Origin of the sequence: Arenivirga flava, from assembly GCF_030161575.1 — a bacterium.
Classification (GTDB): domain Bacteria; phylum Actinomycetota; class Actinomycetes; order Actinomycetales; family Microbacteriaceae; genus Arenivirga; species Arenivirga flava.
The window spans coordinates 1299950-1526370 of sequence record NZ_BSUL01000001.1; the positions used below are offsets into that span (position 1 = coordinate 1299950).

General features: G+C 71.6%; 201 protein-coding genes, 4 tRNA genes, 1 other RNA gene, 12 pseudogenes and 1 riboswitch (1 of these 219 cut by a window edge). Of the genes and pseudogenes, 71 read left to right on the plus strand and 147 right to left on the minus strand.

Features of this window, described 5'->3' with window-relative positions:
- The 6 genes from QQK26_RS06355 to QQK26_RS06380 form a co-directional block, all read right to left on the minus strand.
- A protein-coding gene (locus tag QQK26_RS06355; RefSeq protein ID WP_284231216.1) for a LamG-like jellyroll fold domain-containing protein crosses the window boundary here: on the minus strand, window positions 1-3568 show its 5' portion. It extends 560 nt beyond the left edge of the window; only the first 3568 of its 4128 coding nucleotides appear in the window; it begins with the start codon at window positions 3566-3568; the stop codon falls past the left edge of the window.
- 57 nt (window positions 3569-3625) lie between these two features.
- Window positions 3626-5551, minus strand: coding sequence for a glycoside hydrolase family 127 protein (locus QQK26_RS06360; RefSeq protein WP_284231219.1), 1926 nt, complete (start codon window positions 5549-5551; stop codon window positions 3626-3628).
- 7 nt (window positions 5552-5558) lie between these two features.
- Window positions 5559-6377, minus strand: coding sequence for a carbohydrate ABC transporter permease (locus QQK26_RS06365; protein WP_284231222.1), 819 nt, complete (start codon window positions 6375-6377; stop codon window positions 5559-5561).
- Window positions 6374-7357, minus strand: coding sequence for a carbohydrate ABC transporter permease (locus QQK26_RS06370; protein ID WP_284231227.1), 984 nt, complete (start codon window positions 7355-7357; stop codon window positions 6374-6376). Before QQK26_RS06370 ends, QQK26_RS06365 begins: the two co-directional genes overlap by 4 nt.
- A 31-nt stretch (window positions 7358-7388) precedes the next feature.
- Complete coding sequence (locus QQK26_RS06375; protein WP_284231230.1) at window positions 7389-8651, minus strand: sugar ABC transporter substrate-binding protein; 1263 nt, start codon at window positions 8649-8651, stop codon at window positions 7389-7391.
- A gap of 87 nt (window positions 8652-8738) precedes the next feature.
- Complete coding sequence (locus QQK26_RS06380; protein ID WP_284231233.1) at window positions 8739-9755, minus strand: LacI family DNA-binding transcriptional regulator; 1017 nt, start codon at window positions 9753-9755, stop codon at window positions 8739-8741.
- Window positions 9756-10665: 910 nt separating this feature from the next.
- Here QQK26_RS06380 and QQK26_RS16430 point away from each other — a divergent pair.
- From QQK26_RS16430 to QQK26_RS06395, 5 genes and pseudogenes are all read left to right on the plus strand, one after another.
- Window positions 10666-11358, plus strand: a pseudogene (locus QQK26_RS16430) (MGH1-like glycoside hydrolase domain-containing protein); the annotation flags it as partial.
- A 68-nt stretch (window positions 11359-11426) separates the two neighbouring features.
- Entirely contained in the window at window positions 11427-11639 is a 213-nt protein-coding gene (locus tag QQK26_RS16435) for an MGH1-like glycoside hydrolase domain-containing protein (protein WP_431307989.1), read from the plus strand.
- A 56-nt stretch (window positions 11640-11695) separates the two neighbouring features.
- Complete coding sequence (locus tag QQK26_RS16440; protein ID WP_431307990.1) at window positions 11696-12226, plus strand: RNA polymerase sigma factor; 531 nt, start codon at window positions 11696-11698, stop codon at window positions 12224-12226.
- A complete protein-coding gene (locus tag QQK26_RS06390; RefSeq protein WP_284231240.1) occupies window positions 12223-12798 on the plus strand; it encodes a hypothetical protein in 576 nt (191 codons plus the stop codon). Before QQK26_RS16440 ends, QQK26_RS06390 begins: the two co-directional genes overlap by 4 nt.
- Window positions 12799-12908: 110 nt before the next feature.
- Window positions 12909-13325, plus strand: a complete 417-nt coding sequence (locus QQK26_RS06395) for a heparan-alpha-glucosaminide N-acetyltransferase domain-containing protein (protein ID WP_284231245.1) — start codon at window positions 12909-12911, stop codon at window positions 13323-13325.
- Window positions 13326-13368: 43 nt separating this feature from the next.
- On the opposite strand, the gene QQK26_RS06400 is transcribed toward QQK26_RS06395, so the two are convergent.
- The 3 genes from QQK26_RS06400 to QQK26_RS06410 all read right to left on the minus strand — a co-directional run bounded on the left by QQK26_RS06400 (window position 13369) and on the right by QQK26_RS06410 (window position 16899).
- Window positions 13369-14226: a glycoside hydrolase family 26 protein gene (locus QQK26_RS06400; RefSeq protein WP_284231248.1), complete on the minus strand. Its 858-nt coding sequence runs from the start codon at window positions 14224-14226 to the stop codon at window positions 13369-13371.
- Window positions 14227-14402: 176 nt separating this feature from the next.
- The gene (locus QQK26_RS06405) at window positions 14403-14933 is read right to left on the minus strand and encodes a hypothetical protein (RefSeq protein WP_284231250.1); all 531 of its coding nucleotides are present in this window, start codon (window positions 14931-14933) and stop codon (window positions 14403-14405) included.
- A gap of 211 nt (window positions 14934-15144) precedes the next feature.
- On the minus strand, window positions 15145-16899 hold the full coding sequence (locus QQK26_RS06410) for a DUF4012 domain-containing protein (protein WP_284231253.1): 1755 nt from the start codon (window positions 16897-16899) through the stop codon (window positions 15145-15147).
- A gap of 284 nt (window positions 16900-17183) precedes the next feature.
- Here QQK26_RS06410 and QQK26_RS06415 point away from each other — a divergent pair, with 284 nt between their 5' ends.
- Window positions 17184-18635, plus strand: coding sequence for a lipopolysaccharide biosynthesis protein (locus QQK26_RS06415; protein WP_284231256.1), 1452 nt, complete (start codon window positions 17184-17186; stop codon window positions 18633-18635).
- A 65-nt stretch (window positions 18636-18700) separates the two neighbouring features.
- Here QQK26_RS06415 and QQK26_RS06420 read toward each other — a convergent pair whose 3' ends face one another.
- The 12 genes and pseudogenes from QQK26_RS06420 to QQK26_RS06470 all read right to left on the minus strand — a co-directional run bounded on the left by QQK26_RS06420 (window position 18701) and on the right by QQK26_RS06470 (window position 30665).
- Complete coding sequence (locus QQK26_RS06420; protein WP_284231259.1) at window positions 18701-19690, minus strand: glycosyltransferase family 2 protein; 990 nt, start codon at window positions 19688-19690, stop codon at window positions 18701-18703.
- A complete protein-coding gene (locus QQK26_RS06425) occupies window positions 19687-20802 on the minus strand; it encodes a glycosyltransferase (RefSeq protein ID WP_348520046.1) in 1116 nt (371 codons plus the stop codon). Before QQK26_RS06425 ends, QQK26_RS06420 begins: the two co-directional genes overlap by 4 nt.
- A 35-nt stretch (window positions 20803-20837) precedes the next feature.
- Complete coding sequence (locus QQK26_RS06430; RefSeq protein ID WP_284231262.1) at window positions 20838-21407, minus strand: glycosyltransferase; 570 nt, start codon at window positions 21405-21407, stop codon at window positions 20838-20840.
- A gap of 18 nt (window positions 21408-21425) precedes the next feature.
- Window positions 21426-22013 (minus strand): annotated as a pseudogene (locus tag QQK26_RS16445) (glycosyltransferase); the annotation flags it as partial.
- The gene (locus QQK26_RS06435; protein WP_284231264.1) at window positions 21991-23253 is read right to left on the minus strand and encodes an O-antigen ligase family protein; all 1263 of its coding nucleotides are present in this window, start codon (window positions 23251-23253) and stop codon (window positions 21991-21993) included. The gene QQK26_RS06435 and the pseudogene QQK26_RS16445, both read right to left, overlap by 23 nt.
- Window positions 23254-23308: 55 nt before the next feature.
- On the minus strand, window positions 23309-24190 hold the full coding sequence (locus tag QQK26_RS06440; protein WP_284231267.1) for a glycosyltransferase family 4 protein: 882 nt from the start codon (window positions 24188-24190) through the stop codon (window positions 23309-23311).
- Between the two features lie 68 nt (window positions 24191-24258).
- The gene (locus QQK26_RS06445) at window positions 24259-25077 is read right to left on the minus strand and encodes a WecB/TagA/CpsF family glycosyltransferase (RefSeq protein ID WP_284231268.1); all 819 of its coding nucleotides are present in this window, start codon (window positions 25075-25077) and stop codon (window positions 24259-24261) included.
- Window positions 25077-26222 (minus strand): glycosyltransferase, encoded by a 1146-nt coding sequence (locus QQK26_RS06450; RefSeq protein ID WP_284231271.1) that lies wholly within the window; start codon window positions 26220-26222, stop codon window positions 25077-25079. Before QQK26_RS06450 ends, QQK26_RS06445 begins: the two co-directional genes overlap by 1 nt.
- A complete protein-coding gene (locus QQK26_RS06455; protein ID WP_284231273.1) occupies window positions 26222-27691 on the minus strand; it encodes a sugar transferase in 1470 nt (489 codons plus the stop codon). Before QQK26_RS06455 ends, QQK26_RS06450 begins: the two co-directional genes overlap by 1 nt.
- The gene (locus QQK26_RS06460; protein ID WP_284231275.1) at window positions 27688-28395 is read right to left on the minus strand and encodes a hypothetical protein; all 708 of its coding nucleotides are present in this window, start codon (window positions 28393-28395) and stop codon (window positions 27688-27690) included. Before QQK26_RS06460 ends, QQK26_RS06455 begins: the two co-directional genes overlap by 4 nt.
- Window positions 28396-28644: 249 nt before the next feature.
- A complete protein-coding gene (locus QQK26_RS06465) occupies window positions 28645-29292 on the minus strand; it encodes an arsenate reductase/protein-tyrosine-phosphatase family protein (protein WP_284231277.1) in 648 nt (215 codons plus the stop codon).
- The gene (locus QQK26_RS06470) at window positions 29292-30665 is read right to left on the minus strand and encodes a tyrosine-protein kinase domain-containing protein (protein ID WP_284231279.1); all 1374 of its coding nucleotides are present in this window, start codon (window positions 30663-30665) and stop codon (window positions 29292-29294) included. Before QQK26_RS06470 ends, QQK26_RS06465 begins: the two co-directional genes overlap by 1 nt.
- Before the next feature lie 224 nt (window positions 30666-30889).
- Here QQK26_RS06470 and QQK26_RS06475 point away from each other — a divergent pair, with 224 nt between their 5' ends.
- Window positions 30890-32200: a UDP-glucose dehydrogenase family protein gene (locus QQK26_RS06475; protein WP_284231281.1), complete on the plus strand. Its 1311-nt coding sequence runs from the start codon at window positions 30890-30892 to the stop codon at window positions 32198-32200.
- A 27-nt stretch (window positions 32201-32227) separates the two neighbouring features.
- Here the strand turns inward: QQK26_RS06475 and QQK26_RS06480 are convergent, their stop codons facing one another.
- Window positions 32228-32869, minus strand: a complete 642-nt coding sequence (locus tag QQK26_RS06480) for a hypothetical protein (RefSeq protein ID WP_284231283.1) — start codon at window positions 32867-32869, stop codon at window positions 32228-32230.
- A 68-nt stretch (window positions 32870-32937) separates the two neighbouring features.
- On the opposite strand from QQK26_RS06480, the gene QQK26_RS06485 reads away from it, so the two are divergent.
- Both QQK26_RS06485 and QQK26_RS06490 read left to right on the plus strand, forming a co-directional pair.
- A complete protein-coding gene (locus QQK26_RS06485; RefSeq protein WP_284231284.1) occupies window positions 32938-33744 on the plus strand; it encodes a helix-turn-helix domain-containing protein in 807 nt (268 codons plus the stop codon).
- Entirely contained in the window at window positions 33741-34277 is a 537-nt protein-coding gene (locus QQK26_RS06490) for a hypothetical protein (protein WP_284231286.1), read from the plus strand. The genes QQK26_RS06485 and QQK26_RS06490 overlap by 4 nt, the downstream gene beginning before the upstream one ends.
- Window positions 34278-34279: 2 nt before the next feature.
- Here the strand turns inward: QQK26_RS06490 and QQK26_RS06495 are convergent, their stop codons facing one another.
- The 8 genes from QQK26_RS06495 to QQK26_RS06530 form a co-directional block, all read right to left on the minus strand.
- Window positions 34280-34657 carry a RidA family protein gene (locus QQK26_RS06495; RefSeq protein WP_284231288.1) on the minus strand — a complete coding sequence of 126 codons (378 nt, stop codon included), beginning with the start codon at window positions 34655-34657 and terminating at the stop codon, window positions 34280-34282.
- A complete protein-coding gene (locus tag QQK26_RS06500) occupies window positions 34654-36273 on the minus strand; it encodes a dipeptide ABC transporter ATP-binding protein (RefSeq protein ID WP_284231291.1) in 1620 nt (539 codons plus the stop codon). Before QQK26_RS06500 ends, QQK26_RS06495 begins: the two co-directional genes overlap by 4 nt.
- Window positions 36270-37079 carry an ABC transporter permease gene (locus tag QQK26_RS06505; RefSeq protein ID WP_284231294.1) on the minus strand — a complete coding sequence of 270 codons (810 nt, stop codon included), beginning with the start codon at window positions 37077-37079 and terminating at the stop codon, window positions 36270-36272. The genes QQK26_RS06500 and QQK26_RS06505 overlap by 4 nt, the downstream gene beginning before the upstream one ends.
- Window positions 37076-38134 carry an ABC transporter permease gene (locus tag QQK26_RS06510; protein ID WP_284231297.1) on the minus strand — a complete coding sequence of 353 codons (1059 nt, stop codon included), beginning with the start codon at window positions 38132-38134 and terminating at the stop codon, window positions 37076-37078. The genes QQK26_RS06505 and QQK26_RS06510 overlap by 4 nt, the downstream gene beginning before the upstream one ends.
- A gap of 2 nt (window positions 38135-38136) precedes the next feature.
- Window positions 38137-39717 carry an ABC transporter substrate-binding protein gene (locus tag QQK26_RS06515; protein WP_284231300.1) on the minus strand — a complete coding sequence of 527 codons (1581 nt, stop codon included), beginning with the start codon at window positions 39715-39717 and terminating at the stop codon, window positions 38137-38139.
- Between the two features lie 143 nt (window positions 39718-39860).
- The gene (locus QQK26_RS06520; RefSeq protein WP_284231304.1) at window positions 39861-41156 is read right to left on the minus strand and encodes an amidohydrolase family protein; all 1296 of its coding nucleotides are present in this window, start codon (window positions 41154-41156) and stop codon (window positions 39861-39863) included.
- A gap of 659 nt (window positions 41157-41815) precedes the next feature.
- On the minus strand, window positions 41816-42457 hold the full coding sequence (locus QQK26_RS06525; protein ID WP_284231306.1) for a helix-turn-helix domain-containing protein: 642 nt from the start codon (window positions 42455-42457) through the stop codon (window positions 41816-41818).
- 226 nt (window positions 42458-42683) lie between these two features.
- Entirely contained in the window at window positions 42684-44123 is a 1440-nt protein-coding gene (locus QQK26_RS06530) for an NAD(P)H-quinone dehydrogenase (RefSeq protein ID WP_284231309.1), read from the minus strand.
- Window positions 44124-44484: 361 nt separating this feature from the next.
- Between QQK26_RS06530 and QQK26_RS06535 the strand changes: the two genes are divergently transcribed.
- Together QQK26_RS06535 and QQK26_RS06540 are read left to right on the plus strand one after the other, a co-directional pair.
- The gene (locus tag QQK26_RS06535; RefSeq protein ID WP_284231312.1) at window positions 44485-45309 is read left to right on the plus strand and encodes a purine-nucleoside phosphorylase; all 825 of its coding nucleotides are present in this window, start codon (window positions 44485-44487) and stop codon (window positions 45307-45309) included.
- Between the two features lie 17 nt (window positions 45310-45326).
- Window positions 45327-47005 (plus strand): annotated as a pseudogene (locus tag QQK26_RS06540) (phospho-sugar mutase).
- 71 nt (window positions 47006-47076) lie between these two features.
- On the opposite strand, the gene QQK26_RS06545 reads toward QQK26_RS06540, so the two are convergent.
- Together QQK26_RS06545 and QQK26_RS06550 are read right to left on the minus strand one after the other, a co-directional pair.
- Window positions 47077-47349 carry a PTS sugar transporter subunit IIB gene (locus QQK26_RS06545; protein WP_284231315.1) on the minus strand — a complete coding sequence of 91 codons (273 nt, stop codon included), beginning with the start codon at window positions 47347-47349 and terminating at the stop codon, window positions 47077-47079.
- Window positions 47346-48470 carry an adenosine deaminase gene (locus QQK26_RS06550; protein WP_284231326.1) on the minus strand — a complete coding sequence of 375 codons (1125 nt, stop codon included), beginning with the start codon at window positions 48468-48470 and terminating at the stop codon, window positions 47346-47348. The genes QQK26_RS06545 and QQK26_RS06550 overlap by 4 nt, the downstream gene beginning before the upstream one ends.
- Before the next feature lie 387 nt (window positions 48471-48857).
- On the opposite strand from QQK26_RS06550, the gene QQK26_RS06555 reads away from it, so the two are divergent.
- Window positions 48858-49760 (plus strand): endonuclease domain-containing protein, encoded by a 903-nt coding sequence (locus QQK26_RS06555; protein ID WP_284231329.1) that lies wholly within the window; start codon window positions 48858-48860, stop codon window positions 49758-49760.
- A 589-nt stretch (window positions 49761-50349) separates the two neighbouring features.
- On the opposite strand, the gene QQK26_RS06560 is transcribed toward QQK26_RS06555, so the two are convergent.
- The 7 genes from QQK26_RS06560 to QQK26_RS06590 all read right to left on the minus strand — a co-directional run bounded on the left by QQK26_RS06560 (window position 50350) and on the right by QQK26_RS06590 (window position 58545).
- Window positions 50350-51642, minus strand: coding sequence for a thymidine phosphorylase (locus tag QQK26_RS06560; protein WP_284231331.1), 1293 nt, complete (start codon window positions 51640-51642; stop codon window positions 50350-50352).
- A gap of 63 nt (window positions 51643-51705) precedes the next feature.
- Window positions 51706-52119 carry a cytidine deaminase gene (locus tag QQK26_RS06565; protein ID WP_284231334.1) on the minus strand — a complete coding sequence of 138 codons (414 nt, stop codon included), beginning with the start codon at window positions 52117-52119 and terminating at the stop codon, window positions 51706-51708.
- On the minus strand, window positions 52116-53336 hold the full coding sequence (locus QQK26_RS06570; protein ID WP_284231338.1) for an ABC transporter permease: 1221 nt from the start codon (window positions 53334-53336) through the stop codon (window positions 52116-52118). Before QQK26_RS06570 ends, QQK26_RS06565 begins: the two co-directional genes overlap by 4 nt.
- The gene (locus QQK26_RS06575) at window positions 53333-54562 is read right to left on the minus strand and encodes an ABC transporter permease (protein WP_284231341.1); all 1230 of its coding nucleotides are present in this window, start codon (window positions 54560-54562) and stop codon (window positions 53333-53335) included. Before QQK26_RS06575 ends, QQK26_RS06570 begins: the two co-directional genes overlap by 4 nt.
- Window positions 54559-56058 (minus strand): ABC transporter ATP-binding protein, encoded by a 1500-nt coding sequence (locus QQK26_RS06580; RefSeq protein WP_284231344.1) that lies wholly within the window; start codon window positions 56056-56058, stop codon window positions 54559-54561. The genes QQK26_RS06575 and QQK26_RS06580 overlap by 4 nt, the downstream gene beginning before the upstream one ends.
- 99 nt (window positions 56059-56157) lie before the next feature.
- On the minus strand, window positions 56158-57252 hold the full coding sequence (locus QQK26_RS06585) for a BMP family lipoprotein (RefSeq protein WP_284231347.1): 1095 nt from the start codon (window positions 57250-57252) through the stop codon (window positions 56158-56160).
- Between the two features lie 171 nt (window positions 57253-57423).
- A complete protein-coding gene (locus tag QQK26_RS06590) occupies window positions 57424-58545 on the minus strand; it encodes a mannose-1-phosphate guanylyltransferase (protein ID WP_284231350.1) in 1122 nt (373 codons plus the stop codon).
- A 132-nt stretch (window positions 58546-58677) separates the two neighbouring features.
- Between QQK26_RS06590 and QQK26_RS06595 the strand changes: the two genes are divergently transcribed.
- From QQK26_RS06595 to QQK26_RS06625, 7 genes are all read left to right on the plus strand, one after another.
- Window positions 58678-59847 carry a glycosyltransferase family 4 protein gene (locus QQK26_RS06595; protein WP_284231353.1) on the plus strand — a complete coding sequence of 390 codons (1170 nt, stop codon included), beginning with the start codon at window positions 58678-58680 and terminating at the stop codon, window positions 59845-59847.
- A gap of 140 nt (window positions 59848-59987) precedes the next feature.
- Window positions 59988-60398, plus strand: coding sequence for a succinate dehydrogenase, cytochrome b556 subunit (gene sdhC / locus QQK26_RS06600; protein WP_284234484.1), 411 nt, complete (start codon window positions 59988-59990; stop codon window positions 60396-60398).
- A gap of 13 nt (window positions 60399-60411) precedes the next feature.
- Window positions 60412-60855 carry a succinate dehydrogenase hydrophobic membrane anchor subunit gene (locus QQK26_RS06605; RefSeq protein WP_284231356.1) on the plus strand — a complete coding sequence of 148 codons (444 nt, stop codon included), beginning with the start codon at window positions 60412-60414 and terminating at the stop codon, window positions 60853-60855.
- A 21-nt stretch (window positions 60856-60876) separates the two neighbouring features.
- The gene (gene sdhA / locus QQK26_RS06610) at window positions 60877-62682 is read left to right on the plus strand and encodes a succinate dehydrogenase flavoprotein subunit (RefSeq protein ID WP_284231359.1); all 1806 of its coding nucleotides are present in this window, start codon (window positions 60877-60879) and stop codon (window positions 62680-62682) included.
- Complete coding sequence (locus QQK26_RS06615; RefSeq protein ID WP_284231362.1) at window positions 62682-63446, plus strand: succinate dehydrogenase iron-sulfur subunit; 765 nt, start codon at window positions 62682-62684, stop codon at window positions 63444-63446. Before sdhA ends, QQK26_RS06615 begins: the two co-directional genes overlap by 1 nt.
- A 155-nt stretch (window positions 63447-63601) precedes the next feature.
- On the plus strand, window positions 63602-64741 hold the full coding sequence (locus QQK26_RS06620; protein ID WP_284231365.1) for a hypothetical protein: 1140 nt from the start codon (window positions 63602-63604) through the stop codon (window positions 64739-64741).
- Between the two features lie 34 nt (window positions 64742-64775).
- Window positions 64776-65756 (plus strand): NAD(P)H-quinone oxidoreductase, encoded by a 981-nt coding sequence (locus tag QQK26_RS06625; RefSeq protein ID WP_284231368.1) that lies wholly within the window; start codon window positions 64776-64778, stop codon window positions 65754-65756.
- A gap of 160 nt (window positions 65757-65916) precedes the next feature.
- Here the strand turns inward: QQK26_RS06625 and ptsP are convergent.
- Window positions 65917-67559: pseudogene (gene ptsP / locus QQK26_RS06630) on the minus strand (phosphoenolpyruvate--protein phosphotransferase).
- A gap of 161 nt (window positions 67560-67720) precedes the next feature.
- Here ptsP and QQK26_RS06635 point away from each other — a divergent pair.
- The 10 genes and pseudogenes from QQK26_RS06635 (at window position 67721) to QQK26_RS06680 (ending at window position 77838) form a co-directional block, all read left to right on the plus strand.
- Window positions 67721-68809 carry a YihY/virulence factor BrkB family protein gene (locus QQK26_RS06635; RefSeq protein ID WP_284231372.1) on the plus strand — a complete coding sequence of 363 codons (1089 nt, stop codon included), beginning with the start codon at window positions 67721-67723 and terminating at the stop codon, window positions 68807-68809.
- A 31-nt stretch (window positions 68810-68840) separates the two neighbouring features.
- The gene (locus QQK26_RS06640) at window positions 68841-69689 is read left to right on the plus strand and encodes an exodeoxyribonuclease III (RefSeq protein ID WP_284231379.1); all 849 of its coding nucleotides are present in this window, start codon (window positions 68841-68843) and stop codon (window positions 69687-69689) included.
- A gap of 17 nt (window positions 69690-69706) precedes the next feature.
- The gene (gene trpS / locus QQK26_RS06645; RefSeq protein WP_284231385.1) at window positions 69707-70717 is read left to right on the plus strand and encodes a tryptophan--tRNA ligase; all 1011 of its coding nucleotides are present in this window, start codon (window positions 69707-69709) and stop codon (window positions 70715-70717) included.
- Window positions 70717-71265, plus strand: coding sequence for a GNAT family N-acetyltransferase (locus QQK26_RS06650; protein WP_284231388.1), 549 nt, complete (start codon window positions 70717-70719; stop codon window positions 71263-71265). Before trpS ends, QQK26_RS06650 begins: the two co-directional genes overlap by 1 nt.
- Window positions 71266-71366: 101 nt before the next feature.
- Window positions 71367-71516, plus strand: a riboswitch (FMN riboswitch).
- A 155-nt stretch (window positions 71517-71671) separates the two neighbouring features.
- A complete protein-coding gene (locus QQK26_RS06655) occupies window positions 71672-72283 on the plus strand; it encodes a riboflavin synthase (protein WP_284231391.1) in 612 nt (203 codons plus the stop codon).
- Window positions 72280-72867 (plus strand): annotated as a pseudogene (gene ribB, locus QQK26_RS06660) (3,4-dihydroxy-2-butanone-4-phosphate synthase); the annotation flags it as partial. The gene QQK26_RS06655 and the pseudogene ribB, both read left to right, overlap by 4 nt.
- 23 nt (window positions 72868-72890) lie before the next feature.
- Entirely contained in the window at window positions 72891-73361 is a 471-nt protein-coding gene (gene ribH, locus QQK26_RS06665) for a 6,7-dimethyl-8-ribityllumazine synthase (protein ID WP_284231394.1), read from the plus strand.
- A gap of 208 nt (window positions 73362-73569) precedes the next feature.
- Window positions 73570-74982, plus strand: coding sequence for an MFS transporter (locus tag QQK26_RS06670; RefSeq protein WP_284231396.1), 1413 nt, complete (start codon window positions 73570-73572; stop codon window positions 74980-74982).
- Between the two features lie 211 nt (window positions 74983-75193).
- On the plus strand, window positions 75194-77038 hold the full coding sequence (locus QQK26_RS06675) for an ABC transporter ATP-binding protein (RefSeq protein ID WP_284231399.1): 1845 nt from the start codon (window positions 75194-75196) through the stop codon (window positions 77036-77038).
- A gap of 107 nt (window positions 77039-77145) precedes the next feature.
- A complete protein-coding gene (locus tag QQK26_RS06680; protein WP_284231403.1) occupies window positions 77146-77838 on the plus strand; it encodes a YceI family protein in 693 nt (230 codons plus the stop codon).
- 327 nt (window positions 77839-78165) lie between these two features.
- Here the strand turns inward: QQK26_RS06680 and QQK26_RS06685 are convergent, their stop codons facing one another.
- The 14 genes from QQK26_RS06685 to ffs form a co-directional block, all read right to left on the minus strand.
- Complete coding sequence (locus tag QQK26_RS06685; protein ID WP_284231406.1) at window positions 78166-78951, minus strand: TrmH family RNA methyltransferase; 786 nt, start codon at window positions 78949-78951, stop codon at window positions 78166-78168.
- Window positions 78952-78953: 2 nt separating this feature from the next.
- Window positions 78954-79568, minus strand: a complete 615-nt coding sequence (locus QQK26_RS06690; protein WP_284231408.1) for an isochorismatase family protein — start codon at window positions 79566-79568, stop codon at window positions 78954-78956.
- 7 nt (window positions 79569-79575) lie between these two features.
- Complete coding sequence (dacB, locus tag QQK26_RS06695) at window positions 79576-81078, minus strand: D-alanyl-D-alanine carboxypeptidase/D-alanyl-D-alanine endopeptidase (protein ID WP_284231410.1); 1503 nt, start codon at window positions 81076-81078, stop codon at window positions 79576-79578.
- Window positions 81079-81087: 9 nt separating this feature from the next.
- Window positions 81088-82074, minus strand: coding sequence for a Gfo/Idh/MocA family protein (locus QQK26_RS06700; RefSeq protein WP_284231412.1), 987 nt, complete (start codon window positions 82072-82074; stop codon window positions 81088-81090).
- A gap of 43 nt (window positions 82075-82117) precedes the next feature.
- Entirely contained in the window at window positions 82118-83047 is a 930-nt protein-coding gene (locus QQK26_RS06705) for a hypothetical protein (protein ID WP_284231415.1), read from the minus strand.
- A 220-nt stretch (window positions 83048-83267) separates the two neighbouring features.
- Window positions 83268-84155, minus strand: a complete 888-nt coding sequence (locus QQK26_RS06710) for a M48 family metalloprotease (RefSeq protein WP_284231418.1) — start codon at window positions 84153-84155, stop codon at window positions 83268-83270.
- A gap of 17 nt (window positions 84156-84172) precedes the next feature.
- The gene (locus tag QQK26_RS06715) at window positions 84173-84748 is read right to left on the minus strand and encodes a LemA family protein (protein ID WP_284231420.1); all 576 of its coding nucleotides are present in this window, start codon (window positions 84746-84748) and stop codon (window positions 84173-84175) included.
- A gap of 129 nt (window positions 84749-84877) precedes the next feature.
- Window positions 84878-85930: an aspartate-semialdehyde dehydrogenase gene (locus QQK26_RS06720; protein WP_284231422.1), complete on the minus strand. Its 1053-nt coding sequence runs from the start codon at window positions 85928-85930 to the stop codon at window positions 84878-84880.
- Complete coding sequence (locus tag QQK26_RS06725) at window positions 85927-87192, minus strand: aspartate kinase (protein ID WP_284231424.1); 1266 nt, start codon at window positions 87190-87192, stop codon at window positions 85927-85929. Before QQK26_RS06725 ends, QQK26_RS06720 begins: the two co-directional genes overlap by 4 nt.
- Before the next feature lie 147 nt (window positions 87193-87339).
- A complete protein-coding gene (gene recR / locus QQK26_RS06730) occupies window positions 87340-87942 on the minus strand; it encodes a recombination mediator RecR (RefSeq protein ID WP_284231426.1) in 603 nt (200 codons plus the stop codon).
- A 4-nt stretch (window positions 87943-87946) separates the two neighbouring features.
- Window positions 87947-90421: a DNA polymerase III subunit gamma and tau gene (locus tag QQK26_RS06735; RefSeq protein WP_284231428.1), complete on the minus strand. Its 2475-nt coding sequence runs from the start codon at window positions 90419-90421 to the stop codon at window positions 87947-87949.
- A 43-nt stretch (window positions 90422-90464) separates the two neighbouring features.
- A complete protein-coding gene (locus tag QQK26_RS06740; protein ID WP_284231430.1) occupies window positions 90465-91646 on the minus strand; it encodes an acetate/propionate family kinase in 1182 nt (393 codons plus the stop codon).
- Entirely contained in the window at window positions 91643-93760 is a 2118-nt protein-coding gene (gene pta, locus QQK26_RS06745) for a phosphate acetyltransferase (RefSeq protein WP_284231432.1), read from the minus strand. Before pta ends, QQK26_RS06740 begins: the two co-directional genes overlap by 4 nt.
- A 95-nt stretch (window positions 93761-93855) precedes the next feature.
- Window positions 93856-93952, minus strand: an RNA gene (gene ffs / locus QQK26_RS06750) — signal recognition particle sRNA small type.
- Window positions 93953-94036: 84 nt separating this feature from the next.
- On the opposite strand from ffs, the gene QQK26_RS06755 reads away from it, so the two are divergent.
- Window positions 94037-94121 (plus strand) — tRNA-Ser (locus QQK26_RS06755).
- Window positions 94122-94192: 71 nt separating this feature from the next.
- Here QQK26_RS06755 and QQK26_RS06760 read toward each other — a convergent pair.
- Window positions 94193-94759 (minus strand): MFS transporter, encoded by a 567-nt coding sequence (locus QQK26_RS06760; RefSeq protein WP_284231434.1) that lies wholly within the window; start codon window positions 94757-94759, stop codon window positions 94193-94195.
- A complete protein-coding gene (locus QQK26_RS06765) occupies window positions 94720-95364 on the minus strand; it encodes an MFS transporter (protein ID WP_284231436.1) in 645 nt (214 codons plus the stop codon). The genes QQK26_RS06760 and QQK26_RS06765 overlap by 40 nt, the downstream gene beginning before the upstream one ends.
- 102 nt (window positions 95365-95466) lie before the next feature.
- Between QQK26_RS06765 and purU the strand changes: the two genes are divergently transcribed.
- Both purU and QQK26_RS06775 read left to right on the plus strand, forming a co-directional pair.
- Window positions 95467-96345, plus strand: a complete 879-nt coding sequence (gene purU / locus QQK26_RS06770; RefSeq protein ID WP_284231438.1) for a formyltetrahydrofolate deformylase — start codon at window positions 95467-95469, stop codon at window positions 96343-96345.
- A complete protein-coding gene (locus tag QQK26_RS06775) occupies window positions 96345-97478 on the plus strand; it encodes an N-acetylglucosamine-6-phosphate deacetylase (protein WP_284231440.1) in 1134 nt (377 codons plus the stop codon). The genes purU and QQK26_RS06775 overlap by 1 nt, the downstream gene beginning before the upstream one ends.
- 6 nt (window positions 97479-97484) lie before the next feature.
- On the opposite strand, the gene nagB is transcribed toward QQK26_RS06775, so the two are convergent.
- The 3 genes from nagB to QQK26_RS06790 all read right to left on the minus strand — a co-directional run bounded on the left by nagB (window position 97485) and on the right by QQK26_RS06790 (window position 103484).
- Window positions 97485-98273: a glucosamine-6-phosphate deaminase gene (nagB, locus tag QQK26_RS06780; RefSeq protein ID WP_284231442.1), complete on the minus strand. Its 789-nt coding sequence runs from the start codon at window positions 98271-98273 to the stop codon at window positions 97485-97487.
- Window positions 98274-98358: 85 nt separating this feature from the next.
- A complete protein-coding gene (locus tag QQK26_RS06785; RefSeq protein WP_284231444.1) occupies window positions 98359-102000 on the minus strand; it encodes a S8 family serine peptidase in 3642 nt (1213 codons plus the stop codon).
- Between the two features lie 266 nt (window positions 102001-102266).
- On the minus strand, window positions 102267-103484 hold the full coding sequence (locus tag QQK26_RS06790) for an NADP-dependent isocitrate dehydrogenase (protein WP_284231446.1): 1218 nt from the start codon (window positions 103482-103484) through the stop codon (window positions 102267-102269).
- A 122-nt stretch (window positions 103485-103606) separates the two neighbouring features.
- Here QQK26_RS06790 and QQK26_RS06795 point away from each other — a divergent pair, with 122 nt between their 5' ends.
- From QQK26_RS06795 to QQK26_RS06805, 3 genes are all read left to right on the plus strand, one after another.
- Window positions 103607-104059 (plus strand): GNAT family N-acetyltransferase, encoded by a 453-nt coding sequence (locus tag QQK26_RS06795; protein ID WP_284231448.1) that lies wholly within the window; start codon window positions 103607-103609, stop codon window positions 104057-104059.
- On the plus strand, window positions 104056-104568 hold the full coding sequence (locus QQK26_RS06800; protein WP_284231450.1) for an MGMT family protein: 513 nt from the start codon (window positions 104056-104058) through the stop codon (window positions 104566-104568). The genes QQK26_RS06795 and QQK26_RS06800 overlap by 4 nt, the downstream gene beginning before the upstream one ends.
- A gap of 694 nt (window positions 104569-105262) precedes the next feature.
- Window positions 105263-105790, plus strand: a complete 528-nt coding sequence (locus QQK26_RS06805) for a DUF559 domain-containing protein (RefSeq protein ID WP_284231452.1) — start codon at window positions 105263-105265, stop codon at window positions 105788-105790.
- Window positions 105791-106121: 331 nt separating this feature from the next.
- Here QQK26_RS06805 and QQK26_RS06810 read toward each other — a convergent pair.
- The 9 genes and pseudogenes from QQK26_RS06810 to QQK26_RS06850 all read right to left on the minus strand — a co-directional run bounded on the left by QQK26_RS06810 (window position 106122) and on the right by QQK26_RS06850 (window position 116590).
- A pseudogene (locus tag QQK26_RS06810) lies at window positions 106122-107932 on the minus strand (ABC transporter ATP-binding protein).
- Window positions 107929-109808: pseudogene (locus QQK26_RS06815) on the minus strand (ABC transporter ATP-binding protein). Before QQK26_RS06815 ends, QQK26_RS06810 begins: the two co-directional pseudogenes overlap by 4 nt.
- Before the next feature lie 210 nt (window positions 109809-110018).
- On the minus strand, window positions 110019-111650 hold the full coding sequence (purH, locus tag QQK26_RS06820; RefSeq protein ID WP_284231455.1) for a bifunctional phosphoribosylaminoimidazolecarboxamide formyltransferase/IMP cyclohydrolase: 1632 nt from the start codon (window positions 111648-111650) through the stop codon (window positions 110019-110021).
- On the minus strand, window positions 111647-112240 hold the full coding sequence (gene purN / locus QQK26_RS06825; RefSeq protein WP_284231463.1) for a phosphoribosylglycinamide formyltransferase: 594 nt from the start codon (window positions 112238-112240) through the stop codon (window positions 111647-111649). The genes purH and purN overlap by 4 nt, the downstream gene beginning before the upstream one ends.
- 4 nt (window positions 112241-112244) lie before the next feature.
- Window positions 112245-113498, minus strand: a complete 1254-nt coding sequence (locus tag QQK26_RS06830; protein WP_284231466.1) for a cell division protein PerM — start codon at window positions 113496-113498, stop codon at window positions 112245-112247.
- Between the two features lie 148 nt (window positions 113499-113646).
- Window positions 113647-114546, minus strand: coding sequence for a succinate--CoA ligase subunit alpha (sucD, locus tag QQK26_RS06835; protein ID WP_284231470.1), 900 nt, complete (start codon window positions 114544-114546; stop codon window positions 113647-113649).
- 14 nt (window positions 114547-114560) lie between these two features.
- The gene (gene sucC, locus QQK26_RS06840) at window positions 114561-115727 is read right to left on the minus strand and encodes an ADP-forming succinate--CoA ligase subunit beta (RefSeq protein ID WP_284231471.1); all 1167 of its coding nucleotides are present in this window, start codon (window positions 115725-115727) and stop codon (window positions 114561-114563) included.
- Between the two features lie 152 nt (window positions 115728-115879).
- Window positions 115880-116020, minus strand: coding sequence for a hypothetical protein (locus QQK26_RS06845; RefSeq protein WP_284231472.1), 141 nt, complete (start codon window positions 116018-116020; stop codon window positions 115880-115882).
- 90 nt (window positions 116021-116110) lie between these two features.
- On the minus strand, window positions 116111-116590 hold the full coding sequence (locus QQK26_RS06850) for an ATP-dependent zinc protease family protein (protein ID WP_284231474.1): 480 nt from the start codon (window positions 116588-116590) through the stop codon (window positions 116111-116113).
- Between the two features lie 36 nt (window positions 116591-116626).
- On the opposite strand from QQK26_RS06850, the gene QQK26_RS06855 reads away from it, so the two are divergent.
- Window positions 116627-117829 carry a RimK family alpha-L-glutamate ligase gene (locus tag QQK26_RS06855; RefSeq protein WP_284231475.1) on the plus strand — a complete coding sequence of 401 codons (1203 nt, stop codon included), beginning with the start codon at window positions 116627-116629 and terminating at the stop codon, window positions 117827-117829.
- A 28-nt stretch (window positions 117830-117857) separates the two neighbouring features.
- Here the strand turns inward: QQK26_RS06855 and QQK26_RS06860 are convergent, their stop codons facing one another.
- The 3 genes from QQK26_RS06860 to QQK26_RS06870 all read right to left on the minus strand — a co-directional run bounded on the left by QQK26_RS06860 (window position 117858) and on the right by QQK26_RS06870 (window position 122396).
- A complete protein-coding gene (locus tag QQK26_RS06860; protein WP_284231476.1) occupies window positions 117858-118853 on the minus strand; it encodes a sensor histidine kinase in 996 nt (331 codons plus the stop codon).
- A gap of 205 nt (window positions 118854-119058) precedes the next feature.
- The gene (locus QQK26_RS06865; RefSeq protein WP_284231477.1) at window positions 119059-119727 is read right to left on the minus strand and encodes a response regulator transcription factor; all 669 of its coding nucleotides are present in this window, start codon (window positions 119725-119727) and stop codon (window positions 119059-119061) included.
- Window positions 119728-119960: 233 nt separating this feature from the next.
- Window positions 119961-122396, minus strand: coding sequence for an ATP-dependent helicase (locus QQK26_RS06870; RefSeq protein WP_284231478.1), 2436 nt, complete (start codon window positions 122394-122396; stop codon window positions 119961-119963).
- A 394-nt stretch (window positions 122397-122790) separates the two neighbouring features.
- On the opposite strand from QQK26_RS06870, the gene QQK26_RS06875 reads away from it, so the two are divergent.
- A complete protein-coding gene (locus QQK26_RS06875) occupies window positions 122791-123663 on the plus strand; it encodes an endonuclease domain-containing protein (RefSeq protein ID WP_284231479.1) in 873 nt (290 codons plus the stop codon).
- A 306-nt stretch (window positions 123664-123969) separates the two neighbouring features.
- On the opposite strand, the gene QQK26_RS06880 is transcribed toward QQK26_RS06875, so the two are convergent.
- Entirely contained in the window at window positions 123970-124965 is a 996-nt protein-coding gene (locus tag QQK26_RS06880) for a glycerophosphodiester phosphodiesterase family protein (protein ID WP_284231480.1), read from the minus strand.
- Between the two features lie 270 nt (window positions 124966-125235).
- On the opposite strand from QQK26_RS06880, the gene QQK26_RS06885 reads away from it, so the two are divergent.
- A complete protein-coding gene (locus QQK26_RS06885; protein WP_284231481.1) occupies window positions 125236-126066 on the plus strand; it encodes a Bax inhibitor-1/YccA family protein in 831 nt (276 codons plus the stop codon).
- Window positions 126067-126201: 135 nt separating this feature from the next.
- Here QQK26_RS06885 and guaA read toward each other — a convergent pair whose 3' ends face one another.
- The 8 genes from guaA to guaB all read right to left on the minus strand — a co-directional run bounded on the left by guaA (window position 126202) and on the right by guaB (window position 134848).
- Window positions 126202-127812 (minus strand): glutamine-hydrolyzing GMP synthase, encoded by a 1611-nt coding sequence (gene guaA / locus QQK26_RS06890; RefSeq protein WP_284231482.1) that lies wholly within the window; start codon window positions 127810-127812, stop codon window positions 126202-126204.
- Window positions 127809-128255: a DUF3817 domain-containing protein gene (locus QQK26_RS06895; protein WP_284231483.1), complete on the minus strand. Its 447-nt coding sequence runs from the start codon at window positions 128253-128255 to the stop codon at window positions 127809-127811. The genes guaA and QQK26_RS06895 overlap by 4 nt, the downstream gene beginning before the upstream one ends.
- Window positions 128256-128265: 10 nt before the next feature.
- Window positions 128266-128556, minus strand: coding sequence for a hypothetical protein (locus QQK26_RS06900; RefSeq protein ID WP_284231484.1), 291 nt, complete (start codon window positions 128554-128556; stop codon window positions 128266-128268).
- A 14-nt stretch (window positions 128557-128570) separates the two neighbouring features.
- Window positions 128571-129095: an SURF1 family cytochrome oxidase biogenesis protein gene (locus tag QQK26_RS06905; protein WP_284231485.1), complete on the minus strand. Its 525-nt coding sequence runs from the start codon at window positions 129093-129095 to the stop codon at window positions 128571-128573.
- Window positions 129095-130498, minus strand: a complete 1404-nt coding sequence (locus QQK26_RS06910) for a cation:proton antiporter (RefSeq protein WP_284231486.1) — start codon at window positions 130496-130498, stop codon at window positions 129095-129097. Before QQK26_RS06910 ends, QQK26_RS06905 begins: the two co-directional genes overlap by 1 nt.
- A complete protein-coding gene (locus tag QQK26_RS06915) occupies window positions 130479-131015 on the minus strand; it encodes a cation:proton antiporter regulatory subunit (protein ID WP_284231487.1) in 537 nt (178 codons plus the stop codon). Before QQK26_RS06915 ends, QQK26_RS06910 begins: the two co-directional genes overlap by 20 nt.
- A gap of 103 nt (window positions 131016-131118) precedes the next feature.
- Window positions 131119-132240, minus strand: a complete 1122-nt coding sequence (locus QQK26_RS06920) for a GuaB3 family IMP dehydrogenase-related protein (RefSeq protein WP_284231488.1) — start codon at window positions 132238-132240, stop codon at window positions 131119-131121.
- 1102 nt (window positions 132241-133342) lie between these two features.
- Window positions 133343-134848: an IMP dehydrogenase gene (gene guaB, locus QQK26_RS06925; RefSeq protein WP_284231489.1), complete on the minus strand. Its 1506-nt coding sequence runs from the start codon at window positions 134846-134848 to the stop codon at window positions 133343-133345.
- A gap of 314 nt (window positions 134849-135162) precedes the next feature.
- Between guaB and QQK26_RS06930 the strand changes: the two genes are divergently transcribed.
- From QQK26_RS06930 to QQK26_RS06945, 4 genes are read left to right on the plus strand one after another with little or no spacing between them, the layout of a single operon-like run.
- Window positions 135163-136494 carry a branched-chain amino acid ABC transporter permease gene (locus QQK26_RS06930; RefSeq protein ID WP_284231490.1) on the plus strand — a complete coding sequence of 444 codons (1332 nt, stop codon included), beginning with the start codon at window positions 135163-135165 and terminating at the stop codon, window positions 136492-136494.
- A gap of 8 nt (window positions 136495-136502) precedes the next feature.
- Complete coding sequence (locus QQK26_RS06935; RefSeq protein WP_284231491.1) at window positions 136503-137483, plus strand: branched-chain amino acid ABC transporter permease; 981 nt, start codon at window positions 136503-136505, stop codon at window positions 137481-137483.
- A complete protein-coding gene (locus QQK26_RS06940; protein ID WP_284231492.1) occupies window positions 137476-138390 on the plus strand; it encodes an ABC transporter ATP-binding protein in 915 nt (304 codons plus the stop codon). The genes QQK26_RS06935 and QQK26_RS06940 overlap by 8 nt, the downstream gene beginning before the upstream one ends.
- A complete protein-coding gene (locus QQK26_RS06945) occupies window positions 138383-139171 on the plus strand; it encodes an ABC transporter ATP-binding protein (RefSeq protein ID WP_284231493.1) in 789 nt (262 codons plus the stop codon). Before QQK26_RS06940 ends, QQK26_RS06945 begins: the two co-directional genes overlap by 8 nt.
- 857 nt (window positions 139172-140028) lie before the next feature.
- Here QQK26_RS06945 and QQK26_RS06950 read toward each other — a convergent pair.
- From QQK26_RS06950 to groES, 3 genes are all read right to left on the minus strand, one after another.
- Window positions 140029-141324 carry an ABC transporter substrate-binding protein gene (locus QQK26_RS06950; protein ID WP_284231494.1) on the minus strand — a complete coding sequence of 432 codons (1296 nt, stop codon included), beginning with the start codon at window positions 141322-141324 and terminating at the stop codon, window positions 140029-140031.
- Between the two features lie 123 nt (window positions 141325-141447).
- The gene (locus tag QQK26_RS06955; protein WP_284231495.1) at window positions 141448-142719 is read right to left on the minus strand and encodes an ABC transporter substrate-binding protein; all 1272 of its coding nucleotides are present in this window, start codon (window positions 142717-142719) and stop codon (window positions 141448-141450) included.
- Between the two features lie 173 nt (window positions 142720-142892).
- Window positions 142893-143189, minus strand: coding sequence for a co-chaperone GroES (gene groES, locus QQK26_RS06960; protein WP_284231496.1), 297 nt, complete (start codon window positions 143187-143189; stop codon window positions 142893-142895).
- Between the two features lie 134 nt (window positions 143190-143323).
- On the opposite strand from groES, the gene QQK26_RS16205 reads away from it, so the two are divergent.
- Both QQK26_RS16205 and QQK26_RS16210 read left to right on the plus strand, forming a co-directional pair.
- Entirely contained in the window at window positions 143324-143956 is a 633-nt protein-coding gene (locus QQK26_RS16205) for a DUF8688 domain-containing protein (RefSeq protein WP_348519998.1), read from the plus strand.
- The gene (locus QQK26_RS16210) at window positions 143863-144519 is read left to right on the plus strand and encodes a THUMP-like domain-containing protein (RefSeq protein WP_348519999.1); all 657 of its coding nucleotides are present in this window, start codon (window positions 143863-143865) and stop codon (window positions 144517-144519) included. Before QQK26_RS16205 ends, QQK26_RS16210 begins: the two co-directional genes overlap by 94 nt.
- Before the next feature lie 87 nt (window positions 144520-144606).
- Here QQK26_RS16210 and QQK26_RS06970 read toward each other — a convergent pair whose 3' ends face one another.
- The 5 genes from QQK26_RS06970 to tsaB all read right to left on the minus strand — a co-directional run bounded on the left by QQK26_RS06970 (window position 144607) and on the right by tsaB (window position 147890).
- Window positions 144607-145080 (minus strand): DUF4190 domain-containing protein, encoded by a 474-nt coding sequence (locus tag QQK26_RS06970; protein ID WP_284231497.1) that lies wholly within the window; start codon window positions 145078-145080, stop codon window positions 144607-144609.
- Window positions 145081-145180: 100 nt separating this feature from the next.
- Window positions 145181-145636 (minus strand): DUF4190 domain-containing protein, encoded by a 456-nt coding sequence (locus QQK26_RS06975; protein ID WP_284231498.1) that lies wholly within the window; start codon window positions 145634-145636, stop codon window positions 145181-145183.
- 75 nt (window positions 145637-145711) lie between these two features.
- Complete coding sequence (gene tsaD, locus QQK26_RS06980) at window positions 145712-146776, minus strand: tRNA (adenosine(37)-N6)-threonylcarbamoyltransferase complex transferase subunit TsaD (RefSeq protein WP_284231499.1); 1065 nt, start codon at window positions 146774-146776, stop codon at window positions 145712-145714.
- Window positions 146773-147270 carry a ribosomal protein S18-alanine N-acetyltransferase gene (gene rimI / locus QQK26_RS06985; protein WP_284231500.1) on the minus strand — a complete coding sequence of 166 codons (498 nt, stop codon included), beginning with the start codon at window positions 147268-147270 and terminating at the stop codon, window positions 146773-146775. Before rimI ends, tsaD begins: the two co-directional genes overlap by 4 nt.
- Window positions 147267-147890, minus strand: coding sequence for a tRNA (adenosine(37)-N6)-threonylcarbamoyltransferase complex dimerization subunit type 1 TsaB (tsaB, locus tag QQK26_RS06990; RefSeq protein WP_284231501.1), 624 nt, complete (start codon window positions 147888-147890; stop codon window positions 147267-147269). The genes rimI and tsaB overlap by 4 nt, the downstream gene beginning before the upstream one ends.
- 98 nt (window positions 147891-147988) lie before the next feature.
- Here tsaB and QQK26_RS06995 point away from each other — a divergent pair, with 98 nt between their 5' ends.
- Window positions 147989-148555 carry a hypothetical protein gene (locus QQK26_RS06995; protein WP_284231502.1) on the plus strand — a complete coding sequence of 189 codons (567 nt, stop codon included), beginning with the start codon at window positions 147989-147991 and terminating at the stop codon, window positions 148553-148555.
- On the opposite strand, the gene tsaE is transcribed toward QQK26_RS06995, so the two are convergent.
- From tsaE to glmS, 4 genes are read right to left on the minus strand one after another with little or no spacing between them, the layout of a single operon-like run.
- Window positions 148524-149042: a tRNA (adenosine(37)-N6)-threonylcarbamoyltransferase complex ATPase subunit type 1 TsaE gene (gene tsaE, locus QQK26_RS07000; RefSeq protein ID WP_284231503.1), complete on the minus strand. Its 519-nt coding sequence runs from the start codon at window positions 149040-149042 to the stop codon at window positions 148524-148526. The two genes, QQK26_RS06995 and tsaE, sit on opposite strands and share 32 nt — an antisense overlap.
- Window positions 149039-150148: an alanine racemase gene (alr, locus tag QQK26_RS07005; RefSeq protein WP_284231504.1), complete on the minus strand. Its 1110-nt coding sequence runs from the start codon at window positions 150146-150148 to the stop codon at window positions 149039-149041. Before alr ends, tsaE begins: the two co-directional genes overlap by 4 nt.
- Entirely contained in the window at window positions 150145-150522 is a 378-nt protein-coding gene (locus tag QQK26_RS07010; RefSeq protein ID WP_284231505.1) for a holo-ACP synthase, read from the minus strand. Before QQK26_RS07010 ends, alr begins: the two co-directional genes overlap by 4 nt.
- Complete coding sequence (glmS, locus tag QQK26_RS07015; RefSeq protein WP_431307991.1) at window positions 150519-152375, minus strand: glutamine--fructose-6-phosphate transaminase (isomerizing); 1857 nt, start codon at window positions 152373-152375, stop codon at window positions 150519-150521. Before glmS ends, QQK26_RS07010 begins: the two co-directional genes overlap by 4 nt.
- A 152-nt stretch (window positions 152376-152527) precedes the next feature.
- On the opposite strand from glmS, the gene coaA reads away from it, so the two are divergent.
- Window positions 152528-153478 (plus strand): type I pantothenate kinase, encoded by a 951-nt coding sequence (gene coaA, locus QQK26_RS07020; RefSeq protein ID WP_284231506.1) that lies wholly within the window; start codon window positions 152528-152530, stop codon window positions 153476-153478.
- A gap of 106 nt (window positions 153479-153584) precedes the next feature.
- Here the strand turns inward: coaA and glmM are convergent, their stop codons facing one another.
- From glmM to clpX, 12 genes and pseudogenes are all read right to left on the minus strand, one after another.
- On the minus strand, window positions 153585-154937 hold the full coding sequence (glmM, locus tag QQK26_RS07025) for a phosphoglucosamine mutase (protein ID WP_284231507.1): 1353 nt from the start codon (window positions 154935-154937) through the stop codon (window positions 153585-153587).
- Between the two features lie 20 nt (window positions 154938-154957).
- A pseudogene (gene rpsI, locus QQK26_RS07030) lies at window positions 154958-155439 on the minus strand (30S ribosomal protein S9).
- 31 nt (window positions 155440-155470) lie between these two features.
- Window positions 155471-155917 carry a 50S ribosomal protein L13 gene (gene rplM / locus QQK26_RS07035; RefSeq protein ID WP_284231508.1) on the minus strand — a complete coding sequence of 149 codons (447 nt, stop codon included), beginning with the start codon at window positions 155915-155917 and terminating at the stop codon, window positions 155471-155473.
- A 161-nt stretch (window positions 155918-156078) separates the two neighbouring features.
- Window positions 156079-156958: pseudogene (locus QQK26_RS07040) on the minus strand (tRNA pseudouridine synthase A).
- A gap of 113 nt (window positions 156959-157071) precedes the next feature.
- Window positions 157072-157608, minus strand: a complete 537-nt coding sequence (gene rplQ / locus QQK26_RS07045) for a 50S ribosomal protein L17 (protein ID WP_284231510.1) — start codon at window positions 157606-157608, stop codon at window positions 157072-157074.
- 48 nt (window positions 157609-157656) lie between these two features.
- Window positions 157657-158646: a DNA-directed RNA polymerase subunit alpha gene (locus tag QQK26_RS07050; protein WP_284231512.1), complete on the minus strand. Its 990-nt coding sequence runs from the start codon at window positions 158644-158646 to the stop codon at window positions 157657-157659.
- A gap of 167 nt (window positions 158647-158813) precedes the next feature.
- Window positions 158814-159212, minus strand: a complete 399-nt coding sequence (gene rpsK / locus QQK26_RS07055) for a 30S ribosomal protein S11 (protein WP_284231516.1) — start codon at window positions 159210-159212, stop codon at window positions 158814-158816.
- A 50-nt stretch (window positions 159213-159262) separates the two neighbouring features.
- Window positions 159263-159640 carry a 30S ribosomal protein S13 gene (gene rpsM / locus QQK26_RS07060; RefSeq protein ID WP_284231518.1) on the minus strand — a complete coding sequence of 126 codons (378 nt, stop codon included), beginning with the start codon at window positions 159638-159640 and terminating at the stop codon, window positions 159263-159265.
- Between the two features lie 184 nt (window positions 159641-159824).
- Window positions 159825-159938: a 50S ribosomal protein L36 gene (gene rpmJ / locus QQK26_RS07065; RefSeq protein ID WP_029068929.1), complete on the minus strand. Its 114-nt coding sequence runs from the start codon at window positions 159936-159938 to the stop codon at window positions 159825-159827.
- 70 nt (window positions 159939-160008) lie between these two features.
- Window positions 160009-160230 carry a translation initiation factor IF-1 gene (gene infA / locus QQK26_RS07070; RefSeq protein ID WP_284231526.1) on the minus strand — a complete coding sequence of 74 codons (222 nt, stop codon included), beginning with the start codon at window positions 160228-160230 and terminating at the stop codon, window positions 160009-160011.
- Window positions 160231-160376: 146 nt separating this feature from the next.
- Window positions 160377-161561, minus strand: a complete 1185-nt coding sequence (locus QQK26_RS07075) for a benzoate/H(+) symporter BenE family transporter (RefSeq protein WP_284231528.1) — start codon at window positions 161559-161561, stop codon at window positions 160377-160379.
- Entirely contained in the window at window positions 161558-162835 is a 1278-nt protein-coding gene (clpX, locus tag QQK26_RS07080; protein ID WP_284231531.1) for an ATP-dependent Clp protease ATP-binding subunit ClpX, read from the minus strand. Before clpX ends, QQK26_RS07075 begins: the two co-directional genes overlap by 4 nt.
- A gap of 196 nt (window positions 162836-163031) precedes the next feature.
- On the opposite strand from clpX, the gene QQK26_RS07085 reads away from it, so the two are divergent.
- A complete protein-coding gene (locus QQK26_RS07085; RefSeq protein ID WP_284231533.1) occupies window positions 163032-163970 on the plus strand; it encodes a nucleoside hydrolase in 939 nt (312 codons plus the stop codon).
- A gap of 67 nt (window positions 163971-164037) precedes the next feature.
- On the opposite strand, the gene QQK26_RS07090 is transcribed toward QQK26_RS07085, so the two are convergent.
- Window positions 164038-164706 (minus strand): ATP-dependent Clp protease proteolytic subunit, encoded by a 669-nt coding sequence (locus QQK26_RS07090; RefSeq protein WP_284234486.1) that lies wholly within the window; start codon window positions 164704-164706, stop codon window positions 164038-164040.
- Between the two features lie 38 nt (window positions 164707-164744).
- Complete coding sequence (locus QQK26_RS07095; RefSeq protein ID WP_284231535.1) at window positions 164745-165332, minus strand: ATP-dependent Clp protease proteolytic subunit; 588 nt, start codon at window positions 165330-165332, stop codon at window positions 164745-164747.
- Window positions 165333-165580: 248 nt separating this feature from the next.
- Between QQK26_RS07095 and QQK26_RS07100 the strand changes: the two genes are divergently transcribed.
- Window positions 165581-166345, plus strand: coding sequence for a sulfite exporter TauE/SafE family protein (locus tag QQK26_RS07100; RefSeq protein WP_284231538.1), 765 nt, complete (start codon window positions 165581-165583; stop codon window positions 166343-166345).
- Here the strand turns inward: QQK26_RS07100 and QQK26_RS07105 are convergent.
- The 3 genes from QQK26_RS07105 to QQK26_RS07115 form a co-directional block, all read right to left on the minus strand.
- Window positions 166339-167529, minus strand: coding sequence for a trans-sulfuration enzyme family protein (locus QQK26_RS07105; RefSeq protein ID WP_284231540.1), 1191 nt, complete (start codon window positions 167527-167529; stop codon window positions 166339-166341). The genes QQK26_RS07100 and QQK26_RS07105 overlap by 7 nt on opposite strands.
- Before the next feature lie 129 nt (window positions 167530-167658).
- The gene (gene tig, locus QQK26_RS07110) at window positions 167659-168996 is read right to left on the minus strand and encodes a trigger factor (RefSeq protein WP_284231542.1); all 1338 of its coding nucleotides are present in this window, start codon (window positions 168994-168996) and stop codon (window positions 167659-167661) included.
- A 50-nt stretch (window positions 168997-169046) separates the two neighbouring features.
- Window positions 169047-169124: transfer RNA gene (locus QQK26_RS07115), tRNA-Pro, on the minus strand.
- A 242-nt stretch (window positions 169125-169366) separates the two neighbouring features.
- Here QQK26_RS07115 and QQK26_RS07120 point away from each other — a divergent pair.
- Window positions 169367-170259: pseudogene (locus QQK26_RS07120) on the plus strand (glucose 1-dehydrogenase).
- A 109-nt stretch (window positions 170260-170368) separates the two neighbouring features.
- A tRNA-Gly gene (locus QQK26_RS07125) sits at window positions 170369-170442 on the plus strand.
- Window positions 170443-170467: 25 nt separating this feature from the next.
- Here QQK26_RS07125 and QQK26_RS07130 read toward each other — a convergent pair.
- Genes QQK26_RS07130 through QQK26_RS07140 form a run of 3 tightly spaced genes read right to left on the minus strand, consistent with a single transcriptional unit; the run spans window position 170468 to window position 171495 of the window.
- The gene (locus QQK26_RS07130) at window positions 170468-170590 is read right to left on the minus strand and encodes a hypothetical protein (protein ID WP_284231545.1); all 123 of its coding nucleotides are present in this window, start codon (window positions 170588-170590) and stop codon (window positions 170468-170470) included.
- A gap of 28 nt (window positions 170591-170618) precedes the next feature.
- Window positions 170619-170984, minus strand: coding sequence for an ImmA/IrrE family metallo-endopeptidase (locus tag QQK26_RS07135; protein ID WP_284231551.1), 366 nt, complete (start codon window positions 170982-170984; stop codon window positions 170619-170621).
- Between the two features lie 7 nt (window positions 170985-170991).
- Window positions 170992-171495, minus strand: coding sequence for a helix-turn-helix transcriptional regulator (locus QQK26_RS07140; RefSeq protein WP_284231553.1), 504 nt, complete (start codon window positions 171493-171495; stop codon window positions 170992-170994).
- Window positions 171496-171582: 87 nt separating this feature from the next.
- Here QQK26_RS07140 and QQK26_RS07145 point away from each other — a divergent pair, with 87 nt between their 5' ends.
- Window positions 171583-171849, plus strand: coding sequence for a helix-turn-helix domain-containing protein (locus QQK26_RS07145; RefSeq protein ID WP_284231555.1), 267 nt, complete (start codon window positions 171583-171585; stop codon window positions 171847-171849).
- Window positions 171850-171887: 38 nt separating this feature from the next.
- On the opposite strand, the gene QQK26_RS07150 is transcribed toward QQK26_RS07145, so the two are convergent.
- From QQK26_RS07150 to QQK26_RS07165, 4 genes are all read right to left on the minus strand, one after another.
- The gene (locus QQK26_RS07150) at window positions 171888-172520 is read right to left on the minus strand and encodes an alpha/beta hydrolase fold domain-containing protein (protein WP_284231557.1); all 633 of its coding nucleotides are present in this window, start codon (window positions 172518-172520) and stop codon (window positions 171888-171890) included.
- A gap of 180 nt (window positions 172521-172700) precedes the next feature.
- Complete coding sequence (locus tag QQK26_RS07155; RefSeq protein WP_284231558.1) at window positions 172701-172970, minus strand: hypothetical protein; 270 nt, start codon at window positions 172968-172970, stop codon at window positions 172701-172703.
- 56 nt (window positions 172971-173026) lie between these two features.
- Window positions 173027-173563 carry a hypothetical protein gene (locus tag QQK26_RS07160; protein ID WP_284231561.1) on the minus strand — a complete coding sequence of 179 codons (537 nt, stop codon included), beginning with the start codon at window positions 173561-173563 and terminating at the stop codon, window positions 173027-173029.
- Entirely contained in the window at window positions 173560-174453 is an 894-nt protein-coding gene (locus QQK26_RS07165) for an EamA family transporter (RefSeq protein WP_284231563.1), read from the minus strand. Before QQK26_RS07165 ends, QQK26_RS07160 begins: the two co-directional genes overlap by 4 nt.
- Before the next feature lie 501 nt (window positions 174454-174954).
- Here QQK26_RS07165 and QQK26_RS07170 point away from each other — a divergent pair.
- On the plus strand, window positions 174955-177984 hold the full coding sequence (locus tag QQK26_RS07170) for an SCO7613 C-terminal domain-containing membrane protein (RefSeq protein WP_284231565.1): 3030 nt from the start codon (window positions 174955-174957) through the stop codon (window positions 177982-177984).
- A gap of 123 nt (window positions 177985-178107) precedes the next feature.
- Window positions 178108-178593: a Dps family protein gene (locus QQK26_RS07175; RefSeq protein ID WP_284231567.1), complete on the plus strand. Its 486-nt coding sequence runs from the start codon at window positions 178108-178110 to the stop codon at window positions 178591-178593.
- Between the two features lie 78 nt (window positions 178594-178671).
- Here the strand turns inward: QQK26_RS07175 and QQK26_RS07180 are convergent, their stop codons facing one another.
- Window positions 178672-180132 carry a phytoene desaturase family protein gene (locus tag QQK26_RS07180; protein ID WP_284231569.1) on the minus strand — a complete coding sequence of 487 codons (1461 nt, stop codon included), beginning with the start codon at window positions 180130-180132 and terminating at the stop codon, window positions 178672-178674.
- Window positions 180125-180625, minus strand: coding sequence for an SRPBCC family protein (locus tag QQK26_RS07185; protein WP_284231571.1), 501 nt, complete (start codon window positions 180623-180625; stop codon window positions 180125-180127). Before QQK26_RS07185 ends, QQK26_RS07180 begins: the two co-directional genes overlap by 8 nt.
- Window positions 180626-180827: 202 nt before the next feature.
- Here QQK26_RS07185 and QQK26_RS07190 point away from each other — a divergent pair, with 202 nt between their 5' ends.
- Window positions 180828-181394, plus strand: coding sequence for a histidine phosphatase family protein (locus tag QQK26_RS07190; RefSeq protein WP_284231573.1), 567 nt, complete (start codon window positions 180828-180830; stop codon window positions 181392-181394).
- On the opposite strand, the gene QQK26_RS07195 is transcribed toward QQK26_RS07190, so the two are convergent.
- The 5 genes from QQK26_RS07195 to QQK26_RS07215 all read right to left on the minus strand — a co-directional run bounded on the left by QQK26_RS07195 (window position 181391) and on the right by QQK26_RS07215 (window position 185951).
- Window positions 181391-182830 carry an amidohydrolase gene (locus QQK26_RS07195; RefSeq protein WP_284231575.1) on the minus strand — a complete coding sequence of 480 codons (1440 nt, stop codon included), beginning with the start codon at window positions 182828-182830 and terminating at the stop codon, window positions 181391-181393. The genes QQK26_RS07190 and QQK26_RS07195 overlap by 4 nt on opposite strands.
- The gene (locus QQK26_RS07200) at window positions 182827-183543 is read right to left on the minus strand and encodes an FMN-binding negative transcriptional regulator (RefSeq protein ID WP_284231577.1); all 717 of its coding nucleotides are present in this window, start codon (window positions 183541-183543) and stop codon (window positions 182827-182829) included. The genes QQK26_RS07195 and QQK26_RS07200 overlap by 4 nt, the downstream gene beginning before the upstream one ends.
- Before the next feature lie 105 nt (window positions 183544-183648).
- Complete coding sequence (locus tag QQK26_RS07205; protein ID WP_284231579.1) at window positions 183649-184620, minus strand: Fpg/Nei family DNA glycosylase; 972 nt, start codon at window positions 184618-184620, stop codon at window positions 183649-183651.
- Window positions 184620-185105, minus strand: coding sequence for a ribose-5-phosphate isomerase (locus tag QQK26_RS07210; RefSeq protein ID WP_284231582.1), 486 nt, complete (start codon window positions 185103-185105; stop codon window positions 184620-184622). The genes QQK26_RS07205 and QQK26_RS07210 overlap by 1 nt, the downstream gene beginning before the upstream one ends.
- Before the next feature lie 285 nt (window positions 185106-185390).
- Window positions 185391-185951, minus strand: coding sequence for a TetR/AcrR family transcriptional regulator (locus QQK26_RS07215; RefSeq protein WP_284231587.1), 561 nt, complete (start codon window positions 185949-185951; stop codon window positions 185391-185393).
- A gap of 81 nt (window positions 185952-186032) precedes the next feature.
- Between QQK26_RS07215 and pepN the strand changes: the two genes are divergently transcribed.
- From pepN to QQK26_RS07230, 3 genes are all read left to right on the plus strand, one after another.
- Window positions 186033-188579 (plus strand): aminopeptidase N, encoded by a 2547-nt coding sequence (gene pepN / locus QQK26_RS07220; RefSeq protein WP_284231590.1) that lies wholly within the window; start codon window positions 186033-186035, stop codon window positions 188577-188579.
- A gap of 102 nt (window positions 188580-188681) precedes the next feature.
- Window positions 188682-189695, plus strand: coding sequence for a mechanosensitive ion channel family protein (locus QQK26_RS07225; RefSeq protein ID WP_284231592.1), 1014 nt, complete (start codon window positions 188682-188684; stop codon window positions 189693-189695).
- Window positions 189695-190117: a globin gene (locus QQK26_RS07230; protein ID WP_284231594.1), complete on the plus strand. Its 423-nt coding sequence runs from the start codon at window positions 189695-189697 to the stop codon at window positions 190115-190117. The genes QQK26_RS07225 and QQK26_RS07230 overlap by 1 nt, the downstream gene beginning before the upstream one ends.
- A 24-nt stretch (window positions 190118-190141) precedes the next feature.
- On the opposite strand, the gene QQK26_RS07235 is transcribed toward QQK26_RS07230, so the two are convergent.
- Window positions 190142-190819 (minus strand): DUF8185 domain-containing protein, encoded by a 678-nt coding sequence (locus QQK26_RS07235; RefSeq protein ID WP_284231595.1) that lies wholly within the window; start codon window positions 190817-190819, stop codon window positions 190142-190144.
- 53 nt (window positions 190820-190872) lie between these two features.
- Here QQK26_RS07235 and QQK26_RS07240 point away from each other — a divergent pair, with 53 nt between their 5' ends.
- The gene (locus tag QQK26_RS07240) at window positions 190873-191763 is read left to right on the plus strand and encodes an acyl-CoA thioesterase (protein ID WP_284231598.1); all 891 of its coding nucleotides are present in this window, start codon (window positions 190873-190875) and stop codon (window positions 191761-191763) included.
- Here the strand turns inward: QQK26_RS07240 and QQK26_RS07245 are convergent.
- Complete coding sequence (locus tag QQK26_RS07245; RefSeq protein WP_284231600.1) at window positions 191753-192211, minus strand: UTRA domain-containing protein; 459 nt, start codon at window positions 192209-192211, stop codon at window positions 191753-191755. The genes QQK26_RS07240 and QQK26_RS07245 overlap by 11 nt on opposite strands.
- Window positions 192212-192353: 142 nt before the next feature.
- Between QQK26_RS07245 and QQK26_RS07250 the strand changes: the two genes are divergently transcribed.
- On the plus strand, window positions 192354-192845 hold the full coding sequence (locus QQK26_RS07250) for a hypothetical protein (RefSeq protein ID WP_284231601.1): 492 nt from the start codon (window positions 192354-192356) through the stop codon (window positions 192843-192845).
- A 105-nt stretch (window positions 192846-192950) separates the two neighbouring features.
- Here the strand turns inward: QQK26_RS07250 and QQK26_RS16450 are convergent.
- Window positions 192951-193301, minus strand: a pseudogene (locus tag QQK26_RS16450) (class I SAM-dependent methyltransferase); the annotation flags it as partial.
- Between the two features lie 117 nt (window positions 193302-193418).
- On the opposite strand from QQK26_RS16450, the gene QQK26_RS07255 reads away from it, so the two are divergent.
- Window positions 193419-194534: an AI-2E family transporter gene (locus tag QQK26_RS07255; RefSeq protein ID WP_284231602.1), complete on the plus strand. Its 1116-nt coding sequence runs from the start codon at window positions 193419-193421 to the stop codon at window positions 194532-194534.
- Here the strand turns inward: QQK26_RS07255 and QQK26_RS07260 are convergent.
- Window positions 194531-195556 (minus strand): GTP-binding protein, encoded by a 1026-nt coding sequence (locus QQK26_RS07260; RefSeq protein WP_284231603.1) that lies wholly within the window; start codon window positions 195554-195556, stop codon window positions 194531-194533. The two genes, QQK26_RS07255 and QQK26_RS07260, sit on opposite strands and share 4 nt — an antisense overlap.
- Window positions 195557-195613: 57 nt before the next feature.
- Window positions 195614-196083, minus strand: a pseudogene (locus tag QQK26_RS07265) (acyl-CoA thioesterase).
- 293 nt (window positions 196084-196376) lie between these two features.
- Here QQK26_RS07265 and QQK26_RS07270 point away from each other — a divergent pair.
- From QQK26_RS07270 to QQK26_RS07280, 3 genes are all read left to right on the plus strand, one after another.
- Window positions 196377-197684, plus strand: a complete 1308-nt coding sequence (locus QQK26_RS07270; protein WP_284231604.1) for a quaternary amine ABC transporter ATP-binding protein — start codon at window positions 196377-196379, stop codon at window positions 197682-197684.
- Window positions 197684-198571 (plus strand): ABC transporter permease, encoded by an 888-nt coding sequence (locus QQK26_RS07275; RefSeq protein ID WP_284231605.1) that lies wholly within the window; start codon window positions 197684-197686, stop codon window positions 198569-198571. The genes QQK26_RS07270 and QQK26_RS07275 overlap by 1 nt, the downstream gene beginning before the upstream one ends.
- 74 nt (window positions 198572-198645) lie before the next feature.
- Window positions 198646-199563: a glycine betaine ABC transporter substrate-binding protein gene (locus tag QQK26_RS07280; RefSeq protein ID WP_284231606.1), complete on the plus strand. Its 918-nt coding sequence runs from the start codon at window positions 198646-198648 to the stop codon at window positions 199561-199563.
- 62 nt (window positions 199564-199625) lie between these two features.
- Here QQK26_RS07280 and QQK26_RS07285 read toward each other — a convergent pair whose 3' ends face one another.
- The 5 genes from QQK26_RS07285 to QQK26_RS07305 form a co-directional block, all read right to left on the minus strand.
- Window positions 199626-200930, minus strand: a complete 1305-nt coding sequence (locus tag QQK26_RS07285; protein ID WP_284231607.1) for a M23 family metallopeptidase — start codon at window positions 200928-200930, stop codon at window positions 199626-199628.
- Between the two features lie 82 nt (window positions 200931-201012).
- Window positions 201013-201789, minus strand: coding sequence for a DUF4097 family beta strand repeat-containing protein (locus QQK26_RS07290; protein ID WP_284231608.1), 777 nt, complete (start codon window positions 201787-201789; stop codon window positions 201013-201015).
- Between the two features lie 73 nt (window positions 201790-201862).
- Window positions 201863-202519: a response regulator transcription factor gene (locus tag QQK26_RS07295; protein ID WP_284231609.1), complete on the minus strand. Its 657-nt coding sequence runs from the start codon at window positions 202517-202519 to the stop codon at window positions 201863-201865.
- The gene (locus QQK26_RS07300) at window positions 202507-203706 is read right to left on the minus strand and encodes a sensor histidine kinase (protein ID WP_284231610.1); all 1200 of its coding nucleotides are present in this window, start codon (window positions 203704-203706) and stop codon (window positions 202507-202509) included. The genes QQK26_RS07295 and QQK26_RS07300 overlap by 13 nt, the downstream gene beginning before the upstream one ends.
- Window positions 203707-204096: 390 nt before the next feature.
- Complete coding sequence (locus tag QQK26_RS07305; RefSeq protein ID WP_284231611.1) at window positions 204097-204810, minus strand: SDR family oxidoreductase; 714 nt, start codon at window positions 204808-204810, stop codon at window positions 204097-204099.
- A 46-nt stretch (window positions 204811-204856) separates the two neighbouring features.
- Here QQK26_RS07305 and QQK26_RS07310 point away from each other — a divergent pair, with 46 nt between their 5' ends.
- The gene (locus tag QQK26_RS07310; protein WP_284231612.1) at window positions 204857-205624 is read left to right on the plus strand and encodes an SDR family NAD(P)-dependent oxidoreductase; all 768 of its coding nucleotides are present in this window, start codon (window positions 204857-204859) and stop codon (window positions 205622-205624) included.
- Window positions 205621-206313: a FadR/GntR family transcriptional regulator gene (locus QQK26_RS07315; RefSeq protein ID WP_284231613.1), complete on the plus strand. Its 693-nt coding sequence runs from the start codon at window positions 205621-205623 to the stop codon at window positions 206311-206313. The genes QQK26_RS07310 and QQK26_RS07315 overlap by 4 nt, the downstream gene beginning before the upstream one ends.
- A 12-nt stretch (window positions 206314-206325) precedes the next feature.
- Here the strand turns inward: QQK26_RS07315 and QQK26_RS07320 are convergent, their stop codons facing one another.
- The 6 genes from QQK26_RS07320 to QQK26_RS07345 all read right to left on the minus strand — a co-directional run bounded on the left by QQK26_RS07320 (window position 206326) and on the right by QQK26_RS07345 (window position 212656).
- On the minus strand, window positions 206326-207066 hold the full coding sequence (locus QQK26_RS07320) for an ABC transporter permease (RefSeq protein WP_284231614.1): 741 nt from the start codon (window positions 207064-207066) through the stop codon (window positions 206326-206328).
- Window positions 207063-207848, minus strand: a complete 786-nt coding sequence (locus tag QQK26_RS07325) for an ABC transporter ATP-binding protein (protein WP_284231615.1) — start codon at window positions 207846-207848, stop codon at window positions 207063-207065. The genes QQK26_RS07320 and QQK26_RS07325 overlap by 4 nt, the downstream gene beginning before the upstream one ends.
- Complete coding sequence (locus QQK26_RS07330; protein ID WP_284231616.1) at window positions 207845-208918, minus strand: ABC transporter substrate-binding protein; 1074 nt, start codon at window positions 208916-208918, stop codon at window positions 207845-207847. Before QQK26_RS07330 ends, QQK26_RS07325 begins: the two co-directional genes overlap by 4 nt.
- Window positions 208919-208994: 76 nt before the next feature.
- On the minus strand, window positions 208995-210824 hold the full coding sequence (locus QQK26_RS07335; protein ID WP_431308029.1) for a glycoside hydrolase family 15 protein: 1830 nt from the start codon (window positions 210822-210824) through the stop codon (window positions 208995-208997).
- Window positions 210825-210894: 70 nt separating this feature from the next.
- Window positions 210895-211434 (minus strand): Dps family protein, encoded by a 540-nt coding sequence (locus QQK26_RS07340; protein WP_284231617.1) that lies wholly within the window; start codon window positions 211432-211434, stop codon window positions 210895-210897.
- Between the two features lie 43 nt (window positions 211435-211477).
- The gene (locus tag QQK26_RS07345; protein ID WP_284231618.1) at window positions 211478-212656 is read right to left on the minus strand and encodes an NAD(P)/FAD-dependent oxidoreductase; all 1179 of its coding nucleotides are present in this window, start codon (window positions 212654-212656) and stop codon (window positions 211478-211480) included.
- Window positions 212657-212878: 222 nt separating this feature from the next.
- Here QQK26_RS07345 and QQK26_RS07350 point away from each other — a divergent pair, with 222 nt between their 5' ends.
- From QQK26_RS07350 to QQK26_RS07360, 3 genes are all read left to right on the plus strand, one after another.
- On the plus strand, window positions 212879-213370 hold the full coding sequence (locus QQK26_RS07350; RefSeq protein ID WP_284231619.1) for a MarR family transcriptional regulator: 492 nt from the start codon (window positions 212879-212881) through the stop codon (window positions 213368-213370).
- A 78-nt stretch (window positions 213371-213448) separates the two neighbouring features.
- On the plus strand, window positions 213449-213700 hold the full coding sequence (locus QQK26_RS07355; protein ID WP_284231620.1) for a hypothetical protein: 252 nt from the start codon (window positions 213449-213451) through the stop codon (window positions 213698-213700).
- Between the two features lie 123 nt (window positions 213701-213823).
- On the plus strand, window positions 213824-214414 hold the full coding sequence (locus tag QQK26_RS07360) for a nucleotidyltransferase family protein (RefSeq protein WP_284231621.1): 591 nt from the start codon (window positions 213824-213826) through the stop codon (window positions 214412-214414).
- A 277-nt stretch (window positions 214415-214691) separates the two neighbouring features.
- Here the strand turns inward: QQK26_RS07360 and QQK26_RS07365 are convergent, their stop codons facing one another.
- Window positions 214692-215324, minus strand: coding sequence for an SGNH/GDSL hydrolase family protein (locus QQK26_RS07365; protein ID WP_284231622.1), 633 nt, complete (start codon window positions 215322-215324; stop codon window positions 214692-214694).
- Window positions 215325-215398: 74 nt separating this feature from the next.
- Window positions 215399-216067 (minus strand): TetR/AcrR family transcriptional regulator, encoded by a 669-nt coding sequence (locus QQK26_RS07370; RefSeq protein WP_284231623.1) that lies wholly within the window; start codon window positions 216065-216067, stop codon window positions 215399-215401.
- 220 nt (window positions 216068-216287) lie between these two features.
- On the opposite strand from QQK26_RS07370, the gene QQK26_RS07375 reads away from it, so the two are divergent.
- Both QQK26_RS07375 and QQK26_RS07380 read left to right on the plus strand, forming a co-directional pair.
- A complete protein-coding gene (locus QQK26_RS07375) occupies window positions 216288-218435 on the plus strand; it encodes a hypothetical protein (protein WP_284231624.1) in 2148 nt (715 codons plus the stop codon).
- Window positions 218436-218511: 76 nt separating this feature from the next.
- Entirely contained in the window at window positions 218512-219591 is a 1080-nt protein-coding gene (locus QQK26_RS07380; protein ID WP_284231625.1) for a DUF2510 domain-containing protein, read from the plus strand.
- Window positions 219592-219646: 55 nt separating this feature from the next.
- On the opposite strand, the gene QQK26_RS07385 is transcribed toward QQK26_RS07380, so the two are convergent.
- The 6 genes from QQK26_RS07385 to eno form a co-directional block, all read right to left on the minus strand.
- A tRNA-Leu gene (locus QQK26_RS07385) sits at window positions 219647-219720 on the minus strand.
- Window positions 219721-219833: 113 nt separating this feature from the next.
- Entirely contained in the window at window positions 219834-221153 is a 1320-nt protein-coding gene (locus tag QQK26_RS07390) for an NAD(P)/FAD-dependent oxidoreductase (protein WP_284231626.1), read from the minus strand.
- Window positions 221154-221190: 37 nt separating this feature from the next.
- Window positions 221191-222522: a S8 family peptidase gene (locus QQK26_RS07395; RefSeq protein ID WP_284231627.1), complete on the minus strand. Its 1332-nt coding sequence runs from the start codon at window positions 222520-222522 to the stop codon at window positions 221191-221193.
- A 76-nt stretch (window positions 222523-222598) separates the two neighbouring features.
- The gene (locus QQK26_RS07400; RefSeq protein ID WP_284231628.1) at window positions 222599-223126 is read right to left on the minus strand and encodes a DUF501 domain-containing protein; all 528 of its coding nucleotides are present in this window, start codon (window positions 223124-223126) and stop codon (window positions 222599-222601) included.
- Window positions 223123-223611 (minus strand): FtsB family cell division protein, encoded by a 489-nt coding sequence (locus QQK26_RS07405; RefSeq protein WP_284231629.1) that lies wholly within the window; start codon window positions 223609-223611, stop codon window positions 223123-223125. Before QQK26_RS07405 ends, QQK26_RS07400 begins: the two co-directional genes overlap by 4 nt.
- Window positions 223612-223726: 115 nt before the next feature.
- Window positions 223727-225007, minus strand: a complete 1281-nt coding sequence (gene eno / locus QQK26_RS07410; RefSeq protein ID WP_284231630.1) for a phosphopyruvate hydratase — start codon at window positions 225005-225007, stop codon at window positions 223727-223729.
- Between the two features lie 337 nt (window positions 225008-225344).
- On the opposite strand from eno, the gene QQK26_RS07415 reads away from it, so the two are divergent.
- The gene (locus tag QQK26_RS07415) at window positions 225345-226256 is read left to right on the plus strand and encodes a hypothetical protein (protein WP_284231631.1); all 912 of its coding nucleotides are present in this window, start codon (window positions 225345-225347) and stop codon (window positions 226254-226256) included.
- Window positions 226257-226421 lie beyond the last annotated feature (165 nt).

A 226421-nucleotide genomic window follows, 5' to 3' on the forward strand; every position in this document is an offset into this window, starting at 1 on the left:
CGGTGATCCGGTCGATGATCGGCGCCTCATCCGCTCGCAGCGGGATGCCCGGCCAGTTCTCCTCGGCGTAGGTGTCGCCGTCGAAGTTGGGCTGCTCCTCCGCAGCGAAGCGGATGACGTTCTCGCCGGCCTCCAGGTCGAGCACGACCGTGCGCTCCCAGAAGTTGTTCCGGTGGAACGTCGGCACGAACAGCACCCGGTCCGCCTCGCCGCCGTTCACCGAGATGTCGGCGTGACGGGCCATCGGGTTCGGGTTGTAATGCGTCGCCGGCACCTGCTCGGGGTTCGAGAAGCGCACGACCACCGCGTGCTCCCCAGCCGTGGCGGCATCGACCGTGAATTCGAGGGTGTTGCCGTTGCCGGGTGCACCGCCGATCCCCTGCACCGCCTTGCCGCCCTCGGCCAGGCCGAGGTCGACCACCGCGGCGGTGCCGTTGGTACGGGCGTCCTCCGCCTGGTACTCGACGGTCTCGATGGCGCCGGCGGATGCGCCGATGCGCAGGGCGTCGACGCGGGCCGGACCCTCGACGACGATCTTGTTGACGCCGCCCTCGAGGTGCACGGCCGCCTCGGAGCGGTCGCCGAGGTCGAGCACTGGATGGCCGTTCACCGACACCGAGCCATCGCCGGAGCCATCGATCGAGAGGCTGGCCTCGCCGTCGACGGGGCCGTACGCCCAGAAGGTGGCGCGCTGGCCGGCGGCGAGGTCGACGGTGCCGGTGCCGGCGTAGTCGACGGTGCCGTCGTGCTCGGCGAGCTCGGCCTCGTAGACGTCCTGGGTGCCATCCGCCGCCGCCCGGGTGAGCGTGATCCGATCGATCAGCGCGTCCCCTCGCGTGGACTTCGATCGGTCCAGGCTCTGCGCGGCGAGTGTGATCGTGTGGCGGCCCGCCGTCAGCTGGACGCTGGTCTCCTCGTGATCCCAGACCACCCACTTGTAGCCCAGTGGCAGGAACAGCTCCTGCTCGGCGGCGCCGTCGACCGTGAGGAAGACGTTGGTGGGGCCGTTCTCGGCGATGATCTCGGCGGTGTTGAGGCTGTTGGCGAAGACCGACAGGTCGTAGTCGCCGTCCTCGGGCACCTCGACGTCGAAGCTCAGCCGGCCGTTCGAGCCGGTGCGCAGTCCGCCGACGTTGAAACTGCCGGAGGTGTAGAACTTGCCGACGTCGGCCGGCGAGCCCTCGGGACCGTTCCGGCTGTACCCGCCGCCGGCGTAGGTCGCGTCCTCCGCCTCGTAGGAGGCCGACCAGCGGTCGTCTGTCTCGCGCGGCTCGGCGTCGCCCCCGGGGGTGAGGACGACCTCGTACGCGGCGGACTCGTCGAGCTGCGGCAGTCCGGCCGCGCCGAAGTCGAACGTGACGGTGCCATCGGTGACCGGCAGCACCGCATCCGACAGCACGGTCGGCTGAGCGGAGTCGCCGAGCTGGCCGGTCCACGGGATCTCGCGCACCTGCACCCGCACCGCGTCACCGAAGACCGCGGAGGGCACGTCCACGAAGTCGACGGGGAGGTCGCCGTCGGCGCCGCCGAGGAGCGTGCGGGCGATGCGGCGCTCCTCGTCGAGTGAAGCGACGCCCTGCAGCGTGTAGTTCTCGCCCGGCGACGGCGGCGTGACCTCGACGGTCTCGCCGGTCATCTGGGCGTAGGCGTTGTAGAGCCACCACTGCCCGTTGGCGCGGTTCTGCTGCACGGCGGAGTCGGAGAGGTTGCCGTTGATGTTCCAGAACGCGATCATCGCGTCGACCTTCTTCTCCTCGATGGCCGAGATCCACTGGATCATCTGGCCGGGCACCGAGGTGTGGTAGTTGAAGGCGTACTCGTTGATGTTGATCGGCAGCTCGCGGCCGGCGTGCACCGTGCCCGCGAACGCCTCGCGCTCCCATCCGCGGAAGCGGTCGATCGAGTCGCGCACCGCCTGCGGGTGCGAGAGCTCGTGCCAGGTGACGATGTCGGGCACCGTGTCCTCGGCGACGACGTGCTCGAGCCAGCCCTCGACCTGGTCGAACAGCACGCTGGTGCCGGGGCCGGCGATGCGCACCTCGATGCCGGTCTCGTCGCTCCACGCCCGGATGGTCTCGTAGGTCTCATCCCATGCGGCGAAGTAGTCGGCGGGGTTGTTCAGCCAGGAGATGTTGTTGTAGCTCCACGCCCCGCTGCCAAAGGAGTTGCCCTCGGGCTCGTTGAAGGGCTCGATGACCAGGTGGTCCTCGACGTACCCCCGCTGCGTCGCATCCGCGGCGGCGAAGGTCTCGATCATGTCGAGCTGGTCCTGCAGGACGCCGCGGTAGCTGTCGAGCCGCTCCTGCGGAGTGCTGCCGGGCCACTGGTACGGGAAGCCGCGGTACCAGTCCGTGATGCGCAGGTAGACGTCGCCGCCCGCCTCGGCCAGGGTCGGCAGGATCTCGAGCGCGTCGGAGCCCGGGTGCTGGGCGCCGTCCTGCGCCTTCGTCGCGACCGAGCCCACGTTCATGCCCTCGACCAGGTTCGACGTGGGCATCCCCTCGCCGTACAGCCCGTAGAGCACGCCGGAGGCCCCGCCGTAGACGTCGCCGGTCTTCTCGCCGAGGTCGACGCGCAGCTCGCCGCGGTTCACCGTCACCGTTGCGGAGACCGGTCGCCCGTCGGCGGAACCGTTCGCGACGAACGTGCCGACGCGCTCGAGGGTGGCGGGATCGACCGGCTGCCAGACGATGGGCACCTGACGGTCGTAGCCGTCGCTGTAGGTCGCTCGCACGCCTGCGGGCAGCGCAGGCTGCACCCCGATCCGCGTGCGCACCTCGAAGGCGTTCCGGCTCAGCTCGACAGGCTCGGTGTCGGCGCCGACGAGCTCGGCGACCTGTGCCGCGTCCAGCGCCTGGTCGTAGATGCGGAAGTCGTCCACGGCGCCGCGGAAGGCGGGGTCGCCGAACGGCGATGCGCCGATCGTGCCGGCGGTGGCCGAGGCGGCCGCGACGAGGGCGTTCGCGTTCACGCTGGTCGATGCCGAGCCGAGCTCCACGCCGTTCACGTAGGTCGTGAGGCGATCGTCGCCGCCGTCGAGACTCGTCGTGATCGTCACCCACTCGCCCGCTTCGGCGGGCTGGAATCCGGGCACGCGCGCCTCGCCGTTCGGACCGCCGGTGCTGACGGCGGTGCGGATGCGCCCGTCGCCGTCGTGGGGCATCGCGAAGAGGTAGCTGGTGTTGTTCGCGCCGAGACCGTAGAGCCACTGCCAGTTGCCGCCCTGACCGCTCCAGCGGAACGTCGCGGAGACGGTCACGTCCTCACCGGCGCCGAGGGCGCTCCGCGGGATCGTGACGTGGCCGCCGGTGAGGTCCAGCGCTTGTCCATCCGCTCCGGGGGTGAGGGCGCCGGCGCCGTTGAGCGTGCCGTCGCGACCGTTGCCGGAGACGTCCGGTACGGAGGTGCCGGTGAGCTGGTTCATGTCGTAGTGCAGTGAGGGCTGCGGCACGGCTGCCGCAGCGGGCAGTGCGCCGGCGGTCAGACCGCCTGCGCAGACGGCGAGTGCGATCGCGCCGGCCGCGGTGCGGCGGGCGAAGGTCGCGCTCGGCGGAGCGTGGTTCTTCATGGGAGACCTCTCTGTCTCGGTCGGACGGCGCCGACCACTCGGAACTGCTGGATGGGGTCAGGGACGGCTGGGGAGGAAGACGCGCATGGCGGTGGGCCCGCGCTGCGCCCACCGGTGGTACGGCACCAGGGGCAACAGCGTCGAGGAGCCGGACGGCTCGGCCGGTACGGCACCGAAAGACGGCCTCCGCGCCCCCTCGTGCGGGCTCGGAGCCGTGTCGGCGGAGATCAGCGCGCCGTCCTCGTGCGCGAGGGGCGCCAGCTCGGCGTCGACGCGGACGCCGTCGAGCGCCGCGCCGTCGGGCAGATCGCGCTCCTCGAGGCAGAGCACGAGCGGGCCGCGCTCGACGGCGACGGTGCCGCGCACGGCGTCGATGCGCGCATCCGGCCAGCTGAATCGCGGATGCATCGGCAAGATGAGCGTGAGCACCGCGCCGGCCTGCAGACCGTGCGCGGCCGCCCAGCCCGTCTCGACGGCGGTCGTCGAGCCGTCGCGCTCGAGGGCGGCTCCGTGCGCCCAGTGCGGCACCCGCAGTCGCAGCGACGCGCCGCCCTCGGGAGCCGCGAGCACCGTGACTGTGACGGAGCCCTCATCCGGGTAGCGCGTGTCGATGCGCAGCCGCACCTCGCCGCCGGCGACCTCGATGCGGTACTCCCCGGCCGCGTACTGCAGCAGGCTGACCATGCCGTCGTCGTCGACCGAGGCGGTGTACGCGGTGAACGAGGCGAGGGTGCGGGCGAGGTTGGTGGGGCAGCAGGACACCTCGAACCAGGGCGCGCGTTCGCCGCCCTCGGCCCGCGCGTTGACGGCGTCGGGCACCGCCTCCTCGCCGGCCTCGCGCTGCTGCAGCGGGTTGGCGTAGAAGAAGGCCCTGCCGTCGTCGCTCGGCGAGGTCGCGACGACGTTGTAGAGCGTGCGTTCGATGAGGTCGGCGTAGGCCACGTCGCCGGTGGCGAGGTAGAGGCGCCAGGAGACCATGTTCGAGGCGATGCCCGCGCAGGTCTCGCAGTAGGCGCGGTCCGGGGGCAGCTCCCAGTCGTCGCCGAAGCCCTCGTCCTGGTGCCGCGAGCCCATGCCGCCGGTGATGTACGTGCGGCGCTCCACGGTACGGCGCCACTGCGCCTCGAGGGCTGCCAGCAGCCCGGCGTCGTCGCGGTCGACGGCGAGATCGACCGCGGCCGCGGCGAGGTAGAGGGCGCGCACGGCGTGGCCGTGCCACGCCTCCGTCTCGCGCACCGGCACGTCGTCCTGGAAGTAGCCGGGACCGAGCAGCGGGATGGGGCGCAGCGTGCCCTGCCCGCGACGCTCGATGAACAGCTCGGCCTGCTCGCGGTAGCGCTCCTCCCCGGTCGCACGGGCGAGCTCCATGAGCGCGACCTCGATCTCCGGGTGCCCGCAGAGGCCCTGGCGCGCGTCTGCGCCGAACTCGCGGCAGACGTGGTCGGCGACGCGGCGCCCGAGCGCGACGAGCCGGTCCTCGCCGACGGTGCGCAGCCGGGCGACGGCGGCCTGGATGAGGTGCCCGGCGCAGTAGAGCTCGTGGCCTCGCTCGAGGTCGCTGTAGCGGGGCTCCTGTCCGTCGTGGCCGTAGCAGGTGTTGAGGTAGCCGTCGTCGTCCTCGGCAGGCAGGATGCGGTCGACCAGCCGCTCGAGCATCGCGTCGATCTCCTGGTCGCCGGTGCGCCCGAACTCCCAGGCGAGCGCCTCGATGAGCTTGTAGATCTCGGAGTCGCTGAACATCCATCCGGGGCGGTCCGGGCCCGTGCCGCCGTTCGCGACCCGGTCGAAGTTCTCGATCCAGCCGAGCCGCTCCATCCAGTCGAGGCTGTGCTGCAGGGATGCGGATGCGTTGACGTCCTGCATCCGCTTCCAGAAGCCGTCGTGGAGGGTCGCCTCGTCGAGGCCGATGCCACGGCGAGCGCCGGTGGAGGGCATGACGGGGGCTACCGCCGCGGTGGTGCGGCGGGTGGTGAGGTCGGTCATGCTGTTCCTAGTCCTTGACCGAGCCGGCCGTGACCCCGGCGGCGACGTAGCGCTGCGCGAGGATGAGGAGCACGGCTGCGGGGATCGAGGCGACCACGGCGGTGGCCATGATCGCGTTCCACTGCGTGGTGTTGTTGCCGATGTACTGGTAGATGCTCAGGGTGATGGGGATGAGGTCGCCGTTGCGGCTGAGGGTCGACGCGAAGATGAAGTCGGACCAGGCCCAGAGGAACGCGAACAGGGCGACCGTGATGGTGGAGTTGCGGCTGACGGGCAGGACGACCGACACGAAGGTGCGCCAGGCGCCCGCGCCGTCGACCTTCGCCGCCTGCAGCAGCTCCTTGGGGATGCCCGCCATGAACGCGGTGTAGAGCAGCACCGCGAAGGGGATGGCGATGGTCGAGTCGGCGATGATGAGACCGCCGACGCTGTTGAGCAGACCGAGGCGCACGTAGATGGCGTAGAAGCCCATGGCCATCACGACGCCCGGGATCATCTGCGCGACGATCAGGATGAAGTTGAGCGTGCCGCGCCCCCGCAGGTTGAGCAGCGCGAGGGCGTACCCGGCGGGAGCGGCCACGACGACCGTGAGCAGCACCGTGCCGAGGCCGATCAGCAGGCTGGTGCCGAGCGCCGGCAGCTGCGAGGCGAATACGGCCTGGTAGCCCTCGAGGGTCGGCGCCCAGGGGAACCAGTTCGGCGGGCTGTTGCGCAGGTCGCTGGTCTGGGTGAGCGAGACGTTGAACATCCAGTAGACGGGGAAGAGCATGAGCGCGGTGAAGAGCACCCCGAGGGCGGTCTTCCACCAGGCGCGGCGGGCGTTCATCGGTTCTCCTGACGACGCTGGAGCTGGAGGTAGAGCAGGCCGAACACCAGCGCGATGACGATGAGCAGGTTGCCGACGGCGGCTGCCGGCGAGAAGTCGGGCTGCCCGGTGCCGAAGGCCTCGCGGTACGACCAGATGGCGAGCGTCGTGGTCGTGGTGCCGGGTCCGCCGGTGGTCATGATCCAGATGACGTCGACGACCTTGAGCGTGTAGACGAGCCCGAGCAGCAGCGTGATGGCCGAGACCGGGCGCAGCAGCGGGAAGGTGATCGACCAGAACTGCCGCCACGGGCCTGCCCCGTCGAGCGAGGCGGCCTCGTAGACCTCCTCGGGGATGTTCTGCAGCCCCGAGTAGAGGATGACGAGGTTGAACGGGATGCCCAGCCAGATGTTGGCGATGGTGACCGCCAGCAGCGCGGTCTCCGGCGAGGTGAGCCAGTTGATCTGCGTGCCGCCGAAAGCGCGGATGAGGGAGTTGACGATGCCGTTCTCGCTGTTGAGCATCCACGCCCAGGTCGAGGCGGAGACGATCAGCGGCAGCAGCCACGGCACCAGGAACAGCGCGCGCAGGAAGCCGGAGAGGCGGAAGGCGCCGCGGAAGAACACGGCGAGCGCGAGACCGATCGAGAACTGCACCGCGATGGAGACGAGGGTGAAGAACGCGGTGTTGGCCAGGGCCTGCCCGAACAGCGGCGAGCCGAAGATCTGCGCGTAGTTCTGCAGCCCGACGAAGTCGGCCTCGCCCTGCACGAACGCGCGGATCGTGTAGTCGTGAACACTCAGCTCGATGTTGCGCCAGAGCGGGAACGCGTAGAAGAAGGCCAGGTAGGCCAGCAGCGGGGCCGCGAAGCCGATCGCCGCCCACTGGCTGCCCCGGGGTCCGCGCCGTCGCGAGCGGGGTGCCGGAGCGGGCGGGGTGGACCCGCCCGCTCCGGCCGTGCCGTCACGACGGGCCGTCGCTGCTGCGAGGGTCGTCGTCATGGTCGTCCTTCCGAGGGGATGGCTGCGTCGATCAGCCGAGGTCGGCTTCGGCGTTCGCCTGAGCCTCCTCGAGCGCGGCCTGCGGCGTGGAGACGCCGGAGAGGCCGTTCTGCACCGCGGTCCAGAGCTGCTCGGAGATGATCGGGTAGTCCGTGCCGAGGTTGTCGCTCGTGCGACCCTTCGCCGCCTGCACCGCGGAGACCCAGGTGTCGAGGTCGGCGTGCTCCTCGAGCAGCGCCTCCTGGCCCTCGGCCGTCGGCGGCACGTAGTACGCGAAGGTGTTCGCGGTCTCCACGAAGCCCTCGGGCGTGGTCATGCACTCGATGATCTGGCGGGTCACGTCGTAGCGGCCCTCGTCGCTCTGCACGGGGGCGATGATGAACTCGCCGCCGGTCGGCGCCGGGGCGACGCCGCCGTCCTCGGCCGGGATCTCGATGACGCCGGCCGGGAAGTCCGCCTCGGCGGCGGCGTTGACCTGCCACGTGCCGTTCTCGACGAAGCCGAAGCCGCCGGTGAGGAACTCCTCCCACGCGGTGTTCTGCGAGTTGTTGATGACCGTGTTCGGGGCGAGGCCGTCGTCCAGCCATCCCTTCCACAGCTCGAGCGCGGCGACGGCCTCGGGCGAGTCGAGCTCGGTGAGCTCCGCACCGGCGCCCCAGAACCACGGCAGGAACTGGAACGAGCCCTCCTCGGTGCCGATGCCGGAGAAGGTGATTCCCTGGCTGCCGGAGGCGGTGATGGCCTCGAGCGCTGCGGTCAGGCTTGCCCAGTCGGTGATGGATGTGGGATCCACGCCCGCTGCGTCGAGCACGTCCTGGTTGTAGTACAGCGCGAGGGTGTTGGCGCCGATGGGAACGCCGTAGGTCTCGCCGTCGACCTCGCCAGCGGCGAGGAGGTTGGCGTCAATGCCGGAGACGTCGAGGCCGAGCTCGTCGACGGTGCTCACGATGCCGGCGTCGGCGAGGGTAGAGACTGCCGGGTTGTCGAGCAGGATCACGTCGGGCGAGTTGCCCTCCTGCCCCGCCAGGAGCGCCTGGTTGGTGAGGGCGGTCGTGTCGTAGGCGGTGCGCTCGATCGTGACGCCGGCCTCGTCACCGCAGGCCTCGACGCGGTTGGCCCAGTCGGAGCCCTCCTCGTGCTGGGGGTACGGGTCCCACCAGGTGTAGGCGCCCGATGCCGCGTCGCCCTCGTTGCCGCCGCCGCTGCCGGCGCCGGCGCCGGCGCAGCTGGCCAGCAGACCGACCGCGGCGATGCCTGCGGCGACCGCGATCGCGGACTGGTGAATGCGCTTCATGGTTGTTCCTCCTCGAACAATCACTCCGGTGTCGAACCGGTTCGATGGTGGTGCGGGTTGTACGGCGGAAGGGGACCGCCAGGGGGTCTACCGGGGTGGCGCTGTGCTGCCCCGGTCGACGATCTCGGGGGCCACGAAGCGAGTCACGAAGGGATCGCCGGGCCCGATCTCCCCCTCGATGCGACGCACCAGCTGCCGCACGGCCATGCTGCCGAGCCGGTCGGGTGCACTCTCGATGGAGGAGAAGGGAAGGGAGAAGGTGCGGGCGAACTCGTCCGAGTACCGGCCCAGCACCGAGAGGTCCCGAGGGCTCGAGATGCCCCGGGCGTTCAGCACCGAGGGCAGCGCGGCGGCGGCGGCCTCGTTGTTGACGAGCAGCGCCGTCGCATCCGGGTACGTGTCCAGCAGCTCGTGCAGCGCCGTGCCGACCTCGGGCTGCGAGGCGGGGGCGAAGGCCGTGTGCAGGGTGATCCCCCGCGCCGCAGCCGCTGCCGCTGCCGCGTTCTGCAGTCGCCAGACGTAGGCGCCGCCCCGTTCGACGACGTGCTCCGGCTGCGACGCGAGGATGAGCTCGCGGTGCCCCAGGCGGTGCAGGTGCTCGACCATCTCCCGGCCGGCCTCCTCGAAGTCGAGGTCGAAGACGTCCACGCCGCGGGTGTCCTTCGGCAGCCCGACGAGTGCCCCCGGCTGCTGCGCGGCGCGCAGCACCTCCAGACGCGCGTCGTCCTCGGCGACGTTGAGCAGCACGATGCCGTCGATCATGCGGGAGTCGCTGATGCGCCGCAGTGCAGCGGTGCCGTCCGGCTCGGTGACGAGCAGCACGTCGTACCCGAGTTCCCGGGCGGTGTTGGAGACCCCGAGGATGTACTGCAGCATCGCGGGGGCGAACTCGTCCTCGAGGAACTGCGCGAGCAGTCCGATGACCTTCGTCTGCGAGGTCGCGAGCGAGCGGGCGCCGGCGTTCGGGGTGTACTGCAGCGACTTGGCCACCTCGGCGACGCGCAGGCGCACGGGCTCGGAGATCGACCGCTTGCCCGACAGGGCGTAGGAGGCCGTGCTGCGGGACACTCCTGCTTCCCGTGCGACGTCGCCGATCGTGACCATGGATGCTCCTTCGAATCGGTTCGACGGTACATCGCCAGTCGAACGAACGCAAGAGGTTGATTTCGATGGATTCGACTCGTTATCTTTCGAATCGCTTCACCGCCCGCAGCGGCTCGAAGGCCGGGCCTGCGTCGCCTCCGGCCGGTCGCAACCGCCCTGACCGAGCACGAGGAACCGCATGAGCATCCCCGCCTTCGACATCGACGAGATCCCGTTCAGCACCGCCGGCTCGTGGCTGAACCTCTCCCGCGTGGTCGGCCTGCATCGGCGAGCGGACGACATCCACCTCGTCAGCCACGTGACCGGCATGCATCCGGTCCTCTCCCTCGTGCCGATGAAGGGCGGGGAGTCCGCTGCGACGCGGGTCTCCGCCGATCCGGCCGTGCTGCGGTGGACCAGCGACGACGGCTCCACGGTGGAGGCGGTGTTCGCCTCCGCCGACACGGTGCGGCTGCGCGGTCGCGGAATGGACATGGCGATCAGCGACCCCGCGCTCGAGCTGACCCCGTTCACCGGCTCGTACTTCTACGAGGACCCGATGGACGGAGCCTTCGTGCTGACCAGCTACGAGACGGGACGACGGTACCGGCTGCACGTGCTCGCCGGGCGGGCGGACGCGGTCGGCGCCGGTCGTCTCGGCGCGGGCGAGCGCTCCCTCACGGTCTCCGGCGAGCGCTGGGAGCTCGCCATCACCGAATTCGAGGCCGCGCCGCCCGCCTCGGTCGACGAGGCGTTCGACGTGATCGCCGAGCGCGTGCGAGGCGAGTTCGACGGCTACGTCGACGCAATCGCCGGATGGCGCGACGAGCGGACCCCCGCAGCGAGCCTCGCCGCGTACGTGCTGTGGTCGGCGACCGTCGACCCATCGGGCTTCGTCACCCGACGCACGGTGCTCATGTCGAAGCACTGGATGGACAAGGTCTGGAGCTGGGATCACTGCTTCAACGCCATCGCCCTCGCCGTGGGCAGCGCCTCCGCCGGCCTCGAGCAGTTCCTCGCCCCGTTCGACCACCAAGACGCGCGGGGCGGGCTGCCCGACTCGATCACGCACTCCGAGGTGCTCTACAACTTCGTCAAGCCGCCTATCCACGGATGGGCGCTGCAGCGCCTGCGCGACGCGGCGCCGGATGCGCTCGGCCGGGAGGAGCTCGTCGCCGTGTACCGGTCGCTGCGCCGGTGGACGAACTTCTGGCTGCGCGCGCGCACCGGGCCGGGCAGCGTGCTCCCCCACTACCAGCACGGCAACGACAGCGGGTGGGACAACGCGACGATGTTCGACCACGATCGCGTCGTCGAGGCTCCCGACCTTGCCGCGTTCCTGATCGTGCAGCTGGGCACGCTCTCCGCGCTCTCGGCCGAGCTCGGCTACAACGACCACGAGCAGTGGCAGGCGACCGCGCAGCGCATCCTCGACGCGCTGATCGACGAGCTGCACGACGAGCGCGGCTTCTTCGCCCGCGGCGCGATCAGCGGCACCCGCAGCAAGGAAGGCAGCCTGCTGCCCGCGCTGACCGTGCTCGCGGCCGAGCACCTGCCGCAGCATCTCAACGACGAGCTGGCCGAGCGCATCCGCGATCACCTGACCGAGTGGGGCCCCGCCACGCAGCTCGTGCAGAGCGAGGAGTACGAGGCCGACGGCTACTGGCGCGGCCCGATCTGGGCTCCTCCACCGTGCTCGTCGAGGACGGCCTGCGCCGGGCGGGTCACGTCGACCTGGCCGACGACGTACGGGGCCGTTTCCTGCGGCTCTGCGAGCAGTCGGGCTTCGCGGAGAACTTCGACGCCGTCACCGGCGAGGGGTTGCGCGACCGCGCCTACACCTGGACCGCGAGCGCCTACCTCATGCTCGCCCGCTCACTGGCGCTCGAGGAGGAGGCGGTCTGAAAGACCGTCGCCACTGCCGGACATACCCTCGTGTGACCACGACCCGAGGCAGGCCCATGACCGAGCGCGCCGAGTTCGAGGCCTTCGCGCGGCGAGCCTTCGACCCGCTGCGCGCCTACCTGCGCCGGCGCGTCGACGCCGCGACCGCCGACGACGTGCTCGGCGAGACCCTGCTCGTGTGCTGGCGGCGGCGCGCCGACCTGCCGTCCGGCGACGAGGCCGTGCCGTGGGCGTTCGGGGTGGCGCGCGGATGCCTGCGCAACGCCGCACGCAGCGCCCGTCGGCAGGAGCGGCTGGCCGCGCGCGTCGCATCCGTCGATCCGCCGCGTGCGATCGTCGGGCCGGAGAGCCTCGACGACGACCCGGGCCTCGGCCGGGCGCTGGCGGGGCTGCGCGAGAAGGATGCGGAGATCGTGCGGCTCTGGGCGTGGGAGGAGCTCGGGCCGGCCGAGATCGCGGGCGTGCTGGGGATGACGGCGAACGCCGTCTCCATCCGCCTGCACCGCGCGAAGCGGCGGTTGGCTGAGGAGCTGCGAAAGACCGATGCGGTCGACGGACATGACCAGGTGGAAGGAGGGGAACGATGAGCATCCCGAACGAGGACGAGCAGCTGCGCGAGCGGCTGGCCCGCATCGACCCCGCCGCCACCCTGCAACCCGCCTCGGAAACGGAGATCCTCCGCATGGTCCAGAACACCATCAGCACCCCCGCCCGCACGAGCAGCCGCAAGCCCCTCTTCCTCGGGCTCGGCGCCCTCGCCGTCGGTGCCGCAGCCGCGGCCGTCGTCGGCATCGTGCTCACCGCCCCCGGCGGCGACGTGACCCGCCTGAGCGCCCCGAGCGGAGGGGGTCCCGCCGCGATGTGCGCCGAGCTCACCCCCGAGACGATGGCCGGTGCGGATCTCGCCGTCGCCGGCACGGTCGTCTCGATCAACGGCGACGACGTGACCCTCGAAGTGACCGAGCGCTTCACCGGCGAGAGCGCCGACCGCATCGTGGTCGCGCAGCAGGACCCGGATCTGCCGAGCGAGCTCTCGGCCGGCTCGTTCGAGCAGGGCCAGGACTACCTGATCTCGTCGATCGACGGCGTCATCACGACCTGCGGCCAGTCCGGCCCCGCCTCGCCCGAGCTGGAGCAGCTCTACCGCGCCGCGTTCTGACGCGGGGGCCGCGCCGGATGCGTCGATCAGCGGACGCAGCCGCCCCCAGCCCGGTGCGTCGGGGCAGCCCGCCGGCTCGCCTGCGCGACTTCGGCCGCCCACCCCGTCTGATGGGCATCGACGTCGCTCGAGGCCTCGCCGCGCTCGGGATGGTGGGCGCCCACGTCGGCATCGCCGAGACGTTCGACTGGGCACGCGTCGAGACCTGGCTCGACGTGGTGCACGGCCGCTCCTCCGTCCTCTTCGCCATCGTGGCCGGCATCTCGATCGCGCTGGTCACCGGCCGCACGCGCCGGCCGGCCCTGGAGGAGCTGCCGGCGCTGCGCCTCCGCCTGCTGGGGCGCGGCGCGGTCGTCTTCGCGATCGGGGTGGCGCTGGAGCTGCTGAACACCGGCATCGCCGTGATCCTCACCGTCTACGGCGTGCTGTTCGTCGCGGTGATCCCGTTCCTGCGCTGGGTCGCAGCCGCCTCGACGAGAAGCGCACCGCTGCGGCCCTGCTCGTCGGCGGTGCGCTGGAGCGGCTGACGGGCTGGGGCGCGCGGTCCATGGCCGCGCGCATCGGCACGGCTCAGCCGAAGTAGGGGTCCGCCGCCATCCGCTGGAACGCCCGCAGCGCCTCCGGCGACGAGCGGATGCGCCAGTCTCGCTCCTTCGCGATGTCGAACCAGACGACGGCCCGGATGAGCGGGAACTCCTCGCGCAGGGTGGGCACGATCCCCCCGATCCAGTCGGCTTTGTCGCCGCCGATCTCGCTGGACGCGGTCTCGCCGATGATGATCGGCTTGCCGAGCGGTGTGAGCTGCTCGACCATGTCGCGGAACACCTCGTCGAAGCTCTGCCACACGAAGCCGGGCTGGTCCGTGCCCCAGTTGTAGCCGTCGATGCCGGTCCAGTCGACGTACTGCTCGCCCGGGTAGTAGTCGAGGGCCGGCGGGGCGCCCTCGCTGTCGGTGTTGTTGGGCGCCCACACCCACACCACGTTGCCGCCGTCGGCACCCTCGAAGACGTCGTGCACGTGCCGGTACGCGGCCACGTAGAGCTCGGGGTCGTGCCCGCCCCAGCCCTCCTCCTCGTTCATCTCGGCGGCGAAGTCGAGCATGACGGGCCGCTCGAGCGCGGCGGCGGCGGTCGCCCGTTCCAGCAGCAGGTCGTCGTACTCCCCCGCGACGATGTCGGCGAAGTCGACGCCGAACGGCTCCCAGTTGACGAGCGAGGTGCGCCCGGCGGCGGCGTCCTGCGCCACGACCTCGGAGCCGACCCAGTCGTCCTCCCACCCGAAGTAGGTGAGGTGCAGCGGCGGCGTGCGCCCGATGACCGCGTCGGTGGTCGCCGGCTCACCGTCGCCGTAGTAGACGCCGAGCAGCGCCCCGTGCTCCGGCACGAGCGGCGCGTCGGCCGCGCTGATCGCCGGGTCGACGATCGGCACGTGGGGTGCCGAGCACCCGGCGAGGGCGAGCACCGCCGCGCCAGCGACGAGGAGCGAGCGGATGCGGGGGTTGCGTTCACACGCGCCAGCCTGCCAGCTGCGCGCCCCGGAACGGCGAAACGCCCGCCCTCCGTGAGGAGGACGGGCGTTTGCGCTCGGGGGTCTGAGCGGAAGGCTCAGGCCTGGGCGCGGTTGCGACGAACCACGTTGAGCGTGACGACCGTGGTCGCACCGAGGGCCAGCAGGCCACCGGCGAACCAGAAAGCGGCAGCCGAGTCCGAACCCGTGTTGGCGAGGCCACCGGGGGCGGCAGCCGAGTCGGCGGCGGCGACGGAGAACGAGGCCGAGGCAGTGGCGCCGGACTCGGTTCCGACGCCGACGAGGGTGTAGGTGCCCTCGGCGCCGGCGGGCAGCGTGACGGAGACCGTGAGGCCGCCGGCCGCGTCGGCGGCCTTGACGATCGAGACGGTGCCGGCGAGGGTCGCGTTCTCGGCGTTCTCACCGGTCAGCACGAAGCGGACGTCCTCGTTCGGCGCGAAGGTGCCGGCCGGGAAGGTCACGGTGATGGTCTGGCCGGCGACGACGGTCGCGGGAGCGGTCGGGTTGCCGGTGCCGGGCACGTAGGTCGCGTTGGCGGCAGCGGCCGGCGCGATGATGAGCGCCGAGGCGATGGCAGCGGTGGTCAGGCCGCGGGCAAGCTTGTTCATGGGAGATCCCTCGTTCTGTATCGGTGGTGACTGGCAGACGTACTCGAAGCGGGATATCCCCCCGGCCTCGGCCACAGGCGTCGCCTGTGGACTCCTTAGAGAATCTAGCGTCATCCTTGAGGATTACAAAGCCGATGTCGCCGCATTTCTGTTACGAGCGGGTAAACGATCCCCCCGCACGCAGCCTCACGCCCGGAAAACCAAGGAATTTTCAGCCCTGATCACTTTTGCATGCCTCTCCTGCCGAGAGCTGCACCTGCGTTCCGCGGACCATCGGGGTGTGTTCGATCGCGAGATCCTCGCTCTGGCCGAGGTCGCCGAGCACGTCGATCTGCACCGACTGCGACTCCCCCGGAGCCAGCTCCACGACGAACTTGGCCACGAGGCGTCCCTCGTGCTCCTGCACGTTGAACTCCGCCGGCTCGCCGTTGACACGGCCCCCGGTGATCACGGCACCCGGCGGTACGTAGATGAGCGCCTCGGTGCGGATGCGGCCAGGCTCGACGCCGAATACTCCGCCGCCGGTGACGTAGTCGGTCAGGCTCTGCGCCGCATCGTCGGGCGCGGATGACGTCAGACCGAAGCCGACCGTGAACTCGGGTCGACCGTCCTGCCGGCAGCTCTGCGAATCCCCGCCGATGATCGCGTCGACGTAGTAGTCCATCTTGGCGCCGGTGGCGTCGTTGAAGTACACGCCGAAGGCGCTGACGTCCTCGGTCGTCTGGGGCAGCTGTCCAGCGAGCGGCGTGGTGTCGAGCAGCGCCTGCTCTTGCTCGTTGGCACTCCAGACCAGGATGCGCCGCTCCTCGACCCCGCGCGCCAACGCATCGAGCATCGCCCCGGCGTCGCCGTCGAAGGAGCTGACCCTCTCGAACACTGCGGCTGCGGCTGCGGCGAAGTAGGCGTCCTGCAGTTGCGGCTGGTCGGCGAAGCGCGCGTACACCCCGCTCAGCAGCGTGTCGACGGCGTTCTCGCTCGTCAGCTCGGAGCCGTCGGGCAGCGTCACGGGCCCCGTTGCCTCGAGCAAGTAGCTCAGTGCCACGGGATCGATGGCCGCGACGCCATCGACTTCTTGTCCCGTCAGCTGCGTCCAACGAGCCTGCGCGAGTTCACCGCTGCGGGCGAAGTCCGGGGTGAGGGTCGCGTTCTGGATGAACCGACCGAGGATGTCGCTGAAGAGCGAGTTCTCCTCCTCGGACAAAGGCAAGACCGGTTCGGGGGTCGCCCCGCGGAAGTCAGCGGAGCTCGCTTGGTCGACGAGGCCGATACTGCCCGCATCCGCAGAGATCACTGAAGTGGCTCCGGGGATGCCGCCGCCAGCGCGCAGCTCCGCGTTGTTCTGAAAGAGAACGAGATACTCTCGCCCGCCGCTCGCCCCAAGCATCGGAGGCAACAGACGGGCTGCGATGTCGAGACCGGTGAGCAAGCGGTCGGCTGCACTAGAAAGGGTGCGGACTTGGCTGACTGCTTCACCAATCTGCGGCAGTACGTCCTCAGTTTGGATACGGCTGAGACTGCTGTTGGCTTCGGCGACGACAGCCTGCGCGCTACCGATGCTCGGTTGAGCAGCTCGTAGTTCCTCGACCGGCAGCACGCCTTCACGCAGCGTCAGCGACTCGCCGTCGATCGAGCCCGCGACCTCGACCAGAGATGGCAAAGCGTCCGACACGATGGAATCGACTGCAGCAGCGGTTTCGCGGAAGGCGCTCAGATTCGTTCCCACAAGGGGTAGCACCTCAGCGGCACGCCAGAGTGGATCGGACGTGAGCACCGCCGCTCTGCTCGTCTTCTCACCGACTGAGTCGGCCAGCTCGCCAAGTTCATCGAGCGCGTCCAGGGAGGCGGACGCCTGCGCGGCCCTTATCTCGGTAGCAGCCGATTGCAACGCATCGCGGGCCAAGAGGCCACGAACTGCGACCCAGCTCCCCCACGCCACGACGACAAAGATAATGATCGCGGCGGTCAACAAGACAGCCCGTCGCGCTCTGCTTGGACTCTTGGCCACCGCGCTTCTACGCCCTTGCATCAACGTCCCCTCTTGGCTTCGGAGCAACCGTAACGCAGCGCTGTCGGCGACGCGGCTCCCGGAGAATGTGCATCGTGCGCCTCGACGGAACGTCTTACCTTCTTCCACACGCGAAAGTGAGGCCGACAGGCGCCCGGCGCGGCAGCGAGCGGACCTACGCTCGATGCACCGACGATGTTCTATCGCTCAGAGAAGTAGCGCGGCGAAGCTCGCTAAGGTGACGTGTGCCCAACACTACTTCGAATCACGGGGCTCGTGGCGCGTTCGTCACGGTCGCAGTGCAGGTTGTCCGACTTGCCGTTCAGTTAATCGGCATGGTAGTCCTTTCTCGTCTTCTCTCGCCCGCGGATTTCGGGTTGATCGCAATGGTTGCAGTGTTCACTGTTCTCGGCGATCGCTTGAGGGACTTCGGTATTCCAACGGCGGCGCTACAAGCCAGAGAGTTATCTCACCAACAAGCGTCAAATTTGTTCTGGATCAACACCGGCCTAGGAACGCTCTTAGCCGCGGCTTTGGTGCTATCAACGCCGCTCATCGTCGCACTCTACGGCGAACCGTCTTTGGCGGGGATCATCCCATTTGCCGCAGCCGCACTACTGTCAGGGGGTTTGCAAGCCCAGCAACAGATACACTTGGCACGAAGTCTTCGTTTCAATACAGCAGCGCTGACAGAAATCGGAGCACAGTTGATCGCCACGGGACTTGCAATCAGCTTAGCGTGGAGCGGGTACGGCGTCTGGGCACTCGCCTGGCAGATTGCGGCAGCTCCCGTCGCGCTATTCGTTCTACGGTTCGCGGCAGCTCGATTTGTCCCCAAGGCCCCTCGACGCGGGGCAGCCACGCAGCCGCTGATCAGAGCTGGACTCCATGTCGGAGGGGCACAGTTGCTGAATTTTGCAGCCCTGAACGCGTCAACCGTAATGATCGGCAATCGCTGGGGCGCAGCACCTCTGGGCCAGTATGGACGCGCCGCAAACCTGACGAACATGCCTACGCAGGCAGTCGTAGGGCCGCTCACTAATGTAGCCATTCCAACCCTTAATAGGCTGCGCAGGGAAGGTAGAGACGTCAACAGTGCACTTCTGAATATTCACACGTTGATCACTCTTCTCGGTGTCACAATGTTCACCGCAGCAGCCAGCAGCGCTCCGTGGCTCATCCCGCTCGTGCTAGGTCAGGACTGGGCCCCGGCGGTGGGCATCTTCCAAGCGCTCTCCGCCGGAGGCGCCGTCAGCTTCGCGGCCACTTGCTGCTTCTGGGGCTTTCTCCTCAATGATGCAACCCGCTCGCTCCTAATCAGCGACCTAATCGCCAAACCGATATCGGTAGTCTTGGTTTTCGCGGGCGTCCTGCATTCCGTAGAAGCTGCAGCTATCGCGCATTCGGCGGGCATCGCAGTATCGTGGCTCACGAACCTCCTGATGCTGGCGCGACTCAACAGCTTTCCCTCTCTGCAAAGCTTTCTCGTCGGTGTTCGGCTCATAGCCGCTGGGGCGCTCGGAGTCCTGTCCGTCACTGTGCTGCATTCGGAGTTGCAGCGGCTGCCTGCAGCGGGAGCCGTTACGGCCGCAGTACTAGTGTCACTTTCGATCATGATGCTCGCGATAACAATAACCCCAGGTGGGTTCAAGCTCATTCGAGGCGCCTGGCGCTCAGCTGCGATGCTCAGAAAGTGAATCAACAGCGTCTAATACCACAGAACGATGACGGAATCAGCCCAGCGGCACAGGCGGGTGACGTATCATTTTCGCCATCTAAGTAGGCCGGGTAGCGCAGGCCCGAAACACTTCAAGATCATACACTTAGTCGCCACGCGCCAGTCAAACTCGAACACACCAACGATCTTCGACACGCGAAGTTGCTTCATGATCAAGCGCAATTCATGACTGCCGCCCGGAGAGTGAGACCGAAGCGCGTTTAGGCCACGATCCAGCAACCACAACTTGTGGTCGTAGAAATTCAGCTCTTTCCTGAATTGATCGCGCAGCCCGAGCCGTCTTGTCACTACGTGGATATGTTCTCGAGCGCGAGTGATGTCGTGTGACCCACTAAATGGACGCTGACTCAGCGAACCATTGCGTTGGACATGCCAGTACACTGTGACTGGAACAAAGCGAACAATGAAGGCAGTAGAGAAGGAATCAGCCACAAAGCATAAGTCCTCGTGCGTGCGAATATTTCTAAACGGTGCAGTTGCAATGTTCGACTTTCGGAACAACTTAGACCAGAGATAGCCGCGGACGTCGCCTAGAAGAATGTGGCGAAACGCATCTGATCCGCTCATAACTGCAGGTTCTGCAAGGCCATCTGTATACGACGAAATAGCCCCGTCGAATACCCATCGCGCGCGGGCCACTATCACGTCAGCACCGCTATTCTCTCCTTCAGCAACCATGTGGCTTACGCCTGTCGGGGACCACTCGTCATCCCAATCAGCGAACCAAACCCATTTCCCCTTAGCTGAAAGCAAGCCCGTGTTCCGTGCCGCACCAGGACCGCCATTGACTCCTCGTGCAAGAATCGACACGCGGCCCTCGTTTTGAAGGAGCTGTCGCAACCGTTCAAGAGTGTCGTCTTGAGAATCGTCATCGACAATAATAAACTCTAGGCTTGGATAGTCAACCGACTGGAGTTTGCTCCATAGTTCGGCCACCGATGCGCCGATATTGAACACCGGAACAACGACACTGACAAGCGGGAAGGCAAGTTCGTGAGCAGTCTCGCCAATCATCTGCTCGCGCCAGCTGAGATGTCTTCGTAGTATGTCTCAAGAATCGCGGTCTGTTTCGACATGTCGAACGCATTCTCCACAAAGGCGCGGCCCTGGCGGCCCAGGTCTGAGGCAAGGTTGTGGTTCTCGAACAACATCATGATGTTGGCCGCAAGCCGAGCCACGTCGCCTTCCGGGCTTAACAACCCAGTACGACCATCTAAAACTGCCTCTGGGATACCAGAATGGAGCGTTGCAACGACTGGTAAGGCAGCGGCCGCCGCCTCGACAACTACAGTGGGAAGCCCCTCACAATCTCCATCCGACGCCTGTTTTGACGGGGCCACGAGCATGCGCGATGCAGCAAGATGATGCGCTACCTCAGCTGGCGAGAGGGCACCAAGCAGAATGATGTTTGCGCGCGACGCAGCAGCCTTCTTTGCGACCTCATCTTTCATGGGGCCGTCGCCGATCAGAGCCACACGCAAAGGGGCCCGTTCGGCTAAGAGCTCGACAGCCTCCAGAAGTTCGATCAGCCCTTTCTTCTCCACGAAGCGGCCTACGAAGATCACGTCCCAGACTATGTTGCGCGCCGCAACGGATGCGCGCAGCGGCACTCCGATGTGATGCACCACCACTCGGTCCGGGGTAGCGCCAAGGCCTATAGCTCGCTGTTTGATGTGCTCGGAGACAGCGATTACCAGAGCTGCGCGCGCTAGAGTTCGACGTGCGCGGCTTCGAGCAAGAGCACCTCGTAAACCCGTTTGCCCGGGCCAGGCAGTAGCGTCATGGCCGTGCAGAGTGACGACCAACGGTATTCCTAGATCTTCTGCCGCCCGGGACACCCGCCAAGCATTCGGAAGAAAATGCGCATGGATGACATCGGGTCGCCAGCTGCGAAGAACGCCTTTGACCCTGCGAGAACGACCAGTTCTCACGAATGCGGCCCGCAAGAGCCTCTCATACACGCTTTCGCCGAACACGGTCACGTCCTCGGGGCGGGAGAGATCGGTGGGCGAAAACCTGATGCCCATGAGCACCGGACTCACATTGCGAAGAAAGTCAAATTGGTTCCGAATGAAGGTCTCAGAATATGGCAGGACCGAGTCAGTCCAGATAAGAACTCGTCGCATCACCACCCCATCCAATAGATGAAAACCACTGCATCTCAGCGATCAATGCTAGCCGAACTGTCACGATCATTGAGCAGGTAATCCACCGCATCCAGCAGCGAAGGTTGTTGCTCGGACTCTATAGAAGTGAAATGGAGTGCTTGCGCTGGCTGGTCGGCAATCTCGTCCATAATGGCCCTCAATCGCGGAGCGTCACCCGCTGGAAACACTGACGCATTCAAACCAATGGATCGTGCCGCCTCTTTGAGCCCAGGCTGGTCCGATATCACGACCCGCGCTCCGGCTAGCCCGGCCTCTACGACCACTCGCCCGAATGGTTCTCTCCACTTTGATGGCACGATCACATTACGAACTTTAGGCAAAAATTCGCTCGTCTTCACGACGCCGACGAATCTCAATCCTGGGTAGCTCGCTGAAAGCGATTCTCGCTCGTGGTCGGTCACCTCACCAGCCACGACTACCTCGTGAGGAGAATTTTGGATTGCTTCACCGATGGTCTCTAATCCCTTCTCCACCCCGACTCGTCCAATGTAAGCAAAACGAATACTCTTGTTCTCGCTGGCTTCACTGGCGAAGGAATCAACCTTCGGTGCATTGATGAACATACGACTCTCCGCGAAGACTCCGCGGCCAACGTGCTCGTCGAAAACCGCCTCAGAAACCGCGGCAACGAGGTCCGGTTGAGTGGACCGTAGGGTTCGCAAAGTACGTAGTTTGCAACCACCGCACGTACCCACGCAGTTTTCGCCGTCTCGGTAAAGAGTGCTCTTAAGGCAGATCAGCCCATAATCGCGCATCTGATGTATAACCGGTATCCCTCGATCTCGCGCGGCTGACCAAGGTTCCGTCGTCCAACCACGGAGGTTGTTCGTAATGACGAGATCGTAAGTATCTGAGTCGAAAAGCTGTTGGACTCGGTGACGCGCGGTCCGATTAAGGAGATCCAGTCCTTGCCACAGGAGTCGAACTGGAAGCGAAAAACGCGGTCGTGGGTGCGTCCAAGGCCAGTATCGGAGAGGTGTTGCCAAGCGCACAAAACGCACACCAGTCTCGTTGAACTCATTAGCCGGTGTTCCCCGTGGTACGAGCCCAGCAATGGTGACTCGATAACCAGCTGCTGCGAGCAGCTTCGCGTCGGCAAGCATGGAATGCTCTGCTCCGCCTGTGAAAGGCGGGGGCGCAAAGGTGTTAATGAGCAAGATACTTTTCATTCCGGAGTTCCTTAGCCGACGAATTCCTCGAATGTTGCACGAATATGACCACGGCCATTAGCGCCCAAAAGATGCCCAACCTGAATCCGTTGCTTGCCATGAACTGTATCAGAGCTACAAGCAGAATGGCCCTCGCCACAACCTGAGGCATCGCAACTCCGCGAGTGCCGACTATGAGAGAAACAATCAGGGCAACCACGAGAAGTAGTCCGACGACGCCCAAGTCGTACAAATTCGTCAAAAGTAGGTTGGTCGAACCCCGGCCGGTGTTTAGCTCGCCGCCCCCGGCGTAAATTTGACGCATCAGGGGGTCCTCTGCCAGGGGAGCCAGAGAGCCGACTCCATGACCCAAGATCGGATGGCGTCCCCAATAGTCAAGAATAAGGTCTTGGACCCCGAGGCGAGAAGCCAAAGATCCCTGGTCCGCCGACGCCCCATCAACACCTAGCGCCCGCACGATATCGAGACGACGTAAAGCCTCGCTCGGGAGTACCTCTAGTAAGAGGAAGAATATGGGGATGAGCACGATCGGTGCAGCGAGTACAGCTGCAATTGATTTACCTGTCGCAGCCAGAGACTCAGAAAAAAACAACTTTCTCGCAAGTCCCAGTAGCAGAACTGCAGCGACCGCAGCTAGTGCAGCGCGTGAGAATGTCAGCACCAGAACACTACCAAAAACGACCATTAAGGCGAAACTATTACTTCGCTTGCGGGCGAGAGGACTCATAAAAAATCCGATTGAGGCTACCAGCGCGGCCCAAACCGGCTCGCTGGTTAGCCCATGTGGGCGGGGCCAAGGAACATTCTGAGAGAACCACACCCCGAGATCTGTGCCAAGAGCGGCTGCCGCCAGCACTTGAAGCAAAGCCACGGCGGAAGATGCAAAACATCCGTACAAAAGCCAACGGCAAAATTCTTCGAATGAGAACCGATCTTCTCGGTACAAGCGAAACACTGCGATCAGCCAGAGCAACAAAAATAACTGACCAAACGAGGCTTGCGCCGTGTCACTCGGGCTATACGACCAGATGATGCTCCCGACACAGAGCAATGTGTATACTGCGAGAACCTTCAACGTCAATGGCCATTTGCTGTTCTTGCCGGTGGGCCTAATGATAGCTGCAACAAGCACTACCGTCGCCGGAATCATATAAAAGCGAACGTTGATATTTCCAATAGCGACTCCCACAGAGTCCAGCGGCATCAGAATGACGCTCAACGCGACGCAAAACTTCGACATCCTCCATTTCAGAATAGAGTACAAATGTGAGTTTGTGTTTTTTTGCGATCCCGTTTTAGAAAGCATTTTTCAGCACCACCGCAAGCTGGGAACGCATTCGCTCCACTGTGAAAGGGTTGTGTGGAAGCGGGCGGTCGGATGCCGAGGCAGCAGTAGTGAAAGCATGCGACATCGCCTCGATCGATGTTGGGTCAAAATACTGCTGCGCGAGTCCGGACGTCGCTTCGCGAAACGCTGGAATATCCGAGCAGTAAACTGGAGTCCCAAGCGCTGTGGCCTCGCCCACTGGGAGTCCGAAACCTTCGTAGAATGACGCGGCAAAAAATGCCTGGGCACCCTGGTAGAGCGCAGTGAGAACTTCGTCGGAAACCGGTCCGGTGAATCGAATCCCGTCCGGTACGGTTCCCCATGCCTGCCTCCCAACCAGCACCAGGTCAAAATCCCTCTGCAGAGAAGATCTTTGAAAGGCTCGCCACAATCCGGACAAGTTCTTTCGAGGCTCCACCGAACCCACAGCGAGGAAGTACGGCTTTACTTTTCTCTTGGCCGCCGACCGGAATGGCACCGGTGCGACGACATTACTAACTACGTCCACTTCTCTGTTGAAGTAGTCGCGCATCTCGATGGCCATTGCCTCGGACACTGTCACAAGTCTGGTAGCACGGTGCGCCCACATGTTTGCAAGCGGCCGATAATAGTACCGTCCGGCGGCGCTTGCCATCTCAGGATACTTCCACCAGGTCAGGTCATGCACGATGAAAACGGTCCCGCCGCTTGCCTGCATGTAACCAGGTGGATAAGTGGGGAAAAGCGATACATGAGCCCGTCGACTTCGGGTCGGCAAAACAACCTGGTCACTAAAAATACGCTTGGCGAGAGACGAACCGCCTGCTTTATAAACGAGAGTTTCAGGAAATGGGTCGACGGCTTGCAGCAAAAACCTAGTATATCGCTCCCAACCAGTGGTCCGCTGCGCGAATGCAGATCTACCATCAATTAAAAGCGTCACTGAGCGGACCTCGTAAACCTTGCGCGAGTGTGCCGTAGCGTGCTGAGGGCCATCTGCGCGACAAAGTACGGACCGGCTTTTAGGTACCGCGAAACCATGGTGCCTGGTCTCATGACGATACGGTGCAGCCATTCTAGGCCTAGACGTTGCAACATCTTGGGAGCCCTTTTCTGTGTTCCGGCCAAAAACTCGATAGAGGCCCCTGCGCAGATGATGACGCCGGTTGAGAGCATTCGATGGAGTTCGATCGCAACTTGCTCTTGCTTCGGAACTCCGATACCCAGGATCACTGCTTCTGGCTCGAACTCACAGATACGAGACAAAATTTTCGATCGTGCGCCAGGCGATTGCAACTCCGCCGCCGGAGCCGGCTCACTTAGAAAAGTAGATTCGTTTGAGTTTCCTTTGGAGTACTTGGCGGCCACGATCGCAGCGGAGTCCGCCACACCGCCCACGAGCGCAATGCGCCTGCCAGACTCCACTAAACCTGCGACCAAATCTGCTCCTGTAACCCTCGAACTGCGCACTAGTCCCGGAGCAAAGCTACGCGCAGCAGCAGCCACTGGCCATCCATCAGGGGTACGTAGGCTCGCCAGCTGGTTTACCTCCGCGAGAATTGGGTATCGTCGCGCCTGTTCGATTTGGACGATGTTGGGAGTGACGACTATATGTGGCTGCGATTTGTCGTCCATGAGTGCATCAAGTTCCCTTGCAGCAGTTGCTGCATCAAGAGCATCCACGTGGAGATGTCCAATCTTAAAGCAAGCGAGGACCTGGCCGGACAAGCCGGTTCTCTGTCGCTGGTCACTGATCATCAGTTCATCTTCTTCGAGCTGGGCAAGTCATCGTCACCGTCGGTATCAGGTCGCTGGCGCACAAACTGCTCGACTATCGGATTCAGTTGAGAATCGCCAAGCAACCAGGATGTGATCTCGCGGTAACGCATAATGTAATCTGCGGCTGTAAGGCCTCTTGCGCCTAAGTCGGACGGAACGGTGGGGCGATCCAGGGCGCGCTCGATCGCCGCAGCGAGGCTCGGAGCCGCACCAACCTCATAGAAGATGCGCGCGTCTTCGCTGATGTACTCCTTTAGGCCCCCCGTGTCTGCGGTTACCAAAGGCGTGCCGAAATGCTGCGCTTCAATTGCCACAGTGGCCCCCGAAGCATGTGCGTTCGGCCTTAGAGGCACGACTACCGCTCCTGAGGTTCGGTAAGCATTCGAAATCGATTCGACTCGGTTTAGTCTCTTCACCCGTAGATTACTCGGCGCGGAGCTGGGAAGCTTGACACGTCTTGGGTCGCAACCGATTAGAAACTCGACGTCAGGAAGCAAAGTTGCGGCCTCAATCAGCACATTCCAGTCTCGCTGCTTATCGTTCCCCGGAGCGAATACTGATCGTCGACGCGGAGCGTATGGAAGCTGTGGCTCTTCGTCGACGGCTGGCCCAAATGGAATCCTCAGAACTCGGCGAGCGGCTGATAACTCCTGCGCTTTCGATTGGTTCACATCCGAATGGACGAGTTCCACGGAGAACCGTCTGATCAGCAGCAAGAGGGCGAATCGTGATACCGGGTTGCGGAGACGCCCGTTGTCATAAAGCCAAATAGTCTGCGCGACGAGGACAGTTCGCAACCGAAGTAGTTGTAGTATCAGACTTACTGCGAGGGCCTCCCGCTCGGTATGCGTCCAGATCGCGTCTGCCTGGAAGTGACGTCGATTCCTCCAGGCATGCACGAGATCGAAACCTAAACCGAAAAGAATAATTCTTCTAATAAATTTGCCGAGACGCGTTTCTTTATGATCCACGCTGAAGCCGACCTTCAGGTTTGCGGCCGTCCGGGCTGTGCCATAACTGTAAGGCGTCTCTCCCCAGACCTCGCCGCGAGCGTAACGCTCTCGCCAACTTGCTTCGGAGCGACCGTAATCTAGATGCACGAAGATCACTCGTTCACGACGCACTAGTACGCTCCTGATCCTCGAGCCACAGCCCGCGCGGTTCGCCCCAGGATCACAAGATCTCCGGTCAGCGACCAATTCTCAACATAGAAAAGATCTAGTCGAACCGAATCCTCCCAAGAGAGATCGGAGCGGCCACTCACCTGCCAAAGACCTGTGATGCCGGGAGTAACCAGGAAACGACGATGCACGTGCCGGTCGTAAAGGGATACCTCACGCGCAAGCGGCGGTCGCGGCCCCACTAATGACATGGAACCGCCGAGAACGTTCAGTAGCTGTGGTAGCTCGTCGAGGCTGTAGCGACGCAATACCCTGCCTACATTCGTCACTCGAGGATCCTCCCTCATTTTGAACAGCACCCCTCCGTTGTCGAGGCGATCACCGTTCTGTTCGAGATTCGCCATGAGCTGCTCGGCGTCCTCGCGCATGGATCGAAACTTCAGCATGTGGAACGTTTGCGCGTTGAGGCCAACACGTTCCTGGCGAAAGAGCACCCCGCCTGGTGACGTTGTTTTCACTATCACAGCGATGATTAGCATCGGGACCGCAAGGATGGCCAACATGCACGACGTCGCCACCACGTCGAACGCACGTTTCGTGTAACGCTTCATGCCGTCGTAGCGCGGTGTCTCGACGTGGATCAGCGGCAGACCCGCGACCGGCCGGGTGTGGATGCGCGGGCCACCGATATCCGTCAGATTCGGGGCGACAACGAATTGGTAGCGGCCGCTTTCCAACTGCCAGCTGAGCTCACGGACGCGTTGCGGGGGCAAGTCGTCGCTGCCGCAGACCACCACGGTGTCGGCGCCCAGCGTCTCGAGCGCGCGGGGCACGTCGTCGACACCACCGATGATTTTCACGCCGCCGACAGCGGCGTAGGTGCCAGAGGCCTCGCCCGGGACGCAGGCCGCGATGACGCGATAACCGGCCCACGGTTGGCGAGCGAGCTCACGCGCGAAGTGCTGTACCGACTCGCGGCTGCCCACAAGGATGACCCTGCTCGAGTAACGGCCCTTCTCGCGCTCGACGCGCAGCCACTGCCGCCAGAGCCAGCGGGAGGCGAGCAACGCTGCGATGCCGATGGGGAACGCAAGGAGCACGTAACCACGGGCGACGTCGAGCTTGAGGAAGTAGAAGATCGATGCGGTGATCAGCAGCAGCCGCAGGCCCCAGTCGATGAGGATGCGGTACTCCGTCGTGCCGATACCGATGACCCGTGGGCCGCGGCTGCCGGTGACGCTGATGACGAGCATCCAGAGGGCGATGATGCCTGCGGAGATGAACGAGTACCCGAGGCCCGGGTCGCCGGCGAGGTTGGTAAAGGTGGCTGCGGCCTCATCGGTGCCCAGCCAGACGAGCTGCACCCCGATGACCGCCCACACGACGACGAGGAAGTCCGTGACGATCAGTCGACGCGCGTAGCGGCGCTGCCAGTCGTCCCGGGCGAGGCCGCTCGCCACCGAGGCGCTCACGGCAGCACCGTCTCGAGCGGGGCCACGCTGTACTGCGTGCCAGACCAGAGCGAGACCGCATCGGAGCTGGAAGCGAGTGCGGTCGAGGTGGGGTCGACGGCACCGGTGAGGCAGGAGCGCGCCTCGGAGGGCGTGCCGCCCGAGGTCAGCGCGTCGGCGCTCAGCGAGACGAGGGCGATGCCGTCGCAGCCCTCGAGCCGCTGTACGGCGAGGGCGTAGCCCGTATCCGCCTCTGCGATGGCGAGGGCGCCCGGCACGGTGGCCTGCGTCCATCCGGCACCATCGATCGACTCGTGCACGGTGCCGTCGGCGCAGAGCACGGCCAGAGCGTCGCCGCGCTCGGCGACGTCGACCGGGGTATCGCACGGGGCGGTCACGCCGCTCGGGGTGATGAGCGCGCCGTTGGGGGCGATGAAGGCTGCCTCGCCGAGGGCGTCGGGCGAGAGGTTCCAGAAGTCGCCCGAGGTGAAGGTGCGGATGCCCGTCCACTCGCAGTCGCCGCCGGCGGACACCGCCGCCTGCGCGTAGCTCTCGTCCTGCGCCCAGAGCCAGAGCACCTCGCGGCCCTCGGTGGTGACCGGCTGCGTCGGCGTCCAGGTGGCGCCGCCGTCCGAGGTGACCTCGATGACGGCCTGGGTATCGCAGGTGCCGCGCTCGGCCCGCCAGGCCACCTGCTCGTCGACGACCGTCAGGGCGCGCAGCACCGGCGTGGCCGGCGGGATCGGCTCGGGGGTCTCGGAAGGTTCGGGGCTCGCCTCAGCCGTGAAGGATGCAGCGGGCCGCGCCGTCGCATCGCCCTCATCCGCTCCCCACCGAACGCGCCGAGCGCGAGGACGATGAGCACGACGTCGGCGACCGCGAAGATGCCCAGGCCGACGAGGGCCAGGGTGCGCTTGCCGCCGAGGCGCTCGGGCAGTCGATTCCGCCGGGGGTGGGTGGATCGACGGGCCATGTCAGCGCACCTGACCGGCGATGCGCACGACGGCGTTCAGGATGCGGTCGACGCCGGCGGAGACCTGCGCGGCCGACTCGTCGTAGACCTGCTGCGAGCGGCGGTACGGGTCGACGATGTCTTTCGGCTCCGCATCCTCGGCGGGCAGGAAGCCGCGGCGGCCAGCCGCCATGCGCACGAGGGCGCGCAGGCGGGTGGTCAGCGGGTGCTGCGGCAGCGCCTCGTCGAGCAGCGGCTCGGGCAGGTTGTTCGAGAGGTCGTCGAGCAGCGCGCCGAACTCGGTGAACATGAAGCCGTAGCGCGAGGCCCGCGGCGCCAGCTGCACGGCGCCGCTGCGGTGCTCGGCGGCCATGGCCAGCACGAGGTCGCTCTCGCGCACGAGCTCGGCCGTGATGTCCTGGCCGCGGTGCGCGTCCGGGCTGCCGCCGTAGTGCCGGGAGAGCGCGGCCGCCTCCTCGGGCATCGGGGCGCCGACCAGCGCGCCGGTGCCGGCGCTGCGGATCTCGAACACACCCTGCAGTTCGACCGGGATGCGGGCGCGCAGCAGCTGCTCGCCCTGCGCCGAGCGGCAGATGTTGCCGGTGCAGACGACGAGGATGCGGAACGGGTCCGGCACGATCGGCGCTGCAGCCGAGCCCGCGATGCTCATCAGTCCTTGCCCTCCTCGTAGGAGTAGCTGTAGCCGTAGCGGCCGTAGCCGTACGCGTCCGGGCCCTTCGTGGGCAGCAGCGTCGGCACGGCACCGAGCAGGCGCGCGCCCACGTTCTCGAGGGCGCTGGCGGCGGCGGCGAGCTGCTGCTTGTGCACGCGGCCCGCGGCGACCACCAGGATGGCGCCGCTGGCGCTCTTCGACAGGATGGCCGCATCCGTCACCGGAAGCAGCGGCGGGGCGTCGAACAGGATGGTGTCGTAGCGGGTCGCGAGCACCTCGATGAGCTGCTTCATCGCGGCCGAGCCGAGCAGCTCGCTCGGGTTCGGCGGGATGGTGCCGGCGGGCAGCACGTGCAGCTCGCGCGGGCCCCAAGGCTGGATGGCGTCGTCGAGGTTGACCCGGCCGAGCAGCACGTCGGTCATGCCGATCGCCCCCTCGAGGCCGAAGTACTTGGCTACCTTCGGGCGGCGGAGGTCGGCGTCGATGATGAGCACGTTCTGGCCGCTGTCGCGCATCGTGATGGCGAGGTTGGCGGTCGTGGTGCTCTTGCCCTCGCTCTGCAGCGAGCTGGTGATCACGAAGCTGCGGCTCGTCGAGCCGAGCTCGAGGAACTGCAGGTTGGTGCGCAGCGTGCGGAAGGCCTCGGCGCGCGGGCTCTTCGGGTCGACCTGCACGATGAGCGGGCGCTCCTTGGCCTTCGGGTCGAAGGCGACGCCGCCGAGCAGCGGCACGTCGAGCACCTGCTCGATGTCGCGCTCGCCGCGCACGCGGGTGTCGAGCACCTCGCGCAGCACCGCGATGCCCACGCCGAGGGCGAGGCCGACGAGCAGGCCGAGGGCGATGTTGAGCGGCACACGCGGCGAGACCGGCGACTCGGGCACGGTGGCCGGCTGCACGGTGTTCACCGCGATGGGGGTGGTGCCCTCAGCGGTCTGCGGGGTGAGGGTGCCGACCACGTCGACGAGGCTCGCAGTCACTGCGTTGGCGATGTCGGCCGCCTGTACTGGGTTCGGGTCTAGCACGGTGACGTTGAGAATGACCGTATTGAGATCGCTCGTCGCGGTGACTTGCTCAGCGAGCTCGCCGACCGTGCTGTCGAGATCGAGCTCGTCGATGACGGGCTCGAGCACGGCGGCGGTGCCGACGACCTCGACATAGCTGCGCACGATCTGCTGCGTATACGAGTTGCCCGCGCCCAGATCGCTGACGTTCGCCGCGGAGTCCGCAGCGACGAAAACCCGGGTGCCCGCCTCGTACTGCGGCGTCAGCACCAGCGAGTACGTGGCGCTCGCGCCCACACCGACCAGGACGAAGAGCACGATCAGCAGCCAGCCTCGGCGCAGCACTCTCAGGTAGTCACGTAGCTCCACTTGACGGAGTCCCCTCTATCCGGCTCCGTCGGAGCCTCGGCATACAGGTGCAGTCTAATCAGATGGCAGGCGCCTCCAGGGCGATTCTGTCCCGTGATGCGCGGTCATCGCGAGAATCCCTCGCCCCGCGGATGAGGCTTCTGCCATGGAACGCGGCCCCGCGCATCCGCTCTGCTAGAAACGATTCGGCGGCACTCGTCGCCGACGACCCCAGGGGGAATGCCATGCGCCTGTCCGTGATCGGCTGCGGTTATCTGGGCGCGGTGCACGCCGCCGCCATGGCGTCGATCGGCCACGAGGTGGTCGGCATCGACGTCGACGAGCGCAAGATCGAGGCGCTCTCGCGCGGCGAGGCCCCGTTCTTCGAGCCCGGGCTGCCGGAGATCCTGCGCGACGGGATCGCGTCGGGGCGGCTGCGCTTCACGACCGACATGGCCGAGGCCGCCGGCAGCGCGGTGCACTTCGTCGGCGTGGGTACGCCGCAGTCGAAGGACGGCTACGCGGCCGACCTGACCTACGTCAACGCGGCGATCGACGGGCTGTTGCCCCACCTCTCCCCCGGCGACGTCGTGGCCGGCAAGTCGACCGTGCCGGTCGGCACCGCGGCCTCGCTGGCGCCGCGGGTGACCGAGACCGGCGCGACGCTCGTCTGGAACCCGGAGTTCCTGCGCGAGGGCTTCGCCGTGCAGGACACGGTCGACCCCGACCGGCTGGTCGCGGGCGTGCCGTCGGACGCCTCGGGCGAGCGCGCCGCCGACATCCTGCGCGAGGTCTACCACCCCTCCGTGGCCAAGGGCACGCCGTTCATCGTCACCGACTACGCCACCGCCGAGCTCGTCAAGGTGTCGGCCAACGCGTTCCTGGCCACCAAGATCAGCTTCATCAACGCCATGGCCGAGATCGCCGAGGTCACCGGGGCCGACGTGACGCAGCTGGCGGATGCGATCGGCCACGACGTGCGCATCGGACGCCGCTTCCTCGGCGCCGGCATCGGCTTCGGCGGAGGCTGCCTGCCGAAGGACATCCGCGCCTTCTCGGCGCGCGCCGAGGAGCTGGGCCGCGGCGAGTCCGTCGCCTTCCTGCGCGAGGTCGACGAGATCAACCTGCGCCGCCGCGAGCGCGCCGTGCAGCTCGTCGTCGAGGCGCTGGGCGGCCAGCTCTTCCAGAAGCGCATCGCCGTGCTCGGCGCGGCCTTCAAGCCGCACTCGGACGACATCCGCGACTCCCCTGCCCTCGACGTGGCCGTGCGGCTGCGCGGCCTCGGCGCCGACGTGATCGTGACCGACCCGGAGGCGACCGAGAACGCACGGCGGGTGCATCCGCAGCTCGACTACACCCGCGTGCGCGACGAGGCGCTGCAGGGCGCCGACGCCGTGATCGTCGTCACGGAGTGGGACGAGTACCGCCGCCAGCTCTCCCCGGAGCACGCCGCCTCGCTGGCGAACGGGCGCATCATCGTCGACGGCCGCAACTGCCTCGACGCCGCGGCCTGGCGGGCGGAGGGGTGGACGTACTTCGGCATGGGGCGGCCGTAGTCGCTGCCGTTCAGATGCGGGCGCGCATCAGAGGCCGTCCACGAACGCCTGGGTGGCGAGCGGCACGTTCGCCTCGTTCGTCGCAGGGTCCCAGCCGACCAGCGCGAGCACGTCGCCGCCCACCCGCACGGTGGTGCCGACCAGCGTGAACGGGGCACCGCCCACGTCGCCGGTGACGCGCCATCCGACCGTCTCATCGGTGCCGCTCACCTCCGGGTCGGCCGAGGACAGCTGCGTGCTGACCGGCATGCCCATGAGCGTGAAGAGGTTCTCGCTCTCGGCGCAGCGGTCGAGCGCCTCCGTGGCCTGCGCGAGCAGGTCGCCGGCCGTCGACTCGTCGCCGGTGCTGACGAGCACCGCGGTCATCGAGCGGTCGTCGCTGGTGCCGAACGCGACCGGGGCGTCGGCGTTCTCGGCACCCTGCTCCCATCCGGCCCCGAAGGGCGCCAGGCAGGTGACGTCATCGGTCATGAGACCGGGGTAGATCGAGTCGAGCAGCTCGCCCGTGGTGCCGTACTCCCCCGGCACGAATCGGATGCTCACGAACACGGCGTCGAGCTCGGCCTGCGTCGCCTGGGCGACCGCTTCGGGCGTCGGGCTCTGCTCGTGAGCGGCCGTCGGCTCGGCGATGCCGGGATCGGCGGCCGTGCATCCGGCCAGCACCAGCATCAGGACTTCAGCCGCACCGATGGCAGCACGATTCGCTCGCATCTCGATCCCCCAGGAACTCGTCGACGATGAGCCATCGCCGTATCGTGGATGAGGGCGGCGAGCCGATGGGCACCAGTGCCCGTGCAGGTTCAGCTGCGTGGTCATCCCCGCCCCTTCGCCGTCTCGGGCGGGGAGCTCTTCGGCCGCGAGCGATCTCGCGTCGAAGCTACAGCTACAGCTACAGCTACAGCTACAGCTACAGCTACAGCTACAGCTACAGCTACAGCTACAGCTACAGCTACACTTACGCCATGAGTGCGCTCATCCGCCAGCACCGCGAAGCGCGCGGCATGCCGCAGGCGCGGCTCGCAGAGATCCTCGGCGTCACACCGTCGGCAGCCGCACAGCTGGAACGGAGCGAGGAGCGGGGAACGATCAAAGTCGCCACGTTGGAGAGCACCCTCCGCGCACTCGGGCAGGAGCTCAGGTTGAGCGCTGCTCCCCGGCTCGAGTCACTGGGGCCGACGCCCGACGACGTCGCCACGGAGGCGCGAGATGCGCTGCGAGCCGGAGACGACATCGCCGCACTGCGTTTCATCACGGCCGGTGCACACTATGCGGCGCGGCATCCGGAAGAAGCAGACGCGCTTCGACTCGAGCAGCGCCCGGCATCGCTCGGCAGCCGGCGGTGGGACACGTTGCTGCGCGGCGTCTACCACTACCATCTCGGTGATCGGGCACCGGTCTGGGCCAGAACCGCACGCGCGCTCTCGAAGCCGTGGTACCCGGCCGCCATCATCCCCACGCTGCAGCGCCGGGCCGACGCAGCGACGCCGAGCGTCTTGCGGCAGCTCAACATCCTGCTCGACGAGCGCTCGCTGCAGCGCGCATGACGTCGCGATTGCAGCTGGACCGCGACGCAGCGGCACGGCTGCTCGATCTGCTGACGCAGCGCCTCCGCGCGGCCGGCATCGACGCTCACGTCCACGTCGTCGGCGGCGTGGCAGTCGGCAGGATCGTGCCGGACGCGCGGCTCACCCGCGACATCGACTCGGCCGTAGCCACCACATCGGAACGGCAGTTCGACGACGCCGTCGCCGAGATCGCCATCGAGGAGCACCTGCCGGGCGATTGGCTCAACCGGTCGGCGGCGCCGTGGGTACCGGTCGCACCGCAGGTGCGGGCGGGCGATGGAGCGCACGTCACGTTCGCGACGAGCGATGAGCTCATCGCCATGAAGCTGGCCGCCGGGCGCGCGCAGGATGTGCAGGACCTGATCCGCATCGTCCAGGTCCTCGGCCTGCGCGATGCGGCCTCGCTCGTGAACATCGCCTTCGAGCAGTACGGAGAGGAGAACGTGACGCTCACCAGCCGCGAGGATCTGATGCTCTTCGCGCAGGAGATCATCGACGCAGCCGACGACTGAGCTCAGTGCTGCGGCACCCGCGCGACCGCATCCAGCACCACCGGCACGCCGCCGGGCAGCTGCGCCTGCAGCACCGTGCGCACCGGATGCGGCGCCGAGCGGCGGCTCGCCAGCTCGGCGTCGACCGCCGGCAGCATGACCTCGAGGTCGTCGACGATCACCGTCAGCCTGAGCACGTCGACCAGGCCGCAGCCGGCGCTCGCCAGTGCTGCCTCGAGGTTGTCGAAGGCGGCGTGCGCCTGCCTCGACGGGGTCACGGGAATGCCCTCCGGGGTGTGCGGACCGAAACCCGCGGTGTACGCGAGGCCGCTGTCGACGACCACGTGGCTGTACGGCCCGAAGGGACCGGGCAGCGCGCCGGTGACGATGTGCTCGGTCATCGGGCCGCGGCCCCGGGCACGGCCTCGAGCAGCGCGCGCGTGTACTCGTGGTCGGGTGTACCGAGCAGGCGCTCGGCCGGCCCCTGCTCCACGACGCGGCCCTGGCGCATCACGACCACCTCGTCGGCGATCTGGCGCACCACCCCGAAGTCGTGGGTGATGAAGAGGTAGCCCACCCCGCGCTCGGCCTTCAGGTCGACGAGCAGCTGCAGCACCTGCTGCTGCACGCTCACGTCGAGCGCGCTGACCGGCTCGTCGAGCACGAGCAGTCTGGGGCTGAGCGCCAGAGCGCGGGCGATCGCCACGCGCTGGCGCTGGCCACCGCTGAGCTCGGCGGGGCGGCGGTCGGCCAGGGTCTGCGCGAGCTGCACCGAGTCGAGCAGCTCCAGCGCGGTGCGCTGCTGCTCGCGGCGGCCGCCGATGCCGAACGCGCGCAGGGGCTCCGCGATGATCCGCGCCACGCTGAGGCGCGGGTCCAGGCTGCCGAACGGGTTCTGGTAGACGACCTGCACGTCGCGGCGCAGCTGCCGCAGCGGATCGCCCGTCAGGGTCGTGACGTCGCGGCCGTCGAGCAGCACCGATCCGCTGTCCGCCGTCCCGATGCGGGCCGCCATGCGCGCGGTCGTGGTCTTGCCCGATCCGCTCTCCCCCACCAGCGCGACCGTGCGGCCGGCGGGCACCGTCAGGCTCACGCCGTCGACCGCGGTGAACGGCTCGGGCGCTGCGCCGGGGCGTCGCAGCGAGAAGGTCTTGCGCAGGTCGCGGATCTCGAGCAGCGGATGCGGCGGCTCCGCCTGCGCAGAGGAGGGAGCGGATGCGCTCAGCCGCACGCTGTTCAGGCCCGGCGCGGCCGCGACGAGGTCGCGCGTGTACTCGTGGGTCGGGGCGTGCAGCACGGCGCTCGTCGGACCGGCGTCGACGACCTCGCCGTGCCGCATCACCACGACCTGCTCGGCGCGGTCGGCCGCGACGCCCAGGTCGTGCGTCACCATGAGCACCGCCGTGCCGCGGTCGGACGCCAGCTGCTGCATCTGGTCGAGCACCAGGCGCTGCACGGTCACGTCGAGGGCGCTGGTGGGCTCGTCGGCGATGACGAGCTGCGGATCGCAGCTCCACGCCATGCCGATGAGCACGCGCTGCTTCATGCCGCCGCTGAGCTCGTGCGGGTACTGTCGGGCACGCGCCTCGGGGTGGCTGAGGCCGACGTCGCCGAGGATGCGCACGGCGCGCTCGGCGGCCTCCTCGCGCCCCAGCCTCAGGTGCAGGCGCAGCCCCTCGACGAGCTGCTCGCCGATGCGCAGGGTGGGGTTGAGGCTGCTGTTCGGGTCCTGCGGCACGAAGCCGATGGCGCCGCCGCGGATGGACCGCATCCGCTTCATCGGCAGCTTCAGCAGGTCCTGCCCGTCGAAGCACACGCTGCCGCCGACGATCTCGCCATTGGCCGCGAGCCGGCGGATCAGCGCCTGGCTGACGCTCGACTTGCCCGATCCGCTCTCCCCCACCAGCGCCACGATGCCGCCGCGGGGCACCGACAGGTCGATGCCGCGCACGGCCTCGACGCGGCGGCGGCCGACGCGGTAGCGCACCTGCAGGTTCTCGACCTCGAGGATGTTCATCGGGCCTCTCCGATCACGCGCGCCAGACGGGTGACCGCGAGCACGACGCCCACGATCACGGCGCCGGGCAGCACCGTCAGCCACCAGGAGGTGGCGATGTAGTCGCGGCCCGACGACACCAGCGCGCCCCACTCGGGAGCGGGCGGCGCGACGCCGAAGCCGAGGAAGCTGATCGCCGAGACGCTGAGCACCGCGGTGCCGAGCTCCAGCGCCGCCATCGCGAGCACCGGGCGGGCGGCGTTCGGCAGGATGTGCCGGCCGAGCACACCGAGCGGGCGCACGCCCAGCACGGCGGCCGCCTCGACGTACTCCTCGCCGCGCACCCGCAGCACCTGCGCGCGCATGATGCGGGCGAAGCTGCCGGCGGCGCCGAGGCCGACGCCGAGCGCGATGCTCCACGGGCCGAAGCCGAGGGTCGCGACCACGATGAGGGCGAGCAGGATGCCGGGCACGGCGATGAGCACGTCGACGAAGCGCATCACCACGAAGTCGATCGCCGTGCCGACCCGGCCGCGGGCGGCGCCGCAGAGCAGGCCGATCGCGCCGCCGACGACGCCGCCGATGAGCACGGCCGCGGTCGCCGCGGCGAGCGAGAGCCAGGCGCCGTGCACGACGCGGGTGAACACGTCGCGGCCCAGCGAGTCGGTGCCGAACAGGTGCTCGGCGCTCGGCGGCAGCAGGCGGTCGCGCGGGGTGCCCGCCAGCGGGTCGCCCGGCGCGATGAGCTGCGGGGCGAAGGCCATGACGAGGCAGAGCAGCACGACGAGCAGCGAGACGATCGTGGTGGGGCGCAGGAGCTTGGTCACTTCGCGGCTCCGTTCTGCGGGTCCTGGGTGCTGGCGCTCAGCGCATCCGCTTCGGGCGCGATCGAGAAGGTCGAGGGGGCCGTCGCCTTCGGCGCCGCCTTGCCCGGGCGCAGGCGCGGGTCGATGAGCGGATACGACAGGTCGACCAGCAGGGCCGCCAGCGCGTAGACGACGGCCACGACGATGATGACGCCCTGGATGACCGACACGTCGCGCGCCAGCACGGCGGAGACGACGAGGCGGCCGATGCCCTCCCGCGAGAACACGGTCTCGACGACCGCGGTGCCGCCGGCGAGGTAGCCGATGAGCAGGCCGATGCTGGTGACCGACGGCAGCAGCGCGTTGCGCAGCACGTGCCGACCGAACACGGCGACCCGGCCGAGGCCCTTCGCCTCGGCGGTGAAGACGTAACCGCTCGACTCGGCCTCGCGGATCGCCGTGATGAAGACCTGGAAGAAGATGGCGCCGACCGGGAACGCCAGCGTGATCGCCGGCAGGATCACGCTGTCGCCGCTGCGCGAGCCCGAGGCCGGCAGCAGGCCGAGCGAGAACGAGAAGACGGAGATGAGGATGAGGCCCGTCACGAAGGCGGGCACCGCCACGCCCAGCGGCGGCAGCTGCACGAGCAGGTCGCGCAGCCACCGCCACGGGGCGATCGAGGCGAGGAAGGCGAGCACCACGGAGGTGCCCACGCCGATGACGAGCGCCAGGCCGGCCACCGCGAGGGAGCCGGGCACGACGGCCGCGATCATGTCGACCACCGGGCGGCCCGTCGCAAGCGAGGTGCCGAGGTCGCCCGTCAGCAGGGCGCCCAGCTGCCCGAGGTACTGCTCGAGCAGCGAGCCGTCCAGGCCCGCGGCCTCGCGCAGGGCCGCGAGCTGCTCGGGGTCGACCGTCGTCGCGTCGCCGCTCTGCACGGCGAGCGCGGCGAGCACGGGGTCGCCCGGCAGCACGCGCACGAGCAGGAACGTCACCGTGTAGGTGGCCCAGACCACGAAGGCGAACTGCAGCACCTTCGGGCCGACGAGCCGCAGTGCCGTTCCCGCTCGCGCCACGATCAGCCCGCCTGCACGTCGTAGAGGTGGAAGCGCGACGCCGAGTCGAAGGCGAAGCCGGTGATGTCTGGCTGCGAGGCGTGCAGCTGGTAGACCTCGAGGATCGGGAACAGGTAGCCGTTCTCGATGATCAGCGCCTGCGCGTCGTCGAGCAGCGCCTGGCGCTCCTCGGGGTCGGCGGCCGCGGCCTGCGCGGTGACGAGCTGCTCGAGCTCGGCGTCCTCCACCACGGCCCAGTGCGAGGGCGCGGCCTGCGAGAACATGATGCGCAGCGCATCCGGGTCGGTGCGAGTGAGCGCGGCGAAGAGCATGTCGTAGCTGCGCTCGGCGATGGCACCGAAGAAGCCGCCGGCGTCGGTGAAGTCGATCTGCATGTCGACCCCGATCTCGAGGAGCTGGATCTGGATGAGCTCCATCATCTCCTGCTCGTAGAAGCCGGTGGCGGTGAAGGTGAGGCGCTGGCCGTCCTTCTCGCGCACGCCGTCGGCGCCCTCGGCCCAGCCGGCCGCCTCGAGGGCCGCGATCGCGGCGTCGGCGTCGTAGCCCATCGCATCCGCCTGGCTCGTGAAGCCGGTGGTGCCGCTGCTCAGCGCGCTCGTCGGCACGTCGCCGCCCGAGTAGCCGAGGGTCTCGTTGATCTCCTCGCGGTCGATGCCGAGCTGCAGCGCCTGGCGCACCGCGTCGTCGGCGAGCACCGGGTTGGTGAGGTTCGGGATGAGGCTGGTCGGCACACCGGGGTTCGGCGCCGCGTAGATCTCGAAGTCGGCGGCGAAGCGCTGCTCGTCGAGGTACGGCAGCTCGCCGACGAAGTCGAACTCGCCCGACTGCAGGCCGCCGGTGCGCACGCTGTCCTCGGTGATGACCGGGAACTCGATGCGCTCGAGGTAGGCGTCACCCTCGTGCTCGCGCAGCTCGCTCGCCCAGGCGTAGCCCTCGCGCTTGTCCATCGAGACCTCGGCGTCGGGCGAGTAGGCGTCGTAGACGAACGGGCCGGTGCCGATGACGCCGTCCTGGCAGCGCGACTCGGGGGTCGCCTCGGTGCTGGCCTGGCTGACGATGCCGAGGCTCATGGTCGAGGCGCCCTGCAGGAACGCGGCGTTCGGCGCGGCGAAGTCGACCGTGAAGCTCTGCGCGTCGGCGACCGTGGTGCCCTCGTAGCCGGCCAGGTACTGGTTGGCGAGGCTCGCGGTCGAGCCGTCGGCGGCCATCGCGACGATCGCGTCGAAGTTGGCGGCGACGACCTCGGCGGTCAGCGCGCTGCCGTCGCTGAAGGTCACGTCGTCGCGCAGCGTGAAGGTGTACGCGGTGAGGTCGTCGTTGGTCTCGTACGACTCGGCGAGCCACGGCACGAACTCGCCGGTGGCCGGGTCCTGATCGACGAGCGAGTCGACGACCTGGCGGCCGATGTAGAGCGCCTGGGTCACGGTCGGCTGCTGCGGGTCGATGCAGGTGGGGTCGGTCTCGACGGCGAAGACGAGGGTGCCGTCGGTCGCCGTGCCGCCGCCGCCGGCGGAGCAGCCGGCGAGCAGCGCGATGGCGCCGGCAGCGGCGACGCCGCTGAGCGCGATGCGGGGGATGTTCACGAGGGGTTCCTACTCAGGGGTTCGGTGGTGCGCTGTGGGTTCTTGGTTGCAGCGGCCTCGTGGGCCGGGCATCCGTTGCGGGGGTGGGACAGCGGATGCGGGCCGCCGGCACGCGCGTCGTCGGGCGTGGGCGGGGGTCTGGTCTACTGCGGGGCGGCGACGTGCTCGGCGGCCGACACGGGCGAGGCCGGGGTCTGCCCCGCCGAGTCGCCCGCCGCGAGGACCGGCGCGGCGATCGGGATCTCCCCACGCACGACGCGACCGCGGCTCACGACCGCGACGATCGCATCCGCTCGGAGGTCCTCGATGCGCTGCCAGGGGCGGCCGCGCAGCAGCACGAAGTCGGCGCCGAAGCCCGGCGCGAGGGTGCCGACCCGCTCGCCGAGCCCGACGGCGGCCGCGGCGTCGCTGGTCGCGGCGATGAGCGTGCGCTCGTCGCTCCAGCTGAACACGTCGCGCATGCGTCGGGTCTCGTCGAGCTGCTCGCCGAACTGCACCATCACGCCGTTCGCGTCGGTGCCGAGCACGAAACGCACGCCCGCATCCGCTGCCCCGCCGAAGTTCGCGTCGCGCTCGGCGACGACCGCGACGGCCTTCTCGCGCGCCTCGTCGCCGACCGGGATCGTGCCGTCGGCGAGGCGGTCGTTGATGAGCAGCGTGGGCGCGACCGGCAGATTGCGCTCGACCGCGACGGGCCACAGCTCGGCGTCGAGGCCGGTGCCGTGCTCGATCGAGTCGACGCCCTCCTCGAGCGCGAGCTTGGCGGTCGGCTGGCTGTGCGAGTGCGCGGCGACCGGCATGCCGAGCGCGTGCGCCTCGTCGATGGTGGTGCGGATCTCGTCGACCGTCTGGTTGCGCCAACCGACTTTGTCGCCCTGCGAGAGCACGCCCCCGCTCACGTGGATCTTGATGCCGTGAGCGCCCTTGCGCGCCCAGGTGCGCACGAGCTTGCGGCACTCGTCGGGGCTGTCGGCGACGGGGCGGCGGTGCGGGTACTGCGGCGGGATGAACAGGTCCCCGTGGCCGGCGGTCATGCCCACCTGGCAGTGCACGACGAGGCGCGGGCCCACCTGGATGCCCTGCTCGAACACGCGGCTCACGGCGAGCTGGCGCTCGTCGCCGCCGAGCTCCCGCAGCGTGGTGACGCCGGCGCGCATCGCCTTCTGGGCGTTGGCGGCGATGTGGAAGACGAGCTCCTCGGGCGGGGTGACCAGCGACCAGTTGGAGTGCCAGCCGGGCGGCTCGTCCCCGGCATGGCCGTCGAGGTGCACGTGGGTGTCGACGAGGCCCGGGATGATCGAGAGCTCGTCGTCGTGCGCGGTGCCCTCGGGCTCGGCGCGCACCTCGAGGATCTCGTCGCCGCGCCACGCGAGGGTGACGACGCCGAGGTCGCGGTGACCGTCCCAGAGGCGGACGCGCTCGATGGACTGCTGTTTCACAGGGGTAGCTCCAAGGGGGTGTCGCGCTTGCCGATGAAGCAAGGGCGTTACTCAGAGTAAACGATGCCGTGTTTCGGTGCGATTACGGATGGAAGCCGCATCCGCTCCTCCCCGCCCCGGCGCGATCGAGGGTGCGGGCACGGGCGCGCTGGCGCGGGCCGCCCACCGCCCGCCGACGCGCTGGTCCGGTCCCATGGCGCGTCCGCCGCCCTCACGCAATGGCACGCTCGTCCGCTCGTGCGCTCGTCCGCTCGTCCGCTCGTCCGCTCGTGCTCGCGTGCTCGTGCGCGCGTGCGCTCGCGTGCTCGTGCGCTCGTGTGCTCGCGTGCTCGTGTGCTCGTGTGCACCGTGCCCGCCAACGCACCCGTGCGCACCACGTCCTCGCCGCACTGCAACCACCCACCCCTCGAGTTGCCACGAATGGCTGCCTTGCAGGGCGCAAACCAGCCATTCGTGGCAACTCGACGGCCAGCGGCACGGCAGCAGGAGCAGCAAGAGCGGCACTGCAGTGGCAGCAGCCAGAGGGCGGGCGGATGCGCGCATCCGCTTCTTCACCGAGTTACCGCGAATGGCTGCTCAGCGCCCCTCGATCCAGCCGTTCGCGGCAATTCGACGCGCCACACGCCGCAGGGTCGAGCGGATGGGCGAGCCGGCGACGCTCAGACGCCGGACGGGTTCACGAGCAGGTAGCGCACCGGGGGCTCGATGACGCGGGTCGGGCCGTGCGGGGCCTCGGCGTCGAGCAGCACCGAGTCGCCGGCGCGCAGCTCCCAGCGGCGGTCGCCGTGCTGGTACTCGAGCGCGCCCTCGAGCATGAGCAGGAACTCGACGCCCGCGTGCTCGTAGATCGGCAGCTCGGTCGCGTCGGCCGAGAACTCGACCATGAGGGGTTCCAGCGAGGGGCCGGATGCACTGAGGATGCTGCCGAGCGAGCGGTACGCGTGCCCGCGTGCCGTGCCCGAGCGCACCACCGGCGCGCCCTGCCCGTCGCGCACCACGATCGCGCTGGGGCGCGCCTCAGCGCCGCGGAACAGCGACGCGACCGGTACCTCGAGGGCCGCGGCGAGCCGTTGGATCGTCGTCAGGCTCGACGAGATCGACGCCGACTCGATGCGGCTCACCATCGCCGGCGAGATGCCCGCCGCCGCGGCGAGCTGCGCCGCGCTCAGGCCGCGCGCCGTGCGCAGCACGCGCACGCGGCGGGCGACGGCGTGCTCGAGGCCGGGTTCCTGCTCGGGGCGGTGGTCGAGCGGCGCGACGACCGCGTCGATCGCAGCCGCGTCCGCGCGTCCATCCGTCATGCCGCCCACCGCTCCCCGCATCCGCTCGGCACCCAGTCTGCCGCGACACGCATGCGCTCGACGCTCGGTGCAGCAGGCGCACCCATCCGCTGGACGCTCGGTACAGCAGACGCACGCACCCGCTCGACGTCCGGTGCAGCAGGCGCACCGATCCGCTCGACATCCGATGCAGCAGGCGCACCGATCCGCTCGGCGTCCGGTGGAGCAGGCGCGCGCATCCGCCGGCTCAGATCTTGACCAGGTGCATCGCCCGCGCCGCCTCGCCGATCGCACCCGTCAGCGACGGGTAGACCGTGAACGACGCCGCGACCTGGTCCACCGTGAGCCGGTGCTCGACGGCGAGCGTGATCGGGTAGATGAGCTCGCTGGCCCGCGGCGCGACGATCACGCCGCCGATGACGGTGCCCGAGCCGGTGCGGGCGAAGAGCTTGACGAAACCGTCCTTGATGCCCTGCATCTTCGCGCGCGGGTTCGCCGCGAGCGGCACCTTGTAGATCTCGCCCTGGGCGATGCCCTCCTCGATCTGGCGCTGCGTCCATCCGACGGTCGCGATCTCGGGCTGGGTGAAGATGTTGCTCGAGACGTTGCGCAGCTCGATCGGCTGCACGGCGTCGCCCATGGCGTGGAACACGGCGGTGCGGCCCTGCATCGAGGCGACGGATGCGAGCGGCAGCACGTCGCTGCAGTCACCGGCCGCGTAGATGCTCGGCACGCTCGTGCGCGCCACGCGGTTGGTGCGGATGTGCCCGCTCGGGTTGAGCTGCACCCCCGCCTCCTCGAGGCCGATGCCGGCCGTGTTCGGGATCGAGCCGACCGCCATGAGGCAGTGGCTGCCCTCGACGACGCGGCCGTCGCTGAGTGTGACGACCACCTTGTCGCCATCGCGCACGACGGACTCGGCGCGGCTCTTCGCGAGGAGGTTCAGGCCGTTGCGGGTGAGCACCGACTCGAGCACGCGCGCGGCGTCCTCGTCCTCGCCGGGCAGCACCTGGTCGCGGCTGGAGACCAGCGTCACCTTGGCCCCGAGCGTCAGGTAGGCGCTCGCGAACTCGGCGCCGGTGACGCCCGAGCCGATCACGACGAGGTGCTCGGGCAGGTCGGCGAGGTTGTAGAGCTGCTTCCAGGTGAGGATGCGCTCGCCGTCCGGTCTGGCGCTGTCGAGCTCGCGCGGGCTGGCGCCGACGCTCACGATGATGGTGTCGGCGTCGATCTCGTCGAAGTCGGTGGCCTTCGAGCCCTGGCCCGCGGAGACGATCACGCGATTGGCGCCGTCGAGGCGCCCGTCGCCCTGCACCACTCGCACGCCGGCGCGGATGAGGTTCGACTTCATGTCCTCGCTCTGCTGGCGGGCGAGGCGCAGCAGCCGCTGGTTGACCGCCTGCAGGTTGACCGCGACCTCGGGGCGCACGGCGCGGCCGTTCTCCCCGCGCGTGAAGAACTGCACGCCCAGGTCGGCGGCCTCGCCGATCGCGTTCGTGGCCTCGGCCGTGGCGATGAGCGTCTTCGAGGGCACGACATCGGTGATGACCGCGTTGCCGCCGACGCCGGTGCGCTCGACGAGCGTGACCTCGGCGCCGAGCTGCGCCGCGGTGAGCGCCGCCTCGTAGCCGCCGGGGCCGCCGCCCAGGACGGCGATGCGTTGCTTGCGATCGAAGACGTCAGCCATGCCGTCCATCATCCCGGGCCGGGGTGACGCGACCAAACCCGACGCCCCGCGCCCGGCGCGCGGTTCCGCACCTCCGCGCCTCCGCGCCTCCGCGCGCCCGCGCCTCCGTGCCTCCGTGTCTCCGCATCGACGCGACGACGCCCTGAGCACGTCGAGTTGCCGCGAACGGCTGCCTCGACGGCTTCGGAACGACCATTCGCGGCAACTCGAGTGCAGGGTGCGAGCCGATGGGCGGCACGACGGGCGGCACGACGGGCGGCACGACGGTCGACGCAGGCCCGCTCGAACGCACGTGCCGGGGCGCAGGCGAGCGGATGCGCGCCGCGACGGCCCCGCATCCGCTCGCCCGTAGAATCGCGGGATGAGCACGCATCCCCTCGACGCCGCCGGAGCAGACCCCTTCGAGATCGCGAAGGAGGCGGCCGCGCAGATCGCGGAGCGCAGCGGCATCGAGCGACACGACGTGGCGCTGACGCTGGGCAGCGGATGGGCCAAGGCCGCCGATCTGCTCGGCGAGACCGTCGCCGAGATCCCGGCCGGCGACATCGTCGGCTTCAGCAAGCCGGCCGTGGTCGGCCACGTCGGCACGCTGCGCTCGGTCGCGCTGCCGAGCGGCAAGCACGCCCTCGTCATCGGCGCCCGCACCCACTACTACGAGAACCACGGCGTGCGCCGCGTGGTGCACTCGGTACGCACGGCAGCCGCGACCGGGGCGAGCGTCATGGTGCTCACCAACGGCGCCGGCGGCATCAAGCCGACCTGGAAGCCCGGGCAGCCCGTGCTCATCAGCGACCACCTGAACCTCACCGCCGACTCGCCCATCGAGGGCGCGAACTTCGTCGACCTGACCGACCTCTACTCGGCCCGCCTGCGCGCGGTCGCACGCGAGGTCGACCCGACCCTCGACGACGGCGTCTACGTGCAGTTCCGCGGGCCACACTACGAGACGCCGGCCGAGGTGCAGATGGCCAAGACGCTCGGCGGCCACATCGTCGGCATGTCGACCGCGCTCGAGGCGATCGCGGCCCGTCAGGCCGGCATGGAGGTGCTCGGCTTCTCGCTCATCACCAACCTGGCGGCGGGCATCCAGGAGACCCCGCTCTCGCACGCCGAGGTGCTCGAGGCTGGCCGCGAGGCCGAGGGCCGTATCAGCGGGCTGCTCGCGAAGATCGTGGGCACGCTGTGAGCACGACGGACTTCGCGGTGCTCGACCAGCGCATCCGCGAGGCGAAGGCGTGGCTCGCACAGGACCCCGACGAGGTGACCCGCCGCGAGCTCGGCGCCATCATCGACGACGCGCTGAAGGGGTCCGCCGAGGCCGCCGACGAGCTCTCCTCGCGTTTCGGCTCGCGGCTCGCCTTCGGCACCGCAGGGCTGCGCGGCGAGATCGGGGCGGGTCCGAACCGCATGAACCGCGTGCTCGTCGGCCAGGCCGCCGCGGGCTTCGCCGCCTGGCTGCAGAGCCGCGATACGCGCGAGTTGTCCGTGGTCATCGGCTACGACGGCCGCACCAACTCGCGCGTCTTCGCCCGCGACACCGCGGAGATCTTCGCGGGCGCCGGCATCCGCGCCGTGCTGCTGCCGCGCACGCTGCCGACCCCCGTGCTCGCCTTCGCCGTGCGCCACCTCTGCGCGAGCGCGGGCGTGATGGTCACCGCCAGCCACAACCCGCCGCGCGACAACGGCTACAAGGTCTACCTCGGCGACGAGGACGAGGGCTCGCAGATCGTCTCCCCGGTCGACGGCGAGATCGCGGCGCACATCGACCGCATCGCCGAGGGCGTGAGCGTGCTCGAGCTGCCCCGCTCGGACGACTACGAGATCGCCTCGCAGGACGTGATCGACGCCTACGTCGCCGCGACCGCGGCGCTGGTGGGCCCCGCCAAGTCGACCCCGCGCATCCTCTACACCGCCATGCACGGCGTCGGATGGGAGACGGTCGCCGCGGTCTTCGAGGCCGCCGGCCTGCAGACCCCCGACATCGTGACCGAGCAGATCGAACCGGACGCGGCCTTCCCGACGGTCGACTTCCCGAACCCTGAGGAGCCCGGCGCACTCGATCTCGCCTACGCGGCCGCGGACCGCATCGGCGCCGGCCTCATCATCGCCAACGATCCGGATGCGGACCGGCTGGCCATCGCGATCCCCGCGCCCGCATCCGCCACCGGCTGGTACCGCCTCACCGGCAACGAGGTCGGGTTGCTGCTCGGCTGGCGCGCCGCGCAGCGTCTCCACGATGCAGGACGCAGCGGCGCCCTCGCCGCCTCGCTCGTCTCCTCCCCGGGCTCTCCGTGATCGCCGACGCCTACGGCTTGCCGTACCGCGACACGCTCACCGGCTTCAAGTGGGTCAGCCGCGTGCCGAACCTCGCCTACGGCTTCGAGGAGGCGCTCGGCTACCTCGTCGACCCGGCGAAGGTGCGCGACAAGGACGGCGTCTCGGCTGCCGTCGAGCTCGTGGCGCTGGTGGCCGAGCTGCACGCCGCCGGCAGGACCCTCGGCGATCAGCTCGACGCGCTCGCGGAGCGCTTCGGCGCCTTCGCGTCCGGCCAGATCTCGATCCGGGTGACCGACCTCGCCGACATCGGCCTCATCACGGGCCGGCTGCGCAAGGAACCGCCGGTCTCCCTCGCGGGCCTCGCCGTCGAGGCGGTCGACGACTTCCGTGACGGTGTGGACGGGTTCCCGCCCAGCGACATCCTGCGTTACCGCCTCGCCGGCGGCTCGCGGGTGATCGTGCGGCCCAGCGGCACCGAGCCGAAGCTCAAGGTGTACCTCGACGCGCAGGCCGGCGGCGCGACCGCCGCCGCTGCACGGGCCGAAGCGGATGCGGTCGTCGCCGCCCTCGACGCGGCCCTGCGCCCGCTCCTGACGCTGGGCTGAGCGCCCGGGAGCGGATGCACGGGGCCGGGCCCCGCGCATCCGCTCGTCGCGTCCGCGCCGCGCGCGACGGCTCAGCCCAGCGCGTCCTCGAGCTTCGACTCGATCTCGGCGAGGTCGAGGAAGTTGTCGATCACGATGACGTCGGCCCAGGTCCTGCCGATCGCCTCCACGTAGTGGGCGCTGGTCAGGATCACCTGCGCGTCGGCGCCGACCGTCGCGATGGAGCCGACGTCGGCCGCCACCACCTCGTCGTCGCGCCCGAGCTTCTTGAGCACCCGCTCCGCGTTCACCTTCAGGATCGCGCTCGTGCCCATGCCGGCGCCGCAGATGGTGACGATCTTCATGCGCTCAGCCCCTCATCCGCTGCGCTCACGCCGTCGGCCAGCAGCAGCGCCGCCTCGAAGCCATCGCTGATCAGCTCGGCGAGCTCCTCGCGCTGCTCCAGCGGCAGGAAGGATGCGGCGGCGGCGTTCAGCTGCAGCACCTCGAGGTCGGCGAGGTCGTAGTCGAAGGCCTCGGCCAGCAGGGTCAGTTCGCGCGTGATGCTCGTCGCACTCATGAGCCTGTTGTCGGGGTTGACGGTCACGCGGTAGCCGAGCTGGTAGAGCAGATCGAAGGGCTGATCGGCGAGCTCGGGACCGAACCACTTGGCCGGCTCGGTCTGCAGGTTCGAGCTGGGCGCCACCTCGAGCGTGATCTCGCGGTCGCGCACCCACTGCGCCGTGCGGCCGAGGGTCGCGAGCGTGCCCTCGTCGCTCTGCTCGAGCTCGATGTCGAGAGCCACGGCCACGCCGTGCCCGAGGCGCAGCGCTCGACCGGCGAGCAGGGCGTCGTCGATGCTCGTGACGCCGTCCGCCTCGCCCGCGTGCACGGTCACGGGCAGGCGCTGCGCGGCGAGCAGCTCGAAGGCCTCGCGGTGCCCGCTCGCGGCGTGCCCGATCTCGGGGCCGGCGATGTCGAAGCCCAGCACGCCGCGGTCGCGGTGCCGCAGCGCCAGCTCGGCGATCTCGCCGCTGCGGTCGAGGTGCCGCAGGGCGCAGAGGATCTGCCCGGCGCCGATGGGCGCCTCGGCGGCCTCGACCGCCTGGTCGATGCCCTCCTGCACCGCTTCGACGGCCTCGTCGAGGCTCAGCCCGCCGCGCAGGTGCTGCTCGGGGGCCCAGCGGATCTCGCCGTGCACGACCCCGTCGGCGACGAGGTCCTCCACGAACTCGCGGGCGACGCGGATGAGGTTCTCGCGCGTCTGCATCACGCCCACGGTGATCTCGAACGTGCGCAGGTACTCCTCCAGCGATCCCGTGCTGGCGCTGCGCTCGAACCAGGCAGCGAGCTCGTCCGCGCTCGAGGCGGGCAGCTGCTCCTCCGCCAGGTCGATGATCGTCTGAGGCCGCAGCCCGCCGTCGAGGTGGTCGTGCAGGCTGACCTTCGGCAGGGAGCGGATCAGGTCTTCGGGGAGGCGGGACATGGGTCCATCGTAGGAGCCGCGGCCCCGCGGGCGCAGGCCGGTGCGTCCCGTTCACCGGCTGTGCACGTGCCGCTGCTCGGGCCTCAGCGTGCGCGACCCGGCGCGCCTCGCTGGTGCCCGCCCCGGGTCGGCACGGTGGCTCCCCACCGCAGCAGCCGCTCGGCCCCGTCCCGTCGCCCGGCCGGCTCCCCACCGCAGCAGCCGCTCGGCCCCGTCCCCCGAACCGCGCGCCGTGGCGTGCCCTCGACGCCTCCGCCACCGTCGAGTTGCCGCGAATGGCTGCTCCGGGCGCCCCGAGACGACCATTCGCGGCAAGTCGATGCGACCGTGGGCATCCGCCGGTGGATGAACGGAGCGGATGCGCCCGCCGGCGGGCAGCATCGGGGCATGCCCCGCGTTCCCGAGCCGCTGCCGCCGCCCCTGCAGGGTGCGCCCTTCGGCGTCGCTGCGGCGGGCGGGCTCGGGATCTCGCGGGCGCGCCTGCGCGCATCCGATCTCGACGCTCCGCATCACGGCGTCCGGGCGCTCCGAGGTCGTGCCCTCAGCCCGTGGGAGCTCGCGGTGCCGCTGCTCGGCGAGCACCGGTACTTCGGCGGCGCGACCGCGGCGCATCTCTGGGGCTGCCCGCTGCCCGCCCATGCCGCCGCGGTCGTGCACATCGTGGATCCGCGCCGCGCCCCACGCCACGCCGACGTCGAGGGGCACCGTGCCTCCTCCATCGATCGCGTCGTGGAGCGCAGCGGGGTGCGCGTCACGGACCCGCCGAGCACCTGGCTCGCTCTCGCCCGCGTGCTCGAACTCGACGATCTCGTCGCGTGCGGTGACCACCTCGTGCACGACCCGCCGCAACTGGACCCCGCGGATCCCTGGCGTCCGCACACCACGATCGCCGTGATCGCCGCGCGGATGGAGGGCTACCGGGGACGAGGCATCCGCGTCGCCCGCGAAGCTCTCGCGCTGCTGAGCACGGCCGCCGAGTCCCGGCCCGAATCGCATCTGCGCCTGCTGCTGCTCCGCGCGGGAATGACCGATGTGCTGGTCAACCCCGAGATCCTCGACGAGCGCGGTCGTTTCATCGCGCGCAGCGACCTCGTCTTCCTCGCCGAGAAGGTGGCCGTCGAGTACGACGGCGATCAGCACCGCACGTCGCTCGCGCAGTACGAGCACGATCGCGTGCGGCAGCAGCGGATGCGCGAAGCCGGCTGGGCGATCGTCGACGTCCGCGCGCGGGCGCTCTACGGCGATCCTCAAGGCGTCGTCCGCCGCGTGCGCCGCGCTCTGGGCCGCTGACCCCGGCGCTCCGGCTGGCCCCGGCCCCGGTGCTCGGCAGACGCACCTGCGCGGCGGCCCAGTGCTCGGCAGACCCTTGAGCGCGGCAGGCCCGGCGCTCGGCAGACTCCGATGCGCGCGGCGGCCCCCGACCGGCCCCCGCCATCTCCTGTGCGCCGCCCGCTGCATCGAGTTGCCGCGAATGGCTGCTCTGTGGCGCCCGGAGCAGCCATTCGCGGCAACTCGACGACGGCACGCCGCCTGAGAGCTCGGGGCCGCGCGACGATCCCGCGCCACCGGGCGTGTCGCGCCGCGGGTCCGCCGAACTCGCGAGAATCAGCGGCGGCGTGACTCGATCCCGCCTCGAGTTGCCGCGAATGGCTGCTCAGGCGCGCCCGAAGCGACCATTCGCGGCAACTCGGCGTCGTGGGGAAGCGGATCTCGTGACCGAGGCGTTGCGGGGAAGCAGATGACGAGGGGGTGCAGGATCAGGACTCCGAGAGCCCGCGCCCCGCCGCACACCCGCCGCAATGCGGTTCACCCAGCCGCACACCCGACGCAATGCGGTCCGCCCCGCCGCACACGCGCCGCGATGCGGTCCGCCCCGCCGCTACCCCGCGGTGATGCGGTCCGCGACCAGAGGGCCGCGCGGCTCCGCGCTGTCGGCGATCGACCACGCGCCCTCGACCGACTCCAGGGCCCGCTCGAAGCGGGCGGCGTCCTCGGCGTGCAGCGTGAAGAGCGGCTGCCCCTCGACGACGGCGTCGCCGGGCTTCACGTGCAGCTCGATGCCGGCGGAGTGGATCACCGGGTCCTGCTTGCGCGCACGGCCGGCACCGAGGCGCCAGGCGGCGATGCCGAACGGCAGCGCCTCCTGCGAGGCGAGCACGCCGGAGCGCGGCGCGGTCACGACGTGGGTCTCGGGCGCCACCGGCAGCGTGCCGTCCGGGTCGCCGCCCTGCGCCGCGATCATCGCCCGCCACGAGTCCATGGCCTTGCCCGAAGCCAGGTGGCCCTCGACGTCGGCGTCCGGCAGGCCGGCGAGCGCGAGCATCTCGCGCGCCAGCGCCACGGTCAGCTCGACCACGTCGGCGGGGCCGCCGCCGGCGAGCACCTCCATCGACTCGCGCACCTCGAGGGCGTTGCCGATGGTCAGACCCAGCGGCACGCTCATGTCGGTGAGCAGCGCGGTCGTGGCGACGCCCGCATCCGCTCCCAGCTGCACCATCGTCTCGGCGAGCCGGCGCGAGACGGCCTGGTCTTTAATGAAGGCGCCCGAGCCGAATTTCACATCGAGCACGAGGGCACCGGTGCCCTCGGCGATCTTCTTGCTCATGATCGAGCTGGCGATGAGCGGGATGCATTCCACCGTGCCCGTGATGTCGCGCAGCGCGTAGAGCTTGCCGTCCGCGGGCGCGAGGCCGCTGCCGGCGGCGCAGACGACCGCGCCGACGTCGCGCAGGATCTCCTGCATCCGCTCGTTCGAGATCGACGCCTGCCAGCCAGGGATCGACTCGAGCTTGTCGAGCGTGCCGCCCGTGTGGCCGAGGCCGCGGCCGGAGAGCTGCGGCACCGCGACGCCGAAGGATGCGACCAGGGGCGCGAGCGGCAGCGTGATCTTGTCGCCGACGCCGCCCGTCGAGTGCTTGTCGGTCGTGGCCTTGCCGAGCCCGCCGAACTCCATGGTCTCACCGGAGGCGATCATGGCGAGCGTGAGGTCCTTGATCTCGCGGCGCTCCATGCCGTTGAGGAAGATCGCCATGGCCATGGCCGCCATCTGCTCGTCGGCGACGTAGCCGCGGGTGTAGGCGTCGACCAGCCAGTCGATCTGCGGGGTGCTGAGCTCGCCGCGGTCGCGCTTGGTGCGGATCAGGTCGACGACGTCGAAGGGCTCGACGGCCATGGGGTCCTCCTGTGGTGGTGCGGTCGTTCGGCAGGGTGGGGCGACGAGCGGATGCGCGGGCCGTCAGAGCGCCGCGTACTCCTCGAGCTGCCGCGGCCCGAAGGCGTCGGGCAGGACCTGCTCGATGGTCCGGATGCCGCTGACGGTGTCGAGCAGCATGCCAGGCGCGCTGAACTCGTTGAGCAGCTGTCTGCAGCGGCCGCAGGGCATGAGCACGCCGCCGTTGCCGTCGACGCAGGCGAAGGCGACCAGGCGCCCTCCCCCGGTCATCTGCAGGTTCGACACGAGCGAGCACTCGGCGCAGAGCCCGACCCCGTAGGAGGCGTTCTCGACGTTGCAGCCGCTGACGACCCGCCCGTCCTCGGTGAGCGCGGCGGCGCCGACCGGGAACTTCGAGTACGGGGCGTACGCGCGGCTCATCGCGTCGCGGGCGGAGGCGCGCAGCGCCTCCCAGTCGATGTCGGTCACGGCGCTCATCCCTTGATGTAGGGGGTGCCGGCCGCGGCAGGGCCGCGCACCTTGCCGGCGAGGCCAGCGACGGCGATCAGCGTCACGACGTAGGGCAGCATGAGCAGGAACTGGCTGGGCACCGGCGAGCCGACGATGCCGAGCACCGAGGCCAGGTTGCGGGCGAAGCCGAACAGCAGGGCGGCGAGCGTGGCGAGGACGGGGTTCCAACGTCCGAAGATCAGCGCGGCGAGGGCGATGTAGCCCTGTCCAGCGGTCATCTCCTGGCTGAACGCTCCGACCGAGCCCAGCGTGAAGAACGCGCCACCGAGACCGGCGAGGGCACCGCCGAGGGTCACACCCATGAACCGGGTGCGCGCCACGTTGATGCCGACGGTGTCCGCGGCCTGGGGGTGCTCGCCGACCGCGCGGAGGCGCAGGCCCCAGCGGGTGCGGAACAGCGCGAAGGTCACGATCGCCACCGCGATGAACATCAGGTAGATGATCAGCGTCTGCTCGAACAGCAGCGGACCGAGGAGCGGGATCTGCGCGAGCAGCGGGATCTCGATCTGCGGTAGGCGGCCGGGCGAGTTCGAGGCGCTGTCGAGCACCGCCGAGTGCAGGAAGCTCGTGAGGCCGACGACCAGCACGTTGAGCACCACACCGACGATGACCTGATCGACGATGTAGGTGATCGCGAAGACGGCGAGCACGAGCGAGACCAGCGCGCCCGCGACCGCCGCGGCGACCAGGCCGAGGTAGAGGTTGCCGGTGAGCGACGCGACGACGGCCGAGCTGAACGCGCCGGCGAGCAGCTGCCCCTCGATCGCGATGTTCACGACGCCGACCCGCTCGCTGAGCACGCCGCCCAGCGCGCCGAAGACGAGGGGCACCGCGAGCGCGAGCGACCCCTGCAGCAGCTGGGTCATCGGCAGCGTGCCGCCGGCGATGGCCCACGAGAGCGTGCCGAGCACGGCCAGCACGCCGAAGACCGCGAGCAGCCACACCGGCACCCGGCGGCCGCGCCGCACCAGCAGCGCGGCGCCGGCGGCGAGCACCAGCAGCACGACGCCGAGCACCAGCGCCGTGCCTCGGCTGGGCAGCACGAGGTCGGGCACCGTGAAGAAGTCGCCGCTGGTGCTGATGCGGAAGGTCGAGTCCCCGTCGGAGCCGATGAGCCCGAAGAGCACGAGGACGAGCAGGGCGATGACGCCCAGGACGATCGGGGTGCGGTACGCGCGGATCATGCCTTGGCGCCCTTCGAACGGGAGAGGATGGCGGTCGCGCGGCTGCCCGGCGCGGGCAGGCGGAAGATGGCCCGCACGAGCGGCGGCGCCGCGAGGAACAGCACGATGAAGGACTGCACGACGAGCACGATGTCGACCGGCACGCCCTCGCTCGCCTGCATGGTGCGGCTGCCCGCTCGGAGCGCGCCGAAGAGGATGCCCGCGGCGAGCACGCCGAACGGCTTGGAGCGCCCGAGCAGCGCCACCGTGATCGCGTCGAAGCCGATGCTGCCGGCGATGCCGCCGGTGAGCGTCCGCTCGGTGCCCAGGATCTGCGCCGAGCCGGCGATGCCCATGAGACCGCCCGCGATGGCGAAGGTGACCACGTAGATCAACCCGACGTTGATGCCTGCGGTGCGCGCGGCGCTCGGGCTGAGCCCGACGGCGCGGATCTTGAAGCCCAGGTTCGACTTGGCGAACAACCACCAGATCGCCACGACGGCCAGCAGCATGGCGACGAAGCCCCAGTGCAGGCGCCCGACGATGCTCGGGAACATCGCGTCGACCGAGACGGGAGGGCTGATCGGGTTGACCGTGCCGGGCTGCTGCAGCACCGGAGTGGTCAGCAGGTAGTCGAAGAGCCGCAGCGCGATGTAGTTGAGCATGATCGTGAGGATCACCTCGTGGGCGCCGGTGCGGGCCTTCAGGATGCCGACGATGCCGGCCCAGAAGGCGGCGCCGACGATGCCGGCGATGAGCGCGACGACGACGTGGAGCACCGGCGGCAGGTCGACGGCGAAGCCGACCCAGCCGGCGAACGCCGCACCCGCGACGATCTGGCCGGTGCCGCCGATGTTGAACAGGCCGGCGCGGAAGGCGACGGCGACGCCGAGACCCGCGGCGACGAGCGGAGTCGCGTACACGAGCGTCTCCGAGATCGGCCCCAGCATCTCGCCGAGGCTGTCGCCGCGCGGGTTGAACACGGCGCCGCGCAGCAGCGCGCCGTAGGCTCCGCCGACGGCCTCGGCGATGGCGCCGAGCATGTCGCCCGGTCGCGCGAAGAAGTAGCCGGAGGTCTCCTGCACGTCCTCGTCGCTGGCCGCGATGAGGATGCCGCCGATGACGAAGGAGAGCAGGATGGCGGCGAGCGAGAGCACGATGCTGCCGGACATGATCTCGCGGACGACCGCTGAGACCCTGCCGTCGCGACGATCGCGCTCCTCGACGGGCGGGACGACGGCGCTCACGCGACGACCCCCGCCATCAAGCTGCCGAGCCGCTCGCGGCTGGTGTCGGGTGCGACCACGTCGACGATCCTCCCCTGGTACATGACCGCGATGCGGTCGGCGAGCGCGACGACCTCGTCGAGCTCGGTCGAGACGATGAGCACGGGCACGCCGGCATCGCGGGTGGCGACGATCTGCTCGTGCACGAACTGGATGGAGCCGACATCGAGGCCGCGGGTCGGCTGCGATGCGATGAAGAGCTTGAGGGGGCGCGACAGCTCGCGTGCGAGCACGACCTTCTGCTGGTTGCCGCCGGAGAGCCGGCCGACCTTGGTGTCGACGCCCTGCGAACGGACGTCGTACTCCCGCGACTTCTCCTCGGCGAAGCTGCGCACGGTGCCGAGCTTCAGCGAGAGGCCGTTGGCGAAGGGGTCGCGGTCGCTGCGATCGAGGATGAGGTTCTCGGCGATCGTGAACTCCTTGACGATGCCGTCGTGCGAGCGGTCCTCCGGCACGAAGCCGACGCCCGCATCCAGAACCTGCTTCACCGTCCGGCCGATGAGCTCGCGGCCCTCGAGGCTGATGGAGCCCTCGAGACCGCCGAGCAGGCCGATGATCGCGTTGGCGAGCTCGGTCTGCCCGTTGCCCTGCACACCGGCGACGGCGAGGATCTCACCGCGGCGGATGTCGAGGTCGACGTCGTCGAGGGTCACGGTCCCCTGCGCATTGCGTGCGCTGAGACCGCGGATGCTCAGGGCGACGTCCCCCGGAGCCGCCGGCTGCTTGTGCACGGTCAGCTCGACGGCGCGGCCGACCATGAGCGCCGCCAGCTCCTGCGAGCTCGCGGTGGGCTCCGCGCTGCCGACGACCTTGCCACGGCGGATCACCGTGATGACGTCGGCGATGGCGCGCACCTCGCGCAGCTTGTGCGAGATGAAGACGATGGAGGTGCCCGCCTCCTTGAGCTGGCGCATGATGCCGATCAGCTCATCCGTCTCCTGCGGGGTCAGCACGGCGGTCGGCTCGTCGAACACGAGCACCTTGGCGTCGCGACTGAGCGCCTTCACGATCTCGACACGCTGCTGCACGCCGACGGGCAGATCCTCGATGCGCGCGTCCGGGTCGAGTCCGAAGCCGAAGCGCGCCGAGATCTCGCGGACGCGCTGGCGCGCCGTCTCGAGATCGAGCACGCCGGCACCCTTCGTCGGCTCGTGGCCGAGCATCACGTTCTCGGCGACCGTGAACACGGGCACGAGCATGAAGTGCTGGTGAACCATGCCGATGCCGGCACGCATCGCGTCGCCCGGCCCGGAGAAGCGCTGCTCGATGCCGTCGAGCAGGATCGACCCCTCCTCGGCCTGGTAGAGGCCGTAGAGCACGTTCATGAGCGTGGATTTGCCGGCACCGTTCTCACCCAGCAGCGCATGGATCTGCCCGGGTTCGACGACGATGTCGATGGCGTCATTGGCGGTGAAGGCGCCGAAGCGCTTCGTGATACCGCGGAGTTCGAGTTGCATCGGTTCCCATTAGAGCATCGAGGGGCCGGGACGGCACGCTTCGGACACGGATGACGGGGGGACGACTCCAGGTCGTCCCCCCGTCGCGGGGGTGGCCGGTCAGGCGGTCGGCGTGCCCTCGGTGGTGATGACGAGCTCGCCCGACTCGATCTGCTCGCGTAGCGCCTCCACCTCGGCGGCCAGCTCGTCGGAGACCGACGAAGCCTGGTCGTGGAAGTCCGAGATGGTGACGCCCTCGTTCTCGAGCGTGCCCACGTACGTGGTCGCGTCGAACTCGCCGTTCAGGGCGGCCTCGATGGTCTCGAACACGGTGAGCTGCAGGCTCTTCTCGACCGAGGTGAGCAGCAGGCTCTTGTACTCGTCGTGCGCCGGGTTGGTGTACCAGTCGGTGTCGACGCCGACGACGCGGACGCCGTCCGAGGCGAGGGCGGCGATGCCGGTGCCCTGGCCGACCGGGCCGGCGACCGGCATGATGACGTCCGCGCCCTGGGCGATCAGCTGCTCGGAGAGGGTTTGACCGGCCGAGATGTCCTCGAAGTTGCCGACGAAGCTGTCGGTGCCGAGCACCTGCACGTCGGTACCATTCGCCTCGTTGTAGGCCTCGACGCCCTGGGCGTAACCCTCCATGAAGATGGTGACGGAGGGGAACGGGTTGCCACCGAAGGTGCCGACGACACCGGTCTCCGAGACACCCGCCGCGAGGTAGCCGGCCAGGAAGGCGGCCTGCGCCGTGTCGTAGAGGACGGGCTTGACGTTGTCGAGCGCGAGCGGGCTGAAGTCGTCCTCGCTCAGCGCCGAGTCGATGATCGCGTAGTTGACGTCCTCGTTCTCGCGCGCCGAGTCGCGGACCGCGTTCGCCAGCGCGAAGCCGACGCCGATGATGATGCCGCAATCCTCGCCGACGAGGGCGTTGACGTTCGGCACGTACTCGTCCTCGCTGGTCGACTCCGTCTCGCGGATGGTGATGCCCAGCTCGTCCTCCGCCTGGAGCAGTCCCGCGTAGGCGGACTCGTTGAACGAGCCGTCCTCGAAGCCGCCGAAGTCCGAGACCATGCAGGCGGTGAAGTCGCTGTTGTCGTCGCCGCCGTTGCCGGTCGTCTCCTCCGGCGCCTCAGCGCAGCCGGCGAGCACGAGCGCCGAGGCGGCGCCGAACGCGGCGAGCGCCAGCGCCCGCTTGCGAGTGGTGGTGTTCACGTGGATTCCTCCTGGGAAGCATGAGACCGGGTGCGATGTCCCCCGGCCGATCTTGGTCAGAGTACCGGTGGCCCCACCCGACGAATTGCCGTCGTCGGTACTCGGTGCGAGACCGTTACGAACTCGCGACCGCGGCGAAACGCACCCGAAATACGACCGCCGTCGCGAGCGTCACAGCACGTCGTTGCGACCGGAGAGCTTGAGCGCGTCGACGACGCCCTTCACGCGCTGCGCATTCTGGCTCGTGGTGACGAGGAGCGCATCCGGGGTGTCCACCACGATGATGTCCTGCACGCCGATGAGCGAGATGACGCGGTCGCTGCCGGAGACGACGACGCCGCTGGACGCATCCGCCAGCACGCGGGCGTGCTCGCCCAGCACGGCGAGACCTCCGGCGCGTCCTCCGTTGTGCAGCTTGGCGATGGCGGCGAAGTCGCCGACGTCGTCCCAGTCGAAGTCGCCGGGGATCACCGCGAGGCGGCCAGCCGCGGCTGCCGGCTCGGCGACGGTGTAGTCGATGGCGATCTTCTCGAGGCCGGGCCAGATGCGGTCGACGGCCGGGCCCCGCAGGACCGGGTCGTCCCAGGCGTCGGCGAGCTCCTGGAGACCGGCCAGGAGCGCGGGCCGATTGCGGCCGATCTCCTCGAGCAGCACGTCGGCCCGGGAGATGAACATGCCGGCGTTCCAGACGTAGTCGCCGGTCTCGAGGTACCCGACGGCCGTGTCGTAGTCGGGCTTCTCGACGAAGGAGCGCACCGCTCGGGCGTGCGCGGCGCCATCCACCGTCAGCGCATCGCCGGTGTGGATGTAACCGAAGCCGATCGCCGGCTCGGTCGGCGTGATGCCGATGGTCGCGATGTACCCGGCGTCAGCGGCGGCGACGGCCTCGGCGACCGTGCGACGGAATCCGCGCCCGTCGTTGATGACGTGGTCCGCGGCGAACGAGCCGATGATCACATCGGGCTGCCTGCGCACGAGGATCGCCGCGGCGAGACCGATCGCCGCGGTCGAGTCCTTCGGCTCGACCTCGAGCACGATGTTGCGGTCCTCGAGCTCCGGCAGCTGCTTCTCCACGGCGGCGCGGTGCGAGCGTCCCGTGACCACCATGATCCGCTGCTCCCCGCTGATCGGGGCGAGGCGGTCCCAGGTGGAGCGCAGCAGGGTGCTGCCGGAGCCGGTCAGGTCGTGCAGGAACTTCGGCGCGTCGGCACGGGAGAGCGGCCAGAGCCTGGACCCGATGCCGCCGGCGGGGATGATGCTGTAGAAGCGGGAGATCGGGTCCTGGTTCACCATGCGCTCACCCTATCCAGTGAGTGCCGAGAGCCCGTTCACCGCCTCTTCACCGAGCCCTCATCGCACCGTCGCCCGCCGCATCCGACCCGCTGCCTAACCTGCGGGGACAGGCCCGGATCGGAGATCAGGATCATGCGAGTCGCAGTCGTCAGCGAGAGCTTCCTCCCCACCGTCAACGGCGTCACCGGCAGCGTCTGCAAGGTGCTCGAGCACCTGCGCGAGCGCGGCGACGACGCCATCGTGATCGCCCCCGCCGCGGGCGCGCCGGCCGAGTACGCGGGCTTCCCCGTGCACGAGGTGCCGGCCCTCGCCTATCGGCAGTTCCCGGTCGGCCTGCCGAGCCCGCTCGTGCAGCGGATCCTCGCCGACTTCCAGCCCGACGTGCTGCACGCCGCGTCGCCCTTCCTGCTCGGTGCGCACGGCATCTGGGCGGCGAACCGGCTCGGCGTGCCGAGCGTCGCCGTGTTCCAGACGGATGTGCCGGGCTACGCCCGCAGGAACGGCATGAGGGCGGCGGTGAAGCTGGCCTGGCGCATCGTCCGCTGGGTGCACGAGGGCGCCGAGCTGACGCTCGTGCCGTCGAGCGCATCGCAGGCCGACCTCGAGGGCGCGGGGATCCGGCGCCTCGCCCGGTGGGGGCGCGGCGTGGACCTCGACCGGTACCACCCCCGCAACCGGGACCTGCCCGCCGCTGCCGCGATGCGCGAGCGGCTCGCTCCGGGCGGCGAGGTCGTGGTCGGCTACGTGGGTCGCATCGCGCCCGAGAAGCAGCTCGAGCGGCTGGCGCGGCTCCGCGGTGTGCGGGGGATCCGTCTCGCGATCGTCGGCGACGGGCCCGCCATGCCCTCGGTGCGGCATGCGCTGCGAGGGGTGCCGACGACCTTCCTGGGCATGCTGCGCGGCGACGACCTGGCCGCCGCCTACGGGGCCATGGACGTCTTCGTGCACACCGGCGACGAGGAGACCTTCGGGCAGACGATCCAGGAGGCGCACGCCGCGGGTCTGCCGGTGATCGCCCCGCGCGCGGGCGGACCCGTCGACCTCGTGCATCCTGCGCTCGACGGCTTCCTCTTCGAGCCGGACGACCTCGGTCAGCTGCGCGACGCCGTGCAGGTGCTCGTCCGGCAGCCCGAGCTGCGGGCGCGCATGGGCGAAGCCGGCCGACGATCGGTGCTCGGGCGTTCGTGGCGGGCGGTCGGCGACGAGCTCATCGGCCATTACGAGGCCGCGATGCGCTCCCGATCGCTGAGCCCCGGGTCGCCGTCGAGCCGGCAGGCGGTCGCTCCGGAGCCGGCCCGATAAGGACTGCCTAAGGGGCGCCCCGACGGATGCCGGGTTAGGCTGATCCCGCCCCTCGCCCGGGGCGAATCAGCGCAGTGCCGCGGGGAGTGCGGCACGCATCCGCAAGGAGGTCGCTCGTGACAGTGGAGTCAGGTGGAGCCGTGAAGGCCCCGCCGATCGAGACCCCGAAGCGTGGCCTGCGCGCGCCCGCCGGGACGCTCTACCGCGGCACCGAGGGCATGTGGTCGTGGGTGCTCCACCGCATCACCGGCACCGCCATCTACTTCTTCCTGCTCGTGCACATCCTCGACACGGCGCTCATCCGCGTCTCCCCCGAGGCGTACAACGCGGTGATCAGCGCCTACCAGACCGAGATCATGGGCCTCGGCGAGGTCGCGCTGGTCGGCGCGATCGTCTTCCACGCCTTCAACGGGCTGCGCATCATCCTGATCGACTTCTGGGGTTGGGCCACGCAGCACCACCGGCTCATGTTCTGGATCGTCGTCGGCCTCTGGGTCGTGACGATGCTCGCGTTCACCCCGCGCCACCTGATCAACGTCTTCAGCCACTGAGAGGGGCACCGCGATGACTGCAATCCCCGCACCGCGCTCCGGCGGAGGCCGAGGCGGACGCCGCACCAACTGGGAGAAGTGGGGCTGGATCTACATGCGCGCCAGCGGCGTGCTGCTGATCGTCCTCATCTTCGGGCACCTCTTCGTCAACCTGATGACAGGCGAGGGCGTCAGCCAGATCAGCTTCGGCTTCGTCGCCGGCAAGCTGGCCAACCCGTTCTGGCAGTGGTGGGACGTGGCCATGCTGTGGCTCGCCCTCATCCACGGCGCCAACGGCATGCGCACCCTCGTCAACGACTACGTGAGCCGTCCGAAGGTGCGTGCGGCGCTGAAGATCGCGCTCGTCGGCTCGACCGCCGCGCTGATCGTGCTCGGCACGCTCGTCGTCTTCACCTTCGACCCGTGCCTCGGCGCCGACGAGTTCCCCGACCTCGTCCTGTCGATCTGCACCGCCTGACCACCACAGCTGAGGAATAGCGTGACCACGACTGCCCCGATCGAGTCCACCGTCATCGACGGAGTGCACTACCACCAGTACGACATCGTCATCGTCGGAGCCGGCGGCGCCGGGATGCGGGCGGCCATCGAGGCCGGACCGAAGGCCCGGACGGCGGTCATCTCGAAGCTCTACCCGACGCGCTCGCACACGGGCGCCGCGCAGGGCGGCATGGCCGCCGCCCTCGCGAACGTCGAGGAGGACAGCTGGGAGTGGCACACCTTCGACACCGTGAAGGGCGGCGACTACCTCGTCGACCAGGACGCGGCGGAGATCCTCGCGAAGGAGGCCATCGACGCGGTCATCGACCTCGAGAACATGGGCCTGCCCTTCAACCGCACCCCCGACGGCAAGATCGACCAGCGCCGCTTCGGCGGGCACACGGCCGACCACGGCAAGTCGCCGGTGCGCCGCGCGTGCTACGCCGCCGACCGCACGGGTCACATGATCCTGCAGACGCTCTACCAGAACTGCGTCAAGCACGGCATCGAGTTCTTCAACGAGTTCTACGTGCTCGACCTGATCATGGCCGAGATCGACGGCGTCCAGCAGCAGGCGGGCGTCGTGGCCTACGAGCTGCGCACCGGCGAGATCCACGTCTTCCACTCGAAGGCCACGATCTTCGCGACCGGCGGCTTCGGCAAGATCTTCAAGACCACCTCGAACGCGCACACCCTCACCGGCGACGGCGTCGGCATCATCTGGCGCAAGAAGCTGCCGCTGGAGGACATGGAGTTCTTCCAGTTCCACCCGACCGGGCTCGCGGGCCTCGGCATCCTGCTCACCGAGGGCGCCCGCGGCGAGGGCGCGATCCTGCGCAACGCGAGCGGCGAGCGCTTCATGGAGCGCTACGCGCCGACCATCAAGGATCTCGCCCCGCGCGACATCGTCGCCCGCTGCATGGTGCAGGAGGTGCTCGACGGTCGCGGGGCCGGCCCGCACAAGGACTACGTCTACCTCGACTGCACCCACCTCGGCGCCGAGGTGCTCGAGACCAAGCTGCCCGACATCACCGAGTTCGCGCGCACGTACCTCGGCGTCGATCCCGTCGTCGAGCCGGTGCCGGTGTTCCCGACCGCGCACTACGCGATGGGCGGCATCCCGACGAACGTGAAGGCGGAGGTGCTCGCCGACAACACGACCGTCGTGCCCGGCCTCTACGCCGCCGGCGAGTGCGCCTGCGTGAGCGTGCACGGCTCGAACCGCCTCGGCACGAACTCGCTGCTCGACATCAACGTCTTCGGCAAGCGCAGCGGCAACAACGCCGCCGAGTACGTCAAGACGGCGGACTTCGTGCCGCTGCCCGAGGACCCGGCCGCGGAGGTGCGGGGCATGCTCGAGGGCATCCGCTCGTCCACCGGATCGGAGCGCGTCGCGCAGATCCGCAAGGAGCTGCAGGAGTCGATGGACCGCTGCGCGCAGGTGTTCCGCACCGAGGAGAGCCTGGAGGAGGTCACGGGCATCATCCACGGGCTGCGCGAGCGCTACCGCGACGTCGCAGTGCACGACAAGGGCAGGCGTTTCAACACCGACCTGCTCGAGGCGGTCGAGCTCGGCTTCCTGCTCGACCTCGCCGAGGTGCTCGTCTTCAGCGCCAAGAACCGCAAGGAGAGCCGCGGCGGGCACATGCGCGACGACTACCCGAAGCGCGACGACGAGAACTACATGCAGCACACGATGGCCTACCTCACCGGCGACCCGCACTCGTCGACGGCGGCGGACCACATCCGACTCGACTGGAAGCCCGTCGTGATCACCAACTACCAGCCCATGGAGAGGAAGTACTGATGACCCTCACCCAGGAGGCACCGGCCGCCGGCGGCGCCGAGGAGGCCGTCGAGCCGTTCCCAGTGACCATCATCGTCCGCCGCTTCGACCCGGAGACGATGGAGGAGCCGGTCTGGCAGGACTTCGACGTGCAGATGTACCCGACGGACCGCATCCTCGACGCCCTGCACCAGATCAAGTGGGAGCAGGACGGCACGCTCGCGTTCCGCCGCTCCTGCGCGCACGGCATCTGCGGCTCGGATGCGATGCGCATCAACGGCCGCAACCGCCTCGCCTGCAAGACGCTGATCAAGGACCTCGACATCTCGCAGCCGATCTACGTGGAGGCGATCAAGGGCCTGCCCCTCGAGAAGGACCTCATCGTCGACATGGAGCCCTTCTTCGAGAGCTTCCGCGAGGTGCAGCCGTTCCTGCAGGCGTCCAAGCCCGCCGAGAAGGGCAAGGAGCGCGTGCAGTCCGTCGCCGAGCGCGCCCGCTTCGACGACACCACGAAGTGCATCCTCTGCGCCGCGTGCACCTCGTCGTGCCCGGTGTTCTGGACGGACGGCCAGTACTTCGGCCCCGCCGCGATCGTGAACGCGCACCGCTTCATCTTCGACTCGCGCGACGACCAGGCCGAGGTGCGCCTCGACATCCTCAACGACCAGGAGGGCGTCTGGCGCTGCCGCACGACCTTCAACTGCACCGAGGCGTGCCCGCGCGGCATCCAGGTGACCAAGGCCATCGCCGAGGTCAAGCAGGCGGTGCTGCGCGGGCGCGCGTAGCCGCACGTCGTTCGAAGGGCCGGTGCCGGTGGCGCCGGCCCTTCGTCCTGAGCGGGTGTGACCTTGGGCGGGCTGCGGGTCAGCCGCGAGGATGACCCGGGCGGATGCGGGGGCCGCTAGCGTGGCAGCAAACGCAGTAGACTTCAGGGGGAATCGTGCGCATCCGCACTCTCGCGGCCGTTCCGGCCGCACTCGCCATCATCGCCACCGTGCTCACCGGCTGCACCAACCCGTCAGCCGATCCGGAGCCGACCGTGGAGCCGACGACGGCACCGGCTGAGCCCGGCGCCGAGCCGGTCGCCGAGGAGTCCGATCTCCGGACCATCTGCGAGGGGCTGATCCCCCTCGCCACCGTCCAGGAGCGGTTCGGCGACGACACCACGCTGCTGATCGACCACGGGCCGTCGCCCGAGCCGGAGTTCTCGACCTGGGCAGCGCTCGCCAGCGGCGATGTGCTGTGCTTCTGGGGCAACCCGGACCAGGAGACCATCAACGCGAACGTGTCGCTCATGCTGTTCCGCGACGGGGCGGATGAGTACGCGCGCAGCCGGGAGGAGAACGAACTGCTCGAGGCCGAGCAGAGCGGAAGCCTGGACCGGCGCTTCGACGCGTTCGGTGCGTCCGTCGACTGGTGCGACGGGTACCGCTGCGAGACCAGCGTCCTGCTCGATGAGGGCCCGAGCTGGGTGACCCTGCAGCTCCGCGCCGATGAGGGTTCTACACTGCTCGACACCGCATCGATGCGCTCCCGGTGGGATCCGGTGCTCGAGGTGGCCCTCGCGGAGACCCCCGCCGCGCTCGAAGCAGTGCCCGATGCGCGGTCCGCTCAGCCGGCCTGCGACGATCTGCTCGGACTCGATGAGGCCAGCGCGCTGCTCGGCGAGACCGTCACGAAGGTGACGGACGCCGGGGACTGGTTGGAAGGCGCCACCGTCGTCGGCGAGAAGTGGCATCCGGCCTATCACGGCACCGCGTGCCGCTGGGGTGACACCCAGGAGGGCGCCGCGGTCCACGTGGCGTTCATCGCCGCACCGGACTGGGTCCGGGCCGCGTCGTTCGAGCGGGTGGGGCCGACGGAGTCCGGCTTCCGGCATACCCCGCTGACCGGCGAGTCCATCACCATCGACGGCGCCTCCGACGCCTGGCAGTTCTGCCGGGAGCCCGGCGACGGCATCGAGGAGTGCCGGGTGGATCTGCAGGTCGGCGACGTCTGGCTGCAGCTGGAGGGGTTCGGCGTCGACGAGCCGCTCGCCGTCGCGGAGGCCGTCGCCCGGAACCTGGCCGGTCGCGCCTGAGTCGGAGCACATCCCCGCACGGCAGACTGGGCGGATGCGCGCCATCACCATCAGCCGGCCCGGCGGTCCCGAGGTCCTCACCGTCTCCGAGGTCGAGGAGCCGGCGCCCGGGCCGCACGAGGTCGTGATCGACGTCGCCGCCGCCGGGGTCAACCGCGCGGACGTCGCACAGCGCCAGGGCGTGTATCCCCCGCCCGAGGGCGCTCCGGCCTGGCCGGGCCTGGAGGTGTCCGGCATCGTCGTGGCGCTCGGCGCGTCCGTGTCGCAGTGGAGGGTCGGGGACTACGTCGTGGCGCTCCTGAGCGGCGGCGGCTACGCCGATCGGGTCGCGGTGGACGAAGGTCTCGTGCTGCCGATGCCGAAGGGCGTCGATCTCGCGCTCGCCGCGGGCCTGCCCGAGGCCGTCGCCACCGTCTGGTCGAACCTGGTGCTCGAGGCGGGCCTGCGCGAGGGCGATGTGCTGCTCGTGCACGGCGGCGCGAGCGGTGTCGGTACGATCGCCATCCAGATCGGCGCGGCGCTCGGCGCCACCGTGTACGCGACCGCGGGCAGCGCCGAGAAGGTCGCGCTCTGCGAGCAGCTCGGCGCCGCGCGGGGCATCGACTACCGCGGCGAGGACTTCGTCGAGGTCGTCCAGCAGGAGACGGAAGGCCGGGGCGTCGACGTGATCCTCGACATGGTCGGCGGCGACTACCTCGCGCGCGACGTGGCGGCGCTCGCGACGGGCGGGCGCATCCAGCTCATCGCGACGCAGCGCGGTCGCGAGGCCACGATCGACGCGTCGGTGCTCATGGCCAAGCGCGCCCGCATCCACGGCACGACGCTGCGCGCACGTCCGCTCGAGGAACGCCGGGCCATCGTCGCCGCCGTGCGCGAGCACGCCTGGCCGCTCGTCGAGCGCGGCGCGGTGCAGGTGTTCCTCGACAGCGCCTACCCGCTGGACTTCGCAGCCACCGCGCACCGCCGGATGGAGTCCGGCGAGCACGCGGGCAAGATCCTGCTGGCGGTGCGCTGAGCGCGTCTCAGAGGCACGACTCAGCACCGCTGCGACAAGTCAGCAGCGGGGAAGGTGCTGACTCGTCGCCGAGGTGCTGAGTTCTTCCGCACGGAACGTCGGGGCACGAGACGGCGAGGGCCGGTGCGCGCAGCGCACCGGCCCTCCGTCGTGAGCGGCGTCAGGCCGCGGCGGCCGCCTCTCGGGCGGCGGCGGCGGACGGCGCGGCGAGTGCCGCGGCGGCCTTGGCGCGGGCCTGCTCGAGGGTGACGCCGGCGAGCTCGGCGCGCACGTCGGCGAGCGCGGCGGGCGTCATCGAGAGCGTCGTGGCGCCGAGACCGACGAGCACGACGGCGAGCTGCGGGTCGGCGGCGGCCTCGCCGCAGATGCCCACGGCCTTGCCCGCGTCCGCGCCGGCGTCGCCGAGCAGCTTCACCAGGCGCAGCACGGCGGGGTGCCACGGGTCCTGATAGCTCGCGACGGATCCGAGCATCCGGTCGGCGGCGAGCGTGTACTGGGTAAGGTCGTTCGTGCCGATCGACACGAAGTCGGCGGTGGCGAGCACCTGGTCGGCGAGCACCGCGAGCGAGGGCACCTCGGCCATGACGCCGACGGTCTTGAGGCCGAGCTCCTTGCCGAGCGCGACGAAGTACTCGGTCTCCTCCGCGTCGGCGACCATCGGGGCCATCACCCAGAGGTCGGCCTCGGTGGCATCCTGCGCGCCCTTGAGCGCCAGGAGCTGTTCGCGCAGGATCTGCTCGCTGGCGCGGAGCGCGCGCAGGCCGCGCAGGCCGAGCGCGGGGTTCTCCTCGTGCGCGTCGTTGAGGAACGCGAGCGGCTTGTCGGCGCCGGCGTCGAGGGCGCGCACGACCACCTTCTTGCCCGGGAACGCCTCCAGCAGCTTCGTGTAGCTGGCCTGCTGGCTCTCGACGCTCGGCGCGGTCTTCGCGTCGAGGAAGAGGAACTCGGTGCGGAACAGGCCGACGCCCTCGGCGCCGAGGGCGACGGCCTCGGGGGCGTCGTCGGGAGATCCGACGTTGGCGAGCAGCGGCACCTGGTGCCCGTCCGCCAGCGCGCCGTCGGTGAGGGCGCCGCGGCCTGAGCCTTGCGCTCCGCGATGCGACGCTCCGCATCCGCCACCTCGTCGGCCGTGGGATCGACCGTGACGACGCCGCTGGCGGCATCCGCGATGACGACGGTGCCGTCCGCGAGGTCGAGGGCACCGGTGACCCCGACGATCGCGGGGATCGACTTCGAGCGGGCGAGGATGGCGGTGTGCGAGGTCGGGCCGCCGTCCCGCGTGACGAGTGCGAGCACCTTGTCGAGGTCGAGCAGCGCGGTGTCGGCCGGGGCGAGGTCGGGGGCGACCAGGATGAACGGGGTGTCGCTCTCGGGGACGCCGGGCGCCGGCACGCCGCGCAGGCGGGCGATGATGCGCTGCGCGACGTCGCCGAGGTCGGTCGCGCGCTCGGCCATGTAGCCGCCCATGCCGATGAGCAGATCGGCGAACGTCGCGAAGGCCTCGTGCACGGCGCGCTCGCCCGTACGGCCGCCGTCGATGCGACTATTCGCGTCATCGATGAGCGTCGGGTCCTGGGCCATGAGCGCCTGGGCGTCGAGCACGTCCTTGGCTTCTCCGCCAGCCTCGGCGCCGCGTTCGGTCAGGTCGGCGGCGACCGCGGCGAGCGCCTCGGCGACGCGGGCCTTCTCGGCGGCGACATCGCCGTCGAAGCGGGTCTCCTCCGGTTCGGGGAGGGGTTCGGGCATACGAAGAACGGGGCCGACCGCGACTGCACGGCCGACGCCCACACCGGTGAGTGACATGCCGGCGATTCTAGGCGACCTGGTCGGATGCGCCCCTGCCGGAGGGAGCACGTGCAGCGACGGACGCGCGGCGCGACCGTGAACGCTGAGTGGGCGGTCCGAGGCGGCGAGCCGCCGCATCCGCTCGGCCAGACTGGACGCGACACGGAGGAGGACCGTCCATGCCGGCACGACTGCAGCAGCTGATCAAGCGCGTGATGGCGCTGTTCCCGGTCCGGGTCGTGCTGCTCTTCTCCCAGAAGAACGGGCCGCTGCTGGCCAACGGACTGAGCTTCACGGCGCTGTTCTCGGTCTTCGCGGCGCTCTTCGTGGGCTTCTCGATCTTCGGCTTCGCCCTGCAGGGCAACCCGCTCCTGCAGTCCCAGGTGACCAGGTTCCTCGAGTCCCTCCTGCCCGGCCTGTTCGGCGAGGGCGGGCTGGACATCGGCGAGCTGCTGTCGCTCAACGAAAGCTTCTTCGACGATGTGGGGCTCATCGCCGTCATCACCGCCATCGTGGGTGCGCTGATCGCGGTGAACACGGCGCTCAACTGGTTCGGCTCGTTCCGGATCGCCTCGCGTTCGCTCGCCGGCCTCGAGCCCCCGAAGACGAACATCGTGCTGCTGAAGGTGCAGGACCTGCTCGTCGTGCTCGGCTTCGGCGCCGCGCTGCTGGTCTCCTTCGCCCTCCTGGCGGTCAGCACCGGGCTGCTCGAAGCCGTGCTCGGCTCGATCGGCATCGGCGAGGACTCGTTCATCGCCGGCACGGCCGCCCAGCTGATCACGCTCGGCGTCATGCTCGCCTTCGACACCGCCGTGCTCTGGGCCCTGTTCCGCATCGTCTCGGGCTTCCGCGCCCACTGGACGAACTTCTTCGCGGGCGCGCTGCTCGGGGCCATCGGCCTCGAGGTGCTGAAGTTCCTCGGCACCGCCCTCCTCGGCGGCGCGTCCAGCAATCCGCTCATCGCCACCTTCGCCATCCCGGTCGGACTGCTGATCTTCTTCAACCTGGTCTGCCAGCTCCTGCTCGTCGGCGCCTCCTGGGTGGCGGTCGGCATCGGGGACGACGAGGAGCGCAGGCAGCGAGCGGATGCGCACCAGAAGGCGGCGGTCAAGCTGCGGCGGGGCGGGCAGGTGCGCTGGACGGGCGGTCCGGCGTCCACGCCGGTCCCCCGCCGGCCGGCGCTGCGCTCCGCGGCCCCGCGGGCCTCGGATGCGACGGAGCAGCCCCGGGGCTTCTGGGCGCAGCTGCGGCGCCGCTTCACGCGCTGAGCGTGTCGGTGCCGCTCACTAGACTCGTCGCATGAGCAAGCCCCTGCGCGTCGCCTCCGTCAACGTGAACGGCGTCCGCGCCGCCTTCCGCAACGGCATGGGCCCCTGGCTCGCCTCGCGCGACGTCGACATCCTCGCCCTGCAGGAGGTGCGCGCCGCGACGGACGACCTGACCAAGCTGCTCGGCCCGGAGTGGTCGGTGCTGCACGACGCCGCCACCGCGAAGGGGCGGGCCGGCGTCGCGCTCGCGAGCCGCCGCCCCGCCAGCATCCATCGCGTCGAGCTGGGGCCGGAGGAGTTCGACAGCGCCGGCCGCTGGCTCGAGGCCGACTTCGAGGTCGAGGGCGGCGAGATCGTCACCGTCGTGAGCACCTACGTGCACTCCGGCGAGGTCGACACCCCCAAGCAGGTCGAGAAGTGGAAGTTCCTCGACGCCATGACCGAGCGCCTGCCGAAGCTGCGCGAGCACAACCCGCTGGCCGTGGTGGTGGGAGACCTCAACGTCGGCCACCGCGAGCTCGACATCAAGAACTGGCGCGGCAACCGCAAGAAGGCCGGCTTCCTGGCCGAGGAGCGCGCCTACTTCGACGCCTTCTTCGCCGAGGAGGGCTCGGCGGCGGAGACCGTCGACGGCTCCGAGCGCACCGGCCTCGGCTGGGTCGACGTCGGTCGGCGGCAGGCCGGCGAGGTCGAGGGTCCCTACACCTGGTGGAGCAACCGCGGGCAGGCCTTCGACAACGACACCGGGTGGCGCATCGACTACCACGTCGCCACCCCCGAGCTCGCCGCGAAGGTCGTCGACTACCGCGTCGACCGCGCCGCCAGCTACGCCGAGCGGTGGTCCGATCACGCCCCCGTCGTCGTCGACTACCAGCTCTGAACCCCGCGAGGAACCGCATGAACGACCGTCCCGTCATCCTGTCCGGCATGCAGCCGTCCTCCGGCTCGCTGCACCTGGGCAACTACCTCGGCGCGCTCGGCAACTGGGTGCGCATGCAGCAGGACTACGACGCCTACTTCTTCGTCGTGGACCTGCACGCGATCACGGTGCCGCAGGACCCGGACGCGCTGCGCGCGGCGACCCGCGCGACCGCTGCGCAGTACATCGCGGCCGGCATCGACCCGCAGCAGTCGACCCTGTTCATCCAGTCCCACGTGCCGGCGCACGCCGAGCTCGCGTGGGTACTCAACACCCTCACCGGCTTCGGCGAGGCCGCCCGCATGACGCAGTTCAAGGACAAGTCGGCGAAGCACGGCACCGACGCCGCGTCGGTGGGGCTCTTCACCTACCCGATCCTCATGTCGGCCGACATCCTGCTCTACCAGGCGGACGCGGTGCCGGTCGGCGACGACCAGCGGCAGCACCTCGAGCTGACCCGGGACCTCGCGACGCGCTTCAACAGCCGCTTCGGCGAGACCTTCGTCGTGCCCGAGGCCTTCATCGGCAAGGAGGGCGCGCGCATCTACGACCTGCAGCACCCGACCGCGAAGATGTCGAAGTCGGCGGAGTCGGATGCGGGCCTCATCCGCGTGATGGACGAGGCGAACGTGACGAAGAAGAAGATCATGCGCGCGGTGACGGATGCGGACGGCGAGATCCGCTTCGACCGCGAGGCGAAGCCGGGCATCGCGAACCTGCTGACGATCTTCGCCACGATGACCGGGCGCACGACCGACTCGCTCGTCGAGGAGTTCGCCGGCGGTGGTTACGGCGATCTGAAGAAGGCGCTGGTGGAGGTGGTGACCGAGCGGCTCGGTGCGATCCGCACCCGCACGCTCGAGCTGCTGGACGACCCCGCCGAGCTCGACCGCACCCTCGGCGCCGCCGCCGACCGCGCGAACGAGCGCGCGGAGGCGACGCTCGCGACCGTGTACGACCGCATCGGGCTGCTGCGCCGACCCCGCTGATGGAGCCGGTCGATCTGCGGTCGGGACGCGTGCTGCTCGACCAGCCCGGCCCGGACGACGCAGCCGCGATGGTGGCCGCACTGAACCGCCCGGAGATCGAGCGCGTGCTCACCACGCCGTGGCCGTACGGCCCCGAACACGCCGAGGACTTCATCGGTCGCCACGTGCCGGAGGGCTGGCGCACGGAGCGGGAGTTCACCTGGGCGCTGCGAGCGCCCGGCTCCCCCGAGCTCGCCGGCGTGATCGGGCTGCGCACCGGGCGGCCCGACGTGGGCTACTGGACCGTGCCGGCCTCGCGCGGCCGCGGACTGTGCGCGGAGGCGGTGCGCCTCGTCGCCGACTGGTGGTTCGCGCGCGGTGGCGCGGCGCTGGCCTGGGAGTGCGTGGCCGGCAACGTCGCCTCACTCGGCGTCGCCCGCGCCGCGGGCTTCCGGTTCACGGGCGCGGCGCCCTCGCACGGGCCGTACCGCGACGGCGCGCATCCGCTCTCCTGGCACGGCGTGCTCGATCCCGGGCCGCGGCGGCGCCACGACGGCTGGCCGGTGTGACCGACCGGCACTCGGGCCGGCGGCAGCGGAGCTGACGGCCGGCGCCACCAACCGCCCCGCGGGCGGCGCATGGGGCGCGAGGGCGTACGATGGCGGCACGTTACGTGCTCCGGGGTCGGTGGGAATCCGAACCGGCGGTACAGTCCGCGACCCGCGGAGGGCTCAGGCCCGAGGCGGTTGAGCCGGTTCGATTCCGGCACCGACGGTGATCAGGCCCCTCAGCCTGTAGTCCGGATGGGAGGCAGCACGAACGGATCGGAACCGCCGGCGACGGCGCGCCCGCATCCGTTCCTGACGCATCAGCGCACGCGTGCACCCGCACCCGTGCGCGAGCACACCCCGGACCACTCCCATGCAGGAGACGGGCCGCCCGCCCGCCTCCGCGAGCGAGAGCAGGTCCATCCGAATGTTCACCGGCATCATCGAAGAGCGCGGCGAGGTCGTGCGCTGGGAGCCCGACGGCGACGCCGCACGGCTCACCGTGCGCGGCCCGATCGCCGTCAGCGACGCATCCCACGGCGACTCCATCTCCGTGAACGGCGTCTGCCTCACGGTCGTCGATCAGGGCGACGACTGGTTCACGGCCGACGTCATGGCCGAGTCGATCACCCGTTCCACCCTCGGCGCGGTACGGCCCGGCCAGCGCGTCAACCTCGAGCGCGCCGCCCGGGTCGGCGACCGCCTCGGCGGCCACATCGTGCAGGGTCACGTCGACGGCACCGCCGAGCTGCTGTCGATCGCCCCCGGCGCCGCGTGGCGGGTGCTGCGCTTCTCGCTGCCCGCCGAGCACGCCCACCTGGTGGCGCAGAAGGGCTCGATCACCCTGGACGGCGTCTCGTTGACCGTCAGCGGCGTCGGCGATGACTGGCTCGAGGTCTCCCTGATCCCCGAGACGCTCGTGGCGACCAGCCTGGGCGACCTCGTCGTCGGCGAACGCGTCAACCTCGAGACCGACGTGCTGGCACGCCAGGTCGAGCGCCTCGTCGCGGTGCGCGGACTCGAGGGGGTCGCGCGGTGAGCCTCGCCACGATCCCCGAGGCCGTCGCCGCGCTGGCGGCGGGGCGTCCCGTCATCGTCGTCGACGACGAGGGGCGCGAGAACGAGGGCGACGTCGTACTCGCCGCCGAGCTCGCCACCGCCGAGACGATCGCCTGGACGGTGCGCAACACCTCCGGCTTCCTCTGCGCGCCGCTCGCCCCCGAGCTGGCGGATGCGCTCGAGCTGCCGCCCATGGTGGCCGTCAACCAGGATCCGCGCGGCACCGCCTACACGGTGACGGTCGACGCCGCCCAGGGCGTGACCACGGGCATCAGCGCCGCGGACCGGGCACGCACGCTGCGGGTGCTGGCGGATCCCGCATCCGTCGCCGCCGACCTCCTCAGGCCCGGGCACATCGTGCCGCTGCGCGGTCGCGCGGGCGGCGTGCTCGAGCGGCCCGGCCACACCGAGGCGTCGCTCGACCTGCTCGCCCTGGCGGGGCTGCGGCCGGCCGCCGTCATCGGCGAGATCGTGGGCGAGGACGGCTCGATGGCGCAGCTGCCGGAGCTGCTCGCCCTCGGCGAGCGCGAGGGCGTGCCGGTCGTGACCATCGCCGACCTCGTCGAGCTCCGGACGGAGGCGGCGGCGTGAGCGGCGGCGGCGGACCCGCCGTCGACGGCTTCGACGGCACCGGCCTCACGGTCGCGATCGTCGCCGGCCGCTGGCACGACACGATCGCCGCGGGGCTGCTGGCGGGCGCACGACGGGTGCTCGTCCCCTCCGGCGCGACGGTGCTCGAGCACCGGGTGCCGGGGGCGTTCGAGCTGCCGCTCGGCGCGCAGGCCGCGTTCGCAGCGGGAGCGGATGCGGTGGTCGCCCTCGGCGTGATCATCCGCGGCGGCACCCCGCACTTCGAATACGTCTCGGATGCGGCGACCAGCGGCCTCACCCGCGTCGCGCTCGACGCCGGCCGGCCGGTCGGCTTCGGACTGCTGACGGTCGACGACGAGCAGCAGGGCCTCGATCGCGCGGGGCTGCCGGGATCGCCCGAGGACAAGGGCGCCGAGGCCGCGGGCGCTGCGCTCGAGACCGCGCTGCTGCTGCGGTCGCTGCGCTGAGCCTCGCGCGCGGAGCCGTCGGGACCGGTCCGCGCCGGCCGGGCCGGTCCCGATAGCACAGGTCGGATCGCGGAAGGCCGTGAGAACGCGTACAGTTGCGGGGTCGTCACGAGCGACCGTCTTCCTCCGCGCCCCTCCGCGATGCCGCGACCCCGGTGCTCCTCCTGTCGGCGCGGTTCAGCATTCTCGACTCCCCTGGAGCATCACCGTGTCTTCGACCACTGCGTCGGCGGCGGGCGGCGGAACCGCGCCCGTCAACTCCCGTTCCCGCGTCATCTTCGCGAGCCTCATCGGCACCTCGATCGAGTTCTACGACTTCTACGTCTACGCGACTGCGGCCGTCCTCGTGTTCCCCGCGCTGTTCTTCCCGAACGCCGACGGCGTCGTGGCGCAGCTGCAGTCCTTCGCCGTGTTCGGCGTCGCCTTCATCGCGCGTCCGCTCGGCTCGATCGTGTTCGGCCACTTCGGCGACAAGATCGGCCGCAAGGGCACCCTCGTCGCATCGCTGCTGACGATGGGCATCGCGACCTTCGTCATCGGCATCCTGCCCACGGCGCTGACCCCGGGCTGGGAGGTGCTCGCCCCCGCGCTCCTGGTGGCGATGCGCTTCGGCCAGGGTCTCGGCCTCGGCGGGGAGTGGAGCGGCGCCGCGCTGCTGGCCACGGAGAACGCGCCGAGGAACAAGCGCGCGATCTACGGCACCTTCCCGCAGCTCGGCGCGCCCATCGGCTTCATCATCGCCAACGGTGTGTTCCTGCTGCTGTCGATCAACCTCGACGCCGAGGCGTTCCAGGCCTGGGGCTGGCGCGTGCCGTTCCTCGCCAGCGCGATCCTCGTGATCGTGGGCCTGTACGTGCGCTTCAAGCTCATCGAGACGCCCGCCTTCCAGAAGGTCGTCGACTCCGGCGAGGTCGCCAAGCTGCCGCTGGCGCGGGCCTTCAAGGTCAGCTGGCGGCAGATGATCCTCGGCGCCTTCATCATGCTCGCCACCTACGTGCTCTTCTACCTGATGACCACGTTCACGCTCACCTACGGCACCACGGCGAACTCGCTGGAGACGGCCGTGTCCAACGCCGAGGCCGCGGGCAAGCCCATGACCGAGGCCGCGCAGGCCGCCTTCGTGCCGGGTCTCGGCTACGCGCGCAACGACTTCCTCGTCATGCTCATCCTCGGCGTCGTCTTCTTCGGCATCTTCACGCTCGTCGCCGGGCCGCTGGCCGAGCGGTTCGGCCGCCGCAAGATGCTCATGGCGGTGACGGCGGGCATCCTGGTGTTCGGCGGGCTCTTCGTGCCGCTCTTCAGCGCGGGCCAGGTCGGCGTCATGGCGCTGCTCATCATCGGCTTCACGCTGATGGGCCTCACCTTCGGCCCGATGGGCGCCGTGCTGCCCGAGCTGTTCCCGACGAACGTGCGGTACACCGGCTCGGCGATCGCCTACAACGTGTCATCGATCCTCGGCGCCGCCGTGGCGCCGTTCATCGCGGTCGCGCTCTGGCAGGCCGCCGGCGGCAGCGCCGGCCTGGTCGGCGTCTACCTCTCGTCGATGGCGGTGCTCACGCTGATCGCGCTGTTCATCAGCCGCGAGACCAAGGACGTCGAGTACGAGGGCAACGTCAGCTGACGTCCGCCCGCCCCCGGATGCCCGCCGCTCGTTCGAGCGGCGGGCATCCGTCGTCCCGGGCCGGTCGCGCGTCGAGCGGATGCGGGCTCCCGCATCCGCTGCCTGCCGCCGAACGCCGCTGGCGAACACGCCGGGCCGCCGCGATCGGTGCGGATACGCTGAACCGCGGTAGCGGCGCCCCGGCCCGGGCGCCGTCGAGCAAGAGAGAGCCATGAGCGCCGAGAACACCGCATCCGCACGCCGCCACAGCCCCTTCGGACGCCAGCAGGAGACCGGGCCCCGAGCCACCGTGCGCCAGCTGCTGCCCTACCTCTTCGAGAAGCGCGGGCTGCTCGCCGTGGTCATCGTGCTCAGCGTGCTCGGCGCCGGCGCAAGCCTGGCGCAGCCGCTGCTCGTCAGCCAGGTCATCACGCAGGTGCAGGACGGCGCGCTGCTCGGCCCGCTCGTCTGGCTGCTCGTCGCCCTCGTCGTCGTGGCGGGCCTGTTGACCGCCTTCCAGCACTACCTGCTGCAGCGGATGGGCGAGGGCGTCGTGCTCTCCAGCCGCCGCCGCCTCGTCGCCCGCATGCTGCGCCTGCCCATCGCCGAGTTCGACGCGCGCCGCACCGGCGACCTCGTCTCCCGCGTCGGCGCCGACACGACGATGCTTCGCGCCGTGCTCACCCAGGGACTCGTCGAGGCCGTCGGCGGCACGCTCACCTTCGTCGGGGCGCTCGTCGGCATGGCCGTGCTCGATCCGGTGCTCCTCGGGCTCACGCTGCTCGTCGTGTTCACGGCGATCGGGCTCGTGCTCGGGCTCTCGGGCCGCATCCGCCGGGCGAGCGCCGAGGCGCAGGCGAAGGTCGGCGACCTGGCCGCCGCCGTCGAGCGCGCCGTCAGCGCCATCCGCACGGTGCGCGCCGCCAACGCGACGGAGCGCGAGGCGCAGGGCATCGACCGCGACGCCGTCGGCGCCTACCGGGCCGGCCTCAAGGTCGCGCGCGTGTCGGCCCTCATCATGCCGGTCGCGAGCATCGCCATGCAGGTGGCCTTCCTCACAGTCATCGGCGTCGGCGGCTTCCGGGTCGCGAGCGGCGCCATCGAGATCGCCTCGCTCGTGGCGTTCATCCTCTTCCTCTTCATGATGATCATGCCGCTGGGTCAGGCCATCGGCGCGGTCTCCGCGGTGAACCAGGCGCTCGGGGCGCTCGGCCGCATCCAGGAGATCATCGACATCCCCGGCGAGCAGGAGGGCGACGCCGACCTCGCAGCGCGAGCGGCCGACCCGATCGACACCGACGATGCCGTGCGCTTCGACGACGTGCGCTTCGCCTACCCGGAGGCGGTCGTCGCGGCCGTGACCGACGGCGACGAGCCGATGGCCGACGCCGCGGATCGCGAGGTGCTGCGCGGTGTGAGCTTCGGGGCCGTCAAGGGGCAGCGCACCGCGCTGGTCGGGCCGTCGGGCGCCGGCAAGAGCACGATCCTCGCACTGATCGAGCGCTTCTACGACCCCACCGGCGGGTCGGTGCGACTCGACGGCGTCGACCTGCGCTCGCTCGACCGCGAGCGGCTGCGCTCCCTCATCGGCTACGTCGAGCAGGATGCGCCCGTGCTGGCCGGCACCCTGCGCGAGAACCTGCTGCTCGGCTCGCCGGACGCCAGCGATGCCGACTGCGTGCGCGTGCTCCACGAGGTCAACCTCGGCAGCGTGCTCGAGCGCGACGCCGCGGGTCTGGACGCCGCGGTCGGCGAGGACGGCGTGATGCTCTCCGGAGGCGAGCGGCAGCGCCTCGCGATCGCGCGCGCGCTGCTGGCGGCACCGCCCATCCTGCTGCTCGACGAGTCCACCTCGTCGCTCGACGGCCGCAACGAGCAGGCGATGCGCGAGGCGCTCGATGCCGTGGCCGAGCACCGTACGCTCATCGTGATCGCGCACCGGCTCTCGACCGTCGTCGACAGCGACCGCATCGTGGTACTCGAACAGGGACGGGTCGTCGGGGTCGGCACGCACTCGGAGCTGGTGCAGTCCACGCCGCTCTACCGGGACCTCGCGAAGCACCAGCTGCTGGTGTGAGGGTCGGCGCCGTTCGGCGAAAGAGGTTGAAGCTTCAAGCTTCGTCATAGGAATCCCCGGGAGACTGTCCACGTCAGCCCCTCCCACCACCCCTGAAGGGACTTCCCATGTCACGCCGCGCCAAGATCCTCCTCGCCGTCGCCGGCGGCCTCATCGTGCTCGCCGTCGTCGCCGCGTTCGTCGGACCGCGCATCTACGCCGCCGTCATGGCGGAGAGCGCCGCCGACGAGCCGACCGTCACGGTCGAGCCCGAAGCCAGCACCGTCGAGGACGCGAGCGACCTCTCCGGCACCTGGACGGTCGGCGAGGGCTCCTACGCCGGCTACCGGCTCGACGAGGTGCTCAACGGCGCCGACGTCACCGTCACGGGTCGCACCGAGCAGGTCACCGGCGATCTGACCATCGACGGGCTCACCCTGAGCGCCGCGACGATCACGGTCGACATGGCGAGCATCGCCACCGACAACGGCAGCCGCGACGACTACTTCCGCAACGACGCGCTCGAGACCGATCGGTTCCCCGAGGCGACCTTCGTGCTCACCCAGCCCGTCGAGGCGACCGGCACCCCCGTCGCCGGCGAGCCGCAGACCCTCACCGTGACCGGCGACCTCACCGTCCACGGCGTGACGCAGCAGGTCACGACCGACCTCGAGGCCGTGCTCTCGGGCGACGGCGGGCAGATCGCCGGATCGATCCCGATCACGTTCGAGGACTTCGGCGTCACCGCCCCGAACCTCGGCTTCGTCTCGGTCGAGCCCACCGGCTTCATCGAGTTCCTGCTGGTCGTCGACCCGTCCTGACCTACGGCCGCGCCGCCCCGCCCCTCCCCGCCCCTACCTCCATCCGTCCATCCGTCCATCCGTCCATCCGTCCATCCAAAATGAAGGAGATTTTCCCGACGCGCCGAGTCACGGCCCCCGACTCGCGGGTAAGAGACGAAAAACTCCTTCATTTTGGAGCGGCGCGGAGCCGGGCGGCGCGGAGCCGGGCGGCGCGGAGCCGGGTAGCGCGGAGCCGGGCAGGGCTGAGCCGAGCAGGGCGGAGGAGGGCGGAGCAGGGCAGGGCAGGGCAGGGCAGGGCGAAGCAGGGCAGAGCGGGGCGGGGCGGAGCGGGGCGGGGCGGGCGGCTCAGCCGGACATCGCCCAGATGGCGACCGCGCTCGCGGCGGCGACGTTGAGGGAGTCGATGCCGTGGCGCATCGGGATGCGCACCACGGTGTCGCAGGCGGCGAGCGAGGCCTCGCCCAGGCCGTGCCCCTCCGAGCCGAGGACGAGGGCGACCCAATCGGGGCGCCGCGCCGCGAAGGCACGCAGGTCGACCGAGTCGTCGCGGAGCGCGAGCGCCGCGAGGTGGAAGCCCTCCAGCTGCTCGGTCGGCAGCGCCCCGATGCGCGTCCACGGCACCTGCAGCACCGTGCCCATGCTGACCCGGATCGCGCGGCGGTAGAACGGGTCCGCGGTGCCCGGCGCGATGAGCACGGCGTCGGCGCCGATGCCCGAGACCGAGCGGAAGATCGCCCCCACGTTCGTCGGGTCGGCGACGCCGTCGAGCACCACGACGGTGCGAGCGTCCCGCAGCAGCTCGCGCGGCTCGGGCAGCGGCGGGCGGTCCATCGACGCCACGATGCCACGGTGCAGGCTGTAGCCGGTCAGCTGCGAGAGCAGCGCGTCGTCGCCGACGAGCACGGGCACGCTCTCGTCGCCGCCCAGAGCCTCGAGCGCCGAGGCCTCCTGCCCGGGCAGCGCCAGCACGGCGCGGGCACGATGGCCGGCGCGCACCGCCCGCTGCAGCACGACGGCCGACTCGGCGAGGTACAGCCCGTGCCCGCGGGTCCAGCGCAGCGCGACGTCGTTGGCGTGCGAGAAGTCGGCGAGCAGCGGATGCGCGAGGTCGTCGACCGGGACGATCGGCACGGTCAGGCGGTCGGCTCGTCGTCGCCCACCGGCCGCTCACGGGAGTCCACGATCTCGGCCCCTGCCGCGGCGAGCTCTTCGAGCGCCGCGGCGCTGGAGGCCGGTGCGACGCCCGCGACAAGGTCGCGCAGCACCCGCACCCGGCGCCCCGCCGCGACCGCGTCGAGCGCGGAGGCGCGCACGCAGTGGTCGGTGGCGATGCCGACGACGTCGACCTCGTCCGCACCCCACGCGTCGAGCAGCTGCCGGACCGTCTCGCCGCCCTCGGTCACGCCCTCGAACAGCGAGTAGGCGGGCTCGCCCATGCCCTTGCGCACGTGCACGTCGACGGCGTCGAGCCGCAGCGCCGGATGGTACTCGGCCCCGGTCGTGCCGGCCACGCAGTGCACGGGCCAGGTGACGGTGTAGTCGGGGGCCGCGTCCGTCGCGAAGTGGCCGCCGTTGTCGCCGGTCGCGTCGTGCCAGTCGCGCGAGGCGACCACGTGGGCGTAGCGGTCCGGATACGCGGACAGGAGCTCCGCGATCCCCGCCGCCACCGCCGTCCCGCCGTCGACGCCGAGGGCGCCGCCCTCGGTGAAGTCGTTCTGCACGTCGACGATGAACAGCACGCGGTTCATGGGGCTCCTACTCGTTGGCGAGGTTGTCGCCGCAGCGGTAGACCGCGGCGGTCAGCGCATCGATCGCCGTGTTGCGGCTCGGGGCATCGCCGCCCACGGAGAAGAAGGCGAAGGCGAGGTTCGAGCCGTCGGCCGCCTCGATGTGCCCGGCGAGCGCGCGGACCGGCTGGATCCATCCGCTCTTCGCGTGCACCGAACCGCGAGCGTCCGCGGCCTCCCCGGTGAAGCGGTCGGAGGGCATGTTGCCGCCGGCGGTGGGCATCGCGTCGTAGACGATGCCGAGGTTCTGCTCGCGCTGCACCATCTTCGCCATCAGCGCGGTGACGTAGCTCGTCGGCACCGCGTTCTGCCGGCTGAGGCCCGAGCCGTCGTCGACCTTGAGCGTCGAGGCGTCGATGCCGTAGGCGCGCAGCGCGTCGGGGATGGCGGTCTGCAGGCTCGACCAGCTGCCGTCGAGACCCTGGGCGATCGCGACCTGACGCGCGAGGGCGTCGGAGACGACGTTGTCGGAGGGGCTCATGAGCTGGCTGATGAGGATGCCGGTGCTCTGCGACGAGACCTCGGCCAGCACCGCCGCGCCCTCCGGCGCGGAGCCGAGCGCCACGCTGTCGACGTCGATGCCCTCGGCGGCGAGCGCCTGCTGGAAGAACTCACCGGCCTGCCCGATCGGGTCGAGGGTGCGCTCGCTCACGAGCGCCTGCGGGTTCGCGCGGCCGCCGTCGACCATGAGCGCGGTGCTCGGCGTCGCGTAGCCGCGGGTGGCCAGGCCGTACGCCGCCTCGTCGGTGCGATCCCAGTTCGGGTTCCAGCCGCCGGCGGCGTCCCAGAGGGTCGCGTCGAGGATGAGCTCGGTGATCGGCTGGTCGGCCGGAACGCTCGCGCGCACCTGGGCCGCGAGGTCGGAGAGCCTGGGAGCATCGCGGAAGGCATAGGGCTGCTGCCCTTCCGGCAGCCGCGACAGCGTGGGGTCGCCCCCGCCGACGAGCACGACCGCACCCGGCGTGGCGCCCTGCACGACGCGCGTCTGGAAGGTGTGGTCGGGCCCGAACTGCGCGAGCACGGCCGACGCCATGAGCAGCTTCATGACGCTGCCGGTCGGCTGGCCGGAGCCCGCCTCGCGGTCCAGCAGGGTCTCGCCGGTGTCGATGTTGACCACCGAGCCGTAGAGGTCCTGGATCGCCTCGGCCGAGGTGTACCCCTCCACCGTGCAGGTGCGCAGGCGCGATGCGGCGGCGATCTCCGAGGGCACCGTCCGGGGCGCCTCCTCCTCGGGCTCCGCCGTCGGGACCGTCTCGCTGGGTGCGGGGGCCGCGGCGACCGGTTCGCGCGCATCGCCGACCGCACCGCCGGCCACGACGGCACCGGAACCGAGCAGCACGAAGCCGACCGAGAGCGCGGCGGCGAGCCAGGCCGTCGGGTGCTTGCGGATCATCCCGACGACGCCGCCGCGCGGCGCGGCGCGGCCCGGGGCGGATTCGGGGCGGCCGGGCTCATCGGGACGGTCGATCACCCGGCCATGCTACCGGCCCTGCTCCGAGGGGTAGCGGAGCCCGATCCGTTCGCGGATGCGGTCCATCACGCGCATGATCGCCACGCTCTCCGAGGGCGGTAGCACCTCGCTCTCGCCGCCGTCGCGGATCAGGCGCTCCATCTCGAGCGCCTGGAAGCGGTAGCCGCGCTCCACGCGCTGCTCGAAGACCTCGACGACGCTGCCGCTCGAGTCGTAGACCGTGAAGCCGGTCGGCGCGTAGAAGGCACCGTCGATCTCGACGTAGCCGTCCGTGCCGACCACGGAGGCCCGGGTGGAGCCCTTCGTGTCGAGCGCCGCCTGCAGCAGCGCCTGCCGGCCGTCGGCGGTGCCGAGCACGATCGCCGTCTGCCGGTCGACCCCCGTCTCGGTGAACGCGGCGTGCGCGAGCACGGTCTCGGGCTCTCCCAGGACCGACCAGGCGAACGAGACCGGGTAGATGCCGAGGTCGAGCAGCGCACCGCCGCCGAGCGCGGGGTCCTGCAGGCGGTGGCCCGGGTCCTGCGGCAGGCGCTGCGCGTGATCGGCGATGACCGTGCGCACCTCGCCGAGCAGACCGCTGTCGAGGATCTCGCGCAGTCGCACCATGTGCGGCAGCCAGCGGGTCCACATCGCCTCGAGCACGACCAGCCCGCGTTCCGCGGCCAGCTCGACGACCCGCTCCGCCTCATCGGCCTTCAGCGTGAACGGCTTCTCGACCAGCACGTGCTTGCCGGCGCGCAATGCCAGCTCGGCGTGCTCGGCGTGGAACGGATGCGGGCTCGCCACGTACACGACGTCGACGTCCGCATCCGCCACCAGCTCCTCGTAGGAGCCGTGCGCGGTCGGCACCTCGTGCCGCTCCGCGAACGAGGCCGCGGCGTTCGCGCGACGCGAGCCGACCGCCGCGAGCCGGAGGCCGCTCCCCCGCAGGTCGTCGGCGAACACGCCGGCGATGTGCCCCGTGCCCAGGATGCCCCAGCCGATCCGATCGGTCATCGCGTCCCCCTCCGTCGGCGTCGCTCGCCGTCCGCGTGGAACCCTAACAGCCTCCCCAACGAGCGGATGCGCGCGTGAAGCCGTAGCCGTCGCTCGGCAGCCCGCCATGGGTCATCGCGAAGGTGATGCAGACGCCGGCGACGGACGACCCCGGCTTGTAGAGGGAGGCGCGGTGCGCGGACGAGTCCCACCACTTCTGCGCCATCGTGGCGCCGGTGTTGCCCGAGCCGCCGGCGAGGTTGCCGTCGCATCCGCGGTCGGGCACCGACTGGGAGTAGCTGTTGCTGATCGTGCCCGCGTGCCCCCACGTGCTGACCGGGTTCGGGTCTGGGTCCTCGGCCATCCAGACGAGACGGTCCTCCATGCACGAGCTGTAGCGGAAGTTGCCGTACGGCACGGGCTCCAGGCAGTTGGCGACGCGGATGGCGTTGTACGCCGCCGCGAATCCGGCCAGGTCGTCGTTCGTGGTGCGGCCGATGCCGCTGCCGGTCGAACCACCCGGGGCGCCGCCCGCGCCGCCGCCGATCGAGGACGGGCAGACCGGAGCCGCGGGCGCGGCCTGCTGGGCCGGAGCGGCCGCGGGCTGGGCGCCGCCGCCGGACGCCGGGGCAGCGCCCCCGGAACCGACGCGCGCACCGCTGCCGGACGACCCGCCGGTGGACGCACCGCCGGGCGAGGCGCCGCCGGCCGCCGCGGCCTGCTCGGCCTGCGGCTCCTGCGTGGGCTCCGGAGTGGGCGCGGTGCTGACCTGCGCGACGTGCTCGGAGTCCTGACGGAGCCGCTCGCGCTCGGCCGCCTCGTAGGCCTCCGTGGCCTCCTCGTCGGCTGTGACCCGCACCGAGGCGCTGGAGTCGTCCGCAGCAGGCGTGGAACCGACGTCCTGCGCCGCCGAGGCAGGCGGGGCGGTGCCCGCGTCCTGCCCGATGAAGCCGTTCGCGCCCGCGCCCATGGCGAACGTCACGACGAGCGCCATCAGCGCACCCGAACCCAGCATCGATACCCGACGACGCATAGCGATCTCCGTTCCTGGAGTCCTACCGGACGCAATCCATCGCGTCCCGAACCCCTACCCGAAAGGAGTTCTCGCACACCGTACGACCGCGCAGGAGCGCTCTCCAAACCCGGAGGTCGAAACCCCCTAGCACTGGGGGCGAGACGGCACGCTCAGCTGGACGCCGGATGGATGCGCGCGCTCAGAAGCCCTCGCCGATGCGCTGCAGGCGCTCGATGCGCTGCGGGATCGGCGGATGCGTGCTGAAGAGCCGGTCCATGAGGCCCGGCTTCATCGGGTCGGCGATGTACAGGTGCGCCATCGTCGCGTTCTGGCGCTGCAGCGGACGCCCGTACTGCTGCAGCTTGTCCAGCGCGCGGGCGAGCCCGTCCGGGTACCGCGTGATCTCCGCGCCCGTGGCGTCGGCGAGGTACTCGCGCTGGCGGGAGACGGCGGCCTGCACGACGGCCGCGACCAGCGGTGCGACGATCGCGGCGACCAGCCCGAAGACGAGCAGCAGGATCTGATTGCCGCCGTTGCTGTTCGAGCGCCCGCCGCCGAAGAACGAGAGCCGCATGAAGAAGTCGGCGATGAGGCCCACCGCGACGACGAGGCCGAAGACGATGAGCGAGACCCGGATGTCGTAGTTGCGCACGTGCCCGAGCTCGTGCGCCATGACGCCCTCGAGCTCTGCGTCGTCCATGATGTCGAGCAGCCCGGTCGTCGCCGCGACGACGGCCTTCTCGGGCTTCGTGCCCGTGGCGAAGGCGTTGGGCGCCGGGTCGTCGATGACGTAGACCTTCGGCATCGGCATGCCGGTGGTGATCGCCAGGTTCTCGACGATGCGGTACAGCCGCGGCTCGTCGGCCTTCGAGATCTCCCGCGCGCCGCTCATCGACAGCGCCTGCGAGCTCGCGAGGAAGTACTGGATGGTGGCGTAGCCGCCGGCGATGACGAGGGTCGTGACGCCGTAACCCAGCGTGTTGCCGGCGAAGTAGCCGCCGATGAATCCGATCGCTCCGACGATCAGGATGAACGCCGCGATGATCAGGACGGTCTTGCGCTTGTTCGCCGCGATCGCGCGGTACACGGAGCCTCAGCCAGCCGTCAGAACTGCACGCGCGGCGGCTCGGAGATCGCCGCCGGGTCCTCGACCTCGAAGAAGTCGCGCTCCGAGAAGCCGAGCCCCCGGGCGAAGAGCGTGTTGGGGAAGATCTTGATGCGCGTGTTGAGCTCGCGCACGCCGCCGTTGTAGAAGCGGCGCGATGCCTGGATCTTGTCCTCGGTGTCGACCAGCTCGCCCTGCAGCTGCAGGAAGTTCTGGCTGGCCTGCAGCTGCGGGTACGCCTCCGCCACGGCGAAGATGCTGCGCAGCGCCTGCTGCATGTGGCCCTCGGCCACGCCCGCCTCGGCCGGCGTCGACGCGTTGACCGTCTCGGCGCGCGCCTGGGTGACGCTCTCGAAGACGCCGCGCTCGTGCGCCGCGTAGCCCTTCACCGTCTCGATGAGGTTGGGGATCAGATCCGCTCGACGCTTCAGCTGCACCGTGATGTCGCTCCACGCCTCGTCGACGCGCACGTTGAGCTTGACCAGCCCGTTGTACGTGGCCCAGAGGTAGATGCCGACGATGAGCGCCAGCGCGAGGACCACGCCGAGGATGACGAAGAGGGGCACCAGTTCCATGAGGAGAACTCTAGCGGGCGGCATCCGTGCGTCCCCCGGGAATCCAGGGCTGCGGGCGCCGCTCGGACCACGGTGGAGACGACCGGACCCCGACCCGCGCGAGGCGGGCCGGGGTCGGAGGTTCTCCGGTCAGGCGGCGCCGCGCTGGGCGGCCACGACCTCGGCGATCTGTACGGCGTTCAGGGCCGCGCCCTTGCGCAGGTTGTCGTTGCTGATGAACAGGACCAGCCCGCGGCCCTCGGGCGCGCTCTGGTCCTGGCGGATGCGGCCGACCAGGCTCGGGTCGGCGCCCGCCGCCTGCTGGGGGGTCGGCACGTCGACGAGCTGCACGCCGGGGGCGTCCGCGAGGATCTCGCGCGCGCGGTCCGGCGTGATGGCGCTGGCGAACTCGGCGTTCACCGAGAGCGAGTGGCCGGTGACCACGGGCACGCGCACGCAGGTGCCCGCCACGCGCAGCTCGGGCAGCTCGAGGATCTTGCGGCTCTCGTTGCGGAGCTTCTTCTCCTCGTCGGTCTCCTCGTCGCCGTCGTCGACGATCGAGCCGGCGAGCGGCACGACGTTGAAGGCGATCGGGGCGACGTACTTCACCGGCTCGGGGAAGGTGACCGCGGAACCGCTGTGCACGAGACCCTCGAGGTCCTGGTCGACGACCGCGCGCACCTGGCCGATGAGCTCCTCCGCGCCGGCGAGACCCGAGCCTGAGACGGCCTGGAAGGTCGTCACGACGAGGCGCTCCAGGCCGGCCTCGGCGTCCAGCGCCTTGAGCACGGGCATGGCGGCCATCGTGGTGCAGTTGGGGTTCGCGACAATGCCCTTGACCGCATCCGCGATGGCGTGCGGGTTGACCTCGCTGACCAGGAGGGGCACCTCGGGGTCCATGCGCCAGGCGCTCGAGTTGTCGATGACCAGGGCGCCGGCCTCCGCGAACCGCGGGGCGTGCGCCCGCGAACCGGTGGCCCCGGCCGAGAACAGGGCGACGTCGAGGCCGCTCGGGTCGGCCGTCGCGATGTCCTCGACGACGATCTGCTCGCCCTTGAAGGGCAGGGTCGTGCCCGCGGAGCGCGCGGTGGCGAAGAAGCGGATGGAGGCGACCGGGAAGCCCCGCTCCTCCAGCAGCGTGCGCATCACCGCGCCCACCTGGCCGGTGGCGCCGACGACGCCGACGTGCAGTCCTCGGCTCATCGTCCCGTCCCTCCGTGGACCTTGGCCACGTCGTCGCCGTCGAGGCCGTAGGCGGTGTGCACGACGCGCACCGCCTCGGCGAGGTTGTCGGCGCGGGTGACCACGGAGATGCGGATCTCGGAGGTGGAGATCATCTCGATGTTGATGCCCGCCTCGTGCAGGGCGGTGAACAGCGTGGCCGAGACGCCCGCGTTGCTGCGCATGCCGGCGCCGACGAGCGCCAGCTTGCCGATCTGGTCGTCGTACTGCAGCGAGTCGAAGCCGATGGACGACTGCTGCTCGTTCAGTCCGGTGAGGGCGCGCTCGCCGTCGAGCTTCGGCAGCGTGAAGGAGATGTCGGTGCGGCCGGTGGCGGCCACCGAGACGTTCTGCACGATCATGTCGATGTTCACGTTGTGCGCGGCGAGGAGCGTGAAGATCTGCGCGGCCTTGCCGGGGATGTCGGGCACGCCGACGACGGTGATCTTGGCTTCGCTCAGATCGGAGGCGACTCCGGCGATGACCGGCTCTTCCACGGTTTCTCCATCCTTCGGGGTGGTGACGATGGTGCCCTCGTTGTTGTTGAACGACGAGCGCACGTGCAGGGTGACGCCGTGACGGCGGGCGTACTCGACGGCGCGGATGTAGAGCACCTTCGCCCCGGCCGCGGCCATCTCGAGCATCTCCTCGGAGGTGATGCGGTCGATCTTCCTCGCGAGCGGGGCGACGCGCGGATCGGTCGTGAAGATGCCGTCGACGTCGGTGTAGATCTCGCAGACGTCGGCCTCGAGCGCCGCGGCGAGCGCGACGGCGGTCGTGTCCGAGCCGCCGCGGCCGAGGGTGGTGGCGTCGCCGGAGCCGACGTTGAAGCCCTGGAAGCCGGCGACGATCGCGACGGCGCCCTCGTCGAGCGCCTCGCGGAGGCGCTCGGGGTTGACGTCGACGATGCGCGCGCGACCGTGGTGGCTGTCGGTCTGCATGCCGGCCTGCGTGCCGCTGTAGGCACGGGCGTCGATGCCCAGCTGGCCGACGGCCATGGCGAGGAGCGCCATCGAGATGCGCTCGCCCGAGCTCAGCAGGATGTCGAGCTCGCGGGCCGGCGGCACCGGCGTGACCTCGGCCGCGAGGTCGAGCAGCTCGTCGGTGGTGTCGCCCATGGCGCTCACCACGACGACGACGTCGTGCCCGGCGCGACGGGTCTCGGCCACGCGTTTGGCGACGCGCTTGATGCTCTCGGCGTCGGCGACGGAGGATCCGCCGAACTTCTGCACGATCAGGCTCACGTGTGCTTCTCCTGCTGCTGGTGCTGCGGCCCGCAGGGGCGGCGGGCCGAGCACGATCCTATGGCACCGTACGCACGCGGTCGGGCCGTGCGACGCCCCCGCAGCGTCGCGATCCGCCCCCGCGGACGCGGACGGGGACGGGGACGGTCAGGCTCGCTCGATGACCCGGCGTCCCTCGAAGGCCCGGCCGAGGGTGACCTCGTCGGCGTACTCGAGGTCGCCGCCGACCGGCAGGCCGGAGGCGAGTCGGCTGACGGTGAGGTCGTAGGTGCGCAGCAGGCGGCTGAGATAGGTCGCGGTGGCCTCGCCCTCGAGGTTCGGGTCGGTGGCGAGGATGATCTCGGTCACCTCGCCGTCGGCGAGCCGCTGCAGCAGCTCGCGGATGCGCAGGTCGTCCGGTCCGATGCCGTCGATCGGGCTGATGGCTCCGCCGAGCACGTGGTAGAGCCCGCGGAACTCGCGGGTGCGCTCGATCGCGACCACGTCCTTGGCCTCCTCGACGACGCAGATGACGGCCTGGTTGCGCCGCGGGTCCCGGCAGATGCCGCAGAGGTCCTGGTCGGCGACGTTGCCGCATCGGGTGCAGAAGCGCACCTTCTCCTTGACGGCGACCAGCACCTCGGCCAGTCGGCTCACGTCGGCGGACGGGTTCTGCAGGATGTGGAACGCGATGCGCTGCGCCGACTTCGGGCCGACCCCCGGCAGCCGGCCGAGCTCGTCGATGAGGTCTTGGATGATCCCCTCGTACACGGGCTCACTCCTCGCTGTCGTAGGTCATGACGGGGGCTCGCGCGACGAGCGGCTGCTCCTCGACGAAGGTGGCGCCGAGCAGCTCGCGGACGACCGACTCGCCGTAGCGCTGACGCTCCCCCAGTGAGGACGTGCGCGTGGACGGCGCGTCGACGGGTTCGGGCGCACTCGGCGCGGGCTCGGCGATGCGAGCAGGCCTGCCCCAGCCGCTCGCCGCTCGCGGCGCCTCGTCGTCGGACGGTGCCGGTTCGGGTTCGTCGGGACCCGGATCGTCGTCGTCGCTCGGCGGCGGCACGTCGTCGGCAGCCCGGGCGGTCGACGGCGGCGCGACCGCGGGCGCGCCGTCCGGCTCCGCGGAGCTGGAGCGGGGCTGCGGCGCGGTCGCGGGTCGGCGCGGCTTGCTCCATCCGGACGCGACGTCGCCCGGGCCGCTCGCGGTATCGCCGTCCGGGGCATCCGCCGGCGGCTCGTGCCGCGGCAGGTAGCGCACGGTGACGCCGAAGAGCTCGATGATGGCGGCCCGCAGGATCTCGCTGACACCGTCGGCCTGGCCCGCCGACTGCTTGAAGCGCTCGATGTCGTGCTGGCTCGGGAAGGCGAGCACGAGCACGCCGTCCGGCCGGAGCTCGCGCACCACGGCGGTCTCGACCACCGTCCAGGCGTTGCGGTCGCGTGCGCCGACGCGCTCGAGCACCTCGAGCCAGGCATCGCGAAGCTGCTGCGTGGAGACGGGGCGCGGTTCGGCGGCCTCCGGCGTCGCGTTCTCGTCGGCGCGCTCGGACCCGCCGGCCGGGGGTGCCGTCATGGCAGCTGGCTCGGACCCGGCGGCCGTCGGCGACGTCTCATGGTCGGACGACGGGTCGGCGCTCGGCGTGGCTTCCGCGACCGCATCCGCTTCGACAGCGGCGTGCTCCGACGCGGACTGCACGTCGGCAGGCGGCTCGGCGGTATCACCCGCGGGCCGCTCGGCGGCGGGCGGCGCGGTCGGTTGCTCGGCGGGCGGCGCGGAGGCCACCGGGGCCGACTCCTCCGGCGGCTGCGGCGAAGCCGCGCGAGCGGCGGAGCCGCCCCAACCGGGCGCAGCGGGCTTGGCGGCCGGCTGCTTGGCCGCGCTGCCGCCCCAACCGGGCGCGGGCTGCCGACGAGGCGCCTGCTCGGGCGCCGGCGCCGCGGGCTCGGGCTGCGCGGGCGTCTGGGCGGATGCCGGCGCGGCGGAGGTTGGCGCACCGGAGGCCGGCGCGGCGGAGGCCGCGCGCACGGCCGGCTCGGCGCCTTGCGGCGCGGGCGTGCGCGGAGCCTCGGACGCCGGGGCCAGATCGCCCTCGACGCCGACCCGGCGCTCGAGCCGCTCGACCCGTGCGAGGGCGCCGTCGCTGCCGATGGCGGGCACGAGCACGCGGGCCATCATGAGCTCGAGGTGCAGCCGAGGCGAGGTCGCTCCGGTCATCTCGGTGAGCGCCGCGTTGACGACGTCGGCGGCGCGGGAGAGCTCGGCGGCGCCGAGCAGGGACGCCTGATGGCCCATCGTCTCGAGCTCCTCGGGCGTCGCACCGCGCAGCACCGCCGCCGCGTTGCCGCCCGAGGCGCCCACGATGATGAGGTCGCGCAGGCGCTCGAGCAGGTCCTCGACGAAGCGACGCGGGTCCTGGCCGGTCTGCACGACGCGATCGACCGCGGCGAACACGCCCGCCGCATCCGACGACCCGATCGCGTCGACGACCTCGTCAAGCAGGGCGCCGTGCGTGTAGCCGAGCAGCGCGACGGCGCGCTCGTAACCGACCGCGTCGCCCTCCGAGCCCGCGATGAGCTGGTCGAGCAGCGAGAGGGTGTCCCGCACCGAGCCGCCGCCGGCGCGGACGACGAGCGGCAGCACGCCGGGCGCGACCGAGACGCCCTCGCTCGCGCAGAGCTCCTCGAGGTAGGCGAGCATGCCCGCGGGCGGCACCAGCCGGAACGGGTAGTGGTGGGTGCGGGAGCGGATCGTGCCGATGACCTTCTCGGGCTCGGTCGTCGCGAAGATGAACTTCACGTGCTCCGGCGGCTCCTCGACGATCTTCAGCAGCGCGTTGAAGCCGCTCGCGGTGACCATGTGGGCCTCGTCGAGGATGAAGATCTTGAAGCGGTCGCGCGCCGGCGCGAAGATCGCGCGCTCGCGCAGGTCGCGCGCGTCGTCGACGCCGCCGTGGCTCGCCGCGTCGATCTCGACGACGTCGAGCGAGCCGCCGCCATCCCGGCCGAGCTCGACGCAGCTCGGGCAGACGCCGCAGGGGGTGTCGGTGGGGCCCTCCGCGCAGTTCAGGCAGCGGGCGAGGATGCGCGCCGACGTCGTCTTGCCGCAGCCGCGGGGGCCGCTGAAAAGATAGGCGTGATTGACACGGTCGGTGCGCAGCGCAGTGCCGAGCGGGTCGGTCACCTGCGATTGCCCGATGAGCTCCGCGAAGGTCTCGGGACGGTAGCGACGATAGAGGGCGGTGACCACGTAACGAGGGTACCCGGGGCGACCGACACGGGCCGCCGCCGGATCAGACGACCGCGGCCGCCTGGCGCGCGATCTCGAGCTCCTCGTCGGTGGGCACCACGAGCACCGCGATGCGGGAGTCGTCGCTGGAGATGCGGCGGACGCCGCGCTCCGGCGATGCGTTGCGCTCGGGATCGACCACGATGCCGAAGGGCTCCAGGCCGGCCAGCAGCTCTTCGCGGAGCACGGCGTCGTTCTCGCCGACCCCGGCGGTGAACACGACGGCCTGCGCGGTGCCCAGCTCGAGCAGGTAGGCGCCCAGGTAGTGGCGCAGGCGGTGGGCGTAGACGTCCAGCGCGCGCCGCGCATCCGCATCGCCGTCGTTCGCGCGGCGGCGCACGTCGCGCATGTCGCCGCTGCCTGTGAGGCCGAGCAGGCCGCTGCGCTTGTTGAGCAGGTCGTCGACCTCGGCGACCGACAGGCCGGCGCGGCGCTGGAGGTGGATGAGCACCGCCGGGTCGACGTCGCCGGAGCGGGTGCCCATCACCAGCCCCTGCAGCGGGGTCATGCCCATCGAGGTGTCGATCGAGCGGCCGTCGCGCACTGCGCAGGCGGAGGCGCCGTTGCCGAGGTGCAGCACGACGCCGGTGAAGGCGTCGTCGCCAAGGAAGGCGGCGGCGGTCTCGGAGACGAACTTGTGCGAGGTGCCGTGGAAGCCGTAGCGGCGGATGCGGTGCCGCTCGGCGAGCTCGGCATCGATCGCGTAGGTCGAGGCCGCCTCGGGGATGCTCTGGTGGAAGGCCGTGTCGAAGACGGCCACGTGCGGGACGTCGGCGAAGGCCGCGCGCGCCGCCCGGATGCCCTGCACAGCGCCCGGGTTGTGCAGCGGGGCGAGCTCGGAGAGGTCCTCGATGTTGATCTCGACGAGGTCGTTGACCACGGTCGGCTCGAAGAAGCGCTTACCGCCCTGCACCACGCGGTGGCCCACCGCGAGCAGCGGCTCGGCGGCGAGGTCGGGGCCGTGCTGCGCGAAGGCCTCGACCATGAGCGCGAAGCCGGCGGTGTGGTCGGCGACCGGCGCCACGACCTCGATGGTCTCCGCACCGGGCACCCTGTGCTCGAGCCGGCCCTGCGCCTCACCGATGCGCTCGACGAGACCGCTCGCGAGGCGCCGCTCGCCGTCGAGCTCGAGCAGCTGGTACTTGAACGAGGAGGAGCCGCTGTTGACGACGAGGATGCGGCTCACGCGGAGGCCTCCGCCGCCTGGGCCTGGATGGCCGTGATGGCCACGGTGTTGACGATGTCGCGCACGAGGGCTCCTCGGGAGAGGTCGTTGATGGGCTTGTTGAGACCCTGCAGGACGGGGCCGATGGCGACGGCGCCGGCGGAGCGCTGCACCGCCTTGTAGGTGTTGTTGCCGGTGTTGAGGTCGGGGAAGATGAACACCGTCGCACGGCCGGCCACCTCGCTGCCCGGCATCTTCGCCGCGGCGACCGCCGCATCCGCTGCAGCGTCGTACTGGATCGGGCCCTCGACGGGCAGGTCGTGCCAGCGCTCGCGCACCAGCTCGGTGCCGGCGCGCACCTTCTCGACGTCGGCCCCCGATCCGCTCGTGCCGGTGGAGTAGCTGAGCATCGCCACGCGCGGGTCGATGCCGAACTGCTCGGCGGTGCGCGCGGAGCTCACCGCGATGTCGGCGAGCTGCTCGCTCGTCGGGTCGGGGATGACGGCGCAGTCGCCGTAGGCGAGCACGCGGTCGGCCAGGCACATGAGGAACACGCTCGAGACGACCGAGACGCCGGGCTGGGTCTTGATGATCTCGAAGCCGGGGCGGATCGTGTGCGCCGTCGTGTGCGCGGCGCCCGAGACCATGCCGTCGGCGAGCCCCAGGTGCACCATCATCGTGCCGAAGTAGCTGACGTCGGTGACGACGTCGCGCGCGGCCTCGACCGTCATGCCCTTGTGGGCGCGCAGGCGCGCGTACTCCTCGGCGAACTTCTGCCGCAGCACGTCGTCGTAGGGGCTCAGCACCTCCGCCTTCGAGATGTCGAGGCCCAGCTCGATGGCGCGCGAGCGCACCTCGAAGCTCTCGCCGAGGATCGTGAGCTGCGCCACGCCGCGCTCGAGCAGCGTGTTCGCGGCGCGCAGGATGCGGTCGTCCCCGCCCTCCGGCAGCACGATGTGCTTGAGGTCGCCGCGGGCCCGCTCCAGCAGGTCGTACTCGAACATGAGCGGCGTGACGACGTCGGAGCGGGTCACGTCGAGCGACGCGAGCAGGCGCTCGCGATCGACGTGGCGCTCGAAGAGGCCGAGCGCGGTGTCGAACTTGCGCTGCGACTCGGCGGCGAGCCGGCCGCGGGTCTCGGTGACGCGCAGCACCGTCTCGTAGGTGTTGAAGGAGGTGCGGATCATGGGCAGGGACGGATCGAGGCCGTCGATCAGCAGCAGCACCGACGACGGGATGTCGAAGCCGCCGTAGAGCATGATGCCCGCGACGGAGGGGAACGTCTCGCTCGCGTGCGCCATCAGCACGGCGACCAGCACCTCGGAGCGGTCGCCGGGGATGAGCACGAGCGCGCCCTCGGTGAGCCGCGGCAGCACGTTCTCCATCGTCATGCCGGCCACGACGACGCCCAGCGCCTCGCGTCCGAGCAGCTCCTCCTCGCCGGCGATGAGCTGGCCGTCGCACGCCTCCATGACCGAGCGGACGGTCGGAGCGACGAGCACCCGGTCCTCGGGCAGGGTCCACACCGGCACGTCGACGACCTCGCCGATGGCCTCGGCGATCTGCTCGAGCTGGTCCTCGTCGGCGCGGTTGGCGATCACGCCGATCAGCTGGGCGTGCTCGTCGGCGAGCTCGGCGACGGTCACCTCGGCGAAGCGGCGCATGTCCTCGGCGCTGCGACCGCCGGACTCGGCGAGGCCCCGTCCGCCGGCGGCGCCGGAGACGCGGCCGCCGAGCACGAGCAGCACGGGGGCGCCGAGGTTCGCGGCGACGCGCGCGTTGAAGCTGAGCTCGGTGGGCGTCGAGACGTCGGTGAAGTCGGAGCCGATGACCACGACGGCGTCGCACTGCCGCTCGACGGCGCGGTAGCGCTCGACGATGCGGGTCAGCGCGAGGTCGGGGTCGGCGTGCACGTCGTCGTAGCCGACGCCGAGCGCGTCCTCGTAGGCGATGTCGACGCCGTCGTGGTCGAGCAGCAGCTCGAGCACGTAGTCGCGCTCGTCGCGGGAGCGGGCGACGGGTCGGAAGACGCCGACGCGACCGACCTCCCGGCTCAGGGTGTCGAGCACCCCGAGTGCGATGGTCGACTTGCCGGAATGACCTTCGGCGGAGGTGATGTACACGCTGCGAACCACGGCTCTACCCTATGTCGAAGACGGTGGCGCGATCCCCGACGGAGGCTTCGCACACGGAGTCGGCAGCTTCCGCGGCACCGCGTCGCCCGTTAACGGAAGAAGACCCCTCGCGCACCCGCCAGAGCCCGGTTACCCTTGCTGCGTCTCCGCCCTGGGGGAGTTGGCCTGGATGGCGCCACGCGAGGAGCCGGGATCGAGTCTAGCGGGTCAACGGGCGGTCGCGGGACACGCTACGATGGCTGAGGTCGATCGCGCGGAGACGTGCTGCGACCGCCTGGAGGATTCGCCTAGTGGCCTATGGCGCACGCTTGGAAAGCGTGTTGGGTGAAAGCCCTCAGGGGTTCGAATCCCCTATCCTCCGCCGGCATCCCGCCGTGGAACGACGAAGCGCCGCGCTCGACGAGTGCGGCGCTTCGTCGTTCCACGGCGGTGTCAGACCGCGCGCATCCGCCGCTCCGGCGCACGCCCGGCCGCCGCAGCGATGACCGCCCCGAGCGCGAGGCCGAACGCCGCGACCGGCACGAGCCCGGTCAGCCCGGCCAGGTCGAGGATGCCGGCGCCCACGAGCGCGCCGCCGCCGATCGCGACGTTGAAGCTCGACGAGTAGACCGCCGAGGAGAGGTCGCGGATGCGCGGCGACGCCACCTTCAGCACCGTCGACTGCAGCATGGCCGGCACCCCGCCCAGCGCGAAGCCCCACAGGACCAGCACCGCGACGAGCAGCCACGGCACGCCCGGGAACAGCACGAGCAGCGCGATCGAGGATGCGGCGAGGAGCATGCCCCCGATCACGGCCAGCCGCGGATGCCGGTCGCCCAGCACGCCGACACCGACGAGGCCGAGCGCGCCGGCGGCGCCGTACGCGAAGAGCAGCAGGCTGACCGCGCGCTCGTCGAAGCCGCCGACCTCGATCGCGTAGGAGGCGATGTAGGTGTAGAAGACGTAGTGCGCGCCCATGCTCACGATGACGACCAGGCAGAGCAGCAGCACGCTGCGCACGCCCCCGGCGCGCCAGATGGGCGTGCGGGGCTCCCCGCGGGTGCCGGCGGGTCCTGCTCGAGGTGCGGCAGCAGCACCGCGACGAGCACGCCGAGCAGCAGGATCGCTGCGGCGATGACGGCGAAGGCGATGCGCCATCCGACGGCCGTGCCGAGCGCCGTGCCGAGCGGGATGCCCAGCACGAACGCCGTGGTGCCGCCGCCGAGCGCGACCGCCACGGCGCGGGCCAGCTGCCCGGGCGCGACGATGCGCGCGACCGCGCCCATCACGAGCGCCCAGAACAGGCCGTAGGAGAGGCCGGCGAGGATGCGCGAGCCGAGCAGCACCTCGTAGCTCGGTGCGATCGCCGCGAGCGCGTTGCCCGCGGTACCGACGAGCATGGCGCCGACGAGCAGCGGCTTGCGCGGCAGCCGGCGGGTGATGGCGGTGAGCGGCGCGGTCGCGACGACGACCGTCGCGGCGAAGGCCGTGACGAGCACGCCGACGCGGGACTCGGCCACGCCGAGGTCCGCGGCGATCTCGGGCAGCAGGCCCGCGGGCAGGAACTCGCTCGTGACGCTGACGAAGATCGCGCCCGCGATCACGAGCAGGGTGAACCAGGGCATGCGGGGAGCCGGCATCGGGGCCTCGAAGGGATCGTTCGCGGGGCCGTGGCGCCGACCTGCGGGATGGCCCGGTGCGGGGCCGTCGCTCGGTAGTCTACGGGGGTGAGTCCCGCCGCATCCGCTGTCCCCGCTTCGCTCGAGCACTGGGTGCTCACGATCACCTGCCCCGACCAGCCGGGCATCGTGCACGCGCTCAGCGGCGCCATCGTGGAGGCCGCCGGCAACATCACCGAGTCGCAGCAGTTCTCGAGCGAGACCAGCGGCACCTTCTTCATGCGCCTGCAGATCGAGTCCTCCTCCGGCCGCGAGGTGTTCGAGGCCGCGCTCGCCCCGGTCGTCGAGCGCTACGGCATGGACTGGACGATCGACACCGTCGGCCGTCCCGTGCGCACGCTCGTGCTCGTGTCGAAGGCGGCGCACTGCCTCAACGACCTGCTCTTCCGCCAGCGCGCCGGGCAGCTGCCGGTCGAGGTGCCGCTCGTGATGGGCAACCACCCCGACCTGGCCGAGCTCGCCTCCTTCTACGGCGTGCCCTTCGAGTCGGCGCCGGTGACGGACGCCGAGCAGAAGGCCGACTTCGAGCGCCGGGTGCTCGCCGCCATCGACGAGCACGACATCGAGCTCGTGGTGCTCGCCCGCTACATGCAGATCCTCTCCCCCGAGCTCTGCGCCGCCCTCGAGGGCCGGGCGATCAACATCCACCACTCGTTCCTGCCCGGTTTCAAGGGCGCGAACCCCTACAAGCAGGCGCACGGCCGCGGTGTGAAGCTCATCGGCGCCACCGCGCACTTCGTCACCGCCGACCTCGACGAGGGCCCCATCATCGAGCAGAACGTCGTGCGGGTGGACCACAGCCGCAGCGCGCGCGAGCTCGTCGCCATCGGGCAGGACGAGGAGAGCCGCACGCTGGCCCAGGCCGTGAAGTGGTTCGCCGAGCAGCGCGTGCTGCTCGACGGCGCGAGGACCGTCATCTTCCGCTGATGCGCCTGCTCCTGCACGGTGCGCGGGCCGTCGACGCCGACGGCGTGCGAGCGGATGCGTGGCTGCTGTTCGACGGCGACCGCATCGCCGCGACCGGGCAGGGCCCGGAGCTCCCCGCCGCGCAGGAGCGGATCGACCTGCGCGGCGGCACGATCGTGCCCGGCTTCATCGACCTGCACGGCCACGGGGCCGGCGGCGCCTCGTACGACGAGGGGCCTGAGGGCATCCGCCGCGCGCTCGCCGTGCACCGCGCGCATGGCACGACGCGGTCCGTGCTCTCGCTCGTCGCGGCGCCGCTGGAGCGGCTGGAGCTGTCGCTGGCGCAGGTGGCGCAGGCCGCCGCATCCGATCCGCTCGTGCTCGGCTCGCACCTCGAGGGGCCGTTCCTCGCACCCGAGCGCCGCGGTGCGCACGATGCCGGCGCGCTCATCGAGCCGACCCCCGAGCGCATCGCCGCGCTCTACGAGGCGGCCGCCGGAACGCTGCGGCAGATCACGATCGCGCCCGAGCTGCCGCACGCGCTCGACGCGATCGAGGCCTTCGCCGAGGCGGGCGTGCGCGTCGCGGTCGGCCACACGGCCGCGGACCGCTGGATCGCCGCCGAGGCCTTCCGCCGCGGGGCGACGCTGCTCACCCACGCCTTCAACGCCATGCCGGGGCTGCACCACCGCGACCCGGGCCCGGTCGGTGCCGCGATCGACGACGATCGGGTTCGGCTCGAGCTGATCCTCGACGGCCGCCACGTCGACGCCACGATGGCCCGGCTGCTGTTCCGCGCCGCCCCCGGCCGCGTCGCGCTCGTCACCGACTCGATGGCCGCGACCGGCGCGGCCGACGGCGTCTACGCACTCGGCAGCCGCGAGGTGCACGTGCACGAGGGCTCGGCGACCCTCGCCGGCACCTCGACGCTCGCGGGCAGCGTGCTCGCCCAGGACGAGGCGCTGCGCATCGCGCTCGCGATCGGCGTCGACGAGGTCGCGGCGGTGGCGGCGCTCACCGCCGTGCCCGCCGCCGCGCTCGGCCTCGGGGCCCGGTTCGGCCGGCTCGCGCCCGGCTTCGCGGCCGACGCGGTGCAGCTGGACGAGCGCAGGCGCGTGCGCGCCGTGTGGGCCGCCGGCCGCCGCGTGGTCTGACGCGTCTCAGACCCGCTGCCAGTCCGGCTTCGCCGCGACGGTGTCCCGGTAGTAGTCGGCCAGCTCGAGCCGGCTCGCGGCCTCCTCGTCGACGATGACAGTGGCTCGCCGGTGCAGCTGCAGCGCGGACGCGGGCCAGCGGCTCGAGAGCGGCCCCTCCACCGCCTGCCGGATCGCCTCCGCCTTGTGCTCCCCCTGCGCGACCAGCACGAGCGCGCCGGCCTCGAGGATCGTGCCGAGTCCCTGGGTGAGGCAGTGCGTCGGCACGGAGGCACCGTCCGCCTCCGCGAAGAAGCGCGCGTTCGCCTGCCGGGTCGCGGCCGCCAGGGTCTTGATGCGGGTGCGCGAGGCGAGCGACGACGTCGGCTCGTTGAAGCCGATGTGCCCGTTGCCGCCGATGCCGAGGATCTGCACCGTGACGCCGCCGGCCTCGGCGATCGCGCGCTCGTAGTCGGCGCAGGCGGCCTCGATGTCCTCGGCCGCGCCGTCCGGCACGCGCACCAGCGCGGGGTCCATGCCGAGCGGCACGACGGCCTCCCGTCGGACGACCTCGGCGTAGGACTCCGGATGCCCCACCGGCAGCCCGACGTACTCGTCGAGCGCGAAGCCGCGCACGCCGTCCATCGAGAGCTCGCCCGCTTCGACGATGCCGCGCAGCGCGGCGTAGATGCCGAGCGGCGAGGAGCCGGTGGCGAGCCCGAGCACGGGCCGCTCGGCGCGGCGCAGCTCCGCCGCGACCGTGCGCGCGGCGAGGGCGGCGACCGCCTCGGCGTCGGGCAGGATGACGACCTCCATCACGCTCCTCCGTCCTCGGCGACCACGATCAGTCTGGCACGACGAGGTCCCCGGCTCGGACCGAGCCGGGGACCTCGTCGACGCGTCAGAAGCGGATCACCAGGGCCCAGCTGCGCGCATCCGTCGCCGCCGCCGTCGCCTCATCGCCGTCGTACGACGCCGTGACGATGTGCAGTCCCCTCGCGGGGCGGTCGATGCGCACGGAGCCGATGCCGTCGACCAGCTCGACCTCGTGGTCACGGCCTGCGAAGCGCACCGTCGCGGTACCGGTGGGAGCGGCGTCGGCCGACGAGTCGGCGCGCACCGTGACCGTCAGCGCGCGGTTGCCGAGCACGATCCGAGGCTGCACGGACAGCTGCAGGCTCGCGTCGTACAGCACCGTCACCGGCTCGGACTCCGCGGTGCCGTCCGGCCGGCCCTCGACGCTCGCGGTGACGCGCACCGCGACGGCTGCGCCCTGCTGCGCCTCGGTGAGGCGGAACCGCTGGCCGGTGGCCCCGGCGATGGGTTCGCCGTCCGCCAGCCACTGGTAGGCGTAACGCAGTCCCTCCGCGTCCCAGACACCCGGGGTCGCGACCAGGCGCTCCCCCACTTCGGGCGTGCCGGACACCGTCGGCGCCTCGAGCGCGACGGGCGCCTGCGGTTCCGGCGAGGGGGCCTCGCCGGTCTCGACGGTCACCGCCGTGACGACGCCGGTCTCGCCGTAGCGCACGAGGCCGAGGTAGTCGCTGCGCGGCTCGAGTCCGGACCAGCTCGCGGTGTACGAGGCGGGCACGCCCGTGCTGCCCTCGAGCACGGCCGGGTCGAGCGCCAGCCCGGCGAGGTCCGTGCCCGGGACGATGGACGTGGTTGTGAGGTCGAACGCGACCGGCTGACCGGCCGTGGCCACCGAGTAGACGGATGCGGTCACCCGATAGCTGCCCGGCTCCGGCGATGGCAGGTCGACGCGCTCATCCGCCGAGGCTGTCGCCGACTGCCAGCCCTGCACGGGCGCGCCGCCCGGCCCGTCGAGCCGGTAGACGACGAGATCGAGGTCGGCGGTCTGCTCGGTGGAGGCCAGGTCGAAGCGGGCGAACTCGGCGCCCTCGGGCACCTCGACCTCCCACGTGAACTCGTCTCCGGCGAGGCCGGCTCCGGAGTGCGCCGAGGCGGGATCCGAGGCGTCAGGCAGCAGCGTGCCGCGCGCGAGACCGGAGGTGGAGAGCGCGATGGGACCATCGCCGCCCGGCGTCACCTCCACGTCGACGGAGCCGTCGACGCCCTCGCCGATGACCTCATCCGGCGCGACGAGGGTCACGGGACGGATCGCAAGCGGCGAGCGCACCGTCGTCTCGCCGCCGGTCCAGGTGAGCGAGCCCGTCGCGAACTCGTCCAGCGGCGCACCCGCGTTGGAGAAGGCGACCGTGAACTCGGCGGTCTCGCCGGCGGCGCCGAAGGCGAGCGTCGAGGGCTCGACGACGGCCTCGACGCCCGGGATGTCGACCGAGGCCTCGAAGGTGCCCGCCTGGGTCGCGGTGACGGTGCGGGTGATCGTCTCGGTGCCGGTGAGCTCGCCGATGGCGATGGAGGCGAGGTTGAGGTCGCTCGCGTCCACGGGTTCGACGCCGACGTCGTAGCCGATGCCCTGGATGTAGGAGTACCAGTCGTCGAGCCCGTTCAGGTAGAGCAGCCCGGGCTCGAAGAACCGGGTCGGGTCAGCGTGCCCGGCGCCCTGCGCGAACGGGTCGGTCACCGCGGTGCCGCTCGCATCGACGGTGTCGTAGGCGGTCGTCATGAGCGCGGACTTCACCTCTGCGGGGGTCGCGTTCGGACGCTCGCCCAGGTACAGCGCGGCGAGGCCGGCCACGTGCGGCGAGGACATGGACGTGCCGGAGAGGAACGCCCAGGTCGGGTCACCGTCCTCCGGGTTGTTGGTGGGTGCCAGGATGCCGACGCCCGGTGCGATCACGTCCGGCTTGAGGATGTCGCTGCCGTCCGCCTCCACCGGTCCTCGGGAGGAGAAGCCGGCGACCTGCGGCGTGGCGAACTCGACGTCCGTGCTGTTGCCGGCGCTGAGGGTGACGGTGGCGCCCTCGGTCGCGGCGTACGCGGTGACCGCCTCCAGCGCATCCGCGTCCACGTGCACGGTCGGGATGGAGTGCGCGTCGTTGTCGAGCGAGCTGGGCGTCGGGTTGATCAGCAGCACGCCCACGCCGCCCTTGTCCGCCACCTCGGCGGACTTGGAGACGCGATCGGTGACGCCACGCAGGCAGACCACGATGGAACCCTCGACCGCGGCGGCGTCGAGGCTGCCCGGCGCGCAGAGCTCAGCTTCCTCGGCGGTCCGACCCTCGGCGACCGCGTCGCTCGCCAGCACCAGCGGTGCCTCGACGGGCTCGCCCTCGGCCACGGAGATGGATGCGCCGGCGAAGGCGCGGCCGTCGCCGAGCGTCGCGGTGGCCTCGTAGTTCGGGATGGTCGACGCCGCCACGGTGGTGATCCACGGCGAGGCGTTGTCGAGCGTGGAGGCGCCCGGACCGCTGTTGCCGGCGGACGCCGCGACGAAGACGCCCGCGGCCGCCGCGCCCAGGAAGGCCTGGTCGGTGGGCGAGACGGTCGTGTCCGCCGCGCCGCCGCCGATCGAGTAGTTGATCACGTCGACGCCGTCGGCCACCGCCTGGTTGATGGCCGCGAGCAGGTCGGCGCTCGCGCAGCCGTCGTCGTCGGAGCCGACCGGGTCGGGACCGGACCAGCACACCTTGTAGGCGGCGATCTTCGCCGCGGGCGCGACGCCCGAGATGGCCGGGAACTCGCGGCCGAGCACGGTCGGCGTCACCTCGTGGTTGCCGACGGCGGTACCGCCGGTGTGCGAACCGTGCCCGTCCCCGTCACGGGGCGACAGGTACTCGCCCACGTCGGCGCCGCCGATGCGGTCCGCACCGAAGCCGTCGACGTACGAGCGCGCGCCCACGATCTTGGTGGAGCAGTCGTCCGCCGCGAACCCCGCACCGGTCTCGCACACGCCGGTGAACGTCTCGCCGTCGCCCTTCGCGAAGGTGATGGCGTCGCCGTCGAGGTAGGGCGCGTCACCCGGCGCGGTGCCGAGCGGCTCGCCCGCGAACGACGGGTTCTCGGGCGCGATGCCGGTGTCGAGGACGCCGACCACGACCCCCTCGCCCACGCGCTCCGCCCCGCCGAGCTGCTCCCACACGCCGCCCGCGCCGTCGAGGCCGAGGAACTCGGTGCCGTACTGCGGCGCCGCCTGCACCTGCTGCAGCTCGTTGGGAACGACGGCCACGACGTCCTTGCGCGCCGCGAGCTCGGCGGCCTGGTCGGCGCTGAGGTCGGCCGCGAAGCCGTTGAAGGTCAGCGTGTAGTTGTAGATGACGTCGGCGCCGACGTCGGCCGCCGCGTCGCTCTGCTGCTGCTCGAGATGGGCGCTGTACGCCTCGACCTCGGCCGACTCGGCGTCGAGCTGGTCGCCGGCCTCCGGCGCGGTGCGCTGCAGCTGCTGCGTGCCGCCGTCGTAGGTCGACGCGGCCTCGTCCGCCAGCTGCACGATGTAGCGGCCCGGCTCGAAGCTCGTGACCGGGATGCTCGGCGAGGGCGCCGCCGAGGCGGCTCCGCCGACCGCCAGGGAGCCCGCGACGAGCGCGACGCCGAGCGCGCCCGCCAGTGCTCGATGCGGTGCTCGATGCGGTGCTCGGTATGGTGCTGCAGACGGGCGCTGCCCGCGTGGTGCTCTCACGTGCGTCCTCTTCCTCGATGACTCACGGGCCCGGCGGGTAGGCCGGTCCCGTCTCTGGGAGCAGTCGGGTCTGCTGCGATCACCATAGGGCAGATTTACCCCCGTTCAGGGGGTTCATCGAGGAAGCGTGTTTCGGGGGCGTAAAACCTTCGCGAGGCGACGCCGAGCGGATGCGCGCGGCGGCCGCCCGCATCCGCTCGCCCAGCATCCCTGGAACGACGGATGGCCCGGTGCGATCCGCACCGGGCCATCCGCTTCGATCGGTCCTACGCCGCGAGACGCGCCGAGAGGTTCTCGTCGAGCGCCGCGAGGAAGTCCTCGGTCGTGAGCCACTGCTGCTCGGGGCCGACCAGGATCGCGAGGTCCTTCGTCATCTTGCCGCTCTCGACGGTCTTGATGACGACGTCCTCGAGGGTGTTCGCGAAGTCGATGAGCTCCTGGTTGCCGTCGAGCTTGCCGCGGTGGATCAGGCCGCGCGTCCACGCGTAGATCGAGGCGATCGGATTCGTCGACGTGGGCTTGCCGGCCTGGTGCTGGCGGTAGTGGCGCGTGACCGTGCCGTGCGCCGCCTCGGCCTCGACGACCTTGCCGTCCGGGGTCGACAGCACGCTCGTCATGAGGCCGAGCGAGCCGAAGCCCTGGGCGACGGTGTCGGACTGCACGTCGCCGTCGTAGTTCTTCGTAGCCCAGACGTAGCCGCCCTCCCACTTGAGCGCGCTCGCGACCATGTCGTCGATCAGGCGGTGCTCGTAGGTGAGGCCCGCCTCGGCGAACTTGTCGGCGAACTCGGCGTCGAAGACCTCCTGGAACAGGTCCTTGAAGCGGCCGTCGTACGCCTTGAGGATGGTGTTCTTGGTCGACAGGTAGACCGGGTAGTTGCGCGAGAGGCCGTAGTTCATGCTGGCGCGCGCGAAGTCGCGGATCGACTCGTCGAGGTTGTACATCGCCATCGCGACGCCACCGCCGGGAGCCTGGAAGACCTCGAAGCTCTGCGCCTCCGAACCGTCCTGCGGCTGGAAGCTCACGGTCAGCGTGCCCGGGCGGTCGAACACGAAGTCGGTGGCGCGGTACTGGTCGCCGAACGCGTGGCGGCCGACGATGATCGGCTTGTTCCAGCCCGGCACCAGGCGCGGGATGTTCGAGATGATGATCGGCTCGCGGAAGATCACGCCGCCGAGGATGTTGCGGATCGTGCCGTTCGGCGAGCGCCACATCTTCTTGAGGCCGAACTCCTCGACGCGGGCCTCGTCGGGCGTGATCGTGGCGCACTTGACGCCGACGCCGTGCTTCTTGATGGCCTCGGCGGCATCGATCGTGACCTGGTCGTCGGTCGCGTCGCGGTGCTCGATGCCGAGGTCGTAGTACTCGAGCGTGAGGTCGAGGTAGGGGTGGATGAGGCGGTCCTTGATGAACTGCCAGATGATGCGGGTCATCTCGTCGCCGTCGAGCTCGACGACGGTGCCTTCTACCTTGATCTTGGCCACGGAACCTCCTGGGTCTCAGGCGCCCCTCGATGGACACCGCCGTCCAGCCTACCCGCCGCGGCGGATATCTCGACGTCGAGAGATCCATGCTCGCTCGCAGGCCGGACCACTAGCCTTCGCACATGTCGGATCTGCGCCTCGAGCCCCTCTCCGCCGCGACGATCGCCGCCGCGCACAGCCTCGCGCTGCGCCCGGGGCAGGAGCAGTACATCGCGCCCGTCTCGTACTCCATCGCCGAACCGCTGCTCGATCCCTCGACCTCGTGGCCCCGGGTCGTGGTCGACGGCGACACGGTCGTCGGCTACATCATGGGCCACTTCGACCCGGAGCACCCCAAGGAAGAATTCCGCAGCGTGCTGTGGCGCATCAACGTCGACGGCGACGCGCAGCAGAGCGGCATCGGCACCTTCGCCGCGCACGCCCTCGCGGAGGAGGCCCGCCAGCGCGGCTTCGACCGCCTCACCGTGATCTGGGACGGCGGCGACGAGGGCCCCGAGCGCTTCTTCCTCTCCGTGGGGTTCCGTCCGATCGGCGAGACCGAGTACGGCGAGGTGCTGGGCGCGCTCGAGCTGTGACGCTGCGACGCGTCGTGCAGGCGGTGCTGGGACGGGGCGCCGGGTCCTCGACACCGGAGGGGACGGATGCGGCCGAGCGCGCATCCGCTCGTCCCGCCCGCGCCGATGGTCGATCGGAAGGAGCGATGCCGGCGCGCGCATCCGCTCGCCCCGCCCCCTCCCCCGACGCCGGACCGTTCGAGGAGCCGCAGCCCGACGACGCGGAGGACTTCGCGGGTCGCGTGCACGAGCTGGTGGTCGAGATCCCGCCCGGCCGCACGATGACCTACGGCGAGATCGCCGCCGCCCTCGGCTCGCGCGCCTCGCGGATGGTCGGCCAGGTCATGTCGCACTCCGGCGGCACCCTGCCGTGGTGGCGGGTCGTGCGCTCCGGCGGGCACCCGCCCCTCGGTCACGAGGAGGCGGCGCTGCCGCACTACGAGGCCGAGGGCACCCCGGTCGTGCCCGCCGGCACGATCGCCGGCTACCGCGTCGACGTCGCTCGCGCCCGCTGGACCCCGGAGGGCTGAGGGCGGGCTCGTCGGCCTGCGAAGGGACCGACGCGGGTGCGCCGCCGCCATCCCTCTCCGGCACTCCACCGCCCTCCCTCTCCTCAGCCCCGACCTCGCCCCATCAGCCTCCGCTCGCGCCCTCCAAGGGGCACGCCCCACGTGTCATTCGGAGGAGCCGGTTCGACGTCCTGAGGACCGCGGCTGATGCAGGCCCCGCACTGCGGGGTGCAGGCGAGCGGCGACGGACGTGGTGCGAGCGGGGCCGGCGAGTCCTCCTCTGAATCGCACGGAGCGACGTGTTCTCCGCAGATCTCGACGGGCCCCGCCACGGCGCCGATGGCGCCGCCAGCCTCGAGGCATGGGAACGGAGCCGGGCTGGCAGAGCAGGATGGAGGCGGATGTCCGCGAAGCGGGCGGGATCCTGAAGGCCTCGGTCCTGCTGCGACTGGGATGGCGGCGGCGCGATCTCAGCGCGGCGGTCGCCGGAGGCACGCTCATCCGCATCCGCAAAGGGCATTACGCCGTTCCCGATCTTCCGCCAGCGGCGATCAGGGCGTTCCGGGTGGGCGGGCGACTGGCCGGCCTCAGCGCTCTCCGGGCGCGCGGGGTGTGGACGCCGAATCGCGCTCGGGCGTTGTCGGTCGTCGTGCCCACGAACGCGCATGGGCTGCGTCGCCCCGACGACGCGTCGCGTCGACTCCTCCCCGGCAGCGTGAGGGTGCACTGGTCCACGACGGAGGCCGGACCCGGTCCCGAGTCGGCCGAGCTCGCGCTGCGACGCGCCGCTGCGGAGCTCGCCCCCGAGCATCTGTTCGCCGTCTTCGAATCGGCTCTCCGAGCGGGGCTGCTGTCGCGCGCCGAGACGGAGCGCCTGCGCGAGCTGTTCATTCGCACTGTCTCCCCGCACTTCGCCCGAGCCGACGATGCGGCGGAGAGCGGGGCGGAGTCGGTGGTCAAGTTCATGCTCCTCCAGGAGGGCATCGCGTTCCTGCAGCAGGTCGAGATCCGAGGCGTGGGCCGAGTGGACTTCCTGCTCGGCCGTCGGCAGATCCTCGAAGCGGACGGGGCCGCGTACCACTCGAGTCCTGAGGATTTGGAGCGCGACCGGCGCAGGGAGGTCGTCGCGGCCGCGCTCGGGTACCGGACGCTCCGCTGCTCGGCGAAGCTCATCGAATCCGAGATCGAGCTCCTCCGGGACGCCATGCAGGCCCTCCGAACACACGGGGACCTGCACTCCTGAAGCGTGCCGCCAGCGCCCGACCCTGGTTCCGGAGCCGCCTGGGTCGCGCCAGCCGGTTGTGCGATTCGGAGGAGTCTGCTCGGCACCACCGTGACCAGTACACGCGGGAGAACGGCTGTCGGCGAGCGGACGCGGTCCTCCGACGAGGTGAGGCCCTCATCCTCCTCCGAATGGAACGGGGGCGGAGTGCCTGACAGCCCAGAGCGATGCGCGGGAACGGGGCGGAGTGACTGGCAGCGCCCGGGCGATGCGCGGGCGGGCGGGGCGGGGCGGAGTGACTGGCAGCGCCCGGGCGATGGGCGGGGCGCTCCGCGCGCGCCGGACCCGGCCGCTACACCAGCGAGTCGCGCCAGGCGGCGTGGAGGGTCGCGAAGCGGCCCGTGCCGGCGGTGAGCTCCTCGGGCGAGCCGTCCTCGACGATGCGGCCGTGCTCCATGACGAGCACGCGGTCGGCGATCGCCACGGTCGACAGCCGGTGCGCGATGATGATCGCCGTGCGGTCGGCCAGCAGGGTCTGCAGGCCCTGCTGCACGAGGCGCTCGCTCGGGATGTCGAGCTGCGCCGTCGCCTCGTCGAGGATGAGCACCGCCGGGTTCGCCAGGAACGCGCGCGCGAAGGAGATCAGCTGCCGCTGCCCCGCCGAGACGCGCCCGCCGCGCTTCGAGACGTCGGTGTCGTAACCGTCCGGCAGCGACGTGATGAAGTCGTGCGCGCCGACCGCGCGCGCCGCCGCGACGACCTCGTCCCGCGTCGCCGTGGGCTTGCCGAGCTCGATGTTCTGCGCCACGGAGCCGCTGAAGAGGTACGCCTCCTGCGTGACCATGACGATGGCGCGGCGCAGGTCGGGGCTCGAGAGCTCGCGCAGGTCGACGCCATCGAGCGTGAGCGCCCCGTCGTTCGGGTCGTAGAAGCGGGCCACAAGCTTGGCGAGCGTCGACTTCCCGGCGCCGGTCGTGCCGACCAGCGCAAGGGTCTGGCCGGCGGGGATGCGCAGGTCGAACTCGGGCAGGATCACCCGGTCCTCGCGGTACGCGAAGCGCACCCGATCGAAGACGAGCGCGCCGCGCGCTGCGGGCAGCGGATGCGGGGACGTCGGCTCCGGCACGCTCGGTCGCTCCTCGAGCACCCCGGAGATCTTCTCGAGCGCGGCCGCGGCCCCTGGTAGGCGTTGTAGAACATGGCCATGTCGTGCATCGGGCCGAAGAAGTTGCGCACGTAGAGCACCGCGCCCAGCAGCACGCCGATCGTGAGCCCTCCCTGCGGCTCGAGCGTGCGCAGCGCTCCGACGATGAGCACCGTGGCCAGGGTGACGTTGCCGATCAGCACCAGCACCGGCTCGTAGACGCCGAAGAGGCGGATCGAGCGCAGGTTGATGTCACGGTAGTCCTCGACGTTCTCGCCGTAGCGCACCCGGTTGCGCTCCTCCGCTCGGAACGCCTTGACCGCACGGATGCCCGTCATCGTCTCGACGAAGCGCACGATGAGCCGGGCGCTGATGACGCGCGACGTGCGGAACAGCCGCTGCGAGCGCACCTGGAACCAGCGGGTGAGGATCGCCAGCGGGATGAGCGAGCAGACCAGCATGAGCCCGCTCAGCGGGTCGAGCAGCACGAGGGCCGCCCCGGTGAAGCCCATGTAGAGCAGGCCCGTCGTGAGCTGGTTGAGACCGGAGTCGAGCAGCTCGCGGATGGCGTCGAGGTCGCTGGTCTGCCGCGAGATGATGCGCCCCGAGGTGTAGCTCTCGTGGAACTCGAGGCTCAGCTGCTGGGTGTGCCGGAACATCCGGGTGCGCAGCTCGAGCATGATCGCCTGGCTGATCCGCGCGGCCACGCGCACGTACCAGGCGGTCAGCACGGCTCCGGCGACGGCCGCGGCGATGAAGAGCGCCACGGTGCCGGCGATGGGCGCGACCTCGCCGCCGCGCAGCGCCGAGATGCCCTGGTTGATGCCGTAGGCGATGAGCGACGGGCCCGCGACCTGGGCGACCGTGGCGACGAGGATGAGCACGATCGCCTGGGCGATGCGCCGCTTGAGCGGGCGCACGAGCGAGCCGAGCAGCCGCAGCGAGCGGCGGCGAATCTGGCGGCTCTCCTCGCGCGTGTAGTGCTCGCGCTCCTCGCCCTGGACTCCCTGCAGGCTCACGGCTCCTGCCCCTCTCGTCGTCCTGCCGGCGGGAGCGGGATGCTGCCTGTCCGGGTGTCCTCGGCGTAGGCGGCCTCGGAAGCGCGCTCGCGCTCGTCGAGCGTCGGCTCGTCCTCGATCGAGGAGAGCACGTTGCGGTACCGCTCGCTCGTGGCGAGCAGCTCGGCGTGCGTGCCGAGCGCGGCGATGCGGCCCTCCTCGAGCAGGGCGACGCGGTCGGCGAGCAGCACCGTCGAGGGGCGGTGCGCCACGATGAGGGACGTCGTGCCGCTCATCACCTCGCGCAGCGCCGCCTCGACGAGCGCCTCGGTGCCCACGTCGAGCGCCGAGAGCGGGTCGTCGAGCACGAGCACGGCCGGGTCCGCGGCGATCGCCCGCGCGAGGGCGAGGCGCTGGCGCTGACCACCGGAGAGGCTCATGCCCTCCTCGCCGATGACGGTGTCCATCCCCTCCGGCAGGTCGTCGACGAAGCCGGCCTGCGCGATCGCGAGCGCCTGGCGCGCGGCGGGCTCGCCCGCATCCGGTCGTCCCATCAGCACGTTCTCGCGCACGCTGTCGCTGAAGAGCGTCGGCTCCTCGAACGCGGTGGCGACGTGCCGGCGCAGCTCCTCGCGGGGCAGGTCGCGCACATCGACGCCGTCGATGCGCACGGCGCCGCCGGTGACGTCGTAGAGGCGGATGGCGAGGGCCGTCAGGGTGGTCTTGCCGCTGCCGGTGAGACCCACGAGCGCGATGGTTTCACCCGGCTCGACGGTGAGGTCGACCCCGTCGAGCAGGGGGCCTGGTCGGCGGGCGCGTCCGGGTAGCGGAACGTCACGTTCTCGAAGCGCAGTTCGCCGCGCGGCCGGTCGATGCGCTGCGGCTCGGCGGTGTCGGCGAGCGGATCGGGCTCGTCGAGCACCTCGAAGAAGCGGTCGAGGGCGTTGCGGGTGTCCAGGGCCATCGAGAGCAGGAAGCCGATCGACTCGATCGGGAAGCGCAGCACGGCCGCGGTCGCGAAGAACGCCAGCAGCGTGCCCACCGTCACGCCGTCCTGCACCGTGAGCACGGCGCCCAGCAGCAGGCAGAGCGCGTAGGCCGTGTCGGGGATGAGGATGAGCCAGAGCCAGATGCCGGAGACGGCCCTCGCCTTCTCGATCTCGGTGCCGCGCAGCTGCTCGGCCTGCTTCGTGAAGCCCCGCAGCGCGTGGCCGCCGCGGCCGAAGGCCTTGAGCACTCGGATGCCGTGCACCGACTCCTCGACCGTCGTGGCGAGGTCGCCCTGCTGGTCCTGGCTGCGGCGTGCGACCTTGCCGTAGCGCCGCTCGAAGCGGAAGCCGATGGCGATGATCGGGCCGGCGCAGAGACCGAAGAGCAGGCCGAGGCGCCAGTCCATCGATAAGAGGATGCCGATGCCGATCAGAATCATCAGCGCGTTGACGACGAGCATGGTCAGGCCGAAGGCCAGGAACCGGCGCACGACGCCGAGGTCGCTCATCGAGCGCGAGAGCAGCTGGCCGCTCGGCCAGCGGTCGTGGAAGCCGACGGGCAGCTGCTGCAGCTTTGCGTAGAGGTCGTTGCGCAGGGTCGCCTCGACGCGCGTGCTGGGTGCGACCGTGAGCTTGCGGCGCAGGAAGATCATGAGCGCCTCGACGATGCCGAGGCCGAGCACGAGGGCGCCGGCGAACCAGATGCCGCCGAGATCGCCGTCCTGGATGGGGCCGTCGGTGACGTACTGGAGCACCTGCGGGATGGCCAGCAGTGCGAGCTGCGCGACGAGCGCCACGGCCCCGCCGAGGATCATGCGCGGCAGCACGGGGCGTGCCCAGGGCAGCAGGCGCAGCAGCACGGCGACCGTGCCGACATGGGCGGCGCTGGGCGCGGACGAGGACGTCATCGACTTCTCCGGGAGGGTGAGGAAAGCGCTGCCCGACAGGCAGCCCCCAGGCTATGCCCGCCCTCGACCGAGGGTCAAGCCGGCCCGGCAGGCACGTTGCAGGGGCGGCCTGCCACCAGCGAACCCCGCAAGGCACCACCGGGGCGGCGGGCGCTCGCGCGCGGCCGCCGGCCCGGCACGTGCGCCGCAGGGGGCGGCGCACCAGCAAGCTCAGTGGAAGAAGTGCCGCTCCCCCGTGAAGTACATGGTCACGCCGGCCGCGCGGGCCGCCGCGATGACCTCCTCATCGCGCACCGATCCTCCGGGCTGCACGATGGCGGTGATGCCGGCGTCGAGCAGCACCTGCGGGCCGTCGGCGAAGGGGAAGAACGCGTCCGAGGCGGCGACCGAGCCGGCCGCGCGTTCGCCCGCGCGGCTGACGGCGAGGTGGCACGAGTCGACACGGTTGACCTGGCCCATGCCGACGCCGACGGAGGCGCCGTCCTTGGCGAGCAGGATGCCGTTGGACTTGACCGAGCGCACGGCGCGCCAGGCGAACTCGAGGTCGGCGAGCTGCTCGGGGGTCGACGGGTCGCCGGCGACGAGGTTCCAGTCGGCGACGTCGAGCCGCTCGTAGCCGTCGGGCTGCTGCGCGAGCAGGCCGCCCGAGATCTGCTTGAGCTCGACCTTCTCGCGACGGAAGCCGGCGGGCAGCACGAGCAGGCGCAGGTTCTTCTTCGCCTGCAGCACCGCCACGGCCTCCGGCTCGAAGCCGGGGGCCACGACGACCTCGGTGAAGATGTCGACGATGCTCTCGGCGGTGGCCCTGGTGACGACCCGGTTGGCGGCGATGACGCCGCCGAAGGCGGAGACCGGGTCGCACTCGTGCGCCTTGCGGTGCGCGCGGGCGAGCGCGTCGCCCTCTCCGGGGCCCGCGACCGCGATGCCGCAGGGGTTCGCGTGCTTGATGATGGCCACGGCGGGCTCGTCGAAGTCGTACGCGGCGCGCACCGCGGCGTCGGCGTCGACGTAGTTGTTGAAGGACATCTCCTTGCCGTGCAGCTGCGTCGCCTGCGCGATGCCGGCACCACCCGGCACGCGGTAGAGCGCGGCGGCCTGGTGGCTGTTCTCGCCGTAGCGCAGCACGTCGTCGAGCTCCGCCTCGACGGTGAGCCGCGGGGTGAAGTCGGGGCTCGTGACGACGGGGATGGCGCCGGTCCACTCGGCGCGCGGACCGAGGTGGGTGCGCATCCATCCGCTCACCGCGGTGTCGTACTCGGCCGTGTGCGTGAACGCCTCGAGGGCGAGCCGCTGGCGCTGGGCGAGCGTGGTGCCGCCGAGCGTGAGCGCCTTGACGATCTGCGGGTAGCTCGACGGCGAGACGGCGATCGCGACGTTCGGGTGGTTCTTCGCGGCGGCGCGCACCATGGCGGGCCCGCCGATGTCGATGTTCTCGATGATCGTGCCCGCATCCGCTCCGCTCGCGACGGTCTGCTGGAACGGGTAGAGGTTCACGACCACGAGCTGGAACGGGCTGACGCCGAGCTCGGCGAGCTGCTGCTCGTGGTGCTCAAGGCGCAGGTCGGCGAGGATGCCGGCGTGCACGCTCGGGTGCAGCGTCTTGACGCGGCCGTCGAGGCTCTCCGGGAAGCCGGTGACGCTCGAGACCTCGGTGACGGCGTAGCCGGCGCCCGCGATGGTGGAGGCGGTCGAGCCGGTCGAGACGATCTCGACGCCGCTGGCCGAGAGGGCCTCGGCGAGCTCGAGCAGCCCGGTCTTGTCGCTCACCGAGATGAGGGCGCGGCGGATGGGCACCACGTCGCGCTCGCGGTACAGGGTGGGGTCGATGGTCGGTCCGCTCATGGCGTGCTCACCTTCTCGAGGTCGAGGGTTCCTTCGGCGATGTCGCGCACGACCTGCTCCAGCAGTCGGCGCTCCACGGTCTTGATGCGATCGTGCAGGGCGGCCTCGTCGTCATCCGGGCGCACGGCGACGCGCTCCTGGGCGAGGATCGGCCCGCTGTCGACCCCGTCGTCGACGACGATGACGCTCGCCCCGGACGACGTCGCCCCGGCGGCGATCGCGTCGCGCACCGCGTGCGCGCCCGGGAACTCCGGCAGGTATGCGGGGTGCGTGTTGACGAGGTGCGGTGCGAGCGCGCGCACGGCGTTCGGGGGCAGCAGGCGCATGAAGCCGCTGAGCACGACGAGGTCGGGCTCGTGGGCCCGGATCGCCTCGACCAGCGCATCGCCCCAGCTCACACGGTCGGGGTGCTCGCCGAGCGGCACCGTGAAGGTCGGGATGCCCGCGGCTGCGGCGTGGGCGAAGCCCTCCGCCTCGCGGTCGGCGCCCACGGCGACGATGCGGGCAGGCAGGTCCGTCGACTGCGTGGCCTCGAGCAGGGCCTTCAGATTCGAACCGCCGCCGGAGATCAGCACGACGAGGTTGAGCACCGGATCAGCCTAGCGGCCTGCCGCGCCCGCCTCCGTCGACCGCCGTCGGGGTCCCGCTCGCCCTGCGGTCGGCGGCCAGCAGCCCGATCGCGGCGGCGATGCCCACCTCCGCGAGCACGCAGAGACCCACGATGAGCGGATCGGGACCCACCGTCGCGAGGCGCCCCGGCCCCGCGGGCCCGCCGGAGAGCCACGCGAGCAGGGCGACGACGAGCCCGGCGATCAGCCCGGCGCCGAGGCCCGCGCCGGCCAGCCACGGCCAGCGCCGCTGCGCCCGGATCGTCGCCGCGACGGTCGGATGCAGGAAGGCCGCCGCCAGGAACCCCGCCACCACCGGCACGAGCAGGGCGAGGAAGCCGAGGGCCTGCTCGCCGGCCGGCAGCGCGCCGAGCACCGGCACCGCGGGCAGCGGGCCGACGGCGGTGCCGAGCGGGCCGATGCTGGAGCCGGCGCCGATCGCGAAGCCCGGCCCCGCGAACCACGCCGCCGCCCACACGACGATGTTCGGCAGCAGCCCGAGCTGCGCGATCGTCAGCGCGATCACGCCGAGCGCGTCCGGCTGCACGGATTCGTAGAGCGCGATGACGTCCGCGTACCCGGCGATCAGCCGCACGGCCACGGCGAGCGCCGCGATGCCGAACAGCGCGACCGCCGCGGCCAGACCGATGCGCAGCGATGCGCTCAGCAGCGCCTGCCACTCCTCGGGCCAGTCGCCGGTCCACAGCGGCCGCTCACCCGGCGCCGCGCGCCGACGCCGCTCGAGGTGCGCACCGAGCAGCAGCGGCGCCCCGAAGAGCACGATCGGGAAGAGCACGCCCTGCGTGAGCGACGGCGCGACGACGGCGCCCTGCGCCGAGAAGGTCGCGAGCACCGCGACGAGCAGGAAGGCGCCGATCGACGAGCCCGCGCCCCAGCGGAAGTGCTCCACCTCGGCGATGCGCCGCCCGGCGCGCAGCGCGAGCGCCACGGTGAGGGTGGCGACACCGAGCGGGGCGAGGCCGACGGTGAAGTCGCCGGTGCCGTCGGAGGGCAGGCCGAGCGACGCGATCACGTTCGGGTCGAGCGATACGGCCAGATCGACGCCGTGGCCGAGCAGCCAGAGGTCGGCGGCGCCCTGCCAGAAGAGCACCCAGTCGGGGCCGAGCCCGTAGTGCAGGCCCCACACGGTGGTGAGCAGCGCCAGGGGCACACCGAGCCCGATGCCCGCCACGAGCAGCGCTTCGAGCGCGCCGAAGAGCGCGGTCAGGGATCGGTTCATCGCGCTCACGATAGCCGCGACGAGCGGATGCGGCCGGTCGCCGTGCCGGGCGGATGCGAGACGCCGCCTCACGCATCCGCTCGCCGTCCCCGCGCACGACGCAGGGCCGCCCCCTCGCGGGGACGGCCCTGGTGCGCGGTGCTGCGGGTCAGAGGGCGGCGAGCACCTCGCGCAGCAGGCGCGCCGTCTCGCTCGGGGTCTTGCCGACCTTGACGCCGGCGGCCTCGAGGGCCTCCTTCTTGGCCTGAGCCGTGCCGGCGGAGCCCGACACGATGGCGCCGGCGTGGCCCATGGTCTTGCCCTCCGGCGCGGTGAAGCCCGCGACGTAGCCGACGACCGGCTTGGTGACGTTCGCCTTGATGTAGGCCGCCGCCCGCTCCTCCGCGTCGCCGCCGATCTCGCCGATCATGACGATCGCCTTCGTCTCGGGGTCTGCCTCGAAGGCCTCGAGCGCGTCGATGTGCGTGGTGCCGATGATGGGGTCGCCGCCGATGCCGATGGCGGTCGAGAAGCCCAGGTCGCGCAGCTCGAACATCATCTGGTAGGTGAGCGTGCCCGACTTGGAGACGAGGCCGACCGGGCCCTTGCCCGTGATGTTCGCCGGCGTGATGCCGACGAGCGCCTCGCCGGGCGTGATGATGCCGGGGCAGTTCGGGCCGATGATGCGGGTGGTGCCCTTGGCCTTGGCGTGCGCCCAGGCCTGGGCCGAGTCCTGCACCGGCACGCCCTCGGTGATCACCACGAGCAGCGGGATCTCGGCGTCGACGGCCTCGATCATCGCGTCCTTAGTGAAGGCCGGCGGCACGAAGGCGATGGAGACGTCCGCGCCCGTGGCCGCCATGGCCTCGGCGACGCTGCCGAACACGGGCAGCTCGACGTCGTCGCCGTTCGCGTCCTTGTGGGCCACGGTCGTGCCGGCCTTGCGGGCGTTCACGCCGCCGACCACGTTCGTGCCCGCCTTGAGCATGAGCGCCGTGTGCTTGGTGCCCTCGCCGCCGGTGATGCCCTGGACGATGACCCTGGAGTTCTTGTTGAGGAAGATCGACATGTCTGTTCCGTCCCTTACGCTGCCGCAGCCAGTCGGGCGGCCTCGTCGGCGCCCTCGTCCATGCCCGCCGCGACCGTGACGAGCGGGTGGTTCGCGGCCTGCAAGATCGCGCGGCCCTCCTCCACCTGGTTGCCGTCGAGGCGCACGACGAGCGGCTTGGTCGCCGCGTCGCCGAGGATCTCGAGGGCCTTCACGATGCCCTCGGCGACCGCCACGCAGGAGGTGATGCCGCCGAAGACGTTGACGAACACGCTCTTGACCTGCGCGTCGCCGAGGATCACGTCGAGGCCGTTCGCCATGACGGTGGCGGATGCGCCGCCGCCGATGTCGAGGAAGTTGGCCGGCTTCACGCCGCCGTGCGCCTCGCCCGCGTAGGCGACGACGTCGAGGGTGCTCATGACCAGCCCAGCGCCGTTGCCGATGATGCCGACCTCCCCGTCGAGCTTGACGTAGTTGAGGTCGTTCTCCTTGGCCTTCGCCTCGAGCGGGTCGGCCGCCGCGGCGTCCTCCAGCTCGGCGTGGCCGGGGTGGCGGAACGCGGCGTTCTCGTCGAGCGAGACCTTGCCGTCGAGCGCGATGATCGCGCCCTCCTCGGTGAGCACGAGCGGGTTCACCTCGACGAGCGTCGCGTCCTCGCCCGTGTAGACCTCGTAGAGCGCCGCGATGACCGGGGCCACCTGCGCCGCGCGCTCGTCGTCGAAGCCGCCGGCCTTCGCGATCGCGAGGGCCTGCTCGGCGTCGATGCCCGCGAGCGGGTCGACATGCACCCGGGCGAGCGCCTCGGGCTTCTCCACCGCGAGCTGCTCGATCTCCATGCCGCCCTCGACGCTGGCGAGGGAGAGGTAGGAGCGCTCGGCGCGGTCGAGCAGCACCGAGAAGTAGAACTCCTCCGCGATGCGGGCGCCGGCCGCGACCATGACGCGCTGCACGACGTGGCCCTTGATGTCGAGGCCGAGGATCGCCTTCGCGGCCTCCTCCGCCTCGTCCGGCGTCTTGGCGACCTTCACGCCGCCGGCCTTGCCGCGACCGCCGACCTTGACCTGGGCCTTGACCACGACCACGCCGCCGAGCCGCTCGGCCGCAGCCCGCGCCTCCTCGGGGGTGTCGGCCACGATGCCCGGCAGGACCGGCACGCCGTAGGACTCGAACAGGTCCCTGGCCTGGTATTCGAAGAGATCCACGCTGCTTTGCTCCTCAGTTCCGCTGGAGTTCCCGCCCGGGATCGTCCGGGCGATGGGGAGCGAGCGCGCTCGGCGCGAGGGTTCCTGCGTCGGGCTGCGTCGCCTCGAACACCCTAGCGGGACGCTCGTGCCCGACGCTGACCGCTCCCCCGTCAGCCGCGGCGCCGCCACACGTCGATCAGCACCGCGCCGATGCCCAGCAGCAGCCCCGCCGCGAGCAGCATCAGCGCCGGCTCGGCGCCCAGGGCGCCGTCGTCCAGCGGCGCGGCGGCCGCGATCCATGCCTCGTGCATCCGTCCATCCCCTCCGACGGCGACCATCGGGTCGGTCGCCGTCGTGAAGGGGATGCGCGGAGAGCGCATCCATGACGCGGTTCCGGCGGATCAGTCGTCGCCGCGGTTGCTGCGGCGGCTGGCGCGCGGGGCGCGCTCGCCCAGGAACGACTGGCTGGCGTCGACCGCGAAGCCCTGCTGCAGCGCCTCGCGGCCGATGAGCATGCGGAAGCCCATCTGGTCGCGGTTGCTCAGCGTGACCTCGGCCTCGATCTCGCGCTCGACGAGCACCAGGCGCATGGCCACGACGTAGCGCTCCTCGACGTGGCCGGAGGAGCTGCGCACCCGCCGGATGTCGACCAGCGGGCACTCCACCCCGACCTCGTCGGCGCCCTTCTGCCACGGGCGGATGCGGAAGCGCACCCACTCCTCGCCGCCGCTCTCGAACACCTCCGGCTCGTAGGCGTGGATGGACGAGGTCTGCGCCCCCGTGTCGAGCTTCGCCTTGATCCACGGCACGCCCACATCGGGCAGCTGCACCCACTCGCGCCAACCCGCGAGGGTGGTTGGATGGGATGCGGAGCCGCTCATGGCCCCATCCTGCCAGCGGCCTCCCCGGGACACCTCATGAAACTCGCGATCCTCTCGCGCGCGCCCCGCGCCTACTCCACCCAGCGCCTGCGGGCCGCCGCCGAGCAGCGCGGGCACACCGTGCGGGTGCTCAACACCCTCCGCTTCGCCATCGACCTCTCCGGCGACGACCCGGACCTGCAGTTCCGCGGCCGGCCGCTCAGCGACTACGACGCGATCCTGCCGCGCATCGGCGCCTCGATCACCTACTTCGGCACCGCCGTGGTGCGCCAGTTCGAGCAGATGGACGTCTACACGCCGAACACCGCGAACGGCATCGCGAACGCCCGCGACAAGCTGCGCGCGACGCAGATCCTCTCCCGGCACAACATCGGCATGCCCGCCACGGCCTTCGTGCGCAATCGAGCGGATGTGCGCCCCGCCATCGAGCGCGTCGGCGGTGCCCCCGTCGTCATCAAGCTGCTCGAGGGCACCCAGGGCATCGGCGTGATCCTCGCGCCCGAGGTGAAGGTCGCCGAGGCGATCATCGAGACGCTGCAGTCGACGAACCAGAACGTGCTCATCCAGCGCTTCGTCGCCGAGAGCAAGGGCCGCGACATCCGCGCGCTCGTCGTCGGCGACCGCGTCGTGGCGGCCATGCGCCGGCGGGCGAGCGGCGACGAGTTCCGCTCCAACGTGCACCGCGGCGGCTCGGTCGAGGCCGTGACCCTGAGCCCCGAGTACGAGCAGGTGGCCGTGCGCTCGGCCCAGATCATGGGCCTGCGGGTCGCGGGCGTCGACATGCTCGAGGGCGCCGACGGCCCGCTCGTCATGGAGGTCAACTCCTCCCCCGGGCTGCAGGGCATCGAGGCGGCCACGCAGCTCGACGTGGCCGGCGCGATCATCGACTACATCGCGAACCAGGTGTCGTTCCCCGAGATCGACGTGCGCCAGCGCCTCAGCGTCTCGACCGGCTACGGCGTGGCCGAGCTCCTCGTGCACAACAACGCCGAGCTCGTCGGCAAGACCCTCGGCGAGAGCGGGCTCTGGGAGCGCGACATCACCGTGCTCACGCTGCACCGCGGCGCGCAGGTCATCCCGAACCCGCGCAAGGGCGTGCTGCTCGAGTCCGGCGACCGCCTGCTCGGCTTCGGCAAGCTCGAGGAGATGCGCTCGATGATCCCCGAGCGCCGCCGCCGCAGGCAGCGCGTGCGCAAGCTGCCGCCGGCGGAGTCGCTGCCGACGGCGGAGGGCGCTTAGGACGGCAGCGCCGCCCTCTCGCGGGCGTTCAGAGCGGCAGCGCCGCCAGCACGCGGGCACCGCCGAGCGGCGAGCGGCCCAGCTCGAGGCGGGCGCCGATCGCGATGAGCCGGGTGCGCAGCAGCGCCAGGCCGTGCAGCGAGGGCTCACCCTCGGGCAGCCCGGCGCCGTCGTCGTCGAGGGTGAGCAGCAGCTCGCCCCGCTCCACCGCGATGCGCAGCGCCAGCGTGGAGGCGCGGCCGTGCCGCAGCGCGTTGGAGACGGCCTCCTCGAGCACGCGCAGCAGCAGGATGCGCCGCTCGATCCCGAGGCCCGGGCCGGACGGGTCGTCGGCTTCGAGCACCGCGTCGGCGATGTCGAGCCGCGTGGCGATGCTCGGTGGCAGGCCGCGCAGCATCATCCGCGACGCCTGTGCGAGCCCGAGGTCGGTGCCGGCCGGGTAGAGCAGCTGGCTCAGCTCGCGCACGCCGCGCTCGCGCAGCACCTCCACGACGCCGACCAGGGCGTCGAGCTCGCCGATCAACTGCTGCGTCCCGGGGTGCTGCACGCCGTGCTCGGCCTGCGCGTCCGCATCCGCTCGCCGCATCCTCGCGATGATCGAGTCGAGGCGGATGCGCATGAGCACGAGCTGCTGCTGCACCGTGCCGTGCAGTCCCTCGGCCACCGCGCGGCGCACCCTGAGCTCCTCGGACTGGAGCGCGTCCAGGGCGTCGGAGGCGTGCAGGCGCTGCAGCAGCGCGGTGCGCTCCTCCACCCGGGCGCGGCGCTGCGCCTTCATGACGACCAGGCCGATCACGATGCCGACGAGGGTCACGGCGACGCCGACGCACGCATCCGCTCCGCTGGTGTCCCAGTCGAAGCCGTCGTAGACGACGAGCAGCAGCTGCAGGCACATGCGCACCAGCGCCGCGGTGATGGCCGTCGCCGCGGCGACGAGCACGAGCCGCCAGCCGCGACGACGGTGGAGGCCGAGCGCCGCCGCGCCGAGCGCCGCTGCCGCGACCGCCGAGCCGTTCGCGAGCATGCGCGTGCCGAAATCGGCGCCCTCCCCCACAGCGAGCTGGCCGAACCGGGCGCGTCGGAGAAGAGGATGGAGGTCTGCAGGGCGGCCCCCAGGCCGTAGGCGGTCATGACGAGGCAGAGGCCGAGCAGCAGCACACGACGATCGCGAAGCTCCTGCGCTCGCGCGAAGTCGTCGTCCTCGACCCCGTCGGCGTCACGGCCGTGGCTCATGCGAACCTCGAGGTCTCCTCGATGAGCCGCAGCACCGCGCTCACCCGCGAGTTGTGGCCCTCCGGCAGTTCGAGTGCGGCGTAGATGGCGTTGAGGTGGTTCTCGATGGACCGCGACGAGAGGCCGAGGCGCTCGGCGATGCCGGCGTTCGACAGCCCCTCGGCGACGAGGGTGAGCACCTGGAGCTGGCGGTCGCTCAGACGCGCCAGCGCCGACCCGGCCCGGGGCACGGAGCGCCCGATGAGTTCGGGGTCGAGCACCGTGCGCCCCTCGGCCGTCGCGGTCAGCGCGGTGAACAGGCTGTCGGGGCTCGTCGAGGTGGTCTTCGACAGGTAGCTCCAGCCGCGGCGGACGTCGGAGGGCAGGTCGAGCAGCAGCTCCATGACGTCGCGGCTCGACAGCAGCAGCACCCCGAGGTCGGGGTCGGCGCGCCGCAACGAGACGCCGAGACCGACGCCGTTGCCGTCGCCGAGCTCGATGTCGAGGATCGCGACGTCGACCCTGCCCGGCATGATGCGTCGGCGGGCCTCGGCGGCGCCGGATGCCTCGACCACCACCTCCGTGCGCGGATCGGCGTCGAGCAGCTGCACGAGCATGGCCCGGTAGAGCGGCTGATCCTCGACGACCGCGACGCGCAAGGGCGCGCGCGCCGGGCCGGGGATCATGGCTCCATTATGACCAGCGGCTCCTGCAGCGCGCACCGCCCGCGATGGTGGGGGTTTCCACCCCCGGACGCATCGAGGACTGCGCCAGGATCGAGATACCGCAATGACCCTTGCTCGGTGCGCGGTGAGGTCAGCTCGTCGAGACGTTCCGCGCTGCATCACCGCCGCCGGGACCGGTGCCCACGGGAGGGGACCGGTCCCGGCTCCATCAGCCGACCCCGGTCCCGCAGCGCTCAGAGCTTCTCGATGGGGGCGATCTTCACCAGCAGCTTCTTGCGGCCCGCCGCGTCGAACTGCACCTCGGCGACGCGCTTGGCGCCCTCGCCGGTCATGCCGCTCACGCGCCCCTCGCCGAAGTCGCTGTGGCGGATGCGGTCGCCGACCGCCAGCTCGAGCGCGCTGTTGTCGCGCACCTGGTTCGTGACCGCGTTCGGCCACTCGCGCTTGGGGCGGTTCGACGGCGACAGCGCATCCGGTTCCCGCGTGGAGCCGCCGACGCGTCGGGCGTTGAGCGCTCGCGGCTGGGTACCGCCGCGGCTGGTCGCCATGCCCGGCGACTGCTTCCAGTCGATCAGGTCCGCCGGGATCTCCTGCAGGTAGCGGCTCGGCATGGCCACCGAGGTGTCGCCGTACTGGCTGCGCGTCATGGCGAGCGAGAGGTGCAGCTTCTTGCGGGCTCGGGTGATGCCGACGTAGAACAGGCGCCGCTCCTCCGCGGGCCCGCCGGGCTCGCCGGCCGACATACGGTGCGGCAGCAGGTCCTCCTCGACGCCGGTGAGGAACACCGCCTCGTACTCGAGGCCCTTCGCCGTGTGCAGGGTCATGAGGCTGACGGTGCCGCTGGTGTCGTCGAGCTCGTCCGCCGCGGCGACGAGCGCGACCTCGGTGAGGAAATCGACGAGCGTGCCGTCGGGGTTGTTGCGCTGGAACTCCTTCGTCACCGACAGGAGCTCCTCGACGTTCTCGGCGCGCGCCTCGTCCTGCGGGTCGCGGCTGTTCCGCAGGATCTCGAGGTAGCCGCTGCGGTCGAGCAGCAGCTGCAGCACCTGGGCGACGGGAGCCGGCGGCGCAGCGGATGCGGTGGCCTCGCGGCCCGGCTCCAGCGCCGCCGTGCCCGCGAGCACCGCAGCCTCGTCGAGCAGCTCGGCGAGCCCCTCGATGGCCGTGGTCACCTTCGGGCCGAGCCCCAGCTGCCGGGCGTCGCGCAACGCCTGCCGCAGGCTCGTCTGCTCGCGCTCGGCGTGGCTGGCGAGGGCCGTCTCGGTGGCCGGGCCGATGCCGCGCTTGGGCGCGTTCATGATGCGGCGCAGCGCCAGCTCGTCGAAGGGGTTCGCGACGGCGAGCAGGTAGCCCAGCACGTCCTTGATCTCGGCGCGCTCGTAGAACTTCGTGCCGCCGAGCACCCGGTACGGCACGGCCGAGCGGATGAGGATCTCCTCCAGCGCTCGCGTCTGCGCGTTGGTGCGGTAGAAGACGGCGATGTCCTTATAGGCCATGCCGTCCTCGCGCAGCTTGGCGATCTCATCCGCCACGAACTGGGCTTCGTCGTGGGCCGAGTAGCCGGTGTAGCCGAGGATCTTCTCGCCGGCGCCCACCGCGGTCCAGAGCTTCTTCTCGGGCCGGTCGAAGTTGTTGCTGATCACGGCGTTCGCCGCGTCGAGGATCGTCTGGGTGGAGCGGTAGTTCTGCTCGAGCAGGATCACCTTCGAGCGGGGGAAGTCGCGCTCGAACTCGATGATGTTGCGGATGTCGGCTCCGCGGAACGCGTAGATGGACTGGTCGGAGTCGCCGACGACCGTGAGCGAGGCACCCGGGATCGCGCCGTTGACGTCGCGCAGCCGCTCCACGTGCTGACCCTGCTCCTCGAGGCGCAGCACCTCGTCGGGCTCGACCGGGCGGGTCAGCTCGCGCACCAGCGCGTACTGGGCGTGGTTGGTGTCCTGGTACTCGTCGACCAGCACGTGGCGGAAGCGCCGCTGGTAGAGCGCCGCGACGTGCGGGAAGGCGCGGAAGAGGTAGACCGTCTGCGCGATGAGATCGTCGAAGTCGAAGGCGTTGGCCGCGCTGAGGGTCGCGGTGTAGCGGCGGAAGATCTCGATGAACATGACCTCGTTCGGGTCGTCCATGTTCGCCGTGCGCGCGTAGCTGTCGACGTCGGCGAGCTCGTTCTTGAGGTTCGAGATCTTGCCGGAGACGCTGCTGACCGTGAAGCCGAGCGTGTCGGCCTCGAGCTGCTTGATGATGCGCTTGATGAGCGCCCGCTGGTCGCCGGAGTCGTAGATCGTGAAGCTCTTGAGGTAGCCGAAGTTCTCCGCCTCGCGGCGCAGGATGCGCACGCACGCCGAGTGGAACGTCGAGATCCACATGCCCTCGGCGGCCTGCCCGACCAGCGCCTCCACGCGCTCGCGCATCTCCGCGGCGGCCTTGTTCGTGAAGGTGATTGCGAGGATCTGGCTCGGCCAGGCCTCGCCCGAGCGCAGCAGGCCCGCGATGCGGCGCGTCAGCACGCTCGTCTTGCCGGAGCCGGCGCCCGCGACGATGAGCAGCGACTCGCCCCGGTACTCGGCCGCCTCGCGCTGCTGCGGATTCAGCCCCGCGAACAGCGGGTCCTCGGCGCCGCCGCGCTCGTTCGGGCCGGCCTGCTCGTTCTCGACGGGGATCGCTCTCATGACGGCCCCGAGTCTACGGCGCACCCCCGACACGGGCGCTGCGCGGCTCCCCGACCCAGCCGCCCCACCTCGCCGCTCCCGCACCCGCCACCCCGCCGCACCCCGCTCCCGCACCCGCCGCTCACGCCGCCCCTGCCCCCGCTCCCGCTCCCGCATCCGCTCCCGCTCCCGCACCCACTCCCGGTGCACGGTGGCGCCTCGATCCCGAATGACGGACTTCTGCATCCGGGCACAGCGCTCGACGAGTCGGCTTCGGCCCGGCCGAGGCATTCCCCGTCATTCGGGACGGCGGTGCGGAGGTTGACTCATCCTCCCCAGAGCCGGGCGCGGCGACGACCGCACAGCGACGGGCCGAACGGCGGACCTGCACGTCCGGACCATGGCACGGTGCGGTATGGTCCTCGTCGAATCGCTCGTCACGCTGCTCGGCGGACTGGCCGCCACGCACGAGCTGTACGCGAAGGGCATCCGTCGGGGGCAGCTCCGCCGTCTCCTCGCCGACGGGAGACTGATCCGCGTGCGCCAGGGCTGGTACGCCCTCCCCCTCACCGCAGCGGATGCGCTGGCGGCCGCGCGCGTCGGCGGTCGCCTGGACTGCATCTCCGCTCTGGCCTCGTGGGGGTGCTGGACCCCTGAACGCTGTGGGCTGCACGTCGCCGTCGACGGTCATGCCATCCGGCTGCGGCATCCCGACGACCATCGGCGCCGACTGGACCCGGCGGCGGCGGTGACCGTGCACTGGAACGACGACCAGCCGGGCGACCGCCTCGTAGTCCCCATCGAGCGAGCCCTGCGCCAGATGGTCCAGTGCCAGCCCGTCGAGTTCGCCGTCGCTGTCGCGGACTCGGCGCTCTCATCGACGCAGGGGCGGCGACCGTTGATCTCCCATTCCATCTGGCGCGCGATCGCCGCCACGCATCGCTCCGCTCATCTCCTGCTCGAGGTCGATCCGAACAGCGGATCGGGAACCGAGTCGGTGTTCCGGATCCGTCTGCTCATGCGCTGCGGGCTTCGACCGCGAGCGCAGGTCAAGATCCGCGGCGTCGGTCGAGTGGACTTCGTCCTGGGTCGCCGCCTCGTGATCGAGATCGACAGCGAGACGTTCCATGCGAACCCGGCGCAGTACCACGCCGACCGCCGGCGTGATTCGCTGCTGAGCGCTCGCGGCTACCGCGTCCTGCGCTTCACCTACCAGCAGGTGATGGACGACTGGCCGCTGGTCGAATCTGCCGTCCTCGGTGCCGTACGGCGCGGCGACATCCGCTGACGCCGAGGGCGAGGGCGTGCTCGCCCCAGCGCGCAATCCCGAACGACGGAGAACCTGGGGTCCGCGCAGCCCAGTCCTCCTCCTCCCCGCGATCCCGAACGACGGAGAACCGGAGGTCCGCGCAGCCCGGTCCCCCGAGATTCCAGAGGTTCGGCCCGACCCTCCGTCATTCGGTATCGGGGAGCCGCGGGAACGGGGCAGCGCACGGGCGAGGCGGCGGCACCCCGGCAGGGCGGCGCGCAGCCGGACGGCACACCGGGGCGGGACGGTACACCGGGGCGGGACAGCACACCGGCGGGACGGCGCTCAGGCGAGGCCGGCGCGCACCGCGAGGGCCAGGTCGGGGTGGTCGGCGAAGACGCCGTCGAGGCCGGTGGCGAGGACCGCACGGAACTCGGCGCGCCAGTCGCCGTGGGCCGCCCGCCCGCCGGGGCCCCGGTGGCGCGGCGCGAGGAAGGCGTTCTCGGGGCGGAGCGTCCAGGCGTACACCTCGAGACCAGCGGCATGCGCTCGGTCGACGAGGTCGGTGGTGTCGGAGCGACCGAGCAGCAGGGTCTTGTCGACGCTGACGCCGTGCTCCTCCGCCGCGATCGCGGCGAGCCCCTCGTCGGTCAGGAACGAGGCGTAGTCGGGAGCGGTCGAGCCGTGCCGGGCGACGAGGTCCGCGGGGGCACCCGACGCCTCGGCCAGGAGCACCGTGCGCCCGCCGAATCCGCTCGCACGCAGCTGCCGCAGCACCGTCTGCTCGAAGCTCTCGACCGTCACCAGCCCGTCCAGACGACTACCGAGCTCGGCGAGCAGCAGCTCGTGCATCGGGAAGCCGGCGGCCTCGAAGTGCGCCGCATGCTTGATCTCGGCGATCAGCCGCACCGGCCGGTCCGCCGCCTCCAGCAGGTCGAGCAGGTCGACGAACCGCAGCATCCCGCCGCCGGTCGCACGGACATCGTTCGAGGGCCGCAGCTTCGGCAGCCGTTCGCGCAGCCGCAGGCCCTGCAGCTCCGCCCAGGTGAAGTCCTCCGTGAACCAGCCGTCGAGGCGCTTGCCGTCCACGGTCCGGCTCCTGCGGCGGTGGGCGAACTCGGGACGCTCCGCCACGTCCGTCGTGCCCGAGATCTCGTTCTCGTGCCGCACGACGAGCACGCCGTCGCGCGTGGGCACGAGGTCGGGCTCCACAGCATCCGCTCCCTGCGCGATGCCGAGCTCGTACGCCGCGCGGCTGTGCTCGACACGGTGGCCGCTGGCCCCGCGGTGGGCGATGACGAGCGGATGCGGGTTGCGGCCGAGCGGGCGCGGAGCGTTCACGCCGCCACGATAGGGCGAGCGGATGAACAGCGGCCCGCCGTCAGCGTCAGGTGCCGCTCGGCGGCGCGTCGGCTCCCATCGGAGCGCAAACCGCTCGCCGCAAGCGCCCAGACGGCGGCGAGGCCGACGGAACGCGGCGCAGGCGCCGTCCTGCAGCGGAGCAGCCGCCCCTCCCTTCAGCCTGAGGCGAACCCCCAGCCGCGCACCCCACGCGTCGGATAGATTCATGGTCAGGCTTCCCCTACCCCTACGACGGAGTTGATCACCGCCATGGCCTTGACGAATCCCGCCTTCACCGCACCCGAGTTCTCTCCTCGCGGCAACGTCGCCGGCGCTCGCGCCGGGGTTCCGACGCCGCCGCCCGGCTACCAGCAGGACCTCAGCGCCCAGCAGCTCGGCGACCTCTACGACCGCCCCGCGGCGAACTCGTACGAGACCGACCGGATGAGCTACGAGGACACCATCAAGAAGGCCTTCATCGGCTTCGGCGTGCTGGTCCTCGGCGCGGTCGCCGGCTGGGCGATCACCCCGGTCGTCGGACCGCTGATCTTCGCGTTCGCGCTCGTCGGCTTCGTGCTCGCGCTCGTGAACACCTTCAAGAAGCAGCCCTCCGGCGGCCTCGTGCTCGCCTACGCCGCGGCGCAGGGCGTGTTCGTCGGCGGCATCTCGCTGCTCTACTCGTACGTCGGTGGCGGTGTCGTCCCTGTCGCGGTCATCGGCACGCTCGCGGTCGTCGGCATCACCCTCGCGCTGTTCATGAGCGGCAAGGTGCGCTCCTCGCCCCGCGCCACGAAGATCTTCCTGATCGCGCTGCTCGGCTACGCCGCGTTCTCGCTGGTCAACTTCGTGCTCGTCACCTTCGGCGTCATCGACGGCTTCGGGCTCTTCGCGAACCCGCTCTTCAACCTGCTGCTCATGGGCCTGGTCGTCGTGCTCGCCGCCTACTCGCTGGTGCTCGACTTCGAGGCCGTCAAGCACGGTGTCGAGAACGGCGCCCCGCGCTCGTTCGGCTGGCGCGCCGTGTTCGGCATCATGGTCACCGTCGTGTGGCTCTACCTCGAGCTGCTCCGCTTCGTCGCGATCTTCTCGTCGAGCGACTGACGCTCGACCGCACGACGAAGGGCCCGTCCGATCGGACGGGCCCTTCGTCGTTCCCGGCGGGTCACCCGCTGCTGACACGGGATGACCGTCGGAGTGAGCCGGAGAACGGTCCGGAAGGACCGTTCTCCGATCGACTCACTCCCACTCGATGGTTCCCGGCGGCTTCGAGGTCACGTCGAGCACGACGCGGTTGACCCCGGGCACCTGGTTCGAGATGAGGTTCGAGATGCGGGCGAGCACCTCGTAGGGCAGGCGGGTCCAGTCGGCGGTCATGGCATCCTCACTGGAGACCGGGCGCAGCACGATCGGGTGGCCGTAGGTGCGGCCGTCGCCCTGCACGCCCACCGAGCGCACGTCGGCGAGCAGCACGACCGGGCACTGCCAGATCTCGGCGTCGAGGCCGGCGGCGGTGAGCTCGGTGCGCACGATCTTGTCGGCGGCGCGCAGGATCTCGAGGCGCTCCTCGTTCACCTCGCCGATGATGCGGATGCCGAGTCCCGGGCCGGGGAACGGCTGGCGGGCCACGATGACCTCGGGCAGGCCGAGCTCGCGGCCGATGGCGCGCACCTCGTCCTTGAAGAGGGTGCGCAGCGGCTCGACGAGCTCGAACTGCAGGTCCTCCGGCAGGCCGCCCACGTTGTGGTGGCTCTTGATGTTCGCCGTGCCGCTGCCGCCGCCCGACTCCACCACGTCCGGATAGAGCGTGCCCTGCACGAGGAACTTGACGGGCTCGCCCGGTCCCTCGATCGACTCCGCCACGAGAGAAGCGGCCGCCTGCTCGAACGAGCGGATGAACTCCCGTCCGATGATCTTGCGCTTGGTCTCCGGGTCGGTCACCCCGGCGAGGGCGCCGAGGAACTGCTCGCGGGCGTCGACCGTGACGAGCCGCACGCCGGTGGAGGCGACGTAGTCCTCCTCGACCTGCTTGCGCTCATCCGCTCGCAGCAGGCCGTGATCGACGAAGATCGCGGTGAGCTGGTCGCCGACGGCCTTGTGCACGATCGCGCCGGCGACGGCAGAGTCGACGCCGCCCGAGAGGCCGACGATGACCTTGCCGGAGCCGACCTGGGCGCGGATGCGCTCGACCTGCTCGTCGATGACGTTGGCGCTGTTCCAGTCCGCGGGGATGCCGGCGGAGCGGTGCAGGAAGTTCTCGATGACCTTCTGGCCGTACTGCGAGTGCTTGACCTCGGGGTGCCACTGCACGCCGTACATGCGGGTCTCGTCGTTCGCGAATGCTGCGACGGGGGTCGACGGGGTCGACGCGAGCACCTGGAAGCCCTCGGGCGCCTTGGCCACCGAGTCGCCGTGGCTCATCCACACGGCCTGCTCGGCGGGCTGCTCGCCCAGGAAGGCGTTCTCGCCGGTGAGCTTGACGTCGGTGGAGCCGTACTCGCGCAGGCCGGTGTTCGCGACCTCGCCGCCGAGCGTCTTGGCCATGACCTGGAAGCCGTAGCAGATGCCCAGCACGGGCACGCCGAGCTGCAGGATGCCGGGGTCGAGCTCGGGCGAGCCGGGCTCGTAGACGCTCGACGGGCCGCCGCTCAGCACGATGCCGGCCGGCTTCTTGGCTGCGACCTCCGCAGCGGAGATGGTGTGCGGAACGATCTCGCTGTAGACGTTGGCCTCGCGCACGCGGCGCGCGATGAGCTGCGCGTACTGGGCGCCGAAGTCGACGACCAGGACGGGCTGGGCGTCCGTTCCAGGGGCGGCCGAGACCGGTTCGGTGCGTGGGGTGTCGCTCATGCGGCGGCGCCTTCCTTGGGGGTGATGGATTCGAGAGAGGTCCTGACCTCGCGGCTGACGCGGGCCTCCATCCAGAAGGAGAGGCCGGGCACGACGCCGCCGAGGGCGATGAAGAGGAACTTGGTGATCTTCCACCCCATGCGCTGCACGAGGATGAAGTCGGTGATGAGGTAGCCCACGTAGCAGTAGCCGTGCACCATCTGGATGGCGAGGCTGAGGTTGATCGCCGTGATGCTGTCGCTCGGCACGAGCGCGAGGAAGCCCTGGGTGCCGCCGAGCTCGAGCTCGTAGCCGAACTCCTGCCACAGCAGCGGTCCGTACTTGAACGCCATCTCGACGACCAGGATCAGCAGGAAGACGCCCGTGATGTAGGCGAACACCTGGTACGCCTTCAGCGACGTGCGGATGCGGCCGGTGTCAGCGGCCTGAGGGGTGCGGGGCATGGGTTCCAGCTTACTTCTCGGCGGATGCGGTCTCGGTCGGTGCGTCGGCGTCCTCGCCGCCCTCCTCCTCCGCCGGCTCGACCTCCTCCTGCCAGGCGTCCTTGACCATCCGGTACCAGATGTAGAACGCGAACAGGCCGAAGAAGATCCACTGCGCGAAGTAGGCGAGATTCTGCAGGTTGACGCCGCGCTCCGACTCCGGGGCGGGCGACAGGATGGCGTCGAGCCCGGCCGGCGCGTCTGCCGCGATGAGGTAGCCGCCGTAGGCGCCCGCCGGCTCGACCTCGGCCCAGAGGTTCACGAGCTCACCGGTGCTCAGCGCGCGCCGCTCCCCGCCTCGAAGTCCGACTCCTGCGGGCCCTCGTCCTGCGAGTACCGACCGGCCCACTCGCGCACGGTCGTGTCGGCGTCGAGCGCATCCGCCGCTTCCCGCGCCTGCTGCTCGGTCGGCGCCCAGCCGAGCGCGACGGCGAGCGAGGCGGGCTGCCCGTCCGGCTGCTCCACGGCCAGGTGGCCGACCACCCAGGCGCCGAGCTCCTCACCCTGCACGCGCCGGGTGAGCACGACCTCGTCGCCCGGCACCAGGTGCCCTCGCACGGTCACCCGGTGGCCGATGGCGTCCCCCTCCACGCCGGCCTGCGGCTGGTCGAGCTCGACGAGCGGCCGCACCGTCTCGGTGTCGCGTACGACCACGGCGCCGTTGCTGAAGCTGCGGTCGAGCTGCCACTGCGCGAGGCCGGCGAAGACACCGGCCACGAGCAGCACGATGCCGAGCAGGCCGAGGAACTTCGGGCGCCGGGCGACGCTCCAGAGGGTGGGCGGTGTGGTGGTGTTCGTCATCAGTACTCGGGATCGCGGGGTCGGGGCTGCGGGCCGGTCGGAGCATCGGGCTGCGGCTGCTCGGCGGCGTCGGGCTGGTCGTCGTTCATCGCGGCGAGCACCGCGGGGTCGAGGCCGCCGCCGCGTGCCCCCGACGGCTCGTCGTCGGGCGCGGGAGCCGCCGGCTCCTCTGAGCGTCGGCGCTCGACCTCGGCGCGCCGCCTGCGCGACGGGCGGGTCACCAGGGCCCCGATCCGCTCGGAGTTCACCGCGATGACGGGGCCAACGATGGCCATGATGAGCACGTAGAGCCCGGCGAACGGCTGGATGCGCTCATCCAGTCCCGCCGTGAGCGACAGCGTCGCCAGGATGAGCGCGAACTCGCCCCGGTTCTGCAGGATCACGGTCGTGTTGATGCCGGCCTGCAGGCCGAAGCCGCTGACGCGCGCCACGATCTGCCCGGCGATCACGTTGAGCAGCATCGTCATCGCGACGGCGCAGAGCACCGGCACGAGCACGCCGCCGAACAGCGCGGGGTTGAGCGAGAGGCCGAAGTTCAGGAAGAAGAAGGCGGCGAACACGTCGCGCAGCGGGATCGCGAGCTGCTCGACCTTGGCGCGGTGTCGGGTGGCGCCGATGACGAGGCCGATGAGAAAGGCGCCGATCGCATCCGTTACCCCCAGGATCTCGCCGATGCCGCCGAAGGCGAGCGCGAGACCGATGAAGAGCACCGTGAAGAGCTCGTCGTCCTTCGTGTTGAAGAGTCGCCCCACGATGCGGCCGCCCCAGCGAGCCAGGCTGAACATCACCGCGAGGAAGAGGAACGCCACCCCGAGCTGCATGATGACCGGCCACGGCTCGGTCTCGCCGCTGAGCACGACCGAGACGATGGCGAGGTAGATGGCGATGAAGATGTCCTCGACCACGGTGATGCCGAGGATCATCGGCGTCTCGCGGTTCGCGAGCCGGTTCAGCTCGATGAGCAGCTTGGTGACGATCGCGCTCGAGCTCGTCGCGGTCATGCCGGCGATGATCAACGCCTCGCGGGAGCCCCAGCCGACCGCGAAACCGAAGACCAGACCCGCGGCCATGTTCACCGCGATGTACGAGCCGCCGAGCAGCACCAGGCGGCCGGCGTTCGCGAAGAACTCCTCCTGGTCGAATTCGAGGCCGAGATTGAACAGCAGCAGGATCAGGCCGAAGACGGCGATGAGCTCGATGATGCTGCCGTCGAGGCTGAGCGGGAACCAGCCGAAGAACGGGCTCGCGACGAGCCCGACGAGCATGTAGATCGGGATGGCCGGGAGGCCGATGCGCCGGCCCAGCGTGCCCAGCCCGTACGCGATGACGAACAGCACCCCGATCGTGACGAGGCGCTCCCCGATGTCGCCGTGACCGCCGGCGTCAGCCGCCAGCTGGAGCATCGGCCTGCTCGGTCGGGGGCTTCACGAGCTCGCCGGTGCGAAAGAAGCGGAACGCCTTGCCGACCTTCTCGGGTGATCCGGCGACGACGAGCGTGTCACCGGGGAAGACCTTGAAGTCCTGCGCGGGCGCGGGGCTGGTGGTCTCGCCGCGAACGACCGCCACGACCGTGAGGCCGGGCACGCCGCGCTGGGCGAGGTTGCCGAGCGGCTGCCCGGCGATGTGGTGGTCGTAGTCGACGTGGAACCAGTCGATGGCGAGGCCGGGGATCTCATCGAGCCCCGACAGCGACTCGGTGATGCGGGTGCCACCGAGCAGCTCGGCGAGCGTGTGCGCCTCGTCCTCGGTGAGCCGCAGCGACACCTTGTTGGCGTGCGAGTCGTCCCCGTCGTCGGCGAAGGTGATGAGGTCGCTGTGCCCCGAGCGGTGCGTGATCACGCCGCACTTGCCGCCGTCGCTCGTCTTGAAGGTGTGCAGCACACCCACACCGGGCAGTTTGACGCGTCGCACGTCGGCCATGGGATGGCTCCTCGAGCTCTAGGGGACGACGTCGATTCTACGCCGCGTCGAATCCGCGCAGGCCCCCGCGCGGATGCGCGGGCGTGCGCTGGCAGCGGACGGCTCAGCCTGCCTGGTAGGGCGCGACGACGACCTCGACCCGCTGGAACTCCTTGAGGTCGGAGTAGCCGGTCGTGGCCATCGAGCGGCGCAGCGCGCCGACCAGGTTGGTGGTGCCGTCGGCCGACTCGGCCGGGCCGGTGAGGATCTGCGACAGCGATCCCGCCGTGCCGACCTCGACGCGGTGGCCGCGCGGCAGCTCCGCGTGATGCGCCTCCGCTCCCCAGTGGAAGCCGCGGCCGGGTGCCTCGTCGGCACGGGCCAGCGCGGAGCCCAGCATGACCGCATCCGCTCCGGTGGCGATCGCCTTCACGATGTCGCCGGAGGTGCCGAGACCGCCATCCGCGATGACGTGCACGTACCGGCCGCCCGACTCGTCGAGGTAGTCGCGGCGCGCGCCGGCGACGTCGGCGACCGCGGTCGCCATGGGCGCGTGGATGCCGAGCGCGGCGCGCGTAGTGGAGGCCGCTCCCCCGCCGAAGCCGACGAGCACGCCCGCGGCGCCGGTGCGCATGAGGTGCAGCGCAGCCGTGTAGGTGGAGGCGCCGCCGACGATGACCGGCACGTCGAGCTCGTAGATGAAGCGCTTGAGGTTGAGCGGCTCGGTGGTCTTCGAGACGTGCTCGGCCGAGACGGTGGTGCCGCGGATCACGAAGAGGTCCACGCCGGCGCTGACGACCGTCTCGTAGAGCTCCTGGGTGCGCTGCGGGCTGAGCGCGCCGGCGACGGTGACGCCGGCGGCGCGGATCTCGGCGATGCGCGCGGTGACGAGCTCGGGCTTGATCGGCTCGGCGTAGATGCGCTGCATGCGACGCGTCGCCTGGTCGGGCGAGAGGGTCGCGATCTCCTCGAGCAGCGGCTCGGGGTTCTCGTAGCGGGTCCAGAGACCCTCGAGGTCGAGCACGCCGAGACCGCCGAGGCGGCCGATCTCGATGGCGGTCGCCGGCGAGACGACCGAGTCCATGGGCGCGGCGAGGATCGGGATCTCGAAGCGGTAGGCGTCGATGCCCCACCCGACCGAGACGTCCTGCGGGTCGCGGGTGCGCCGCGAGGGCACGATCGCGATGTCGTCGAAGGAGTACGCGCGTCGCGCGCGCTTGGCCCGGCCGATCTCGAAGTCCGTCACCGCACCAGCCTAGCGGCGGCGGGCGGGAGACGGCGGGGCGGGGTGCGGCTGGGGTGCGGGCTGGCCGGGGCGGGAGCGCGGGCTGGCGGTGGCGGGGGCTTCGGGCTGGCCGGGGCGGGGTTGGCGCGACGGACGCATCGGCCGCGCGCGGAGGGTTCCTGCCGCCTCGCCCCGAGGCACCGGTGGTGCGCTCACCTGCCGGGCGCCCCGATCGGCCGATCGCAGTCGCCCCGCCGACCCGGCTCCGTTCCCGAATGACGGATCACCCCCGGCCGAGAGGCGCCCGGTTCCGCGGATGCGGCCTCGATGCGCCGGTGCAACCGCATCCGCGGGCAGGTCGGCCTGTTCCGCTCCGGTTCTCCGTCATTTCGAACGAGGGGCGAGGGGACGGCGGCGCGAGCGGACGGATGAGCGGATGTGTGGGGCGGAGCAGCGATCGGTGCGCAGGCGGAGCGCGCGAGCGGCAGCGCGCGGCCGGGAGCGCGCGGGCAGCAGCGCGCGAGAGGGTGACGGGCGCGGGCAAGAGCAGCGTGTGGGCAGCAGCACATGGGCAGCAGCGTGTGGGCGACAGCGTTTGGGCAGCAGCGTGTAGGCAGCAGCATGTGGGCGGCAGCAGCGCGAGCGGGATCAGCCTGCGAACGGGAGGCGCGCGGAGCCTCGGCGGAGGCAACCCTTACCCCTCCGCCCGGACATGCCGCGCGGCGCACTCGCCTCTCGGACGCCGCGATCGCTGGATGACATCCGCTGCGCTGCACGACCCCGTCGCCGAATGAAGGAATACCACCGCCCGCGCACTGATCGAACCCGCATCTGCGGCTCAAATCACCCTGTTCACCCGCATATGAGGACTGAAGCGCCCTCCAGCACCACGAGCTCCTTCATTTGGTCGGAGGAGTGAAAGTCGTCGTCCCGAGCTGACAGAGATGCGGATGAGCGCGGCAGCGGCAGTGCGCGGCAGCGGCAGCAGGCGGCGCGAGCAGCGCGAGGCAGCGCGAGGCAGCGGCAACAGGAGGCGGCAGAGGACGGCCACGCGCAGAGGGCGGCCGCGGACGACGGAGGCGGCCGCCCGATGGGCGACCGCCTCCGATCCGCTCGATGCGGTTCAGCGACCCCGGTAGTTCGGGGCCTCCATGACCATCTGCACGTCGTGCGGGTGGGACTCCTTGAGCCCGGCCGCGGTGATGCGCACGAACCTGCCGCGCTGCTGCAGCTCGGGCACCGAGGGCGCCCCCACGTAGCCCATCGAGGCGCGCAGGCCGCCGACGAGCTGGTGCACGACCGTCTGCACCGAGCCGCGGTAGGGGATCTGGCCCTCGATGCCCTCGGGCACGAGCTTGTCCTCGCGCAGCACGTCGTCCTGGAAGTAGCGGTCCTTCGAGTAGGAGCGCTGCGGTCCGCGCGACTGCATGGCGCCCAGCGAGCCCATGCCGCGGTAGTTCTTGAACTGCTTGCCGCCCACGAAGACGACGTCGCCGGGCGACTCGTCGGTGCCGGCGAGCAGCGAGCCGAGCATCACGGTGCTGGCACCGGCGACGAGCGCCTTGCCGATGTCGCCGGAGTACTGCAGGCCGCCGTCGGCGATGACCGGCACGCCGGCCGGGCGCGCGGCGAGCGAGGCCTCGTAGACCGCGGTGACCTGGGGCACGCCCACGCCCGCGACGACGCGGGTCGTGCAGATGGAACCGGGGCCGACGCCGACCTTGACCGCATCCGCTCCCGCGTCGACGAGGGCCTGCGCACCCGCCCGGGTGGCGACGTTGCCGCCGATGATGTCGACGCCGCGCGAGTGCGGATCGGCCTTGAGCCGGCGGATCATGTCGAGCACGTTGGCGTTGTGGCCGTGCGCGGTGTCGACGATGAGCACGTCGACGCCGGCGTCGACGAGGGTGTGCGCACGGGTCCACGCGTCGTCGCCGACGCCGACCGCGGCACCGGAGAGCAGGCGGCCGTTCGCGTCCTTCGCCGCGAGCGGGTACTTCTCGCTCTTGTCGAAGTCCTTGACCGTGATGAGCCCGCGCAGGCGGCCCTGGGCGTCGACCAGCGGCAGCTTCTCGATCTTGTGCTGCGCGAAGATCGCGATCGCGTCGTCGGGGTCGATGCCGACGGGGGCGGTGATGAGCGGTGCCTTGGTCATGACGTCGCCGACCTTCAGCGTGTCCTGCTCGAAGGGCGAGACGAAGCGCATGTCGCGGTTCGTGATGATGCCGACGAGCACGCCGTCGGCGTCGACCACCGGCAGACCGGAGACGCGGTACCTGCCGCACAGCGCGTCGACCTCGGCGACCGTCGCATCGACCGTGGTGGTGACCGGATGCGAGACCATGCCCGCCTCCGAGCGCTTCACCCGGTCGACATGGCTGGCCTGCGCCTCGACGGAGAGGTTGCGGTGCAGGATGCCGATGCCGCCCTGACGCGCCATGGCGATCGCGAGGCGCGACTCGGTGACGGTGTCCATGGCCGCGGACACGAGCGGGATGTTCAGTGCGACGTTGCGGCTGAGCTGCGTGCGCGTCTCCACCGCGCTGGGGATCACGTCCGACTCGCCCGGCAGGAGGAGGACGTCGTCGTAGGTGAGTCCGATGAAGCCGAACGGGTCGTGCTGATCCATGAATGCGCCCTCTGGGGTGTGTCGGAGGAGTGGGGTGCCCGAGGTGTTCCCGGATGGGGCGTCGTCGGGTCTGACCATGCTAGCGCTCGCCCGCGCGCGCGTATTCCCCGGTGCGATCCGCGAACGCCGGTGCGGCTTGCAGATCCGGGGGCGGTACTGGATGCTGAGTCGCACGCTGCCCCAGGGGACATCGACGTCCCCCCGAAACACATCGGAAATCAACCCGGGTTAGCGTGCACCCGACACAGCAGCGGTCGGTCCGCGCGTCCGGGTGGTTTCCGGCGAAGCGGCCGGCACGACCACGGAGGCCGAGCTTGACGACTCGCTCACGACCATCCCGCCGAACCCCGCTCCACGCCCTCATCGCGCTCGGCGCGGGGCTCCTCATGGCGGGGCTGCTCGGCGCGGCACCGGTGGCCGCGGCGACCGCGGAACCGTCGCCCACCGCATCCGCATCCGCTCCGGCGGCGCCGACCGGCTTCTCGGTGGGCGGAACCATCGCCAACGGCGACGAGCCCGTCGAGGGGGCCGAGATCCTCGTCGAGGGCGAGGGCTTCAGCGAGACGGTCGCGACCGACGCCGACGGCGTGTGGCGGGTGGATGTGCCCGCGCAGGGCTCCTACACCTCGACGCTCGACGTCGACTCGCTGCCGGAGGGCGTCGAGCCGCGCGATCCCGACAGCATCACGCGCACGTCGAACCTCAACACCACGCCGAACGCCAATGTGCTGTTCCCGATGGGCGAGAGCACGATCGAGGGCACGTCGACATGGGACACCGTGGTGACCCGCCTCATCTACGGCATCAACTTCGGCCTGATGCTCGCGCTCGCCGCCATCGGCATCTCGCTGATCTTCGGCACCACCGGGCTCAACAACTTCGCACACGGCGAGCTGCTGACCTTCGGCGCCCTGATCTCGTTCTTCCTCACGGCCGTCCTCGGCTGGTCGATCTGGGCGGCGATCGCCGTGACGCTCGTCGCCAGCGCCGCCTTCGGCTGGTTCCACGACGCGGCGATCTTCAAACCGCTGCGCCGCAGACGCGTGGGGCTCGTGCAGGCCATGATCGTGACGATCGGCCTCTCGATCGTGCTGCGCTACGTGTTCCTCATGATCTTCGGCGGTCGCACCGAGTTCATCCAGACCGGCTTCAACCAGGTCGTGCCGGTCGGACCGGCCAACCTGCAGGCCTCGTCGCTGATCAGCATGGCGATCAGCGTGGTGGTGCTCGTCGCCGTGGGGCTCTTCCTCACCAAGACCCGCATCGGCAAGGCGACCCGCGCCGTGAGCGATAACGCGGCGCTCGCGGCGGCGAGCGGCATCGACGTCGACCGCATCATCCGCATCGTGTGGGTGCTGGGCGCGACGCTGACCGGCCTCTCGGGCATCCTCTACGGCGTCTTCCGCGGCGTCAGCTGGATCATGGGCTTCCAGATCCTGCTGCTCCTCTTCGCCGCGGTCACCCTCGGCGGGCTCGGCAGCGCCTTCGGCGCCCTCGTCGGCGCCATCATCATCGGCCTCGTGACCGAGCTCTCGACGCTCTGGCTGCCCGCGGACCTCCGCTTCGCCACCGCGCTCATCATCCTCATCCTCATCCTGCTGCTGCGACCCCAGGGCATCCTGGGCCGCCGAGAGCGGATCGGCTAGGAGCGACCATGGACTTCCTCTTCGTCATCAACCAGGCCCTCGGCGTCGCGCTCAGCCCGACCACGGCGGCGTACGCGCTCGCGGCGATCGGCATCGGTGTGCACTTCGGCTACGCCGGACTGCTCAACTTCGGTCAAGCGGGCTTCATGGCCATCGGCGCCTACGCCTTCGGCATCACCACGCTCTCGCTCGACTTCCCGTTCCCGCTCGCGTTCCTGTCGGCGATCGTCGCCAGCGTCGTGTTCGCGCTCATCCTCGGCATCCCGACGCTGCGGCTCCGCGCGGACTACCTCGCCATCGTCACCATCGCGGCGGCCGAGATCGTGCGCTACATCGTCTCCACGACCGGTCTGTCGAGCGTCACCGGCGGCGCGAGCGGCCTGAGCGCCTTCGCGCGCAGCTTCCAGTCGTTCAACCCGCTGCCGGGCGGCAGCTACGGCTTCGGCCCGTGGACGTACTCCCGCGCCGAGTTCTGGGTGTTCCTCTGGGGCTGGGGCCTCGTCGCCATCGCGACGGTCATCGTGTGGCTGCTGATGCGGTCGCCCTGGGGCCGCGTCGTCAAGGGCATCCGCGAGGACGAGGATGCGGTGCGCAGCCTCGGCAAGAACGTGTACGCCTACAAGATGCAGGCCCTCGTGCTCGGCGGCGTCTTCGGCTCGCTCGCCGGTGTGATCTTCATCCTGCCCCGGGCCATCCAGCCGACGAACTACGCGACGACGCTCACGTTCTTCACGTGGACGATCCTGCTGCTCGGCGGCGCCGCGACGGTCTTCGGCCCCATCATCGGCTCGATGATCTTCTGGGTGCTGCTGGTGCTCACGGAGGGCGTCATCGGCGGCCTGGTGCGCGCCGACGTCATCACCTTCCTCGACACGACCCAGGCGGGCCAGATCCGCTTCGTGCTGCTCGGCCTCGCGTTGATCCTGCTGGTCGTGTTCAGACCGCAAGGCATCTTCGGCAACAAGAAGGAGCTGTCGTTCAATGTCTGAGACCACCCTCACGCATCCGCTCGTCGACGGCCCCGTCGGCCCCGGCTGCAAGAAGGTCGACCCGATCGTCGTCGCCGACGGCGTCGTGCGCCGCTTCGGCGGCAACACGGCGGTGAGCGTCGACCACGTCGAGATACCGCGCGGTCGCATCACGGCGCTGATCGGCCCGAACGGCGCCGGCAAGACCACCTTCTTCAACCTGCTGACGGGCTTCGACAAGCCCAACGAGGGCGACTGGAGCTTCAACGGCCAGAAGCTCGGCAACGTGCCGGCCTTCAAGGTCGCCCGCCGCGGCATGGTGCGCACCTTCCAGCTCACCAAGTCGCTCGGGCGGCTGACGGTGCTGCAGAACATGCTGCTGGGCGCCACGAAGCAGCCCGGCGAGAACCTCTTCGCGGCGCTGCTCAAGCCGCTCTGGCGCTCGCGCGAGGAGGAGATCACGGTGCGCGCGGACGATCTGCTGCGGCGCTTCAAGCTCGACGCCAAGCGCGAGGACTACGCGGCCTCGCTCTCCGGTGGCCAGCGCAAGCTACTCGAGATGGCGCGCGCGCTCATGAGCGAGCCCGAGCTGGTCATGCTCGACGAGCCGATGGCCGGCGTCAACCCGGCGCTGACGCAGTCGCTCCTCGGGCACATCAAGGAGCTCAAGAACGACGGCACCTCGGTGCTCTTCGTGGAGCACGACATGCACATGGTGCGGCACATCTCCGACTGGGTGATCGTGATGGCGGAGGGCAAGGTCGTCGCGGAGGGTCCGCCGGAGACCGTCATGGACGACCCCGCCGTGATCGACGCCTACCTCGGCGCCCACCACGACACCGACCTCGGCGACATGATCGAGCAGAAGAGCGTCACCGAGCGCGCGCGCCGCGTCGAAGCCAAGGAAGCGAGCCTCGCCGATGACTGAGTCCACCGCCGCGCCCACCAAGGTGGTGCTGCGCACCGACGAGCTCGTGGCGGGTTACCTGCCCGGCGTGAACATCCTGAACGGCGCGTCGATCGATGTGCACGAGGGCGAGCTCATCGGCATCATCGGCCCGAACGGCGCCGGCAAGTCGACCCTGCTGAAGGCGATCTTCGGCCAGGTGGGCATCCGCGGGGGTGGCGTCTACCTGCAGGGCGAGGAGATCACCTCGCTGAAGGCCGACAAGCTCGTCACCAAGGGTGTCGGCATGGTGCCGCAGAACAACAACGTGTTCCCGACGCTCACCATCCAGGAGAACCTCGAGATGGGGCTCTTCCAGCGGCCGAAGGCCTTCGAGGAGCGCTTCGACTTCGTCGTGCAGCTGTTCCCCGAGCTCGCCAAGCGCCGCGCGCAGCGCGCCGGCTCGCTCTCGGGCGGCGAGCGCCAGATGGTGGCGATGAGCCGCGCGCTGATGATGGACCCGTCGGTGCTGCTGCTCGACGAGCCGAGCGCCGGCCTCTCCCCCGTGCGCCAGGACGAGACCTTCCTGCGGATCGCCCAGATCAATCGCGCGGGCGTCTCCGTGCTGATGGTGGAGCAGAACGCGCGCCGCTGCCTGCAGATCTGCGACCGCGGCTACGTGCTCGACCAGGGCCGTGACGCCTACACGGGCACCGGTCGGGAGCTGCTCGACGACCCCAAGGTCACCGAGTTGTACCTCGGCACGCTGGCGAAGGACGTCGACGCGGAGCGCGCGGCGGCGAAGCGTCCCGAGCTCGACTGACGACGTCCGCAGCCGGAGGGCCGTCCCGCAGCGCGGGGCGGCCCTCCGTCGTCCTGCAGCGCGTGGCAGCCCTCCGTCGTCCCGGGCGGATGCACGACAGTCCGCTCCGGGCGAGCTGCCCGTCGGGCTCAGCGACCCGATGCTCCGCGCAAGCCCGCCCGGCGTCATCTCGTTCGATTCGGAGGAGATCCGGCGCCGCCGACCGGGCGCGACCCCGTGGACGCGAGGATCGCACAGGCCAGCGCATCCGCACGGCATGGAAACTCCTCCGTTCCGCACACCGCTGACCGGTCGAACACCCCGCAGCGGGACGGCTCCCGCGCATCGGCGGCAGTTGCCGGGGGGGGGTGGGGTGTCGGCAGGATGCGGCGGTAGCGCTGCGGCAGCGGCGGGGCGGAGGCGGGGCAGCGGGGCGGCACGGCAGCGAGGCGGCACGGCAGCACGGCAGCGGGGCGGCACGGCAGCGGAACGGCACGGCGGCACGGCGGCGGGGCGGACGACGGACACGCGCTGCAACGGAGCGAGGATTGGCACCTCGCGTCGGGTCCGCTTCGCTGGGCACTCCGGCCTCGTCACCGGTCCCGTTCGAAACGGAGGAGGTCACGTGGCAGCGATCCTGCGACAGCCCGCGGTTGCAGGCCTCCTGCGCCTGAACGCATCGTCAGCGTTCGGCATCTCCTCCGTTTCGTACAGCGCGCGAGCTGGCCGACGGGTCTGGGGAGGGGGTGGCAGACCGCCCGATGCGGGGCGCGGAGCGCAGGAACGAGGTGCACCCGGGCCACGCGTGAGCCGTCACGGCACGGCGAACGGGGCCCCGCCCGAAGGCGGGACCCCGTCCCGGTACCGCTGATCGCTGCTTAGAGCGAGCCCTCGACCGTGGTCTCGAGCGTGTAGGTGTTGTCGGCGCCGTAGCGGTAGATGCCGACCATCGCGCGCGTCGGGTCGCCGTTCTCGTCGAACTCGATCGGGCCGGAGGCGCCGTCGTAGTCGATGTCCGTGCCGGCCTCGAGCAGCGCGGCGCACTCGGCGAAGGTGGCGCACTTGGTGCCGCCCTCGGAGACCGACTGCAGGTTGTCGCGGATGGTGACCGAGGCGTCGTCGCCGCCCTGCATGGCCGCGAGGGCCGACAGGATGACGGCGTCGTAGGACTCCGCCGCGTAGCTGAAGTCCTGCAGCTCGGGGTCGACGGCCAGGAGGCGGTCGCGGAAGTCGCCCGCGGCGGGGTTGCCCGGCAGGGTGCCGGACATGCCCTCGGCCTGCACGTCGATGTCCGTGCCGAAGTTCGACAGGTTGCCGTCCACCAGGTAGACGCTCGACGGGTCGATGCCCTCGTTGTTGAGCAGGATCGGCAGCATGGTCAGCGACTCCTGGAAGCCGATGATGGCGATCGAGTCGACGCCGGCGGAGAGCACCTCGTCGATCTGCGACTGGAACGAGGTCTCGTTGAGGTTGTAGGCGACCTGCGCTGCGACGGTGCCGCCCGCGGCCTCGAAGGGCTCGCTCGTGTACTTCGCGAGGCCCTCGCCGTAGGCGTCGTTGACGTAGATGATGCCCAGCGTGGTGCCGCCGCTGGCCAGGATGTGGTTGGCGAGCGCGTCGCCCTGGATCACGTCGGAGGGCGCGGTGCGCCAGTAGAAGTCGCCGTCCTCGTAGGTCGTGAAGTCGGGCGAGGTGTTCGCCGGCGAGATCTGCACGACGCCGGCCGCGATGAGCTGGTCGATGAACTGGAACGAGACGCCGGAGGACGCGGCGCCGACCACCACGTCGGTGTCGAGGTCGATCAGCTCGGAGGCCGAGTTCGTCGCGATGTCGGTCTCGCCGTCGCCGGAGTCGCGGTGCTCGACCGAGACCTCGAACGGCGCCTCGGTCAGCGTGGCGAAGTACTCGTTGATCTCCTGCTCGGCGAGGTCGACGCCGGCGAACTCGGGCGGGCCGAGGAAGGCGAGGCTTCCGGTGATGGGGAGGACCGTGCCGACGCGCAGCATGCCGTCGGCGGTGGTGCCGTCGCCGGGGACGACCGGTTCCTTGGACTCCTCCGGAGCGGGCGCGTCGCCGGAGGAGGCGCAACCGCTGAGGACGAGGGCGCCGGCCGCGAGGAACGCGGCTCCGGTGACGATCGCCTTGCGGGAGCGGGCGTGGATGGAGATGCTCATCGTGCTCCTAGATTCTTCGGGAGGGCGGCGGCTCTGCCGGCCCCCGCTGCTGAGTTGAACCTAGGGGGCGAAAGGACCCGTCACAATACGCCGTCGTTACGCCCGTGTAACGCGGATCGATCGTTATCGCGCTGAGACCTTCCCGGAGACGAACTGTCCGCTGCGCTGAGGAGCGCCGGAGGCGTCGTAGACGTGCAGCCCGAACGTGCCGCGCTGCGACTCGCCCGCGGCATCGAGGTCGAGCGGTCCGGAGAAACCGTCGTAGTCGATGTCCCGCCCGTCAGCCAGCGCCTCGAGGCAGGCGTCGGCGGAGTCGCACTCCGCGCCGCCGGAGGAGGCCTCCGCGAGCCGCGTCGCGATCGACGCACCGCCGTCGTCACCGGCCATCGCCGCAGCGAGCGCGGCGAGCAGGACCGCATCGTACGTCTCGGCAGCGAACGCGGTGCCGAGCACGGCGGGGTCGACCTCGCGCAACCGCTGCACGAACGATTCGCCGGGCTGCGCCCCGATGCCCAGTCCGTGGGCGCCCTCGAGGGCGCCGGGCTCGACGAGCGGGCCGTAGTCGGCGAGGTTGCCCGCGGTGAACCACAGCTGCTCCGCGTCGACCCCGTGCGCGAGCAGCGCCGTCGCGAGGGCAGCGGTGCGCTCGAGCTGGTCGCCGCCGGTGGCGAGCACGACCGCGGTCGGCTCGCGCCCGGCGAGATCCGCCGCGAGCTCCTCGGTGCCGTCGTCCAGCGGTTCCGAGGCCACGAGCGCACCGCCGGCCGCCTCGAGGTCGAGCGAGAGCCGCTCGTCGAGCTCTCGGCCGAGCTCGTCGTCCTGCCGCACGAGCGCGACGCGCGCGTCGTCGTCCTCGACGAGCAGCCGCTTCGCGAGGGCGGAGCCCTGCAGACCCGCGGACGGGACCGTGCGAGCGAGCAGGCCGTCGTCGTCGAGCGCGCCCAGGCCGGGCGCGGTCGCCGACGGTGTGATGACGGCGACACCGGCCTCGACGGCGAGGGGCAGCACCCGTTCGACGAGCACGGAGGAGGCCGGCCCGATCACGACGTCGACGCCGTCCTCGACGAACTCGCCGAAGGCGGTCTCGAGCTGGTCGCCGGCCGCATCGCCGCTGTCGCGGTGGACGAGCTCGATGGGAGCGCCGCCGACGCCACCGGCCTCGTCGACGTCCCGCGCGGCGAGCTCGGCGGCGGCGACCATCGCGGGTCCGAGCACGGCGGCCTCGCCGCTGGTCGGCAGCAGGGTGCCGATGGTGAGTACGCCGTCGCCGGTCGGCTCGGGCGCGCTCACCGTCCGATCGGCGGGCTCGGGCACGACCTCGGCGGAGCAGCCGGCGAGTGCGGCGATGAGCAGCGCCGGCACGGCCGCGCGCAGGATTCGATGCGGACGCGGCATGCGCGATGGGTCCTCTCAGCGGGGCGGGATCTGCGTCACTGTAACGCGCATCCGCTCGTCCGCCCGGCGCGCCGCGGACCCCCAGAACGAGCGTGCGGGCGCGGTGCCGCCGCCGGGGACGACGAAGGGCCCGCAGGCGGGAAGCCTGCGGGCCCTTCGAGCAGACGGATGCGTCAGCGCACGACGACCGCGAGCACGTCGCGGGCCGAGAGCACGAGGAAGTCGTCGAGACCGACCTTGATCTCGGTGCCGCCGTACTTGGCGTAGAGCACGCGGTCGCCGACGGCGACGTCGAGCGGCACGCGGTTGCCGTTGTCGTCGATGCGGCCGGGGCCGACGGCCACGACCTCGCCCTCCTGGGGCTTCTCCTTGGCGGTGTCGGGCAGGACCAGGCCCGAGGCCGTGGTCTGCTCGGCGTCGACCTGCTTGATGACGATGCGATCTTCGAGCGGCTTGATGGCGACCGACACGGTTGACCTCTTCTTTCTAGGGATCAAGAACTGGGTTGGGCGACGTCTCGCGACGACCCCTCGACCACTGTACGGAAGCGCTGGCACTCACGCAATGCGAGTGCCAGTGGGTGTCGCGATGCGACGATGGTCGGATGGATCGCGACGAACTGCTCGAGGTGCTCTCGCCGGCCGGACTGCGGCTGCTCGACGCACTGCCGCCCTACGAGTCGCAGACCGACGTGGTGCGGCTCGTCGGCGCGCTGCGCAAGGCCGGCCACGCGGCGGGAACCGTCGCCGCAGTGCTCAGCCAGGCCAAGCTACGCCGCAAGGCCGCCGCCAAATTCGGCCCCTTCGCCGAGCGGATGCTCTTCACCGAGGCCGGTCTCGAGCAGGCCACCCGCCTGCGGGTCGCAGCGCTGCACGCCGGTCGCTTCCGCGACGCGGGCGTCGCCTCGGTCGCCGACCTCGGCTGCGGCATCGGAGCGGATGCGCTCGCGCTCGCGAGCCTGGACCTCGACGTGCACGCCGTCGAGCGCGACGAGGTGACCGCCGCCATCGCGGCCTACAACCTCGCACCGTGGTCGAACGCGACGGTGACGCAGGGCGACGCGCTCGCGCATCCGCTCTCCCCGGCCAGGGCGTGTACCTCGACCCGGCGCGACGCACGGCGGGCACGCGCAACACGGCCCGGGTGGCCGATCCCGCGGACTGGTCGCCGTCCTTGCACGACGCCTTCGCGTTCGGCGCGGAGCGGCCGACCGGCGTCAAGCTGGGCCCCGGTGTAGACCGGGATCTGCTGCCGGATGGGGCCGAGTGGCAGTGGGTCTCGGTGGACGGCGAGGTGGTCGAGGCCGGCGTCTGGTTCGGACCGCTCGCGCGCGACGGCGTGCGCCGCTCGGCGCTCGTGCTGCGCGATGGCACCGGCGCCGAGCTGACCGGATCGGCGGACGCCGAGGACGAGCCCGTCGTCGGCCTCGGGCGCTACCTCTACGAACCTGACGGCGCCGTCATCCGCGCGCGCCTCATCGGCGACCTCGCCCGATCGCTGGGCGCCGGCATGCTGGCCGATCGGATCGCCTACCTCAGCGCCGACGAGCTGCGCCCGACCCCCTTCGCGCAGGCGTTCGAGGTGCTGGAAGAGGTGCCGTTCCAGGAGAAGGCCATCGCGAAGGCGCTGAGCGCTCGCGGCATCGGCCGGCTCGAGATCAAGAAGCGCGGCGCGGACGTCGACCCCGCGAGGCTGCGGGCGTCGCTGAAGCCCAAGGGCCCGGAGGAGGGCACCCTCATCGTCACGCGCATCGGGGAGCGGCACCGGGCGCTGCTCGCGCGGCGCGTCGCGACGGAGTAGCAGCGGCGCTTCGGGGGCACCACCGGCGCACACGGCGACGGGCGCCGCTCCCGGAGGAGGCGGCGCCCGTCATCGGTCTGCTGCGGCTCAGTAGTCGTAGGTGAACTCGGGCTGCGTGGCAGCCCAGGAGAAGAAGACCACGGCGGCGATGATGCCGATGATCGTCAGCGCCGTCAGCACGTAACCGGTGATGAGACCGCCGAGCGCGAGCCCGCGGCCGTTCTCGCCGGTCTTCTTGATCTGCGAGAGCGCGATGTGGCCGGTGATGATGCCGACGATCGCCGAGATGCCCGTGATGAGGCCGGCGAGCGATGCGATCAGCGAGACGATCGCGAGCGTGTTCGTCTTCTGACCCTGCTGCTGGTAGCCGTAGGCGGGCGCCGAGGCGTAGGGCTGCTCCGGCTGCGCGTACGGGTTCTCCGGCGGGGCCGCGTGCTGCTGCGGCTGCTCGGGAGCGGCGTAGGGGTTCTGCGCCTCGCCGGCGGGCGGGCTGTAGGGCGGCGGGGTCGGCGCGGCGTTCTGCTCCGGTCGCGGCTCGGACGGGTTGTTCGGGTCGGACATGACTCGCTCCTCGGTTCTGGACTGGGTCAATCGTTCCACTCGTGCGGAAGCGCTGTCAACGCGCGCCGGGCCTGCGCACAGCGGAGGCCCGGCGCGGACATCAGGCGGTTCCGAGCTCGCCGTTCGTGCCGAGCAGTGCGAGGAACGGCACGGCCAGCCCGAGCACCATGGCGATGACGAAGAAGAGGATCGCCAGCACCGTGAAGCCGACGAAGACGTAGCCGATGATGAGGCCGGCCAGCGCCATCCCCCGACCGCCCTCGCCGGTGCGCTTGATCTGGCCGAGCGCCATGTGCCCGGTAATGACGCCGGCGATCGCGGTGACGCCGAGCACGAGCGTCGCCAGCGACGAGACGAGCGACACGATGGCCAGCGTGTTGGTCGGGGGCGCCACGGGGTAGCCGTAGCCGGGCTGCTGCCCATAGCCGGGCTGCTGCCCATAGGCGGGCTGCTGATAGGGCGGAGGCGCGTAGGGCTGCACGGGCTGCTGGTACGGCTGCTGCGGCGACTGGTACTGCGGCTGCTCGCCCTGCGGCGGCTGGTACGGGTTCGTCATGATGCTCCTCGTCTCGACGCTCATGCTCCCAGCAGTGCGCGACCCCGGTCAACGGGCAGGGCTGCCCGTGGCTCGTCAGACCTGGACGCTGGTGACCGGCAGCGTCGAATCCGCCCCGAAGCCGAGCTCGGAGGGTGCCCGCCCGGCCATGACCAGCTGGGCGCCGAGGGCGGCGATCATGGCGCCGTTGTCGGTGCAGAGCGACAGCGGCGGGATGCGCAGGGCGACACCTGCCGCATCCGCCCGTTCCCGGGCCAGCTCGCGGACGCGGGCGTTGGCGACGACACCGCCGCCGAGCAGCAGGCGCGGCACGCCGAGATCGCGGCACGCGTTGATCGCCTTCGTGACGAGCACGTCGGCGACGGCCTCGCGGAAGCTCGCGGCCACATCCGCCACCGGCACCTCGCGGCCCTCGGCGCGGCACTGCTCCACCCAGCGGGCGACGGCCGTCTTGAGCCCGGAGAACGAGAAGTCGTAGCGGTGCGCGGCCATGTCCTTCGGCAGGCTGAGCCCGCGGGGGAAGCGGATGGCCCCCGGATCGCCCTGCGCCGCGATGCGGTCGATGTGCGGGCCGCCCGGATAGGGTAGGCCCAGCAACCGGGCGACCTTGTCGAAGGCCTCCCCCGCCGCGTCGTCGATGGTCTCGCCGAGCAGCTCGACGTCGTCGACGAGGTCGCGCACGAGCAGCAGCGAGGTGTGGCCGCCCGAGACCAGCAGAGCCACCGTGGGCAGCTCGAGCTCGGTGTCGTCCTCCCGCAGCACGTCGGCGCCGACGTGCCCGACCAGGTGGTTGACCGCGTAGAGCGGCAGCTCGCGGCTGAGGGCCAGCGCCTTCGCCGCGCCGACGCCGACCATGAGGGCGCCGGCGAGGCCCGGACCGGCGGTCACGGCGATGCCGTCGAGATCGTCGAAGCCGACGCCGGCCTCCGCGAGCGCCGCCTCGATCGTCGGCGTGATGGCCTCGAGGTGCGCCCGCGCGGCGACCTCGGGCACGACCCCGCCGTAGCGGGCGTGCTCCTCCATCGAGGAGGCGATGACGTTGGACAGCAGCGTCTGGCCGCGCACGATGCCGACGCCGGTCTCGTCGCAGCTCGTCTCGATGCCGAGGATGAGCGGTTCGGGGTTGGCGGGCTTCGTCATCCGAGGACCTCCTGGCCGATCGCGGGGGCGGGGCGCGGCGGCGACAGCACGAGCTCCTGCACGAGCGCGTCGACGTCGTCGGGCTGGTAATACCGCGGGCGCACGGCGATAATCTCGAAGCCGAGGCTCGCGTAGAGCGACTGCGCGACCGGGTTGTCGGCGCGCACCTCGAGCAGCATCCGCGGGACGCCGCGCTCCCGGGCCCGGGCGAGCAGCGCCTCCATGAGGGTGCGACCGAGCCCGCGCCCGCGTGCGGCCTCGTCGACGCCGATGGTCTGGATCTCGCCGAAGTCGCCGCCGACGGGCAGCGCAGCGCCCGCGTAGCCGAGCAGCGCATCGGCCTCGTCGACGGCGGCGAGGTAGTGCCCGTGCGGGCTCGCCAGCTCGAGACGCATCGTCTCGCGCGACCAGGCGTCGGAGACGAAGAGGCGCTCCTCGAGCGCCATGATCGCATCCAGGTCGGCCACGCTCGCCGTGCGGAGGGCGACGCTCATCGTCCGACCGGGCGCGCGCCGGAGTTCGCGGCGCTCACGGTGACGTCCGGCGAGCGCAGGTAGAGGGCGTCGGCGGCGGGCAGGTCGCGCCCGGCGGCGAGCGCCCGCGCGGCCCAGCGCCCGACGAAGGCCGCGGAGACCCACTCGGCGTCCCAGCGCGCATCGTCGTCCGCCAGCTCGGCGAGCGGCACCAGCACGGGACCGGACGAGCGGATGGGCAGGCCGTCCGCGTCGAGGCCCGCGTACTCGGAGCGGTAGCGCTCCCTGCGACGCGCATCCGTCGTCACGGTGAGGGGGCCGTCGTGCCGCTCGTGCCATTCGAGGGCGAGCGCGTCGTGGCTGACGACGGGCAGCAGCCGGGCGCCGGCACCGAGCGCGAAGACGCGGCCGGCGGCGATGCCGACCCGCAGGCCGGTGAACGGACCGGGACCGACGCCGATGGCCACGCCCGTGATGTGCGAGGGTCGCAGGCCCGCATCCGTCAGCACCTCGCGCAGCAGGTCGCCGATCGCCTCGGCGTGCCGGCGGCTGTCGCGAAGGGTGCGCTCGGCACGCACAGCGCCGCCCGGATCGACGATGGCGGCGCTGCTGCCGGCGGAGGTGTCGAGAGCGAGCAGCACCTCACGATTCTAGACGTTCGCGGCACGTGCCCCTTCCCGGTGCGTCCGCTCGCGAGCCGCCGTAGGCTATCCGCAGAACGAAGCGGCAGGGGGATGTCATGGTTCGCAGACCGATCGGGGGCGTCGTCGTCGCCATCGCCCTCGCGGTGCTCACCGCGTGCTCGGCGCCGGCCGAGCAGACCGAGGCGAGGACATCACCGACACCCACGTCGTCGACGCCCTCGGCGAGCCCGAGCCCCGGCGGGTGCGAGGCGATCCTCGGAGCGGCAGAGGCGACGAGCATCCACATGAGCTCGGTCCTCGACGCGGTCGACCGGGACGAGGATCCCGAGGACCCGACGGCCGAGCTGACACCGTTGCTCGAGGTGCTGCGCACCGAGGCGGCCGAGCTCGGGAACGCCGAGGTCCAAGCGTCCGTGGAACGGCTCGCCGCTGCAGCTGTCGGCATCGACGAGGGTGCCGCCGAGATTCGCGCAGCCCGTCTCGCGGTCGATCTCGCACTCGCGCAGATGGAGTCCGCCGAAGCCGATCCTGCGGTCGTGCAGGCCGGTCTCGAGGCGATGGGGGTCGCGAACACCGCCCTGCGTCAGGGGGCGGACAAGGTCGGGGCGTCCGGCGCGGAGTTCGTCACCGCTATCGAGGAACTGGGCGGTCGCTGCCGGTAGCGACCTGCGGCAGCTGCGCCCAGCGAGGGCCGTGGCCCGTGAGGGTCACGATGCGGGGTTCGACGGGCTCCTCCCCCTCGGCGAGCGGCGTCTCCGCGCCGACCGGACGGCGGATCTCGAGCTCGAGCCAGGAGTCGCTCACCCCGTCGAGCATGCCCGCGGCCCATTCGACGACCACCACGGAGGCCGGGTAGTCGATGTCGAGGTCGTCGAGTTCGAGGGCGCTGGCGAGCCGGTAGGCGTCCACGTGCACGAGCGGCGCGCCGCCGACCTCGCTCGGATGCGTGCGCGCCAGCACGAAGGTGGGGCTCGTCACCGCACCGCGCACGCCGAGTGCCGCGCCGACGCCTCGGGTGAAGGTGGTCTTGCCGGCGCCCAGCTCGCCGTTCAGCGCCAGCAGGTCGCCGGCGCGCAGGTGCGCGCCGATGCGCTCGCCGAGTGCGGTCATCGCCTCGGGGGTCGCGACCTCGATCTCGATGCGGTTCATGCCCCTCCCTCGTAGCGGCGCGGCACGCGCGGCCCGATGCGCGTGACGATCTCGTAGTCGATGGTGCCGGCCGCATCCGCCCAGTCCCTCGCACCCGGCTCGCCGCCCGCGGGGTCGCCGAAGAGCACGGCGATGTCGCCGACCGCGACGGGGTGGTCGCCCACGTCCAGCACCAGCTGGTCCATCGCGATGCGCCCCGCGACCGGGAAGGTCCGGCCGCCGACGCGCACCGGCCCGCTGCCCGACGCCTGCCGCGGCACGCCGTCGGCGTAGCCCAGCGGGACCAGTGCGAGCGTGCTCTCACGGGACGTGCGATGGGTGAAGCCGTAGCTGACGCCGTGGCCCGCCGGCACCCGTTTGACGGCCACGACCGGCGCGCTGAGCCGCATCGCCGGGCGCAGGCCCAGCTCCGCTCCGGTGATGCCGGCGACGGGCGAGTGCCCGTACAGGCCGATGCCGAGGCGCACCAGGTCGAGGCGCGCCTCGGGCAGGAACAGCGCGCCCGCGGTGGCCGCGAGGTGCCGCAGCTCGGGCCGCAGGCCGGCCTCCTCGGCCAGACCGAGCGCGCGCTCGAAGGCGGCCAGCTGCGCGCGGTCCTCGTGCTCGCCGGCCCCGGCGAGGTGGCTGAAGAGGCCGCGGATGCGCGGGCCGCCGGACCGCTCGATCGCGGCGGCGCGCGCGAACAGCGCGGGCCACTCCGCTTCGGCCACCCCGTTGCGCCCGAGACCGGTGTCGAGCTTGAGCTGCACGCTCGGCACCCCTGCGGAGGCCGCGGCCTCGAGCATGGCCGCGGTGCCCAGGCCGAGCTCGACGTCGGCGGCCGCGGCGGCCGTGAAGTCCGGCTGCGGATCGTGGATCCAGGCGAGGACGGGCGCGGTGACACCCGCGGCGCGCAGCGCGAGCGCCTCGACGAGGTCGACCACGCCGAGGTGGTCGGCGCCGCCGCGCAGCGCGGCCCGGGCGGTCTCGACCGCGCCGTGGCCGTAGCCGTCGGCCTTGACGACCGCCATCGCGTGCGCCGTGCCGACACGCTCGCGCAGCAGGCGAGTGTTGTGCTCGATGGCGTCGAGGTCGATGCGGGCCTCGCGACCGGGCTGCAGGCTCACACCGCGCTCCGCTCGGCGACGACGTAGGCCATCGCGAGGCCGCCGTCGTGGCTCAGGGAGAGGTGGAGGGCGTCCGCCCCGCGTTTCGCCGCCGCCGCCGCGATCGCGCCGTGCAGCCGGAAGGACGGCTTGCCGTGCGCATCCGACACCACTTCGATCTCGCTCCACGCGCCGAGGGTCGCCTCGCCGAGGGCCTTGACCAGCGCCTCCTTCGCCGCGAAGCGGGCTGCGAGCGAGCGCACCGGGCGCTCTCGACCGTCGGCGAGCATCCGCTCCCCCGCCGTGAACAGGCGCGGCAGCAGCCGCGGCGTCCTCGCCACGGTGCGCTCGAAGCGCTGCAGGTCGACGAGGTCGACCCCGACGCCGACGATCATGAGCGTCTACTCGACCGTGACGGACTTGGCGAGGTTGCGCGGCTTGTCGACGTCGAGGCCCTTCGCGCTCGCCAGCTCGAGGGCGAACATCTGCAGCGGGGCGACCGCCAGCAGGGGCTCGAGGAACGGGCTGACCAGCGGGATCGGGATGACCTCGTCGGCGTAGGGCAGCACGGCGGCGTCGCCCTTCTCGGCGATCGCGATGACGCGCGCGCCACGGGCGCGGATCTCCTGGATGTTCGAGACGACCTTGGAGTGCAGCTTCGCCGCCCCGCGGGGCTCGGCACCACGACAAACACGGGCTGACCGGGCTCGATGAGCGCGATCGGACCGTGCTTGAGCTCGCCGGCCGCGAAGCCCTCGGCGTGGATGTACGCCAGCTCCTTGAGCTTGAGCGCCCCCTCGAGCGCGACCGGGTAGCCGACGTTGCGGCCGAGGAAGAGCACGGCGCGGGTGTCGCTCATCCAGCGGGCCAGAGTCGCGACCTGCTCCTCGACGCCCAGCACCTCCTGGAACTGCTCGGGCAGCCGGCCGAGGTCGTCGAGCGTCTCGGCGATGCGGTCGTCGGCGACGGTGCCGCGCAGCTGGGCGAACCAGAGACCCAGCAGGTAGAGCGCCACCGCCTGGGCGACGAAGGCCTTCGTGCTCGCGACGGCGACCTCGGGGCCGGCGTGGGTGTAGATCACGGCGTCGGACTCGCGGGCGATCGTCGCGCCCTGCGTGTTGCAGATCGAGAGCGTCTTCGCGCCGAGGCGGGCGGCCTCGCGCACGGCGAGGAGGGTGTCCATGGTCTCGCCGGACTGGCTGATCGAGACGATGAGGGTGCGCTCGTTCACGACGGGGGCGCGGTAGTGGAACTCGTGCGCCAGCTCGACCTCGACGGGGATGCGCGCCCACTCCTCGAGCGCGTACTTGCCGAGCAGGCCCGAGTAGCTCGCGGTGCCGGCGCCGAGCACGACGATGCGGTCGATGCCCGCGAGGACGTCGGCGATGCCGTCGAGCTCCGGCAGGGTGACGCGACCCTCGTGCGCGCGGCCCATGAGGGTGTTGCGCACCGCCTCCGGCTCCTCGCTGATCTCCTTCGCCATGAAGCTGGACCAGCCGCCCTTCTCGGCGGCCGAGGCGTCCCAGGACACCTCGGACTCCTCGCCCTCGACCGCGTTGCCGTCGAAGTCGGTGATCTCGACGGCGTCGGGTCGGATCGTCACGATCTGGTCCTGCCCGATCGCCACGAAGCGGCGGGTGTGCTCGACGAAGGCGGCGACGTCGGAGCCGAGGAAGTTCTCGCCGTCGCCGAGGCCGATCACCAGCGGCGAGTTGCGGCGCGCGCCGACGACCACGCCGGGCTGCTCGCGGTGCACGGCCAGCAGGGTGAAGGCGCCCTCGAGGCGGGCGACGACGCGGCGCAGCGCCTCGGTGAGGTCGCCGGTCTCGCGGTACGCGCGGCCGACCAGCAGCGCCGCCACCTCGGTGTCGGTCTCGCTGGTGAAGTCGTCGCCCTGCGCCAGCAGCTCCGCCTTGAGCTCGGCGAAGTTCTCGATGATGCCGTTGTGGATGAGGGCCAGCTTGCCGTCGTCGCCCAGATGCGGGTGGGCGTTGCCGTCCGTCGGGCCGCCGTGCGTCGCCCAGCGAGTGTGCCCGATGCCGGTGGCGCCGTCGGCGAGCGGATGCGCGATCAGGTCGTCCGCGAGCACCGAGAGGCGTCCGGCGCGCTTGCGCGTCGACAGGTCGCCCTCGGCATCGATGACGGCCACACCCGCGGAGTCGTAGCCGCGGTACTCCAGCCGACCGAGTCCGCCGAGCAGCACGTCGAGGCTGCCACGATCACCGACGTATCCCACGATTCCGCACATGAGGACGATCCTAGGGGCGCGCGCCTGCGCGTCCGGCCCACCCCGCCGCCACGGAGATCGCACCGCTCGCGGCAGCTGCGCGGAGTGCGGGAGCACTGCGCGGCGGAGGCTGCGGCGCGGGGCCGACACAGCCCAGCGGGTACGATCGGCGGGTGAGCGAGACCGCAGGGGGCCGGACGGCCAGCGCATCCCCGTTCGTCGAGATCGCCCGCGACGACTGGGCGGCGCTCGCACCCGGCACCGCGCGTCCGCTCACCGAGACGGAGCTCGTGCAGCTGCGCGGGCTCGGCGACACGCTCGATCTGCAGGAGGTGCAGGACGTCTACGTACCGCTCAGCCGCCTGCTGAACCTCTACGTGGCCGGCACCCGCGACCTGCACCGCTCCACGAGCGCCTTCCTGGGCGAGCGCGCCCGGTCGACGCCGTTCGTGATCGGCGTCGCCGGCAGCGTCGCGGTCGGCAAGTCGACCATCGCCCGCCTGCTGCGCGAGCTGCTGGCGCGCTGGGACGACACGCCCCGCGTCGAGCTGGTGACGACCGACGGGTTCCTGCTGCCGAACGCCGAGCTCGAGCGACGCGGCCTCATGCACCGCAAGGGCTTCCCCGAGTCCTACGACCGCCGCGCGCTGCTGCGCTTCGTCAGCCGCATCAAGGGCGGCGCGGAGGAGGTGCGCGCCCCCTTCTACTCGCACCTCAGCTACGACATCGTCCCGGATGCCGAGGTCGTCGTGCGCCGGCCCGACGTGCTGATCGTGGAGGGGCTGAACGTGCTGCAGGCCGCGGGCTCCGCCGGCGGCATGGCGTTGAGCGACCTGTTCGATTTCTCCGTCTACGTGGATGCCCGCACCTCGGACATCGCGCACTGGTACGAGGAGCGCTTCCTCTCGCTGCAGCGCGGTGCCTTCGCGAACCCCGACTCGTACTTCCACCGCTACGCGGCGCTCGACGAGCGCGAGGCCCGCGAGCGTGCCGCGTCCATCTGGAGCGCGATCAACGAGCCGAACCTGGTGCAGAACATCCTGCCCACGCGTTCACGGGCCAAGCTCGTGCTGCGCAAGGGCGGCGATCACGGCGTGGACTCGGTGCTGCTGCGCAAGCTCTGATGCATCGGGGACGGGCCGGTCGCCCTCGTGCCGACGGCCCCGGCGCGGCCAGTGGGACGAATGCGCGGGACGAGCGGGTGCGGCAGCGGCCGTCGCGATGCCCGGCTCAGCCGAGCGGGAGGCGCTCGCGCACGACATCGGCGAGGTGGTGGGCGATCCGCTGCGCGGTCGGCTCGTCGGCGGCCTCGACCATGACCCGCACCAGCGGCTCGGTGCCGGAGGGGCGCAGGAGCACGCGACCGGTGTGCCCGAGCTCCTCCTCGGCGAGGCGCACGGCGGCGGCCACGCCCTCGTCGTCGGCCAGCCCCGCGCGATCGACGCCCTTGACGTTGACGAGCAGCTGCGGCAGCACGGTGATCACGTCGGCCAGCTCGGCCAGCGACCGACCCGTGCGCGCGACCTCGGCCGCGAGCTGCAGACCGGTGAGGATGCCGTCGCCGGTCGTAGCGTGCCGGCTGAAGATGATGTGGCCCGACTGCTCGCCGCCGAGCGCGAGACCGTGCTCGTTGATCGCCTCGAGCACGTAGCGGTCGCCGACCTTCGTCTCGAGCATGCGGATGCCGTGCTCTGCCATGGCCAGGCGCAGGCCGAGGTTGCTCATGACCGTCGCGACGAGCGTGTCGTCGACGAGCTCGCCGCGCGCCCGCAGCGCGAGCGCCAGCACCGCCATGATGCGATCGCCGTCGATGACCCGGCCGTTGTGGTCGACGGCGAGGCAGCGGTCGGCGTCGCCGTCATGGGCAATGCCGAGATCGGCGCCGTGCGCGAGCACCGCGGCCGCGAGACCGTCGAGGTGGGTGGAGCCCACACCGTCGTTGATGTTGATGCCGTCGGGCTCGGCGCCCATGACGGTGACGCGCGCGCCCGCGTCGGTGAACACCTGCGGCGAGACGCCGGCAGCGGCGCCGTGCGCGCAGTCGAGCACGATGTGCAGGCCGTCGAGGCGGTGCGGCAGCGCACCGAGAAGGTGCACGAGGTAGCGGTCCTCGGCGTCGGCGAAGCGGCGGATGCGGCCCACGTCCGCGCCGGTCGGCCGGACGTGCGGGCCGGCGAGCGCGGCCTCGATGCGGTCCTCCACTTCGTCGGCGAGCTTGCGTCCACCGGCCGCGAAGAACTTGATGCCGTTGTCGGGCGCCGCGTTGTGCGAGGCGGAGACCATGACGCCGAAATCGGCGCCGATGTCGGCGATGAGGAACGCCGCCGCGGGGGTGGGCAGCACCCCCGCGTCGTAGACGTCCACGCCGGAACTGGCGAGGCCCGCGGCCACCGCGCTGGCGATGAACTCGCCGGAGACGCGGGGGTCGCGGGCCACGACGGCGAGCGGCCGTCGGCCGTTCGCCCGGGCCGACTCCCCGAGCACCGTCGCTGCGGACTGCGCGAGGCCGACCGACAGCTCCACCGTGATGATGTCGCCGTTGGCCAGGCCCCGCACGCCGTCGGTGCCGAAGAGTCGCCCCATCGCTGCTCCCTGAGTCGGGATCAGCGCTTCGAGTACTGAGGCGCCTTGCGGGCCTTCTTGAGACCGGCCTTCTTGCGCTCCTTGACGCGGGCGTCGCGCGAGAGGAAGCCGGCCTTCTTGAGGGTCGGACGGTTGTGCTCGGCGTCGATCTCGTTGAGCGCGCGGGCGATGCCGAGTCGCACCGCACCGGCCTGGCCCGAGGGGCCGCCGCCCTTGACCGAGACGATGACGTCGTACGAGCCGTTCAGCTCGAGCACCGTGAAGGGGTCGGTGATCAGCTGCTGGTGCAGCTTGTTCGGGAAGAAGTCCGCGAACTCGCGGCCGTTCACCGTGATGGTGCCCGAGCCGGGGATCAGGCGCACGCGGGCGATGGCCTGCTTGCGACGGCCCACGGCAGCGCCGGGGACGTTGAGGACGGCGCGGGGGTCGAAGCGACCGTAGCGTCGGCGGGGGTTTCGGTCGAGAAGCTCTGCGGCTCGACGGAGTCTGCGATGTTCGCCATGAGTATCGGTTTTCCTAGGTTCTCGGCGCGCTTACTGGGCGACCTGGTCGAAGACGTACGCGGTGGGCTGCTGCGCCGCGTGGGGGTGCTCCGGGCCGGCGTAGACCTTGAGCTTGCGCAGCTGCGCACGGCCGATCGAGTTCTTCGGCAGCATGCCGCGGATCGCCTTCTCGACGGCGCGGGTCGGGTGCTTCTCGAGCAGCTCCGAGTACGTGGTGGCGGTGAGGCCGCCCGGGTAGCCGGAGTGGCGGTACGCCTTCTTCTGCTCGAGCTTGGCGCCCGTGAGGGCCACCTTGTCGGCGTTCACGATGATGACGAAGTCGCCCATGTCCATGTGCGGCGCGAAGGTCGGCTTGTGCTTGCCGCGCAGGAGCACGGCGGCGTGGCTAGCCAGGCGACCGAGGACGATGTCCTGGGCGTCGATGACGATCCATTCACGCTGGATGTCAGCGGGCTTCGGGCTGAAGGTACGAGTCACGGTGATGACTGCTTTCTGCTGGTGAGGGGTTCGTGTATCCCGCTCCGGTGCGCGTTCCTCGGCTTCTGCGTCGGAACCCTGCGGTGGAGGGCTCACAGTGGGCGCACGCCAGGATGGCACGCACACCAACGGGAGACTCTATCCCACAGCGGATGCGCCGGTCAAGGCAGCTGGCGGACGCCCCGCGTCTGCGCGGCGCGGAGGGCGAGCGCGCCGTCCTCCGGGTAGCCGACCTCGACCAGCGTGAGCCCCTTCGCAGCGGCGACCGGGAACTCGTTGCCGCGCACCGCCGCATCGCGGATGCGGACGAGATCCACGGGCGCCAGACGACCGCGCCCCACCGCGAGGCTCGCGCCGACGAGGGCGCGCACCATGCTGTGGCAGAAGGCGTCGGCGAGCACGTCGGCGCGCAGCACGCCGTCCGCTCCTCTCGACCAGGTGAAGTCGAGGAGCGTGCGGATCGTCGTCGCCCCCTCGCGCGGCTTGCAGAACCCGGCGAAGTCGTGCAGACCGGGCAGCGCCCGAGCCGCCTCGTCCATGGCCGCCACGTCGAGCGTGTCGGCCACGGCCAGGGTGTGGTTGCGCAGCAGCGGGTTGAGCGGCGTCGACCCGTCGGCGACCCGGTACTCGTAGCGCCGCCAGACGGCGGAGAAGCGCGCGTCGAACCCGAGCGGGGCGATCGAGGCGCCCAGCACGCGCGCATCCGCGTCGGAGCCGAGGATGCCGTTGATCCGCCGCCGCAGCGCCTCCGCTCCCCGGTCCGCGCTTCGCCTCCGGGCGATGCGGCAGGTCGAGGCTGGCGAACTGCTCGTCGTCGAGGTCGAGGTGCGCGACCTGGCCGAGCGCGTGCACACCGGCGTCGGTGCGGCCCGCGACCGTGAGCAGCGGTGCCGGGGCGTGACGGCGGAACACCGTCGCGAGCGCATCCTCCAGCACGCCCTGCACCGTGCGCTGACCGGGTTGCCGGGCCCACCCCGCGAACGCGGTGCCGTCGTACGCGATGTCGAGGCGGATGCGGGTGGTCGCGCGCTCGTCGTGCATCCCGCGAGCCTACCGGCGGACGGGCCGCCCACCCGATCCGCTCGCCCCGCCGCCGGGCACGCGGAAGGCCCCCGGGCTCGATGAGCTCGGGGGCCTTCCGTGAGGGAGGGGCCTTACTTGGCGTCCTCGGCGGGGGCCTCGGTGCCGGTCTCCTCGGCGCTGGCCGCCTCGGTCTCGACGACCTCGGTCTCCTCGGCGCCGGTCTCCTCGGTGCTGGTCTCCTCGACCGGGGCCTCCTCGACGGGCGCGGCGGCGGCCGGGGCGGCCGTCTTGTTCGACGCCTTCTTCACGACGGGCTCGAGAACGAGCTCGATGACGGCCATGGGGGCGTTGTCGCCCTTGCGGAAGCGCGTCTTCGTGATGCGGGTGTAGCCGCCGTCGCGCTCCGCGACCAGCGGCGCGATCTCGGTGAAGAGCTCGTGCACGACGCTCTTGTCGCCGATGACGCCCAGCACGCGACGACGCGCGTGGAGGTCGCCGCGCTTGGCGAAGGTGATGAGCCGCTCGGCGACCGGACGCAGGCGCTTGGCCTTGGTCTCGGTGGTCTCGATGCGCTTGTGCGTGAACAGCGCCGCGGCGAGGTTCGCGAGCATCAGGCGCTCGTGCGCCGGGCCGCCTCCGAGGCGGGCACCCTTGGTGGGCTTAGGCATGATCAGTTGTCTCCGTATTCAGAAATGCTTGGAAGTCGTCAGCGACGGTCAGCTGTTGGCGTCGTCGTAGCCGCTGTAGAAGTGGGCGCCGTCGAAGCCGGGCACCGCGTCCTTGAGCGACAGACCGAGCTCGACCAGCTTCTCCTTGACCTCATCCACCGACTTCTGGCCGAAGTTGCGGATGTTCATGAGCTGGGTCTCGTTGAGCGCGACGAGCTCGCTGACCGTGTTGATGCCCTCGCGCTTGAGGCAGTTGTAGCTGCGCACCGACAGATCGAGGTCCTCGATGGGGGTCGAGAGCTCGCTCGAGGCGACCACGTCGACCGGCGCCGGGCCGATCTCGATGCCCTCCGCGGCGGTGTTGAGCTCGCGGGCGAGGCCGAACAGCTCGGTGAGGGTGCGGCCCGCCGAGGCGATCGCGTCACGCGGGCTGATGGCCGGCTTGGTCTCGACGTCGACCACCAGGCGGTCGAAGTCGGTGCGCTCGCCGGCACGGGTGGCCTCGACCTTGTAGGTGACCTTGAGCACGGGCGAGTAGATCGAGTCGACCGGGATCTGGCCGGCCTCGCTGAACTCGCTGCGGTTCTGGGTCGCCGAGACGTAGCCGCGACCGCGCTCGATGATGAGCTCGAGCTCGAACTTGGCCTTGTCGTTGAGCGTCGCGATGACCAGCTCGGGGTTGTGGATCTCCACGCCCGCCGGCGCCGAGATGTCGGCGGCGGTGACCTGGCCGGCGCCCTGCTTGCGCAGGTAGGCGGTGATCGGCTCGTCGTGCTCGCTCGAGACCACGAGGTTCTTGACGTTCAGGATGATCTCCGTCACGTCCTCCTTGACACCGGCGACGGTGCTGAACTCGTGCAGCACGCCGTCGATGCGGATGCTCGTGACCGAGGCGCCGGGGATCGACGAGAGCAGGGTGCGACGCAGCGAGTTGCCGAGCGTGTAGCCGAAGCCGGGCTCGAGGGGCTCGATGACGAACCGGGAACGGAACTCCGAGATGTTCTCTTCGACGAGAGAGGGGCGCTGTGCGATGAGCACTGTGTGATTCCTTTCGGCGAAGTGTCCGCTATATGACACTTGGCGATGACGCCGGGTGGCTGGCCCGGCCGGAGGTGGTGAAGTTCTCGGCCGCGCGCTCCTGTGGAACGCGCGGAAGCCGGGTCGGGCCCGGAGCGGCGAGGCTCCGGGCCGACCCGGCATCGGCGTCAGACGCGGCGGCGCTTCGGCGGACGGCAGCCGTTGTGGGCCTGCGGCGTCACGTCGTTGATCGAGCCGACCTCGAGGCCGGCGGCCTGCAGCGAGCGGATCGCGGTCTCGCGACCCGAGCCCGGTCCCTTGACGAAGACGTCGACCTTCTTCATGCCGTGCTCCTGCGCCTGACGGGCGGCGGACTCGGCGGCGAGCTGTGCGGCGAACGGGGTCGACTTGCGCGAACCCTTGAAGCCGACGCCACCCGAGGAGGCCCAGCTGATGACCGCACCGCTCGGGTCGGTGATCGACACGATCGTGTTGTTGAAGGTCGACTTGATGTGGGCCTGACCCACGGCGACGTTCTTCTTGTCCTTCTTACGCGGCTTGCGAGCAGCCGACTTGGGAGTTGCCATTCTCTCTCTCCTGAATATTCGACACCGCGACGAGCGCGGCGGTCGGCTGCTTAGCGGCCGGCCTTCTTCTTGCCGGCGACGGTGCGCTTCGGGCCCTTGCGGGTACGAGCGTTGGTCTTGGTGCGCTGACCGCGCACGGGGAGGCCGCGACGGTGGCGCAGGCCCTCGTAGGAACCGACCTCGACCTTGCGGCGGATGTCGGCGGCGACCTCGCGGCGGAGGTCACCCTCGACCTTGTACGCGCCCTCGATGTGGTCGCGGAGCTGAACGAGCTCGTCGTCGGTGAGGTCCTTGACGCGGGTGCTGCCGTTGATGCCGGTCGCCGCGAGGGTCTCCAGCGAACGGGTACGACCGACGCCGTAGATGTAGGTCAGTGCGATCTCCACGCGCTTCTCGCGCGGGATGTCGACTCCTGCCAGACGTGCCATGGTGGCTTCTCCTGTGAGTGAGTGGAGGTGTGGAGCAGCACCGGTGCCCGAGCCTCCACTCGAGGTGTCCCCGCTCTCGCGGGTTCTGATGCTGCTGGTTGTCGTATTCAGTTGTGCGGTCCCGGGGACCTGCGCGCCCCGTCCGAGGACGGGCGCCGGGTGATCTGCGCCTCGCGGCGCCGGATCAGCCCTGGCGCTGCTTGTGGCGGACGTTCTCGCAGATCACCATGACGCGGCCGTGGCGACGGATGACCTTGCACTTGTCGCAGATCTTCTTGACGCTGGGGTTGACCTTCATGATGTTTTCTCTCTGTGCGCTGGCCTCGTGCCCGTCGGGGTGCCGACGGGCCGTTCCTTACAGGGGGCGCTTACTTGTAGCGGTAGACGATCCGGCCGCGGGTGAGGTCGTAAGGGCTCAGCTCCACGATCACGCGGTCCTCCGGGAGGATGCGGATGTAGTGCTGGCGCATCTTGCCCGAGATCACGGCGAGCACCTTGTGCCCGTTGTTCAGCTCAACGCGGAACATCGCGTTGGGCAGAGCCTCGATCACGGAGCCCTCGATCTCGATCACACCGTCTTTTTTGGCCATAACCTCTACTGGTCGCTCGTTGGTGATTGCCCGCTGGTCGTGCGGTTGAATGCCGGTGCCCGCGCACGCGTGAACGCGGCGATGGACACCAAGGGTCGAGCTTAGGCCATCGGAGCCGCTTGCGCCAATCGTCGTCGGCGGACCGTTCAGCGCCGCGCCGGTCGCGTGGTCGCGAGGAGGACGATGCCTCCGATCAGCAGGCCCCAGAACGCCGAGCCGATGCCGACGACGGCGATGCCGGATGCGGTGACGAGGAAGGTCGCGATCGCCGCCGTGCGCTGGCGCGGCACCTCCACCGCGCTGACGACGGCGCCGACGAGCGCCGAGAGCAGCGCGAGACCGGCCACCGACTGGATGAGCAGCGGAGGGCTCGCGGCGACGAGGGCGGCGGCCACGCCCGCGAGCGGTGCCAGCACGAGGTAGCCCACGCCGGCGCTCAGCGAGGCGATCCAGCGCCGCTCCGGCTCCGGTGCGCCCTCCGGTCCCGCCGCGAGGGCGGCGGTGATCGCGGCGAGGTTGACGGTGATGCCGCCGCCGAGCGCGCCGATCGCCGATCCCGCACCGCTGGTCAGCAGCGCCGAACGGCTCGGCACGGGGTATCCGAAGCTCGACACCACGGCCATGCCCGGGATGTTCTGGCCCGCCATAGTCACGACGTACAGCGGCAGGGCGATGCCCAGCACCGCCACCGGGTCGAACGCCGGCGGCACGAGCACGAGCTGCGGGGTGAGCCGGGCGCCGTCGAGCCAGCCGTCCTCCGCCGTCACCGCGACGAGCGCGACGGCGAGGATGAGCGCGGCCGGGGTCGCCCAGCGCGGCGCCCATCGGAACAGCGCGAGCCACAGCGCGATGATCGGCAGCGCGAGCAGCGGGATCTCGACCGCCGCCTGCACGGGGGCGAGCGCGAGCGGGAAGACGATGCCGGCGAGCATCGCCCCGGCGATGGAACGCGGGATGCGCGCCACGAGCCGACCGAACGCGGGCCAGAGGCCGGTGAGCATGATCAGCCCGGCCGCGACGAGGAACGCCGCGACCGCCTCGCCGAAGCGATCCGTGACGTCCGTCGTGGCCAGGAGTAGCGCGGCACCGGGAGTGCTCCAGGCCAGCATGAGCGGCATGCGGTGGCGCAGGCTGAGCACGATGGTGCCGACGCCGATCGCCAGGCAGACCGCCAGCAGTCCCGACGACGCCTGGGCCGCATCCGCTCCGACCGCGGCGACGCCGGCCAGCAGGATCGCGAACGTGCTGGCGAATCCGGTGACCGTCGCCACCAGACCGGTGGCGATCGGCTGGACGATGCTGGGTCTCGGCGCCGGCGGCGCCGAGGTCACGCCGACTTCTCGGTGCGGCGGTCCTCGCGGGGCACGATGGTCGGCGCCGCGTTCTCGAGCACCGACTCGCGGGTGATCACGACGCGGGCGACGTCGTCGTCGGAGGGCACGTCGAACATCACCGGCCCGAGCACCTCCTCGAGGATGGCGCGCAGGCCGCGCGCACCCGTCTTGCGCAGCACCGCCAGGTCGGCGATGGCCTCGATGGCGCTGCGCTCGAACTCGAGCTCGACACCGTCGAGCGCGAACATGCGCTCGTACTGCTTGACGAGCGCGTTCCTGGGCTCGGTCAGGATCTGCATGAGCGCGGCCTGATCGAGCTGCGAGACGGTCGTGACGACCGGGAGCCGACCGATGAACTCGGGGATGAGGCCGAACTTGTGCAGGTCCTCCGGCAGCACGTCGCTGAACACGTCGACGTCGTCCTCCGCCGTGTGCAGCGGGGCGCCGAAGCCGATGCCCTTCTTGCCCGCGCGCGAGGAGATGATCTCCTCGAGGCCGGAGAAGGCGCCGGCGACGATGAACAGCACGTTCGTCGTGTCGATCTGGATGAACTCCTGCTGCGGGTGCTTGCGACCGCCCTGCGGCGGCACGCTCGCCACCGTGCCCTCGAGGATCTTGAGCAGCGCCTGCTGCACGCCCTCGCCGGACACGTCGCGCGTGATCGAGGGGTTCTCGGCCTTGCGCGCGATCTTGTCGACCTCGTCGATGTAGATGATGCCCGTCTCGGCGCGCTTCACGTCGAAGTCGGCGGCCTGGATGAGCTTGAGCAGGATGTTCTCGACGTCCTCGCCGACGTAGCCGGCCTCGGTGAGCGCCGTGGCGTCGGCCACCGCGAAGGGCACGTTGAGGCGCTTCGCGAGGGTCTGCGCGAGGTACGTCTTGCCGCAGCCGGTCGGGCCGATGAGCAGGATGTTGCTCTTCGCGATCTCGACCTCGTCCACCCGCGCTTCAGCGGAGGTGAGCTGCCCGAGCGCGCGGACGCGCTTGTAGTGGTTGTAGACGGCCACGGCGAGCGCCTTCTTGGCGGGCTCCTGACCGATGACGTACTCCTCGAGGAAGGAGAAGATCTCGCGCGGCTTCGGCAGCTCGAAGTCCTCCGAGACCTCCTCGCCGGCCTCGGCCATGCGCTCCTCGATGATCTCGTTGCAGAGCTCGACGCACTCGTCGCAGATGTAGACGCCCGGCCCCGCGATCAGCTGCTGCACCTGCTTCTGGCTCTTGCCGCAGAACGAGCACTTGAGCAGGTCGGCGCTCTCCCCGATGCGTGCCATGGCCTGACTCCCCTCGAGAGAACGGTCGCCGCCGGGACCCGATCCGACGGCGCAGCCAGCCTAACCCGAACCGGTGACACGGCGAGACGACCGGCGCGCCCCTGCACAGGCCGCGTCCGGGGAGCGGCGGACGCGGCGGGATGGGAGGATCCAGCTGGCCGCGCATCCGCTCGTCCGCCCGTCCCTGAGGAGAACCGTGCACCTGCTCGACTGCGACACCGGGGTGGACGACGCCGTCGCCATCCTGCACCTGCTCGGCTCCGGCGCCCCGCTCGCCGCCGTGACCGTGACCTTCGGCAACGTCGGCGCGGCCCAGGCGGCCGAGAACACGCTGCGGGTGCTGCACCTCGCCGGGCGGTCGGACGTGCCGGTCGCGGTCGGTGGCGAGAGCACGCTCGACGGCACGCCGACGCGCCACTCCGCCACGCTCGTGCACGGCGCGAACGGCCTCGGCGGCGCCGAGCTCGCCCCCTCCCCCGCGGCGCTGCTCGACGAGCCGGCCCCCGAGCTGATCGTGCGACTGGCCCACGAGCATGCGGGCGAGCTGCGCATCGTCGCCACCGGCGGCTTCACCAACCTGGCCCGTGCGCTGCAGCTCGACCCGTCCATCGCCGGGCTCGTCCGCGAGGTGACGCTCATGGGCGGCGCCGCCCTCGCCCCGGGCAACGTGACCCCGTCGGCCGAGGCGAACATCATGGCCGACCCGCTCGCCGCCGCCGCGGTGCTCGGCGCGGGGTGGCCGGTCGTGCTCGTGCCGCTCGACGCGACCATGACGCAGCTGCTCGAGGAGGACGACTGGCAGCGCCTGGCGGATGCGGGCGGTGTCGCCGGCGCCGCCGCGGAGATCCTCGACGGCTACCTGGACTTCTACCACGGCGTCTTCGGTCGTCGCTGCGCCGCGATGCACGACGCCCTGGCGGTGGCGATCGCCCTTGGCGAGGTCGAGCCCGAGCTCGCGCCGCGCGCGCACGTCGAGGTGGACGTGAGCGACGGCCCCTCCCGCGCCCGCACGATCGTCGATCTGCGGCACCGCTACCGCGGCTACGCTCCGGCCGTGGACTCCCCGGTGCGCGTCGTGCTCGAGGCGCAACAGCCGCTCGCGCCGCGGCTCGTGGAGCGCATCCTGGCGCTCTGAGGCCATCCCGGCGGAGGGACGACGAAGGGCCTCGGCGATGCCGGGGCCCTTCGTCGTCGGCGGGCGATCAGGACGACTTGATCACCGCGGGCTGCACACCCTTGCGCGAGGTGAGCACCTGGTCGATGAGGCCGTACTCGAGCGCCTGCTGCGCGCCGAGGATCTTGTCGCGCTCGATGTCGCGGTTGACCTCCTCGGGCGTCTTGTGCGAGTGCTTCGAGAGGGTCTCCTCGAGCCACTCGCGCAGTCGTGCGACCTCGGCGGCCTGGATCTCGATGTCCGAGGCCTGGCCGCGGCCGGCGTCGCCGGTGGCGGGCTGGTGGATGAGGACGCGGGCGTTCGGCAGGGCGAGGCGCTTGCCGGGCGTGCCGGCCGCCAGCAGCACGGCGGCGGCCGAGGCGGCCTGGCCGAGCACGACCGTCTGGATCTGCGGGCGGATGTACTGCATCGTGTCGTAGATCGCCGTCATCGCGGTGAACGAGCCACCGGGCGAGTTGATGTACATGACGATGTCGCGCTCGGGGTCCTGGCTCTCGAGCACGAGGAGCTGGGCCATGACGTCGTCGGCGGACGCGTCGTCGACCTGCACGCCGAGGAAGATGATGCGGTCCTCGAAGAGCTTGGCGTACGGGTCCTGGCGCTTGTAGCCGTAGGCCGTGCGCTCCTCGAACGTCGGGAGGATGTAGCGGGACTCGGGCGCGCCGTTCTGGAAGGCGCGGCCGCCGATCTCGGGCATGTTCACGTGATGTCTTCTTTCCGTCGGATCGGCCGTGATCAGGACTGCTGGGTGCCGCCGCCGCCGGTGACGTCGGAGGCGGACTCGCGGATGTGGTCGACGAAGCCGTACTCGAGCGCCTCGTCGGCGGTGAACCAGCGATCGCGGTCGCCGTCGGCGTTGACCTGCTCGGGCGTCTTGCCCGTCGCCGCGGCGGTGATCTCGGCGAGGCGCTTCTTCATCGAGAGGATGAGCTGAGCCTGGGTCTGGATGTCGGAGCTCGTGCCGCCGAAGCCGCCGTGCGGCTGGTGCAGGAGCACGCGGGCGTTGGGCGTGATGTAGCGCTTGCCCTTGGTGCCGGCGGTGAGCAGCAGCTGCCCCATGGAGGCCGCCATGCCGATGCCGACGGTGACGATGTCGTTCGGCACGAACTGCATCGTGTCGTAGATCGCCATGCCCGCGGTGATCGAGCCGCCGGGCGAGTTGATGTAGAGGTAGATGTCCTTCTCGGGGTCCTCCGCCGCGAGCAGGAGGAGCTTCGCCGAGATCTCGTTGGCGTTGTCGTCGCGGACCTCGGAGCCCAGCCAGATGATGCGGTCCTTGAGCAGTCGGTCAAAGACGTTGGGGGCCAGGGACGGTTCGGCCATCGTTGCGCTCCGTTCGATAGTGGGTGCTCTCAAAACCTAGCGGCGGCAGCGAGGGGGCATGGGCGCTGTTCGCCGTCGGCAGAGCGCAGCGGCGCAGACGGCGAACCGACCAGCACAGTGCCGTCGGCAGAGCGCAGCGGCGCAGACGGCGAACCGACCAGCACAGGGCCGTCGGCAGAGCGCAGCGGCGCAGACGGCGAACCGACCAGCACAGTGCCGTCGGCAGAGCGCAGCGGCGCCGACGGCGAATGGCTCGCTACGGTGGAGGCGATGCTCCCCTCCTCGCGGTCGTCGTGCTCGGCGCGGTGCTCCAGCGCGTGACCGGCCTCGGCTTCGCCCTCGTCGTCTCCCCCGTCATCGCGCTGCTGCTGGGGCCGGAGGAGGGCGTGCTGATCGTGAACGCGTGCGCGGTGCTCACGAGCGCGGTGCTCACGGTGCGCCTGCGCCGCGAGGTCGACTGGGGCCGCTGGGCGCGCCTGCTGCCGGGTGCGCTGCTCGGCGTCGTGGTCGGTGCGGTGCTGACCGTGTCGGCGGACAAGCCCGTGCTGGAGGTGCTCGTCGGCTCGCTCGCCCTGCTCGGTCTGGCGGTCAGCGCCTTCGGCGCGCGCGTGCACCGGGCGCGCGGCGACAGCGGCCTGCCCGCGGCGGGGGCGGCCGGCTTCGCGTCCGGTGCGATGAACGCCTCCGCCGGAGTCGGCGGCCCGGCGATCATCGTCTACGCGGCGGCCACCGGATGGGGGCAGCGCAGTCTCGCCGCGACCCTGCAGCCGTACTTCGTGGCCGTCGCATCCGGGTCCATCGCAGCGAAGCTGATCGCCGGCGCCTCGTTCGCCGGGTTGCTGCGGCCGGAGACGCTGCTGCTGGTGCCGGCGCTCGCGGCGGGCCTGCTGCTCGGCGAGGTGCTCGCGCCGCGCGTGCCGCCGCGCACCGCCCGGGCCGTGCTGCTCGTCGTCGCCGCCCTCGGCTCGGCCGCGATCATCGTGCACGGCGCCGGCGCGCTGCTCGCTCAGTAGGCGTCGAGCGCCTGCCGCAGGTCGGCGACCAGGTCCTCGGCATCCTCGAGACCGACCGAGAGCCGCAGATGGCCCGCCGCGAAGCGCTCCGGCCAGTACTCGGCGCGTGGGCTGGCGCCGGCGCTCGTGTGCGCGATGAGCGACTCGTCGTGGCCGAGCGACACCGCCGAGACGATGATGCGCAGGCGGGCGACGAAGGCGTTCTGCTCGTCCTTGCCGCCGTCCACGGCGAAGGCCAGCATCGCCCCGGGGCCGCCCGGGTAGAGCCGCTCGGCCAGCTCGTGCTGCTCGTGCGAGGCGAGGCCGGGGTAGGCGACCCAGGCCACTCTCGGGTGCTGCTCGAGGAACTCCGCCACCACGCGCGCCGACGCCAGGTGCTGGCGCACCCGCAGCGGCAGCGTGACGGAACCGCGCTGGATCAGCCACGCGTTGAACGGGCTGATGACGCCGCCGACGTCGACCATCGCATCCGCTTTCAGGGGTTGGATGAGGGCGCGGCTGCCGATGACCGCGCCGCCCATCGCGTCGCCGTGACCGTTGATGTACTTGGTGAGCGAGTGCACGACCAGGTCGGCGCCCAGCTCGAGCGGGCGCGCGATGGGCGGCGGCGTGAAGGTCGAGTCGACGCTGAGCAGGGCCCCGGCGGCGTGGGCGATCTCCGCCAGCGCGGCGACGTCGGCCAGCCGGGTGGTCGGGTTCGCGATCGTCTCGGTGTGGATGAGCTTCGTGTTCGGCCGGATGGCGGCGCGCACCGCGTCGAGGTCGCTCGTGTCGACCAGCGTGGCCTCGACGCCGTACTTGCGGGGCAGCAGCTCGGTGAAGAGCCGGTGCGTCGCCTCGTACCCGTGATCGGTGACGACCGCGTGGTCGCCCGCGTCCAACGTCCCGAAGAAGACGGCGTGCAGGGCGGCGACGCCGCTGGCGAGGGCGAGCGCGTCCTCCCCGCGTTCGAGCACGGCGAGCTTGCGCTGCAGGGCCAGCTGGTTGACGCCGCTGTTGCGCGTGTAGAGCGGCACCTCGGTGCCCGACCAGCTCAGCGTGCTCGGATCCTCCGGCAGGGCGTACGAGTTGGCGAGCACCAGGGGTGTGCGGATCGCGCCGCTGCCCGCGTCGATGGCGTTGCCGGCGTGGACGCTGCTGGTCAGCTCGCCGAGGGTCGTGTGGTCGAGGGGCTCGGCGCTCATCCGTCCACGCTAGAGGGCGGATGGGGTCCGTGGCCCCCGGTGACCGGCTGGCTCTCGGGAAACGGATACCGGACGACGCAGGCCCGGTGCGTGCGCACCGGGCCTGCGATCACATCCGCTTCGACCGGATCAGTGGTCGTGACCCTCGTGGTCGTCGCCCTCGGGCGCGACGTCGATCGGGTCCTCGACCTGGGTGGTGACGGCGAAGTCGCTCACGTCGACGTCCTTGCCCTCGGTGTCGACGACCTTGGCCTTGCCGAGCACGACCGCGAGGGCCTTGCTGCGGGCGACCTCGGAGACCATCTGCGGGATCTGGTTGTTCTCGCTGAGGATCTTGATGAACTCGCCCGGCTCCATGCCGTACTGCGAGGCGCCCTGCACGAGGTAGGTGGTGAGCTCCTGCTGACCGACCTGGATCTGCTCCTTCTCCACGATCGCGTCGAGCACGATCTGCTGGCGGAAGGTCTTCTCGGAGGCCTCCTTGACCTCGGCGCGGTGCTCGTCGTCCTCGAGGCGGTTCTCGCCCTCGAGGTGACGGTGCACCTCGTCCTCGACCAGCTTCTCCGGCACGGGCAGGTCGAGCCCCTCAAGCAGCTTGTCGACGATCTGGTCGCGGGCCTGGGTGCCCTGCTGGAACGACTTGCCCTTGAGCACCTGCTCCTTGAGGCTCTCCTGCAGCTCGCCGATCGTGTCGAACTCGCTCGCGATCTGGGCGAAGTCGTCGTCGGCCTCAGGCAGCTCGCGCACCTTGATGGCGTTGACGGTGACGGTGATCTCGGCGGTCTCGCCGGCGCGGTCGCCACCGAGGAGCTTCGAGGAGAAGGTGGTGGTCTCACCGGCGGTGAGGGTCTCGAGCGCGTCGTCGATGCCCTCGAGCAGGTCGCCCGAGCCGATCTCGTAGGAGATGCCGTTGGCCGTGTCGACCTCGGTGCCGTCGATCGCGGCGACGAGGTCGATCTGGGCGAAGTCGCCCTTCTCGGCCGGGCGGTCGGCGGTGACGAGGGTGCCGAACCGGGCGCGGAGCTTCTCGAGCTCCTCCGCGACGTCCTCGTCCGAGACCTCGGCCGCGTCGACCGTGAGGGTGAGGCTGTCGTAGGCGGGCAGCTCGAACTCGGGGCGCACGTCGACCTCGACGTTGACGAGCAGGTCGCCGGAGAAGTCCTTCTCGCTGGGCCACTCGGCGATGTCGGCCTCGGGGCGGCCGAGGGGGCGCACCTTGGTCTCCTTGACCGCCTCGCGGTAGAAGCCGTCCAGGCCCTCGCTGACGGCGTGGTTCAGCACCTCGCCGCGGCCGACGCGCTGGTCGATCAGCGGCGCGGGCACCTTGCCCTTGCGGAAGCCGGGGATGCTCACCGACTCGGCGATGTGCTTGTAGGCGTGGTCGATCGAGGGCTTGAGCTCCTCGGGGGTCACGACGATCGCCAGCTTGACGCGGGTCGGGCTCAGCTGCTCCAGCGTGGTCTTCACGGTGCGGTATCTCCTGATTGCTGTTCGGTCTGCGGGGCCGCATCCGTTCGTGGTCGGGGCGACAGGATTCGAACCTGCGACCTCCCGCTCCCAAAGCGGGCGCTCTAGCCAAGCTGAGCTACGCCCCGATCGCAGAGGAACCGACAGATCTGAGGGATGTGCGGGACGCCCGGAAATCGGCCTCGGGAAGTCTACATGCCGGCGGGTGCGCGGACGCGTGGGCTTCGATGCATCCGCTCAGCGCGGAATCCGAGGGCCCCGCTCCGTGCGAACTGGGCGTGCTCCGGGTGCCGGGTGCACGGCTGTCGAGAGCGCCGCATCCGCTGGTCGAGTGGGACGCAGACCACGCACGCCGACGAGGGAGGACCTCATGACCGACCAGTACACGTTCCAGAACCCCGTCACGCAGTACGAGGCCATCGACACCGATCAGCCCGAGATCGCCGAGCCCGGTCTCGACTCGGAGCTGACCCCGAAAGCCGATCTCGGCGAGTCGACCTACCGCGGCACCGGCCGTCTGACCGGTCGCCGCGCGCTGATCACCGGCGGCGACTCCGGCATCGGCGCCGCCACCGCGATCGCCTTCGCCCGCGAGGGCGCCGACGTGGCCATCAGCTACCTGCCCGAGGAGGAGTCGGACGCGCGCCGCATCATCGCCCTCATCGAGGAGGCCGGACGCACCGCCGTCGCCCTACCCGGCGACATCAGCACCTCCGAGGCTGCGCGCGAGCTCGTCGGCTCGGCCGTCGACGGCCTCGGCGGGCTCGACATCCTGGTGAACAACGCGGGCAAGCAGATCTCGATCGACAGGCTCGAGGACCTCACCGACGAGCAGTTCGACCAGACCTTCAAGACCAACGTCTACGCGCTCTTCTGGATCACCAAGGCGGCGCTGCCGCACCTCCCGGAGGGCTCGTCGATCATCAACACGTCGTCGGTGCAGGCGTACTCCCCTCGGAGACCCTGGTCGACTACGCGACCACCAAGGCCGCGATCAACACGATCTCGAAGGCGATGGCGCAGCAGCTCGCGCCCCGCGGCATCCGTGTGAACGTCGTCGCGCCGGGTCCCGTGTGGACGCCGCTGCAGCCCTCCGGCGGCCAGCCGATCGAGAAGGTGCAGACGTTCGGCGAGCAGACGCCCATGGGCCGCGCCGGGCAGCCGGCGGAGCTGGCGCCGGCGTACGTCTTCCTGGCGTCGCAGGAGTCGAGCTACGTGGTCGGCGAGACGCTGAACGTGAACGGCGGCCAGCCGACGCCGTGAGGCTCGGACTGCGAGCGCGGGCCCGTCCCCTCGGGGGCGGGCCTCCGCCGTGTCGGGGCGAGCGGATGCATCCGGTACAGTGATCATCGGACGCCCGCGAGGGCTTTCCGGGGATGTAGCTCAATGGTAGAGCCTCAGTCTTCCAAACTGATTACGCGGGTTCGATTCCCGTCATCCCCTCCACAGGACCCATCAGGAGCAGGACGGCTCAGACGCCCTTCTCCCAGTGGCTGCAGTCGCGGCAGATGAAGTCGCCGACCATCTGCAGCATGTCGGGCTTCTGCTCCACCATCACGCCGAAGCACTCCGGGCACATCTTGGTCCTGGGCATGCACGGAACCTATCGCAGACGCCGCGGGTCAGGCCGAGGCGCGGGCGCGCAGGTGCACCTCCATGAGATGGTCCGTCACGCCCGCTTCGAGCGCCCACACCCCGGGGTCGTCGGAGAGCGCGGCCGCGCGGCGCAGGTCGAAGCCCGCGAGGAGGCGCTGCGCGGCGATGCGATCCGCGCGGCGCTCCTGGGCGGGGACGCGCCCGTGGTCCTGGAACTCCGCGTGCACGATCTCGTGCGCGAGCGTGGAGCGCTCGTGCGCGCGGTGGAGCCCGGGCTGCAGCACGATCGTCCGGTGCTCGGGGATCCAGAGTCCGCTCGCGCCCTCGATCGGGCGGTAGACGATCCGGAGCCCGAGCGCCTCGGCGTGCGCGTAGGGGTCGTAGCCCTGCATCGCAGCCTCAGGGGGTGCGGAGGTCCTCGTCCGGCAGGGCGTTGCCGGCGTCGGCCGCGTATCGGATCTCGTTCATGGGAGCATCCTGCGGTGCGCCACCGACATCGGTCACGGGCTCAGCGCGCAGCTCCGCCGCGATCCGGGCGATCTCCTGACGCATGACCTGATCGCGTCGGGGCTCGGGCAGTTTCGACACGAGTCCGCCCAGCATCATGAGCCAGGCCTCGACCTCGGGCTCGAACGCGTCCGCCTCGGTCGGCACCCCCAGCACGCGCAGCACGCGGCGCAGCACGTCGGGCTGCGGCGTGAACGCGCCGCGCTCGATGTTGCCGACGGTGCGGCGGTTGACCGCCGCCGCGGAGGCGAGCTGCTCCTGAGTCATCCCCGAGGCACGGCGCAGTTCGAGGATGCCGCCCGCCAGCCGCCTGCGCTCCTCGGCCGTCGAACCGTCCAGGCGGACGCCGTGTCGCCGCAGCGCCTCGCCCTGCCCGAGTCCACCCGCGTCGTCCATGATGGCTCCCAACTCTAGTCGTGCCGTCGGCCCTGTGGAGGAGCACTGGAGCTTGCAGGCTGGGCAAAACTCGGTACGCTTTTGACCATGTCGGATGGCGAGCACGCGGGCGTGCTCTTGCGAACCCTCCGCCTGCAGGCGCGCATGAGCCCCGAGGAAGTCGCCGCAGGGGCGGAGACCTCGGTGGCATACCTGCTGGCCGTCGAGGAGGGCTCGCTGCCCGCATCGCGCCCGTTCGTGCGCCATGTCGCCGACGTCATCGCGGGGAAGCTCCTGGCTGCCGAACCGCGTGCACGGCCGTCGCGCCCGCTGCGAGGCGGATCGTCGTCCGAGGACCGCGCCGAGCCCGCCTGACCCACGGGCTCAACCCGATGAGGACCGCGCGACGCTCGTCAGCACCGCCCGCGCCTCCGCCGTCCACCACGCGGCGACGAAGTCGTGGAAGCCGTCGGGGTAGCTGCGCACCTCCACCGGACTGCCCGCGGCGCGGCGCGGCGGCCGAACCGCAGCGCATCCGGGTGGAGGAGATCGCGGCCGCCCTGGTGCACGACGGTCGGCGGCAGGCCGGCGAGGTCTCCCAGGCCCGGGCTGATCAGCGGATCGTCGAGCGCGCGGTCGCGCGCCCAGGAGCGGGCCGAGGCGATCAGTCGCTCGCGATCGAGCATCGGGTCGGGTTCCAGCGCGGCGATGCCCGGGTTCGTCATCGTCGTGTCGAGCCAGGGCGAGAACAGCTGCAGTGCGTCGGGCAGGCGCTCGCCCGCGTCCCGCCGGCGCTGCGTCCACGCGAGGGCGAGACCCGCTCCGGCGGAGTCGCCGGCGAGCACCAGGCGCCCGTGGACCCGCCGCGCCAGCTCGTCGAGCAGCGCGAACGCCTCCTCGACCGAGCCGTGGGGGGCGAGCTCGTACTGCGGCACGATCACCGTCGCACCCGAGACGCGCACCAGGCGATCCACGATCCACCAGTGGGGCGCGACGAGCGGATGCACGTAGGCGCCGCCGTGCAGGTACAGGATCGTCGCCGGCACGGCGCCCCGCGGGGGCGGAGCGTGGTGACGGGGCGTCCGTGCATCCGCTCGTCCTCCACCAGATGGCGCCGGCGCACGGAGGCCGGCGACGGCGCAGGCTGCCGCGGCGCGCCCTCGTCGGCGCGCGACCGCAGGCGCAGCGCGGCCCCGGTCAGCCTCATGGCGAGGGTCATCGTGCGATCAACGCCGCCGGCTGACGCGGCCCTCGGCGTCCACCGTGATGACCAGGGTCTGGATCTTGCGGTTGACGACCCGGACGATGACGACGATCAGCCAGAGGCCGGCGGTGAGCAGCGTGAGCACCAGGTTCCAGAACCAGCCGATGCGCTTCTGCCGCTGCAGCACGGCCTGCCCGGCGCCGACCGAGGCGACCTGCCAACCGTCGCGGGCGGCGCGGGCGACCTCCTCATCGAGGATGCGGGCGCGGGTCTCGGCGGGGATCGGGCTCATGCCACCACGGTAGGGCCGGCCGGAGGGAAGGTGATGGGTGAAAGCTCCGGGGGCGCTCAGACGGCGACGTCGAGCGCCTGCAGTCGGGCGGGCGTCTCGAAGCCGAGGTCTGCCGCGGCGCCGTGGCGGTGCACGCTGCGCAGGTGCGCCGCCGGCTGCCCCGCGGCGCGCAGCAGCCAACCACCGAGCCAGAGATCCTCGGAGTCGGCGGCGGCGAGCGCCGCCCCGGTGATGCCGAAGTCGCCGTAGACGGGGTGCTCGAAGCCGGCGGTGACGATATCGGCGTGCTCGAGCTCGGCGACCGGCGTCTCCTCGCCGCTCTGCTCCGCCTCGTCGGGACCGACCGTGACGAGGTCTCCGGCGGGCTTCGCGCCCGGGTCGACGAAGAAGTTGGCGACGCCGAGGGCGTTCATCACGGCGGAGCGCTGACCGGCGCCGGCGACGCTGATCACGCCGTGGCGGGGGCTCCGGAAGACGGCGCGCAGGAGCGTGCCCTCCGAGCGGGCCGCCTCCTCGATGCCGGCGCGCAGGGCGGCGAGGTTGCGCTTGGCGGGCACCCGCAGGCTGTCGACGGCGTTCACGGTTTCGTTCATGACCCGTCGAGCCTATCGGCCGCGGCCTCCGCGACGGCAGGGCGTCGGGCGCCGAGGGTGACGCCGACGCTGGCGATGGTGATGAGGGCGAGGGCGACCAGTTCGGGCCAGCCCAGCCGCTCGCCGAGGATGAGGAACCCGGCGAGCGCCGCGGCGGCCGGGCCGAGGCTCTGCAGCACCCCGAAGACCCGCGTGGCGAGCCGGCGCAGCGCGTGCAGCTCGAGCGCGTAGGGCAGAGCGGAGGAGAGCAGCGCGACGCCGAGGAAGACCGCCAGCAGCCACGGCTCGGCGACGACGCCGACGACGGCTGACGCGCTGCCGAGCGGTAGGGCGATGGCTGCGGCGACGACCATCGCGACGGCGAGGCCCTGCGTGCCGGGCAGGTGCTGGCCGGTCGCGGCGCTCGCGAGGATGTAGCCGGCCCAGCAGAGACCGGCCAGCAGCGCCCAGAGGAGGCCGATCGGGTCGAGGGTGCCGGTGGCCTGCAGGCCGAGCAGCGCCACGCCGACCAGCGCGGCGAGCGCCCAGACCGCGTCGCGCCAGCGGCGGGTCTGCGCGAGCGCGAGGCCGAGCGGTCCCAGGAACTCGACCGTGACGGCGATGCCGATCGGCAGCGTCTGGAAGGAGAGGTAGATCGCCACGTTCATGCCGCCCAGCGCGACACCGTAGACGACCGCGGCGAGCCATGCGCGCCGGGTCCAGGTCCAGGGCCGAGGGCGCAGCACGGCCAGCAGGACGAGGGTGCCGAGCCCGAGCCGCAGCGCCGCGGCGCCGAGCGAGCCGACCGCGTCGAAGTGGTCGCGGGCCAGGGCCGCGCCGAGCTGCACGGACGCGATCGCGGCGAGGGCGAGCGCCGTGGGGGGCACGCGATCGAGCGGGGTTGTGGGCACCCGCCTCATTCTCCACCGATACCGCTGCCCATCGCCGACGGCGCCGGTGCCTGGCTAGCCTGAGCCGATGATCCAGGGGGAACGGAACAACCGGTGGCCGCGCAGCGCGGCGGACCTGCGCAGCACGACGCAGTGCCCGTCCTGCTTCGCGCCGCTGACGTCCAGCAGCTGCGACGTGTGCGGGCTCGACCTGACGCATCCGTCCGCCGCTGGACTCGCGGCCGACTCGGCGCGGATCGCCGACCTGCTCGATGCACGGGAGCGCACCATCGAGCGGATGCGCGCCGCGACCTTCGATCGGCTGGTCGCGCCCGAGGCGGCGCCGGCCGGGCCGGCTCCGGCAGCGGCTGCCGGGGCTGCGCCTCCCGCTTCGCGGCAGCGGCCTTCGCTCCGCCGAACGGGGTTCCGACTCCCCTCCCCGCGCCGGGAGCCACCCGACCCGACGCGGGGGTGCCGTCGGCCCCGCCGGCCGCACCGCGCCGGTCCAGCGTGCAGCTCTGGATGGTCGTGACGGCGACCGCGCTGCTCTCGGTCGGCTTCATCGGGTTCCTCGTCTACGCCTTCGTCAACTTCGGCATCGTCTGGCAGGCCCTGGTGCTCGGCATCGTCACCGCGGGCGCCGCCGTCGGCGCCGGGCTGCTGCGCCGCTCCGGTCTGGGCAGGTCCGCCGAGGGCCTCGCGGTGTTCGCGCTGGTCATGTCGGTGCTCGACGTCTGGGCGGCACGCGCCAACGACCTGGCCGGCCTCGGCGGCGGCACCGAGACCGGGTACTGGGGCGCCGCACTGCTGGTGATCGGCGGGCTGGCGGTGCTGTGGCGACGGCTCTGCGGCATCCGAGCGCCGGGACTCGTCGGCGCCGCGCTCGTGCTGCCCGGGGCCGGCCTGCTGGCCGCGGCGTCGATCCCGCAGGCCGGGCTGGCCGAACGGTGGTGGCTCGCCGGGGTCGTCGCCGGCGCGATCGGGCTGCTGGGCGGTCTGCGCGCACCGCTGCCGCTGCTGCCGCTCGAGCGATGGCTGCAGCTCGGCATGGCGGTCGCGGCGCTGGCCGCCGCTGGGGTCGCGACGACGGCGATCGACCTACCGGTGCTCGCGGACGCCGCGCTGCCCGTGATCCTGGTCGCGGCCCTGGCGCACGCGGCCGTCCTGCTGCGCGGACGTCAGGGTCGTGCCGCGGAGGGGCTCGCGTCGGCCTTCGCGCTGCTGGCCGTGCTGTCGCTGGCCACGACGTTGCTGCCCGCCGCGGCCCGCCTCTCCTCGGCCGAGCTCTACCTGCTCGGCTCCCTGCCCGCGCTGACCGCCGCGGCCGTGGCGGCCGAGCTGCTGAGCCGGGGCGCCGCCGCGCACCAGCGGCGCGTGGCGCTCACCGCGGCGATCGCGGCGTGGCTGCTCGCTACGATCCCAGCCGGGTCCGCCGCTCTGGCCGTCGCTGCGAGCTGGGCGCTCGGCGCCGCATCGGGCGCGCTCGACTGGTCGGCCCGTGCCGCCGCTGACGCACCGGTGCACGGCTCGCTCGTCGTCGCAGCGTTCGCCGCGCTCGCCGCGTGCCTGGCGGTCGAGGCCGTCGGGCAGCGCCTCGGGGTCGCGGGGTCGCTGCGACGACTGCTGCTGCCCTCCCTTGCCGCGGCGCTGCTCGCCAGCACCCCGGTGCTGCTGCCGACGCTCGGCGGCCGCCTGGTCCTCGCGGCTCTCCTCGTGGTGCTGGCGTTCATCGCCCTGCGGCTGCCGCGGCTGGAGCGCCACCGCGTGCCGGCGCTGATCGTCGCGCTCGCGGCCGCCGCGCAGCTGCTCGCCCTGGGCTGGGGCGGCCCCGAGCTGGCCTGGGCGGCGATCGCCGGTGCGGCGCTGCTGCCCCTGTCGGTGCTGTCGCCCAGGCCGAGCCGCGGTGCGCTGCTGCTCGGCGTGCTGCCCCTCGCGGGCATCGGAGCGCTCCTGCACCCCGGCCCCCTGTCCGCGGCGCCGTGGCTCGGCGCCGTGCTCGCGGGCGTGCTGCTGCTCGGCCTGGTGCCGTGGCTGCGGCCGGATGCGGGCGCGCCGGTGCTGCGGGCCCTGGCCGGCGGCGGCGTCCCCGTGCTCGCCGCGCTGGCCGCCGGTTCGGTGCTCGCCGAGACGGACGCCGCGATGCCGACGGCGGCGCTCGTGCTCACCGGCCTCGGGATCGTCGCCCTCGGCGCGGCGCTGCCCGGCGGCGCGCTGCGGCTGCCGATCGAGGCCGGCGCGGGCCTCGTGCTGCTCGCGACCGCGCTGATGCTCCCCGCGGCGACGGGCATCCGACCCCTGCTGCTGATCCTCTTCGCGGTCGCCGCTCTGCTGCCGGCGGTCCGCCGTGACGGCGTGGTCGGCGCCGCCGGGCTGCGCAAGCACTGGAGCTGGGCCGCCCTCGCGCTCGGCGTGCTCGCGCTCCTCGACGCGCTGCAGCGGTCCCGCATCGACCTGCTGGAGGCGCACACCCTGCCACCGGCGGGCGTCCTGCTGCTGCTCGCGGCCTGGATCGGACTGCACGAGCGGATGCGGCAGCGGTCGCCGAGCGCGGCCGGCCCGGCGGCGCTGCTGGCCGGCCTGCTGCTGGCCCTGGCACCGAGCGCCGTGCCGGCGGACTCGCTGCCGCGCTCGCTGCTCGTGCTGTCGCTGGGCGGTGCGACGCTGATCGCCGGGGCCTTCGGATCGACCGGTCCGGCGCGGCGCTGGTTCGACGCCCTGGTCGTCGCGGGCGCGGCCGCGGTGCTGCTCGGCACGCCGCTGCGCCTCGCGCAGAGCGACGGCTCGCTGGCCGGCACCGAGCCCTGGGCCGCGGTCGCGGCGGCGCTGCTCGTGCTCGCCGCCGTCGGCCTCGCAGGACGCTGGCGAGACCGCCGGTCCCTCACGGCGCTGCCGCCGGCGCTGATCGTCGCCGCGAGCGCCGCGGTGGCCCTGGCCGGCGCGATCGCCGCGGATGCGGAGCACGGCGCACTGCGCGGGGCGATCGCCGTCGCGGTGCTGGTGGTCGTGCATCCGCTCGCCGCGCTGCTGCAGCGCGCACCGTGGAACGCATGGGCCGGTTGGACGGCGCTGGCGCTCGCGGCCCTGCTCGGCCTGCGCCTGCTGTTGCTCGGCGGCATCGAGACCGAGGCCGTCACCGCCCCGCTCGGCGGCGCGATGGTGCTCGCCGGCGCGCTCGGCCTCATCCGCAGACCGGAGCTGCGCAGCTGGTCGGCGCTCGGCCCCGGCATGGCCGTGCTGCTGCTGCCGTCGCTGATCGCGTCGTCGACCGACCCGGCCGTCTGGCGCATCGTGACGGTCGGCGCGCTCGCCGTCGCGGCGATCGTGGTCGGCGCGACGCAGCGCTTGCAGGCGCCGTTCCTGCTCGGCATCACCGTCGCCCTCGTGCACGCGGTCGTGCAGCTGCAGCCCCAGCTGCGCGCCATCGCGGAGGCCACCCCGGTCTTCGTGTGGCCCGTGCTCGGCGGCGCCCTCGTGCTCGCGCTCGCCATCCGCTTCGAACGCCGGCTGCAGACGCTGCGCAGGGTCGTGATGAGGGTCGCCGCACTGAGGTGAGCCTCAGCGAAATCGCTGGTCAGCAGCTAGGTCAACCTCACTGAGTCGAGCCTCAGCTTGCTTGCGGAATGATCCTGCCCGAGTAGCGTTGCATCCGTCAGCACGGAACGAAGGAGCCACATCATGACGGACATCACCACCACCCCCTCGAGCGCCATCGACCCGGACGTCGCCGCCGGCGTCGCCCAGTTCCTCAGCCCGATCGTGCTCGACCTCACCGCGCTCGCGACCGACGGCAAGCAGGCGCACTGGCACGTGCGCGGTGCCAACTTCCAGGCGATCCACCTGCTGCTCGACGATGTCGTGGACCACGCCCGCGAGTACGCCGACACCGCCGCGGAGCGCATCGTCGCCCTCGGCCTGCCGCTCGACGCGCGCACGCAGACCGTCGGCGTGAAGGCCGGCACCCCCGTGCTCAGCGAGGGATTCCAGCACTCCGACGTCGTCGTGGCCGAGGTCATCGCCATCATCGACGCGACCATGAAGACGGTGCGCACCGCGATCGACGAGCTCGGCGAGCTCGACGCGGCCAGCCAGGACGTCGCCATCGAGATCGCCCGCGGTCTCGAGAAGGACCGCTGGTTCCTCTTCGCGCACATCAGCCGGTGAGCGCCCCGCGCTGACGCAGCACCGCGAAGGGCCGCCCCTCGGGGCGGCCCTTCGCCGTCCACGGCGGCGGGAGACCCGTCACGCCGGCGAGAGATCCGGCGACGCGCGGATGCCGAACTCGTGCCGCAGCGCGCTGAGCGCCGCGCGCCACCCGGCCATGCCGTGCACCCCGGGCCCCGGCGGCGTCGCCGCCGAGCTCAGGTACACGCCGCGGGCCGGCGTGCGCCAGGGCTCCCTGGCGAGCACGGGTCGCGCGAGCAGCTGGCGCAGATCGGGCAGTCCGTTCGCGATGTCGCCGCCGAGGTAGTTGGGGTTCTCCGACGCCATGTCGGCGGCAGGGCGGGCGGCGACCGCGACGATCCGGTCGCGCACGCCGGGCGCGAAGCGCTCGAGCTGGCGCAGCACCATCTCGGTCGGGTCGAGCGTCGAGCCGCGCGGCACGTGCGCGTAGGTCCAGAGCGCGTGCGACCCCGCCGGGGCGCGGCCGGGATCGAGCACGGAGGGCTGGGCCACGAGCAGGTAGGGCCGATCGGCGTGACGCCCCTGCGCGACCTCGTGCTCGGCCGCCGCGATCTGCGCGCGGCTGCCGCCGAGGTGCAGGGTGGGCGCCTGCGCGAGCTCCGGCACGGCCCACGGCACGGGTCCGTCGAGGGCGAGGTCGACCTTCGCGGCGGCGTTGCCGATGCGGTACGCGCGCAGCCGGCGACGGTAGGCCTCCGGCAGCCGCGAGCCGGCGAGGCGGTCCAGCGCGCGCGGCGTGACGTCGAGCAGCACGGCCCTGGAGCGCGGCAGCTCGTCGAGCGAGGCCACCTCGACGCCGGTGCGGATCGTGCCGCCGTGCGCCAGCAGGTCCGCGGCGAGCGCGTCGACGATGGCCTGGCTGCCGCCGATCGGCACGGGCCAGCCGCGGGCGTGCGCGGTGGAGCCCAGCATGAGCGCGGCACCCGCCGTGCCGAGGCTCGGCAGCGGCAGGATCGAATGCGCGGCGACGCCCGTGAGCAGCGCCGGCGCGCGGTCCTCGGCGAAGCGCAGGTTCCACAGCGGGGTGCCCTGCTCCAGCGCCCGCATGCCGAACCGCAGCGCGACGCCCGGCTCGGTGGGCACGCGCAGCAGGCTGTCGCCGGTGAAGGCGGCCACCGCATCCGCTCGTTGCGACAGCGGGCCGAAGAAGCCGCGCCAGGCCCGGCCGTCGCGGCCGAGTCCTTCCGCGGTACGGTCCAGGTCGCGGTAGGCGATGGCGGCGCGGGCGTCGTCGAGCGGATGCGCGTAGCTGATCTCGGGCACCGCGAGCTCGATGCGACGCTCGAGCCCGAAGCGCTGGAAGAACTCGGAGGCGAGCGCCATCGGATGCACGGCCGAGCAGACGTCGTGCAGGAACCCGGGCGCGGTCAGCGCGCCGGTGCGCGCGCCGCCGCCGATCGTGGCCTCGCGCTCGAGCACCTCGACCTGCAGGCCGGCGCGGGCGAGGGTGACCGCCGCGGCCAGCCCGTTCGGCCCGGCGCCGACGACGATGGCATCGGGTGCGCCGGAGTCAGGCACGGTGGCGCGGCCCGTCGTCGCCCTCGGCGGGCTCCGCCTCGGGTTCGGCCTCCGGTTGCGGTGCGCCGCCCTCGGCGAGATAGCCGAGCCGGTGGAGCGTCTCGCGGTTTCGGGGCACGAGGAAGAGGTCGAGCAGCGGCTTCGGGATGAGGGTGCCGGGGCCCCGCTCGGCGTACTCGCGCATGCGCACCACGCAGCCCTCACCGCGCGGCTTGACGTCGATGATCACCCGCGCCTCGCCGAGCGGCCATCCCTGCGCCTGGAACACGACGCGGTGGGGCGGGTCCCACTCGAGCACGGTGGTGCGATCGTCGATGACGAGGGGCCAGACGCCGAAGGAGTGGTGCAGCTGCGAGCCCACTGCCGGCCAGTCGTCGCCGACCTGCCGCATCCGCGAGGCCCCGACGATCCAGCTGGGGAACAGCCACCCCTCCGCGATGACGCGGAAGACGGCTTCGGGCGGGCATTCGAGGCGGCGCGCGACGGTCGACATGATTCGACGGTATCGAGTGGGAGCGCCCGCCCGGGTGACGCCCAGGCCGCTCGCACGCGACGCCTCGACGACACGGTGTTCCCAACCGGGGTACCGGGCGCACCGGGTATCGTCCCCGTGTGGACGAGCGTGTGCAGGTGACGGTGCGGCGGGGCCTCGTGTTCCCGTCGGAGGGTGTCCGATCGACGCAGCGGGTGCTCGCATGACCGCGATCGCGCTGGTGCGCCACGGCCGCACCGACTGGAACGCCGAGCGGCGCATGCAGGGCCGCACCGAGAACCCGCTCAACGAGGAGGGGCTCGGGCAGGCGGAGGTCGTCGCACCGCTGCTGACGCCGGTGCGCGCGCGCCGCGTCATCTCCTCGCCGATGCTGCGCGCGCAGCAGACCGCCGACGTGATCGCCGAACGCCTGTCGCTGCCGCGCGACGCGCACCGGGAGGCGCTCATCGAGCGCGACTTCGGCTCGGCCGAGGGCGTCGACATCGCCGAGGCCTACGCCTCGCACCCCGATCACGACTGGCCCGGCTCCGAGACGGTCGCCGAGGTGGGCGAGCGCGGTGCCGCGGAGATCCGCGCACTGCTCGCCGAGGGCGTCGACTCGATCGTCGTGGCGCACGGCACCCTGCTGCGGCTCGCGCTCGGCGTGCTCACCGGTGCGCCGTTCCCCCGTTTCGACAACGCCGACGTGGTGCTCGTGCGCTCCGCCGGGACCGGTGCCTACGAGGTGGAGTGGCTCGTCGGCCCGGCCGCGGAGCAGCTCGCGCGCTAAAGCGCCCGGTGCGTGAAGCGGCCCTCGAGCAGCGTCGCGGCCACCGGCATCGTGCGCAGCGGATGCGCGTCGAAGGCCGCATCCAGCACCGCAAGGTCGGCGCGCTCCCCCACCGCCACCGCGCTGCGGACGGATGCGGCCAGCGCCTCGGCGCGCGTGATCGCCTGCTCGCCGTGCCACGCGCCGCGCCCGTCGCGGCTGCGGGTGACGGCCGCGTCCATCGCCACCCACGGGTCGAGCGGTGCGACCGGCGCGTCGGAGCCGAGCGCGAGCTGCGCGCCGGCGTCGAGCAGCGCGCGCAGCGGGAAGGCGCGCTCGGTGCGCCCGGGCCAGTAGTGCTCAGCCACGTCGCGGTCGTCCATGGCGTGCTCGGGCTGCACGCTCGCGACGACGCCGAGCGCCGCGAAGCGCGGCACGTCGTCGTCGGCGAGCAGCTGGGCGTGCTCGATCGAGCCGCCGATGCCGACCGCCTCGAACGCGTTCAGCGCGAGGGTGTTCGCACGGTCGCCGATCGCGTGCACCGCAGGCCGCAGACCCGCTCGCCGCGCGAGCCGCAGGTGCTCGACGAGCTCCTCGTGCGGCACGGTGAGCACACCGTGCGGGTCGGCGTCGAGGCCGGCGTACGGGTCGGCGCAGAACGCCGTGCGGGTGTTCAGCGAGCCGTCCGTGATGATCTTGGCCGGTCCGACGGCGAGCAGCCCCTCGCCGCCCTCGACGAGCGCGCCGCTCGGCAGCCGCAGCGCGGTCGCCCGGGCGATGTCCTGCGGGTACACCGCCGCCTCGACCCGCAGGCTGCGCTGGCCGCCGGCGATGCGCCGCAGCCAGGCGTCGCGGCTCCAGCGCATCTCCATGTCGACCACGCCGACCACGCCGCGCACCGCGGCGGTGAGCGCCGCCTCGCCGGCCCAGCGGTCGAGCACGGCGTCGTCGACCGCGTCGAGCTCGCGCACGAGCGCGAAGGCGTCGGTCTCGCGCACGAGCCCGTTCGGCGCCGTCAGCCCGTACCGGGCGCAGGCGGCGCTGTTGGCCCAGGCCGCGTGCAGGTCGCCGCTGACCAGTACGACCGGATGCGCGCCCGTCGCCGCGTCAAGCAGCTCGCGGCTCGGCGCGTCCGGCCACAGCCCGTCCCGGAAGCCGTAGCCGACGAGCGTCTGCCCCTCCTCGGCGCGGGCGCGATGCGCCGCCGCGATCGCCGCGGCCTCGGCGGCGCTCTCCGCCGCGCCGACGTCGAAGCGCCGCAGCGCCAGCGCCCACTGGTTCAGGTGCACGTGCGCGTCCCACAGGCCGGGTACGACGTGGCGGCCGTCCACGTCCACGGTCTCCGCCGCCTCCTCGATCCGCGGGGCGATCGCGGCGATGACGCCGTCGCGCAGCAGCAGGTCGACGGTCTCGGCCGCGGGCGCGAGTCGGGCGCGGCGCAGGATGAGGGCGCTCACAGGGCTGCTCCGTCGGCGTCCGCGCCGTCGGCGTCCGCTCCGTCGGCGTCCGCTCCGTCGGCGTCCGCACCGGCGGCCGCATCCGCTCCGGCACCGAGGAAGGGATGCGCGCGCCGCATCTCCGCCGCGAGCTGCGGCTGCGCGTACGGCCCGTGTCCCTCGAGCTCGGCGACCACCGAGCGGACGATCTGCTCGGGCTTGTTCTGGCTGAGCTTGCGCTTGGCCTCGACTCGGGTCGGGCGCAGCCGGAAGCCGACCGTGCCGCGGGCGACCCGCTCGGCGAGCGCCGCGTCTTCCGGCGTGCCGAGCAGCCGGCGCGGCTCGGGCAGCGGTGCCTCGAAGACGTCGACGAGACGGTCGAGCATGCGCAGGTTCTCCTCGGCGCTCAGCAGCTCGGGCCGGCCGTGCAGGTGCACGGCCGTGAAGTTCCAGGTGGGCACGGTGGCGCTGTCGTCGTACCAGCCGGGCGAGACGTAGCCGTGCGGACCCTGCAGGATGACGGCCACCTCGTGCCGCCCCAGCTCGTGGATGGCGTCGTCCGGCCGGCCGACGTGGCTCACGATCGTGAGGTCGTCCCCCTCGAGGAGGACCGGGTAATGGCTCACCCGGAGGCCCGTGCTCGTCGCGCTGACGAGGGTCGCCCAGGGGTGCTCGCGCACGATGCGCCGCAGCTCGGCCAGCTCGTGCAGCGCGAAGGTGGGGTTCTGCCGCATCCGCCTATTCTGGCGTGCCGATAGCCTGCGATCGTGTCGTTCCGCATCCGCTCGGCCGTTCCGCGCGGCGACGAGGTGGTCGAGATCAGCCTGTCGCGCTGAGTCTCACGCCTGGCACTGCGGGCACCAGTAGAGCTTGCGGTTGCCCATCTCCTCGAGCACGATGTGCGTGCCGCAGACGCGGCAGGGCAGGCCCTCGCGCTTGTACACCCAGTGCCGGTCGGCCCGGCTCGCGAGCGCCCGGCGGTGGGCGGCCTCGTCGAGCCCGTCCATGGTCATCATCTGGCCCGTCGTGACGCCGATCTCGAGCAGCCGCGACCAGTCGGCCCAGAGGTCGCGGGCCTGCTCGGCGCTGATCGTGCGCGCGGGCGTGTGCGGATTCATCCGTGCTCGGAAGAGGATCTCGGCCCGGTAGACGTTGCCGATGCCCGCGACGACGGACTGGTCCATGAGCTGCAGGCCGACCGCCTTGGCCGACTTCGTGAGCCGCTCCACGAACTTGGCCTCGGCCTCGGGACCGTCGTCGAGCTGCGGATCGGGGCCGAGACGGTCGAGCACGGCGCGCACGCCGGCGTCGTCGAGCACCTCGCAGGCGGTCGGTCCGCGCAGGTCGGCCACCGTCTCGTCGGTGAGCAGCCGCACGCGCACCTGGCCGACGGGCTCCGGTGGCCACGTCTCGACGGTCTCCGTGACCTTCTCCTGCTCCGCCATGCGCAGCCGGGCGCGGCGGGGCGCGCCGATCGAGGCGAGGGAGTCCTCGTGCTCACCGACGACGGTGCCGCGCTGATTGGTCTGGCCCATCCGCCCGCCGGCGCTGGCGGTGGGCGCGTCGAGCTCCAGCGCCCCCGCGAAGTCCCACGCACCGTAGATGCCGAGATGCACGCGCAGCCAGAGGCCGTCCTCGAAGTCGAGGAACATCTGCTTGCCGACGGCCTTCGCGTCGGTCATGGTTCGACCGTCGAGCATCGCAGCGCCCTCGGCGAAGCGCCCCTGCGGCGAGCTGACCCTCACGGCGCGGCCGACGAAGCGCCTCGCGAACTGGCGTGCGATGCGATGGACGGAGTGACCCTCGGGCACTAGTGGATCTCGTGCCCCTCGATGGCCCCGGTGGTCTCGTACTCGGCGAGCTGCGCGATGCGGCGGGCGTGCCGCTCCTCGCCGGTGAACGGGGTGGCGATGAACGAGCGGATGAAGCCCAGCACCTCCGCGTAGTCGTGCTGCCGGGCGCCGATCGCGATGACGTTCGCGTCGTTGTGCTCGCGGGCGAGCTCGGCCGTGGAGGTGTTCCAGACGAGCGCCGCGCGCACGCCCTCCACCTTGTTGGCCGCGATCTGCTCGCCGTTGCCGGAACCACCGAAGACCACCCCGAGGGCCGTCTCGCCCGCGCGCTGGTCGCGCACCACGGCGCGGGCCGCGTTGATGCAGAACGACGGGTAGTCGTCGAGGGGCTCGTAACTGCTCGGGCCGTGGTCGGTGACCGCGTGGCCGTCGCCGGTCAGGTCGTCGATCAGCTGCTTGCTCATGTCCAGCCCGGCGTGGTCCGTGGCGATGTGGATCCGCATGATCGCCAGCCTAGCGACCGGGGCGGGTGGCTCGGCTCCCGCGCCGCATCGCCCCTCAACGTTCCATCCACCCACCGAGTTGCCGCGAATGGCGGCCAAGAGCAGCGTGAGACCGCCACATGCGGCAACTCGATGCGGGCGAGCGCTGCGGGCAGCGGCGCGAAAGGGTGACCCATTGCGTCACGCCCGCTCGCGGCCGGCAGCGCTCAGCGGCGGCAGCCCTCAGCGGCGGCAGCCCTCAGCGGCGGCAGCGCTCAGCGCGCAGCCGGCCGCCGCCGCGCCCGCTCAGTACCACCAGCGCGGGAAGGACTCCGACAGGGTCTCCACGAGCGCCGCGCGGTCGAGGCCCGGGTCCTGCAGGCCGGCCGTCACGCCGCCGACGAGACCGGCGCCGACGAAGCGGGCGATGATGCGCGCCTTCGCCCGCGGCAGGGGCGGGTCGACGGTCTCGGCGAGGATGACCAGGCAGGACTGCTCGAAGCTCGACGTGAGCATGCTGATGAGCTCCGCATCCGGCGCCTCGACGAGGGCGCGGTAGTAGATGTCGCGGCGCTCCTCGACGTGGCGCACGGTCGCGTCGATGCCGTCGCGCAGCACCTCCTGGGGCGATCCGCCCTCGCGACGTCCGCGCAGGTAGTCGTCGCGCATCCGCTCGAGATCCTCGCCGAGCACGGTGGCGAGCAGCTCGCCGGGTGACGAGTAGTGGTCGTAGAACGTCGCACGGTTGATGCCGGCGCGGCGCGTCAGCTCGGCCACCCCGAGCTTGGCGATCGGGGTGCGCGCGGCGAGATCCAGCACGGCCTCGGCGAGCGCCGCCTGCGTCTGGAGGATCCGGGAGTCGACCATGGGGCGAGCCTAATCCCGACAGGCGCTGTCTTGAACGCCAATAGGGTGGGATCACCGCCGAGAACCCCAGGAGGAGCAAGGATGCCCGGAGAGAACCTCACCCGCATCGAGGCCGAGGAGCGCAAGGCGCTCCTGCACGTCGACAGCTACGCGATCGAACTCGATCTGACCCGTGGAGCGGAGGTGTTCGGCTCGACGACCCGCGTGCGCTTCACCGCCACCGAGGGCGCCTCGACCTTCATCGACGCGATCACCCGCGCGGTGCACTCGGTGACGCTCAACGGCGTCGCCCTCGACCCGGCCGAGGTCTCGGACGGCGTGCGCATCCAGCTGCCCTCGCTCGCCGCCGAGAACGAGCTCGTCGTCGTCGCCGACGCCTTCTACACGAACAGCGGCGAGGGGCTGCACCGCTTCGTCGACCCGGTCGACGGCGAGGTGTACCTCTACTCGCAGTTCGAGGTGCCGGACAGCCGCCGCGTCTTCGCGGTCTTCGAGCAGCCCGACCTCAAGGCGACCTTCGCCTTCACCGTCACCGCGCCGGCCGAGTGGAAGGTGGTGTCGAACTCGCCCACGCCCGAGCCGACCACCACGGACGACGGTGCCGCGACCTGGAGCTTCGCTCCGACGCCCATCCTCTCCAGCTACGTCACCGCGATCGTCGCCGGCCCCTACGTGGAGGTGCGCGACGAGCTCACCAGCAGCGACGGCCGCGTGATCCCGCTCGGCGTCTTCGCCCGCGCCTCGCTCGCCGAGCACCTCGACGCCGACTACGTCTTCGAGAAGACCAAGCAGGGCTTCGCCTTCTTCGAGGAGCAGTTCCAGTACCCCTACCCCTTCGAGAAGTACGACCAGCTCTTCGTGCCCGAGTTCAACGCGGGCGCCATGGAGAACGCGGGCGCGGTCACCTTCACCGAGACGTACGTGTTCCGCTCGAAGGTGACGGATGCGATCCGCGAGCGCCGCGTCGTCACGATCCTGCACGAGCTGGCCCACATGTGGTTCGGCGACCTCGTGACCATGAAGTGGTGGAACGACCTCTGGCTCAACGAGTCCTTCGCGGAGTGGGCGTCGACGCTCGCCACCGCCGAGGCCACCGAGTGGACCGAGGCGTGGACCACCTTCCAGGCCATGGAGAAGAGCTGGGCGTACCGCCAGGACCAGCTGCCCTCGACGCACCCGATCGTCGCGACGATCAACGACCTCGAGGACGTGCAGGTCAACTTCGACGGCATCACCTACGCGAAGGGCGGCAGCGTGCTCAAGCAGCTGGTCGCCTGGGTGGGCCTCGAGGCCTTCATGCAGGGCGTCGCGCAGTACTTCAAGAAGCACGCGCACGCGAACACCGAGCTGCGCGATCTGCTCGTCGAGCTCGAGGCCACGAGCGGCCGCGACCTCTCCGAGTGGTCGCAGCTGTGGCTCGAGACGGCCGGCGTCAACACGCTGCGTCCGGAGATCGAGACGGATGCGCAGGGCGTCATCACGGGCTTCGCGGTGCTGCAGACCGCCCCGGAGGAGTGGCCGACCATCCGTCCGCACCGCCTGGCGATCGGCTTCTACGCGCTGGACGGCGACTCCCTCGCCCGCATCCACCGCGTCGAGCTCGACGTCGCGGGCGAGCGCACCGAGGTGCCCGAGCTCGTCGGCCTCGCCAAGCCCGACCTGGTGCTCGTGAACGACGACGACCTCGCCTACGCGAAGATCCGCCTCGACGACGCCTCGCAGCAGGTGGCCATCGCCCACCTCGCCGGCATCGCCGAGGCGCTGCCGCGGTCGATCGTCTGGGGCGCCGCCTGGGATGCGACCCGCGACGCCGAGCTGCGTCCGAGCGACTACGTGCGCCTCGTGCTCGGCAACATCGCGAGCGAGACCGAGTCGACCACCATCCGCACGACGCTGGCGCAGCTGGTGACGGTGGCGCGGATGTACGTGGCCCCCGAGCGCCGGCTCGAGACGGTCACCGAGGTGGCCGACGGGCTCTGGGCGCTGGCGGCGGAGGCGCAGGCCGGCTCCGACGCGCAGTTCCAGTTCCTGAAGGCCTTCGCCCAGGTCGTCACGACCGACGAGCACGGCGACGTGCTCGCGGCCCTGCTCGAGGGCTCGCGCGCGCTCGACGGCCTCGAGATCGACACGGATCTGCGCTGGGAGCTGCTCGAGGGCCTCGTGCTGCTCGGCCGCGCCGGCGAGTCCGAGGTGGTCGCGGCCCTGGAGTCCGACAACACCGCCACCGGCGCCCAGGCGGCCGCACGGCTGCGCGCCGCGATCCCGACGGCCGAGGCGAAGCTGGCGGCGTTCGCGTCACTGGTCGACGTCGACACCGCGCCCAACATGATCGTGCGCAACACGGCGCTGGGCTTCCAGCACGTGATCGACCCGGCGCCGCTCGAGGCCACCGTCGAGCGCTACTTCGACAGCCTCACCACCCTGTGGGCCGAGCGCAGCTACCACATCGCCGACACGGTGATCTCGGGGCTCTACCCGGCGCCGCTGGCCTCCGAGGCGCTGCGCGAGCGCACCGAGGCGTGGCTCGCCGCGAACCCCGGGACGCCGGCGCTGCGCCGCATCGTCATCGAGTCGCTGGCCGGCGTGGAGCGCGCGCTCCTGGCGCAGGAGCGCGACCGCCGGGCCTGAGCCGAGCGGATGCACGGGGCGTCGACCTTCGGGTCGGCGCCCCGTCGCCGTCTCAGGGCGACCGCACCCGGCTCCCAGCGACCCCCGACCTAGAATTCGGGGATGGACGAACCGACCACCGGATTCTGGGCCGGGCTGATCGCCTTCCTGCGGGAGTGGCCCATCCTGCAGGCCCTCATCGTCGTCGTGATCGCGGTCGTCGTGCGCTGGGTGCTGCAGTTCGCCATCCGCCGCACGGTGGCCCAGATCGTCTCCGGCGTCAAGAAGGGCCAGGGCACCTCCGACACGCAGGCGATCATCAACTCGCCGCTGGCCGCGGTGCGCGTCGTGCAGCGCACGCGCACCATCGGCACGGTGCTCGGCAACATCGTCACCTGGCTGGTCGTCGTCGTTGCGTTCCTCGCCGTCCTCAACCGCTTCCAGGTCGACCTCGGGCCGGTCGTCGGCTCGGCCGCCGTCGCGACCGCAGCGCTCGGCTTCGGTGCGCAGAACATCATCAAGGACATCCTGCAGGGCCTGTTCATGGTGTTCGAGGACCAGCTCGGCGTCGGCGACGTCGTCGACCTGGGTCCGGCGACGGGCGTGGTCGAGGAGGTGGGCATCCGCATCACGAAGGTGCGCGACGTCAACGGCACCCTGTGGTTCGTGCGCAACGGCGAGATCCTGCGCGTCGGCAACATGTCGCAGGGCTGGGCCCGCGTGATCATCGACCTGGCGGTGCCCTACGACACCGACGTGCAGGAGGTGCAGGCGCTCATCCTGAAGACCGCGAAGGCGCTCGCGGCCGACCCGAAGTGGGCGCCGCGCATCCTCGAGACGCCGGAGCTCTGGGGCCTCGAGTCGATCTCGGCCGAGGCCATGGTCATCCGCCTCGTCGCGAAGACGCGCACGTCGACCAAGGACGACGTCGCCCGCGAGCTGCGGGTGCGCCTGAAAGGCGCGCTCGACGAGGCCGGCATCAAGCTGCCGCAGCTCGGCAGCATCGTGCTGAGCGGATTCGAGGGAGCCGCCTCGGTGCGCGGCGCCCAGCCCCCGCGCACCAAGCCGGTGCCGGTGCCGAACAAGGCGCCCCGGGCCCCGCGCGCGCCGCGCAAGCCGAAGGGCGGCGACGCCTGATGGCCGATCTGACCCTGCGGATGGGCGAGGGCGGCGACAGCGTGCAGAGCACCTTCTGGAACCAGGTGGGAGGTCGGCCGACCTTCGAGCGGCTGGTGCGCCGCTTCTACGAGGAGGTGCGCGTCGACGACGTGCTCTGGCCGATGTACCCGGAGGAGGACCTGGAGGGGGCGATCCAGCGCCTCACGGGCTTCCTGGAGCAGTACTGGGGCGGGCCGACGACCTACAGCCGCGAGCGCGGGCATCCCCGGCTGCGCATGCGGCACATGCCGTTCCGGGTGAACCCGGAGGCGCGCGACCGGTGGCTGCGCTGCATGCGCGTCGCGGTCGACGACCTGCAGCTCTCGCCGCTGCACGAGGCGGAGCTCTGGGACTACCTGGAGCGCGCCGCGCACGCCATGGTCAACACCTTCGAGCCTTGAACAGGTGTTTGGGGTAGCGGGCGGTCAGCCCGCCAGGGACCAGTTCGGCCGCTTGACGAGCACGTGCCCGCGCGTCGTGCTGACCCGGGTCCAGGGACCGGCCTCGTAGACCGAGGCCTCGTCGCCATCGGCGAGGAAGCCCAGCGAGAAGGCCGCGAACGCCGCCGCGGCCGGCACGTGCTCGTGGTCCTCGATGCTGCGGCCCCACACCTCGGCGCGAACGCGCTGCACGATCTGCTCGCCCGTGTTGCCGCCGAGCGTGTCCTTGACCTCGTCGATGCCCTCCCGGGCGACGGTCTCGAGCAGGGCCGCGGGGACGGCGTCGAACTCGATCCAGCCTCCGCGCGGCGGCGAGATGGCCGCCCAGGCGAGCGTCTGCACCTCGATCGGCAGGGTGAGGGTCACCGGACCCGCCACGTCGTCGCTGCGCTCCTCGAGCCGCGCGAAGCGTTCGAGCAGCGAGCGCATGGGCACGACCACGTCGAGCTCGGCCTCCTCCTCGAGGGCGAGGGTGCGCAGCCCCAGCACGGTCGGGCTGCGATCGAGCAGCCCCGCCGGGGTGAACACGGCGACGTACACGGCGAGCACGGAGCCGGTCGCGATGAGGCGCACCGAGCCGTCCTCGACCCTCCCGGCGCGGCGCAGGAACACCTGCAGGTCGGCGAGCGAGAGGGCGTCGGGGAGGATGATCGAGCGGTTCATGCGACCTCTAAACTAACCGTCGCACGACGCCCACCGCACGCAGGGAGCCGCCCATGTCCGATCCGCTCGCCAGCTTCCTCACCTCGCTCGACCTCGTCGACACGGGTGCGCGCACGAGCGAGGACATCTCGACGGGACCCAGCGAGTGGATGCCGCAGGGCCGCGTCTTCGGCGGCCAGGTGCTCGCCCAGTCGCTCGTCGCGGCCGGGCGCACGGCGCCGGAGGGGCGCGCGGCCCACTCCATGCACGGCTACTTCCTGCGCCCGGGCGACGCGAACCTTCCGATCACGTTCGGCGTGGACCGCATCCACGACGGCCGCTCGTTCTCGACCCGCCGCACCCAGGCCTACCAGGAGGGCGTGCCGATCCTGTCGATGATCGCCTCGTTCCAGGAGGAGCAGCCGGGGCTCGAGCACCAGGAGGCGATGCCCGAGGGCCTGCCCGACCCGGAGTCGCTGCCGAGCGCCGCGGAGGCGCTGCACGGGGTCGACCACCCGGTCGCGAAGCACTGGGCCACCTCGCGCGCCTTCGACCTGCGCCACGTCGAGCAGCCGATCTACTTCACCGCCGACGGCGAGCGCACGGCGCGGCAGGCCGTCTGGCTGCGCGCGATCGGACGCCTGCCCGACGACCCGATCGTGCATCGGGCCGCCCTCGCCTACGCGAGCGACTACGCCATCCTCGAGCCGATCCTGCGCCGCCACGGTGCGCCGTGGGGCACCCCGGGCCTCAAGATGGCGAGCCTCGACCACGCCATGTGGTGGCACCGCGACGGACGAGCGGACGAGTGGGTGCTGTACACCCAGGAGTCCCCCTCCGCGAGCTCCGGCCGCGGGCTCTCGCTGGGGCGGATCTTCGATCGTGCCGGCCGGCTGCTCGCCACCGTGGCGCAGGAGGGCATGGTGCGGGTGCCCGGGGCGTCCCGCGAGACCCTCACGCGCTGACCAGTCGCTCCGGCGCGTGCTCCGGACGGTAGCGGTCGTCGGCCAGCTCGAGTGCGGCGCCCCGCAGGTCGCGCACGGAGCGCACCACGCGCAGCACGGGGCTCGAGCGCCGCACGCCGAGCAGCCGGGCGTCCTCCCCGCTCGCAGCCGCGGCGCCCACCCGCCGCACGCTGTGCTCGACGATCAGCTCGAGGCCCTCCTCGAGGGAGCCCATGATCGAGTCGACGTCGTCCGGCAGCGGCTGGATGGCCGCCGCGAGCCAGCCGGGGTAGGTCGCCCGCGACACCAGGGCCGGCATCCCGTCGACGCGGAGCAGCCGCAGCACATGCAGCACCGGGTCGCGGCCGGCGAGACCGAACGCGTCGGCCTCGCGCGCGGTGGCGTCCGCGAGCCGGGAGCGCAGGGTCAGGCCACGCCAGCCGGCGGCGCTGCGCTGCTCGATCGTCATGGTCCCCGTCATCCGCCCCGTACGGGGGCGCGCCGAGCCTCCCAGCCGCGGACGTCCGGATGGTGAGCAGCGGGTGAACGGGGAGCGACGCGCTGGCGCGTGCGGTCGGCCCCTGACCGGGTGGCGCGCGTAGGCTGGTCGGGTGCAGCAGCCGGAAGCGATCCCGCCCCTCGACCTCGTCCTGAAGATCCAGGAGCGTCTCGCCGCCGTCGGCGCCCCGAGCGTCGTGGGCGGTTCCGGGCTGCTGTACTCGCTGGGGCACGTGACCGAGGTGCGCGGCTGGGACCTCGTGACCGACGCGCCGCCGTCGCGGGTGCGCCCCGTGCTGGGCGCGCTCGGACTCGATGTCACCGCCATCGCGCCGCAGGGCGACCTCGTCACCGACCGGCACTTCCGCATCAACGCCGGCGACCACACCATCGACGTGCTCGTGAAGTTCCGCCTGCGCGCCGGCGAGGAGATCCGCGAGATCCCGGCGACGCCCGGCGCCACCTGGCGGGGTCTCGTCATGGCCCGTCCCGAGGAGTGGGCGCTCGTCTACACGCTGGTCGGCCGCTCCGATCGAGCGGCGATGCTCAGCGCTCCGCCAGCACCGCCGACCCAGCCCCCGACCGCACCGGCTGGATGGCGCTGAAGCCGGCCCGCTCCATCCGCTCGGCCACCGCGGTGAGCACGCCCTCCGCGTCCCGGCCGGGCAGCGCGGCGCCGTAGGCGATCGCCAGCCGACCCCGGGCGCCAGCGCCTCGCGCAGCACCGCGAGCTCGCGATCGGCGGCCGCCGCCCAGAACACGTTCACGTTGATCGAGAACGCCAGGTCGTAGGTGCCGGCTTGCGGCCGGAAGTCGGCGAGGCTGCTCTCGACGAGCTCCAGCCGGCCGCTCACGAGGTGCTTCGCGTTGCGATGCCCCGACTGGCGCAGCGCTGTCGCGGAGCGGTCGACGAGCGTCATGCGCCCGCCGCCGAGGCGGTCGCAGATGAGCTGCGCGGCCACGCCCGGCCCGCCGCCGATCTCGAGCACCCGCGCATCCGGCCGCGGGGCGAGCAGCTCCACCAGCCAGCGGACGCGTTCGGGCACGGGCTTCGTCGGCATGCTCCCTGTGTAGGCCACGCACCTGGGTCCCACCCGCACAGGGTACGTCGAGCGGATGCTCTGGGAACGCGCTGGACACGCTCCGAACGCTCGGCGGCGTGCCGATACCGTGACCGCATGGGCAGCACGAACAGCGAGGCGGACGCGAAGCTCCGCCGCATCCTCACCGACCGCCTCGGCACCGCCGGACTGCGCAGCCTGCAGGCGCTGCTCGTGCTCGGTCTGGCCGCGGTCGTCGTGCTGGGGCTGCTGCAGCTGAAGCTCGTCGTGATCCCGGTGATGATCGCCCTCATCGTCGCCTCCGCCTTCGCGCCGGTCATCGGCTGGCTGCGGCGCCACCGGGTGGGTCCGATGCTCGCGACCTGGATCACGCTCATCAGCAGCCTGGTCGTCTTCGGCGGCGTGATCACCCTCATCGTCTTCGCCGTGCGCACCCAGTGGTCCACGCTCGCCGACTCTGCGGTGGAGGGCATCGAGCAGCTGCGCGACTTCGTGCTGAACGGCCCCCTCCCGGTCGATCAGGCCCAGATCGACGAGCTCGTCGACACGGCCACCGGTTTCCTCACGAGCGAGCAGTTCGGCACCGGCGCGGTGGCCGGCCTCTCCGCGGCCGGCGAGATCGCCACGGGCGCCGTGCTGCTCGTCGTGGTGCTGTTCTTCTTCCTCAAGGACGGCGACCGCATCTGGGCGTTCCTCATCTCGCCGCTGCGCGGCGAGCGCCACCGCCGCGGTGAGGAGATCGGCACGACGACCGTCAAGACCTTCGGCGGCTACATCCGCGGCACCGCGATCGTGGCGCTCGTCGACTCGGTGTTCATCGGCATCGGCCTCTGGGTCCTGCAGGTGCCGCTGGCGCTGCCCCTGGCCGTCATCGTCTTCATCGCGGCCTTCATCCCCATCGTCGGCGCGACGCTCGCCGGCACGCTCGCCGCCCTCGTGGCGCTCGTCGCCAACGACCCGATCAACGCGATCTGGGTGATCGCGGTGGTCGTGGCCGTCAACCAGATCGAGGGCAACTTTCTGCAGCCGGTCGTCATGGGCCAGTCGCTCAAGCTGCATCCGCTCGTCATCCTGCTCGCCCTGACCGCGGGCACGATCCTCGGCGGCATCCTCGGTGCGATCCTCTCGGTGCCGATCGCGGCCGCCGGATGGCAGATCGCCAAGATCCTCGCGCGCCCGACGCCGGAGGAGGCCGTGGCGCCGCCGAAGCGGCGCCGCCGGCTCTTCGGCTAGGAGGCCATCGGCGCGTCCGGCAGCGTGTCCTCGTAGGCGCTCCAGACCGCGGGGCCGGCCAGCAGCTCCCCGTCGGTCAGCAGGCACGCGGCCAGCGAGGAGCGGATGCGGTCGACATCGAGTCCCAGCCCCAGCAGCACGAGCTCCTGCCCGATCGGCGCGCCGCGCACGCCCTGGCGCAGCGGGGTGCGGGTCAGCGTCAGCACGTCGCCGGCGCTGGACCACCCGTGCACCGCGCCACGACGCGACGCCAGGGAGACGAAGCCCTTCGAGCGCAGCACGCGCCCGACGCGCTCGGGTTCGAGCCCGTGCGCGACGAGTTCCGCCAGACGGCTCGGGTGGAAGGGGCGCGGATCGCGGAAGACGACGGCGCGCTCGGGCGCCCTGCCGGGCGGGGGCACGGCGCCGGCCAGCTCGCGCCGCCAGGCGGCGCCGTCGCCCAGGCGACCGAGCTCCGCAGCACCGGTGCACGGGGCCGGCTCGCCCGCGCCGGCGTCGGCGCACACCACGGACGGGTGGAGCGTCTCGACCGCCGCGATCAGATCGCGGTGCACGGCGGCGCTCACCCGCTCGCAGCCGACGAGCAGCACCACGCTGGCGTGCTCGATCTGGCGGGCGAGCAGGCTCGGGAGGTAATCGTCCTGCGCCACGAGCTCGTCGGACGGGCGGTGGCCGAGCAGCTGCTCGGCCAGCGGTGCCGCCTCGAGCACGGCGACGACGTCGCTGAGATGCAGTCGACCGGCAGCAGCCGGCCCGGCGAGCGCATCCTGCAGTGTGCGGCCCACGGCGACGAAGCGCTCGCAGAGCGGCAGCGCGACGATGGCGGGCGGCACCCGCCGCCCCTCCCAGGCGGGCGCCACCAGTCGGCCAGTCAGCTCGGGCACGGCGCCCGGAGCATCCGGGGCTGAGAGCCGCCGAGCTCGATGGCGGCGGGCGAGCGCTCCGGCCACGGCGTCGAGGTGGTCGTGAGCCGGTCCGATCACGAGGGTCACGGCGCCGTCGCGCATCCGCTGCATGTGCATCCCATCCATCGCGCGCGAGTCGCGCCGACTAGATGATAACGGTTCTCAGCAAGGCGATCACCGGCGGCGCGAGAACTCCAGCGGCGCCTCGAGGTACGGCGACCAGACGTCGCGCTCACGGTCCGAGATGCGCCGGGGCCGCTCGCTCGCCCGGTCGACGAGCACGATCGTCGTCGTCGCCCGCGTGTAGAGCACCGCGGGCGCGACCTCGGCGGGCGAGCACACCTCGTAGCAGACTTCGAGGCTCGCTCCCCGAGCCGCCCGATCCACAGCTGCACGTCGAGCGGTGCGCGCCAGTAGGGCACCGGGGCGAGGTACTCGACCTCCTGGCGCGCGATGAGCGAGAGCGTGTCGGCCGTCGGCGAACCGTCGAGCACGGCCGTGCTGGAACCCGCGGCGGAGGCGTCCGTCGCCCAGAACGCGGCGATGCGCGCCTCCTCCAGCAGCCGCAGCATCTCCGCGTTGTTGACGTGTCCGTAAGCGTCGAGGTCGGACCAGCGCAGCTGGATCGGCACGTGAAGTCTCATGAGGTTGCCAGGAATCTCTCTGCTACGGTGGTCGACGGTCCTCCTTACGGGGGACTGCAACAGCCTAGGCCGCGACCGCGGATTCGGAGCCCTCTGCAGGGGGCGGGAGTCCCGCGGGCGTATGGTCCGGCGGGTGCCGGTGACGATCCCGATGATCGCGCCAGAGCGCCTCGCGTTCGCCCCGAGTGCATCCAGTGCACGGGCTTGACCGCGAGCCGTCCATGCCCCGTCGACCCGGACGAGACCGAGAGCCCTGGCAGCGCCGACCCTGCGCGCCGGGCAGCAGGAATCACGTGACCGCAAGCAGCAGCAGCAACCCATCCGATCCCATCCTCTCCGTGAAGGGGCTCAGCAAGGCCTTCGGCCGACGCCCCAAGGAGGTCGCGAAGCGCGCCGAGGCGGGCGCGACACGCCAGGAGCTCGCGAGCCTCGGCACCGCCGCGGTCATCGACGCGAGCTTCGACGTCGCCCCCGGCGAGATCTTCGTCGTCATGGGCCTCTCCGGCTCGGGCAAGTCGACCCTCATCCGCACCCTCAACGGGCTGCTGGCACCGACCAGCGGCAGCGTCGCCATCGCCGGCACCGAGATCGCCGGAGCGGATGCGGCCACCCTGCGCCGCGTGCGCCGCGAGAGCGTCTCGATGGTGTTCCAGCACTTCGCGCTGCTCCCCCACCGCACCGTCCTCGACAACGCCGCGTACGCCCTCGAGCTGCAGGGCGTCGCGAAGGAGGAGCGCCTGCGCCGGGCGCAGCGCGTCGTCGACGTCGTCGGCCTGAACGGCTGGGAGCAGAAGCTGCCGAGCGAGCTCTCCGGCGGCATGCAGCAGCGCGTCGGCCTCGCCCGCGCCCTCGCCGCCGACACCCCGATCCTGCTCATGGACGAGGCGTTCAGCGCGCTCGACCCGCTCATCCGCCGTGAGATGCAGGAGCAGCTGCTCGAGCTGCAGGCCGAGCTCGGCAAGACCATCGTCTTCATCACGCACGACCTCAACGAGGCCATGTTCCTGGGCGACCGCATCGCCGTCATGCGCGACGGCCGGATCGTGCAGATCGGCACGCCAGAGGACATCCTCACCGACCCCGCCAACGACTACGTGGCGCAGTTCGTGCAGGACGTCGACCGGGCCCGCGTGCTCACCGCCGGCAACGTCATGGAGCGCCCGCTGCTCGTGGTCGGCGAGGGCTCCGGTCCGCGCACCGCCCTCAAGGCCATGCGCGACGGCTACGCGTCGGCGGTCTACGTGACCGGCCGCGACCGCAAGCTCGTCGGCGTCGTGCGCGATCGGGACGCGATGCGCCTCGTCCAGAAGGGCGAGACCTCGCTGCGCAGCATCATCCGGCCCACGCCGCACGCGGTGAGCGCCGACGACGTGCTCTTCGACCTGTTCGTGCCCGCGCTCGAGTCGGAGGTTCCGCTCGCGGTCACCGACGAGCGCGACCGCCTCGTGGGGGTCATCCCCCGCGTCACCCTGCTCGCGGCCCTTGGCCCGGGCACCACGGCGACCGGTGAGATGACCATCCCGGTGCCCGCCAACGAGATCGACGAGCTGCTGGCGGAGAGCGCCGTGCCGGCGTCCGCGGCGAACGAGGAGGTGCGCTGATGGAGGGGTTCCGTATCCCGATCGGCGAGTGGGCGGCCACCGCCCTCAACTGGATCAAGGCCAATCTGGACGGACTCCTCGAGTTCATCCGCACCGTGCTCGGCGGCGCCGTCGACGGCCTCACCGACGGCCTGCTCGGCGTGCCGATCATCGGCATCGTCGTCGTCGCGGCGCTCATCGGCTGGACCGTGCGCTCCTGGCGGCTCGCGCTCGGCACGGTGGTCGGCTTCGGGCTGATCCTGGGCATGGACGTCTGGACGCCCGCGATGCAGACCCTGTCGCTCGTGCTCGTCGCGACGCTCATCGCCATCGCCGTGGCCGTGCCGCTCGGCATCCTGGCCGCGCGCAACGACACCGTGAGCGCCGCGCTGCGCCCGGTGCTCGACTTCATGCAGACGATGCCCGCGTACGTCTACCTCATCCCGACCGTGCTGTTCTTCAGCATCGGCGTGGTGCCCGGTGTCGTCTCCACCATCATCTTCGCCCTGCCGCCCGGCGTGCGCCTTACCGAGCTGGGCATCCGCAGCGTCGACCCGGAGAAGGTCGAGGCCGGTCAGGCCTTCGGCGCGACCCCGGGCCAGATCCTGCGCGGCGTGCAGCTCCCGCTGGCGAGCCCCACCATCCTCAGCGGCATCAACCAGGTGATCATGCTCGCCCTGTCGATGGCCGTCGTCGCCGGCATCGCGGGCGCGCCGGGCCTCGGCAAGGAGGTCGTCGCGGCGATCTCCACGCTGAACATCGGCCAGGGCGTCGAGGCGGGCCTCGGCGTGGTCGTGCTCGCCGTCTACCTCGATCGCGTCACCTCGGCGCTCGGCGGGCGTGCGCAGAACCGCGGCTCGCTGCTGTCGATCATCGCCCGCCGCCGCGCGCACGCGCTCGCCGCCTGACCCACCGAACCGCAGTCCCGTCCGACGGGTCGCTCCTGCGCGCCGTCGGGCACACCAGAGAGGAAACACAGCACATGACGAATCGGAGCACCTTCCTGCGCCGCAGCATCGCCGTCGGAGGCGCCGCAGCGCTCTCGCTCGGCCTGGCCGCCTGCGCCACCGGCGCCGACGTCGAGGCGGGTGGCGACGGCGACAGCCTCGGCACGATCACCCTCGGCTACATCCCCAGCTGGACCGACGGCCTCAGCACCGCGTACCTGCTGCAGGACCAGCTCGAGAAGATGGGCTACACGGTCGAGATGAACGAGCTCACCGAGGCCGCGCCGCTCTACACCGGCCTCGCCAACGGCGACGTCGACATCTTCCCGTCGGCCTGGCCCGAGGTCACCCACGCCGCCTACATGGAGACCTACGGCGACCAGATCGAGGACCTCGGCGCGTACTACGACAACGCCGTGCTGACCCTCGCGGTGCCCACCTACACCGACATCGACTCGATCGACCAGCTCGCCGGTCAGGCCGACCGCTTCGGCGGCCGCATCGTGGGCATCGAGCCGGGCGCCGGCCTCACCGCCATGACCCAGGACTCCGCCATGCCGGGCTACGGCCTCGACGGCGAGTACGAGCTCGTCACCTCCTCGACCGCCGCGATGCTCACCGAGCTGCAGAGCGCCATCGACGCCCAGGAGGACATCGTCGTGACGCTGTGGAAGCCCTTCTGGGCGAACGCCGCGTTCGACATCAAGACGCTCGAAGACCCGCAGGGCGCCATGGGCGAGTCCGAGGCGCTGCACTTCCTCGCGACCGACGGCTTCTCGTCCGAGTACGCCGACATCGCCGAGTACATCGCGCAGATCAAGCTCGACGACACCACCTACGGTGCGCTCGAGGACATGGTCGTGAACGAGTACGGCGAGGGCAACGAGGCGGAGGCCATCGACGCCTGGATCGCCGAGTACGGCGACGCCTACCCGGGCATCCTCACGGACTGACCCGTCAGCACGACGAAAGGGGCCCCGCCGATCGGCGGGGCCCCTTTCGCGCGCTCGGGCCGTCAGAGGATGATGCCCTTGCCGGCGAAGAACGTGGACGGGTTGGTCTGCACGCCGTTCACGTTGACCTTCACGTCGAGGTGGCAGCCGGTGCCCACGCCCGTGTCGCCGACGTTCGCCACGATCTGACCAGCGCTGACGCTCTGACCGGCGCGCACCTGGAACGAGCCGTTCTGGATGTGACCGTAGATCACCTCGACGCCATCGCCGAGGTCCATGATGACGCGGTTGCCGAAGCCGCTGACGTGGCCCGTGAAGGTGACGCGACCGTTGTAGGCGGCCTTGAGCGGACGCCCGCACGGGTCGCCGAGGTCGACGCCGGCGTGGAACGGGTTCGAGCAGCCGTTGCTGTTGCAGATGATGCGGCGGGGGCCGTAGTCGCTCGTCTTCGGGCCCGGGGCGGGGCGGTACCAGCCCTGCGGCGAGGGGCTGAAGTAGGTGCCGTTCGCGCCGCTCGGGGTCGGCGTGCCGACGTTGCCGCCGCCGCCCGACGGGCGGGCCGCTGCGGCGGCCTCGGCGGCCTTCCGCTGGCGCTCGGCTTCGATCGCCGCGAGGCGGCGCTGCTCGGCCTGGCCAGCCTCGTAGCCCTGCTCGATCTCGGCCGTACGGCCCTCGAGCACCGCGAGCTGGGCGGCGAGCGTGATGCGCGCCTCCTCCTGCGCGGCGACCGCCTGCTGCGCCGCGGCGCTGGCCTGCTCGGCGGCCTCGAACTCGACCTCCGCCGCCGCGCGGCGGTCGGCCAGCTCGCGGGAGACGACCTCCGACTGCTCCTCGAGGCTCGAGACCGCGTTCGCGTCGAGGACGGCCTGGTCGACGACGCGGCTCGACGCATCCGCCATCCGCGTCATCGCCCCGAGCTGGTAGAGCACGTCGCTCGTCTCCTCCGGCACCGCCATGGCGCGCATGGAGGCATCGACCGACCCCGACCGGCTCAGCTGCGAGATGTAGTTCGAGGCCTCGCCGCGCGAGGACTCGGCCGTGGCCCGGGCCCCCTCGAGCTCGACCTGCAGCTCCGTGAGCTGCTCCTCGGCCTCGGCGGCGAGCGCGTAGGCCTGCTGGTAGCGCTCCTGCGCTGCTGCGGCCGCCTCCTGCGCGGCGGCGAGCTCGGCGTCGAGCTCCGCGATGAGCGCGTCGATCTCGGTGACCTGCGCGCGCTGCGCGGCCTCGTTCCCGCGGGCCTGCTCCACCTCCTCCCAGGTGGGGTACTTCGAGGCGGCGGCAGCGGGTCCGGCGACGGAGAGAGCGGCGAGGAGGGCGCCGATCAGGGCGCCGTGGAGGGCGAGGCGGAGGGATCGTTCACGGCGCATGATGCACTGATGGTAGGCATGCGGACCGCGATCCCGCACGCCCGGCGGGCGGCGGGTCGCGGATCCCCCGGTCGTGGGCCGCTCAGCCGGCCTGCAGGATCTCGATGTCGCCGACGGTGCTGGCGAGCCGGTAGCTGCGCTCGGCACCGGGCGTCGACGGGATCGCGGAGGCCACCTCGCCGAGCGTCGACTCGGTGCGCAGCTCGTAGTCGCCCCTCGGGAGCGCGATGCGCAGATCGCCGGCGGTGGTCGCGGCATCGACGGTCGCGGGCGCGCGATCGAACGCCAGATCGACGTCGCCTGCGGTCGCCTCGACGGTCAGCTCCGCGATCTCGAGCCCGTATCCGACGGTGCTGCCGGCGGTGGTGCGCAGGTCGAGGCTCACCGCCGAGCCCGCGAGGCGCACCTCGCCGACGGCGGCCTCGACATCGACCGCTCCCCAGTCGCCGTCGAGCCGCACCGAGCCGGCCGAGGCGGCCAGATCGAGGTCGACCCCGGCCGTGTCCGCCGGCAGCAGCACGGTCAACGTGGCCGGCCCGCGGTATCCGCCCGACCACCAGCCGAAGGGGTCCCATCCGCGATCCCGCACCCGCACGTCGAGCTCGCCGTCCGCGAGCTCGCTGCGCAGACGCAGCCCGGTGGCGCCGGCATCCCACTCGACCGTCGGCTCGGCGACATCGGCCAGCCGCACGACGAGATCGGCGATCGCCGCGTCGACACGCACGGTGGAGACGTCGCCGGCCAGCACGCGGGTGCCGTCGCCGGCCTCCTCGCCGGTCGCGCGGGCGGCGCGCGCCACGCCGATCACCGAGCCGATGACCGTGAGCGCCAGGGCCGCGCTGCCGACGGCGAGCAGCACGGTGCGCAGCGTGCGCTGCGGGGTGACGGGGGCTGAGGCGATGCGAAGGTCATGATGTCGGTTCCGTTCATGTTCAGACGAGGGGCTCGCTGCGCAGGTAGCGCAGCACGGCGAGGACGCGGCGGTTGCCGTGCTCCTCGATGGGCAGCCCGAGCTTCGTGAAGATGGCCGAGATGTGCTTCTCGACACTGCCCTCGGTGACGTGCATGGCGGCGGCGATCGCGCTGTTGGAGCGGCCCTCGGCCATGAGCTGAAGCGTCTCGCGCTCGCGGTTCGAGAGGCCGCCGAGGCCGTCGCCGCGGCGCGAGCGCACGACGATCTGCGTCACGACCTCGGGATCGAGCGCGGTGCCGCCGGAGCCGACGGTCTCGACGGCAGCGAGGAAGTCGCCCACGTCGGCGACGCGGTCCTTGAGCAGGTACCCGAGCCCGCCGCTGTTCTCGGCGATCAGCTCGCTCGCGTAGCGCTCCTCCACGTACTGGCTCAGCACCAGCACGGCGGTGGCGGCGTGCTGCGCCCGCAGGACCACCGCGGCCCGCACGCCCTCGTCGGTGTACGTGGGCGGCATCCGCACGTCGACCACCGCCAGGTCCGGAGCGTGCTCGGCGACCGCGCGCAGCAGCGCCTCGGCGGTGTCGACGGCCGCGAGCACCTCGTGCCCGGCGTCGGTCAGCAGGCGTTCGATGCCGGCCCTGAGGAGGACGGAGTCCTCGGCGATCACGATGCGCACGGCACCTCCACGGTGATGATGGTCGGCCCGCCGACCGAGCTGTCGATGTGCAGGGTGCCGCCGGCGGCGCGCACCCGCTCGCGCATGCCGGTGAGCCCGGCACCGGACCCGATGGCCGCGCCGCCGCGACCGTCATCGCGGATGACCGCGCGCACGCCCCCGTCGATCGGCTCGACCTCGACGGATGCGCTGCTCGCCTGCGCGTGCTTGGCCACGTTGGTGAGCGCCTCCGCCACCGAGAAGTAGACCACCGCCTCCGCCTCCGCCGGCAGCCGGCCCGGCAATCGCACGCTGACGGCGGTCGGCACGGGGCTCTGCCCGGCGACCGCGGAGAGCGCCGCGTCGAGGCCGCGGTCGGTCAGGACGGCGGGATGGATGCCGCGCACCAGACGGCGCAGCTCCGTGATGTTCTGCTTCGCCTGCGCGTGCGCCGTGTCGAGCAGCTCGCGCGCAGCGTCCGGATCGGCGCCGAGCCTGGTCCGCGCCAGGTCGATCGTCATCGCGACGCTGACCAGCCCCGGCTGCACGCCGTCGTGCAGGTCGCGCTCGATGCGGGAGCGGTCGACCTCGGCGGAGGCCACGGCGCCCTGGCGGGCGTCGGCGAGCTGGTCGACCCGGCGCTCCAGCACCGCGGTGCGGCTCGTGCCGAGGAGCGCGCGCGAGACCACGCGGTCGAGACTGCCGGCACCGTAGACGTACCCGGCGAGCACGACGATCGCCAGCAGCGCGGCGCCGATCGCCGGCAGCGGCCCGCGAAGCCCCAGCACGCCGACCCCGGCGAGGTCGGCGACGAGCTGCACGGCCCGACCGAGGAGCCAGGCGAGGAGGCCGCCTGCGAGCGCGGAGAAGAGGTGGTGGAGCAGCGTCTTCCACGTCGACGGCGCGGCGAGGTCGACGAACGCCTGGGCGACGGGCGCCCATCCGCTCGTCACCCGCGTCAGGCGCCGGGGTTGCGGGGTGATGGTCACCTCGAGCAGCGCCGCGGCGCGATGCCGTTCGATGAAGCCCGTGAGCCGCGCGGCCTGCGCGGCGGCCAGGATGAGCAGCACGCCGAATCCGAGCGCGGGGAGGGTGAGCGCGCCGAGCCCGAGCAGACCCACGATGCCGACGAGGAAGATGGTGCCGACCGCGCCGTCGATCCAGAGATCGACGGCGGCGGCCCAGAGGAATCGGAGTTGCCGTCGCATGACCTCGACGCTACCGAGCAGCGGGCGTGCGCCCCCATGCGGGCATCCGGCCTCTTGCTCCGGGGGTTATCCCCCGGCGCTGCGTAGCGGGGCGATCACCCCGGCACCGCTCGTGCGGCGATCAGCCCGGCACCCCGCAGTGGGGCGATCAGCCCGGCACCCCACGTGCGCGATGCCGAATGACGGAGATCCTCGCGCCGATGCCGCGGCACACCGAGCGGGGTCGCGGTCGGCGCCAGGAACTCCGTCATTCGGGATCCGATGCGCGGGTGGGGCGGGATCGGAGCGGGGCGGGATCGGGGCGGGATCGGAGCGGGGGCAGGGCGCGGGCGAGGCGGGGCCGGTTCCCCTCGGGAGCGCGGCCGGATGGTCGGCGCGGCCCGCGGCGCGTCAGCGCTGCGAGACCGGGCTGAGCACGAGCTCGTCGATGCGCACGTGCGACGGCGCGGTGATGGCGTAGAGGGCGGCGTCGGCCACGTCGGCCGGCGTGAGCATGACGGCGCGCGCCGCGGCGTCGGGCACGGTGGGGCGCTGCTGCAGGAAGTCGCTGTCGATGTCGCCCGGGCAGAGATGGGTGGCGCGCACGCCGGCGCCGGCCTCCTGGTCGTTGATGGTGCGCACGATCGGGGCGAGCGCCGTCTTGCTGGCGCTGTAGGCCACGCCGGCCCCGGGCGCGGGGCGCCAGCCCGCGATCGACGAGACGACCACGACGACGCCGGATGCGGCGCGCAGGGCGGGCAGCGACGCGTCGACCGCGCGGACGACGCCGAGCAGGTTGGTCTGCACGACGGCCTCGAAGTCGGCCATGCCCTGGTCGGCCCAGGCGCGCCGCGGGTGGTTGAGGCCGGCGGCGAGCACGAGCGCGTCCAGGCGGTCGCCGATCGTCGGGAGCGCCACCCGGGGGTCGTCTGATCCGACGTCGAAGGGCAGCTCGACGGGCGTGCCGCCCGCGTCGCGCACGAGGCGCGCGGTCTCGGACAGCGCATCCGTCCTCCGCCCCGACAGCACGACCCGCCAGCCGAGCGCACCGAGCGCGTCCGCGGTCGCCCGCCCCACGCCGCTGCCGGCTCCGGTGACCCACGCGGTCTTCATCGCATCCGTCATGAGGGCTAGAATAATCATACTTTTCAGTGACGAGCGAGGAGCGAGCATGCTGATCGACCTGACCGGACGCACGGTGCTGATCTCCGGCGGGGGTCGCGGCATCGGCCGCGCCCTCGTCGAGCGCTTCGCCGAGGAGGGTGCGCGCGTCGCCGCGCTCGACGTGGCGTTCCCCGAGCCGCTGCCGCAGGGCGTGCTCGCGGTGACGGGCGACGTGACCGACCCCGACTCCGTCGCAGCGGCGGTCGCGCAGGTCGTGGATCGCTTCGGCGGCCTGGACGTGCTGGTCAACAACGCCGGCGTCAACGTGGAGGGCTACGTCGAGGACCTCGACCTCGCCGCCTGGAAGCGCTGCTTCGACGTCAACGTCGCCGGGGTGTTCCTGCTCTCGCAGGCCGCGATCCCCCATCTGAAGGCCTCCGGGCGAGGCCGCATCCTCAACGCCGCATCCTTCGCCGCCATCGTGCCGAGCGTCGGCGCCGCCGCCTACGGTGCCTCGAAGGCCGCCGTCGTGCAGTTCACCAGGGTGCTGGCCGGCGAGCTCGGCCCCTGGGGCGTCACCGTGAACGCCTACGCGCCGGGCATGGTGCCGAGCGCCATGAACGGCTTCGCCGAGATGCCGCAGGCCGCCCAGGATCGCCTGCTCGACACCCTCACCCTGCGCCGCTGGGAGTCGCCGGGCGACATCGCCGACCTGCTCGTCTTCCTCGCCGGCGACGCGGCGGGCTACCTCACCGGCACCCTGGTCGACGTGAGCGGCGGCAAGCTCGCCACGCAGCTGCCGCAGCGCGCGTACGAGCGGGCCGCCTCGCGGTGAGCCGCCGAGCCGCGCTCGTCGGGCAGCTCGGCGCGGCGATCGCGCAGCACGAGCTCGTCCCCGGTGCGGTGCTCGATCCCGAGGCGATCGCGGCCCGGCACGGCGTCTCGCGCACCGTCGTGCGCGAGGCGCTGCGCACGCTCGAGACGCTGGGGCTGGTCACCGCCCGACAGCGGGTGGGCACGGTCGTGCAGCCCGTCGCGGCCTGGAACCTGCTGCACCCCGACGTCATCGCGTGGCGGGGACGGGGAGCGGATGCGCCGGCCCAGCTGCGCGAGCTCACCCGGCTCCGCGAGGCGGTCGAGCCGGCCGCAGCGGAGCTCGCCGCGGAGCACGCGGACCCCGATCAGCTCGCCGCGCTCCATGACGCGGTCGAGCGGATGCGTGCGGCCGCCGCCGCGGGCGACGTCGCCGCCTTCGCCGCGGCCGACGCGGCCTTCCATGCGCTGACCGTGACCGCATCCGGCAGCGCCGTGCTCGCTCAGCTGCTCGGCACGCTCGAGGCGGCGCTGCGCTCGCGCTACGCGCACGAGCTGCCGGTCTTCGGCGCGGCGGGCACCCGCTCCCTCGAACAGCACGCGGCCCTGGCGTCGGCGCTCGCGCAGCGCGACGGCCAGCTGGCGGCGGACATCACGCGCCGGATCGTCCGCGAGACCGGCGAACGGCTGGGCGCCCACGACGCCGGGTGAACCGCCGAGCCGCTACCAGCGCACGACGATGCGCTCGACGAGCCCGATGAGCCCGAGCAGCGCCAGCGAGACGAGCGCCGAGACGAGGATCGCCACCCACATCTGCGGCAGGTTGAGGTAGGTCGTCGCGGTGACGATGGTCGCGCCCAGGCCACGGGTGGAGCCGGTGAACTCCGAGACGATCGCGCCGACCATGGCGGCGCTGGCCGAAAGCCGCGCCCCCGCGAACAGGTAGCGCAGACTGCTCGGCAGCCGCAGCCGCAGGAACACGTCCGTGCGGCTCGCGGCCATCGACCGGAACACCTCGAGCGATCCCCGGTCGACGTTCCGGAACCCGGCGAGCGCGTTGATGAGCATCGGGAAGAAGGCCGTCAGCGCCGCGACCACGATGTTCGGCACCTGCGTGAAGCCGAAGGCCACCACGAGCGCCGGGGCGATCGCGACCACCGGCGTCACGTTCAGCAGCAGCGCCACCGGCAGCACGGCCGACCGCAGCACCGGCGCGTGCACGACGGCGATCGCCAGCAGCAGGGCCGCGCCGACGCCGATGCCGAAGCCGCTGAGCGCCGACACGAGGGTGTGCCCGAGGTTGCGCACGTAGAAGTCCGGCCGCGCGGCGAGCTCGGCGGGCAGCGAGGCGAGCGGCGGCAGCACGCTCGGATTCGCGGATGCGGTCCACGACCAGAGCAGCCCCAGCAGCAGCAGGAGCGCCGCGGGGGCGCCGACGGCGAGGGCGACGCGGCGGGCGCTCATCCGCTCGCCCCCGCGCGCAGGGCCGCGGTGATCTCGCGCTCGACCGCGCGGACGGCGTCGCTGTCGGCGGCGCAGTCGGCGCGCGGACGCGGGATGGGCACCTCGATCTCGGCGGTGATGCGGCCGGGTCGCGGCGAGAGCACGATGACGCGGTCGGAGAGCAGCGCCGCCTCCTCGGCGGAGTGGGTCACGAAGACGACGGTCTTGCGGTGCCGCTCCCAGAGGTCGAGCAGCTGCAGGCGCACGGACGAGCGGGTGATCTCGTCGAGCGCCGAGAAGGGCTCGTCCATGAGCAGCAGCGGTGCGCCCTGCACGAAGACGCGGGCGAGAGCGGCCCGCTGCTGCATGCCGCCGGAGAGCTGGCCGGGGCGTGCGTCGGCGAAGTCGGCGAGGCCCACCTCGGCGAGGATGCCGTCGACGTCCTGCGGCACCCGCTGCGGATGCGAGGAGCGGTCGGCCCGTCGGTTCACGAGCGCGCTGAGGCCGGCGTTCGTGCGCACCCTCGCCCACGGCAGCAGGGCGGCGTTCTGCGGCACCCAGCCGATGTCCTTGCGGCGGGCCGCCTCGCGGGGCGGGCCGCCGAGCACCTGGACGGTGCCCGCATCCGCTCGTTCCAGGCCGGCGATGATGCGCAGCAGCGTCGACTTGCCGCTGCCGGAGGGGCCGAAGAGCGTGACGAACTCGCCGGCGCGCACCGTCAGGTCGATGCCGTCGAGCGCGGCGATCGGACGCCGGCCGGCGAAGGTGCGGCCGATGCCGCGGAGGACGACCGCCTCGCTCATCCCTCGTCGGGCCAGACGATCGCGCCCGCGTCGGTGACCGACTCGAGGAAGGAGGCGTCGAAGGCGGCGCGCAGGTCGGGCTCGGTGCGGATGAGGTCGAAGCGGGCGAGGATCCCGGCCTCGGGGCGCCACTGCGCCTCGTCCATCCAGCCGATCGGCCAGCCCTCCGGCAGCGACTCCTCGACGAGCTCGACCTCGCGCTGCCAGCGGGCGCGGCTCACCTCGACGTCGTACCCGGCCTCGCTGCGCGCCTCGGCCCAGCCGAGCGCCTCGTCGAGGTTGGCGTCCGAGGCGTTGATCCAGTCGTAGGCGTGCAGGCTCGCCCGCAGGAAGTCGGCCACGGCGGCCGGGTGCTCCTCGGCGAACGCCGAGTTGACCACCTGGGCGTTGAAGGTGCTGGGCACCCCGTAGTCGTCCGGATCCCATTCGACGATGTCGTCGCCGGCCCCGCGCAGCACCAGCGGCTCGTTCGACTTGTAGGCGGCCAGGGCGTCGACCTGGCCGTCGGGCAGGATGCTCGGGTCGTAGCCGACCGAGACCCACTCGATGCCGTCCGGGTCGACGCCGTGATCCAGCAGCATCGCTTGGAACTGCGGAGGGATGACCTCCTTGTAGCCGATCGTCGCGCCCGCGAAGTCGCCGATCGCGTCGATGCCCCCGTCGGCCATCGTGAGCAGCTCGATGGCGCCCTGGTTGCCGTAGACCGCGATCGCCTCCAGCTCCGCGCCGTTGTCGCGCGCCACCAGCACGTCGCTCGCGCCGCCGATGCCGGCGAACTGCGCGGTGCCGGCACTCACCAGCTGCGTGTTGGCGCTGCCGGGCTCGAGGGTCACATCGAGGCAGAGCTGATCGAAGTAGCCCAGCTCGTCGGCCGCGAGCACGTCGAGGATGCCCACGGAGGCGGCGTAGCCGAAGGAGGTGAGGAACGTGATCGGCCCGGCGTCGCGGTTCGCCTGGCAGTCGTCCTCGCCGAGCAGCGGTTCGACGTCCGAGCCGCCGCCGGCGACGCATCCGGTCAGCAGCAGCGGCAGCGCGAATGCGGTCGCGAGGGCGCGGGTGCGTGCGGGCATGCGGGGGTCCTTCCGCCAGGATCGGCGCGGTGGGGTGACGACGGAGCAACGCTACCGCGGGGGCGGGGATTCCCCGTCAGCCGTCGAGCCCGGTCAGCTCCCGGATCGTCACCGCCGCGTTCACGAGCCCGAGATGCGAGAGCCCCTGCGGCAGGTTGCCCCAGAACGCCCCGGTCGCCGGGTCGATCATCTCGGCCATGATGCCGACGTCGTTCGGCGTGGTCGCGACGAGCTCGTCCATGAGCGCGATCGCCTCGTCGTGGCGGCCGACGCACGCGAGCGCGGAGGCCGTCCAGAAGCCGCAGGCCACGAAGGCTGGCTCCTCCTGGCCGACACCGGTGTAGCGCAGCAGGTGCGGGCCGACACCGAGCTCGCGGCGCAGCGCGTCGATGGTGCGGCTCATCCGCTCGCCCCGGTCGAAACCGCTCACCGAGTGCAGCAGCACCGAGGCGTCGAGCTCGTCGCTGCCCGGCGAGATCGTGTAGGCCCCGATCTCCTCGTTCCAGCCGTGCTCCTCGACCCACGAGCGGATGCGCTCCCGCTCCGCCTTCCAGCGGTCGGCGCTGCCGGGGATGTGCCCGCCCTCGGCGAGCTCGACGGCGGCGTCGAGCGCCTGCCAGCAGCCCATCTTCGAGCTGGTGTGGTGCCGCGTCTCCGGCAGCTCCCACATGCCGGCATCCGGCGAGCGCCACTGATCGCAGGTGCCGTCGGCGAAGGAGGCGAGCAGACGGCCGGTCTCGGGGTCGAGCACGTTGCCGGCGCTCACGTAGAGCCGCACGATGTCGAAGAGGTCGCCGAAGACGCCGAGCTGCAGCTGGTGCTGCGCGCCGTTGCCCGTGACGACCGGGCCGATGCCGCGCCAGCCGTCGACGTGGTGCATCTCGACCTCGGCCGGCACCCCGCCGTCGAGCCCGTAGAAGATGTGCAGCTCGGGGCCGTTGGCACGGATGGTCTTCAGCAGCCACGAGATCGCGGCGTGGGTCTCCTCGCGCAGCCCGAACTTCACGAGGGCGCGCATCGTGTACGCCGCGTCGCGCACCCACGCGTAGCGGTAGTCCCAGTTCTTGCCGCCCCGCGCGTCCTCGGGCAGGGACGTGGTCGCGGCCGCGGCGATGGCGCCCGAGGGGCTGTAGAGCAGCAGCTTGAGGGCGAGCGCGCTGCGCTGCACCTCCTCCTGCCAGGGGCCCTCGTAGCGGAACTCCTCGCTCCAGCGCTGCCAGTTGCGGATCGTGCGGTCGACGCCCTCGTCGACGATGGACGGGTTCGGCAGGTGCAGCGGCTCGCCGTCGGTGCCGACCAGCGCGATGAGGTGGCGCGACCCCTCCTCGGTGGTGAAGCGGCCCTCGATCCGCTCGCCGTGGTCGGGCACCGGCCCGTGGTCGAGTCCGACCACGCTGAGCATCACGCTGCCGGAGCGGATGACCGGGCCGTGCTCGTTCTCCTCGATCCAGGGCGAGGCGTGCCCGAGGCGGGTTCCCGGGCGCACGCACCAGCGCATCCGCACCGAGCCCTCGACGCCCTCGACGCGGCGGGCGAGCTCGGTCCAGGGCAGGCGGCCGGCGACCCCGGTGATCAGCGCATCCGTCACCCGCGCGGTGCCGGAGGCGGTGGTGTACGTCGTCTCGAGCACGTTGGTGCCGGGCACGTAGCGCCGCACCACCTCGAACTCCTCCTCGGGGGCGAGGTCGCTGAAGCCGCCGTCGTCCGAGTCGAGGACGGCGTCGAAGAGCGGACGGGCATCGAGCTCGGGCACCGGGAACCAGTCGACTCGGCCGTCGGTGCGGATGAGGGCAACGGTGCGCCCGTCGCCGATCGCCGCGTAGTCGCGCAGCTCGGCGAAGTCGCCCGGCGCCGGCGGGAAGCGGGTGCCGGGCGCGGGGTCGCCGGCGGCCGGGTCCGCCGCGATGCTCACGGGCGCCGCCCCGAGGGAGCGGCGCCCGTCAGGGCGAGCGATCGCGTCAGCGGCGCCGAGCGGATCAACGGCTCACAGTGCGGTTCTCGGCGCCCACCATCCAGGCGAACTGCTCGAGGCGCTCGATGATGCCGTGCAGGATGTCGGCGCTCGTGGGGTCGTCCTCGTCCACGTCGTCGTGCACCTCGCGCATGGTCCCGACGGTGGCCTCGAGGCGCTGCACGACGAGGTCGACGGTCTCGGCCGTGTCGATCTCGCCGTGCGGGAACTCGGGCAGCGTGGTGGTCGCGGCCACGACGTCGCTGCGGCCGTCCGGCACCGCGTGCAGGGCGCGCAGACGCTCGGCGATGTCGTCGCTCGCCTCGCGGGCGAAGTCGATGATCTCGTCGAGCTGCAGGTGCAGGTCGCGGAAGTTCTTGCCGACCACGTTCCAGTGCGCCTGCTTGCCCTGCAGGTGCAGCTCGATGAGATCGACGAGCACGAGCTGCAGGTGCGCGCCCAGGCGCTTCGGGGCGACGAAGCCCTTCTCGGCGTTCTGCCGCCGGGTCTTCTTGACGCCGGAGCCGGACGGGGCCTCGGTGGGGCGGTCGATGGTGCTGGTCATGGTGTCTCCTTCGTTCGGTGGGATGGAGGTCGGGTCGCGGCGCTCAGGCCAGCTGCTCGGCCGAGAGGGGCGGGTCGGAGGCGAGCACCGAGCGCGCCTCGTCGAGCCGGTCCTCGAGGTTCCAGTTGAGGACGCCGACCGGGTGGCCGTCGCCGTCGAGGTAGTAGACGACGCCCTCGCGGCCGCCGTCGAGCCAGCGCTCCACGGTCCGCAGGGAGGCGTCGAGGGTGCCGACCGCCTCGTAGCGGTTGCCGAAGAGCGCCGAGTAGTAGAAGGGCGTGTGCTCGTAGACCTCGTCCGCGCCCGCGAGGTTGCGGCCGGCCGTGCGGCCCTGCGCCTGCGCGTTGTCGACGTGCTCGATGCGACGGCGGCCGAGGATGCGGTCCGGGTAGTTGGCCACGTCGCCGGCGGCCAGCACGTCGGCGGCGCTCGTGCGCAGCCGCTCGTCGACGAGCACCCCGTCGCCGACATCGATGCCGGCCTCCTCGGCGAGACCCGTCGCCGGCTCGATGCCGAGGCCGACCACGACCGCGTCGGCCTGCAGGGACGTGCCGTCCTCCAGGTCGACCGTCACGACGCCGTCAGCCTCGCGACCGCCGGTCGCCCGCGCCTCGGTGACGAGCTCGACCCCGGCGTCGCGGAACATGGCGTCGACGGTGCGCGCCAGAGCGGCGGGGAACACGGCGCCGCCCACGACCGCGTCCGGCAGCACGAGCGTGACGCGCACGCCCTCCTGCACGAGCGCCGCGGCGATCTCCTGCCCGATGTAGCCGCCACCGACGACCACGACATGGCCGCGGCCGTTCGCGATGGCGCGCAGGCGGCGGTAGTCGGCCGCGCTGCGGTAGAGCAGCACGCGCTCCGACTCCTCGAAACCGGGCGCGCTCGGGTGCCCACCGGTGGCGAGCAGCAGCCGGCCGTAGCCGATCCGCTCGCCATCGACGGTGGTGATCTCGTGGGCGTCGGTGTCGATCGCGATCACGCGGGTGGCGAGGCGCACCTCCGCCCCGGTCTCGCCGGCCGTGTCGAGCTCGGCGTCGGACCAGGCGAAGTCGGGGTCCGTCCAGAGCTTCTTGGAGAGGGCCGGGCGCGCGTAGGGCGGGTCGACGTCCTCGCTGAGGATGGCGATGGAACCCTCGCCGTCCACCTCGCGGAATCCCTTGGCGGCCGCGTCGGCGGTCATCCCGCCGCCGATGATCAGGGCGTCGAAACGGTCGGTCATCCGGTCCTCCTCGGGCGTCGTGCGGCGGAGACGGTCGAGCACCGCCCTGCAGCTCGAACGTATGGACACGCTCTGAGCGGCGACTCCGCCCGCCCTGGACGCGCGCTGTCCGCTCGGCGGCGGTCCGGATGCGGGCCCCGTGCGCGTGCGGGATACAGTGTCCCGAGCTGCGGGCGACCCGTGCCCGCGGCGGCCCTGCACGACGAGAGCGGACCCGAGCACGTGAGCGAAGAGCTGTCCAGCCGGTACTGGTACGAGACCGGCGACGATGCCGAACGACTGCGCTCCGTGGCCATCCTGCAGGCCATGCGCGCCTACCGCGCCGGCGAGGCGGCGATGCGCCGCCGTACCCGCGACTCCATGTCGATGGGCGAGAACGACCTGCTCGTGCTGCGCTACCTCCTCAAGGCGAAGCAGCAGCAGAGCGCCGTCGCGATGCCCGAGCTCGCCGCCTACCTGGCCGTGTCGACCAGCGCTGCGCGCGCCCTCGTGGCACGCCTCGAGCGCAGCGGCCACCTGGTCGTCGAGGGCGACGAGGTGCGCACGACGGTCGAGAGCGACGCCGAGGTGCGCGCCACGCTGGGGCGGATGCACGAGCGGATGCTCGAGGCCGCGGGCGGGATGACCCCGGACGAGGGCCGCGCCGTCGTGGCGTTCCTGGGTCGCATGCTCGATGCGGTCGACCGCATCGACGCGCACGACTCCGTGCACTGAATCGCGGCCCGAAAATGATTCGACAGCCGGATAATCTCTCGACTCGTCGTTCATTGAACGACGTGCGAGACTGAGGCCGTGACTGCATCCGAGCGCCCCTCGCGCGACCAGTTCGTCGAACTCGACGGTGTCGCGCTCGTGGGCTTCGACGACCTCGTCGATCGCGTCCTCGCCTCCTACCCCGAGCTCGGACGGGCCGTCGTCGAGTCCAGCGCACTGCGCGAGTACGAGGCGTTCACCGGTGGCATCCCGCTGGCCGTCCCCGCCGAACTCGAGGCCGGTCTGCACGAGCTGTTCGGCGCCGGCGCCCGCGACGAGGACGCGGCGTAGACCGCTTCCGCTCGTGACGCTCGCTCGCTTTCCCGGTGCCGTCACATCGGTGGACGGATATAACTGAAGGATGAGCTCCTCCGGCCCCGCCCCTGGCCCTCGCCGCCCGCGCGCACCCGCGCCGTGACGGCCTCGGGCATCGCCTCCAGCGAGGCCGGCGGCGTCAGCGGAGTCGTGCTCGCCGCGGACCTCCGATCGGCCGGAGGCCGACCCTCAGCGCTGGCCAGCGACCGCGAGGGCCCGTGGCTGCCACGCGCCGTGAACACCCTGCTCGCGGCCGGATGCGACCCCGTCTTCGTCGTGCTCGGCGCCGCCTCCGACGAGGCCGCCGAGCTCGTGCCGCCGGACCCGCGCGTGCGCACCATCGTCTCCGGCGACTGGCAGCGCGGGCAGTCGCACTCGCTGCGCACCGGGTTGCGGATGGCCGCCATCACCCGCTCGCGCGGCCTGCTGCTCACCCGCGTCGAGCTGCCCAACCTGCACGCCTCGGCGGTGCACCGCATCGTCGAGGGCGCCGACGAGCGCACGCTGCGCCGCGCGGTCTACGACGACCGGCCGGGCTACCCCGTCTTCATCGGTCGCGAGCACTGGACCGACCTGCGCCTCGGCCTCACGGGAGACGCCGGCGCGCACGGATTCCTCGAGCAGCACGACGGCGAGGACGTCGACTGCAGCGACGTCGGCGGCGGAGCGGAGCCCGGCACCGACGCCTGAGCCCCGCGGGCGGCCCGCCCGCTGCCGCGGACTGCACCGACCATCGCTCGGGGGGACGTTCCGATGGGCGGGGTCTCAGCGACCGCGAGCGGGCCTCGATCCCGTGGGATCTTCCCGACGCCGGCTCCGGGGGGACTGGCCGGCGACGGACGGGAGGCGGTCGGCCGGGTTCGGGCGACCGTCCGCTGGCCTCCTGCCGAGTATTCTTCGGCATCCGCTCGTCGGCCGCCTCCCCCAGTCGGAGGGACGTCCTCAGAATGGAGGACAGCGGGGTACATCATAAGCCGAGTTCGCGGAGTCCTTCATCCATGATCTCCGCGATCTTCTTGTACCCCGTATCGCTCGGGTGGAGCCCATCCGCGGCCATCATCTCGTCCGAGCCGCCCTCGAGCCACGTCGCGGCGCCCTCCATCCGCTCGGCGCCGACGCGGTCTGCGGACTCGGCCACCCAGGCGGCGACCTGACGAGACTCGGGCGTCGCCTCCTCGAGGTACCAGAACGGCTCCGACACGATCAGGCGCGCCTCGGGCAGCTCGTCGCGGAAGCGGTCGAAGTCGTCGTCGATGGCCGAGCGGATGCGCTCCGCAGCACCGTCCATCGAGAAGGCGTCGTTGAGACCCATGGTCACGATCACGATGTCGGGCTGCTGCTCGACGATGAGGTCGACGAGGTCGTCCGTTCGCCCGTCGCGCTGATTGACGAAACCGAGACCGTTGACGCTGGGGTTGAACTCGCGCCAGCCGCGCTCCTCGCTCACGAGCGTCGACCAGCGCAGCGACGGGTCGCTCGCCCCGGTGCCGAGCGTGTAGGAGTCGCCGTAGAAGGCGACGAGCGGGCCATCGCCCTCCGGCGGCGGGCTCGGCGCCGGGCCGGGGGCGGCGCAGGCGGCGAGGCCGAGGACGGCGACCACGGTCAGCAGCAGACGAGGGGTTCGCATGCGGGTGGTTCGCTGCGACGACCGGTGCGGTTCGGTCGCTGCCCCGATCACGCGCCCCCATCGGCGCGCTCCGCGCCAGGCGCCTCGGGCACGTCCTGCCCGGGCTCGTGCGGCCCGGGCTCGTTCGGCTCGGCGAACACCGACACGGCGAGCGCCGCGAGCTCGATGGTCTTCTCCGCGGCCGCGTCGTCGCGGTCGCCGAGCCAGGTCAGGGACAGCCCGTCCGTGAAGGTCGCGAACAGGTGGGCCATCTCATCCATGGGCCGGTTCCAGCGGACATCGCTGACGGTCGCGGCGAGTTCGAGCAGGGCCCCCGCGGTCTGCCGGTAGATGCGGTACTGGATCTGCGGCAGGTGGGCGAGCTCGGGATCGCGCAGCGCATGGTTCATGAGCTCGTTGAGCATCACCTCGCGCAGCGGATCGGCCCTCACGTGCCCGAGGTACGCGCGCAGCCCGTTGCGCACCGTCTCGGCGATGTCCTTGCCCGGCTCGAGGCTCATGCTCGCCACCGCCTCGACGTCCCCGACGATCGCCGCGATGACCTCGCGGATCAGCTCGTCGCGCGAGTCGAAGACGTAGTGGAAGCTGGCCAGCGACATGCCCGCCTCGGCGACGACCGTACGGGTCGTGGCTGCGGCGACGCCGTCCCGGTAGATGACGGCCAACGCCGCCTGCACCAGCGCCTGCCTGCGCTGCTCGGCAGGGATCCTCGCCATCGGTCCCCCGTCCGTCACCGTAGCCGCGTCGGCCTCGATCCGACGGCCCCCGGGACGCGCACCCCGGTCGTCAGCGATTGTCCTGCCGCCTGCGATGCCGCGTCAAGCCCGTAACGCCGCTCGCGGACCTCACCTGGCCGGCGGCGCGCCCGTGCGCTCCACCGAATCACAGCCGACGCCCGCACAATGGAGCCATCGACCGCAGCAGACCGGGTACCTCGTGACCTCAACCACGTCGAGCACGACCGCTCGCGCCCCGAGGAGGGCGCTGCTCGGCGTGCGCGCCGGCATCGCGTCGACCGCGACGATGCTGCTGCTCGCCGCTGCGGTGCTCGGCGGGGCGTCCGCGAGCGCGGCACCGGCGGAGGGTGCGACGGCATCGCCGTCGCCGAGCCCGTCGGCTCCGGTCGCGGTCGCGATCACGGATGTCTCGAGCGAGTTCTCCGATGCCGGCACGGTCACCGTGAGCGGAACTGCTCCGCCGAACGCGGTGGTCAGCGTCAACGCGGGTGGGCGCACGGCGAACGACACCGCAGACGCCGAAGGGGCCTGGAGCGCCTCGGTGTCGGGAATCGCGAACGGCCCCCGCCAGGAGATCTTCGCAATGAGCCCCGGCTTGAAGAGGGCCGAGACCGACTCCACCATCTCGGTGCTCTCCCCTCCGACGATCAACGCCAACCAGACGCGGGACGGCGTGCTCGGAGGCACCGGCTACCCGGGAACCCAGGTCTCGCTGCGCGGGCTCGGAGCAGACCGCGTGGCTTCCGTGAGCTCGACCGGCAACTGGGAGGTCACCTTCGATCAGGCCTCGGTGCCGGCGCGCGCGTATTCGTTGACCGCGACGCAGACCGGACCGACGCCTGATTGGCCGGCGGGGAGCACCAGCCGTCCGACGTCCAGCACCGTTTCGATCTCATGGGCGGCACCCACACCCCAGACCCCGCAGGCCCCCGCCATCACCGCTCCCGCCGCCGGCGCGCGCGTGACCGGCTCGCCCGTGCAGGTCTCCGGCACGGGCGTCGACGGCGCGACCGTCAGCGTGTTCGCCGACAACGGCTCCGGCAGCTGCACCGCCACCGTGGCGGGCGGACGGTGGAGTTGCGCGGTGCCGGTCGCGGGCGAGGGCACGATCACCTTCTACGCCTCCCAGGCGCTCGACCCGTCCCGCCCCAGCCAGCCCGGAACCCTGTCCGTGGCGCTGGCGCTCGGCGGCAGCGGCGCCGACGAGGACGACGACGCCGAGGAGGAGCCCGAGCCGTCCGCGACGCCCGCCCCCGAACCCGACGAGGGGGCCTCCCCCGCGCCGATCCCCGGCATCGATGCGGACGACGGCGAGGACGGTGGGGACCGGCAGCCGATCGGCCCCATCGAGCGCTCCCTCGGCACCGGATGGGGCATCCCCACCGGATTCGGCTTCATGCTGCCGGATGCGCGCAGCGTGCTCGATCCCATCCGCTGGGTCACCGCGATCGCGCTGGCGATCGCCTTCGTGCTCTTCGTGGCGCTGCCGCTGCGGCTGCTGTTCGCGGCGCTGCAGCGGCGATTCCACCTGCCGCGGCTGCACCTCACCGGGCGCAATCAGAACGTGCCCGCGGAGGCCGCCGACGACGGACCGCCGCTGCAGCCTCGGACGCTCGCCGCGGTCACCCTCGCGGGGTCCGCTGCGGTCATCGCGATCGCCTGGGGCGTCGATGCCCAGCCGAGCTCGCTGCGCCTGCTCGTCGGCATCGGCATCGGGCTGGTGCTGCTCAATCTGCTCGCCGTCGCGCTGCCCGCGTGGATCGGCCGCCGCCGGCTCGGGCTGAGCATCGAGGCGCGCACCCTGCCGTTCCTCGTGCTCGTCGGTGCCGTGCTCGCGCTGATCAGCCGCGGCTTCGACCTCGACCCGCCGATCATCACGGGCGTCATCGGCACCTTCGCGTTCGTCGCCGGCGAGTCCCGCAGCCGTCGCGTCGCGGTGAACCTCGGACAGTTCGGCACGATCTTCCTGGTGAGCATCGCCGCGTGGTGGGCGCACGCCCTCATCGGTCCCGGCCTGGGCGCCGAGCGCATCCTGCTGCGCGAGGTGCTCGCCACCATGGTGCTCGCCGGGGTCGGATCGCTCGTGGTGCTCGCCCTGCCGGTGCGCGGCCTGCCCGGGCGACTGGTCTACGACTGGTCCCGACCGGTCTGGATCGGCACCGCCGGGACCAGCGTCGTGCTCGCCGCCCTCATGCTGCTCGGCGACCTCGGCACCACGCACTTCCCGGCGCTGCTGCTCGGCATCCTCGCCGCCTGCTTCGGCGGGCTCTGCGTGCTGGTGTGGGCCTGGTTCCGCTTCGCCCACGAGTACGTGCTCCGCGGGCACGCGGTCACCTCGCGCGGCTGAGCGGATGCGCCGCCCCCGGAAGCGGGGACGGCTGCTAGCGTTCGAGAGCCCGCTCACCGGCTCGGAACAGGACACCATGAACGATCAGACCCCGCTGCCCGCACCCGGTTGGTACGCCGACCCCGCCGCGCCCGGGTCGGCGCTGCGCTACTGGGACGGCGCGACCTGGACCGAGCACACGCATCCGGCAGCGCCGGCGGTTCCCGAAGCGAGTGCGCCGGTCGGCGACGCAGCGGATGCGGAACAGCCCGCGACGACGCCGGGAGCGGATGCGAGCGAGCAGCCGGCCGGGACGGCCCCGACCGCCCCGGACACCGACGTGCCGAGCGCCGGTGCGACCGAGTCGACCGCGAACGGCCGCACCGCATCCACCGAGCCGGCACCCGCACCCGCACCCGCACCGCATGCTCCCGTGCACCAGCCGAACCCCTCCGCACGGCCCGGCGATCAGCCGGGCGGCCCCGGGGCGACGGGGCATCCAGCACCGCCCGCCGCTCCGTGGGCGCAGGGCCCGGGCAACCCCTACCGGTCCCCCCAGGTCGCGCAGTACGGGGCGCCGGCCGGCGCTCCGCCTTCCCGCACGGGTCTCTGGATCGGTCTCGGCATCGGCGGCGGCGTGTTCCTGCTGCTCGTGATCGGCGTCATCGTCGCCGTCGCCGCCTTCCTCGGAGCCGTGAACCAGGGCATCCGCAACCTGCCGGCGCCCGACTACGGGCAGGAGCAGCCGGAGCAGCCGGCCCCGGATCGCGAGGCCGAGACCTTCGCGATGGGCGAGACGTTCGTGGTCGAAGACCCCCTGGAGCTCGGCTACGACTGGCAGCTGACCGTCACCGACTTCTCGGCCGAGGCCGCCGAGGCGGCGCTGGCGCCCTCGGACGCCAAGGCCTTCGCCGTGCTCGTCGAGGCCACGAACATCGGTTCGGAGGCTTCGGACCCGTGGGTCGCCCTCACGCCGTACCTCGTCGACTCGGACGGCGTCGAGCACCCCGACTCGGGCGCGATCGAGCCCGGCCTCTTCGACGTGGACCAGATCGAACCGGGCGGCTCGACGCGCTTCACGCTCACCTTCGAGGTGCCGCTGGACGTGGCCGATGGCGGCACCGTCCTCTTCTACGACGGCTACGGCGACCCGGCTGCGGCCATCGCGGTCGGCTGACCTCTACGAGGCGACGGCCCGCCCGCGCATCGCGCGAGCGGGCCGTCGGCGTCGGTACCCCCGGTCGGGTTCGAACCGACACTGCGCGGATTTTAAGTCCGCCGCCTCTGCCAATTGGGCTACGGGGGCACGGGACCTGGGGCCCCGCTCCAGCGTAGCCGTCCGCATCCGCTCGGCCGTGCGTCCGGGCACGACGACGGCCCCGCTCCTGTCGGAGCGGGGCCGTCGATTGTGCTGCTGCGTTACGCCTTGGGGCGCGAGGCGAAGGCCTCGAAGAACTCGCGGGGCGCCTCGCGCTTGCTCAGCGCGACGTTGTCGCGGCCGAGCACGAGGTTCCAGAACCACCCGCCGAAGACGCGGATCTTGCGCTCCCACATCGGGATCGCCAGGCCGTGGTAGCCGCGGTGCATGACCCAGGCCGGGAAGCCCTTGACCGCGATCTTGCCGCTCTGGAAGACGCCGACGCCGAGGCCGAGGCCCGCGACCGCGCCGAGGTTCTTGTGCTTGTACTCGACGGTGCTCTCGCCGCGCAGGACCGCCACGAGGTTCTTAGCGAGGCGCTTGGCCTGGCGCACCGCGTGCTGGGCGTTGGGCACGCAGAAGCCGCCCACGCCGCCGCCGGTGAGGTCGGGCACGGCCGAGTTGTCGCCGGCGCCCCAGGCGCCCTCGACGACGCCCTCGTCATCCACGACGCGCAGGTCGGCCTGCACGCGCAGGCGACCGCGCTCCTCGATGGGCAGGTCGGAGTTGCGCAGCGAGGGGCTCGCCATGACGCCGGCCGTCCAGATGATGAGGTCGCTCTCGAAGCTCTCGCCGGTCGACAGCTGGATGACGCCGTCGACGGCGGACTGCAGCTGCGTGTCGAGGTGCACGGTGGCCTCGCGCTGGGCGAGGTTCTTGAGCACCCAGTGGCTGGTGGGCAGCGACACCTCGGGCATGATGCGGCCCATGGCCTCGATGAGGTGGAAGTGCGTGTCGTCGATCGTGAGCTGCGGGTAGTCCTTGAGCAGCGCGCTCGCGAGGCTGCGGAGCTCCGCGAAGGTCTCGATGCCGGCGAAGCCGCCGCCGACGACGACCACGGTGAGCAGGCGGTCGCGCTCGGGGCCCGCGGGCAGCACGGCGGCCTTGTCGAAGTTGTCGAGCAGGCGGTCGCGCACGGCCACGGCCTCCTCGATCGACTTGAGGCCGATCGCCTCGTCGGCGACGCCCGGGATCGGGAAGGTGCGCGAGACGGAGCCCGCGGTGACGACGATCTGGTCGTACGCGTACTCGTACGCCTCGCCGACCACCGGGGTGATGGTGGCGACCTTGGCGGCGTGGTCGATCTTGGTGACCTTACCTGTGACGAGGTTGGTCTTCTTGAGGTGGCGGCGGTGCGAGGTGACCGCGTGACGGGGCTCGATCGAGCCGGCCGCGACCTCCGGGAGGAAGGGGAGGTAGGTCATGTAGGGAAGCGGGTCGACCATGGTGACCTCGGCCTCGCCGTGGCGGAGGTGCTTCTCGAGCTTCTTGGCGGTGTAGAAGCCGGCGTAGCCGCCGCCGACGATCAGGATCTTGCTCACAGTGGGGGTTCTCCTCAGGCGAAAATTCGCCTCTACCCTACTCCGGGCGGGGAGGCGCTTCGAATTCGACGGGATCGGGGACTTCCCGACGCACCCGCACCATCTTAGGAGCCTTTCGCAGACCCGCGAGCTCCCGCACCGCGAAGACCACGAGCCCGGTCGCGGCGAGCCCGAAACCGAGCAGCAGGGCCAGTGGGATGCCCACCTCCCGCAGCTGCGCGGCGCTCGGCAGCAGGACGCCTCCGGACGGATCGGCGCCCGCGCGCGGCACCGCGCTGGGCAGCGGCGCGGGGCCCGCCGCACCCGCATCGGCCCCGTCGGCGGGTTCGTCGACGGCGGCGCGGCGGTGCACGCGCACCCACTCGGCGAGGTCGCCCATGGGGTTCGCGGTGACGGCGGGGACGGCCCGGCCCACCGCATCCGCTGCGCGCAGCAGCCCGAAGCCGTAGAGCGGACCGGGCACCTCCGCGCCGACCGGCTCGGCCGTGGCGACGATGCGCTCGATGACGTTCGCGGCGTCGAGGTCCGGATGGGCGGCGCGCACCAGCGCGGCGACTCCCGAGACCAGCGGCGTCGCACCGCTCGTGCCCTGCCAGGTGACGTAGCCGCCACCGGGCACGGCGCCGACGAGCTGCTCGCTCGGCGCCGAGACGCCGATCGTGATGCCCTGCGACGACGCGTCGAGGCTCGCGACGCCGCGGCGGTCCACCCCGGCCACGGTCAGCACGCCCGGCATGGTCGCCGGCGCCCCGACGATCTCGGTGCCGGCGGCGCGGTTGCCGGCGGCGGCGATCACCACCACGTCGTGCTCCGCGGCGTGCAGGAACGCCTCGTCCCAGCTCTCGGGCCAGTCGAGGGTGTTGCGGGTCAGCGACAGGTTGATGACGTCGGCGCCGTTGTCCACGGCCCAGGTGACGGCCTCGGCGACCTCCGTGTCCACCGGACGGGGACCCGCGCCGAAGCCCACGGAGATCGTCAGCAGCGAGGCCTCGGGGGCGACGCCGATGACGCCGAGGCCGCCGGGCTGCCCACGGCCCGCGAGCAGGGAGGCGACCATCGTGCCGTGCCCGCTGTCCTCGCCGACCGGGGTGCGCCCATCCGCTCCACCGATGCCGGAGACGTCGGTGCCGCCGACCACGGCGCCGGCGAGGTCGGGATGCGAAGCGTCCACGCCCGTGTCGATCACCGCGACCGTCACCCCGGCGCCGCGCGTCGTGCCCCAGGCCTCGCGCACGCCGTAGTCGTCGAGCCAGTACTCCATGCCCTGCACCCGGGTCGCGGCGGCGGCGGGCCCCGCCGGCAGCAGCGGCAGGGTCAGCGCCGTCAGCGCGGCGAGCGCGAGGCCACGACGACGAGCGGATGCGCGCATCCGTCCCCCGTCTGCGCGGCCGGCTCCGTGCATCCGCTCTCCCCCGTCGCCCGTGCCTCGTCGCGGACCGCGCCGCTCAGGCGGCGGGCGCCCAGGTCTCGCCGAGCAGCGGGCGCAGCTCGGGGAAGCGCTGCCAGAGGAGCGCGATGGACCGATCCCCGAAGGGGTTCACGCCGGGCCCGGCGGAGAGCGCGTGGCCGACGAGGGCGTGCAGGCACTTGACCCGGGTGGGCATGCCGCCGGCGGAGATGCCGTCGATCTCGGGCACCTCGCCGAACTGCGCGCGGTCCTCGAGGTAGCCGCGGTGGGCGGCCCGGTAGGCGGCCGCGAGGTCGGCGTCGGCCTCGAGCTCGGCCGTGAACTCCGGCATGACGCCGGTGGCCTCGAGCGTCGAGACCGCCGCGGTGAGCGCCGGGTGGCACAGGTAGTAGAGCGTCGGGAACGGGGTGCCGTCGCCGAGCCGCGGGCGGGTCGAGACCACGGCGGGCGCTCCGTCGGCGGTGCGCGCCGGGATCCCGACGACGTCGCGGGCGGGTCGTCCGAGCTGCTCGGTGACGTCGGCCACGTCCTGCTCGGTGACGGCTTCGAAGGGCGGACGGGTCACGGTGCCGGGGTCTCCTCGCGGGGCTGATCGGTGAGGCCCGAGACGAGCACGGTGCCGAGCATGGCCTGCAGCCAGTCGACCTCGGTGGTGCTGATCTCGTCGCTCACCGCTTCGGGGTCGACCTCCTCGGCGATGCCGAGGTCGTCGTTGACGTTGTAGCTGTACTCGCCGGGCATGACGTAGTCGAGCCGCTCGCGGGCCTGCGCCTCGATGTAGGCGGGGTCGTCCCAGCGGGCCTCCTGCTCGCCGAGCTCATCGACGTGTTCCTGCTGCTGGCTGATCTGCTCGCGCAGCGCCGCGAGCTGCTGCTGCTGCTCGACGAGGGTGCGCAGGCTCGGCGCGAGCACCACGATCGCGAGCACGAGCAGCCCGAGCACCATGACGGTGAAGCCGGAGAGGCGGATGCTGCGGAACCAGCGGAGCGAGGCGGCCTCGTCCGCCGGGGCGTCGACCGCGACGCGGTTCGTGCGGGGGCGGCGGGGCATGGCACCAGGGTAGACGAGCGGGGCGGGACGGATGCTGCGCGCCGCACCGCGCATCCGCTCGTCCCGGGTACGGCGGAGGGGCCCCGCGCGTCGCGCGGGGCCCCTCCGGGACGGCTTACGCCGAGAAGCGCGGGAAGGCGCTCAGGCCGGCGAACACCGCGGCGTCGCCGAGCTCCTCCTCGATGCGGAGCAGCTGGTTGTACTTCGCGACGCGGTCCGAGCGGGCCGGGGCGCCGGTCTTGATCTGGCCGGCGTTGGTCGCGACGGCGAGGTCGGCGATCGTGGTGTCCTCGGTCTCGCCCGAGCGGTGCGAGAGCACCGCGGTGTAGCCGTGGCGCTGCGCCAGCGAGACGGCGTCGAGGGTCTCCGTGAGCGTGCCGATCTGGTTGACCTTGACCAGGATCGAGTTGCCGGCCTTCTTGTCGAGGCCGGTCTGCAGGCGGGTCGGGTTGGTGACGAAGAGGTCGTCGCCGACGAGCTGCAGCTGGTCGCCAAGCTTGGCGGTGAGGGCGGTCCAGCCCTCCCAGTCGTCCTCGGCAAGCGGGTCCTCGATGGTGACGATCGGGTAGTCCGCGACGAGCTGCGCGTAGTACTCGATGAACTGCTCGGCCGAGAGCTTCTGGCCCTCGTACTGGTAGACGCCCTTCTCGAAGAACTCCGTCGAGGCGACGTCCATGCCGAGGGTGATCTGCGAACCGAGCGAGAAGCCGGCGCCCTCGATGGCCTTGACGATGAAGTCGAGCGCCTCGCGCGAGCTGGCGATGTCGGGGGCGAAGCCGCCCTCGTCGCCGAGGCCGGTCGCGAGGCCCGCCTTGCGCAGCTCCGACTTGAGGGCGTGGTAGATCTCGGCACCCCAGCGCAGCGCCTCGGAGAAGGTCTCCGCGCCGGTCGGGAGCATCATGATCTCCTGCGCGTCCAGGCCGTTGTCGGCGTGGGCGCCGCCGTTGATGATGTTCATCATCGGCACGGGGAGCACGTGGGCGTTCGGGCCGCCGACGTAGCGGAACAGCGGCAGGTCGGCCGAGTCGGCGGCGGCCTTCGAGACGGCGAGCGAGACGCCGAGGAGGGCGTTCGCGCCGAGGCGCTTCTTGTTGTCGGTGCCGTCGAGCTCGATGAGCGCGGCGTCGACGAGGCGCTGCTCGCTGGCCTCGAAGCCCTCGAGGGCCGGGCCGATCTCGTCGAGCACGGCGTCGACGGCCTTGGTCACGCCCTTGCCGAGGTAGCGGTCCTTGTCGCCGTCGCGCAGCTCGTAGGCCTCGAAGGCGCCGGTGGAGGCGCCGGACGGCACGGCCGCGCGGGCCACGGTGCCATCCTCGAGCAGGACCTCGACCTCGACGGTCGGGTTGCCCCGGGAATCCAGAATTTCGCGAGCGCCAACGGCCTCGATCAGTGCCACGGAAGTATCTCCTCTTGGGGGGTCTGCACGGTCTTCGTACCGTCGACCATCGTAGCCCCCGCCGCTTGCGCGGAGGTGGCCGGAGGGTGGCCGCGGTACGGCCCGGGGCGAGCCGGTGCGCCCCTCCGCACCCGCACCCGCACCCGCACTGGTGACGCTTTGGGGCGCTTCGGCGACGTCGGGGCATGCGCCCGCACGCCCCGCTGTCGCCGAAGCGCCCCGAACGATCGGCGGAGCCGTTGTTCGTCCGCTCCTCCCGAAGCGGATGCACCGGGCGGACCCCACGGTTCGCCTCACCGGGCGGGAGCGGTCGCGCAGCGCACGCGATCGTCACGACGTGCCCCTCGACGACCTCCTGCTCATCCCCGGACTCGTACCGCAACTCACCGCACGCGAGCTGCAGCGCAGCGCGGAGCGGGGAGCGATCGAGCGGATCGGGCGGGGCGCGTACGTCGACCGCCGCGAGTGGTCGCTCCTGCGCGCCGACGAGCGAGCGCTGCTGCGAGCGCTCGCCTACGCGCGACAGCATCCTGAGGCGGTGCTGTCGCATTCCTCCGCTGCGCTGGTGCACGGGCTGCCGGTCGCCATTCCACCAGCGCGGCCCGAGGTGCTCAGGCTCAGGTCGCAGCACGATCTCGGCGGTAACGGCGTGCGCGCCCGATCCTCCGTCGCGCCGGCCGAGGCGATCACGGTCGACGACGTCCGCGTCGTGCCGATCGAGCGGACGGTCCTCGACCTCGCGGCGACCCTGCCCTTCCGCGAGGCGCTCGCTCCGATCGACGGATACCTCGCCCGCGGCGGTTCCAGGGATGCGCTCGATGATCTGCTCGGCGGCCTGCGCATCCGCGGTGCGCGACGCGCTGAGGTGGCCGTCGCGCACGGCGACGCCGGCGCCGCGAACGGGGGCGAGTCGTTGAGTCGCGGCACGGTGCACGAACTGGGCTTCCCTGCTTCCGTCGTGCAGATGCCGGTGCCCGGAACGCCGCATCAGACCGATCTGGGCTGGCCGGAGTTCGAGTTGCGCGGCGAGCTCGATGGATTTCAGAAGTACGTCGATCCGCGCTACACCGACGGGCGGACGCCCGCGCAGATCGCCTTCGCCGAGAAGCGGCGCGAGGACGAGATCCGGCTGATCACCGGGCATCGCTTCGTGCGGTGGACCTTCGAGGACGCGCTGCGCGTGCAGCCGTTTCGTCGCGCGTTGCTGCGCGCAGGGCTCCCGCAGCAGCAGCGGCGCCGCACGCGCTGATCCCGCTGACCCCCGCGTCCTGACCGCCGACGAGGGCAGCGCCGCGACCGCTCGCTACGCTCCACTATCGGCATCCGGCGACGGAACTCGACGCTTTGGGGCACCCTGGCGACGATGGGCCGTGCGGGCGCATGCCCCGATGTCGCCGAAGCGCCCCAAAGCGAG

What these genes read in the sequence shown, in the direction of transcription:
- QQK26_RS06895 (WP_284231483.1), bottom strand. Translation starts at nt 128,255, where the DNA reads ATGCCCCGCACCCCTCAGGCCGCTGACACCGGCCGCATCCGCACGTCG.
- QQK26_RS07225 (WP_284231592.1), top strand. Translation starts at nt 188,682, where the DNA reads ATGGACGAACCGACCACCGGATTCTGGGCCGGGCTGATCGCCTTCCTG.
- rpsM (WP_284231518.1), bottom strand. Translation starts at nt 159,640, where the DNA reads ATGGCACGTCTGGCAGGAGTCGACATCCCGCGCGAGAAGCGCGTGGAG.
- QQK26_RS06775 (WP_284231440.1), top strand. Translation starts at nt 96,345, where the DNA reads ATGCGCCTGCTCCTGCACGGTGCGCGGGCCGTCGACGCCGACGGCGTG.
- QQK26_RS06640 (WP_284231379.1), top strand. Translation starts at nt 68,841, where the DNA reads ATGAGCAAGCCCCTGCGCGTCGCCTCCGTCAACGTGAACGGCGTCCGC.
- QQK26_RS06905 (WP_284231485.1), bottom strand. Translation starts at nt 129,095, where the DNA reads ATGACGAACACCACCACACCGCCCACCCTCTGGAGCGTCGCCCGGCGC.
- QQK26_RS07185 (WP_284231571.1), bottom strand. Translation starts at nt 180,625, where the DNA reads ATGTCGACCGTCGCGCGCCGCCTCGAATGCCCGCCCGAAGCCGTCTTC.
- QQK26_RS07135 (WP_284231551.1), bottom strand. Translation starts at nt 170,984, where the DNA reads ATGCAGGGCTACGACCCCTACGCGCACGCCGAGGCGCTCGGGCTCCGG.
- QQK26_RS07280 (WP_284231606.1), top strand. Translation starts at nt 198,646, where the DNA reads ATGACGAATCGGAGCACCTTCCTGCGCCGCAGCATCGCCGTCGGAGGC.
- QQK26_RS06860 (WP_284231476.1), bottom strand. Translation starts at nt 118,853, where the DNA reads ATGCTCGCGAACGGCTCGGCGGTCGCGGCAGCGGCGCTCGGCGCGGCG.
- QQK26_RS06850 (WP_284231474.1), bottom strand. Translation starts at nt 116,590, where the DNA reads ATGAGCGGCTCCGCATCCCATCCAACCACCCTCGCGGGTTGGCGCGAG.
- QQK26_RS07380 (WP_284231625.1), top strand. Translation starts at nt 218,512, where the DNA reads ATGAACGATCAGACCCCGCTGCCCGCACCCGGTTGGTACGCCGACCCC.
- QQK26_RS06995 (WP_284231502.1), top strand. Translation starts at nt 147,989, where the DNA reads ATGGTTCGCAGACCGATCGGGGGCGTCGTCGTCGCCATCGCCCTCGCG.
- QQK26_RS06940 (WP_284231492.1), top strand. Translation starts at nt 137,476, where the DNA reads ATGTCTGAGACCACCCTCACGCATCCGCTCGTCGACGGCCCCGTCGGC.
- QQK26_RS06655 (WP_284231391.1), top strand. Translation starts at nt 71,672, where the DNA reads ATGTTCACCGGCATCATCGAAGAGCGCGGCGAGGTCGTGCGCTGGGAG.
- QQK26_RS06690 (WP_284231408.1), bottom strand. Translation starts at nt 79,568, where the DNA reads ATGAACCGCGTGCTGTTCATCGTCGACGTGCAGAACGACTTCACCGAG.
- QQK26_RS07095 (WP_284231535.1), bottom strand. Translation starts at nt 165,332, where the DNA reads ATGGCCGAACCGTCCCTGGCCCCCAACGTCTTTGACCGACTGCTCAAG.
- QQK26_RS06700 (WP_284231412.1), bottom strand. Translation starts at nt 82,074, where the DNA reads ATGACCGATCGGATCGGCTGGGGCATCCTGGGCACGGGGCACATCGCC.
- QQK26_RS07130 (WP_284231545.1), bottom strand. Translation starts at nt 170,590, where the DNA reads ATGCCCAGGACCAAGATGTGCCCGGAGTGCTTCGGCGTGATGGTGGAG.
- QQK26_RS07210 (WP_284231582.1), bottom strand. Translation starts at nt 185,105, where the DNA reads ATGCGGATCCACATCGCCACGGACCACGCCGGGCTGGACATGAGCAAG.
- QQK26_RS06650 (WP_284231388.1), top strand. Translation starts at nt 70,717, where the DNA reads ATGGAGCCGGTCGATCTGCGGTCGGGACGCGTGCTGCTCGACCAGCCC.
- QQK26_RS06500 (WP_284231291.1), bottom strand. Translation starts at nt 36,273, where the DNA reads ATGAACATCCTCGAGGTCGAGAACCTGCAGGTGCGCTACCGCGTCGGC.
- QQK26_RS07300 (WP_284231610.1), bottom strand. Translation starts at nt 203,706, where the DNA reads ATGCGACGGCAACTCCGATTCCTCTGGGCCGCCGCCGTCGATCTCTGG.
- QQK26_RS07190 (WP_284231573.1), top strand. Translation starts at nt 180,828, where the DNA reads ATGACCGCGATCGCGCTGGTGCGCCACGGCCGCACCGACTGGAACGCC.
- rimI (WP_284231500.1), bottom strand. Translation starts at nt 147,270, where the DNA reads ATGAGCGTCGCCCTCCGCACGGCGAGCGTGGCCGACCTGGATGCGATC.
- QQK26_RS07090 (WP_284234486.1), bottom strand. Translation starts at nt 164,706, where the DNA reads ATGCCCGAGATCGGCGGCCGCGCCTTCCAGAACGGCGCGCCCGAGTCC.
- QQK26_RS06485 (WP_284231284.1), top strand. Translation starts at nt 32,938, where the DNA reads ATGAGCCATCGCCGTATCGTGGATGAGGGCGGCGAGCCGATGGGCACC.
- QQK26_RS06675 (WP_284231399.1), top strand. Translation starts at nt 75,194, where the DNA reads ATGAGCGCCGAGAACACCGCATCCGCACGCCGCCACAGCCCCTTCGGA.
- QQK26_RS06550 (WP_284231326.1), bottom strand. Translation starts at nt 48,470, where the DNA reads ATGTCCCGCCTCCCCGAAGACCTGATCCGCTCCCTGCCGAAGGTCAGC.
- QQK26_RS07145 (WP_284231555.1), top strand. Translation starts at nt 171,583, where the DNA reads ATGTCGGATGGCGAGCACGCGGGCGTGCTCTTGCGAACCCTCCGCCTG.
- QQK26_RS07235 (WP_284231595.1), bottom strand. Translation starts at nt 190,819, where the DNA reads ATGAACCGCTCGATCATCCTCCCCGACGCCCTCTCGCTCGCCGACCTG.
- QQK26_RS07200 (WP_284231577.1), bottom strand. Translation starts at nt 183,543, where the DNA reads ATGCGGCAGAACCCCACCTTCGCGCTGCACGAGCTGGCCGAGCTGCGG.
- QQK26_RS07155 (WP_284231558.1), bottom strand. Translation starts at nt 172,970, where the DNA reads ATGAGCCCGATCCCCGCCGAGACCCGCGCCCGCATCCTCGATGAGGAG.
- QQK26_RS06535 (WP_284231312.1), top strand. Translation starts at nt 44,485, where the DNA reads ATGAGCACGCATCCCCTCGACGCCGCCGGAGCAGACCCCTTCGAGATC.
- QQK26_RS07275 (WP_284231605.1), top strand. Translation starts at nt 197,684, where the DNA reads ATGGAGGGGTTCCGTATCCCGATCGGCGAGTGGGCGGCCACCGCCCTC.
- QQK26_RS07260 (WP_284231603.1), bottom strand. Translation starts at nt 195,556, where the DNA reads ATGCACATGCAGCGGATGCGCGACGGCGCCGTGACCCTCGTGATCGGA.
- QQK26_RS16205 (WP_348519998.1), top strand. Translation starts at nt 143,324, where the DNA reads ATGGATCGCGACGAACTGCTCGAGGTGCTCTCGCCGGCCGGACTGCGG.
- QQK26_RS06680 (WP_284231403.1), top strand. Translation starts at nt 77,146, where the DNA reads ATGTCACGCCGCGCCAAGATCCTCCTCGCCGTCGCCGGCGGCCTCATC.
- QQK26_RS06420 (WP_284231259.1), bottom strand. Translation starts at nt 19,690, where the DNA reads ATGATTGGCGAGACTGCTCACGAACTTGCCTTCCCGCTTGTCAGTGTC.
- QQK26_RS06955 (WP_284231495.1), bottom strand. Translation starts at nt 142,719, where the DNA reads ATGCCGCGTCCGCATCGAATCCTGCGCGCGGCCGTGCCGGCGCTGCTC.
- QQK26_RS06425 (WP_348520046.1), bottom strand. Translation starts at nt 20,802, where the DNA reads ATGCGACGAGTTCTTATCTGGACTGACTCGGTCCTGCCATATTCTGAG.
- QQK26_RS07395 (WP_284231627.1), bottom strand. Translation starts at nt 222,522, where the DNA reads ATGCGCGCATCCGCTCGTCGTCGTGGCCTCGCGCTCGCCGCGCTGACG.
- QQK26_RS06855 (WP_284231475.1), top strand. Translation starts at nt 116,627, where the DNA reads ATGAAACTCGCGATCCTCTCGCGCGCGCCCCGCGCCTACTCCACCCAG.
- QQK26_RS06360 (WP_284231219.1), bottom strand. Translation starts at nt 5,551, where the DNA reads ATGACCGACCTCACCACCCGCCGCACCACCGCGGCGGTAGCCCCCGTC.
- QQK26_RS07310 (WP_284231612.1), top strand. Translation starts at nt 204,857, where the DNA reads ATGCTGATCGACCTGACCGGACGCACGGTGCTGATCTCCGGCGGGGGT.
- QQK26_RS06845 (WP_284231472.1), bottom strand. Translation starts at nt 116,020, where the DNA reads ATGCACGAGGCATGGATCGCGGCCGCCGCGCCGCTGGACGACGGCGCC.
- QQK26_RS06885 (WP_284231481.1), top strand. Translation starts at nt 125,236, where the DNA reads ATGGCCTTGACGAATCCCGCCTTCACCGCACCCGAGTTCTCTCCTCGC.
- QQK26_RS06445 (WP_284231268.1), bottom strand. Translation starts at nt 25,077, where the DNA reads ATGATCAGTGACCAGCGACAGAGAACCGGCTTGTCCGGCCAGGTCCTC.
- QQK26_RS06975 (WP_284231498.1), bottom strand. Translation starts at nt 145,636, where the DNA reads ATGACGAACCCGTACCAGCCGCCGCAGGGCGAGCAGCCGCAGTACCAG.
- QQK26_RS07010 (WP_284231505.1), bottom strand. Translation starts at nt 150,522, where the DNA reads ATGATCGTCGGCGTCGGGGTCGACCTCGTCGACCTGCAGCGCTTCGAG.
- purH (WP_284231455.1), bottom strand. Translation starts at nt 111,650, where the DNA reads ATGAGCGGACCGACCATCGACCCCACCCTGTACCGCGAGCGCGACGTG.
- trpS (WP_284231385.1), top strand. Translation starts at nt 69,707, where the DNA reads ATGAACGACCGTCCCGTCATCCTGTCCGGCATGCAGCCGTCCTCCGGC.
- QQK26_RS06910 (WP_284231486.1), bottom strand. Translation starts at nt 130,498, where the DNA reads ATGCTCCAGCTGGCGGCTGACGCCGGCGGTCACGGCGACATCGGGGAG.
- QQK26_RS06830 (WP_284231466.1), bottom strand. Translation starts at nt 113,498, where the DNA reads ATGAACCGATCCCTGACCGCGCTCTTCGGCGCGCTCGAAGCGCTGCTC.
- QQK26_RS07405 (WP_284231629.1), bottom strand. Translation starts at nt 223,611, where the DNA reads ATGCCCCGCCGCCCCCGCACGAACCGCGTCGCGGTCGACGCCCCGGCG.
- QQK26_RS07215 (WP_284231587.1), bottom strand. Translation starts at nt 185,951, where the DNA reads ATGGTCGACTCCCGGATCCTCCAGACGCAGGCGGCGCTCGCCGAGGCC.
- QQK26_RS06475 (WP_284231281.1), top strand. Translation starts at nt 30,890, where the DNA reads ATGCGCCTGTCCGTGATCGGCTGCGGTTATCTGGGCGCGGTGCACGCC.
- QQK26_RS07240 (WP_284231598.1), top strand. Translation starts at nt 190,873, where the DNA reads ATGTCCGATCCGCTCGCCAGCTTCCTCACCTCGCTCGACCTCGTCGAC.
- QQK26_RS07285 (WP_284231607.1), bottom strand. Translation starts at nt 200,930, where the DNA reads ATGCGCCGTGAACGATCCCTCCGCCTCGCCCTCCACGGCGCCCTGATC.
- QQK26_RS07345 (WP_284231618.1), bottom strand. Translation starts at nt 212,656, where the DNA reads ATGACCGACCGTTTCGACGCCCTGATCATCGGCGGCGGGATGACCGCC.
- QQK26_RS06555 (WP_284231329.1), top strand. Translation starts at nt 48,858, where the DNA reads ATGCCCCGCGTTCCCGAGCCGCTGCCGCCGCCCCTGCAGGGTGCGCCC.
- QQK26_RS06490 (WP_284231286.1), top strand. Translation starts at nt 33,741, where the DNA reads ATGACGTCGCGATTGCAGCTGGACCGCGACGCAGCGGCACGGCTGCTC.
- clpX (WP_284231531.1), bottom strand. Translation starts at nt 162,835, where the DNA reads ATGGCACGCATCGGGGAGAGCGCCGACCTGCTCAAGTGCTCGTTCTGC.
- rpmJ (WP_029068929.1), bottom strand. Translation starts at nt 159,938, where the DNA reads ATGAAGGTCAACCCCAGCGTCAAGAAGATCTGCGACAAGTGCAAGGTC.
- QQK26_RS06570 (WP_284231338.1), bottom strand. Translation starts at nt 53,336, where the DNA reads ATGATCCGCGCGTACCGCACCCCGATCGTCCTGGGCGTCATCGCCCTG.
- QQK26_RS07160 (WP_284231561.1), bottom strand. Translation starts at nt 173,563, where the DNA reads ATGAACGAAACCGTGAACGCCGTCGACAGCCTGCGGGTGCCCGCCAAG.
- QQK26_RS06430 (WP_284231262.1), bottom strand. Translation starts at nt 21,407, where the DNA reads ATGTTCATCAATGCACCGAAGGTTGATTCCTTCGCCAGTGAAGCCAGC.
- tsaE (WP_284231503.1), bottom strand. Translation starts at nt 149,042, where the DNA reads ATGAACCGCATCGAGATCGAGGTCGCGACCCCCGAGGCGATGACCGCA.
- QQK26_RS07370 (WP_284231623.1), bottom strand. Translation starts at nt 216,067, where the DNA reads ATGGCGAGGATCCCTGCCGAGCAGCGCAGGCAGGCGCTGGTGCAGGCG.
- guaA (WP_284231482.1), bottom strand. Translation starts at nt 127,812, where the DNA reads ATGAGCGACACCCCACGCACCGAACCGGTCTCGGCCGCCCCTGGAACG.
- QQK26_RS06580 (WP_284231344.1), bottom strand. Translation starts at nt 56,058, where the DNA reads ATGCAACTCGAACTCCGCGGTATCACGAAGCGCTTCGGCGCCTTCACC.
- QQK26_RS16440 (WP_431307990.1), top strand. Translation starts at nt 11,696, where the DNA reads ATGACCGAGCGCGCCGAGTTCGAGGCCTTCGCGCGGCGAGCCTTCGAC.
- QQK26_RS06395 (WP_284231245.1), top strand. Translation starts at nt 12,909, where the DNA reads ATGGGCATCGACGTCGCTCGAGGCCTCGCCGCGCTCGGGATGGTGGGC.
- QQK26_RS06915 (WP_284231487.1), bottom strand. Translation starts at nt 131,015, where the DNA reads ATGGCCGACGTGCGACGCGTCAAACTGCCCGGTGTGGGTGTGCTGCAC.
- rpsK (WP_284231516.1), bottom strand. Translation starts at nt 159,212, where the DNA reads ATGGCAACTCCCAAGTCGGCTGCTCGCAAGCCGCGTAAGAAGGACAAG.
- glmM (WP_284231507.1), bottom strand. Translation starts at nt 154,937, where the DNA reads ATGGGGCGACTCTTCGGCACCGACGGCGTGCGGGGCCTGGCCAACGGC.
- QQK26_RS07175 (WP_284231567.1), top strand. Translation starts at nt 178,108, where the DNA reads ATGACGGACATCACCACCACCCCCTCGAGCGCCATCGACCCGGACGTC.
- QQK26_RS06370 (WP_284231227.1), bottom strand. Translation starts at nt 7,357, where the DNA reads ATGACGACGACCCTCGCAGCAGCGACGGCCCGTCGTGACGGCACGGCC.
- rplQ (WP_284231510.1), bottom strand. Translation starts at nt 157,608, where the DNA reads ATGCCTAAGCCCACCAAGGGTGCCCGCCTCGGAGGCGGCCCGGCGCAC.
- QQK26_RS07340 (WP_284231617.1), bottom strand. Translation starts at nt 211,434, where the DNA reads ATGACCAGCACCATCGACCGCCCCACCGAGGCCCCGTCCGGCTCCGGC.
- QQK26_RS06390 (WP_284231240.1), top strand. Translation starts at nt 12,223, where the DNA reads ATGAGCATCCCGAACGAGGACGAGCAGCTGCGCGAGCGGCTGGCCCGC.
- QQK26_RS06715 (WP_284231420.1), bottom strand. Translation starts at nt 84,748, where the DNA reads ATGGAACTGGTGCCCCTCTTCGTCATCCTCGGCGTGGTCCTCGCGCTG.
- tsaD (WP_284231499.1), bottom strand. Translation starts at nt 146,776, where the DNA reads ATGACGAAGCCCGCCAACCCCGAACCGCTCATCCTCGGCATCGAGACG.
- QQK26_RS06635 (WP_284231372.1), top strand. Translation starts at nt 67,721, where the DNA reads ATGCCGGCACGACTGCAGCAGCTGATCAAGCGCGTGATGGCGCTGTTC.
- QQK26_RS06480 (WP_284231283.1), bottom strand. Translation starts at nt 32,869, where the DNA reads ATGCTGGTGCTGGCCGGATGCACGGCCGCCGATCCCGGCATCGCCGAG.
- QQK26_RS07105 (WP_284231540.1), bottom strand. Translation starts at nt 167,529, where the DNA reads ATGAGCGCCGAGCCCCTCGACCACACGACCCTCGGCGAGCTGACCAGC.
- QQK26_RS06970 (WP_284231497.1), bottom strand. Translation starts at nt 145,080, where the DNA reads ATGTCCGACCCGAACAACCCGTCCGAGCCGCGACCGGAGCAGAACGCC.
- QQK26_RS06590 (WP_284231350.1), bottom strand. Translation starts at nt 58,545, where the DNA reads ATGGTGAACCAGGACCCGATCTCCCGCTTCTACAGCATCATCCCCGCC.
- QQK26_RS07325 (WP_284231615.1), bottom strand. Translation starts at nt 207,848, where the DNA reads ATGAGCGAGGCGGTCGTCCTCCGCGGCATCGGCCGCACCTTCGCCGGC.
- QQK26_RS06865 (WP_284231477.1), bottom strand. Translation starts at nt 119,727, where the DNA reads ATGATCCCCGGCCCGGCGCGCGCGCCCTTGCGCGTCGCGGTCGTCGAG.
- QQK26_RS06435 (WP_284231264.1), bottom strand. Translation starts at nt 23,253, where the DNA reads ATGTCGAAGTTTTGCGTCGCGTTGAGCGTCATTCTGATGCCGCTGGAC.
- QQK26_RS06495 (WP_284231288.1), bottom strand. Translation starts at nt 34,657, where the DNA reads ATGACCGAGCACATCGTCACCGGCGCGCTGCCCGGTCCCTTCGGGCCG.
- QQK26_RS07170 (WP_284231565.1), top strand. Translation starts at nt 174,955, where the DNA reads ATGGTCGTGACGGCGACCGCGCTGCTCTCGGTCGGCTTCATCGGGTTC.
- QQK26_RS06465 (WP_284231277.1), bottom strand. Translation starts at nt 29,292, where the DNA reads ATGAGCATCGCGGGCTCGGCTGCAGCGCCGATCGTGCCGGACCCGTTC.
- QQK26_RS06565 (WP_284231334.1), bottom strand. Translation starts at nt 52,119, where the DNA reads ATGAGCGCCGTGACCGACATCGACTGGGAGGCGCTGCGCGCCTCCGCC.
- QQK26_RS06560 (WP_284231331.1), bottom strand. Translation starts at nt 51,642, where the DNA reads ATGGCCGTCGAGCCCTTCGACGTCGTCGACCTGATCCGCACCAAGCGC.
- QQK26_RS06545 (WP_284231315.1), bottom strand. Translation starts at nt 47,349, where the DNA reads ATGAAGATCGTCACCATCTGCGGCGCCGGCATGGGCACGAGCGCGATC.
- QQK26_RS06945 (WP_284231493.1), top strand. Translation starts at nt 138,383, where the DNA reads ATGACTGAGTCCACCGCCGCGCCCACCAAGGTGGTGCTGCGCACCGAC.
- QQK26_RS06605 (WP_284231356.1), top strand. Translation starts at nt 60,412, where the DNA reads ATGACTGCAATCCCCGCACCGCGCTCCGGCGGAGGCCGAGGCGGACGC.
- QQK26_RS06935 (WP_284231491.1), top strand. Translation starts at nt 136,503, where the DNA reads ATGGACTTCCTCTTCGTCATCAACCAGGCCCTCGGCGTCGCGCTCAGC.
- QQK26_RS07330 (WP_284231616.1), bottom strand. Translation starts at nt 208,918, where the DNA reads ATGCCCGCACGCACCCGCGCCCTCGCGACCGCATTCGCGCTGCCGCTG.
- QQK26_RS06375 (WP_284231230.1), bottom strand. Translation starts at nt 8,651, where the DNA reads ATGAAGCGCATTCACCAGTCCGCGATCGCGGTCGCCGCAGGCATCGCC.
- QQK26_RS06950 (WP_284231494.1), bottom strand. Translation starts at nt 141,324, where the DNA reads ATGAGCATCTCCATCCACGCCCGCTCCCGCAAGGCGATCGTCACCGGA.
- QQK26_RS06525 (WP_284231306.1), bottom strand. Translation starts at nt 42,457, where the DNA reads ATGACGGATGGACGCGCGGACGCGGCTGCGATCGACGCGGTCGTCGCG.
- guaB (WP_284231489.1), bottom strand. Translation starts at nt 134,848, where the DNA reads ATGGATCAGCACGACCCGTTCGGCTTCATCGGACTCACCTACGACGAC.
- QQK26_RS07255 (WP_284231602.1), top strand. Translation starts at nt 193,419, where the DNA reads ATGGGCAGCACGAACAGCGAGGCGGACGCGAAGCTCCGCCGCATCCTC.
- QQK26_RS07100 (WP_284231538.1), top strand. Translation starts at nt 165,581, where the DNA reads ATGGCTCGCTACGGTGGAGGCGATGCTCCCCTCCTCGCGGTCGTCGTG.
- QQK26_RS06530 (WP_284231309.1), bottom strand. Translation starts at nt 44,123, where the DNA reads ATGGCTGACGTCTTCGATCGCAAGCAACGCATCGCCGTCCTGGGCGGC.
- pepN (WP_284231590.1), top strand. Translation starts at nt 186,033, where the DNA reads ATGCCCGGAGAGAACCTCACCCGCATCGAGGCCGAGGAGCGCAAGGCG.
- nagB (WP_284231442.1), bottom strand. Translation starts at nt 98,273, where the DNA reads ATGGAGGTCGTCATCCTGCCCGACGCCGAGGCGGTCGCCGCCCTCGCC.
- sucD (WP_284231470.1), bottom strand. Translation starts at nt 114,546, where the DNA reads ATGTCGATCTTCCTCAACAAGAACTCCAGGGTCATCGTCCAGGGCATC.
- glmS (WP_431307991.1), bottom strand. Translation starts at nt 152,375, where the DNA reads ATGTGCGGAATCGTGGGATACGTCGGTGATCGTGGCAGCCTCGACGTG.
- QQK26_RS06615 (WP_284231362.1), top strand. Translation starts at nt 62,682, where the DNA reads ATGACCCTCACCCAGGAGGCACCGGCCGCCGGCGGCGCCGAGGAGGCC.
- QQK26_RS07305 (WP_284231611.1), bottom strand. Translation starts at nt 204,810, where the DNA reads ATGACGGATGCGATGAAGACCGCGTGGGTCACCGGAGCCGGCAGCGGC.
- QQK26_RS06720 (WP_284231422.1), bottom strand. Translation starts at nt 85,930, where the DNA reads ATGAGCCGAGGACTGCACGTCGGCGTCGTCGGCGCCACCGGCCAGGTG.
- QQK26_RS06875 (WP_284231479.1), top strand. Translation starts at nt 122,791, where the DNA reads ATGGTCCTCGTCGAATCGCTCGTCACGCTGCTCGGCGGACTGGCCGCC.
- QQK26_RS07140 (WP_284231553.1), bottom strand. Translation starts at nt 171,495, where the DNA reads ATGGACGACGCGGGTGGACTCGGGCAGGGCGAGGCGCTGCGGCGACAC.
- QQK26_RS07230 (WP_284231594.1), top strand. Translation starts at nt 189,695, where the DNA reads ATGGCCGATCTGACCCTGCGGATGGGCGAGGGCGGCGACAGCGTGCAG.
- QQK26_RS06595 (WP_284231353.1), top strand. Translation starts at nt 58,678, where the DNA reads ATGCGAGTCGCAGTCGTCAGCGAGAGCTTCCTCCCCACCGTCAACGGC.
- infA (WP_284231526.1), bottom strand. Translation starts at nt 160,230, where the DNA reads ATGGCCAAAAAAGACGGTGTGATCGAGATCGAGGGCTCCGTGATCGAG.
- QQK26_RS06625 (WP_284231368.1), top strand. Translation starts at nt 64,776, where the DNA reads ATGCGCGCCATCACCATCAGCCGGCCCGGCGGTCCCGAGGTCCTCACC.
- QQK26_RS07245 (WP_284231600.1), bottom strand. Translation starts at nt 192,211, where the DNA reads ATGACGATCGAGCAGCGCAGCGCCGCCGGCTGGCGTGGCCTGACCCTG.
- QQK26_RS06405 (WP_284231250.1), bottom strand. Translation starts at nt 14,933, where the DNA reads ATGAACAAGCTTGCCCGCGGCCTGACCACCGCTGCCATCGCCTCGGCG.
- QQK26_RS06795 (WP_284231448.1), top strand. Translation starts at nt 103,607, where the DNA reads ATGTCGGATCTGCGCCTCGAGCCCCTCTCCGCCGCGACGATCGCCGCC.
- QQK26_RS06380 (WP_284231233.1), bottom strand. Translation starts at nt 9,755, where the DNA reads ATGGTCACGATCGGCGACGTCGCACGGGAAGCAGGAGTGTCCCGCAGC.
- QQK26_RS07320 (WP_284231614.1), bottom strand. Translation starts at nt 207,066, where the DNA reads ATGAGCGCCCGCCGCGTCGCCCTCGCCGTCGGCGCCCCCGCGGCGCTC.
- QQK26_RS06365 (WP_284231222.1), bottom strand. Translation starts at nt 6,377, where the DNA reads ATGAACGCCCGCCGCGCCTGGTGGAAGACCGCCCTCGGGGTGCTCTTC.
- QQK26_RS06765 (WP_284231436.1), bottom strand. Translation starts at nt 95,364, where the DNA reads ATGCCCTGGTTCACCCTGCTCGTGATCGCGGGCGCGATCTTCGTCAGC.
- QQK26_RS06870 (WP_284231478.1), bottom strand. Translation starts at nt 122,396, where the DNA reads ATGAGAGCGATCCCCGTCGAGAACGAGCAGGCCGGCCCGAACGAGCGC.
- QQK26_RS06705 (WP_284231415.1), bottom strand. Translation starts at nt 83,047, where the DNA reads ATGGCGCTCGTCGTGACGTTCGCCATGGGCGCGGGCGCGAACGGCTTC.